Below are 163,298 nucleotides of genomic sequence, written 5' to 3'. Positions count from 1 at the left end.
GAAGCCCTACGCTGCCTGAAACGCCGCCTCGCCCGCACGGTCTTCAACGCCCTCACCGCCGACCAGCAACCGAGCCAGATCCCCGCGAGCCTCCCCCTCGCGGCCTAAGACTTGACATAGGAGAAACTCATGCCTGACAAGCCGAGAGCCGAGGTCACGATCGACGAGGGTCTCGTGCGGATGCTGCTGGCGGAGCAGGCGGGCGGGATCTACTCAGCCGCGCTGCCCGTCGCGCATGAGGCGGACGGCTGGGACTGCTCGGTCTGGCGGATCGGCGATGCATGGGCGGCGAGGCTCCCCCGTCGCTCGGCGGCGGCGACGCTCGTGATCAACGAGCAGCAGGTGCTTCCGGCGATCGCGGCACGGGTCGAGCCGACCGGCATCCGGGTTCCCGCGCCGGTCATCTGCGGTGCCCCCGCCGCGGGATTCCGGTGGCCGTGGTCGGTCGTGGCGTGGATCGAGGGAAGCCGCGGCATCGACATCCCCCGCGCGGAACGCTCCGCGTGGGCCGAACCGCTCGCCGCGGCCCTCGGTGCGCTCCACGCCGCAGCCCCCGACGACTATCCGCCGAATCCGTTCCGCGGGGTGCCGCTGGCGGCCCGTTCGGACGCGGTCGCACAGCGCCTCGCGCATCTGAAGGCGGACGCCACGCTGAGCGAGGAGGATTCGGATGCGGCGGTGTCCGTCTGGGCGAAAGGACTCGCGGCGGCGCCCTGGACAGGCCCACCGGTCTGGATCCACGGCGACCTGCACCCCGCCAACCTCGTGGCGCAGGGACCCCGGCTCGCCGGGATCATCGACTTCGGCGACGTCACTGCAGGCGATCCGGCGTACGATCTGGCCGTCGCCTGGCTCGCGTTCGATGGGGAAGGGCGGCGGCGGTTCATCGCGGCGACCGCCGGGCGATACGACGACGCGACGTGGCTGCGGGCTCGCGCATGGAGCGCCGCCGTGGCGCTCATGCTGCTCGCGCACAGCGACGACGAGCCCGCCTACGCGGCTCTCGGCGGGGAGGCACTCGCCGAGACGGTGTGACCACGGCCAACGCCCGGATCAGGGCACGGCGTTGCTCGAGCTGTCCGGGGAGTGTCGCACCCAGACGTCCACCCGATCGGTGCGCGCGATGAATCGGATGACGGTCCCCGCCGGCATCGGACGCTCCCAATGCACCGGAAGACCTTCGGAGACGGTCAGATCGAGCAGCGGCTCGAGGCCCCTCGCCGCACACGACGACGTGAAGATCCGGCCCATGTGCGAGAGCAGCAGGCATCGTGCCTGCTGCGGCGTCTCGCCCACCCAGACGTCGAGCGTGTCGAACGACTCGTACTTGCTGACCGAGCTCGGGTCCACACCCCACGACGACAGGCTCCCGATCCAGCTCGCAGAGCGATCGGTGCTGTCGCCGACCAGCGCGAGCGTCTGGTCGGGCGCGTCGACCGGGGGCGATGCGAGCCACATCACCGCTGATCCGAGGACGAGACCGAGCACCAGGCTCACCGCCGCAACCGCCCAGACCGGCCCGCTGCGCCACCACGGTCGTCGTCCCGCCGGCGTTGCAGGCCCCCCACCGACACCGGAGCGTTCGCCCACGGCACGGGACCCGGCGAGTGGCTCGGCGGACGGCGCGTCCGCGGCGCCGGACGACACACCCGTCTCCACGCGTGGAACAGATGTGGATGCCGCATCCGAGGGAGAAGCGTCCTTCGGGTCCGCATCCGCCAGGGTCGGAAGCACGGCGGGCTGACGGGCGAGCTCCTCGAGTTCGTTGAGCCGCTGCAGCGCCTGAGGGTCGTCCTGGATGTCGGCATCCGGGCCGTACGCACGCTGTCGGAGCGCGGCGAGTTCGCGCGATCCCCCCGGGGACGCGATCATGAGTCCGGCTCACCGGCTCGCTCTGGCGTCAGCGACGGAGCGTCCATGCCCCTATTATCGTCGCGCACCGAGAAGTCATCCCGGGCTGGGCACACGCATCGTCACGTCGACGACATCGCCGTCCAATTCGAACCGGATGACGGTGCCGACGCGGAGCTGCTCATCCAGAGGCTGCGGTCCACCCAGGTACGACACGAAGTCGACGACCGGGGTGAGGCCCTGCGGCGTGCAGCTGAAGTCCGACCAATGGTTCGCCCACGTGACGACGAGGCACGATGCGCCGTCCTTGGAGGTCGCGGAGAGCACCTGCAGCTTGTGGAACGGCTCGTGCTGCACCGGCCGCGCCTCCGTCGTCAGCCACTGCGAGATGCTGAGCAGCCAGGTGTCCTCGAGGTCGATCTGCACGTGGTCGGTCGGGGCGAGGGTGGCGTCGGGGTGCGGCGCCATCGATGCGGCCAGCGCCACTCCCATCCCGACCCCGATAACGCCGACGGCCGCAACCGATGCCCAGAGCGCCACACGCCGCCACCCCGGACGCGAACCGGCCGTCTCGGGCTCGGCGACAGACTCTCTCGCGCCGGATGTGTCGGCATCTCCGGCAGCCTCCGGGGTGGGCTCGATCAGGTGTGACGCGCGATCGCCGAGGTCGCCCAGGCGCACCTGGGCCTCGAGCTCGTGCAGCCGGTCCAGCGCTTCCGGGTCACGCTGGATGTCGGCATCCGGACCGTACGCGCGCCTGCGCAGATCCTTCAGTTCGCGGGACGGCTCCGGCGTCAGCGGCTGAGCATCCATGGCCCCATTATCGCGGTCGGGATGCGCGAGCGGACGCCGTCCGCTGATCGCGCCTCTTGCCGGGGGACAAACGAAAAACCCCCGCTGAGCGGGGGTTTCCACGATGCTGGGGTACCTGGACTCGAACCAAGAACAAAGGTACCAGAAACCTCCGTGTTGCCAATTACACCATACCCCAAGGCGTGCAGCCGGAGCTGTGCCGAAGAACAAGTCTAGACGACGGCGGGCCCCTGATCAAACCGAGCGCGTCAGTGCGGATGCTCGACGAGGGCCCCCAGACGGCGGAGCGACTCGGCCTTGCCGAGCAGCTCCATGGACTCGAAAAGCGGTGGCGAGACGCGGCGACCGCTCAGGGCCACCCGCAGCGGAGTGTAGGCGACGCGAGGCTTGAGCTCGAGTCCTTCGATCAGCGCGCGAGAGAGCGCGTCCTGGACGGCCGCGGCAGTGAACTCGGTGTCGGGCACGAGCGCGAGCGCGGCGACGGAGGCGACGAGCACCTCGCTGGTGTTGGCCGGCAGCGACGCGAGCGCATCCTCGTGGTAGGCGACCTCGTCGCGGAACAGGAACCCCAGCATGTCCGGGACATCGCCGAGCACCTGCACCCGCTCCTGTACGAGGGGGGCGGATGCCTCGATCACGGCCTGCTGCTCGGGTGTCGGCGTCTCGTCGACGAGACCGGCGACGTGGAGGTAGTAGACGATGCGCGCGGCGAAGTCGGCGGGCTCCAGCATCCGGATGTGGTCGCCGTTGATCGACTCGGCCTTCCTCTGGTCGAAGCGCGCCGGGTTCGGGTTCACGTCGGCGATGTCGAAGGCGGCGATCAGCTCGTCCAGCGAGAAGACGTCGCGGTCGGGACCGATCGACCAGCCGAGCAGTGAGAGGTAGTTCAGCAGTCCTTCATGGATGAAGCCCTTCTCGCGCTGCAGGAAGAGGTCGGCCTTCGGGTCGCGCTTGGAGAGCTTCTTGTTGCCCGTCTCGCCGAGGACGAGCGGCATGTGCGCGAATCGCGGGATGAACGTGGTCACCCCGGCCTCGACGAGTGCGCTGTAGAGCGCGAGCTGACGCGCCGTCGAGGGCATGAGGTCCTCACCCCGGATGACGTGGGTGATCCCCATCACCGCGTCGTCGACGGGATTGACGAAGGGGTACAGCGGCACACCGCCCGCGCGCACGATTACGAAGTCGGGGAACGACCCGCCGGGGAAGGTCACTTCGCCGCGGATCAGGTCGACGTACGTCAGGTCCTCGTCGGGAACGCGCAGGCGCCAGGCCGGCTCCCGGCCTTCGGCGCGGAACGCGGTCTTCTGCTCGACGGTGAGATCGCGATCGAAGTTGTCGTAGCCGAGCTGCTTCGCCCGGCCGTTCGCCTCGTTGCGGGCGTCGATCTCCTCGGCGGTGGAGTAGCTCTCGTACACCGCGCCGCTGTCGATGAGCTTGTCGAGCACCTCGCGATAGATGTCGTGACGCTGCGACTGCCGATAGGGTTCGTGCGGCCCGCCGACCTCGACGCCTTCATCCCAGTCGATCTCGAGCCAGCGCAGCGCGTCGAGAAGCTGGAGGTAGCTCTCCTCGCTGTCACGCGCGGCGTCGGTGTCCTCGATCCGGAACACGAGCTTGCCGCCGTTGTGACGCGCATAGGCCCAGTTGAAGAGCACCGTGCGGATCAGCCCCACGTGCGGCAGCCCCGTGGGGCTCGGGCAGAAGCGCACGCGCACGTCCGCTCCGGTGGCGGTCGTGGTTCGGGGATCAGGCGAAGAAGGCATCGCCGTCCAGTCTAGGTGCGGGATGCCGCGCCCTCAGGGTCGCGCCATTTCCCGCGGCGCTCAGGAGCCGACCAGTCGCGCGATCGCAGCCAGCGTCGCTCGGATCGCGGGCACCCGGTCGGCGCCGTGCGCCGTCACGACGTGGATCGTCCGCGCCTCGGCAGGCGGCAGGGGCAGCGTCACGACTCCGGGCAGCTGCGGAAAGGACGCCACCGCCATCCGCGGCAGCGTCGCGACCCCGATCCCCTGCGCCACGAGACCCTCGACGGCGACGAAGTTGTCGGTCTCGAACGCGATGTGCGGTTCGAACCCGGCACGTGCGCACAGCTCGAGAAGGTGCCCCCGGCACCGCGGGCATCCGGCGATCCAGCGCTCGCCCGCCAGCACCGATACGTCGATGCCCGTTGACGTGGCGGCCGGATGCCCGACCGGCAGTACCACGAGCAGGTCGTCGCTGCCGACGGCTCGCACGGACAGGCCGCGGGCGCTCGAGCCGTGCGGGTCGTCGCGATCGCCCGGATAGCTGAACGTCAGGGCGATGTCCGCCCGATCCTCGCGCACCGCCTCGACCGCCTCGGGCGGCTCGGCCTCCAGATAGGTCACAGCGATCCCGGCGTGATGGCTCGCGACATCCGCGAGCAGTCGCGGGATGACGGTGGGCGAGGCCGACGGAAATCCCACGAGCCGCACCCGCCCCGCGCGCAGTCCCCGCAGCTCGGCCAGCTCGCCCGCCGCGGCATCCAGCGCGGTCGTCACGGCGGGGGCGTGCCGCGCCAGAATGCGTCCGGCCTCGGTGAGCCGCACCGTCCGGCCCACGCGCTCGACGAGCGCGACACCGAGCCGCTGTTCCAGGCGCTTGAGCTGCTGGCTGACCGCGGGCTGGCTGTACCCGAGGAAAGCGGCTGCCGCGGTGATCGAGCCTTCGTCGGCGATCGCCTTCACGACGCGCAGTGCCTGCACGTCGAAGTCGAGGTCGTCGTCGAGCAGATCGGTCATGCCAAGAGCATAAGCGCACGGCATGTATTGCATGCGATACCTGTCGTAGACGCGAGGTATCTGATTGGTCGACGATGGATGCATGCCCACCCTGGTTGCCAGCCCCACCCTCGAAGCCGCGCGAGCGCAGTTCGCCGGCGGTCGCGGATACCTGGCGGCCTGCACCGTCGGTCTGCCGACGCATACGACCCGGGCCGCAGTGATCGCCGATCTGGATGCCGCAGCAGCGGGCCGGGCTGATCCCGCCGTCTACACGGCCGTCGTGGAGCGGACCCGCAGGCACTTCGCATCGCTCGTGGAGGTCGACCCGACCCGGGTCGCGATCGGGTCGCAGGCATCCGTGGCCGCAGGGCTCGTGGCATCCGCCCTCCCCGACGGCGCCGAGGTGCTCATCGCGGCGGGCGACTTCTCGTCGATTGTGCTGCCCTTCGTCCACTCGGGACGGGCACTGCGAGTGCGGACCGCACCCCTGGCCGAGCTCCCCCAGCACATCGGGCCCGACACGGCCCTCGTCGCCTTCTCTCTGGTGCAGTCCGCGACCGGTGAGGTGGCGGACGCCGCGGCCATCGCCGCCGCCGCGCGCCGCACCGGCGCCCTCACGCTGTGCGATGCGACCCAGGCTGTCGGCTGGCTCCCGGTCTCGGCATCCGACTTCGACGCGCTGATCTGCCATGCGTACAAGTGGCTGTGCGCACCACGCGGGGTGTCGTTCCTCTCGGTCTCCGAGCGACTCGCCGGCGAGATGTCGCCCGTGTTCGCGGGGTGGCATGCCGGCGAGGATCCGTGGATGTCGTGCTACGGCCACGAGGTGGACCTGGCCACGAACGCTCGACGCTTCGACGTCTCGCCCGCCTGGCAGGCCTTCGTCGGCGCGGAGCCGGCTCTGGAGCTCTTCGCATCGCTCGACCCGAGCGCCCTGCACGACCATGCTGTCGGGCTCGCGCGCGAGTTCCGGCGACGGATGCACCTCGAAGGACCGCCGCGCGACAGTGCGATCGTGACCTGGAGCGACCCCGACGGGCAGGATCTCACCCGGCTCACCGCTGCCGGGATCGTCGCCTCGGGCAGAGCCGGACGCGCGCGGGTCGCGTTCCACGTGTTCAACGACGCGGTCGACGTGGATGATGCCGTCTCGGCCCTCGGCCGATGACACGCTCGCCGTCAGTCCGCTGAGCCTGCCCTGTCGGGGGCGGGCTCCCGGCTCGCCGCGATCCGCGTGATCGGCGACAGGGCCACGGTGGCGATCACCGCGACACCGACGAGCAGCGCCAGCCCGCCGTAGCCGATCCACGAGAGGATCACGCCCGCGAGGATCGCGCCGAAGGCTGCGACGAGGCTCATCGTGAGGTCGCTGAGACCCTGACGTCGCGTGCGCTGTGCCTCGGATGAGGCCTCTGTGAGCAGAGTCGACCCCGCCACCGTCGTGGCGCTCCAGCCCAGTCCGAGCAGCACCAGGGCGACCGTGACGAACACCGTGGACTCCTGGCCGAACGACGCCGTGACGAGCGCGGCCGCGAGCAGCACCTGCCCGAGCAGGATGGTCGGGACGCGACCGAGCCGGTCCGCGAGGATGCCGAACACCGGCGAGAGCGCGAACATCCCCGCGACGTGCAGGCTGATCGTCAGCCCGATCACCGTGAGCGATGCGCCATGATGCAGCAGATGAACCGGCGTCATGGCCATGATCGACACCATCACGCCGTGGGCGGCGGCGACCGCAAAGATCGCATAACGGGCGATGGTGGGCCGATCGGGCTTGGCGATCCGCGGCGCATCCGGACTGGTCGCATGCGTGATCACCCGCTGCGCCAGCTTCAGCGGGTCGGGGCGCAGCCAGATGAGGTACAGCGCGATCGCCAGCAGCTGCGCGGCGATGGTGAACAGGTACGGGCCGGTGAGGTGCGGCATCCCGAACCGCTGTCCGAGGGCTTCACCGGGGCCGGTCAGATTCGGGCCGAGGACCGCTCCGATCGTGGTCGCCCAGACAACGAGCGACAGGTCGCGGCCGCGAGTCGCGTCGGTGGCGAGGTCGGCCGCGGCGAACCGCGTCTGGAGGTTCGCGGCCTGCGCGGCTCCGATGAGTCCGAACGCCACGAGCAGCAGCGGGAAGGAATGGATGCCGGCGGCGACAACGACGAGCAGCACCCCGAAGAGCGCGCCCACCATGCCGCTCGCCAGCGCCGGCCGGCGTCCGCGGCGACGCGCGAAGGCCGCGAGCGGCACTGCGAACGCGGCGGTGCCGAGTGTGATCGCCGCGGTGGCGAGCCCCGAGAACGCCTCGTCGCCCGAGATCTCGGCCGCCAGCACGGCACCGAGCGAGATGCTGGCGCCGAACGCGAGTCCGCCGAGGACCTGCCCGATCGACAGCACCCACACGGTGCGCCGCTGCACGACCGCGATCGCCTGCGGCGCAAAGTTCGCGGCATCCGTCGATTCAGCCATCGTCGTGCTCGTCAGGCGTCGCGGGCGCCGTTGCGAAGGATGCCGAGTCCGGTGATCTCGACCTCGATGACGTCGCCCGCGACGAACGGGCCGACGCCTGCCGGTGTTCCGGTGAGGATCACGTCTCCGGGAAGGAGCGTGAACGCCGCCGAGGCGTAGGCGATGATGTCGGCGACCGAGTGGATCATGTCGCTGACGGGGCCGTCCTGGGCGACCTCTCCGTTCAGGCGCGTGAGGATCCGCGCGTCATCGAACCTGAACTCGGTCTCGATGGCCGGCCCGAGCGGGCAGAACGTGTCGAATCCCTTGGCGCGCGCCCACTGCCCGTCGGTCTTCTGCAGGTCGCGCGCAGTCACGTCGTTGGCGATGGTGTAGCCGAAGACGTAGTCGAGCGCGGACTCTGCCGGCACGTTCCTCGCGATTCGCCCGATGACGGCCGCCAACTCGCCTTCGAAGCTCGTGAACGTCGACTGGGTCGGCCGCACGATGGTGTCGCCGGGTCCGATGACCGAGGTGTTGGGCTTGAAGAAGAGCATCGGCTCGACAGGGACCTCGTTGCCGAGCTCAGCCGCGTGCTCGCGATAGTTTCGACCGACGCACACGATCTTCGAGCGCGGGATGACGGGCGCGAGCAGTGCGATGTCCGACAGCGGCACGCGCTCGCCCGTCGTGTCGTAGCCGCTGAACATCGGGTCGCCGTCGAGCACCACGAGTTCACCGCCGTCGACGATCCCGAACTTGATGGCGTCGTTGTGGCTGAAGCGCGCGATCCTCACCGGCTCAGCCTACCGAGCAGCTCCGACGCGTTTCGTCTCGCTTCGCTCACTCAACGACCGGGGTTCGCGCGTTTCGTCTCGCGGAGGCTCGCACTGAGCGAGGGAAGCGAGTCGCAGTGTCGCTCAACGACCGGGAAAGGACATCAGGCGTCGAGGCGCACCAGCCAGTTGTGCCTGTCTTCGCGGCGACCGTACTGGATGTCGGTCAGCTCTTCGCGCAGCGAAAGGGCGAGCGGGCCGATGGGCTGCTCGTCGAAGAAGCTCTTGCCCTTCAGGACACCGATCGGAGCCACCACAGCCGCCGTCCCGCACGCGAACACCTCGACGATGTCGCCGGATGCCACGCCCTCGCGCCACTCCGTGAGCGACACGTTGCCCCCGACCACCTTGTGTCCGCGGTCTACCGCGAGCTGCAGGAGCGAGTCGCGCGTGATGCCCTCGAGGATCGAGTCGGACTGCGGGGTCACGACCGTGCCGTCCTTGTAGACGAACACGATGTTCATGCCGCCGAGCTCCTCGACGTTGCCGTCCTGGTCGAGGAACACGACCTGGTCGCAGCCCTCCTCGTAGGCCTGCGCCTGCGGCAGCAGGCTCGCCGCGTAGTTGCCGCCGGTCTTCGCCGCGCCGGTGCCGCCCTTGCCCGCGCGCGCGTACTCTTCGCTGAGCCAGATCGAGACCGGCTTCGCGCCGCCCTTGAAGTACGGCCCGACGGGGCTCGCGATGACGTAGTAGTTGACCTTGTTCGCCGGCCGTACGCCCAGGAACGCCTCCTTGGCGAACATGAACGGCCGAAGGTACAGGCTCTGGTCCGCCGACGATGGCACCCAGTCGCCATCGACGGCGATGAGTGCCTTCAGCGACTGGATGAAGTAGTCGACGGGCAGCTCAGGCAGTGCGAGCCGGCGCGCGCTCCGCTGCAGACGCAGCCCGTTCTGCCGCGGCCGGAACGTGTGGATCGAGCCGTCCTCGTGACGGTAGGCCTTGATGCCTTCGAAGATCTCCTGGCCGTAGTGCAGGACCGCGGCTGCCGGGTCGAGCGAGATCGGCCCGTACGGCTGGACGCGCGGGCGGTGCCATCCGCCGCCGACCGACCAGCAGATGTCGACCATGTGGTCAGTGAACGCGGTCCCGAAGACCGGGTCGCGTAGAAGCTCTTCGCGCTGCGCCGGCGACTTGGCCGCCAGATTCCTGGTGACGGCGAACTCGAGGGAAGGAAGTCCGGTCTCGATGTCGATGAGGGTCATGTCACATCCTGACTGAGTGGGCGGGCGACGCCGCTGCGGTTCGGTGGGCGCTGCCGGGTTCCAGGTTACGCCCGGAGGCGTGCGACGATCGCGTCGCCGATCTGCGCGGTGGGGCGGGATGCCGCACCCCGGTCGGCGATGTCCGCTTCGACCGCGCGGGTGACGGCGTCGGATTCGTCCCGCAGCCCGAGATGGTCGAGCAGCAGGGCGACGGACAGGATCGCGGCCGTGGGGTCGGCCTTCTGCTGTCCCGCGATGTCGGGCGCCGAGCCGTGAACGGGCTCGAACATCGAGGGGAACGCGCCGTCCGGGTTGATGTTGCCCGATGCGGCGAGGCCGATGCCACCGGTGACGGCGCCGGCCAGGTCGGTCAGGATGTCGCCGAAGAGGTTGTCGGTGACGATCACGTCGAATCGGCTCGGGTTCGTGACCAGGAAGATGGTGGCCGCGTCGACGTGCAGGTAGTCTACGGCGACCTCGGGATGCTCCGCGGCCACCTCGTTCACGATCCGTTGCCACAGGCCACCGGCGTTCACGAGCACGTTCGTCTTGTGGACCAGGGTGAGCTTTCTGCGGCGCCGCTCGGCGAGGTCGAACGCGTAGCGCACAACGCGCTCGACGCCGAACGCGGTGTTCACCGAGGTCTCGTTCGCGACCTCTTGCGGCGTGCCCCGGCGGATCGATCCGCCGTTGCCGACGTATGGTCCCTCGGTGCCCTCCCGCACCACGACGAAGTCGATGTCCCCCGGCTCGGCGAGGGGTCCCGGGGCGCCCTCGAACAGCTTCGAAGGACGCAGGTTCACGTAGTGGTCGAGCTCGAACCGCAGCTTCAGCAGCAGCCCGCGCTCGATGTTGGCATCCTTGAGGCGCGGATCTCCCGGCACTCCCCCTACGGCGCCGAGCAGGACCGCATCGTGGTCTTTGATGGCGTCGAGGTCGGCATCCGTCAGCGTGTCGCCCGTCTCGAGGAAGCGACCGGCTCCCAGCGCGAAGCGCGTCTTCTCGAGGCGGATGCCGCTGCCCGCGGTCGCGGCATCCAGCACCTTCTCCGCCTCGGCGATCACCTCGGGCCCGATTCCGTCACCCGGGATCACGGCGAGCTTCACCACACGCGACATCGCTCTCCTTCTGTCCCTGCCAGCGTAGCGGGGCGACGGAGCGGCCTGCCGGATGGTCCCCGCTCAGGACTCGGTGATCTCGATCTGACGGAAGAGGTCTGCCTTGATCTCGGCGCTCACCTCGTCGAGCAGGTCGTCCGCGACCGGCGAGTCGACCGTCAGCACCGACAGCGCCTGGCCCCCGGCCGTTCGACGGGCGATCTGCATGCCCGCGATGTTGATGCCGGCCTCGCCGAACTTCTGACCGTAGATGGCGACAATCCCCGGACGGTCGGTGTAGATCATCACGATGTGGTGCTGCTCGATCGGCAGCTCGATCGCATAGTCATTGATGCCGACCAGCTTCTCGATCTGCTTCGTGCCGGTGAGCGTCCCGGAGACCGAGAGCTGCGAGCCGTCGCTGAGCGCACCGCGCAGGGTGATGACGTTGCGATACTCATCGCTCACGTCGTCCACGATCAGACGGACGACGACTCCGCGCTGGTCTGCGAGCAGAGGCGCGTTCACGTATGAGACCGTCTCGCTTACGATGTTCGTGAACAGCCCCTTGAGAGCGGCGAGCTTGAGCACGCTCACGTCGTACGAGCTCAGTTCGCCGTGCACCTCGACATCCAGGCTCGTGAGCGGCGAATGCGCGAGCGCGGCGAAGATCTGGCCGAGCTTCTCGACGAGCGGGATGCCGGGCCGCACGTAAGGGTCGATGACCCCGCCGGCGACGTTCACGGCGTCGGGAACGAGCTCGCCGCCCAGCGCGAGGCGCACCGAGCGGGCGACGGAGACTCCGGCCTTCTCCTGTGCCTCGTCGGTCGAGGCGCCCAGGTGCGGCGTGACGACGACGTTCGGCAGGTCGATCAGGCGCGCGGCCGGGCCGCCTTCGGCCGGCGGCTCGCTCGTGAAGACGTCGAGCCCCGCGCCGGCGATCTCGCCGGTCGTCAGGGCGGTGTACAGCGCTTCCTCGTCGATGAGCCCGCCGCGTGCGACGTTGACGACGTAGCTCGTCGGCTTCATCCTCGCGAACTCCTCGGCGCCGATCATGCCCGTGGTCTCGGGCGTCTTCGGCATGTGGATGGTGATGAAGTCGCTCTGCTCGAGCAGCTCGTCGAGCGAGAGCAGATGCACGCCGAGCTGCTGGGCCCGTGCGCTCGTGACGTAGGGGTCGTACGCGACGACGCGCATGTCGAAAGCCTGCAGTCGCGCTGCGATCAGCGCGCCGATGCGGCCGAGGCCGATGATGCCGACCGTCTTCTCGAACAGCTCGGTGCCGGTGTACGAGCTGCGCTTCCACGCGCCCGCGGCCAGCGAGGCGTGGGCGAGCGGGATATGACGGGCGAGACTCAGGATGTGGCCGACGGTGAGCTCGGCCGCCGAGATGATGTTGGACGTCGGGGCGTTCACCACCATGACACCCGCGGTGGTCGCCGTCTTGATGTCGACGTTGTCGAGCCCGACGCCCGCGCGAGCGACGACCTTGAGGACCGGCGCCGCCTCGATGGCCTCGGCGTCGATCTTCGTCGCCGAGCGGATCAGGACGGCATGCGCGTCCTGGAGCGCCTCGAGCAGCGCAGGACGATCAGTGCCGTCGACGACACGGACGTCGAAGTCCGGGCCCAGTGCATCGATCGTGGCGGGTGAGAGTTCTTCGGCGATGAGCACGACGGGCTTCGACGCGATGTTCGACACGGAGTGGGTGACCTTCGGTGCGGGTGCGCGGAGCGCCTTGAAACGGGAGTGGATGCGCCGCACGCCGGTGGGGGCGCGATCACAGACACTCTATCCGCTCGTGCGGAGCGGCCCTGTCCGTGTGACGTGCCGGGTCGATGCGACGTGCGTCCCGGCATCCGGTATGCGCACACGACCACGCGATATACGCACGGTATGCACGACGGTCCGAGTAATTGACGCGCACGGCTGTCGTGTCACACAATCCGCATGTGGCCCTGCACGTGCTCGGACCCGTCGACGCGCCCTACGCGGAACTCGCGGACTGGGAGCCTGCACGCGCCGAGATCGGACGCCTGGACGCGGTGCGCGAAGCGACCGAAGAGGAGCTTCTGGCGGCAAGACTCGCCAGCGGCGAGCATCGCGCGGCGATCGCCGAGGCCGAGCGCTTGGTGCGCGACAGCCCGCAGCGCGAGGAGCGATGGTGCCTGCTGGCGCCGGCCCACTATCAGTCCGGGCGGCAGGCCGAAGCACTGTCGTCACTGCGATCAGCCCGGCACATGCTCGACGACGATCTCGGCATCCAGCCCGGTGAACGGCTGATCGACCTCGAAACTGCCATCATGCGTCACGATCCCGCGCTGGCGCCGGCTCGGCACGAATCGCGAGTCGGCGACGACTGTCCATATCGAGGCCTGAGTGGGTACGGCCCTGACGATGCCGACGAGTTCTTCGGGCGGGATGCCGAGATCGAGGCGGTGGTCGATCGTCTCGCACGCCGTCGTTTCCTCGCTCTGACGGGCGCGTCCGGGTCGGGCAAGTCGTCGCTGGCGCTCGCAGGCGTGGTCCCGATGTTCAAGGCTCGTGGTTGGACGGCCGAGATCGTCCGTCCATGGTGACCAGGCCTGCGCGGCGCTGAGCGCGGGCGACGATCAGCCTCTCGTGGTGGTCGACCAGTTCGAGGAGCTCTTCTCGCTCGATCTCAGCCAGATCGAACTCGAGGAGTTCGGCGAACTGCTACAGGCGCACCTGCAGCGCGGCGGCGGCGTTCTCGTGACCCTGCGATGAGTGGGCCACCTACCTCGGCGATCTCGGCGCTCAGAAGTCGATCTGCGAGGGCGTGCTCGGCTGACGACAGGAGAAGGACGACGGCATCGGGCCGGACGCCGTCACCCGTCGCCGACGACGAAGGTCAGTCGAAGATGGGCGACGTGAGCGCCTGCCACGTGATCGGGCCCACGATGCCATCGGCGGGCGGAAGGAACACACCCTGGAAGTCACGCACCTTGGTCTCGGTGAGAGGTCCGAAGTCTCCGTCCACGGCAAGATCGGTCAGCAGCGTCTGCAGCGCACGCACCGCGTCCCCATGGTCGCCCCTGCGCACCGTGATGATCAGGCGCGGCCAGTCCAGCTGCCCGAGGGTCGTGCTGATCTCGGTGGCGCGAAGCGTGCGCTGGAAGGCCTCGACGGCCGCGCCGCTCGCAGGACCGAACACCCCGTCAGCGACGATGCCCGAGCCATGCGCGCGAAGAAGATACTGCGCGGCGAGCACACGCCAGTTGTCCGCCTGCCTCGCCCCCTGCTTCACAAGGCCCCACGGGCGCGGACCGGGCAGGAAGGTGCTCAGGAACGACCAGGTCTCGGGGCCTGCTTGGCCGTCGATCGTCAGGCCCCACTGGCGCTGGAGTTCTGATACCCGCTCGGCGGTGAGCGGTCCGTAGGAGCCGTCGACGACGAGCGGGGGCAGTCCGGGCGACGAGACCAAGCCGAACTGCTGGACGGCGCGGACTGCATCGCCTGTCGACCCCGAGTGCGTGGTCACCACGAGGGCCTCCCACGTCTGAGGACCGACGACCGCATCGGCCGTGAGACCGGCGCCGGTCTGGAATGCCCTCACGGCAGCGGCGGTGGCCGGGCCGAATTGTCCGTCAGCGGCGACGGCATGTCCCCTTGCGCGCAGCAGATACTGGATGCCGGTGACGACCGAGTTGTCGACTCCTTGCCGGACGGTACTCCATGGTTTGACGTTCACGATGTTCTCCTTCGCCGGCGGACCGTCCTCGAGCCGGACGATACTCCTCGAGAGGAGGAGGTCGTAAGGGTCTCGTTGATACCGACCCCCCGAGGATGCGGCCGTCAGGCGAGCAACGACGACGTGCGCGTCGTCGTGTAGGCGACGACGTCGAGCCAGAAGACCGCCGTCAGTGCGAGCCCGGTGAGCATCACGAGTGCGAGGTGAAGTGCGGGGCCGCGGTATCCCACCGTGAATGCGGCGATGAACGCGAGGATCGGGAACACGGTCGCGAAGATCCAGATGATCCACCCGAGCGCGTTGAGGCCGAGCGGCGCGGCCTGGGTCAGGTTGCCGAGCGCATTCCACACGGCGTACGCGTAGAAGAGCCCGAACCCGCCGGCGATCGTCGCGACGAGCCATGTCGGGTTCCTGCGGGGGACGGATGCCGCGGCATCCGTCACGTGTTCTCTCATTGACCCACCGTCCCGACCATGATGAACGGCCATGGCACGAGCAGGATCGCTCCGGCGACGAGCCACACGATACGCACCCATACCGCTGACCGCCGCGTGAGCAGGAAAACCGAGCCGAACCAGAGCGCCGGTGCCAGCGCGGCGAGCCAGAAGGAGCCCTGGAACATCACGTCGGCGAAGAGGTACTGTGCGCGGCCCTGCAACCGGAACCCGCCGATCACCCAGCCGATCGTGAAGAGGAGGTAGAAACCTCCGAGGATGCCCAGTGTGACGAGTGCCGCATTGCCCAGCGGCTGCCGCTCGTGCAGCTCGGCGCCGGCGTCGCTTGCCGTGGTGACCGTCTCGGACGTCCTGCCGACCGTGTCGGCGTCCTTTCCGACTGTCTCGGAATCCTTGCCGACCGCCGTGAACCCCTCGGGAAGCGACGATCCGCCTGTCGCGACAGGCGATCCGACGTCGAGGGTGGGGTCGTCGTCACTGTCCCATGCGAGGGCATCGTCATCGGGGCGCGCGGGCATGGTTCCCACCCTATCGACCCGACTATCGCCGGTGACCAGCAGCCGCACACGAACACGGGCAGCAGACGAGAGCGGGACGTGCCTCCGCGCTCGGAAGCAGTCCCCCACTCGCTGCGATGGCGAGTCTCACGGTCACAGCACGCGTTCGCGGATCGATCCGGTCTTCGCGTGAGCGGCCTGAGCGACGGGAGGATCGTCGATGACGAGCTGCAAGTCGTGCGGGGTCGCGGTGACCTTGGGGGTCTGCGACGCTGACTTTACCTGCTCGTCATGCTCGAGCTGCGCCTTGATCCGGTCGATCGGCAGATGGATGCCGGCCGACTTCGGCGCCGACACGACGACGTGGGTGGCCGTACCGTCGATGCCTGAGGCGGGGTCTGGCACGCCGCAAGGCCGATCGCAACCGCGGCGATCGCGAATGCGGCCAGCGCCCGACGTACGGAGGTCGCTGTCCGCGACGGCTGGGAGTTGCTCTTCATGATGCTTCTTCTTCCCGTTGAGATCGCCTCGGAATGATGCGATCTCAACGGGAAGAGCGGAGCAGGGCTCGCTTGATATAGGCGTGTATCGAACGCCGGATGCCGCGTCTAGTGCTGCGAGACCATCGTGCCCCGGAGCACCAGGTCCTCGGTCTCGGTCAGATCGGCGCAGCGGCTTTCGATCTCGTCGTACTCAGCGCGGTTCGCCGTCAGGAACGCGGTCGCCTCGTCCTCGGAGTCCCAGCGGTCGATCGTGAGGTAGTCGCCCTGCTCGCCGACGACAAGATCGGTGCCGAGGTAGTGCCGGCTCCGCTCGAAAAGCTGCACCCACGGGCCGCTGGCGCCATACGCCGCCTCGAACTCGGTGCGGTGGTCGAGTGCCACGCGGTAGCGCCAGACGATGACGAATGGGGTCGGCATGCACAGAGGGTAGCGCCGCGCCGGATCGCGCGAAGGGCAGCCCGCGGCTGACCGCGAGCGACCTACGATGGCGGCCTGGGCTGCCGCGGCCGCACTGCGTTCGATCCAGCAATGGCTGCGCGCGAACACTGAAGACGGCGTGCTGCTCCGGAACCCCGCGCCGGATCGACTCTTCGAGGCCGGGAACACGGTCCCGAAGATCCAGCAAGCGCTCAGTGGACCCAGCGCGGCGCGATGTGCCAGTGCGTGAGAAATCGGTGCCACGCCGGGTCGCGTCGCCGCGCCGGCAGCTTTTCGGTCACGGCGCGCTCCTTCTGCAGCGCGATGAGCTGGGCGGCACTTGAAAACTCGGCAATACGCTGCCGCTCCAGCTGAGAGGCGGTGTCGATGTTGTGAAGCATCGGGGTCCCTTTCTGCGTGGTTCTCTGGTCAGTCGTCTCGGTTTCAGAGGTGGACCTTTACATGGCCGGCGCCGATGTCGACGGCGGGTGCCGGTCCGTGCGCGACGGTGCCGGCGCCGACGACGCCGAAGAAAGCGAGGCCGGCGGCGACGAGGATCGCCGTTGCGCCGACGCGGACTGCGTTGGTCGGCTTAGCGGTCATCCCGCCCCTGGCGGGATTCGATGCGGTGGTTTCCATGACGTTTCCTTCCCGTGATCAGCCGGCAATGCGTCGGCTCGTCACTGACGATCGCAGGGGACGGTACTCACCCGGTCACCGCGCGATACTCATCCGGTACTCGCCCATGACCTGCGGCATTGACCCGGACGAGTCGCGGTCCCACACTTCGGGTATGACCGTTCGGGTGCTCGGGCCCCTGGACACAGGAACCGAGGAGTCACTCAGCCCGCGGGAGCGGGCGATCTTCAGCGCCCTCATCGTGCGGGCCGGCGCGTCAGTGTCGTCGGATGAGCTCGCAGAGGCCTACTGGGGTGATAATCCGCCTCGGACGTGGTCGCAGCAGGTGAAGACCTCTGTCGCACGCATCCGCGGCCGCCTCGGTCCCGAGGCGGTGCTCACCCGCGGTTCCGACTATGTGCTCGGCATCGACAACAGCGCGATCGATGCCTTCGAGTTCGAGCGGCTCGTCTCTCGCGCACGCAAGCACGCGCTCCATTCCGATCACGATCGCGCGATCGACGCGTACCGGCGGGCACTCGGGCTGTGGCGTGGTCGGGCCTTCTCCGAGCTCGCGGATTGGGAGCCAGCCAGGCAGGAGGCAGGCCGACTGTCCGAGATCCGGCGCAGCGCCGAAGAGGAGCTGCTCGAAGAGCGCCTCCACATCGGCGCGCATCGCGAGATCATCGCGGAGGCGGAGCAGGCAGTGCCGATCGAGCCGCTCCGAGAAGAGCGGTGGGCGATCCTCGCGGTGGCGAACTATCGCGCCGGCCGCCAGATCGAGGCCCTTGCTGCGATCCGCGAGGCGCGTGAGCGTTTCGCAGACGAGTTCGGCGTCGAACTGTCTTCCCGCCTGCGCCAGCTGGAGACGGCGATGCTGCGGCAGGATCCCACTCTCGATGCCCTCCCCGCGCCGCCGCCCGCGAACGATCTGTGCCCCTACCGTGGGCTCGTGCCGTTCGGCCCCGACGATGCCGAAGACTTCTTCGGTCGGCAGGATGCGATCGAGGCGATCCTCTCCCGCGTCCATTCCGGCTCGATCCTCACCATCGTCGGCCCCTCGGGATCCGGCAAATCGTCGCTGGTGCTCGCCGGGGTCATTCCGAGAGAACGGGAGAGCGGGCGCAGAGTCGAGATCCTGCGCGGCGGTGCGACGCTCGTCAACTCCCTTCGCACGGCGCTTCATCATTTCGGCGCGCCCGAGATCGTAGTCGTCGACCAGGCGGAGGCGATCTTCCAACTGGACGAACCCGAGATCGAGGCGACCGGCGCTCTGTTCGAGGAAGCTCTGCGTCTGGGCGGCGCGCTCGTCCTTACGTTGCGTTCGGACTTCCTCGATCGGGCGATCGCCCTGCCTCACATCGGTCCCGACGTGGCGCGCGGCCTCTACGCCCTCGGCCCGCTCTCGGAAGAGGGCCTTCGGCAAGCCGTCATCGAACCGGCCGCGCGGGCCGGACTGCGGCTCGAACCGGGCCTCGTCGAGCTCATCGTGCGCGATGCCGGCGATCGGCAGACAACGCTGCCGCACGTGTCGCACGCGCTGCTGGAGACGTGGATCCGCCGCGAGGGCAGCACGCTCACCGTCGACGGCTACGAGGAGTCCGGCGGAATCGCGGGAGCCATCGGCCAGTCCGCCGAGAATGTGTATCAGTCGATGGACGACGCGGATGCCGTGGTCTGCCGGGCGCTCATGCTGCGGCTGATCCAGCGTGATGCCGGCGGCCGGTCGGTCCGGCGGCCGGCTCAGCTGGCGCCGCTGCTCGCCGATCCGCAGCGCCGTCGCGTCCTGGAGCGGCTGGTCGCCACGAGGCTGCTGACGCTGGACGGCGAAACGATACTGGTCGCGCATGAGGCGATCGCCACGGCGTGGCCGCGACTCGACGGCTGGCTGGAAGAGGATGCCGAGGGTGCGCGCCTCGTGGCGACCGTTGCTACGGCGGCCGACCTGTGGAACGGGTCGGGTCGGCGTGACGAAGACCTCCTCCGCGGTGCCCGGCTGCAATCAGCGCTCGACTGGCGGGACCGATCCGAGCCGGACCTCACGGCAGTGGAGCAGGGATTCCTCGACGCTGCGGCCGAACGGGAGCGCGGCGAGGTCCGCGAGCTCGCCGACCGCGCGGCCCGCGACAAGCGGAACAACCGTCGGCTGCGATGGGCGCTCGCGGGCGCAGCCGTGCTGCTCGTGGTCGCTCTTGCCGCCGGTGGACTCGCCGCAGTGCAGGGCGGCGAGGCGCAAGTCGCCGCAGAGAACGCACGCGTGGAGGCGGTCGTGGCGACATCGCTCTCGCTCATCGACAACGACCGGGAGATGGCCTCGCTTCTCGCTGCGGAGGCGTTCCGGCGATGGCCACACGATCCGCGCACACGCTCGGCCCTGTGGGGTGTCATGATCAGCACGGGAGGACTCGTCGCCGCGCATCATGACCCGGATGCCTATCTGCCCGTCCTCGACATCATCCCTGGCACGTCCACGGCACTGCGCGTGGAGTCGTCCGAGCCCGGCCGCCCGCCCAAAGTCGACATCGTCGACATCAACACCGGCCAGGTCGTCCGCGCATTCGACCTCGTCCTTCCAGAGGTGCCGCCGAACACGTGGTACGAACTCGCTGTGAGTCCCGACGGCTCGGCGGCGGCGATCCAATCTCCGGTGCCGGATCCGTCGGACGCCGATGGGTGCTGCCGCAGGATGCTCACCCTCCTGGACATCGCGACCGGCGACACGCTGCCGGGAACGAGCCTCGTGCGGGCGCAGATGGCGGGTCACATGGCGTTCGACGGGGAAGGCGGACGCCTCTACGTCGCACAACCCATCACCGGCGATGTCATGGCTGTCGACATGACGACCGGAGAGGTTCGCGAGTCGGCTGCGGGCGTCTTCGACGAGCCCGGCGACCACCCCGGGGATTCCGGCTTCGGGATCGCGCTCATCGACGGCGGTCTCTTGGCGGTCGCTGCGGTCGATCAGATCCGCATCTTTGACCGCGAGACACTCGCGCTCGCGCGTACGATTCCGCTCGAAGGGGACTTTACAAGCGGGGACATCGTCGCCGACCACGAAGGCGGCCTCGTCAGCACCGGACTGGGCGGCACGGTGCGGATAGATGTCGCAACAGGAGCGACGCTCTGGCGACGGCTGGTGAAGGGCGAGGCCCACTGTGGCGTGCTCCACATCGCGAGCGGGAGTACGGTGGCGTGCGGATCGTTCCTCGGCCTCGCGCTCCTCGACCTCGCCACCGGTGAGACGACGAACACTCGGACGGCGCTCCAACTCAATCGGTCGCCGTACTTGGCGACGATCGATGATGAGTCGATTCTCGTCTCCATCGAGACGCCCCCTATCTGGATGCGATGGCGGATTGACGGAGGCGGGGCTGGCGCCGGCATCATCGCGAAGGGGCGCGAGCTCATCGACGGCCCCGAACAGGGCGGTTCACTCGTCGTTACGCGTGCGAGGGACGGCGGGCGCATGCGGCTGTGGGACTTCGAGCGCGACGTCCCCGTCGGCGACGAGTCGGATCGGATCGTCCTCCTCGGCTCAGGCATCGCCGCTCGCTATGACGGATCGGGCCGGCCGCAGCTCGAGCGCATAACCACGGAGGAGAAGATCGCGCTGCGAATCACTGGTCTGCCGGACGAGTTCGACGTCATGGCTGGCGCCTGGGGACGTCCCGCCTTCGCGGTGTGGGATACGGGCATCGTGGCCTTCGACCCGGCGACGGGCGAGCCGCTGGGGGATCGCCTGGCCATCGCGGCCGACCACTTCGTCGTCTGGTCGCTGAGCGAGACGCACGATGGGCGGCGCGCTGTCCTCACGTATGAGACGGAAGGCCGCACGGAGACAGCTCTCTTCGACATCGCGAGTGGCGCGAAGCTCGTCGGCGGCCTGTACGGCCTCGAAGCCAGCCACGTCGTCAACGACCATCTCGTGGTAGGTGTCTCGGACAGCCAGGCGCAGCTCTACGACATCGCAACGCTCAATCCTGTCTCGCCCCTCCCCCGCGCGATCGGCGGCGGCCAGAAGATCTCGGTCAGCGCCGACGGTCGCACACTCCTCAACGTCGGCTGGAACAACGCACTCACCCTGTACGACCTGACGGCCGACATCGCGCTCGCCTCACCACTTCGGAGCGAGTTGTCGAGCTTGGAATTCAGCGGTGGAGTGAATGTCGGCTTCCGGGTCGGCGGGTTCCTCAGCGCCGACGGAGGCACCCTGCTCGAAAGAGTCTCAGACGGAATCCGCGTGTGGGACCTTCGTCCGAACGAGCAGGCCTTGAGCGCCTGTGCGCTCGCCGGCCGCGAGTTGACCGAGAAGGAGTGGTCGACCTACTTCCCCGGCGAGGAGCAGATCGATACATGCGCCGAGCTGGCGTCCTGACGCGCGAACGCCGCGAGCCCGGCCCCTATTGGGGACCGGGCTCTAGTGGCTGTGAAGCCGGGCTCGGCGGATGGCGCCGAGAGCTCGTGAGGTCGGATCAGCGCGCGGCTGAACCCTCCACGTAGTCCTCGTCCGTCTGCTTCCAGGCGAACAGTGCCCGCAGTTCCTTGCCGACCTCTTCGATCGGGTGCTGGGCGCCCTTCTCGCGGAGCGCGTAGAACTCGGGAGCCCCGGCATCCTGGTCCGCGATGAAGCGCTGCGCGAACGCGCCGGACTGGATGTCGGCCAGCACCGCCTGCATGTTCTCCTTCACATGCGGGTCGATGACGCGCGGACCCGAGACGTAGTCGCCGTATTCGGCCGTGTCGGAGACCGACCAGCGCTGCTTGGCGATGCCGCCCTCCCACATCAGGTCGACGATGAGCTTCAGCTCGTGCAGCACCTCGAAGTAGGCGATCTGCGGCTGGTAGCCGGCTTCGGTCAGCGTCTCGAAGCCGTACTGGACCAGCTGCGACACGCCACCGCACAGCACGGTCTGCTCGCCGAACAGGTCGGTCTCGGTCTCTTCCGTGAACGTCGTCTTGATGACGCCGGCGCGGGTGCCGCCGAGGGCCTTCGCGTACGACTTCGCGAGGTCCCACGCCTGGCCCGAGGCATCCTGCTCCACCGCGATGATGTCCGGGATGCCGCGGCCCGCAACGTACTCGCGACGCACAGTGTGACCGGGCGCCTTGGGTGCGACGAGGATGACGTCAACGCCTTCGGGCGGCTGGATGTAGCCGAAGCGGATGTTGAACCCGTGCGCGAACGCGAGGGTCTTGCCCGGGACGAGCTTGTCCTTGATGTGGTCGTTGTAGATGCCGCGCTGGTGCTGATCCGGCGCGAGGATCATGATGACGTCGGCCCACTCGGCCGCATCCGCCACGGACTTGACCTCGAAGCCCTCGTCCTCGGCCTTGGCGGCCGACTTCGAGCCGTCCTTGAGCGCGACGACGACCTCGACGCCCGAGTCGCGAAGATTCTGCGCGTGGGCATGGCCCTGCGAGCCGTAGCCGACGATCGCGACCTTCTTGCTCTGGATGAGCGCGAGGTCGGCGTCGTCGTCGTAGAAGATTTCAGCCATGGGGGTGTTTCTCCTTGTGTTTCTGGTTCGGCGTGGTCGTTTGGTCAGCCCCGCAGCACGCGCTCGGTGATGCTCTTGCCGCCGCGCCCGAGGGCGAGCAGTCCGGACTGGGCGAGCTCCTTGATGCCGAAGGGCTCGAGAGCGCGCAGGAATGCCTCGACCTTCCCCTTGTCGCCGGTCACCTCGACGACGAGCGCATCGGGCGCGTAGTCCACGATCGAGCCGCGGAACAGGTTCACGACCTCGAGCACGTTCGAGCGGGTCGCGTTGTCGGCGCGGACCTTGACGAGCATGTGCTCGCGCTGAACGGAAGCGACGGGGTCGAGCTCGACGATTTTGATGACGTTGATCAGCTTGTTCAGCTGCTTGGTCACCTGCTCGAGCGGCAGCGCCTCGACGTCGACGACGACCGTGATGCGGGACAGGCCCGGCACCTCGGTCACGCCCACGGCGAGGGACTCGATGTTGAAGCCCCGGCGGGCGAAGAGCCCCGCGACACGGGTCAGCAGGCCGGGCTTGTCCTCGACCAGGAGGCTCAGCACATGCGTCGACATGCCCCTCAGTCCTCCTGCTCGAACGCCGGCGCGTGGTCGCGCGCGTACTGGACGTAGCTGTTGCTGACGCCCTGCGGCACCATCGGCCAGACCATCGCGTCGGCGCTCACCACGAAGTCGATGACCACGGGCCGGTCGTTGGTGGCGAGGGCGGTCTGGATGGCGGCATCCACGTCCTCCTCCTTCTCGACGCGGATGGCGAGGCAGCCGTACGCCTCGGCGAGCTTCACGAAGTCGGGCACGCGCATGGTGCCGTGACCCGTGTTGAGGCTCGTGTGCGAGTAGCGGCCGTCGTAGAACAGCGTCTGCCACTGGCGCACCATCCCGAGCGACGAGTTGTTGATGATCGCGACCTTGATCGGGATGTTGTTGATCGTGCAGGTGGCCAGCTCCTGATTGGTCATCTGGAAGCAGCCGTCGCCGTCGATCGCCCAGACCTGACGATCGGGCTCGGCGACCTTCGCGCCCATCGCGGCCGGAACGGCGTAGCCCATCGTGCCCGCACCGCCCGAGTTCAGCCACGAGTTCGGCCGCTCGTACTTGATGAACTGCGCGGACCACATCTGGTGCTGGCCCACTCCGGCCGCGAACACGCCCTCGGGCCCGGTCAGCTCGCCGATCCGCTGGATCACGTACTGCGGCGACATCAGCCCGTCGGTGGGCTGGGAGTAGCCGAGGGGGAACTCGTCGCGCAGCCCGTCGAGGAACGACCACCACTCTGCGATGTCGGGCGCGACGGTCGCCGCGGCTGCGCGGTAGGCGGCATCCAGGTCGACGAGCACGTCCTTCAGATCGCCGACGATCGGAACCTCGGCCGCGCGGATCTTGCCGATCTCGGCCGGGTCGATGTCCACGTGCACAACCTGCGCGTTCGGCGCGAAGAGCGACGCCTTGCCCGTGACCCGATCGTCGAAGCGGGCACCCAGCGAGATCAGCAGGTCGGCCTCCTGCAGCGCGAGCACCGCGGGGACGGTGCCGTGCATCCCGGGCATCCCGAGATGCTGCGGATGCGAGTCGGGGAAGGCGCCGCGTGCCATGAGCGTCGTCACGACGGGGGCGCCGGTGGTCTCGGCGAGTGCGCGCAGCTCCGCCGACGCCTGCGAGCGGATGACCCCGCCGCCGACGTACAGCACCGGCTTCTTGGCCGCGGCGAGCAGCTGGGCCGCGGCCTGGATCTGCTTGCCGTGCGCCTTCGTGACCGGGCGGTAGCCCGGAAGGTCGATCTTCGGCGGCCACACGAACGGCGCCTCCGCCTGCTGCGCGTCCTTGGTGATGTCCACGAGCACGGGTCCGGGTCGACCGGTGCCCGCGATCTCGAAGGCCGCCGCGATGGCGCCGGGCACGTCCTCCGGCCGCTTCACGAGGAACGAGTGCTTCGTGATGGGCATCGTGATGCCGACGATGTCGGCCTCTTGGAAGGCATCCGTGCCCATGAGGTTCGAGAAGACCTGTCCGGTGATGCACACGATCGGCACCGAGTCCATGTACGCGTCGGCGATCGCCGTGACGAGGTTGGTGGCGCCGGGGCCGGAGGTCGCGATCGCGACGCCGACCTTGTTGGATGCCGCGGCATAGCCCTCGGCCGCGTGACCGGCGCCCTGCTCGTGCCGCACCAGGATGTGGCGCAGAGCCGTGCTGTCCATCAGCGGGTCGTAGACGGGGAGGATGGCACCCCCGGGCAGACCGAAGACGTCGGTGACGCCGAGCAGCTCGAGCGAGCGGACGACCGCCTGCGCCCCCGTGAGCACGGGCGCAGCGGCGGTGCGGGCGGGAGGCCGTGGGACGGCCGTGGCGGATTCGGCAGACATGGTGATGATCCTCTATCGAGAGCGGGATGTCGGAAGCCGTGCTAACCCGTGACCGCGCCCTCCGCAGCGGAGCGCACGAGACGGGAGTACTTGGCAAGGACGCCACGGGTATAGCGCGGAGGAAGCGGCTCCCAGCCGAAGCGGCGGGAGTCGAGCTCTGCATCGTCGACGAGTAGGTCGAGAGTGCGAGCCGCGATATCGACCCGTATCAGATCACCATCGCGCACGAAGGCGATGGGACCGGAGTCCACCGCTTCGGGTGCTATGTGGCCGATGCACAGGCCGGTTGTGCCGCCTGAGAATCTGCCGTCCGTCAAGAGTAGTACATCTTTTCCGAGCCCTGCGCCCTTGATGGCGGCGGTGATCGCGAGCATCTCGCGCATGCCGGGGCCGCCCTTCGGTCCCTCGTAGCGGATGACGATCACATCGCCCGCCTCGATCCGGCCGGTCTCGAGCGCGTCCATCGCGGCGCGCTCGCGTTCGAACACGCGAGCGGGGCCCTCGAACACGTTCGCGTCGAACCCCGCCGACTTCACGACCGCACCCTCGGGCGCCATCGAGCCGTGCAGGATCGTGATGCCCCCGGTCGCGTGGATCGGGTTGTCGAATGTGTGGATGACGGTGCCGTCGACCGGATCGGGGTTCAGCTCGGCGAGGTTCTCGGCGAGCGTCCTGCCTGTCACGGTGAGCGCGTCGCCGTGGAGCAGTCCCTCGTCGAGCATCGCCTTCATGATGACCGGGATGCCGCCGTGGCGGTCGACGTCGTTCATGACGTACTTGCCGAACGGCTTCATGTCGGCCACATGGGGAACCTTGTCGCCGATCCGGTTGAAGTCGTGGAGGTCCAGCTCGACCTCGGCCTCGCGCGCGATCGCCAGGAGGTGCAGGACGACGTTGGTCGAGCCGCCGAGCGCCATCGCGAGGGCGATCGCGTTCTCGAACGCCTCGGGGGTGAGGATGTCGCGGGTCGTGATGCCCAGACGGAGCAGGTTGACCACCGCTTCGCCGGAGCGGTGCGCGAAGTAGTCGCGGCGGCGGTCGGCCGACGGCGGCGCGGCGGAGCCGGGAAGGCTGAGCCCGAGCGCCTCGGCGACGGAGGCCATGGTGTTCGCGGTGTACATGCCACCGCACGCGCCCTCACCGGGGGCGATCGCGCACTCGATGCGCTTCAGGTCGGCCTCGCTCATCCTGCCGGCGAGGCACGCGCCGACGGCCTCGAACGAGTCGATGATCGTGACGTCCTTCTCAGTGCCGTCGCTGAGCTTCACCCATCCCGGCGCGATCGAGCCGGCGTAGAGGAACACGCTCGAGAGGTCCAGCCGCGCCGACGCCATCAGCATGCCGGGGATCGACTTGTCGCACCCGGCCAGGAGCACGGATCCGTCGAGGCGCTCGGCCATCATGACGGTCTCGACCGAGTCGGCGATGACCTCGCGCGAGACGAGCGAGAAGTGCATGCCCTCATGGCCCATCGAGATGCCGTCCGAGACCGAGATCGTGCCGAACTGCAGGGGGTAGCCCCCACCCGCGTGGACGCCCTCCTTGGCGCCCTGCGCGAGCCGGTCGAGGCTCAGGTTGCAGGGGGTGATCTCGTTCCAGCTCGACGCGATGCCGATCTGGGGCTTGTCCCAGTCCTCGTCGCCCATGCCGACCGCGCGGAGCATCCCGCGGGATGTCGTCGCCTCGATGCCGTCGGTGACGACCCGGCTGCGGGGTTTGATGTCGATCGATTCGCTGCTGGTCTGGCGGGCCTCAGGCATCTTGGAAGTCTATTCCCGCACGGCGGCTCGCTCGGTCGCGAGCAGGCTCAGCAGGCCGGCGAGAGCGGGGATGCCGGCCACGGAGAGCCGGGCCGCGGTGGGCTTGTCGCCGACGTGCACGCCGAGGTCGTGCGGGCCGAGGCTTCGCAGGGCGTCCTCGTCGGTGACGTCGTCGCCGGCGAACAGCACGGCCGTCGCACCGGTGCGCTCGCGCAGCTCCGCGACGGCGGAATCCTTTCCCTCATGCCGGAACGCGTATTCGACGATGTTGTGACCGGTCCGGCGCCGCCAGTGCGGGGCATCCGCCTGCACGATCGCGTCGACGATGCGATTGGCATCCTCGGCGGCCTCCGCCGTGGCGCGACGGGTGTGCACGCCCAGGCCGAACGTCTTCGGCTCGATCCAGACGCCCTCGAGCTGCTGGGTCGCGGCCTCGGCGCGGGCGCGCAGCTCGTCGCGCAGTGCGGCGTCGGCGGGGTTGTCGGGGTGCACGATCGCACCCTCGCCGGGCACCCAGAACTCCGCGCCGTGCGATCCGGCGAGCAGCACCCGGGAGTCGTTGCGATGCTCGCCGATCGTCCGCAGGTCGCGGAGGCTCCGACCCGAGACGAGCGCCACCACGGTTCGGGGCGCGTCGAGAAGCGCGTTCACGGCGTTGCGCGCGGCAGGCAGCATCCGGGCGTCCATGGGCTCGTCCTCGAGCGGCGCGAGAGTCCCGTCGAAGTCGAGCGCGACGAGAAGCCGATCGGATGCCGCGACCTCGCGGAGCGCGTCACGCCACACCTCGTTCACTGTGACTGCTCCTGCTCATGGAAGGCGTCCAGGGCGTCGAGGAAATCGCGCGACCAGTCCTCGACGGTGTGATCGAGGACACGGCGGCGGAGCGCGCGCATGCGTCGCCCCTGCTCGGCGGCGGGCATCTCGATGGCGCGCATGATGGCATCCTTCAGGCCGCCGATGTCGTGCGGGTTGATCCGGATGGCGCTGCCGAGCTCGTCGGACGCGCCGGCGAATTCGCTGAGCACCAGGACGCCCCGGTTGTCCACCCGCGCGGCGACGTATTCCTTCGCGACGAGGTTCATGCCGTCGCGGAGCGCCGTGACGAGCATGACGTCGGCGGCGAGGTACAGGGCGACCATCTCTTCGCGCGGGTAGTTCTGGTGCAGATACCGGATCGCCGTGTGATCCATCGTGTCGTGATCGCCGTTGACCCTGCCGACCATGAGCTCGATCTCGTCACGCAGCTGGACGTAGGCCTCGACGCGCTCCCGGCTCGGGCTCGCGACCTGCACCAGCGTGACGTCCTCGACGCCGAGGCGGCCGTCGTCGAGCAGCTCGCCATACGCCTTCATGCGGTGGCGGATGCCCTTGGTGTAGTCGAGCCGGTCGACGCCGAGCAGGATCTGCTTGGGATTGCCCAGGCTCGCTCGGATCTCGTCGGCGCGCGCTCGAACGTCCGCGCGCCGCGCCAGCTCGATGTACGACGCGGCATCGATCGAGATCGGAAATGCCTTCGCGAGGGCTCGACGGGTGGTGCCGTCGTCGTTCGGGACAGTGATGCCCGAGGCCTTCGTGTCATAGCGCAGCTGGCGGCGCACCGCCCGCGCGAAGTTGCCGGCATCCGCCACGCGCTGGAAGCCGATCACGTCGGCACCGAGAAGTCCCTGCAGCACCTGGCGGCGCCAGGGCAGCTGCGAGAAGAGACCGTATGCCGGGAACGGTATGTGGTGGAAGTACCCGATGGTCAGATCCGGCCGCGACTCACGCAGCATCTGCGGCACGAGTTGCAACTGGTAGTCCTGGACCCAGACGACGGCGCCGACCGCCGCAGCCTCGGCGGCGGCATCCGCGAATCGCCGGTTCACCCGCTGATAGGCCTCCCACCAGACGCGGCGGTAGCGGGGCGGCGAGATCACATCGTGGTACAGCGGCCAGATGGTGTCGTTCGAGAAGCCCTCGTAGTACAGCTCGACGTCTTCGGCGCTCAGCCGCACCGGCACGAGGTGCGTCCCATCGATCTCGAACGGCTCGATGTCGAGGTCGGGCTTGCCGACCCACCCGACCCAGGCGCCGTCCGCCTGGCGCATCACCGGGTCGAGTGCCGTCACGAGGCCGCCGGGTGAACGGCCCCAGCTCGGCTCGCCGTCTTCTCCGGTCGCATGATCGACAGGCAGACGATTCGCGACGACGACGAACTCGGCCTTCTCCACACGCGCTCCTGACCCCGGTTGCCTTCAGGCTAACAGTGCGCCCGGCGATGCTTTGGGCCCCTTGCGCGGCGACGAGTAGCGTGGGCGTATGCGCAGGTACCTCTTCAGCACCGGGCTCTTCTCAGCGATCCTCAGCGGGCTCGCGCTGCTGCGGAGCATGCGCGAGAAGGAGCCATTCACTTGGCGGACGGCGCTCGCATGGCTCAGCTGGGGCATCAGCGTGACCCTCGCCGTCGGCGCCGCCGTCGACACCCGCCGCGCACGGCGGGGCCGGGAGGTCGCCGAGGACTCCCCCATCGCCCCGAAGGCCGAGAAGCTGTATAAGAAGCGCCTCGACAGCGCCCGCGCGTCCTGATGTCGGCCCGGCCCCGGGTTTCCGGGGTTTCGTGCGCGTTCGGTCCGGGGTTTCCGGGTTTGGGGCGCGTTCGGTCCGGGTTTCCGGGTTTGGGGCGCGTTCGGTCCGGGGTTTCCGGGTTCGGGGCGCGTTCGGTCGGTTGGGGCGCGGATAGTACGCCCCGACGGACGAAAGGCGCCCCGAACCCCCGGAGCTCGGGTCAGCGGGTCAGGATGAGCGCATCGCCCTGTCCGCCGCCGCCGCAGAGGGCGACCGCGGCCGTGCCGCTGCCGCGGCGGACCAGCTCGTGGACGGCGTGCACGACGAGGCGGTTGCCGGATGCCCCGATCGGGTGCCCGATCGCGATGCCGCCGCCGTGCGGGTTGACGATGTCGTCCGAGAGGCCGAGTTCCTGCTGCGATCGGGCGACCACGGCGCCGAAGGCCTCGTTGATCTCGACGATGTCGAGGTCCGCCGCTCCGATCTTCTGCTTGGCGAGCGCCTTCTCGATCGCCCGGGCAGGCTGCGAATGCAGCGAGTTGTCGGGTCCCGCGACCTGACCCGACGCCCCGACGACCGCGAGCACGGGCCAGCCGTGCTCGTCGGCGTGGGAGCGGGAGGTGAGGACGACGGCGGATGCCCCGTCCGAGATCTGCGACGAATTGCCGGCCGTGATCGTGCCGTCATCGGCGAAGGCCGGGCGCAGGGCGGCGAGGGTCTCGACCGTCGTGTCCGGGCGGATGCCTTCGTCCTTGGTCAGCACGATGGGGTCCCCCTTGCGCTGCCGGATCTCGACCGGCACGATCTCGGCCTCGAAGACCCCGGCCTCGGTCGCCGCAGCAGCGCGCCGGTGCGATCGGGCGGCTACCGCATCCTGCATCTCGCGCGTGATGTGCAGCGGACCGTTGTGCCGTTCGGTCGAGGCACCCATGCTCTCGCGGTCATACGCGTCGGTGAGCCCGTCGTAGGCCATGTGGTCGAGCACCTCGACGGTGCCGTACGACCAGCCGTCGCGCGAACCCATCAGCAGATGCGGAGCCCGGGTCATCGACTCCATGCCGGCCGCCACCACGACCGTCGCGTCGCCGACGGCGATCATGCGAGCCCCGTCGATGATCGCGGTGAGTCCCGAGAGGCAGACCTTGTTGACGGATGCCGAGGGCACCGACCATGGGATGCCGGCGCCGACCGCCGCCTGACGGGCCGGGTTCTGGCCTGCTCCGGCGGGCAGCACCTGCCCGACGAAGACAGCATCCACCGCCTCAGGCGGAACGCCGCCCTGCTCGAGGGCGCCGCGGATCGCGATGCTGCCGAGCTGCACCGCCGTGAGCGACGCGAGCTGACCCTTGAGTCGCCCCTGCGGAGTGCGCGCAGCTGCGACGATGACGACGTCGTCGTGGTTCATGCTTCCACCTTAAGTTCGACGGAGCCGACGTGCTCCGGGACGATCAGCTCGGGTTCGGTCGCCGCCACGACCTCGTCGACCGTGACGCCGGGGGCGGTCTCGACGAGCACCAGCCCCTCGTCGGTGACGTCGATCACGGCCAGGTCGGTGATGATGCGGTCGACGACGCGCCTGCCGGTGAGCGGCAGCGAGCATTCGTGGACGATCTTGGCCGTGCCGTCCTTCGCGACGTGCTCCATCAGGACGATCACCTTCGCCGCGCCGTGCACGAGGTCCATCGCGCCGCCCGGGCCCTTGACCATCTTCCCGGGGATCATCCAGTTCGCGATGTCGCCCGTCGCCGACACCTGCATGGCGCCGAGGATCGCCGCGTCGATCTTGCCGCCGCGGATCATGCCGAAGCTCGTCGCCGAGTCGAAGAATGCTGCGCCCGGAAGGGTCGTGACGGTCTCCTTGCCGGCATTGATGAGGTCGGGATCGACGTCGGCGTCACGCGGATACGGGCCGACGCCGAGGATGCCGTTCTCGGACTGCAGCACGACCGTGACGCCGGCCGGCACGTAATTCGGGACCAGCGTCGGCAGCCCGATCCCGAGGTTCACGTACGAGCCGTCTGCGAGCTCGGCGGCCGCGCGCGCGGCCATCTCGTTGCGGGTGAGGGCCATGTCAGTCTCCTCCCGAGGTCGCCGCCGCGACCGTGCGGCGCTCGATGCGCTTCTCGATGCCGGTGCCCACCTCGAGCACGCGGTGGACATAGATCCCCGGCAGGTGGATGCAGTCCGGGTCCAGCTCGCCGGGCTCGACGAGCTCTTCGACCTGGGCGATGCAGATCCGCCCCGCCATCGCGGCGAGCGGGTTGAAGTTGCGGGCGGACTTGTTGAAGATCAGGTTGCCGTAGCGGTCGCCGCGCCGCGCATGGACGAGCGCGTAGTCCGTGACGATCGCCTCCTCGAGCACATACTCGCGAGGCGCGCCCGAGACGTCGAACGTACGGACATCCTTCACGGGGGACGCGACCGCGATCCCGCCGGCCCCGTCATATTTTCGCGGCAGCCCGCCCTCGGCGACCTGGGTGCCGACGCCGGTCTGCGTGTAGAACGCCGCTATGCCCGATCCACCGGCACGCAGCTTCTCGGCGAGCGTCCCCTGGGGTGTGAGCTCCAGCTCGAGCTCGCCCGAGAGGAACTGCCGCTCGAACTCCTTGTTCTCGCCCACGTACGACGAGGTCATCTTGCGGATGCGCTTCGCGTTGAGCAGGATGCCGAGCCCCCAGTCGTCGACGCCGCAGTTGTTGCTCACGATGCTCAGGTCGGTGGTCCCCTGCGCGAGCAGCGCCTCGATGAGCGCGATGGGATTGCCCGAGAGGCCGAATCCGCCGACGGCGAGGGACGCGCCATCCGGGATGTCGGCGACCGCCTCGGCGGCCGACCCGACGGTCTTGTCGATCACGTGTCACTCCTTCGTGCTGCCGTGGCGCGCCGGCATCGGCCCGACGCGCTTCCATCCTGCGCCCGCGGGGTGGGCGCGGCGCCGTCGACGGTTGCGATGTGGATGCCGGGCGGCATACTGTCCATATCGTGGACACAGCACCAAGCGTCCCTGGGGCGCAGTCGGTGGCCCGGGCAGCGCGGCTGCTCCGGCTGGTGACGACGGCGGGCGAGGAGGGTCTCGCGGTCGCCGACCTCGCACGCAGCGCCGAGCTCACCCGCCCGACCGCCCACCGCCTGCTCACCGCCCTGCGACACGAGGGCCTCGTCGATCAGGACGAGCGCACCGGCAGGTGGATGCCGGGACCCGAGCTGTACCTGATGGGCACGGTCGCGGCATCCCGCTACGACATCACCGGAATCGCCCGCGACATCGTGCGCTCGCTCGCGGTGCGCACCGAAGAGAGCGCGTTCCTCTCGGTGCGGCGTGGCGACGAGACCGTGTGCCTGTTGCGGGAGGAGGGAAGCTTCCCGATCCGCTCGTTCGTGCTCTCGGAAGGGGTGCGGTTCCCCCTCGGCGTGGCATCGGCGGGGCTTGCGATCCTGGCCTTCCTGCCGCCTCACGATGTGGACGCCTACTTTGACCGGCATCCTGAGCTGCCGGAGCGCTGGGGCGCTTCCCACGGCGAGCAGCGGCTGCGCGCCCGGCTGCGCGACACCCAGTCCCGGGGGTACGCGCTGAACCCCGGGCTGATCGTCGAAGGCAGCTACGGGCTCGGCGCCGCCGTCTTCACCCGCGAAGGCCACCCGCAGTGGGCGCTGAGCCTCACCGGGGTCGAGTTCCGATTCGGCCCGGAGCGCCTGCCGGAACTCGGCCGCACCCTGCTCGCGCACGCGCATCAGCTGACGACGCGGGTCGGAGCCGCGGGCCGCTGAGTGCCTGGAGCGAGCGGACTTCGGTCGTTGAGCGAGGGAGCGAAGCGACCGAGACAAGACCCGTCGGACGGACGGTGGCTGGACTCTGGGCTACTCTCGGGCCCGACGGTGCCCGGAAGGAGGACGGATGGACGCCCGAGCTGACTGGCGCCGCCCCGTCCAGCGCATCACGGCGTGCGGGCTGAGTGCGTCATCCTGCTGGTGCTCGCCCCCGCCGCCGGATCCTATGCCGCCGCCGGCTCACCCGGTGTGATGGCGGCACCGACGATCGCCCGCGGCAACCGCCGGCCATGACCACACCGCGTCGCTCGACGCGACGCAGACCGACTGCTGGGCGAGCGACCCGGCAGCGGCGACGATCGCACTCGTCGGCACGGACGGTGTCGGCGGAACCGTCTTTCCCGGCCCGATCAACACGTGCAGCACACCGGTCGTCCAGATCGGCGGCGAGTACGTGGATACCTTCTTCGGCTCGCAGGCTGTGCGGATCGGCACTGCCGACATGAACATCGTCCTGAGCGATCTGCAGGGCGGAGGCGGTGGCAACGACTCCGCCTACGACAACCTCATCGTGCTCGACGTCACGGCACAGCTCGACCAGTCGTTCGGCGTCGGTCCGGTCGGTGGGGCGTGGCCCGCCGGTGAACGGGCCCCCCTCACCCTGACCGTGACGAACACGCACCTCCCCTTGGATCCGACGACACCGTCCGGAGCGAAGCCGGGCTGGTCCGCCACCGACTCGCCGCCGCCCGGGCTCGTCGTCGCCGCCCCGCTCAAGGTTCACGACGGACTGCGACGACGGCACTCTGGAATCCTCGGCGCCGGGCGCACTCAGGATCGGCGGCGATCTGGGTGCCGCGGATGTCTCATGCACCTTCACCGTCGATGTCACGAGCGAGTCGGCGGGGTGTACACGTCTGAGCCGACCGCGTTCGCCCTCGACGGACTGCTGGCCCCGGCATCCGCTGCCGTGACGTTTCGCAGCGGCCCTACCGCCGCCCGTTCCGACGCCGACTCCCAGTCCGACGGACGCGCTGGCGCCGACCGGCGGCGGGGAGGTGGGAGCCTTGTTCGCCGCAGCGATCGCCCTGCTCGCCCTGGGGGCGACAGCGCTGGTCCTCGCGAGGCGGCGCCGCGACTTCTGACGCCCGTTTCGTCTCGCTTCGCTCGCTCAACGACCGCGCGGGCCCGAGCCGGCGCGATCAGCGCGCGGTCCAGCCTCCGTCGATCGTGTACGAGGCGCCGGTCACCATGCCCGCCTTGTCGGACACCAGCCAACCCGCGAGCGAGGCCACCTCGTCGGGTTCGACGAGACGCTTCACGGCCGTCTCGGTCAGCATGATCTTCTCGACGACCTCCTCTTCGGGGATGCCGTGCACACGGGCCTGGTCGGCGATCTGCCTCTCGACGAGCGGGGTGCGCACGTATGAGGGGTTGATGCAGTTGCTCGTCACGCCGTGCTCGGCACCCTCGAGGGCGGTCACCTTCGACAGGCCCTCCAGTCCGTGCTTCGCCGCCACGTACGCCGACTTGAACGCGCTCGCGCGCAGGCCGTGAGCGCTCGAGACGTTCACGACCCGTCCCCACCCCCGCTCGTACATCGCCGGCAGCGCCGCACGGATCAGCAGGAACGGCGACTCGAGCATGAGCCGCAGGATCAGCCGGAACGCGTCCGGATCGAACTCGGTGATCGGACTGACGCGCTGGATCCCGGCATTGTTCACGAGGATGTCGACATCCAGCGTCAGATCCTCGAGCGATGCGGTGTCCGACAGATCGACGACCCACGCCTCCCCCGCGACGGATGCCGCGGCGGCTGCTGCGGCATCCGGATTCAGGTCCGCGATGGTCACGTGCGCGCCGCGCCGCGCGAACTCGTGCGCGCAGGCCAGGCCGATGCCGCTCGCGCCGCCGGTGACCAGGGCGCGCTTGCCGCTGAGATCGGGTTCGGTCATCGTGTGAGCTCCTTCGATCGCGCCGGAATGCCGATGAGTCGAATCATGCCACCGCAGCACGAGCCAGTTACATGCCATTGTTATATAACTGCGGTATGCTTTGCGTATGACACACGCCGAAGACATCGAGCAGATCGTCGTCGCCGCTCACGCGCTGACCCGCATCGCAGCGCTCGAGACACGCAACGAAGCCCCTGCGGCCCAGTGGCGGACGCTGAGCATCCTGCAGAGCGAGGGTCCCCGCCGGCTCGGCGAACTCGCCGTCATGAGCCGCGTCACGCAGCCCGGCATGACCCGCCTGGTCGGCCAGCTCGACGATGCGGGGCTCATCTCGCGCGAGAGCGACCCCGCCGATTCGCGTGCGAGCGTCATCCACATCACGGATGCCGGAGCCCGCGCCCTCGCCGCGTGGCGCGTGCAGCTTCGCGATGCGCTCGAGCCGCACTTCGCCGACCTGTCCGCCGATGACTGGGCCGCGCTCGCGCGCACGGCCGAGATCCTCGCCGTGAAGACCGCGCCCCGCGTGGAGGTCGCCCGATGACCACCCACTCCCCCGCCGTCTCCGTGTGGAAGCAGCCCATGCGGGTCTGGGCGGTCGCCTTCGCGTGCGTCGTCGCATTCATGGGCATCGGGCTCGTCGACCCGATCCTTCCCGTCATCGCAGATCAGCTTCAGGCGACTCCGGTGCAGACGGAGCTGCTCTTCACGAGCTACCTGCTCGTCACCGGACTTGCGATGCTCATCACCAGCTTCATCTCAAGCCGCATCGGCGCCAAGGCGACCCTGCTCGTCGGGCTCGGGCTGATCGTCGTCTTCGCCACTCTTTGCGCCCTGAGCGGCAGCGTCGACGCGGTCATCGGCTTCCGCGGTGGGTGGGGGCTCGGCAACGCGCTGTTCATCTCGACGGCTCTCGCCACGATCGTGGGCGCCGCGACCGGCGGCAGCGGAGCGGCCATCGTGCTGTATGAGGCCGCCCTCGGCCTCGGCATCGCCGTCGGTCCGCTGCTGGGCGGACTCCTCGGCTCGATCAGCTGGCGCGGACCGTTCTTCGGCGTCGCCGTGCTGATGGCGATCGCCTTCATCGCCATCGCGGTGCTGCTGCGCGGTCCAGGCGAGAGGCGGGATCCGGTGCCGCTGTCGGCCCCCATCCGGGCACTGCGCAATCCCGCACTCGCGGTGCTCGCCATCGTCGCCCTCTTCTACAACATCGGCTTCTTCGTTCTGCTGGCGTTCTCGCCGTTCCCGCTGGGGTTCGGCGCGATCGGGATCGGCCTGACCTTCTTCGGGTGGGGCGTGGCGCTGGCGATCACGAGCGTCTGGGTGGCTCCGATCCTCACCAGGCGGATGCCGCGCACGACAGTGCTGCTCATGGTCCTGCCGCTCCTCGCGCTCGACCTGGTGGCCGCGGGGGTGTTCGTGGCGAGTCCGCCCGCCCTCGTCGCGTGCATCGTCGTGGGCGGACTGCTGCTCGGGGTGCTCAACACCGTCCTCACCGAGTCCGTGATGGAGGCCACCGACCTCCCCCGTGCGGTGGCGTCATCCTCGTATTCCGCCGTCCGCTTCCTCGGCGGAGCCGCTGCTCCCCCGCTGGCCGCCCTGCTGTGGCACCTCTACGGCCCGACCGTTCCGTACCTGTTCGCCGCGGCATCCGTCGCCGTGGCCACCGCGGTGCTCGCGTTCGGCCGCCGGGCGCTCGCGGGTCTCGACGAGCGGGAGGTGGATGCCGCAGACACGGCCGTCGCGGTGCTGGTGGGTGACGCGGCCTGAGTCGTCCGCCCGCTATGCCGGAGCCGCCGCGGCTCGGTTCGAACGCACCGGCAGGCAGGCAGCGATCAGCGCGAGGATGGCGCCCGGTACGAAGAAGATCCCGATCGTGAGCGACCCGAGGATCACACCGACCCACAGCAGGGTGGCGCTCACGATGGAGAGCACGACCCACGTGCGACCGCGCGCAAACACGGGAAGCACGGCGAGCACGATCGGCGCGGCCAGCACCACGAGCAGCCAGGGGCCGTTCACCTCGAGCATCGACTGCGTCGTGACGGTCTCGGTGCCGTTCGAGCTCGTGGTCGCCGACTCGTAGGTCGGCACCAGCAGCAGCACGGTCGAGGCCGCGGCGACGAGCACGAGGGCTGCGACCTGAAGCCAGCGCTTCACCATGATGCGCAGTGTAGCCACGGCAGACGCGGAGTGCGCGGCATCCGATCTGCCGAAGATCAGGGGACCTGGATAGTCCGCCGCAGTACGCGCACGAAGGGAGACCCACCGGGGAGCCGCCCGTCAGCGCGGATCGTCACGGTGGAGAAGCCCTGCGGCAGGGTGGCCGAGGGGCCCTCCCAGATCCTGCGCCGTGCGCGGGGCCTGGACTGGCGCAGCAGCGCCTGCAGCTTCTCAGCGTCGCGGTCGGGGTCGAGGCCTTCGGGCAGCGCGAGCCGATCCTGCCAGACCGACTCGATCGAAAGACGCGGCGGGCGCAGCACCCGCTTGTCGAAGCGTGCACGCAGCCCGATGGTGACCGGAGCGCCCTTCTCGACGAAGGACGGCGCCGACAGCCGCACACGCAGCGGTGAGCGCACGAACGCGGCCACCGCGGACGCTGAACCGCGTTCGCCACGCCTGAGACGCCACACGCCGGGTGCGGGGCGAAGGACCGAGATGTTCGTATAGCCCTCCCCCCGGGTCACCGTGGCTCCCCAGTCATCCGCGCTCACCGGGCGGCCCGACGGGCTGATGAGCACGACCTCGCTCTGCTTCGCCTCGAGAGTCGAGACGCTCACGGTCAATTCGTCGGCGCCTGCCTCGACCGGGATGTCGCTGATCGGCACGCTGTCCACCTGGTTCATCACCAGCCCCTGATCGGTGATCCCAGCCCGCATGTCGTTGTAGGCGAGGTGCAGATCCAGCGCCGTCGGGCTGTTGAGGAACATCCCGCCCGTCGAGGTCGCGATCGACTGGAGCAGCGGAGCGTCGGCGGCGGGGCCGAGCGCCACTGTGTAGACCCGCAGCCCAGCCGGCAGCGTAGTGAGCGCCGATGCCACGGTCGGATCCACGTTCTGGAAGCCGTCCGAGATGAGCAGCACCGCGCGAGGGGCCGGGATGCCGGCAAGCTGGGCGCCCGATGCCTGCAGCCCTGCCCCGATCGGGGTCCAGCCGCCGAACGTGATGCCGTCGACGGCGGCCTGCACGGATGCCGCGTCTCCGGGGTCGTCGAGCAGGGTCAGTGGTGCCTCGACATGAGCCCGGTCTGCCGGCGGGGTGACCCCCGGGTTCGGGTCGGCGAAGCTCACCACAGCGGTGGAGTCCCCGAGCGACAGCAGGTCGATGAATCGCTTCGCATTCTGGCGGGCGGGCGCCTCGTACCCGAACGCGATCATGCTGCCGGTGCGGTCGATGCACTGGACGACGCTGAGCGGAGTCGGGGTGGTCAGCGCCAGCGTCCTGGTGGACTCGGCGAGCGCTCGGAGGCCGGAGGTCATCTCGGCGATGACTCCGGTGGCGTCCGACCACGGCGGCTGGAAGTCCAGACCGCATTCGGTGTTGAATCCGAACACCCGATGGGCGAAGAACATGTACTCATCCGACGGCCCGGCGTGGTTGGAGGTGCTGCCCAGCGAGTACGCGAGTCCGTTGACCGTCTGGATCGCGGTGCGCAGCGTCGACTCCAGCCCGACGTAGATGGCGTCGTCTGCCGCAGAGACCGGCTCAGACGCGATGAAGCTGCCCCCCATCGGGTTCGGTCGCAGGATCTGCTGGCCGTACGAGTGCAGGTCGACACCGACCAGCACGTTCGGATGCTCGTCCAGCAGAAATCGGATGTTCCGATTCTCGGCCTCGGAGAAGGCGTACGCCCCGCGGTAGGTCTCGTCGCACGGCAGGCCGGACGAACCGGCCCCGCCGAAGTAGACCTCGTAGTTGCGGTTGTTGTCCACGCCGAAGCATCCGCCGCCGTTGCTGCGTCGGTTCTTGCGCCAGCCGGCGTCGTCGTGGATCGAGTAGGTCAGCCCATCCGGGTTGAGGACCGGCACGATCAGCAGATCCAGCCCATCGACCAGGGCGTTGATCGCCTGCACGCCGGGATCGACGCTGCCGGGTGCGTAGTTGTTCAGCAGCTGAGACGCGAACTCCGCTGCGATCAGCGGATTCATCCACTCGCGCGCGTGTGTGCCACCGATCAGCAGGAAGCCCGGTTTCGCATGGGATGCGGGGGTCGTGGTGATCCGAAGCAGCTGCACCGAGGCCGGCCCGGCCGCGGGTGCGAAGCCACCGTCGTAGCCGAGCGTCGCCTCGGGCAACGTCGTGAGCGTGCACAGGGTCGGGTGTGCGGCCGCCAGGGCGGTGATCGCCGCGGCGATCCCGGGACCGTCGAGATAGGCGCTGACGAAGCCGGTGACGATGTCCACTCCGCCACCGCCCGCATCGCCGACGTCGTCGCGGAGGTCGCGCACCTGCAGGGGGTCACCGCGGGTCACCGGCAGCCCGAGGCCCTCGAGCACCGCAATCTCGGCATCCGTCAGCGTCAGATGGATCAGATCGTCGGCCACCCTCCGGTGGTCCGCGGCGATGCGGCCCTCTGCGTCCAGTTGGGCGACGACCAGCTCGTTCGCCGGCGTGGCGGGCACCGTGCACCGGTAAGTGGCCACGGCGAACTCAGCCCTTACCGACCCGGATGACGAAGCCGACCGAACCGCCGACGCGTCCGCGGTCGTCGCGCTGCACGACCACGACCTCATACTCGCCGGCAGGGGTGTCGGGTCCGACGATGCCCCCGAGCACGAGCAGGGTGAAGCGATCCGCGGGGGTCGGCACCGGGACGCGCACCCGCTTGACGGGTGCGAGTTCCACGACTTCGCGGCCGCCCTCGAGGCCTAGCGACCAGGTCGTGCGCTGCGGCAGCCGGATGGCCTCCACGAGGCGATCGGGCATGCGCTCCAGAACCAGCGTGCCGGGCAGTCGAACGGGCTTGAGCCGCGACGGCGTCTCGACGGGCTCCGTGTTCTGGCGCTCGGCCAGCACACGCATCCGGCGCCGGAGCACAGGGTCCAGCAGGTCGAGATACAGCTGTACGGTCTTCGGCAGGTCGCCGCGAAGGATCTCGAGCGTCAGCGACTTCGCGCCATTGAACTCCTCACCGATCACGAAACCGCCGGCGAAATCACTGCCGGAGTCGGCATCCACGATCGAGATGTTCTTCTGCGCCAGGTTGTTGTCGTCCCAGACATGACTGCCGGTGGCGAGAGGACCATCGTGCGGCGTGAGTTCTGCGAGGAGGCAGGGATGCCAGTGCACCGGCGACCCCGAAACCATCACCTCGTCCGGTGGAATGAGCCCCGCCGGCCACTCGATCGACACCGTCTGCTCGGCCCCCGGTGCGAGCGGACCGACCTTGGCCTCGCCGATGAAGTACGTGCCGGGCGTCATCGGCGACGGGATCGGGTCGCCGGGGCCGTTCGTCGGGATGAAGGATGCCGGCCAGACGAACTCCGTGCCGGGCCAGTGCGTGATCGACACCCGCACCCACGCCTCGTTCGAAGCCACCGAGCTGCGGTTCTGCACCCGGGCATACACCCAGTTGGCCTGGCCGCGGATCGGCGACTCGTGGGGTCCGGCATCCGCATACGTCGCGGGCAGCGCGGCCGGGTCGGATGCCGGTGTGGTGGTTCGGCACCACATGTCAGGAGTGTTCCAGAACGCACCCGACGAGGGGACGTTGCCGTTGTCCGCGAGGTTGTCGCGCAGCACGATGTCTGGAAGCGCACCGAAGCTGATGGCCCCCTGCACTGCTGCCGCCGCATTGATACGCCCGAAGCCGTACCAGCCGCTGCGCACCGCGGGCAGGCCCGAGGTCACCGACGGATTGCCGGCCGCGTCGAGCCACTGCCCGTTCGGGTCGGTGTTGCCGAGGTCGAACTTGACTGCCGTGTCTCGCAGCACCTGACGCGCCTGCACCCAGGTCAGCGCCGGTTTCGCCGACAGCACGAGAGCCGCGACACCGGCGGCGAGCGGGGTGGCGGATGACGTGCCTCCGAACGCGTTCGTGTGCCCGGCCGGACCCTGTGCGACCGTCGTGCCGTTGGCGTGCGCATTGAGCATGCCTCCAGACCACTGGGTGAAGTAGTCGGGCCAGCCCTCGATGGTCAGCACGTTGGTCGCGGCGTTCACCGACACGATCCTCGCGGGCTCGCTTCCAACGGCGCCGATCGGGCCGAGGTGGATCACCTGGCCGGCCGCGAGGCCCGCCACGCTCGACACGGTGATCGTCGTCGCACCGGCGACACTGGCCCCTGTCATCGCGGTGGCGATCGCGGGATAGCTCGGGACGTTGCCCGAGCCGGCGTGGTCGGCGCCCCAGGTCGTGTAGCCGGTAGGCGGGTTGAAGACGCCCGAGTAGTCCTCGGTGGGCGACGAGAGGGCGATCTGCCCCCAGCCCGACAAGGACGCGCGAATCTCGGTGACCCCGTCGTTGTCGAGCGTCGTGCCGGCGATGCCGAACGCCTTCTCGTACGCGCCCCAGGGCCGCGCGGTGACGTTGTTCGCATTGGCGTTGCCGGTCGAGAAGAAGCACAGTGTGCCCTTTCCGCCGCGCCCGAATGTCGTCATGAAGTCGAGCGCCGCCCTCGCCGTGCCCGACAGGGGTGCACCCGCACCCGGCGTCAGGCTGCACGTGATGACGTCCGCACCGCGGCTCAGCGGAGCGGGGAAGCCGGCGATCGGGCTCTGCGGGTTGAAGCCCGCCATCCAGATGTACTGATCCGAGACCTCGATGTCGACGTAAGGCGTTCGGCCCACGATGCTGAGCATCTGCACGTTGGGCGCGGCGCCCGCGATCCCGAACCCACCTCCGCTTGGGGCGGGGTTGTTCGCCATCGCCGTCGAGACGCCGGCCACACCGGAGCCGTGGTTGCTCCACGGGCTGTTGTTGTTCGCGACCATGGTGTCGAAGTCGAAGGATGCGAACACCTTGGGCTGCCCGTTGGTGAGCGTCCCGGTGAAGTCCGCGTTGGTGGGTACGCCGCCCGACTGCTGTACGCCGGAGTCCCACACGGCGAGGAGGATGTTCGGGTCGCCGAAGGTCTGCAGGCCGTTGTCCTGCAGGATCTGCCATGCATCGGGGGCCCCGACCAGAATGCGGTCCCAGGCACCGGGGAAGAGGAAGTCGTTCGGCGTCACGGAGTCAACCTGGGGCGACACGGCGAGACTCGGCTCGGCCCACGCGACGTCGTCGCGGGCTGCGAGCTTCTCGGTCACATCCAGCGAGTCGAGCGAAGCTCCGCGCAGCAGCCGGAATACGAACGTGGTGCTCGCGTAGGGCAGTTCGCGGGTGAGGACGCAGCCGAGTTCCTTGGCGATCGCGGCGGCCTCCTCGCGGCGGGGACCGCGGAACTGCACGACGACGTCACGCGTCAGGTGGCTGAACCCGTCGGGTCCCATGATCACGACGGCACCGGCGTGCTCGACGTCATCCATCGCGTCGAGCCGTTCGATGGTCTCGTCTATCGGGCCGGCGGCGCGGTAGAGCCTCATCCCCGCCTGCCGTGCGAGTTCCGGCAGCGGCATCTCCGACATCCGAAGATCCTGAATGACCGCGTCGAGCCGGTTCCTCCGGCGCGCCGACCTGGCGAGCGTGACCCCGATGAGATCAGCGTCCGCGGTCACGGGGACGCGCACCTTCTCGCGGAAGAACGTGGGAGTCCCGGGCTTGGCCATCAGCACGAGCTCGCTGTTCTCACCCTCACCGATCGCGATGTCTCGCGTCTGATCATCGAAGTCGGGGTGCCGCACGACCAACGTGGCCGGGCCGGCGGGGACCTTCTCACCCTGATAGGCGCCGACCGCATCACGGAAGTCGAGCCGCAGACCGGCGTTCCGGTCGCGGAAGGGAAAGACCTCGACGTGGGCGTCGGGGACGGGGATGTCGTCGAAGAGAACGTCGACCCGGATGCCGGACATGGGAGCCTCCTGCAGAGTTGCGGTTGTCATTCGTGAGGAGGCATGAGCGGGATCGTCTGATACCCGCCCGCCTCCGCGACTTCCGCTCCCGCGTCACACACCCGTGCAGAAAGGCGAAACCCCCGGCCGCGCGTGCGCGCCGACCGGGGGTTCGTGGTGGTGCACCCCCTGGGACTCGAACCCAGAACCCACTGATTAAGAGTCAGTTGCTCTGCCGATTGAGCTAGAGGTGCGTGATCCGCCCACGGGGCGAACCGAGGGTAAACATTACCATCAGGGCGGGGTCACCCGGAAATCGGGGCGCCCTTGCGCACGATATCCTGGAGCACGTGACCTCCCCCTCGTCCGCGATACCTTTCGACGCGCCTTACGACGGGGACCTCAGCGCCGATCTGCAACTGGCGCTGCGCCTCGCGGATGCGGCGGATGCGGCATCCATGGCTCGCTTCGATGCGGCGGATCTCGACATCCAGGTGAAAGCCGACACGTCGCCCGTCACGGAAGCCGATCTCGCCACCGAGCGTGCGATCCGCGCGCTGCTCGAGATCGAGCGTCCGGACGACGGCGTCTTCGGTGAGGAGTTCGGCGTCACGGGCGACGCCGCACGGCAGTGGATCATCGACCCCATCGACGGCACTGCGAACTACCTCAAGGGCATCCCGATGTGGACGGTGCTGATCGCCCTCGCGATCGACGGCGTGCCCCGCGTCGGCGTCGCAAGTCAGCCGGCGATAGGTCGTCGATGGTGGGCGGCGACGGGCCTCGGTGCCTGGACCGACACGCCCGGTGGCGCGCCGAGACGACTCGCGGTGTCCACGGTGGACCAGGTCTCCGCGGCCAGCGCCAGCTTCCAGAGCATCTCGCAGTGGGACGAGGCCGGGAAGCTCGACCAGCTCCTGCGCCTCTCGCGGGCGATCTGGCGCGACCGCGGCTATGGCGACACCTGGCCTTACATGCTGCTCGCCGAGGGCCGGCTCGAGTTCGTCGCCGAGTTCGGCGTCAAGGAGTACGACATCGCCGCGCTCGTCCCGATCATCACCGAAGCGGGCGGCCGCTTCACGTCGTTCGACGGCGAGGAGTCGATCGCGGCGCGCTCCTCGCTCGCGACCAACGGCATCCTGCACCAGTCGTTCCTCTCGCTGCTCCACGCAGACTGACCCCTCATCCCGTCCCCCGGAGACCGCTCGATGACCACGCCACTCGCCCGCCTGGGCGCCGCCCTCGTGCTCGCGCTGACGGCGTCGCTCGCGACCGCGTGCACCTCGACTCCCCCCACAGGGCCCGACACCAGCGCGTCCGGAGCGGCGACCCCCAGCACTCCGGCGCCTGACCCGTCGACCGAGCCGAGCGGAGCCCCCACCGCCGGCGCGGATCCGACGTGCGACACGCTGATCTCGGCGCAGACGATCGCCGACTTCCACAGCATCGGCTGGACGGCGCGCACCGACCCCTTCTACATCGGCGACAGCGAACTGCCCGACGGGCTGCAGTGCGTCTGGGCCGACTTCGAGGGGCCCGCGGGCGACCATCTGCAGATGTTCGGCTGGGCACCGATCACCGCGGCCGCCGCGACGGACGCGCAGGACGCGCTGGTCGGTCAGGGATGGATCCGCGAGACCTCGGTCGACGGCACCTACATCACCGAGAGTCCTGAATCCGCCACCGCCGTGGATGACGAGGGTTACGGGATGACGTATCTCTTCGGCGACGGCTGGGTCAAGGTCGCGGACACCAAGCAGGGACTTCTGCTGATCGAGTGGGCGCCCAGCTCCTAGACGCTCGGCCGCTCGAAGCTCGGCTCCCGGAGGATCAGCTGCGCGGCGACGGCCCGGGGGCATCGCACCCGGATCGTCGCCGTCTCACTATGCGAGATCAGAGCCCGACGGCCGCCATTCCGGCGTCGTCGTAGCGGTTGCCGGCGACGCCGAGCGTATCCACCAGCCCGTTCAAGTCCGCGATGTCGTCGGACGACAGCGCGACCGCCGTCGAGCCCGCGTTCTCGTCGACCCGTTCACGGCGGCGGGTTCCGGGGATGGGGACGATGAACGGATGCTGCGCCAGCAGCCACGCGAGTGCCACCTGGCCGGGGGTGGCACCGCGGGCGGCGGCCAGTTCGCGGACGTGGTCGACCAGCGACAGGTTCGCCTTGAGGTTCTCCTCCTCGAATCGCGGAACGCGGGCGCGGATCTCACCGGGCGCGAACGTCGCGTCGGCCGCGACCGTTCCGGTGAGGAAACCCTTGCCGAGCGGGCTGAACGGCACGAACCCGATGCCGAGCTCCGCGCAGGTAGGCAGCACCTCGGGTTCGGGGTCCCGCGTCCACAGCGAGTACTCGCTCTGCACGGCGGATACGGGATGCACCGCGTGAGCGCGGCGGATCGTCGGGCCGCCGGCCTCGGAGAGTCCGAAATGCCTCACCTTGCCCTCGCGGACCAGCTCGCCGACGGTGCCCGCGACATCTTCGATCGGGACGTTCGGGTCGACCCGATGCTGGTACAGCAGGTCGAGCGAGTCGACGCCGAGCCGTCGCAATGAGCCCTCCGCTGCACGCCGGATGTTCTCGGGGCGCGAGTTGACGCCATCCATCCGCCCGTCGACGATGTTGAACCCGAACTTCGTGGCGACGACCACCTGATCGCGGATCGGTGCGATCGCCTCGCCGACCAGCTCTTCGTTGTCGTAGGGACCGTAGACCTCCGCGGTGTCGATGAGGGTGACTCCCTGCTCGACGGCGTAGCGGAGGACGCCGATCATGTCGTCGCGGTCGCCGGGGTTCGGGCCGTAGCTCATCGACATCCCCATGGCGCCGAGTCCCATCGCCGAGACCTCGAGGCCCTGGCCGAGTGTGCGTGTGTGCATTGTCTGCTCCTTGTCGGTCACGTCCATCGAACCGCGATCCAGTGTGCGCGCGGCAGGGTCGGCTGTACCAGGGACTGGCGGAGCCCCCTTGGGGGGACGTACCATCAACCCCGCGCTGAGGCCGATCTCGGGGGCGGTGCGATCCGGGTGCTCGCTCAGCACTCCGCGACGCCGAATGACCTCGACGACTCCTACGCGGCGAAGAACCAGGATCCGGTCGCCATCGTGCACGGCACATTCGGCGGAACGGACGGTCAGGGGAACAGCTGCTCGAATGGTGGTGCCGTCAGCGGGCTGCGCACGCCGATCACCATCGTCAACAGCCTCATCACCGACAGCGATGCGGTGGGGTGCTGCGCCAACCCCGCGAAAGCGGGCACTCCGGGCGGTGGCAGCGGTGGCGCGACCTATACGGACGGCGGCACCTACGATCTGCGCATCCCGGGCTCGCTGATCCAGCGAAACTCGGCGAAGGCGGGCGGGAGCGCGATCTTCTACGTCAGCAACTCCCGTACCGGCCACCTCTACATCGACGAATCGGTGAGCAGTGACAACGTCTACGCGGCGAGCGGTCAGCCCACTCCGCAGAGCTTCGAGAACTATCCGGGGATCTTCTACCTCGGCAGCGGTGAACCGGTGTTCACGAACTCAACGATCCGCTGAGTCCCACCAATCGAGCACGCGCGTGCCGAACAGCGTGAGCCATCGCGATGGTTCGCCTTCGGGAGCGTCGACGTCGAACCACGTCCGTCCGGGCAGAGGGGCTCCCTGCAGCCACACACCATCGGACCGCCGAGCCCCGCGCACCACGTCGACCGCGTCGCCGAGTCTGGGATCGGGCTGCGTGCCGTCGAGGCGGCTGACGTCGCGGAAGTGATCGAGCGCGGCAAGAGCGCTGTACCGGTGGCGGTTCGGGTAGACGAACTTCAGTGTGAAATCCCCGACCGCGTCGCCAGTGCTCGCCCGATACAGCAGCCGGCGGCTGAGCAGATACTCCTCGCCGCCCCGGCGGGCGTCACCGAGGCTCGTGTCGCCCGTGATGCGTTCATAGGCGATCATGCCCCGGACGGCGTTGAGCGTCGAGTGGAACGACGAACGGGTCGAGTTGCCCTCTTCGGCCTCGCAGTTCCAGCCGCCATCGGCGAGGCGGTGCGCCGGAAACCACTCCGCAAGCGCCGAGACGTCGGCGCCGAGCCAGGCGCCGCCGGCGAGGGTGTAGGAGTTGATGCACACATCGATCTCGCCGTCCCAGTACGGCAGATCGTTGTAGTCCCAGCGGCTGTTCGCCGCGAGTTTCTCGGCGGTCCCGGCAAGCGCGGCGGCATCCAGTCCCCACTCCCGGAGGTCTTTCAGCGCCCACGTCGTGGCGACCCAGGGCTGACCGGGCTGCTCCGCTTCGGCACTTCCGAAGAAGCCAGCCGGAAAGAAGGAGCCGCCCGCCCACTGGCCGTCCGCGTCCTGCTTCGACAGGAGTCGGGCGCCCCAGCCCTGCGTCGCGACCAGAGCACGCGTCGCCTGCCACGTCGACGGCGGGGCGCCCGCCAGGTCACGTTCCACCTGCCAGCGCAGCACCGGATCGGAGTCGAGCAGCCACTCGAGCACGTCGGGATCAGCAGCCATTCCTGCAAGCTAGCGGAGGTCTCCGACATCCCGGCGGTTCGGACGCGGGCCGGGTGCGGGCGGCACCTCTTTCGCCGCGATGATGTCCTCGACCGCGATGCGCTCGACGCCGCGCTTGCCGTCGACCACGAGCGTCTCGGCATCCGCACTGAGCAGCATCCCGAGCGCATCCGTCGTCTGCCCGGAGGGCAGCAGATAGCGCACCACCACGCGATGACCGGGAGCGGGCAGATTCACCATGCGCCGGGCGCGTAATCCTTGAGGAAGACGCCGAAGACGTCCTCGCCGGCCTCGCCGCGCACGATCGGATCGTAGACGCGGGCCGCGCCGTCGACGAGATCGAGCGGAGCGTGGAAGCCCTCTTCGGCGAGGCGCACCTTGGTCGGATGCGGTCGCTCGTCGGTGATCCAGCCGGTGTCGACGCTCGTCATGAGGATCCGGTCGGTCTCGAACATCTCCCGTGCGCTGGTGCGGGTGAGCATGTTCACAGCCGCCTTGGCCATGTTGGTGTGAGGATGCCCCGGCCCCTTGTATCCGCGACCGAAGACGCCCTCCATCGCGCTGACGTTCACGATGTAGGTGCGCCGCGCGCTGCTCGCCGCGAGCGACGGCCGCAGCTTCGAGACCAGCAGGAACGGCGCCGTGGTGTTCGCGAGCTGCACCTCGAGCATCTCGAGGGGGTCGACCTCGCCGACGCGCTGCGTCCACGAGTTCGTGTGATGGATGTCGGGGATCAGCCCGCCGGCATCGATCGCGGTTCCCGCGGCCAGCCGCTCCAGCGAGCTCGACCCCGCCGCCATCGCCTGCTCGGTGAGTTCGTCGGCACGCGCAGCCGCAGTGGCGAGGATCGGGTGCGCGGTCACGGACCGCTCGAGCGCGTGCGGATGCCGGTCGTTCGTGCGACCGAAGGTCACCAGCTCGGGCAGCGGACCGTTCGGCAGCGGAGCGAGCTCGGCATCGACCAGGGGCTGATACGCACCGGGAGAGCGGCGGACGGTCTGGGTCGCGTTGTTGATCAGGATGTCGAGACTCCCCGCCGCCGCGATGTCCTCGGCCAGCCCGATCACCTGAGCCGGGTCGCGCAGGTCGATCCCGACGATCTTCAGGCGATCGATCCACTCGGGCGAGTCGGGCAGGCTGCTGAAGCGACGGACTGCATCCCGCGGGAAGCGGGTCGTGATCGTCGTGTGCGCGCCATCCCGGAGCAGGCGCAGCGCGATGTACATGCCGATCTTCGCCCGCCCACCGGTGAGCAGAGCGCGCCTGCCGGTCAGGGCGGTGCGGGCGTCCCGCTTGGCATGGCTCATCCCCGCGCATGTCGGGCACAGCTGGTGGTAGAACGCGTCGACGACCGTGTACGGCTGCTTGCAGATGTAGCAGCCGCGCGCCTTGATGAGCGTTCCGGCGGTCGGCGCCCTGGTCGCGCTGCTGATCGGGATGCCGCGCGTCTCGTCGTCGATCCGGTCGGCCGCGCCGGTCGCCGTGGCGGCGACGACTTCGCGGTCGGCCCGGGCGATCGCATCGCGGATCTCGCGGCGGCGCACCTTCTTCACGGCCTTGAACATCTTCGCAGTGGCCTGGCGCACGGCGACGAAGTCGGGATGCGTCTCGTCGAGTCCGGCCATGCCGTCGAGCACCCTGAGGGTGGCTCGGAGATCCGCCGGATCGATACCGCCCGGCGGCAGGGTTGCACTGGCAGAGGTCTCGGGAGGCACACGCGATCATAACGTCGGCCGAATGGGCAGACCCTGTTAGCGTGCGACAGTGACGTCCTTGCCCGAGCCTCGATCGATCCACGTTTCAGCGGCGGTCATCGTGGATGCCGACGGCAGGCTGCTGCTGGTGCGCAAGGCCGGCACGACGGCATTCATGCAGCCGGGCGGCAAGCCCGAGCCCGGCGAGTCCGCCGGCGAGACGCTCAGCCGCGAGTTGGCGGAGGAGCTCGGCATCCGGGTGGATCCTGACGATCTGCGGGGACTCGGTCGCTTCACGGCCGGGGCGGCGAACGAGCCCGGCTTCCTGGTCGTCGCCGACGTGTTCGATGTGGACATCGGGTCGCAGCGTCCGGTCGTCGGGGCCGAGATCGCCGAGCTCCGCTGGGTCACACGGGCCGACGCGGATGACGTCGAGGTCGCCCCGCTCGCCCGCGAGTACTTCCTCCCCGACTGACGGCGCGGTCCCGTCGTCGGCGCCCAGCGCGAACGCGTCGGGGCGGATGTACCAACGAGAGGGTCACCCGACTCCTCCTTCATGCGACCCCGAGATTAGGACTCGGGATCACGTCATGAACCTCGATTCGAGGAGGGGAGGTCGGCCATGATCGCAGATCCGCGCAACGCGCAGACCTGGACGGTTCTCAGCCAGACGACGCGAGCCGAACGCGTCATGCTCACGCTCATGCGCTGGCTCAGCACGATCACCCACCCGCGGCACATCTGACCTGCGCCCCGACACTCCCGTTGCCGCACGGCCGCGCCGACGGAACCATCCAGGGCCATCTCGCGCCGAGCCGAGCGGCTCGATAGCGTCGGACACAGCGGGTGACGCAGGCGCTACGGAAGAAGGCCGATGGTGGATCACTTCGACACGATCGTGGTGGGGGCAGGAGTGGCCGGCTTGACCGCCGCCCGGCTGCTGACGAGGGCGGGCCATCGCGTCGTGGTGCTCGAGGCTCGCGACCGCGTCGGCGGCCGTGTCTGGACGGATCGCCGCGACGGGCTCATCACGGACCTCGGCGCGTCGTGGATCCACGGCATCAACAACAGTCCGGTCGCGGCGGCGGCCGAGGCGTTCGGCATGCGCACCGTCGAGTTCACGGTCGGCGGATACCAGCCCGACAGCCGCCCGATCGCGTACTACGGTCCGGATGGAAAGCGGCTCTCGGATGCCGCCGCCCAGCGCAGCATCGACGACATCCACACAGTCGACGCGACGCTTCTCGGGGTGGTCGCCGACTCGGCTCCCGATGCCTCGTACCGCGATGTGACCGATATCGCGATCGCTCAGCAGGGGTGGCATGCCGAGCGCGCCCAGCGTGTGCGGGAGTACATGGAACACCGCTCGGAGGAGCAGTACGGCGCGTGGATCGAGGATCTCGCCGCCCATGGTCTCGACGACGACTTCGCCGACGGCGACGAGGTGGTCTTCCCCGACGGCTACGACCGGCTTCCCGCCCGACTCGCGGAGGGCCTGGATGTGCGGCTGAATCACGTCGTCTCGCGGGTCGAATGGGCGGCGGAGGGCGCGACCGTGTCGACGGATCGGGGCGGGTTCTCGGGGGGCAGCGTCGTGGTGACGGTGCCGGTCGGCGTGCTGCAGTCCGATGGCTTCGCCATCGAACCGCCGCTCCCAGAACCCGTCGCGGGCGCGCTGCGCAGGCTCAAGATGAACGCGTTCGAGAAGGTGATCCTCCGGTTCCCGACGAAGTTCTGGGATGACGGGGTCTATGCGATCCGGCAGCAGGGCCCCGAGGCGGGCTGGTGGCACTCCTGGTACGACCTCACCGCGCTGCACGGCACGCCCACGCTGCTGACCTTCGCGGCCGGGCGGGCGGCCGTCGAGACGCGCGGGTGGGACGAACAGCGGGTCGTCGATTCGGTGCTGGCCCAGCTGCGGCGCCTCTACGGAGACCGTCTCGAGGAGCCGACGCACGTGCACGTCACGCACTGGCAGGACGATCCCTTCGCTCATGGCGCGTACGCCTACATGACCATCGGATCGAGGACCGCCGACCACGACGATCTCGCGAGGCCGATCGGCGGGGTGCTCCACCTCGCCGGCGAGGCCACGTGGACGGATGACCCTGCGACGGTTCCTGCTGCGCTGTACTCGGGTCATCGGGCCGCGACCAATGTGCTGGGGCACCAGATCGAGATGGACGAGATCTGGACTGATCGATAGCGGCGCCCTGCGCCGGGATAGCCTGGGGACGGAGGCCGAGCTTCGGCATCCATCCCCACCATCGACGCACAGGAGCCCGTTTGCCGCGCATGACCGGCCTTGTCGCGCCGGGCTGGCGCACGTGGACGGTGTGGACGATCGGCCTCCTGGCCTATGTCGTCGCGATCGTGAACCGTACGTCGCTGTCGTCGGTGGGCGTCGACGCGCAGCTGCGATTCCACGCGGATGCCTCGACTCTGTCGATGTTCGCCGTCATCCAGCTGGCCGTGTACGGCGCCATGCAGATCCCGGTCGGGCTGCTGCTCGACCGGTTCGGCGCGCGCCCGATCATCGCGATGGGCATGGTGCTCATGGCCATCGGCCAAGGGATCATGGCGTTCGCGGACGTCGTGAGTGTCGGCATCCTGGCGCGGGTCCTGATCGGTGCGGGCGACGCCGCGGTGTTCCCGAGCGTGCTGCGGGTCATCGCGACGTGGTTTCCGAGGCAGCGGGCGCCCGTGCTGGTGCAGCTCACGGGAATCATCGGGCAACTCGGTCAGATCGTGGCGGTGATCCCGCTCGCGGCGCTGCTTCATGCGACTTCCTGGAGCGTGGCATTCGGCAGCCTGGCCGGACTCGCGGTGCTGTTCGCGGTGCTGACGTTCGCGGTGATCCGCAATCGTCCACCCGGACGCGCCTCGGACCCTGTCGACGTCTCGATCAACACCGACACCGGAGCCGTGCGGGTCGTGCGATCGTCGGCCGACCTCCGCGAGGGCTTCCGCGCGTCGTGGGGCCACCCCGCGACGCGCCTCGGGTTCTGGTCGCACTTCACGACGCCCTTCGCGGGGACCGCGTTCATGCTGCTGTGGGGCTTCCCGTTCCTGACGGCGGGTGAGGGGCTGACACCTGCTGCCGCGTCGCTCGTCATGACCTCGCTCGTCATCTTCGGCGTCATCAGCGGTCCGATCATCGGTGCGCTCTCGAGTCGGCATCCCACCCGGCGATCACGGTGGCTTGTACTGCCGACCGTCGTCTTCCAGGCGCTCATGTGGCTCGTGGTGATCCTGTGGCCCGGCCCCGCGCCGGTGTGGCTGCTGATCGTGCTCATGTTCGCCCTCGCGACCGGCGGTCCTGCGTCGATGATCGCGTTCGATCACGCCCGTGCCTTCAATCCGAGCCACCGCCTCAGTACAGCCACCGGCATCGTCAACGGCGGAGGGTTCCTCGCGGCGCTGCTCGCGATCCTCTTCATCGGACTGGCACTCGATATACAGGGCGCGGGCACACCCGAGACGTATTCGCTCGATGCGTTCCGCTTGGCGTTCGTCACGCAGTTCCCGCTGTGGATCGTGGGGTCCCTCGCGATCGTCGTCGAGCGAGCGCGTACCGTACGTCACATCGGAGGGGTCGGAAACTTTCCGCGGCGCGGATGAGCGCCGGCCGGCCGCGCCACGCATGAGCGTGTTCATGCCGATCTCGCGCGTTCGAGTTCTCGATGCAGCACCCGGTTCGCGCACCGCCAGTTTCGCTGCGGGTCCACCCACGCGGGTGGTCTCACCTGTGGGACACCGGCACCCATACGGATGTCCCAGCCGCTGGTCTCGATCGTGCGGTGATGATGCCAGCAGAGCAGCACACCGTTGGACGTATCGGTCGGCCCACCGCTGGCATGGTCGATGACGTGGTGCACCTCGCACCATGCCGCGCGGACGCGGCACCCCGGTATGACGCAGCCGGCGTCGCGAGCGCCGACGGCCTTCCTCTGCCAGTGGGTGAAGACACGGTCTGTCACGGTGAGCGCCTTGATCGCACCATCCGATCCGAACGTGACCCGGTGGATGGTGCCGTGGCATCCCACGTGGCGGGCGATGGATGCCGGGACGGGAGCCTGCCCGTCCGGTCCATCGACGAATGCAACGCCGTCGGCGCGTTCGAGCTGATCCGCACTGACAGTCACGATGAGCGTGGGCGCCGCACCGCCGAGCGTCGGGGTCTCGGCCGCGGCGGCGGCGGCGGAGAGGATGCTCCCGAGCGCGTCGTGCCGCTTCTGGTCGGCGGTGCGGGGATCGAGGATGTGCTCGTCATCCTCCTCGTCGGACTGACCCGGGCCGGTGAAGCGTGGACCGCGGTCTTGCACGCGCGGATTCAGGTGGGCATCGAGCAGTCGTTCCAGCTGCGCACCGACATCGTCGGTGACCTCTCCGGAGAACCGGCGCAGCCCGCGACGCGACCGCCCGAGGCGGACTCCGCGCATGCGCTCGGCGTGCTGTTCGTCCGGGAGCTCGCCGTCGGCGTCGAGGTACAGGGCCCACGTGGTCGCCATGATGCGCAGCTCGTGGATGCTGCACGGTGCCTGGGTGTCGTCACCGACCGCGGCGAGCACCAGTTCGGTCTCGGCTAGCGCGAGATCGTCGGCAGTGCAGCGCGCCTCGATCGGGCGCAGCACGTCGGCAACCGTTGCCAGAGCGTCGCTGCTGAGCCGGCCGGCCGCCAATGCTGCTCGTGCGCGGTCGAGCGGCGCAGGTCGATGCCCTCCCGTCGACGTCGTGCGGCTCGTGATGCATTTCGCCTGCCGAAGGCGCTCCCGAGCCGTGGCGCCGGAGATGAGAGTCGCGCGCTCGAGCAGCTCCGCGGCGGAGCCGCACCCGAATCGCGAGGTCATGCGGTCGTCACCGAAGTCCGAGTCGGCTCGGCGACCGACCTCACCGGCCAGCGTCAGCCGAGCGGCATCCACCCACCGTCCGAGATGCTCGGCCGTGCGCACCGCATCCATCAGCTCCTCGTCGCCGAGTGCGCGATGGGCGTCCATCGAGAGCGACTCGGCAAGCAGATCACCCAGCACCCCGACGATCGCGGTGAGGTCGCCGAGCGGGAAGTTCATACCTCGATTCTGCCGAGGGGTTCCGACACCCCAAGGCATAAACCCCAGATCACGCAGGAATCTGTGGACAACTCGACTTATCCACAGTCGAACCCCTCGAACCCTCGGAACGCGCTACCTGGCGGGCTTGACCACCAGCGCAGTCCCTCCTCCGCGACGCACCGGCTCTGCAGCCGCCGTGAGCAGCCCATGCGGGCCGACCTCGATCGCAGCCACTGCTCCGATCTCTGGCGATGTCGTGAACTGATGGCCGAACGGCGTCAGTGCGCTCTCATACGCATCCCGGAACGACTGCTCAGCCGCCACCGTCGCCGTGTTCCGCTGCGATGCTCGGGGCGCGGCGACCGCTTGGGGCAGCGTCATCCCGAGATCGATGCGGTTCATCAGCACCTGCGTGACGGTAGTGATGATCATCGACCCACCGGGCGAGCCGACCACATAGCGAACCTTGCCGTGGTCGAGCACGATCGTGGGCGACATGGAAGACCTGGGCCGCTTGCCCGGCTCGACGAGGTTCGGATCCGTCGTGCTCGTCGGTGTGAAGTTGAAGTCGGTGAGTTCGTTGTTCAGCAGGAACCCGCGACCGGGCACCGTCATGCCCGAGCCGCCGGTCTGCTCGATCGTCAGCGTGTACGCGACGGCATTGCCCCACCTGTCGATGACCGAGAGGTGACTGGTCGAGACGTTCTCGGAATCGTGGGCCATCGCCGCTGCGGCGGCGTCGCAGCCCGCTGCGTCGAGCGGCGCAGCAGCCAGGGGCTTCACCGAAGCCGCGCTCGGATCGATCGTGCATGCGCGAGCGTCGGCGAAGTCCTGACTGAGCAGCGTCTTCGTCGGGACATCCACGAAGGCCGGGTCTCCGACGTGGGCGCCGCGATCCGCGAACGCGCGGGCGGTCGCCTCGAAGTACAGATGCAGAGCCTCGGGAGTGTTCGCCGCGGAGAGATCGAAGTTCTCGAGGATGTTCAGCGACTCCCCCACCGTCGTGCCACCCGACGACGACGGCGCCATCCCGTAGATGTCGAGCCCGCGGTAATCCACATGCGTGGAGGCCTGCTCGACGACCGAATACCCCGCGAGATCGGCAGCCTTCATGTACCCCGCATACACGGGAAGCGTGGTGCCCGGAGTCGTGACGGGATGCTGCACGACAGCGGCGATGTCGTCGGCGATCGCGCCCGTGTAGAACACGTCGGTGCCGCGCAGTGCGATCTTGGCGAGCGTCTTCGCCAGATCGGGGTTCCTGAAGGTGGATCCCACCACCGGAGGGGCGCCGTGCGGAAGGAACAGCTTCGCCGTCGCGGGGAAGGCCGCGAACCGCTGCGCATTCGCCGCTGTCTGGTCCGCGAACGTCTGGTCGACCCGGAAGCCGCGTGCAGCGAGCGCGATCGAGGGCGCCAGCATCTGCCGCAGCGACTTCGTGCCGAACCGGTCGAGTGCCGCTTCCCACGTGGCGAGGGTGCCGGGAACCCCGACCGACAGCCCCGACGACACCGCGTCGGCGAACACATACGGCTTGCCCGTCGCCTGATCGATGAACGCAGTGGTCTGCATCGCGGCAGGGGCCGTCTCACGTCCGTCGATCGTGGACAGCTTGCCGGTCTTGGCATCGAAGTACACGAAGTATCCGCCGCCGCCGATGCCGGCGCTGTACGGCTCGGTCACGCCCAGCGCCGCCGCGGTCGCCACAGCCGCGTCGGCGGCGTTGCCGCCGCGGCGCAGCACCTCCAGGCCCACCCTGCTCGCGTCGGCATCCACCGACGCCACCGCGCCGCCGTAACCGGTGGACGTCGACGGAGATGGTGGCGCCGAGCGGCCGGTCGCGGCAGATGGTGCGCTCTGAAGCCCGGATGCCGGAGCCGCGAGTGCGACACCTCCGACAGCGAGCGCGGCTGTGAGCACCAGACTCGCGGTGGTGCGAGCGGAGCGGCGCGCGATGGTGACCATGACAACCTCCCAGGAGCTGGGTGGCGAGGGTCGACCTCCTCAACGTATCCGGAGGCACCAGGCGCGGCAACGGGGGCGCGCGCCCGCGGCAGTCAGAGTCGCTGATTCAACGCGAGGATATTGCCCTCACTGTCCTCGAACCACGACGTTCTCTCACCCGGCAGATCGGCCACGCCGTTCACAGTAGTGAGGCCCGGGAAGTCGTAATCCTTGAAGACCACACCCTTCTCCCGCAGCGTCGCCATGTCCCGATCCAGGTCGTCCGTCTCCACCGCGAAAACGGTGTTCTGCGCCGTTCCCGCGAACCCGGACCGGTACACCATCAATGGCACGCCACCCAGACGATAGATCACTGACTCCGCGTCGGGAAGCACCTCTTCCGGCGCCAGACCCAGAACATCCTCGTAGAACGATCTGGCGCGTTCGATGTCCGCCGCCGCTATGACTGCCGTACCGCGTGCACCCTCGAACACGGTGACCACTTCCTTTCGTTCGACCCTCCGCTTCGCCCGCGACGATACTCCGGCGCACCTGAGACCGACAGAGCGCTGCACGTGCGGACCCGGCAGGATCCCACAGGACACGACGAAGGCCCGGAAGCACGTGCCTCCAGGCCTTCATCGAATCCCACCGTGACAGCGGCTTGGTGGAGATGGGGGGAATCGAACCCCCGTCCATCGCTGAGTATCTGCGCCTTCTCCGGGCGCATTCTGTGAAGACGTTCTGCTCGGCTCCGACATTTGTCACAGACACCTAAGTCGACGAGCCCAGCCTGGGAAGAGTCCCGCGTGACGTCCAGACGCCGTCACACAGCAAGTCCCCTAGATGACGCCAGGGTCCGTAGCGGGAACGCCTACGGTCTGACGGAGTTCAGGCTCGCTTAGGCAGCGAGGGCGAACTCAGTGCGCTTTGCATTGGCACTTATTGTTTTGCAGAGATCGTTTACGAGATAACCCTGCATCCTCGGCCCGCTTCTCGCAGAATCGCAGGCGATGTCGAAACCGATCATCCCCGTATCCCTCTTTCGAAGGTGGCCGCTGTCACACTGTGGAGTTTCAAGACCGGATGCCGCGGCATCCGAGCACATCAGACTACAACGGATGCCCGACACTTGCCATTCCGGGGCCGCGGATAGGCTCGACTTCATGAGCGAAGTCGTCATCACCGTCCGTGGCGAGCACGAGACTCGCATCGCCCCTGAGGAGGGCGTCGTCCGGCTGTCCGTGCGCACCGAAGGTCCCGACCGGGGCGAGGTGGTCGAGCGGATGTCGAGCCTCGCCGCTCCGCTTCGCGACGACCTCGAGACGCGCAAGGACAGCGGCGTCGTGACCGAGTGGTCGAGTCAGCACGTGTCGGTGTGGGCGAATCGGCCGTGGAACTCCGAGGGCAAGCAGCTCGCCCTCGTGCAGTACGCGTCGGTCGAGATCACGGCCACCTTCGCGGACTTCGCGTCGCTGTCGTGGTGGGTGAGCGACGTCGCCGAGCGCGACGGCATCCAAGTCGACGGCGTCGAGTGGCGGCTCACTCCGGCGACCGCCAAGCGGATCGAGGCCGAAGTGGCCTCGCAGGCAGTCAAGGTCGCGGTGGAGCGCGCGACGGCCTACGCGGGAGCCGTCGGGCTCGCATCGATCTCGCCGCTCGAAATCGCGGATGTCGGACTGCTCGACCACCGCGACTCCGCCGGTGGGCCCCCCGAGATGATGCGAATGGCGAAGGCGTCGTTCGCGATGGATGCCGGGGGCGCGGCACCGTCGGTGCAGCTCGAGCCCGAAGACATCGTGGTGACAGCCGGGGTCGAAGCACGGTTCGTCGCGCGCTGAGCGCTTCAATCGTCGAGCGAGGGAGCGAGACGGAACGCGCCGAACCGTCGAGCAACGGTCCGCGCGTTCCGACTCGGTCGCTTCGCGGCTTCGCTCAACGACCGAGTGGGCGCGTCACTCGCCGAGGCGGTTCTTCGAGCGCATCGCGCGCTCGGCCTCGCGCTTGTCTTCGCGCTCGCGGATCGTCTGGCGTTTCTCGTACTCGCGCTTGCCCTTTGCGACCGCGATCTCGACCTTCGCCCGGCCGTCCGAGAAGTACAGCTTCATCGGGATGAGCGTGTAGCCACCCGCCGAGACGGCATGCGAGAGCTTGATGATCTCGTCCTTGTGCAGCAGCAGCTTGCGGGTGCGCTTCGAGGCGTGGTTGGTCCAGTGTCCCTGCGAATACTCCGGGATGTGCACGGCATCCAGGAACGCCTCTCCGCCGTCGATGTAGGCGTAGCCGTCGGTCAGGTTCGCGCGGCCCTGCCGCAGCGACTTGACCTCGGTGCCCGTGAGAACGAGCCCGGCCTCGTACGTCTTCTCGATGTCGTAGTCGAAGCGCGCGCGACGGTTGGTCGCGACGACCTTCTCACCGCGTTCCCTGGGCATGATGACTCCTCGATCGGATGCCGCATGGTTCAGCCGGTCCCCCTCGGCGTGTCGAGGGGCCCGCGCGGCAGCCTGTCAGTCTAACCGACTCAGGTGCGCAGCCACCGCCGGATGGCGAACCCGGCCGACAAAGCGGCCAGGACGATGCCGATTCCGATCAGCACGGGTATGACGAGCCAGACCTGCGGGATCCCCACCCAGGTCGTCACGAAGTCGACACGTTGTCGCAGGTAGCCGTCGACGCCGAAATGCACGCCGGCGATCACCGCCCCGCTGGCCAGGATCGATCCGATCAGCGCGGCGAACACGCCCTCGAGGATGAACGGGGTCTGGATGAAGCGGTTGGATGCCCCGACCAGGCGCATGATGCCGATCTCACGCCGTCGCGCATAGGCCGACAGACGGATCGTCGTGGCGATCAGCAGCACCGCCGCGATCAGCATCAGTGCGGCGATGCCGACCGCGATGTAGGTGGCGACGGTGAGAGCCGAGAAGAGCGGCTCGAGATACTGCAGCTGATCCTGCACCTGCTCGACGCCCTGCATCCCGGTGAACGCCTCGATGATCACGTCGGACTGCTTCTGGTCGACGAGGTTGATCCAGAAGGTCTGGTTGAGCTGGTCCGGCGTGATGACGCTCGCGTAGTCCTTGCCGAGCAGATCGATGACGTTCTGGTACGCCTCTTGCTGCGTCTCGAAGCGCACGTCGCGGATGAGCGGCGAGAGCGCTGCACTGTCGAGCGTCGCCTTCACCTGATCGAGCTGGTCCTTCGTGGCCACGCCCCCGGTGCACGTCGGCTGCTGCGAGAACGCGGAGCACATGAACACCGCGACCTGCGCCCGGTTGGCCCAGTAGTCGCGCATCGTGCCGATCTGCATCTGCATGAGCATCGCGGCGCCGACGAACGTGAGCGACACGAAGGTAACCAGGACCACCGAGATCACCATCGAGGCGTTGCGCCTCAGTCCATAGAACGCCTCGGACAGGATCAGTCCCGCCCTCACGAGGTCGGCCCCACTTCGTCGTCAGGACTGGTCTCGCCGAGACCCAGCCGGTCGGCCAATCCCAGCTCGGCCACGTCGACGTCGGCCATGTCTGCGACGGGCAGCTGCGGGGTGTGGGATGCCACGCCCGCCGGCGTCGGTTCGTCGACGTCTTCGGGTTCGGGGTCGCGGTGCACGGCATCCGGAATCTCGTCAGCGGCGAGAAGCTGGTCGTCCTCGGACTCGGGCGCGAGGTCGATCGGCTCGAGGCTGGGATCGATCGCCGCCGCGGCTTCGCGCTGCACCTCGAGCACCGCGGTGAGCGCCGCGACCGCGGCCGCTCCGCGCTCGGGCTCGGGCGCGAGGCTGGGAAGCCCGGACGTATCGCCGTACCCGCCGTGGCGCTCGTCGCGGATCATCTCGCCGTGCTGCAGCTCGATGACCCGCCGCTGCATCTGGTCGACGAAGCCGGCCTCGTGCGTGGCCATCACGACCGTCGTGCCCCCGGCGTTGATGCGCGCGAGCAGCTGCATGATGTCGACGGATGTCCCCGGGTCGAGGTTTCCGGTCGGCTCATCCGCGAGGAGCACCTGCGGCCGGTTCACCAGTGCCCGCGCGATCGCGACGCGCTGCTGCTCTCCGCCGGAGAGCTCGTGCGGGAAGCGCTTCTCCTTGCCGGCGAGGCCCACGAGCGCGAGCACTTCCGGCACGGCCTGCTGGATGAATCCGCGGGACGTGCCGATCACCTGCAGCGTGAACGCGACGTTCTGGAAGACGGTCTTCGACGGCAGCAGCCGGAAATCCTGGAACACCGCACCGATGTGCCTGCGGAAGTACGGCACCTTGCGGTTCGAGAGAGTGCGAAGGTCGCGGCCGAGGACGACGACCCGCCCGTCGCTCGGAGTCTCTTCACGCAGGATCAGCCGCAGGCACGAGGACTTGCCCGAACCGGAGGGACCGACGAGGAAGACGAACTCCCCTCGGAGCACTTCGAAGTCGACATCGCTGAGGGCGGGCTTCGCGGTGCCGCGAAAGCGTTTCGTGACGTTCTCGAACCGGATCATTGCCTGATGAGCCTAAGCGGGCCACCCGCGGGGGTGGGCCGCGACACCCGGGGGCGCGGCATCCGCGTGCGGGTCAATCCCCGCGCCGGCTCAGCCGACGCCGACCGTTCGCAGGACGGCTCGGGATGCCTCGAGCACCTGCTCCGGATGGCTCAGGTGCACCGCGTGCTCGGCGCCTGACCACGACAGGAGCGGCGTGTCGAGGGCAGTCGCCAGCCGCTGGTGGGCCGCCCGGATCGTGGAGTCGGACTTGCGATCCGCCGTCACCACGGCAGCAGGCACATGCGGCAGCTGCGACTCGTGGAATCCCCGGGCGAGCGCTTCGAGCCCCACCGCGGACTCGCCGAGCCCCTGCAGATCGACATCCGACATCTTGCGCATCGCGGCCGCGACATCGGGACTCATCCCGTGCCGTTTCACCGAACGCTCGGCGCTCGACCGCACGAGCGCGGACAGCACCCAGCCGATGCCGGGCACGGTCGAGAGGCGCCCGGTGGTGTGCGCCGTGCGCTCCACCTGCCGGGAGAGCTTCACATCGTTGACGGGCGTGGGGTCCAGTAGAACGAGTCCTGCCACGTCCTCTGGGTGATCGCGCGCGAGCAGGACCGCCACCGCACCGCCGAGGCTCTGCCCGACCACCACGACCGGGCCCGTCCCGAGCTCGCTCAGGCTCGCGTGGATGGCGGTCGTGGCGTCGGCCAGACCTCCTTCGACGCCCGAGCCGACGGTGCCGGGCCGGTCGTACAGGATCACCCGGCAGCCCGGATCGGCCATCAGCCCCTCGATCAGCCCCGGATAGAAGCCTTCGACAGCTTCGGCCCCACCCGGAAGCAGCAGCACGGCTGGTCCGGAGTCCCCCCACACCTCACGCATGCGGCGATACTAGCCCGCGCCGAGTCTCGGAAGGCTCGCTAGTCCCCGCTCGGACGCTTGCGCCAGCGGATGCCGGCGGCGATGAAACCGTCGAGATCGCCGTCGAAGACCGCCGAGGGGTTGTTGACCTCGTGCTCGGTGCGGAGGTCCTTGACCATCTGGTACGGCGCGAGCACGTACGAGCGCATCTGGTCGCCCCAGCTCGCCGTGATGTTGCCGGCGAGATCCTTCTTGATCGCGGCCTCCTGCTCCTTCTGCAGGATCAGCAGACGGGACTGCAGCACGCGCATGGCGGCGGCGCGGTTCTGGATCTGAGACTTCTCGTTCTGCATGGACACGACGGTCCCGGTCGGCAGGTGGGTCAGACGCACAGCGGAGTCGGTGGTGTTGACGGACTGGCCACCGGGTCCCGAGGACCGGAACACGTCGACGCGCAGATCGGACTCGGGGATGTCGACCTCGACAGCCTCGTCCAGGAGCGGGATGACCTCGACGGCGGCGAAGCTCGTCTGCCGCTTGCCTGCGGAGTTGAAAGGGCTCATCCGCACGAGACGGTGCGTGCCTGCCTCGACGCTCAGCGTGCCGAACGCGTAGGGCGCGTCCACCTCGAACGTCGCCGACTTGATGCCCGCCTCTTCCGCGTACGACGAGTCCATGATCGTGACCGGATACTTGTGCTGCTCCGCCCACCGCAGGTACATGCGCAGGAGCATCTCGGCGAAGTCCGAGGCATCCACCCCACCCGCGCCGGCGCGGATCGTGACGACCGCGGGACGTTCGTCGTACTCGCCGTCAAGCAGTGTCTGCACCTCGAGCTGGCCCACGATGTCTTCGAGCTCGGCGAGCTCGTGGCGCGCCTCTTCGGCCGCGTCCTCGTCGTCCATCTCGTTCGCGAGCTCGACCATGACCTCGAGGTCGTCGAGGCGGCTCTCGATCCCGGTGATACGGGCGAGCTCGGACTGGCGATGGCTCAGCGCGCTCGTGACCTTCTGCGCCTTGTCGGTGTCGTCCCAGAGGTCCGGAGCGCCGGCCTCTTCGCTCAGCCGGGCGATCTCGGCGGTGAGCGCGTCGACGTCGACAACGGACTTGATGTCGGCGAATGTGGAGCGAAGGGCCTGGATGTCGGCGGACAGATCGAAATCGAGCATGACAGTCCAGACTAACGTGGAAGAGGTGACCGCCGTTTCGTCCCGCCCGCGGCTCTCGGTCGTCGAGCGAGCGAAGCGGCGAGGAGCGTGTCGGGCGGTTGAGCGCGTTTCGTCTCGCCTTCGGCTCGCTCAACGACCCGGAAGCGGCCACCGGACGACCGTGGGCGCAGGACGGCCAGGCGACGGATGAGTGACCGCGCCTCGACGGTGCTGCTGCGGTTCGGACCGATGATCTACGGGCCGACCGTGCTGTTCGCGCTCGGCGAGGGCGCCGTCATCCCGCTGATCCCGGTCATCGCGGCGCAGATGGGGGCGCATGTCGCAACCGCCGCCCTCGTTGCGTCGGCGCTGGTCGTGGGACAGCTCTGGGGCAACATCCCTGCCGGCTGGACCGTCGCCCGCCTCGGCGAGCGCCTCACCATGGCGATCGCGGGAACCCTGTCGATCATCGGCGTGCTGGGAATGGTCCTCGCACCGGCCCTCGGGGTGTTCACGGCATCCGTCTTCCTCATCGGCTTCTGCGCGGCGGCCTTCGGCCTCGCCCGCCACTCGTTCATGACGACCCGCGTGCCGCTGGCATTCCGGGCGCGGGCGCTGTCGCTGCTCGGCGGGACTTTCCGCCTCGGGATGTTCGTCGGCCCGTTCATCGCGGCGGGGCTGCTGGCCGTGTTCGGCAGCGAGCTCGCGGCCATCTGGTTCTTCGGCGGATGCCTCGCGGCCACCGTGCTGCTCGTGCTGCTCGGGCCCGATCCCGAACGACTGATCGGGGCCGAGCCAGAGGCGGCCGGCGACGAGCCGATCATGGCGGAGGACACCGGTGAGGCGGTCACCGGATCGATCCCCACCGCCGCGCTGCGAAGGGCTGAGGGCGGACGGGATGGCGTCTTCAAGACCATGTGGCGCTATCGGCGGGTGCTGTCACGGCTGGGGCTGGCGGCGGCATCCCTCTCGGCCGTCCGCTCCGCGCGCCAGGTCGTGCTGCCGCTGTGGGGCGTGTCGATCGGCCTCGACGCGCAGACCATCGCGCTCGTCGTGGGTGTCTCGGGCGCCATCGACTTCGCCCTGTTCTATGCGAGCGGCCAGGTCATGGACAGGTTCGGGCGGCTGTGGGCCGCCCTGCCTGCAATGATCCTGATGGGGGCGGGATTCCTGGCGCTCGCCTTCACGCACGACCTCGCATCGGCCGAGCTCTGGTTCGGCGTCTTCGCCGCGGTGCTCGGGGTCGGCAACGGGCTGTCGAGCGGCATCCTGCTCACGCTCGGGGCGGATGTGGCACCCAAGGCGGACCCCGCACCTTTCCTCGGATCGTGGCGCACACTGACGGATGCCGGTGGCGCGGTGTCGCCGCTGCTGGTCTCGGCCATCACGGCGATCGCGTCGCTCTCGATCGCCGTCGGAGCCGTCGGCGTGCTCGGATTCGTCGGAGCCCTCGCGTTCGTGCGGTGGGTGCCGAGGTTCGTGCCGCGGGACGTCCCTCGCTGAGCATCCCGGGGCCCGGGCGACCCCCGGCGCTCTGGCCATCCTCCGAGATTCGGGGATCGCCGCCGATACCGGGTCACCACGGGCAGCGGCATCCGAAATCCGGCGCGTTCTCCGAATATCGGATGCCGCTCGCCGACCGGACGGCGTGCGCGTGCCGTCCCGGGGCATGCGCTCGCCGGCCGGAGGGCGTGCGTGGTTCGCCTAGGGCGCTGTGCGCCCGCGCTCGACGACCGAAGGGTCGTCAGACCCACTCGCGCCGGACGGCCTCGGCGCCCAGCTGGATGCGGGTCGTCACGCCCGCGCGCGTCATGAGCTCGGCGATCCGGCGCTGCACCGTTCGCACCGAGATGCCCAGCTGGGATCCCACGACGGCATCGGTGAGGCCGAGAAGCAGCAGCTTGAGCAGGTCCCGATCGAGCCGGTCCGGGCCGTCGACGGATGCTCCATCCGAGAGGAAGTCCGTCGCGCTCGACCAGTACTCCTCGAAGATCGCGATGACGAGGTCGAGCAGACCGCCGGGATTCACCAGCAGGGCCCCCGCCGAACGCCCTTCGCCGCGTGACCGCATCGGCAGCAGCGCCATGTCGTCGTCGCCGATGAACAGCCGAGTAGGCAGGGCCGACAGCACGCGCACCTGCTCTCCGCTGTGCGCGGCCTCACGCGCCGCCGCCACGAACCCGGGGCGCTCGAGCACCGCGCTCTCGACGATGACGCGGTAGCGGACGCCGCGCGCGACCGCGCGATCCTCTTCGACGTTCTCATCCGACGTCATGAACGCGACATCGCTCAGCACGAGGACCCGAACCTCGCGAGTGGCGGCGGCCTGCAGCTGCGCCACGCGCTGACGCACCGCCTCGACCCCGAGGATCACGTCCACCACGTCGGCGGCGTTGCGCTGCTCCGCCGACTGGCGGTACAGCTCGCTCAGGTCCAGAAGCGCCTCGTGCGCACGAGTGAGCCCTCGCTCGCGCTCCAGCAGCAGGGGCTTGAGCGCGATCGCGGGCGGGGATGCCACCACCCGGCCCGACGGAGAGGCTTGACGGGCGAGCAGCCCGAGCAGCTCGAGCTCGTCGATGATCGCCCTCACCCTGGCGACCGGCATCCCGACCGCTGACGCGACCTCTTTCGCGGATGCGGCGGGCACCCCCAGCACACTCCGGTACACGGCCGTGTGCGCGTCATCGAGTCCCAGCGCTTCGAGCACGCCGCTCCTCTCCGCCATGGGACACCGTGGCGGATCCCGGCCATGGCATTTCTCCGCCACAACCATACGCCGCGCGCCATCGTAGGTTCGGGTGGATCCCCTTCCCCAGAGAGGCCCTCGCATGTCACGACCGACGTCATCCGGCCGTCGTCTGCGCTCGATCGTCGCCGCCACAAGCGGCCTCGCGATCGGGCTCGCAGCCGTCGGCGCCACAGCCCTGCCGGCAGCCGCTGCGCCACCTTCCCCTTCCCCCCGAGAAGCCGCGGCTGCCGGCAGCTCCCACACCGTCACACTGATCACCGGCGATCGGGTCAAGGTCACCGACATCGCAGGCGGCAAGCACACCGTCGAGGTTACGACGGCCCAGCCCGGTGCCGGCGTGAAGATGTACGAGGCCGCCGGCGACCTGCACGTCGTTCCCGATGGAGCGACCCCCTACGTCGCGGCGGGACTGCTCGACCCCGACCTGTTCAACGTCTCGCTGCTGATCGAGTACGGCTACGACGACGCGTCCGTCGCCGCCACGCCGATCATCGTCGAGCAGGATGCCGCCGGCCCGCGCACCTTCTCCGCTCCCCTCCCAGGGCTCGACGTGCAGGCGGAGCTGCTCAGCATCGACGCTGCCGCAGCCACGATCGACCACACCGACACCGCTGCGGCGTGGCAGGCGCTCACGGCACCCACAGCCCGCTCTCTCTCGGCCGGACCCTCGCTCGCGGGCGGCATCGCCGCCATCCACCTCGACGGCAAGGTGAAGGCGACGCTCGACTCGAGCGTTCCCTACATCGACGCGCCCGAGGCGTGGGCCGAGGGCTACACCGGCGCCGGCGTCACCGTGGCCGTGCTCGACACGGGCATCGACGACACGCACCCCGACCTGCAGGGCCACATCGCATCCGACTCCAAGAGCTTCGTGCCCGGCGAGGACGTCTACACCGACATCCATGGACACGGCACGCACGTCGCCTCGACGGTGGCGGGCACGGGGGCCGCGAGCGGCGGGAAGAACCGCGGCGTCGCCGACGGCGCCACCCTCCTCATCGGCAAGGTGCTCGGCGGTGCTGACGGCACCGGCCAGGACTCCTGGATCATCGAGGGAATGGAGTGGGCGGGCCGGCACGCCCCCATCGTCTCGATGAGCCTCGGCTCGTTCGGCGCATCCGACGGCAAGGACATCATGTCCGAGGCGCTCGACAAGATCTCCGCCGAGACCGGCGCCCTCTTCGTCGTGGCGGCCGGCAACTCGGGCGCGCCCGAGACCGTGGGCTCGCCGGGTGCCGCAGAGCAGGCGCTCACCGTCGGCTCGGTCGACGACCCGAGCGGAGCGCTCTCGTACTTCTCGAGCCAGGGCCCGCTGTCGCGCTCGGGCGCCATGAAGCCCGACCTCACGGGTCCGGGCAACAACGTCACGGCGGCGCGTTCCGCCGACAGCCCCGGCGACGGCTCGTACGTCACGATGAGCGGCACGTCGATGGCGACGCCGCACGTGGCCGGTGCAGCCGCGATCGTCAAGCAGAAGCATCCGGAGTACACCGCCGCACAGCTGCGGGCAGCACTCGTCAGCACCACCACCGACGTCGGGTACACGCCCTACCAGGGCGGCACCGGTGTGGTGAACGTCGCGGCGGCGATCGACGCTCCGGTCATCGCGTCGGGCTCGGGCGACTTCGGCATGCTCATGTGGGGCGAGGAGCCGACCCCGGTCGTCCGCAGGATCGACTTCACGAACCGCTCCGACGCCGAGGTGACGGTCGCGCTCGACGCGTCGCTGAAGGACACGACGCCCAGCGGTGGCGACGGCGGGCCCGGACCGCTCTCGGTCGACGCGGCCTTCAACGCGTTGACGATGGATGCCGACAGCCTGACCATCCCGGCCGGCGAGACGCGCAGCCTCACCATGACTGTCGACCCGGCGAAGGTGCCGGCAGGAACGCAGCTCTCAGGCGTGCTGGTCGGCTCGTTCGACGGCAAGCCCGTGACCCGCACGGCGCTCGGCACGATCGCCGAGGCGGAGCGGTACGACCTCCACATCACGTCGACCGACTTCGCGGGCGAGCAGACCCTCACCTACGCGTGGCTGTGGAACGCCGACGAGCAGATCGTCGACCCGGTCGCCGTCGAGGGGGAGACCACACTGCGCCTCATGAAGGGCAACTACTCCGTGATGTCCTACATGGAGCTCGACCGGACGCCCGACACGAAGGCGGAGGTGCTGGTCGGAGACCCGCACATCACGCTGGACAAGGACAGCTCGGTCGCCCTCGACGCCCGCACAGCCCAGCAGGTGACACTCGACCTCGGCAAGAGGGGGCTCGACGAGGCATTCCGTCGCATGGACTTCACCGCCGACGGACTGCGGGGCAGCGCCATCATGCCGGTGTGGACCGACGAGATGTGGGCACAGCCCATGAAGCCGACCGATGCCGACGTCGACTTCACCACGCGCTGGCGTGTGATGAAGCCGATGCTCACGGTCGCAGCCGGCAGGAAGCAGCTCGACACCATCATCCAGGCCGGCTCGACCTTCCTCGACGGCAAGCTCTCGGGCCGCGCGGTCAACGCCGGCAAGGGCAGCGTCGCCGATGTCCAGGCGGCCAAGGTCGCCGGAAAGATCGCCGTAGTCACCCGATCAGAGGAGGTGTCGGCATCCCGGGCCGTCGCGAACGCGGCCACCGCGGGCGCGAAGATGGTCATCCTCGCGAACAACGAGGATGCCGAGTTCAGCTCGTGGGTCGGATCCGAGGACTTCGAGTCGTCGGTCGCCATCCCGGTCGCCGGGATCAGCGGTGTCGAAGGACGCGCCCTCCTCGGCGAGCTGGCGAAGAAGCCTGTGACGGTGGATGCCGTCGGCGTGCGGTACTCGGACGTGATCTACGACATCGCTCGCTTCAGCGATGGCCAGATCCCGGCGGACCTGCACTACGCGCCGAAGAAGCTCGCACGCATCGACACCACCTACTACGGCAAGAAGGAGGAGATGGGCGAGTTCCGCGCCGACTTCGCGCCGAAGGTGGGATACAGCGGCGGCTACCCGATGCGGGCGCTGCGTGGCATGACCCGTGCGGAATGGGTCAACACCGACCAGGTCCAGTGGAACCAGGACGTGATGATCCTCGACGACTGGTGGGAGATGCGCGACACGCTGCGCACCTACAAGCCCGGTCAGCACATCGAGACCGGCTACTACGGCGGCATCGTGCGGCCCTACGTCGCCACGGGCTACTGGGTGCCTTACCGCACCTCGGCGTTCGCGCAGGTCAACATTCCCGGCTGGGGTGACGGCATCGACTCGGCGCACACCGGTTCGTTCGACACGTATGCCGAGAACGCCCCGGTGCAGCAGCTCACCGACGTCTGGATCGACGGCGTGCAGCACGCGGCCAGCAAGTACCAGGGCGCGAACGTGTCGGACATCCCCGACGGTACGCACAATTGGCATGTGGTGAGCGCGGCCACGCACGACGGCTCGCACATCCCGTCATCCACCAAGACCGTCTCGGAGTGGAACTTCACGGCGACGGGCGCCGTCGACGACTACGAGTTCCACCTGCTTCCGATGATCCAGGCGTACTACGACGTCGAGATCGGCAAGGACGGACGCGTCGGAGCCGATCGCCGCAAGGGCTCGTCGGTCACACTCGGCCTCGAGCTCGGCCATGTCGCGGGCGCGGACGACTCGGGCAGGATCACCGGCGCGACCCTCGAGGCGCGCACCGCAGGCGGCAAGTGGACGAAGATCTCGCTGAGGTCCGCCTGGACAGATGCGCCCAAGGGTGCGGTGGCGGGCGACGGCGGCACGTTCGTGAAGTCACGGGCGTACGTCAGCGCCTTCACCGGACAGGTGCCGGTCAGCGACAAAGGTGGCTGGGTCGACCTGCGGGTGACCGCGAAGGATGCCGCGGGCAACACCTTCAGCCAGGAGATCACGAAGGCGTTCGAGGCCACGCCGGTGAAGGGCCACGACGGCGGTCACGGGCCGGTCCACGGGCACGACGTCGGCTGACCCTGTGCAGGGTTCGGGGCTCATCCGCTTGCGGGTGGGCCCCGAGCCCGTCTCAGCGCACGGCGTCGAGTTCGGATGTCGACATCCACGGGCCGCTCCACCAGCCCCGCCAGCCGAGACGCGAGGGACCGGTCACCGAGAAGCCCAGCGCACGCAGTTCGGCCTCGTATTCGCGGATGCGCTGGATGTCGGCGACGAGGATGCGGCCGCGTGGCGCCAGCACACGCACCGCCTCGCGGATGGCCTCGCGGCGGCCTTCAGGCGTGGGGATGTTGTGGATCGACAGGCTGGCGGTCACCAGGTCGAACGATCCGTCGGTGTAAGGGAGCTTCGTCATGTCGCCCGTGTCGAGCTTCACCCGGTCGCCGACCCGATTCAGCTCGACATTGCGGCGCGCCGCTTCGATCGAGTTGCCGGACTGGTCGATGCTGCGCCAGAGATCTATGCCTGTCACGGTCGCAGTGGGGAACCGCTGCGCCACCATGATCGCGACCGCCGCGTGGCCGCAGCCGAGGTCCAGCACTCGCGCACGATCGGGCAGCACGGTGCGGCGCAGCATCCGATTCCAGATCACGAACTTGCCACGCAGCGACGCGTGCCAGAACAGCGCGGCGCCGATGAATCCGAGGACCGCGAGCACGACGAAATACCAGGTGGTGACCACGACCCACCATCCGGTGCCCCAGGTCTGGCAGAACACCGCCAGCGCGACCCCGACAGCGCCGATCCCGAGCCACAGCCACGGCACCCAGGGGGCGTCGATCCCGTACTTCCCCCGCGGCCTGAGGGGTGGGCTGTTACTCACACCGCGAGCTTAGGGCGGGTCGCAGTCACTGGGCGGACTCAGTGAAGCGCGGTGCGGCTCGTCGCCGTCGCCTGCAGACCGACGCCCTCCGGCACGAAGAGCGAGACCATCGGCGGATGCCACACGTCCGCGACCGTGACCCGCGCCGAGACACCGTCCGGAGTGCCCGCGGACACCAGGGTCGCTCCCCCGCCCAGCTGAGTGACGAGCGCCTCGGCCTGGCTGTGCACCGCGCCATCGGTCAGCGTCGCGACAGGTCCGCCATCGACGACCGTGAGGGTGAAGCCATCCGCGCCGGCGAGGGCCGCCGCATCCGCCATCGCGTCCAGGCGCTTCTGCGTCAAGTACAGGCTCGTCGCGTCGACACAGACCAGGATCACCGCGATCGCCAGCACGGCGTAGCCGAGCGTCAGCAGCAGCACGCTCCCCTCGTCGTCGCCGCCCGAGGCGTCGCGCACGCGCTTCACCTCTCGTCCCAGAATCGTGAGACCTTCTGCGCGGAAGACGCTTCCACCGGGATGCTCGCAAGGCGATCGAGGCCGAGCACCGGCGGCACGAGCGGCAGCGCCACCCTCGTGCGCAGTGTGACGACGAGCGTGGTGCCGGCCTCGGGGCACCTCGCACCGGCGGGTACGCACTCCATCGTGAAGTGGATCGATGCCGGGTCGATGTCGTACTCCTCGACCACGGAATCCAGAACCTGGGCGGCGACGCCACGCGCCGAGCCGGCATCCGCCGCCTGCGACACGGCGCGCGCGATGTGCCGGGCCCCCGCTTCGACACCGAGCGATTGCCCTTGGATCACGCCGAGCGACACGATCAGGTAGACGATCGGCACGAGGAGGAGCAGCCCGACGACGATGAACTCGAGCGCAGCCGACCCCCGGTCGGGATCGTCGACGCGGGTCTCAGTCGAACGACTCGACGGGTGCATGCGCCGTCACCTCCATCGCGAGCGGTGCGCCGAGCAGGCCGACGACGGGCAGCGTCGCCCGCACCGTCAGCTCGACGGCGGAATGCCCGAGCCGATCGGTTTCGCGGACGTCGATCTCTGTCGCGTAGTCCGCGCCGACGGTGCGGGTGACGATCTCCCTCGTCCGCCGCGCGCCCTCATCCAGCGATGTGTCGGCGAGCGCGGCGTGGAACGCGCCCTCGACTGCGGCGTCGTGGACGACGTTGCGCACGTAGATCGACAGCCCGAGCTGCAGCACACCCAGGGTGAGCAGCGTCAGCATCGTCCCGACGAGGATGAACTCGACCGGGCTCGATCCGCCGTCGTCGGCGACCGCCCTGCGCACGCGCGAGCGGATGCCGTGCACGGCGGAGCGGATGCCGCGCACGGCGTCAGAAGCCGGAGACGCGCGAGATCGCCTGCTCGAACAGGCCCGACAGCGCCGGTCCCGCCAGAGCCCAGATCACGACGACAAGGCCCGCTGTCATGAGCGTGATGAGCACCCAGCCGGGGACGTCGCCGCGGTCGTCCTCGATCGTGTCGCGCAGCCGCACGAGCGCGCGGTCTATGAATGTGTGGAGCATTTCTCTCTCTTTCCGACCTCGCGGTCAGCCGATTCCGAGTCGAAGCATGAAGATCCCGGGGAACACCGCGAAGAGGACGCTCAGCGGAAGGATGAGGAAGACCAGGGGCACGAGCATGTAGATCTCCTTGCGCCCAGCCCGCTCGATCAGGCCGCGCTTGGCGTCTTCCCGTGCGTCGAGCGCCTGCGCGTGCAGCACCTGAGCGAGCGGTGCGCCGCGATCGATCGCCGCCACGACCTGGTCGACGCTTCGGGCCACCGAAGGGATCTCGAGCCGCCGCGCAAGCGCCGCGAGCGATTCGGGAAGCGACGATCCCGTGCCAACGGCCACGACCGCGCTGCGGAACTCGCCGGTGAGCTCGCCCGCGCCGACCTCGCTGACGCGGCGCACCGAGTCGAGGATGCCCTCGCCTGCCGACAGACAGAGGGCGAGGAACTCGAGGACGGTCGGCAGCTCCTCCTCGATCCGGCCGACCCGCATGCGGGCGGCGCGGCTGAGGATGGCGTCGCACCCCACGACAGCGCCCACCGCGAGTACAGGCGGAAGGAGGCCGAGCGTGGGTGCTCCGCGCCCCAGCAGCACGAGTGCAACGACGATGAAGCCGCCCGCCGCGACGCCGGCGATCGCCCAGCCCAGCTGGCGGCCTCGGAAGGCCGCGGCATCCATCGCCCACCCGGCCTGGCGAAGCCGTCGATCCGCCGATTGCGAGCCGCCGCCGAGTCGCGCGAGACGCTGCTGCACCTCTTGCCACACCATCGCCAGGTCGTGCGGACCCGAGGCCGGAGCCGGAGTGAGACCGCCGGGATCCGTCACGTCGCGGATGTACGGCGCGATGCGCCGCGCGAGGCTCGGGGCTCCCCATCGCGGAGCGCGTGACAGCACGAGGCAGACCCCGAGACCGAGGGCGGTTCCGAGGACGACGGAGAACGCCAGGTCGTCCGCGCCGAGCGGTATCACACGAACCACCGCCGAGGTTCGGGCAGCCGGCCGAGCCGCAGCATCACCCGATACGCGATGAACGAGATCGCGGCGCCCGCGAGGATCAGCGCGACGCCCTCAGGGCTCCCGTACGCGCGGGCGCCCTCGGGGCGGATCGCGAGCAGGGCCAGGATCACCCAGGGCGCCACGACGCCCAGCACGGCCGCGCCGCGGATCCAGGACTGACGCGACTCGACTTCGGCGCGCAGAGCGGTGTCTGCCCGCACCGACGTGGCAAGTGCCCGAAGCACGGGCGTGAGCTCGGTGCCACCCACCTGGCGCGCCATCCGCAGGGTTTCGACAATGCGATCCGCGGTCGGATCGGCCAGTGCCGATTTCAAGCGCGCGGCGCTCGAGTCGAAATGACCGGATGCCGCGACATCCCGAGCGAACGCGGCGAAGGCCGGCCGAAGCGGCGCAGGCGCAGACTCGCCGAGGCTCGCGACGGCGTCGGCGAGCGACATCCCGGCGCGCACCGAGGCGATGAGCAGATCGCAGACATCCGGCCACAGGCCGCGCCTCGCGCGCAGCAACCGCGAGCGGCGCGCACGCAGCCAGGCGTAGGGTGCCGCCACGCCTGCGGCTGCGGCGACCATGCTGAGCGGGGCAACCTGGGTGATGAGCCAGGCGGTCGCGGCAGCCACGATTCCGCAGACCGCCGAAACGACCGCGACGGATGTCGGGGAGACTCGGGGCAGACCGGCCGATTCGAGCAGGCGGGCAACCCGGCCGGGGGTCATGCCCTCCCGTCGTGGGGAGCCTGCCGGCCAGAGCCATGGTGAGAGCGTCAGGAGCAGACCGGCCGCGAGCGCGGCGCCCCAGACGACGGTCATGGCGCGTCCGCCCGGTAGAGGGTCCGTGCTTCGATGACGCCGCCCGCGATTCCGGTCGGCGACACGATCTCGACCACCCGGCGGCGGCCGGTCGCGTCGCGGCCGCAGTGCGCGACGAGATCGACGGATGCCGCGACCGCCGGCAGCACGAAGGCGGCATCGATGTTGCGCCCGGCGAGCAGCGGCAGGGCAGCGAGCTTGCCGAGCGCCTCGCGGGCGGAGTTCGCGTGGATCGTCGCCGCGCCGGGAACGCCCGTGTTCAGTGCGAGCAGCAGGTCGAGCGCCTCGGCATCCCTCACCTCGCCGACGACGAGACGGTCGGGCCGCATCCGCAGCGCCTCTTTCACCAGGCGCCGGAGGGTCACTTCGCCCGATCCTTCGAGGCTCGGCTGACGCCCCTGCAGGGCGACGAGATCGGGAGCGCCGACCGCCAGCTCGAAGGTCTCCTCGACGGTGACGATGCGGTGCTGCGGCGGGCACGCGGCGATGAGCGCACCCAGGAGGGTGGTCTTGCCGGCATGGGTCGCGCCCGAGACCAGCACGCTCCTGCCGTCGCGCATGGCGGCGCGGAGCAGGTCCGCGGCTGCCGGCGCCAGGGACCCGGTCCCGACGAGCCGGTCGAGGTCGCGGAACGCGGGGAGGAACTTCCGCACGTTCACCGCCCAGTGCCGGTGGGTGATGTCGGGGATGACGACATGCAGGCGGCTGCCGTCGGGCAGCGAGGCATCCACGAAAGGCTGGCTCAGGTCCACACGACGACCGGAGGAATGCAGCATCCGCTCGACGAGATCGCGCACGGCCGAGTCGGTGAGGGTGAGCGGAACGCGCTCTGAGACGCCGGCGCGGGCGACGAAGATGCGATCCGGCGCGTTGATCCAGAGTTCCTCGACGGTCGGATCGTCCAGGTACGGCTGGAGCGGACCGTACCCCGCAACCGAGGCGAGCACCTCGCGCACGCAGGCCGTCTCGTCATCCACGGCGGCGAGCCCGCGGGCGAGCGCGAAGTCGTTGTGGCGCCGCACCTCCATGCGGGCGATCTGCGCGGCGAGGTCGGGTTCGCGAGCCGGGTCCATCCGCTCGGCGCGAAGCCGCTCGCGGACGCGCTGCGCGACCAGCGCCGCAGGGGCGGTGGCGAGAGTGGTCGGCGCTGACATCGAAGCATCCTCGCAAGACCGGACATCGGCGTCCGATAGTTATCCACAGCCGGATGCGGAGACACCCTGCCGAATCGGACCGGCTCTCGCCCCCACGCGGCCAAGCGTGACACGATGGACTTCCGGATCGGAAGGAGCCGAGATGACACACAAGCACCGCGAGCTGAGCGCCCCCGTCGGCGCCGGACTGGCAGTGTTCGACATCCTGCAGGCGGCCTTCGCCTTCCTTGCGGCGTGGGATCTGTGGCACCGTCCGGCCGCCGAGGTGAAGGGCCCGAAAGCAGCCTGGGTGCCGGTGCTGCTGGTGAAGTGGATCGGCCCCGCCGCCTACTTCCTGTTCGGCGTCAAGTACTGACGAACGCCGGGGCGCCCGCCGTCAACCGCTTTAGACTTGGGGCGCACCCGCGGGAGTGGTGAAATCGGCAGACACGCAGGATTTAGGTTCCTGTGCCTTCGGGCGTGAGGGTTCAAGTCCCTCCTTCCGCACTTCGCCGTTCGGCGTGCATCCACCAGCGCGACGTAGACTGAAGCGACCGCCGCGCCGCACTCGGCCGCCGACCGCTCCGATCGACGGGATCCATCGTGCACCCCACCGCCCTCATTCCCTGGCTCGACCCCACCGCGATCATCGAGTGGGCAGGGCCATGGGCCCTCCTCGTGGTGTGCTTCATCGTGTTCGCCGAGACCGGCCTGCTGGTGGGCTTCCTGCTTCCCGGCGACACGCTGCTCGTTATCTCGGGCCTGCTCACGAACACGAGCAACATCTTCGGGCTCAACATCTGGGTGGTCTCGCTGTGCATCGCGCTCGCCGCGTTCATCGGCGGCGAGGTCGGCTATCTGATCGGGCACAAGGGCGGGCCGTCGGTCTTCGAACGGAAGGAATCCGGCCTCTTCAGCGTGAAGAACGTCGAGCGCACCAACGCGTTCTTCGACCGCTTCGGCGGCCTCACGGTCATCCTCGCCCGATTCGTGCCGATCGTCCGCACGTTCGCGCCGGTCGCCGCGGGTGTCGGACATATGCCGTGGCGCCGATACACCGTCTACAACTTCATCGGGGCGATGCTCTGGGGCTTCGGGCTGACGATCTTCGGCTACCTGATCGGGTTCATCCCGTGGGTGGCCGACCTCGTGACGAGGTACATCGACGTGATCCTGCTGATCGCGGTCGGCGGCACGGCCGTCATCACCGCGTGGCACTACCTGAATGAGCGTCGCAAGGCGCGGAAGGCGGCCGAGAAGGGCGATGCCGTGACCGACGCCGACGAGGCCAAGCACCTCGTGCTCGATCCCGAGGTCTTCAGCCGAGGCATCGAGCACCACGATCATCACGACAAGGGCGACGCCGGAACGGCTCCCCGGGTCTGACGGCCGCGGCGCCGGGTCCGGACCTAAGACGCCTTTGCGGGCTTCTTCTTCGCGGCAGGCTTCGCAGGCTTCGAGCGGCCTGCGGTCGTGGACTTCGCGGCGGGCTTGGCCGCGGCATCCGTCCCCCCGCCTTTGTCTTCGCGAGCCGCACGGGAGCGCTCGACGCTCGCCCGCAGGGCCGCCATCAGGTCGATGACCTCGCCACCGGTCTCCTCTTCGTCGTGGTCGCCGAAGGTCTCGGAGGTGTCCAGCGCGTCGCCCTGCTCGATCTTGGCCTCGATGAGGGTGCGCAGCTCGTCCTGGTACTCGTCCGTGAACGCCGACGGATCGAAGTCGCTCGCGAAGCTCTCGACGAGGGATGCCGACAGCTCGAGCTCCTTCGCCGAGATCCTGACCGGCTCATCGAGCGCGGGGAACGCCGCCTCACGCACCTCGTCGGCCCAGAGCAGGGTCTGCAGCACCAGCACGTCTCCGCGCACCCGCAGCGCCGCGAGCCGGGTCTTCTGGCGCAGCGAGAACCGCACGATCGCGGTGCGATCCGTCTGCTCGAGCGTCTTGCGCAGGAGCACGTACGCCTTCGGCGATGCGGAGTCCGGCTCGAGATAGTACGCCCGATCGAGGGTCAGCAGATCCACCTGGTCGCTCGGGACGAACTCGACGACGTCGATCTCGCGACTGCGCTCGGCCGGCAGCGAGGCGAGATCGTCCGCGGTGAGGATCACCGTGCGTTCGCCGTCGTCGAAGGCCTTGTCGATGTCCTGGTACGCGACGACCTCGCCGCAGATCTCGCACTTGCGCTGGTAGCGGATGCGCCCGCCGTCCTTGTTGTGCACCTGATGCAGCGAGACGTCGTGGTCCTCGGTCGCCGCGTATACCTTGACCGGCACATTCACGAGCCCGAACGTCAACGCACCCTTCCAGATCGCCCTCATCACACCAGTACACACCTGTCACAGCCGTGACGGCTACCTTTTCCGGCAGGATGGGCCCATGGCGGATGCCGGGGCCGCGGGGTCGGGTGAGCAGGTGGTGCGCGTCGGCGGGCGACGGCTGCGCCTGACGAACCTCGACAAGGTGCTGTACCCCGACACCGGCACCACCAAGGGCGAGGTGATCGACTACTACTCGCGCATCGCTGCGACCATGATCCCGCACGTTGTCGGACGACCCGTGACCCGCAAGCGCTGGCCCGATGGAGTGGGCACCACCGGTCACCCCGGCCAGGCCTTCTTCGCCAAGGACCTCGAGCGCGGCGCGCCGGAGTGGGTGCACCGCAGGCCCATCGACCACTCCACGGGAGCCAAGGACTACCCGCTGATCGGGGATGCCGCCACCCTGGTGTACCTCGCACAGGTGGCGAGCCTCGAGCTGCACGTGCCGCAATGGCGCTTCACGACCTCCGGCGCACGCGGCGATGCCGACCGGCTGGTGCTCGACCTTGATCCGGGCCCGGGCGCGGGGCTGCCCGAGTGCGCAGAGGTCGCGCGCTGGGCACGCGACATCCTGAGCCCGATGGGCCTGGAGCCGTACCCCGTCACGAGCGGCAGCAAGGGCATCCAGCTCTACAGTGCGCTGCCGCCCGGCCAGTCGAGCGAGCATGCATCGGCGATCGCCCACGAGCTGGCGCGGTCCATCGAGGCGGATCATCCCGACCTCGTCGTGAGCAGCATGAAGAAGGACCTCCGCGGTGGGCGGGTGCTCATCGACTGGAGCCAGAACAACGGCGCGAAGACGACGATCGCCCCCTATTCGATGCGTGGCCGCGCGCATCCGACGGTCGCGGTCCCGCGCACCTGGGAGGAGCTCGACGACCCCGGGCTGCGCCACCTCCTGTTCGATGAGGTGCTCGAGAGGGTGGAAGAGCTCGGCGACCCGCTCTCGCCGCTGGGGTTCCACGCGGGTGGCCGTATCGCCGACGAAGGGCCGCTCAGCACCTACATCTCGATGCGATCCGCTGACCGCACGCCCGAACCGGTGCCCGCCAACCCGGCGGCCGCACAGCGACCGACCGACGAGCTGCCGATCTTCGTCATCCAGGAGCATCACGCGACGGCGCTGCACTGGGACTTCCGGCTCGAGCGCGACGGCGTGCTCGCCAGCTGGGCCGTGCCGCGCGGAGTGCCCCCCTCATACAAGCGCAACAATCTCGCGATCCAGACGGAAGACCATCCGATGGAGTACGCGATGTTCGAGGGCACCATTCCCGCGCGCGAGTACGGCGGGGGGTCCGTCACGATCTGGGACGAGGGCCGCTTCGAGCTGGAGAAGTGGCGGGACGACGAGATCATCTTCACGGCCGAGGGGCGCCCTGGCGGGCCGCTCGGCCGTGTGCGGCTGGCGCTTCTTCGCACGTCGGGTTCGGGCGAGAAGTCGCAGTGGCTGCTGCACCGCATGAAGACGGACGCCGACGGCCGGCCGCAGCCCGATGGCGAGTCCGTCGAGGCGTCCGAGCAGGCGGACGAGCCGCGCGGCGCAGGCCGCGGCAGAGGCGCTCGCCCCGAGAGGGGCGAAGGGAGCCCGCACACCGCAACGGCACCGACCCCGTCCGATCTCGCCCCCATGCTCGCGACGACGAGCACGCCGGGGATCGCGCGCGCATCGGCTGGCCGGTGGGGCGCGTGGGTCGAGGTCAAGTGGGACGGCATCCGCGCCATCGGGGTATGGGACGGACGGCGACTGCATCTGCGTGCACGCAGCGGCAACGACGTCACGGCCAAGTACCCCGAGCTCACGGCGATCGACGCGGGGCTCGGCGATGAGCCCGCGATCGTCGACGGCGAGGTGGTCGCCCTCGATGCGAAAGGGCGGCCGAGCTTTCCGCGGCTGCAGCGCCGCATGAACCTCGCGAAGGCGCGCGAGATCGCCCTCGAAGCACCGCGCACACCGGTGCACTACTTCCTGTACGACGTGCTGGCCGCCGACGGCTCGGACGTCGCGTCGCTGCCCCTCGCTGAGCGCCGCGAGATCCTCGAGCGGATCGCAGCGCGTGCCGCCGCGCCGATCGTGCTGCCGCCGGTCTTCGAAGACGTGGATGCCGCGCTCGCGGCGGCGCGCACGTTCGGCCTCGAGGGGGTCGTGGTGAAGGACCCCGCGTCGCCGTACCGCCGCGGGCGCCGCTCGGAGCAGTGGCTGAAGGTCAAGCTCACCCGCACGCAGGAGGTGGTCATCGGCGCGATCCGCCCCGGCCGGGGTGGACGAAGCGGCTCGATCGGATCCCTGCTGCTCGGCATCCCGGGTCCCGATGGCCTGCAGTACGCCGGGCGCGTGGGATCGGGATTCAGCGACTCGACGCTCGCGAAGCTCACAGCCGTGCTCACACCGCTGCGCACCGGCGAGAACCCGTTCGTCGGCATCCCCGCGGCGGATGCGTCGGACGCACTGTGGGTGCGGCCCGAGGTGGTCGGCGAAGTGGAGTTCGCGGAGTTCACGCCGGACGGCATCCTGCGCCACTCGCGTTGGCGGGGACTCCGCCCCGACAAGTCGCCCGACGAGGTCGTGCGCGAGAGCTGACGCCGGCGTCACGCGTGCGCGTCGTGCTCGACGTGCCCGGCGGGTTCGAGCTGGAACGTCGAGTGCTCGACGTCGAAGTGCTGGGACAGGCAGTTCTGCAGCTGGCTGAGGATGCCGCCCGCCCGTCCGTCGCTGAGCGCCGCGTCGTCGACCACGACGTGGGCGGTGAACACCGGGGCGCCGCGGGTCAGCTGCCACACGTGCACGTCGTGGACGTCGACGACGCCCGCGGTGGACAGCAGGTGGCTGCGGATGTCGCTGACCTGCGTGCCCTTGGGTGCCGACTCGGCCAGCACCGAGACGACCTCGCCGAGCAGGGAGATGGCTCTCGGCACGATCATGGCCGCGATCAGCAGCGACGCGATCGCGTCGGCCTGCACCCAGCCGGTCAGCAGGATCACGATCGCGGCGACGATCACGGCGGCGGAACCGACCAGGTCGCCCAGCACCTCGAGATACGCACCTCGCATGTTGATGCTGCGCCGCTGCGCGGCGCTGAGCAGCCACATCGCTACGCCATTGGCGACGAGCCCCACGATCGCGACGACGAGCATGAGCCCGCCCGACACCTGCACCGCGCCGGGGTCGACGAGTCGCTGAATCCCCTCCACGGCCACCCAGGCCGAGAGCAGGATGAGGATGATCCCGTTCGCCAGCGCACCGAACACCTCGGCGCGCTGATACCCGAACGTCCGCCGGTCGTTCGCGGGCCTTGCCGCCACGATGCTCGCCACCAGCGCGATGACGAGGGCCGCGGCATCCGTGAACATGTGCGCCGCGTCGGCGAACAGCGCGAGCGAGCCCGACAGCGCCGCTCCGACGATCTGCACGACCATGACGAGCGTGGTGATCGCGAGCGATGTCGCGAGCAGCCGGCGGTTGCTCGCGCCGCGAACCCCCGTCGGGGCATGGTCGTGCATGGGGCCAGGTTAAGCCCGATGGACGGCGGACCACCGCCGTTCCGGCTAGTCGGGAATGAGTCTGATTCTCATCAGCCGAGCGCCGGCGCGGCACCCGCCGGTTTCGCCGACACCAGCACCGGCACGGGAGCCAGCAGCTCAGCGGTCGTCGCGAACGCCCACCAGAGGAGTACGAGGCTATACCGCGGCGAGCAGCGGTGCCAGCGCCTGGAACGCCCGTGCGCGGTGGGATGCCGCGTTCTTCTCGTGGGGCGCCCACTCGCCGACGGTCCGCTCGGCCGCGGGATCCTGGCCGTCCGGGATGAAGACCGGGTCGTAGCCGAAACCCCCGGACCCCGACTCCGCGACCGCGACACGCCCGGGCCACACGCCCTCGACGACCTCCTCCGACGACGCGTCACCGGGCACGACGAGCGCGATCGTCGAGATGAACCGCGCGGTGCGGTGCGGATCCCGGATGTCGGACAGCTGGTCGAGCAGCAGCTTCAGATTGGCGGCGGCATCCTTCGCGTGCCCTGCCCAGTAGGCCGAGAACACGCCGGGAGCGCCGCCGAGCACGTCCACGCAGATGCCGGAATCGTCGGCGAGCGCAGGCAGTCCGGTATGGGCCGCCGCTGCACGCGCCTTGATCAGCGCGTTCTCGGCGAATGTCACGCCGTCCTCGACCGGCTCGGGACCGTCGTACGACACGACCTGCAGGTCGGGCCGGGTCGCAGCGACGATGGCCTGGAACTCCTCGACCTTGTGCCTGTTGTGAGTGGCCAGCACGATCTGACGCACGCCGCCATCCGCGGCCGTCTCCGCCGCGGCATCCGCGATCGCCGACGCCATCTCGTCCGGCCGAGCCGTCATTGCGGCGCCGCCGGGTCCGCCGGAGCGAGGGCCGCGAGCTGACGCTCACGAAGCGACGCGCATCCCGCGAGTCCGAGCTCCAGCAGGGCGTCGAGCTCTCGTTTGTCGAAGGGTGCGCCCTCTGCGGTGCCCTGTACCTCGACGAACAGGCCGCGACCGGTGACCACGACGTTCATGTCGGTCTCGGCGCGGACGTCCTCGACGTATGCGAGATCGAGCATGGGCTCTCCGTCGATGATGCCGACCGACACCGCCGATACCGAGTCGATGAGCGGAGTCGACTTCTGTCCGACGAACTTCTTCGCGCGGCCCCACTCGACGGCATCGGCGAGCGCGACGTAGGCTCCCGTGATCGCGGCGGTGCGCGTGCCGCCATCCGCCTGCAGCACGTCGCAGTCGATCACGATCGTGTTCTCGCCGAGCGCCTTGGTGTCGACGACGGCCCGCAGCGCGCGGCCGATGAGCCGCGAGATCTCGTGTGTCCGGCCGCCGATCCGGCCCTTGACGCTCTCGCGGTCGTTGCGGTCGTTCGTCGCGCGCGGCAGCATCGCGTACTCCGCCGTCACCCAGCCCTTCCCCTTGCCGGCCAGCCACCGGGGCACGCCATTGGTGAACGACGCCGTGCACAGGACCCTGGTGCCGCCGAACGAGATGAGCGCCGAGCCCTCGGCGTGCGCGCTCCAGCCGCGCTCGATCGTGATCGGGCGCAGCTCGTCGACGGCGCGGCCATCGGCTCGGGTGATGCCGGCGCCGTCCTGAGCTTGTGGAAGGGTCATGGGTCTCCTCAGATATGGATGCCGGAGCGCGGCAGGTCGATGGCGCCGGTCTGGACGAGCTGCACCTCGCGGACCTCGCGGCCCATCAGACGGTGCGCGAGGCTCAGGAACTCATCGGCCGACGCACCGGTGGCTTCGTAGACATGGGTGGGTGCGGCATCCGGACCCGCCATCAGGTCGCGCGAGACCAGCTGGCGGTAGACGTCCTTCGCCGTCTCGGTGTCGCTCGAGACCAGGCTCACGTCCGGTCCCATGACATAGCTGATGGCGCCCTCGAGGAACGGATAATGGGTGCACCCGAGCACGAGGGTGTCGACGTCCGCGCGCCGGAGCGGGGCCAGATACTCCTCGGCGATCGCGAGCACCTCGGGTGAGTCGGTGACACCCGCTTCGACGAACTCGACGAAGCGCGGGCACGCCTGCGCGAACACGGTCAGGCGCTCGTTGACCTCGAGCATGTCCTGGTAGGCGCCCGAGCCGATGGTGCCCGCGGTTCCGATGACCCCGATCCGGCCGTTGCGGGTCGTGGACATCGCAGTGCGGACGGCGGGTCCGATCACCTCCACCACGGGCACGTCGTAGCGCTCGCGCGCGTCGCGCAGCATGGCGGCCGAAGCGGTGTTGCAGGCGATCACGAGCATCTTCACGCCCTGATCCACGAGGGTGTCGAGGATCTCCAGTGAATAGCGGCGCACATCGGCGATCGGCTTCGGCCCGTACGGCGATCGTGCCGTGTCGCCGATGTAGAGGATCGACTCCCGAGGCAGCTGCGCAGACACCGCCCGGGCGACGGTGAGCCCGCCGACCCCGGAGTCGAAGATCCCGATCGGCGCGTCATCCACGATCAGCCAGCCTACCCGCCGGATGCCGGTCACTAGGCTGTGCGCATGAGCCCCGCCCCAGAAGGCAGCGCCTCGCGCAGCACCGCCCTGCACACCGACCGGTACGAGCTCACGATGCTCGATGCAGCCCTGCGAGACGGCACCGCCGGTCGCCGATGCGTTTTCGAGCTGTTCGGCCGGCGGCTGCCCGGCGGCCGGCGCTTCGGGGTCGTCGCCGGCACCGGGCGGCTGCTCGATCTCATCCGGGACTTCCGCTTCGGCGACGACGAGCTGCGCTTCCTCCGCGATGAGCGGATGGTGGATGCCTCGACCCTCGCCTTCCTCGAGGAGTACCGCTTCACGGGCTCCATCGCCGGGTACCGCGAGGGCGAGCTCTACTTCCCCGGGTCGCCGATCCTCACGATCGAGGGGACGTTCGCCGAGGCTGTCGTGCTCGAGACGCTCGGGCTGAGCGTGCTGAACCACGACTCCGCCATCGCGACGGCGGCGGCCCGCATGAGCATCGCTGCTGGAGACCGCCCGCTCGCCGAGATGGGGTCGCGCCGCGCAGGCGAGCATTCCGCGGTCGCGGCCGCGCGCGCCGCCTACATCGCCGGGTTCGGTGCGACGTCGAATCTCGAGGCCGGGCGCACCTGGGGCATCCCGACGATGGGCACCGCCGCGCACGCATGGACGCTGCTGCACGACACCGAAGAGGAGGCGTTCCGCGCGCAGATCGACGCGCTCGGCGTCGGCACGACGCTGCTCGTCGACACGTACGACACGGCTCGAGGCGTCGAGACCGCGATCCGGGTCGCCGGCACCGAGCTCGGGGGTGTGCGGATCGACTCCGGCGATCTGCCGATCGTCGCAGCTCAGGTGCGCGCGCAGCTCGACGAGCTCGGCGCGACGGGCACCCGCATCACCGTGACGAGCGACCTCGACGAGTTCGCGATTGCGGCGCTGGCGGCATCCCCCGTCGACTCGTACGGCGTGGGAACGTCGCTCGTGACCGGCTCGGGCTCACCGACCGCCGGGATGGTCTACAAGCTGGTCGCACGCCAGGACGCCACCGGCGGCTGGGTCGCGGTCGAGAAGGCATCGGTCGACAAGTCCTCCAAAGGCGGCCGCAAGGCGGCGTTCCGCACGCTCGATGAGGGAACGGCGACGAGCGAGCTGATCGCCGTGTCGGACGGCTTCGAAGAGCTCGAGACCGCGGTCACGCATCCCGATGCCCGCGCACTCCAGGTGCCGTTGGTCGCCGAGGGCGAACCGGATGCCGCGTACCTCGGCCGCGAGGGCGTCGCCGCCGCCCGTCAGCACCACGCGCGGGTCCTCGAGGAGCTGCCGGTGCGCGCGCTCGCGCTCAGCCGCTCGGATCCGGCGATCCCGACCGTGTACATCGAAGCGGTCTGAGCGCTGTATCAGCCGACGAGGGACTCGTAGATCTCTTTGCAGGTCGGGCACACCGGGAACTTCTCGGGGTCGCGACCGGGCGTCCACTTCTTGCCGCACAGTGCCCGTACCGGCTTGCCGGTGAGCGCCGACTCGAGGATCTTCTCCTTCTTCACGTAGTGCGAGAAGCGCTCGTGGTCTCCGGGCTCGATGTTCTCTTCGCGGATGAGCTCTTCGAGCTCGCGATCTAGGGTGGCAAGGCCGCCCTGGTCCGGGCTTTCGAGGGGGGTGCTCATGGTCAGTCAGTTTAGCCCGCACGGGCCGTGGCAGGGCAGGCGGATGTCGTCACCCGAGCGGTCACGTGGACTCGGCGAACTCCATCAGCCGCCCGCCGCGCCGTTCGAAGACGAACGATCCGATGACGACTCCAAGGATCAGGACGACGAGGCCGATGGCGAGTCCTCCCCACAGAGCCAGCATCGCGGCGTCGATGTCGCGGGTGAGCGCGATCCAGCCCCACCACAGCGCCGGCGCGCTGAGCACGATGCTGCCGACCATCACGAGACCCTGTGACAGGCCTGCGCCTGCTCCGATCCGCGGCGGGTGCTGGAACGGGCTCTCGCCAGGCCGCGACACGGCGTAGGGGGCAACCACTGATGCGATGCTCGAAAGCCCGAGCCCGCAGAGGAACAGCGAGAGGCAGATGCCGGCGAGTGCGGGCAGGAGCGCCCACCGGCCGTGCAGCGAGATCGCGACGGGAACGGCGACAGCGAGCAGCGGCAGGCCGACGAGGAGCACCGGCACGAGTCTGCCGATCCGGTCCGACCACCCTCTCACTCCGGTGGCGACATGCATCCACAGGGCGGTCGAGTCGTAGGCGACGTCATTGTGCGGCAGCCAGCCGAGGAACAGCGCGGCGAAGGGCACCGGGACGAGCGCGACGATCTCGGGCGGAACGCCGGCGATCAGGAGCGGCACGACCGTGATGGCGGCTGCCACCGGGATCACGAGCACGTTGACGATGTAGCGGCGATCGCGGAACCAGTACATGAGGCTGCGTCCCGAGATCGCCCCGCCCGGGGTGCCCGGTGCCACGCCGAACCACCCGAGGCCGCCTCGCTCACGCTCGGGGGCCGGTCGCTCTGTCGTGGTGAGAATGCGATGCACGAGCCACGCCCACATCGCGCCGAGCACGACGATCGTGCCGACCGCGACGAGGAGCGACATCCAGGCGCTGTCGTCGCCCTCGGCGATGAGACCAGGAAACGCCCACGCCGCGCCCAACGGCGTCACGGCGAGCGTCGATGCCGCTTGGAGGAGCTGGCTGGGGACGCTCCCGTGCCATTCCAGCGACGCGAGGAACACTCCGACGGGGATGACGACCACCAGCACCACGAGAACGAAGAGGCCGGACAGCTCCCGCGACCTGCGATGGCGCAGGAACAGCGAACCCAGTGCCATGCAGACTCGCGCGAGCAGGACGCACGTCGCCACCCCGAGGATCGCCCCGACGGCGCTCGCGATCCACGGGGCGCCGTGATCACTCCACACGATCGCGGCGCACACCGCGAGGACGAGCAGCGAGAGAGCGGGGATGCTGATGAACCCGACCATTGCGAGCACCGCTGCGAGCCTGCCTCCGCCGAGGCCCAGTACCGTGAAGCGCCGCGGGTCGAGCGGGTCGTGGGCGCCGCCGATGAGCGGCGCGAGCGCGAAACCGAGCGTCACCGCCGAACCGCCGAGCACCGTGATCGCCAGGACGACGTCGGCCTCGGCATCCCGAAGGGACAGCAGAGCCCACGATGCCGCGGCGATCCCGCCGACGAGGACGAGCAGCCCGATCACCATCCGTGTCACATGGCCGCGGTCCCCGCGAAGCGCCCCGAACAGCAGCGCGACCCTCAGTCGGAGAATGTGTGCAGCCACTCCAGGCCCTCCACGTCGCTCAATCCCCCGGCGAGCTCGATGAAGCGCTGTTCGAGGGTGAGTTCGCCGCGCACCTCGTCGATCGTGCCCTCGGCGAGCACCTGGCCCGCGACGATGACGGCGACTCGCGAGCACACGCGTTCGACGAGCTCCATCCCGTGGCTGGAGAGGATCACGGTGCCGCCGTGCGCGACGTACGTCGAGAGGATGTCGAGGATGATCGCGCTCGAGACCGGATCGACCGACTCGAACGGCTCGTCGAGGACGAGCAGACGGGGCGAATGGATCAGCGCGCCCGCCAGCATGACCTTCTTGACCATTCCGGCCGAGTAGTCCGAGACGACGCGACCGAGCGCCTCGGTGAGGTCGAACGCGCGGGCCAGGTCGGCCGTGCGGCTCTCGACGACGGCCGGGGACAGTCCGCGCAGTACTCCGTAGTAGTAGAGCAGCTGCCGGCCGGTGAGCCGGTCGAAGGTGCGCAGCCGGTCCGGCAGGACCCCCATCATGCGCTTCGCGGCGAGGGGGCGGGATGCCGCGTCCACGCCGGCCACGGTGATCGATCCCCTGTCGGGCCGCAGCAGGCCCGCGATCATCGAGAGGGTGGTGGTCTTGCCGGCTCCGTTGGGACCGACCAGCCCATAGAACGTGCCGGCGGGAACGGTGAGGTCGATCCCCTCGACCGCTCGGGTGTCCCCGAAGCTCTTGGCGATCCCCCGGATGACGAGCGCCCGCTCGGCTGTGCCGGATGCCGCCGACGTATCGTCGGCTTGGTCCTCGACGACCGCCGGCGCGAGTGCGGTCTCGTCGGCGGTGGAGGGCGAGGCGACGTCGGTCTCGGGTTCGGCGACGAGGGCGGTGGCGACCGCTCGCACCGGCGCGGTCACGGGCACGGGGTCCGAGCCCGGGTCGGGCGTAGGCTCGGGGTCAACCTCGGGCTCGGGCGCAGCGGCGACTTCGGGGGCGGGGTCGACCTCCGGGGCGGCTTCGAGGATCGTTGCGGATTCGGCCTCGGGCCCGGCTGCGAGAACGGCTTCGACCATGGATGGGGATTCGGTTTCGGGCCTCGCTTCGGGAGCCCTGACGATCACGATCGTCGATTCGATCTCGGCCTCTTCTTCGATGTCCATGGCGCTCGCATCCCCGGGCGCCTGGTCGGGAGGTGCGGACTCGATGATCACCGCAGCCTCGGCCGGCGGATCCTCCGTGCCCACGTCGACCTCTGCCGCGGCATCTGGTCGCCCACCCGCCGGAAGCGGCGGCTTGGGGGGCACCACGATGCCAGCTGCGGCCAGTTCGGCCGGCGTCGGCGGCGGAGGGGGCGGCCGAACAGGATCTTCGGCGACCGGACGGCGAGGCGGTCTGGGGGTCTTGGGCTTGGCCTTCGCCGGGCGGGCGCGGGCGGACGGCCGCCGCGCTTCACTCTCGGCGGAGGGTGCGATCGAGACGACCTCGCGGGCCTCACGACTGTCGTCCGGTTCACCCGGTTCGGCGTCGTGGGGCACGGGGAGGGAAGCTGTCACCGACCCAAGGTATCAAGCGGGTCTGTCCGGCCGGTCAAACCCGCTGGGGTAAACATGAGGAAAGCGTAATGTCACGAAACGGCAACGGCGGACCAGCATTATGCACCTTGCCAGGTCGTCCCGCTACCATGAGGCAGGCACGAGGGGGTGTCGCGTCGGTGAACCGACAGTGACCAACACGCACTCCAGGAGCAGATTTTGACCCTTCAGACCGTAATCCTCGCTGCAGGCATGGGCTCGCGGCTCGGCCGGAGCCTTCCGAAGCCGCTCACCGAGCTCAGCGACGGCCGCACGATCATGCGGCAGCAGCACGACAACATCCGCGCCGTGTTCGGTGACGAAGCGAGGATCACGACCGTGGTCGGCTATCGCGCCGAGACCATCGTCGAGGCCTTCCCCGAGGCCGACTACGTCTACAACGACGTGTACGACCAGACCAACACGTCGAAGAGCCTGCTGCGTGCGCTCGCAAGCACAGGCAGGAGCGGGGTGCTGTGGATGAACGGCGATGTGGTCTTCGACCCGCGCATCCTCGGCCGGGCGATCGAGCTCATCGAGCGCGACCAGTCGTTCGTCACCGTCAACACCTCGAAGGTCAGTGACGAAGAGGTCAAGTACACCGTCTCCGATGAGGGCTACATCAACGAGCTCTCCAAGACCGTGAAGCGCGGGATCGGCGAGGCCGTCGGCATCAACTACGTGTCGAGCCGCGACAAGAAGGCCTTCATGCGCCAGCTCACGCGCGTCGACGACCAGGATTACTTCGAACGCGGACTCGAACTCGCGATCGCCGAGGACGGCCTCCTGCTCGAGCCCCTCGACATCTCCGACCTGTACGCGGTCGAGGTCGACTTCGCCGAGGATCTCGAGCGGGCGAACCTCTTCGTCTGATCGGTGTCAAGCCCGGCCGCATCGCTCGACAGCCGCCTATGATCGGCCTGATGGCCGACAAGGTGCACCGTATCCACTCCCTGCCCGGAGACTCGCCGTGGCATGGAGGCCTGCCGCCGACTGGCTCTGAAGAGCACCCACGCACCATCCGGACGCTCGACCGCGTCCTCGCCATCCAGCGGCCCGTCGTGCTGGCGCACCTGCGCAGCATCAGGCTGCGGCATCCGGATGCGACCCCGGATCAGATCGTCCGGATGCTGGAACGCCGCTATCTCACAGCGGTCACCACGGGCGGCGCGGCCGTGGGTGCCACCGCCGTCGTCCCCGGCATCGGCACGGGTGTGACCCTTGCGCTGAGCGGCGTCGAGACGGTCGCCTTCCTCGAAGCGACGACGCTGTTCGCCCAGTCGGTCGCCGAGGTGCACGGCATCCCGGTCGCGGATCCCGATCGCGCACGCGCGCTGGTGCTGACCCTGATGCTCGGAAAGGAGGGCGTCGACCTGGTCGCGCAGCTCGCCGGCCAGGCTGCCGGCCGCGGACCCAAGCGAGACAAGTACTGGGGCGAGATGATCACCAAGACCCTCCCCCGCGCGAGTGTCGGGCCGTTGGTCGATCGCCTCAAGTCCTCGTTCATCCGTCAGTTCGCTGCGCGAGGTGGAGCGTCCTGGATCGGCAAAGCGCTCCCCTTCGGCATCGGCGCCGCGATCGGCGGAGCCGGCAACAACATCCTCGGTCGAAGGGTCCTGGTCAATTCGAGGCGGGCTTTCGGCTCGCCCCCGATCCTGCTGCCGCCGGAGCTGGAGCCGCGGGCGGGCGCGGCTCGGCTCGAGCACGCCGCGACGCGGAGTCTGCGCCGCGCGGGCGGAGCGATCACGGGCGGCGTCACGCGCAGTGCCACGGCAGTCGGGCGAGGTGCGCGGCGGATCACGGTGCGGCGCAGGCAGATCGAGGCCGGACCTGGCGCCGGACCCGCCCAGCCGGAAGCGACCCAGAGGCCTGATGGCCCGACTCCCCTCGACCCGGACGACCTCGGCGACGACTGACGCCGGCATGCCCGCGCGGGTATCAGGGGTGAGCCTGCGCGCTCCCCCTCTATGACGACGCATGCCGTCGGGAGTATTCTCACCGCGGGAGAGAAAGCAGGGGGTCGATGGCGTCTTCTGAGGGCAGGCCGCATCTTCCGTCCGAGTACCGTCCCGTGGAGCCCGAGCCGGATCTCGATCCTGACGCCCCGAAGCCGCGACCGAGGGGCGAGAAGCGCACCCAGCCCGGGACGCCACCGCCCGTCGTGACCGGCCGGCCCGCGTTCGCCCTGCCCGACATGCCGAGCACCGTCTCACTCGTCACCGACTCGGTCATCACGCGTCCGCTCGCCGAGCGGATGGCTTCCGCCGAGGCCGGAGAGAGAATCGGCGTCGTGATCGAACCCCGCACCGACAGCGGGCTGCCGCGCGAGGATGCCGTCGACGAACTTCTCACGCTCATCACCATGGTCGCCGGTGAACCGGATGCCGCATCCTGGCGAACCGGCAGCTACGTGATGGCCGCACTCACCAGTGATCAGATCCTGCAGCTGGTCCGACTGGACGCCGGCAAGGGATCGCGGCCGCGAACGGGGCGACAGGAGTCGAGGGCCGCGCCTCGCAGCCTCATCAACCGCATCTGGCCCAACTTCGAGGTTCGCGCCACCATCCATCGCACCGTCGTCACGACGAAGGCCGACGCCGCGGTGCGGTCCTTCGATGCGACGGGCGACGGGATCGTATGGGCGGTGCTCGACACCGGGATCGAGAAGGGCCACGCCCACTTCCGCACGTACGGCACTCTCGACCTGCCGGATGGGCTCGTGCCGCGGAGCTTCGTCGCGGGATCGACGGATGCCGATGCCCTCCGGGACCCGAACGGCCACGGCACCCACGTCGCCGGCATCATCGCGGGCGGCCAGACGACGACGCCCCGTGGCAAGAAGATCGGCGCTGCGAGCTGGTATCGCACCGCGGAGGGCGAGACCGGGGTCGAGCGCATCACCCTCGACCACATCAGCGGCATGGCACCCGAGACCAAGATCCTCTCGGTGAAGGTCCTCCGCGATGACCGCACGGGCGACCTCGCCTCGCTCCTCGAGGCGCTCGAGTACATCCAGGAGCTCAATCGCTGGGGACGCGAGCTCAAGGTCCATGGCGTGAACCTGTCGCTGGGCTACCCGTTCGACCCGTCGTGGTTCGCCACGGGTCTCTCCCCCGTCTGCCGCGAGGTCGACAGACTCGTCGCGAACGGCGTCTGCGTGGTGGTGTCGGCCGGCAACACCGGCTACGGCGCAGCCCGCGACACCGCCGGTCGCGAGATGCGACTCGGATTCGGGATGACGATCAACGACCCCGGCAATGCCGCACGGGCGATCACGGTCGGCTCGACATCCATCAAGCCGTACTCGACCGGGGTCTCGTATTTCTCGTCGAAGGGGCCGACCGGCGACGGCCGGCTCAAGCCAGACATCGTGGCCCCCGGCGAACGCGTCGTGAGCGCGGGCGCCGGCGAGCTGCTCGACAAGGCGCGCGCCAATGTCACCCTCAAGCCGGGCGAGAAGGCCGGCGACATCACCTACGTCGAGGACTCCGGGACGTCGATGGCGGCTCCGCACGTGTCGGGCGTCGCCGCGGCGTTCCTGTCGGTGCATCGCGAGTTCATCGGCCGACCTGACGACGTCAAGCGGATCCTGATGGACTCTGCCAGCGACCTCGGGCGCGAGCAGGCCTTCCAGGGACGGGGCCTGGTCGACGCGATGCGCGCGATCCAGAGCGTGTGAGCGGCCGGAGGGCCGAGAGAGCCGGGAATCCGATGAGACTGCCGTACGCGGATGTCGAGTTCGACAAGAAGGGCGCCGTCGTCGATGCCCAGCAGGTGAAGGCCGTCGACGAGCTGCTTGCGAAGCATCCGACCGATGTCGTGATCCTCTCGCACGGCTGGAACAACAGCCATACCGACGCCAAGGCGCTCTACGAGCGGCTGATCGACTCGATCGTCACGGTGCGCCCGCAGGTGACGGGCGCCCACGATCGGGACCTCGTGGTCGTGGGAGTACTGTGGCCGTCGATCCAGTGGGCCCCTCCGGAGGACACCGGCGCGGGCGCGGGGTTCGCGGACGAGCAGGACGCGCTCGAGCAGGAGATTGCCGACCGCATCGAAAACCCCGCGACGCGCAAGAAGCTGCTGGCGCTCGTGCCGCATCTCGAGACATCTTCCGACGCCCAGAAGAAGTTCCTCGAGCTGCTGCGATCGACACTGCCCAAGACGTCGAAGGGCGAGGACGACAGCGCGTTCGAGGTGCTCAAGACGGCATCCGCTGAAGAGGTCCTGGATGCCGCGCGCGGGGGCGCCGCCACGGATGACGCCCCACCGGAGGTCGGAGGTGCGGCGGGGATCGATCCTGCGGGACTCCCGCCGCTGACAGACGACCTCGAGGGAGGCGGTGCGGGTTTCCTCGACAGCATCGTCAACGCCGCCCGCAACCTGGTCAACGTCACGACGTACTACACGATGAAGGAACGGGCGGGCGTGGTCGGCACGAAGGGCATCGCTTCCCTCCTCGATCACATCCATTCGACCGCGCCCGACGCCCGGCTGCACCTCGTCGGGCATTCCTTCGGCGGACGCGCGGTGACCGCTGCCGCTCTCGCGACGAAGGCACCCGTCTCGTCGCTGTCGCTGCTGCAGGCCGCCTACAGCCACTTCGGGATGGCGAGGGACTGGGACGGCGGCGGCAAGAACGGACTCTTCACGAAGGTGCCGCTCAAGGTCGACGGGCCGATCATCGCCACCTTCACGCGCAACGACAAGGCAGTCGGCCTGGCGTATCCAATCGCGTCGCGGCTGGCGCAGCAGATCGGAGTCTCGCTCGGCGACGAGAACGACCCCTACGGCGGCATCGGGCGCAACGGCGCTCTGAAGACGCCGGGAAGCGTGTCCGCGACGCTCCTGGATGTCGGTGGCACGTACTCCTTCACCGGACACGAGGTATGGTCGCTCAACGGCGACTCTTTCATCACCGGCCACTCCGACATCACCGGAAGGCAGGTCGGGTACGCCGTGCTCTCGGCGGTGACAGGAACCTGAACGGCTCGCCCAGTTGGGTCGCCACGGCGGCTGCCAGACGCTGTCGCGTCGCCTCTCCCGTCCGGGCGGTCCTCTGCTGCGATGCCGGCGCGTCGCGGCGGTGGCACCATTGACGCATGGGCCTTTTCTCACAGCAGCCGGAACAGGATGACGAGTGGGCCGGCATCCCGTCCGAGCCCCTTCGTCCCGAAAGTCAAGCCGAGCGGCTGACGGATGCCACGCCGGTCGACGCAGCTGGGCTTGCGGTTGCCGGGCTGGGCGTGGCCGGGCTGGGCGTGGCCGGGCTGGGCGTGGCCGGGCTTGCCGGTGGCGGTCTCGAGGGCTTGGGGGGCGTGGAGTCGATCGTCATTCCCGTGGCCCCGATGATCGAGATCGCCGGGGATCAGGAGTCCGGCGAGGGCCCAGACGGCGAGGACGAGGACGTCGTCTGACGACCGGCGCGCCGCGAATGGGGTCGTCGGAGCGGAGTGGCCTCACCGGGGTCACGCCCGCGCGGGGGTGATGTCGAGCTTGTGGCCGTCGGCATCCGCCAGCGTCCACCAATTCGGCGCATGGCTGTCATCCGCCATGACACCGCCTGCCGCGAGCGCGGCGGCGACGCGCTCCTCGACCGATTCTCGCGGCACGACGACATCGATATGCATGCGGCCGCCGATCGGCCGATCGACCGACTGCATCCAGATCAGCGGGCCGCGGCCGGCCGGGTCGACGAGTTCGATCTCGCTGAGGGCGTCGTAGCCGGTCGCCGCCTTCCAGAACGGCATGATCCTGCTCGCGTCGGGTGTGGCGACGGCGATCATCACGCGCTGCTGCGGCCGGGTCTCGGCCTCGATGCCGAGCGTGCCGGCAGCCTTCGAGATCTGCTGGGCGAGCGCGACATCCTTCCTCGTGAGTCCGTGGGCGGAGTGCGTGAACAGGCGCACCCGCAGGCTCGGATAGCGGATGTCGACGTCGGGATGGTGGTCGGCGGCCTGCGCCAGGTCCGTGATCGCGGCGAAGAGCCTGGCTCCGGTCGCGAAATCGCCGGTTCGGTACTCGACGACTGCACCGTTGCGACCCGCTCGCCATTGCTCGACGCCAGGCGACGAACGGAACTCCTTTGGGGTGATGGTTTCCATGGTTCCGAGCGTGCCACGGCCTCCCGACAGCGCAAGGGGTAGCGAGCGGTGCCACGTTTTTTCCACGACGTATGTTCTGTTCGGAGATCTTAAATGAGCGGGGCTGATGAATCATGTCGTAGCTCGTCGCGTGACGTGCCGGGGGAGGTCTGTCCGCGATGGCTGGCCGGCGCCACTGGCCACCGAAGCAGCCTGGGATCGGGTCATGGATAGGCTCGATCAGTGCTCGCCGTTCTCATCGCTCTCCTGTTCGCCAACGCGCTGTTCAACTTCCTCGTGTGGCCGACGTTCTATCGGCGCGTCGCGAACGACCCGCGGGCACGGGATGCCGACGGGAACCCCACCCGATTCCTCACCGTGCATCGCGCACTCATCGGCGTTGCGCTGGTGCTGGGCGCGGCATCCGCCATCGCGGCCATCGTCGCACTCCTGTAGACAGCCCGGGATGCCGAGCGAGCCGCCCCGAGCACGCCGAGGCGGCCGTGACGAGCTGCGCAGATGCAGGGGCGAGCCGCGCAGACACAGGTACGAGCTGCGCAAAACACAGAGGCGCCGCGCGAGCAGGATGGCGCGGGGTCGAGCGCTCGCCGCGACACTCCGGCGTGGCCGGGTGCAGAGGACCGCCCGCTCACGCGGATCGCGTCAGCGAGAAGGATCGAGGACGAGTTTGCCGATCGTCCGACGGGCGCGCAGATCCTCGTGCGCGCGACGCGCTTCCGACAACGGATACTCCCCGCCGTGGATGACGCGCAATGAACCGGCGGCGGTCATGGTGAAGAGCTCATCCATCACCCGGGGCATGAGCCCAGGCACGGTGAACGCATGCGGAAGCCACATCCCGGAGATGGACGTCGAGTGCGCCAGCAGACTTGCCGGAGCGACCGGCGTCGGGGGGCGCCGACTCGCCATGCCGTAGAAGGCGAGGCGGCCGAGCGGTGCGAGCGCTGCGAGGCTGCGATCGGTGACTTCACCGCCGGTCATGTCCAGCACGACGTCGACCCGGCGACCGCCCTTCGCGTCGCGGAGAGCCTCGGTCAGGTCATCGGTCTCGGCATCCAATGCCACGTCCGCGCCGAGCGAGAGCGCGAGATCCCGCTTCTCGGGCGTGCTCGCCGTCGCGATGACGCGCCCTGCGCCGAGCGCCTTCGCCAGCTGCACCGCGAGACTGCCGACGCCGCCGGCAGCAGCGTGGACCACGACGGACTCGCCCGGCTGCACGCGCGCGATGCGATTCAGCAGCAGCCACGCCGTCGCACCCTGCACGACCAGAGCGAGCGCGGACGCGTCGTCCACGGCATCCGGAACGTCGAACGCGCGGCCTTCCTCGGCGACAGCCCGCTGCGCGTACCCACCGCTGTCGACGAGGGAGACGATTCGCCGGCCCTGCGGCGTCCGCCCCACCACCTCGGCGCCCGGGACGAACGGCAGCCGCGTCCGCGACAGATAGGTGTTCTCGGCCTGATGGGTGTCGGCGTAGTTCACGCCGGCGCGGTCGACCTCGATCAGCACCTCACCGTCGGCCGGCTCAGGGTCGGGGATCTCGGCGGGGACGAGCACCTCTGGCCCGCCGAACTCGGTGACGACGATGGCGCGCATGGTCCTAGCCTCCCATGCCGCGGAGCTTCCGATCCGTTGCCCTTGACCGCCCTGATCCCGCCGCGCAGCTATGGGTCTCGCGACGCGGTCACGGCATTGCCGACGCGCTTTCGCACAACGGCATAGCCTCACATCATGGACAGCACGCTGGCGTGCCTCGCGGCCTGGATGCCGAAACAACGGTGGTATGCCGCGAAGGGCCGTAGTCCGCGCCTGCGGCTGGTGTCATCGTGGGATGCCGAGCCGACGGCGGACGACGCCGCGGTTGCTCAGATCCGCACGTTCCTCGTCGCCGATGAGGACGCCCGGCCGGCCGTGCTCTACCAGGTGCCGGTCGTCGCGCGTCCCACGGAGAGCGTGGCCGCCGACCCCACCCACGTCATCGGAAGCCCTGAGCCGGGAACCATGTTCATCGACGGGCCGTTCGACCCGGCGTACGCGCAGGCGCTCATCCGTCTCGTGACGCTCGGCGGCGAAGCCCGCGGGTCGCAGATGACCGCCACGGGACATCCGAGCCGGCACGTCCCGCCGGACGAGCCCCGCACAGCGACCGTCCTCAGCGGCGAGCAGTCCAACACCTCGCTGATCTACCGCTCCACCGGAATGCCGATCATCTGTAAGGTCTATCGGCAGCTGCATCCCGGGCTCAACCCCGACATCGAGCTGCCGACAGCGCTTGCAGACGACGGGTCACCCCATGTGCCTCGTGCGATCGGGTGGATCGAAGGACGGTGGCCGAACCCCGAGACCGGAAACGGCTCGGTGACAGGCTCGCTGGCCTCGGCTCAGGAGTTCCTCCCCGGCGTCGAGGACGCGTGGCGGGTGGCCCTGCGTTCGGCAGCGCACGGCGAGGACTTCCGCGACGGAGCGGGTGACCTCGGCCGGGCCACCGCGGACGTGCACGTCTCGCTCAGCGAGCTGTTCCCCACCCGGCCGGCACTGACCGCGGATCGGGAGAGCACCGCCACCAGCTGGCAGCGCCGCCTCGAGATCGCGATCGCCGAGCTGCCCTCGATCGCCGAGTGCCGCGACGCGATCGAGGCCGTGTACGCGCATGCCTTCGAGCTCCCGTGGCCGCCGCTGCAGCGCATCCACGGGGACTACCACCTGGGACAGGTGCTGCAGGTTCCGGGCCGGGGATGGGTGCTGCTCGACTTCGAAGGTGAGCCGCTCCGGCCGATGGCCGAGCGCACCGCTGCAGACCTCGCGCTGCGGGATGTCGCGGGCATGCTGAGATCCTTCGACTACGTCGCAGGTTCCATACGCCTGGAGGATCCGGATCGGGCGGCGGCGGCCGGGAGCGAATGGGCTGGGCAGGCGCGTGAAGCATTCACCGCGGGCTACGCCCAGCGATCCCGCACCGATCTCGAGGCTCTCGGGCCCCTGCTGACCGCACTCGAACTCGACAAGGCGGTGTACGAGGCAATCTACGAGGCCCGCAACCGCCCGACGTGGGTGGCGATCCCGCTGAGCGCCATCGAGAGACTCCTGCAGCGCCCGACCGGCGTCGACTGAGAGCCCCCCGTTTCGAGCGGCACGCGGCCGCGCAGGTCACACGTCGATCTCGCCCAGACCACGCCTTCGGCGTACCGACGGCGGGCGCATGAAATGATCGACGGGTGCAACTCGACGACCGCGGGCGGAAGGACGCTCCGGTCGTCCCCGCCGGGTCGGGCGTCACCTTCGTCATGCCGGTCCTCAACGAGCACGCGTACCTCCGGCGCGCGGTCGAGACCGTGCTCGGACAGGATGTCGGGGTCCCGACCGAGCTGATCCTCGCGCTGGCGCCCTCCACGGACGGCACCACCGAGCTCGCTCGGGAGCTCGCCGCGGCCGACGACCGCATCGTGCTGGTGGACAATCCCGGGGCCGACATCCCGATCGGACTCAATCGTGCGATCCGCGCCGGCTCGCATCCCACGATCGTGCGCGTCGACGCGCACTCCGAGCTCGAACCCGAGTACACCCGCAGGGCCCTCGCGACCCTCGACCGCGTGCGCGCCGCCAATGTCGGCGGGGTCATGCGTGCCGAAGGACGCACGCCCTTCCAGCGTGCGGTCGCGCGCGCCTACAACTCCCCCGTCGGTCTCGGAGGCGGTGCGTACCACGGCGGCGCCGAAGAGGGGGATGCCGAGTCCGCGTACCTCGGCGTGCTGCGGCGGGCCGTGCTGGATGAAGTGGGCCTGTTCGACGAGACAATCCGCCGAGGAGAGGACTGGGAGCTCAACCTCCGCATCCGTCGCGCCGGCTACCGTGTCTGGTTCGATCCGTCCCTCTCGGTGACCTACTGGCCGCGCGAGAGCTGGACCCGGCTGATCCGCCAGTTCTCGGCGACGGGCCGGTGGCGAGGCGAGCTCGTCCGACGGTACGGACGCGGCAACTCCCTGCGCTTCTTCGCCCCGCCTGCGCTGGTGGTCGCGATCGCGCTGGGGATCGTCGTCGGCGTGCTGCAGGCGACCGGAGTGCTGACCGGATGGTGGTCGGTCGCGGCATCCGTCGTCTACCTGCCGGTGATCGCGTACGCGGTCCTCGTGATCGTGGTCGCGCTCGGACCAGGCGGCGGCAAGGGATGGCGGGACAAGCTGTGGACCGTCGCCGTGCTGCCGACGATGCACCTGGCGTGGGGATGGGGCTTCGTGACCGGAGTGCTCCGAGGAGCGCACGACACCGTCGACACGTCGCGCCTCGGCGACCGCAACACCCCACTGCCCTGACGACACACGGCCGGGTCCGGGGCGACCCGGCTCAGACGTCGGGATCGATGAACCGCTGATCGATGATGCGCGACACCACGCGCTCGGCCGCGCGGCCGTCATCGCGGGCGTTGAACTTGTCGTGCCATAGCCGGTAATGCTCGGCGTGCGCAGTGGGATCGCCGTCGACGATGGCCGCGACGAGCTCGTCCTGGGTGCGGACGACCGGCCCCGGTGCGTGGGCGACGAGGTCGAAGTAGAAGCCGCGCAGCTCGCCGCGGTAGTGCTCCATGTCGGGCACGAAGAAATACATCGGCTTGCCGGTGACCGAGAAGTCGAACATGACCGACGAGTAGTCCGTGATCAGGGCGTCGGCGGCCAGCAGCAGCAGCGACGTGTCGGGAAAGCCGGTCACATCGATGACGCGAGGGCCTTCGGCATCCCGACCCTGCGGAAGCGTCCGCGAATGCCCGCGCACCAGCACGACGGCGTCGGTCGCGTCCGCGAGTGCGACCGGATCGACGAAGTCGACGATCTCGGCGCGATCGTCGCGCCAGGTCGGCGCGTAGAGCAGCACCCGCTCGTCGGGGCCGATACCCAGCGACTGGCGCGTCGAGCCGTCGTCGCCGACCGCGAGCAGGTCGTTGCGCGGATATCCCTCGACCCAGATCGGCCGCCGCAGGAACGCGTAGGCCTTGCCGAGGATGCCCGCCGAGTACGGATTCTGGGCCAGCAGCACGTTCCACCGCCGCGATTCCCTCAGCACCGCTGCCGTGCGCCGCGGATCGAACCCCGCACGATGCAGAGCGAGGCGTTTGAGGGGGGTGCCGTGCCAGGTCTGCAGCACCACCTGTCCGGCCCGACGCGAGAAGCGCCTGCGCAGCCAGTCGTTGACGACGAGCAGTCGGGCCGAGCCGCGCGCCCGCCACCACTCCGGGCTGCCCTCGACAACGGGCTTCGCGCCGTCGGGCACCCACACCGAGAGGTCGACGACGCTCCAGTAGCGGGTGACCCCGGGAGCGCGGCGGGCGAGTTCGCGGTCGATGGCGAGCGGGTTGCAGCTCGCGTTGCGTCCGTAGAAGCTCTCGAAGAACACGGCGTTCTCGAGCCCGCCCGGGCGGTTCGCGTAACGCCGTTCGAGTGCGTCCTGACCCTCGCCCGAGTCGTATGCGGGATCGATCGGCGGTCCGATGTGCACCGTCGACCCGCTGAACTCGGCCCTCAGCGGCCCGAGCTGCATGAGCGGCAGCGGCGCGATGTCGGCGGCGGAAGGATCGGATGCCTCGATCCGCAGCTCGTACGACCCCACCGGCAGCGGCAGCTCGGGAAAGCCCCAGCGTGCCGCGCGCAGCGCAAGCACCGCCTTCCACGTCTCATCGCTTCCCGAGACGACGCCGGCGACCTTGGCACGCGGGCCGACGAGCTCGACGGACGCCGGTCGCGGGCCGTCGCCGGTGAGGACCAGTGCCGGACCGCCGTCGCTGGTGAAAAGGGCCTGCGTCATCGATGTCCTTCCACCCGGCGGGGCGCGGCGGCGAGTCTCGCCAGAATCGCACGGTACACCCTGCTCGCGCTGCCGCCATCCCGGAACGCATGGACCTGTGCACTCAGCGCACGGGAGCGCTCGAGGCGGCGCTCCCTCTCGCCCGGGTCTGCGAGGACGCTCTCGAGCTGACGGACGGCGTCCGGCCAGTCCGTCGCCCAGTCGGCACCGGCGACGTCCCGGTACGAGCCGTAGAACCCCCGCCGTGCGGCATAGTCCTCGAGGTCGGGGGCGAGGAACACCACCGGCAGCGGCACGAGCGCGGCGTCGAATGCGAGCGACGAGTAGTCGGTGACGAGCACGTCGAACCCCGGGAGGAGCGGTGTCACATCGGGCGCCAGGTCGCTGCCGAGACGCCGTATCCGCCCTGTCTCAGGCGGGGGCTGGTAGTCTCCCGCGCCGAGCGGATGAGAGCGCAGCACCAGGACGCACTCGTATCGCTCGAGCAGACGGAGGATCAGCTCCCAGTCGCGATCCGACGGCACCGCCGGGTCGGGCGCGCCGTCGCGCCACGTCGGCGCGTACAGGATGACGCGCGCGCCCGGTTCGACAGGGCCGATCGCCTGTTCCAGCTGCGTCGACGCGGCCGAGCGTCGGTCCTCGGGTGTACCGCGCGAGAGCACGTCGACGCGCGGCTCACCCGTGACGGGCACGCTGTCGTCCGCGAGTGCGAACGCGGACTCGAGGCGACCTCGCACCAGGTGCGACGCGGCCGGCAGGACGCGGATGCGGCGCGCGGCGCCCCGGAACATGCCGGCCAGTAGCCGGCGCGCGAAACTGGCGCCCGGCATCCGCCCGCGCTCGAGGAGGCCGGGCAGCCGCAGCGTCTCGGGCGAGTCGAGTCCGATCCGCTTGAGCGGGATGCCGTGCCACAGCTGCACGACGACAGCTCCCGACACGGCGTAGCGGTTCACGTCGCCGAAGCCGTGGGTGACGACGACCACTCGGGCGCGGGCGGTGCGCCACAGGCCCCGCAGCGACTGCTTCGGAACGGTCGGGATGCCGCGGGCCGCGGCATCCGCCTGTTCGCGAGCCGACCCCACCAGCCACCGTGCGGTGTGTCCCTCGGCCACGACCACGTCCCACAGTGCGAGGGCGCCGTCGCCGATGCCCGCGCCGCAGCCGAACACCCACTCGTCGCGCGATCGCGGGATGACGAGGGTGGCGAGGCGTCCGACGGCGTACAGCGGGATGGCCGCGAGTTTTCGCGCGTTTCCCGCGCCGAACGAGAAGGACGCCACCCCGCGAGCCTATCGCGGGGTGGCGTTCTCTCCTGGGGGGTGGACCTACTGGGTGAGCTCGCCGAGCTTCACGTCGGTGGTCTGGGTCTTGTCGCCGCGCACGTAGGTGACCTTCGCGTCGCTTCCCGCGGCGGCGGCCCGCACCTGGGCGGTGAGGTCGACCGAGTCGGTGATCGGGACGCCGTTGAAGGCGGTAACGATGTCGCCCTTCTTCAGGCCGGCAGTCTCGGCTGCGCCGCCCGAGACGACCTCTGCGATGTACGCGCCGGTGATCGTGGTGCCCTTGACATCCGCCGCCGACTGGACGCTCGCGCCCAGCAGACCGTGCGTCGCCTTGCCGTCCTTGATGATCTCGTCGCTCACGCGCTTGGCGATGTCGGACGGGATCGAGAATCCGACGCCGATCGAGCCGGACTGGCCGCCGCTGGACGATCCGCCCGCCGAGGCGATCGCGACGTTGATGCCGATGAGCTTGCCATCGGAGTTCACCAGCGCGCCACCCGAGTTCCCGGGGTTGATCGCGGCATCCGTCTGGATGACGGCGATCTTGATGGAGTCGCTCGTCTGCGTCGGGGTCTGTCCTTGACCGAAGTCGAAGTAGAACGGCGACTGCCCGTTCGGCTGCCCGTTGCCCTGGGTGCCGTCGCTGGAGTTCGGGGCAGCCGACGACGCGATCTCGATCGAGCGGTTGAGCGCGCTGACGATGCCAGTGGTGACGCTGCTCGACAGGCCGAGCGGTGCGCCGATGGCGACCGTCTCGTCGCCGACATTGAGCTTCGACGAGTCGCCGAATTCGACCGGCGTGAGGCCCGAGGCATCCACGAGCTTGATGACCGCGAGGTCGTAGGTCGGGTCGGTGCCGACAACCTTGGCGTCGTATACGTGGCCATCGGCCGTGGTGACGCGGATCGTCGCGTCTGCGGTGGCGCCATCGAGGGTGACGACGTGCGTGTTCGTCAGGATGTAGCCGTCAGAGGTCAGCACGACGCCGGAGCCGGTTCCGCCGCTGCTGCTGCTCGTCGCCTCGATGGTGACGACGCTCGGCACGACCTTGGCCGCGATCGCCGTGGTCTGGTTGACCGAGCCCGTGTCGTTGACGGTCACGGTCGTCGGCCCTGCGGCAGGCGAGCCGCCCTCGGGCGAGAACAGGTTGACGCCCGCGTACGCGCCGCCCAGACCGGCCGCGCCGCCGACGATGGCCGCGGCCACGATGAGGCCGACGACCTTGCCGGCGCCCGACGACTTCCTGGGCGCCTTGGTGGTGGTGACACCGGTTGCGGGGGCGGATGCCGGCGCTCCGACCGGCACGGTCTGCGCAGCGGCACCGAAGGCGGCGCCCTGGTGCTGTCCGGCGTAGGCCTGCGGGTACGCGCCCGGCTGCCCGACGTAGCCGTACGGCGGGGCGTAGGTCGGCGGCGTCTGCGGCACCGGGTAGCCGGCGGGGGCCGCGGGCTGCTGCGGCGCCTGTGCCGCGGCAGCGGGCACGGTGGGGGGAGCCGGCGGCACGGCCGGGGCGGCGGGGGCCGCCGGGGTGACGGCGGCGGGGGCCGCCGGGGTGCTCTCAGGATGGGACTCGGGCGTGCCCGGCGTGCTCGCGTCGGGGGTCTGGTCTGCGGGGCGATCGCCCTGGTTGTCGCTCATGATGCTCCTTCTTCCAAGCTCTCCTCAGAATGGCGTGCGATGCTGTGCGTTTCTTATGCCGTCCATGGGACACCACTATGCGTACGACGTGAGTGAGTCGGGTACCGTGAATCCGATGCGAGAGATTTCCGGAGCATGGCGCCGCACTGCGGCGGGCGCCGGACTCGTCGGCTCAGACGGGTCGATCCACCCCACCATCTTCGCCGAGATGTCGGCCCTCGCGGCGCGAACGGGCGCCATCAACCTCGGCCAGGGCTTCCCCGACGAGGATGGACCGACCGAGGTGCTGGAGGCGGCGCGTGCGGCGATCGCCAACGGCGTCAATCAGTACCCCCCGGGGCGCGGCATCCCGGACCTGCTCGTCGCGGTCGCAGAGCATCAGCACCGGTTCTACGGCGTGACGCTCGACCCGGAACGGGATGTGCTCGTGACCGCGGGTGCGACCGAGGCGCTCGCCGCCGCCTTGCTGGCCCTGATCGGCGGGCCGGATGACGAGGTCGTCGTGTTCGAGCCGCACTACGACTCGTATGCGGCCGTCGTCGCACTCGCCGGTGCGCGCCTGGTGACCGTTCCGCTGCGCTGGCCGGACTTCCAGCCCGACCTGGACGACCTGCGCCGTGCGGTCACCGACCGCACCCGCGTGATCCTCGTGAACGACCCGCACAATCCGACCGGAGCCGTCTTCGGGGCGCCCGTGCGCGAGGAGGTCGTCCGTCTCGCAGAACGCCACGACGCGATCATCGTGACCGACGAGGTCTACGAGCACCTCGTCTTCGACGCCCTGCACGTGCCGATCGCGACGCTGCCGGGTGCATGGGAGCGGACGCTGTCGATCTCATCGGGTGGCAAGACGTTCTCGGCGACGGGCTGGAAGATCGGGTGGGTCACGGGACCCGCCGATCTCGTCGACGCCGTCCTCGCGGTGAAGCAGTTCCTGACCTATGTGAACGGCAGCGCGTTCCAGCCGGCCATCGCGACCGGACTGCGTCTGCCCGACGCATTCTTCCTGGGCATCGGCGAGACCCTCGCGGCGAAACGCGACCTCCTCGGCCGGGGTCTGCGTGCCGCAGGCTTCGCGGTGTCGACGCCGTCCGGCTCGTACTTCACGGTGGCGGATGCCGCACCGCTCGGGGCGACGGACGCCGCTGCGTTCTGCCGAGAGCTCCCCCACCGTGCGGGCGTCGTCGCGATCCCGATGACCGCATTCGTCACGCCTGAGCGCCGCGGGGAGTATGCGACCCTCGTGCGGTTCGCGGCATGCAAGCGCGTCGAGGTGCTGGAGGAAGCGGCATCCCGGCTCGCCGCCGCCGGCTGACGCGGCTCGCGGGGTCAGTCGCGCGGCGCGACCGTGAACCGTCGCAGACGCAGGGAGGGGTTGACGCGCCGGACGCGAGCGACCGCTTCACGATCGAGGTGGGCGACGGCGACGTCGGTGGCCGTGCCGATCGAGGCGAGCTCGACGCCCTGCGGGTCGACGATCATGGAAAGCCCGACACCGAGCGGCGGCGGATGATCGGCGGCCGCGATGAACACGGTGTTCTCGATCGCCCGGGCGAGGATCAGGGTGCGCCAGTGGTGCTCTTTCAGCGGACCTCTCACCCACTCCGCAGGCACGACGAACACGTCGGCGCCGGCGTCGGCCAGCACGCGACCGACCTCGGGGAACCGCAGGTCGTAGCACGTCATCAGTCCGAGGCGCAGCCCGTCGAGCTCGAACGTCTCGGGTGAGCCGAGCCGGCCCGGCTCGACCCAGTCGGACTCGCGCTGACCGAACGCATCGTAGAGGTGCAGCTTGCGGTACCGCGCGAGCACTCCGTCGCCGTCGACGGCGACGACGGCGTTGCGCACCCGCCTCTCGTCATCCGCCCGCTCGACGACACCGGCGACGACCTGCACGCCGCGGTCCGCCGCGATCGCGACGAGCCCCTCGACGAATGGGCCGTCGAGGTCCTGCGCGTTCTCGGCGAGCGAGGCATCGAACGGGTCGACGAAATAGCTCGAGTACTCCGGAAGGACCACTAGGCGAGCGCCTCGATCGGATGCCGCGGCCACCAGGTCGCCGATGATGGCGAGGTTAGCCGCAGTGTCGGCCGTGGGTGCGAACTGCGCGACGGCGATCGCGGTCGTGTGCGAGGCGGTCATGAGGTCTCCCGGGCGGACTGCCGTGCGCGGATCACGAGGGGCGCGATGATCCACAGTCCGAGGATGACGAGGGCGAGCACGCAGAACGCGACCCAGGCAGCGGCCAGGCCCACCACGACATCGAAGACGAAGGCGACGACTCCGACGAGCAGGAGCGACACCGTGAGCAGGGCCGTGATCAGAGCCGCGTGCCCGTAGGCGACGACCGCCGTCTTCGCGTGACGGCGGAAGAGCAAGCGGTGCAGCGCGACCGGAGCGAGCGCCACGATCGAACTGAGCGCGGAGAGCACCACGAGCACGAGATAGAAGGTGCGCTCGCCGTCGCTCAGGTCGGCGAATGCCGGCTGGAACGCGAGGGCGAGCAGGAATCCGGTGAGGATCTGGGTGCCGGTCTGCATGACCCGAAGCTCCTGCAGCACCTCGCTCCAGTTGCGGTCGGCCCGCTCGGCAGGCGACTCGTCCCGCCCGTCGACCTGGTCATCTCCCGGGTAGGTGTCGCGGACCATGAGCACATCCTTGCCGCAGCGCCGCGTCGCGGGCAAGCGGCGCCCCGCGTTCGGCCGCCCCGGCTATCCGTGATAGGCTCACTTCTTGTGCCGCGGGGTGGAGCAGCTCGGTAGCTCGCTGGGCTCATAACCCAGAGGTCGCAGGTTCAAATCCTGTCCCCGCAACGAAAAGAAGAAGGCGCCCCAAGGGGGCGCCTTCTTCTTTGGTCATGTGGACGGTTGTCGTGGACATGCCTCAGGCAGTTCCGCGCCGCTGACGCTCCACGAATCGTGGAGCGAATCGTGGAGTGGCGGCGTGGCCGAATCCTGTCCCCACCGCCGGAGCCGCGCCCGCGGCGGAGGCGGTATCGCGAGCCGATCTCGTGACTCGCGGGACCCTCACCGCCGACAGGCACGCGAGCGCGTTTCGTCTCGCTCCGCTCGCTCGACGACCGGGAGTGGTGCACTCGCGGCGGTACGCCGCTTTGCTCGGCCCGGGTCGTTGAGCGAGGAGCGAAGCGACGAGACGAAACGCGTCGAACCCGGCCGGTCCCTGGGTTGGGACACTCCCCCTAGGTCGGATCCAGCACCTCTCCGAGCTCGCCCAGGAACCTCGTGAGCAGCGCGAGCTCGTCATCGGTGTACCGGTCGGCTACACCGCGCATATCGTGCAGCCGATCACCGAAGTGGCGGTAGAAGGTCGCGCGAGACTCATCGGTCAGCACGATGACCCGTGCCCGCTTGTCGCTCGGGTGCGGCCGCCTCTCGACATGACCCGACGCGGACAGGCGGTCGAGCAGCTTCGTCGTGGAAGCGGTCGAGATGCGCAGATGACGCGCGACGTCGTGCGGACTGACCGATTCGCCTCGCTGCTCGCGCATGATCAGCATCCGAAGCGTCGCGAGATCGGTCGCGTTCATCTCCATGTCGCCCTTCATACCGCCGTGCATGCGGTCCATGGCGTCGCTGAACGCACGGATCGCCTGCAGCAGCTGCATCACGGCCTTGTCATGAGGCGTTTCCGGTGACCATCGTTGAGACATGTGGACACCTCCGTAGTTCCCTTGTAGCATGTGGCCATGACAATTGCTAGCTAAACTAGCGAAATGGACAGGAAGATGATGGATACCGACCTGGTGGTCCTCCTCGACGACGAGGGCCGGGCGATCGGCACCGCGCCCAAGAGCAGCGTCCACGGCACGCAGACGGCACTCCATCTGGCATTCTCGTGCCACGTCGTCAACGACGAGGGCCAGGTGCTCGTGACACGCCGAGCCCTCGGCAAGACCGCGTGGCCGGGCGTCTGGAGCAACTCCTTCTGCGGTCACCCGCGACCCGCCGAACCGCTGCTCGCGGCCGTCCGGCGACGCGCCGAATACGAGCTCGGGCTGACGCTGACCGACATCCAGCTCGCATTGCCGCTGTTCCGCTATCGCGCGACCGACCCGAACGGCATGGTCGAGCACGAGCTGTGCCCGGTGTACACCGCTCGCACAACCCACGAGCCGGTGCTCAACCCGCTCGAGGTCGTCGACGCGAAGTGGGTCGACCCCGAAGATCTCGCGATCTCGCTCGCCGCGACGCCTTGGGCGTTCAGCCCGTGGCTCGTGCTGCAGGCCGAGCAGCTGCACCTGTTCGACGCGGTCCGCGATCATCGACGAGCCTCATGATCCCCGTTGCCGAGCGCCCCGCGATCGATGACGCGATCGACGACGCCCTCTCGCGGGTGCAGGGCCGCGCCGACGCGCTCGGTGGCGGCTTCCCCGCCCTCGCCGCGGCCATGTCGCGGGCGGCGGCGGGTGGAAAGCGGTTCCGGCCGGCGCTGGTTTCGGCGTCGTTCGACGCGTTCGGCGGCGATCGGGCCGCGGCACCCGGCCTGTATTCCATCGCTGCCGCCTTCGAACTGCTCCACACCGCGTTCGTGGTGCACGACGACGTCATCGATCACGACACGGTGCGCCGCGGTATCCCGAACGTGGCCGGCGAGTTCCGCATGCGCGGGCGTCGCAGCGGAGCGGATGCCGCGGGCGCGGCGCAGCTCGGAGACGCGGCCGCCATCCTCGCCGGGGATCTGCTTCTGCATGAGGCGATTCGCCTCGTCGCCCTCGCGGACGTCGACGCGCCGACCCGCGAGCGTCTCCTCGCCCTGCTGGACGACGCGGTCTTCGTGTCCGCGGCGGGCGAGCTCGCCGACGTCGAGAACAGCGTCGCGGCGGAGCCCGCCGATCCCGCCGGCATCCTCGAAGCGACGTTCAACAAGACGGCCGTCTACTCGTTCAGCGCGCCCCTGTGCGCGGGGGCGGTGATGGCGGGAGCTTCCGCGCCCGCCATCGAGGTGCTCGACCGCGCCGGTGGCCGCCTCGGCCTCGCGTTCCAGCTCGTGGACGACCTGATCGGCGCGTTCGGCTCCACGGTGCAGGCCGGCCGTGATGCGGGGGGCGACCTGCGTGAGTCCAAGCGCACGCCGCTCGTGGCGCTGGCGCGCGAGAGCTCGCTGTGGCCGCGCGTGAGCGACGCCCTGGCGGTGGCGCACACCGGGCCTATCGCGGTGCGCGAGGCACAGGTCGCGCTCGAGCAGAGCGGCGCCCGCGTCCGGCTGCGCCACCTCGTGTTCGACACGCTTGACGACGTGCGCGCCCAGGCCCGCGACGGCGCCCTGACCCACGACGCCTCAGCCCTGCTGTACGCGCTGGCAGACGCCGTCGAGAAGCGCATCCCGTGACCGGGACGACGCACTCGCCGGCGCGCGAGACGACCGCCCTCGCGCTGTACGACAGGACGGCTCGGGATGCCGCGGCCACCGTCATCGCCGGGTACTCGACGTCGTTCGGGCTCGCCTGCCGGCTGCTCGGCGCCCGACCGCGACCTCACGTGCGCAGCGTGTACGCGCTGGTCCGCATCGCCGATGAGATCGTCGACGGTTCGGCCGCGGCGGCCGGCTTGGACCGAGAGGCGACCCGGGAAGTGCTCGACGACCTGGAAGACGAGACGCTGCGGGCGATCGACCGCGGCTTCAGCGCGAACCTGATCGTCCACGCGTTCGCACTCACAGCCCGGGAGTGCGGCATCGGCGCGGACCTGGTCCGGCCGTTCTTCGCCTCGATGCGGGCGGACCTGTCGACCACCGTTCACGACCGCGCCTCTCACGACACCTACGTGTACGGGTCGGCGGAGGTCGTCGGCCTGATGTGCCTGCAGGTGTTCGTGAATGCCGGGGCGCGGCATCCGGTCTATCCGTCCCGGAAGCTCGTCGACGGAGCCCGGCGCCTGGGCGCCGCGTTCCAGGACGTGAACTTCCTGCGCGATCGCGCCGACGACGAATCGGCGCTCGGTCGCGACTACCTCGGCGTCGGATCGGATCGCGCCTCTCACGACGCCGTGCTCGACCGCATCGACGCCGACCTGGCGGCGGCCGCGCTCGCGGTGCCCCTGCTGCCGGCGGACTGCCGGCGCGCCGTCACGGCGGCCCACGATCTCTTCGCTGAACTCTCCGCGCGCCTGCGGGTCGCAGATGCGTCGCGGGAGCGTGTGCGTGTGCCCGACAGCGTCAAGGCCCGGCTGGCCGCCCGCGCCTGGCTCGGACTCTCGCCGCGAGGCGCGCGCGCATGATCGCCCGCACCGGTCCCGGGCGTGCCGTGATCGTCGGCGGCGGCATCGCCGGGCTCGCGACCGCGGCGCTCCTGGGCGCCGAGGGCTGGTCGGTCTCGCTGTTCGAGGCCCAGCCGCAGGTCGGCGGCCGGGCCGGTCTGTGGGAGCACGATGGCTTCCGCTTCGACACCGGCCCGAGCTGGTACCTCATGCCCGAGGTGTTCGATCACTTCTTCCGCCTGCTCGGCACCACCGCGGACCGCGAGCTCGACCTGGTGACCCTCGACCCGGCGTATCGGGTGTACTCCGATGCGGCGACCGGGCTGGCGCCGCTCGACATCCGTTCCGGTCGGGATGCCGCGACGGCGCTGTTCGAGGGGGTCGAACCGGGGGCGGGCGAGCGCCTCTCGGCCTACCTCGACTCGGCCCGCGATGCGTACGAGCTCGCGGTGGGCCGCTTCCTGTACGACAGCTACGAGACCACAGCGGGCCTTCGGGACCCCGCGCTGGCGCGTCGGCTGCCACAGCTCGTCCCGCTGCTCACACGGACCCTCGCCTCGGAGATAGAACGGCGCTTCACCGACCCTCGACTGCGCCAGATCCTCGGCTATCCGGCCGTGTTCCTGGGCGGATCGCCGTTCCAGCTGCCGAGTCTCTATCGGCTGATGAGCCACCTCGACCTCGACGACGGCGTGCGCTATCCACGCGGCGGCTTCGTCGAGATCATCCGGGCCATCGAGCGGCTGGCCCGGGCGAACGGCGTCGTCATCGAGACGGATGCCTCGGTGGTGGGCATCCAGACGACCGACGACGGGTCGACGCGCGCGCCACGTCGGGGAGCCGCCGGGACGCGGCGTCCTGCGGTCACCGGCATCCGGCTGTCGGACGGCCGTTTCATCCCCGCCGACCTCGTCGTCTCGACGGCCGATCTGCACCACACCGAGACTGCGCTGCTGCCGCCGCACCTGCAGACGTACCCGGAGCGCTGGTGGGCCTCGAGGACGCCGAGTCCGGGCGCGCTGCTGCTGATGCTGGGCGTCGAAGGCCCTCTCCCCCAACTCGCCCACCACACGCTGCTCTTCGCCGAGGACTGGCGTGCGAACTTCGACGACATCTTCGGCCGGCACCCGCGAGTCCCCCAGCCCGCGTCGCTGTACGTCTGCCGCCCGAGTGCGACCGACCCCAGGGTCGCGCCGGCGGGGCACGAGAATCTGTTCGTGCTCGTACCGGTGCCGGCCGATCCTCTGCTCGGCCGCGGGGGGATCGACGGCGACGGGAGTCCCGCGATCGAGACCGCGGCCGACCGGGTGATCGCCCAGCTGGCGTCGTGGTGCGCCATCCCCGACCTGTCTGAGCGCATCGTGGTGCGCCGCACCGTCGCGCCGGGCGACTTCGCGGCCGATCTGCACGCGTGGCGCGGGAACGCCCTCGGGCTCGCCCACACACTGGGCCAGAGCGCCGTGTTCCGCCCTCGCAACGCGTCGCGGAAGGTCGAGGGACTCAGCTACGCCGGGGCCTCGACGCTGCCCGGAATCGGGCTGCCGATGTGCCTCATCTCGGCGGAGCTCGTCGTCAAGCGCCTGCGCGGCGACCGCTCGCCCGGTCCGCTCCGCGAGGCGGCGAGGGTGTGACGTGCCCGGCCTGTATCTCGGGGTGATCCTCGTGAGCGCGGGCGGAGTGTCGGCCCTCGACGCACGATGGCGGCTCGCCGCCTGGCGATCCCCCGCCCGCACAGCCGTCGCAGTGGCGGTCGGCACGCTGTTCTTCCTCGCCTGGGATGCCGTCGGCATCGCGGCCGGCGTCTTCGTGAAAGGCGCCAGTCCCCTGCTGCTCGGAGTCGACCTCGCACCGCAGCTACCGATCGAGGAGCCGCTGTTCCTCGCTTTCCTCTGCTACGCGGCCCTCGTCGCCTGGTCGGGCGCCGCCCGCCTGCTGGACGCGAGAGCGAGCGCGGATGCCGCACCCGCACCGGTCGACGAGAAGGCGGGATGATGCCCTATCTGCTGATCGTCCTGCCCTTCGTCGCCGTGACATTGGTCGTCGTGCTGTGGAGTTCACGTCGACCGCGGTTCGGACGCCGCATGGCGGCATCCGGGATCGCCGCCGGCGCGCTCATCGCACTCACGGCGATCTTCGACAACCTCATGATCGCCGCGGGCCTGTTCTCGTATCCGGCTGGACACGTGAGCGGTGCCCGCATCGGCCTGGCGCCGATCGAGGACTTCTCGTACGCCGTCTGTGCGGCATTCCTCGTGCCGGCGGTCTTCGCACTGCTTCCCGCCGAGCGGGCACGGCGGCGCGCATGACCGACGCCAGGACCTTGCATCCGGCGGCTGTCGCGCGACAGCTGCTCGTCGCTTCCCGTCCTGTCAGCTGGATCAACACGGCATACCCGTTCGCGGCCGCGTACCTCCTGACCACCCACCACGTCGGCGTGACCTTCGTGGTCGGCACCCTGTTCTTCCTCGTGCCGTACAACCTCGCCATGTACGGCGTCAACGACGTGTTCGACTACGAGTCCGATCTGCGCAATCCGCGCAAGGGCGGTGCTCATGGTGCCGTGCTGGATCCGCGGCTGCACCGGGTCACCCTGTGGGCCGCGGCGCTCGCCTGCCTGCCCTTCATCGCGTACCTCGTTCTCGTCGGCTCACCGTGGTCGTGGCTCGTCCTGGGCGCGAGCCTCTTCTTCGTCGTCTTCTACAGCGCCCCGCCGCTGCGGCTGAAAGAGGTGCCGTTCGCCGACTCGATCACCAGCAGCATCCACTTCTTCTCTCCGGCGGTGTACGCCCTCGTGCTCGCCGGCGCGGCGTGGAGCTGGCCGCTCGTCGCCGTGATCGTGGCGTTCGCCCTCTGGGGCATCGCCTCGCATGCCTTCGGCGCCGTGCAGGACGTCGCGGCCGACCGCGCCGCGGGCATCTCGTCGATCGCGACCGCGCGCGGAGCACGCTGGACCGTGAGGTTCGCCCTCGTCTGCTACCTCGTCGCCGGCATCACGATGCTCTTCACAACGTGGCCAGGACCCCTCGCCGCCGTCGCGATCATCCCGTACCTCGCGATCGTGTGGCCGTTCCGGAGCGTCACCGATGACACGGCAGCGCAGGCGACGAGGGGCTGGCGGCGTTTCCTCTGGGTGAACCAGCTCGCCGGCTTCCTCGTCACCGTGCTGCTGCTCTGGTACGCCCTCATCCGCTGACGGGTGCGCCCCGCATCACGGGAGGATCAGGGGGTGCCGAGCGCGATCAGCTTCTGGACCGCGGCGGTGAGCCGAGCGTCGGCCTCGGCGAACTTCGTCAGGTCGCCGGCCTTGAGCGCGGCATCCCGATCCAGCATCGCCTGCTTGGCGTCGTTGAGCGCCTGCTGGTACTGGTCGCTCGGCTGCGTGGGCGGGTTCGTCTGACCGGGCGTCGGGGTCGGCGATGGGCTATTTCCCGGCTCCACGCCGGTGTCGCCGGCGGTGGCTCCCGAATCTCCCTTGAAGAGCACGTCGAGCGCCGCGTCGAGCGTCGGTTCGAACGCGATCGCGTTGCCGAACGCGACGAGCACCTTCTGCAGCGCCGGCAGCTGCGTGCCGCTGGACGCCTGCACGAACACAGGCTGCACGTACAGCAGGCCGCCGCCGACGGGCAACGTCAGCAGGTTGCCATTGAGCACTTCCGACTGCCCCTGTTTGAGCAGGTTGATCTGGGCGGAGATCACAGGGTCGGAGTTGAACGTGTTCTGCACCTGACCCGGACCCGGGATCGTCGTGTCCGCGGAGATCTGGAGCATTCGGAGCTTGCCGTACTCAGAGCTCTTGACCCCGGCCTTGGTGCCGGCGTTCGAGTCGACCGCCAGGTAGCCCAGCAGCACGTTGCGGCTGTTGTTGCCCTCGGACGAAGGTATGAAGGTGGTGAACATCGAGAATGCCGGCACTTTCTGCCCGGGCATCTGCATCGTCAGGTAGTACGGGGGCTGCAGGCGCGCATCCGTCTGCGGATCGTTGGGTGTCGCCCACGCGTTGTCGCGCTGATAGAACGACTGCGCGTTGTCGACGTGGTACACCCCGAGCATCGCCCGCTGGACCTTGAACAGATCCGTGGGGTAGCGGACGTGGCTCATGAGGTCGGCGGACATGTCCGAGATCGGCTTGAGGGTCGACGGGTACACCTTCTGCCAGGTCTGCAGCACCGGGTCCTTCGTATCCCACGCGTACAGCGTGACCTTGCCGTCATAGGCGTCGACGGTCGCCTTCACCGAGTTGCGGATGTAGTTGATGTCGTCGAGGGCGAACCGCGGCGCGGGGTTGTTCGCGTCCGTGATCGCATCCTGCAGGCTCACCGTCGTCGAGTACGGGTAGTTCGCGCTGAGGGTGTAGCCGTCGATGATCCACACGATGCGGCCGTTGACCACACTCGGGTACGGGTCGCTGTCGAGCTCGAGGTAGGGCGCCGCCTTCTGGACGCGCACGGTCGGGTCGCGATCGTAGAGGATCTGCGATTTGGCGTTCAGGTAGTCCGAGAAGAGGATCTGCTCGGACTGGAACTTGAGGGCGTAGATGAGGCGGTTGAACACACTGCCCACACTCGGGCCGCCGTTGCCGTCGAACGTGGTCTTGGTCTCGCCGGACCCGTTCGCGCCGGAGGGATAGTCGAGCTCGATCGGGTCGGTGCCCTTCGGCGCCCCGACGATCGAGTACGGCGCGGAGTACTCGCCGAAGTACACGCGCGGCTGGAACTTCTCGCTGTCGGAGAGGAAGCCGGTCGCCGGGATGCCGCGCTCGAGGAACACCGGGTTGCCGTCGGTGGTGCGCTCGTTGCCGGCCGCGGCGACGAGACCGTAGCCGTGGGTGTACACGAGTGTCGAGTTCTGCCACGAGGCCGCGGCCCCGAGCTGATCGACGTTGAGCTCGCGCACCGAGACGACGGTGTCCTGGGACTTGCCGTTGATCTGGTACCGGTCGACGTCCAGCGGATCCTTGAACTGGTAGTACGAGCGGTACTGCTCGAGCTGGCGGACCGTCGGGCTGATGATCGCGGGATCCATGATGCGGATCTGGGCCGTAGTGGCGGCATCCTGACGCAGCTGGCCCGCCTCGACGTTCGTGGTGGCGTTGAACGCGGTCTTGTCGAGCCCGTCGATGCCGTAGGCGACCTTCGTCATGTCGATGTTGCGCTGGTAGAACTGGCCTTCGAGGGCCAGCTGATTGGGCTTCACCTGGAACGTGTTCACGACCCACGGGTAGCCGACGCCGAGGATGATCGCCGACACGATGAGAAGGCCGGTGGCGATCAGCGGCAACCGCCAGCGGCCGATGACCGCGGTGACGAAGAACAGGATGGCCACGACGACGGCGATGATCGCGAGGATCGTCTGTCCGGGGATGATGGCGTTCACCCCGGTGTAGCCCGGTCCGGTGATGCGGTCGCCCGGTTCGACGAGCGTCTTGTACCGATCGAGCCACAGGCTCGCCCCCTGCACCAGCAGGTAGAGGCCGGCGATGACTGCGAGCTGGATGCGGGCGGCCTTCGAGATGCGCAGCTCCCGCTGGCCGATGCGGACGGATCCGTAGAGGTACGACACGAGGGCCGTCACCAGCAGGCAGACCATCAGCACCGCCGAGGTGAATCCGAGCAGCGCACTGTAGAACGGCATCGCGAACATATAGAACCCGGTGTCCATGCCGAACTGCGGGTCGGTGACCTTGGTCTGGACGCCGTTGAACCACAGCCACGTGGTCTCCCACTGGGCCGAGGTGGCGAAACCGGCGAAGAAGCCGAAGAAGATCGGGATGCCCCACATCGCCAGCCGCCGCAGCGGTTCGACCACCTCCTGGTAGCGGTCGAGCTGCGAACTCAGCCGCGCGTAGACGGGCCTGAGGCGGTAGGCCAGCTGGATGGCGAGCCAGACCGGAACGCCCATGCCCAGGAATCCGACGACGAACATGACGACGCGGGCGATCCACTGCGTGAAGAGCACCGATGAGTAGCCGAGCTGGTTGTACCAGAGCCAGTCCGCATACAGGTTCGCGAAGATGAAGAACGCCACCACGAGCGCGACGATGATCGCGAGGGTGATGGCGACGATCCGTCGGGTGCGAGAGGGCGTGGCCGGGGTCGGCGCCGAGGTCGTGGTCACCGTCCCATCCTAGGTGTGGGGTACTGAGGGATCGCCCAGCGTCCGCTGGGGGAAGTCATAGCGTTCTCCGCCGTCAGCGAACCCGGTTCACTTGGTCGTGCAGGTCGGCAGAGCGTTGAGATCGCCGCCGTCGCGGATCGTCTCGAGGACTTTCAAGGAGTCGTCGAGGTTGTCGACTGCGAACACGCGAAGGTCGCCCGGGATGTGTCCGACCACCTCGTCGCAGTTCGAATCCGGAGCGAGGAACCAGTCGGCGCCCGCGTCGAGCGCACCCCACATCTTCTGACGGATGCCCCCGATCGGCCCGACGGTGCCGTCGGCCGTGATCGTGCCCGTGCCGGCGACGTTCTTGCCGCCGTTGAGCTCTCCGGGGGTCAGGACGTCCATGATGCCGAGCGCGAACATCATGCCGGCGCTCGGGCCGCCGACGTTGTTGAGCTGGATGGTGACCTGGAACGGGAAGTCGTAGGCGGTCGTCAGCGTGACACCGATGAGCCACAGCTTCTGCCCGTTGATCGTGGTCTGCTTCGGGGTCACCGACACGGTCTGCTTGGCGCCATCGCGCTCGATGAGCATCTGGATCGGCGCACCGGCGCCTTTGTTCACGATCTTGCGGAGGGGTTCGGCATCCGTCACCGCCGTGCCGTCGGCCTCGAGGACGACATCGCCTTCCTGCAGGATCCCCTTGGCTGCGGAATCGCCCGTCAGCGAGTGGACGACGATCTTCGCATTGACGTCGTAGCCGAGCTCGGTGAGTGCCGCCGCGGTCGCCTCGTTCTGCGAGTCGACCATCATCGCCGCGCTCTCCTGGTTGCGCTGCTCGGTGGTCTCGCCCACGGGGAAGATCGCGTCGATCGGCAGCACCGCCTTGCTCGGGTCGAACCACGCCGTCGCGAGTTCCAGCCAGGACGGCGTCTTCTCGCGATTGCCGGCGAGCTGCACGGTCAGCAGATCCAGCATGCCGTCGGTCGGGTAGGTCTTCGCGCCGTCCACAGAGATGAGCGGCACCTGCTTGCCGTCGGCCGCGAGCGCGGTCCCCAGCGTGTTGTACACCGGGCCGGGCTGCTGGATCACGTACGACGTCGGCAGGAAGGTGAGGACCAGGAGCACGACAAGTGCGACGACGAGCGCCCAGACGCCGACGAGGGTCGCGCGCGACATCCGCCGTTGCGGCGGCGGCGTGATGGTGACGTTCTCGTCGAACTGCGCCACGAGGGGCTCTCCTGCCTGGTCGTTCGCGACCGGCGTAAGGGATGGGTCCCCGCCGGGGGAGTGCGAGGAATGCGTGCGACTAGCGTAGAACGAGAGGCCAGGACGTGTCTGAAAGGCGGCTGAAGTGGCAGACGACGATCGCAGTCCCGAGGAGGAATTCCAGGAGCTGCTCAGGCAGCTCCTCGGCGGCGGAAGCGGCGAACTCGATGCCGAGCAGCTTTCGCGGCTCTCGGGCATGAACATCGATCCCGCCATGATGCAGACCCTCATGCAGCAGCTGCAGGGCGCCTTCGCCGCCGGCGGTGAGGGCGGCATCTCGTGGGATCTCGCCAAGCGCCAGGCGCTGCACATCGCCAACCAGGATGGGCTGGGCGTGACGACGGGGCAGCGCACCGACCTCGACCAGGCGTTCGCCCTCGCGACGCTGTGGCTGAGCGAGGCCACCACGATCTCAGAGCTGTCCGCCGCACCCCAGGCGATGACCCGTGGCGGATGGGTCGAGGCGACGCTGCCGTTCTGGCAGGAGCTCGCGGAGCCGGTCGCGACGAGCATCGCCGACGCGCTCACCGAGGCGCTGCAGGAGCAGGCGCCGGAAGAGATGCAGAACCTCGTGCAGGGCGCTGGGCGCCTCATGCGCACGGTCGGCGGCTCGCTCTTCGCGTCGCAGCTCGGCCAGGTCGTCGGAGAGCTTTCGAAGGAGGTCGTGAGCGGCGGGGATGTCGGCATCCCGATCATGCCGGATGGAATCGCCGCGATCCTGCCGCAGAACTTCGCGGACTTCGGTCGCGATCTCGAGATCCCCGATGACCAGCTCGCGCTGTATGCCGCGGTGAGGGAGCTCGCCCACGCGCGGCTGTTCCGGCACGCCCGCTGGCTGCGGCTGCACGTGATCTCGCAGATCACCGAGTTCGCGCGCGGCGTCCATGTCGACACCGAGGCGCTCGAAGACCTCGCGTCGCGCTTCGACCCGTCCGAGCCCGAAGAGCTGCGGCGGGCACTCGAGAGCGGCGCGCTGCTGCCCGCGCGCTCCGACGCGCAGGACGCCGCCCTCGCACGTCTCGAGAACCTCCTCGCGACGGTCGAGGGCTGGGTGGATGTCGTCACCGAGAACGCGGCATCCCGCCTCCCGTCGGCCGATCGCATGGCCGAAGCCGTCCGTCGCCGTCGTGCGGTGGGCGGCCCGGCGGAGCGCGCGCTTGGCTCGCTGGTGGGACTCGAACTGCGCCCGCGCCGGCTGCGCGAGGCCGCCGCGATGTGGCGGGCGGTGACGGATGCCGTGGGCGTCGCCGCGCGCGACTCGCTGTGGGACTACCCCGACTTCATGCCGTCGGCCGAGGACATCGACGATCCGGCGGGACTCGTCGCCCGTCTCGAGGCCCGCGCCCGCGGCGAGGCGCCCGAGCCGGACGAGATGGACGACGCGCTCGCGCGGCTGCTCGCCGGCGAGGAGGGTCCTGCGGAGCCCGGCGAGGGTCCTGCGGGGCGCGGCGAGGGTCCGGTGGAGCCCGGCGCCGGCGATTCGGCCGGAGACGAGGATTCGGGGGCGTCCCCGGACGACCACCGGCCTGTGTAGGACCTCTCCTCCCCAGCCTCGTGAGCGCGGCAATGTGCCTCGCGTGAGCTGTGGAATCGGTCGACACGGCCTGGCGCGTCGCGACAATCGGGGAATGCTCCGACTCGACCCCGCGCATCCTCCGCTCTGGCGCAGCCCCACGACGCTACAGTTCGGCGCCGACGCGGTTGCGGTCGTCGAGGATCCCACACCCTGGCAGCAGCGCCTCGTGAACGAGCTCGAGCGCGGCATCCCGGATGACGCGCTCGAGCCCGTCGCCTCGGCCTTCGGGGCACCCGATCACGCGGCCACCGACTTCGTCCGCCGCATCGGGCGCGCGATGGCGGCGTCCCACGCCGCCGCACCCCGCCGGGTCGTCGTCCAGGTGCCGACGGACTTTCCCGCCGACCGCGCCGACGCCGTCGCGCTGGCCATCGCGTCGACGGGACTCGAGGTCGCCTTCACCGCGTGGCACGATGCACCCGATGAGCAGTTCCGGGATGCCGCGCCCGTCGTCGTCCTCGCTCAGCACGTCGTCGTACCGCGGCGCGCGGCGGTGCTCATGGCACACGACATCCCGCACCTTCCGGTCGTCTTGACCGGCACCGGGGCCGAGGTCGGACCTTACGTGCGGCCGGGTCGGACGCCGTGCCTCGCGTGCCTCGCCGCGCACCGGCGCGATGCGGACCCGACGTGGCCGCTCGTCGCCGCGCAGCTGATCGGGCGCCCGGTGGCGGGGGTGGACCCCTCGATCCTCTGCGAGGCGGGGATCGTCGCTGCCAGGCAGATCAGCGACGGCGAACGGCGCCCGGCGCGTCAGACGACGCCGTCGCTGACCCTGCGCGCCGGATCGCTGCATCGGACTTCGCGGGAGCATCGGCCGCACGCAGACTGCCGCTGCCGATCTCTCGCAGGAAACGGGACGACTGCCGATCCCGCTGACCTCGCGCCCACGACAGCGCGAGAGTTCGCGCGGCCCGCGTGATTCCCACGTATGCGAGCCGTCGCTCGTCGTCGATCTGCTCGAAGGTCGTCGCGTACGAGATCGGGAGCAGTCCCTCGGAGAGGCCGACGATGTGCACGTGGTCCCACTCGAGACCCTTCGCGGCGTGGATCGTCGCCAAGGTGACGGTGCGCAGCGCAGGCTCGTCCTGGGTCCGCGCGCGGGCGGTCAGCTCGTGGGTGAACCCGCGCAGCGTCGTCCCTGCCGGGGCCTCTTCGGCCAGGCGGAGGATGGCCGCCCGGGCCTCCCACGCGTCGCGCAGGGCTCCCCCTGCCGCGGGCGGATCATCCGTCAGCCCGCGCGAACGCAGTACGTCGCGCACCGTGTCGACGAAGCCCGTCTCGATCGGGGCGACCGTCGCGGCCCGCAGCTCCATGACCGCCTGGCGCACCTCCGGAAGGTCGAAGAACCGCCGCCCCCCGAGAACCGTCGACGCGATGCCCGCGTCGGCGAGCGCCGCGATGAGCTCGGCGGACTGGGCGTGGGCGCGGTAGAGCACCGCGATGGTGCGCGGATCGCTGCCGCCTGCGATCTGCTGGGCGATCCGGCGTGCGACGCCGCGGGCTTCGGCCTCGTCGTCGTCGAATGCCGTGACGGTGGGCAGCGAGGGTGTGCGGGCGGCGCGGGGGGGCGCGTCGCGCGGGGCGGTACCACGGGGGGCGGTGTCGCGGGGGGTGGTGTCGCGAGCGGTGGTGTCGCGGGGGGTGGTGTCGCGGGGGGTGGTCTCGGGTGATCCGGCGGGTGCGGCGACGTCTCGCGAGGTGACGTCCTGCGCAGCGACCAGCTGGAGGGCGCCGGGCCGGTCCCGCATGAGATCATTCGCCACCGCGAGGATCGCGGCATCCGATCGATGGTTGGTCTGCAGCCGGATGACGACGGCTCCGTCGTGGCGACTCTCGAAGCCGAGCAGGAATCTCGCATCGGCGCCTGCGAACGAGTAGATCGTCTGGCTCGCGTCTCCCACGACGCACAGATCGCGACGATCGCCGAGCCACAGTTCGAGGAGGCGATGCTGCAGCGGCGAGACATCCTGGAATTCATCGACGGTGAAGTGGCGGTACTGCTCCTGCACCGCCCGCGCGATGTGAGGCTCGGCCTCGAGCATGCCGGCGCACGCCAGCAGGACGTCTTCGAAGTCGAGCTGGCGACGCTCGTCCTTGAGCTTCTCGTACGCGCGATGCAGATCGGCGACGCGCTCGACCGTCAGCCGTCCGATCCCCTGCGGGCGGGCCGCGGCATACTCGTCGATGCTGCGCATCGTCACCTTGCGCCACTCGATGCCGCTTGCGACGTCGCGCAGCGTGGCGACATCCGCGCCGATCCCGATGAGGTCGGCCGCGTGAGCGAGCATCCGCACCTTGTTGTCGACGATGCCCGGCATGGTGTCACCGGCGAGAGTCGGCCAGAAGAAGTTGAGCTGCGCCAGGGCCGCCGCGTGGAACGTGCGAGCCGACACTCCGGCAACCCCGAGCGTGCGCAGACGCCCTCGCATCTCGCCCGCAGCCTTGGCTGTGAAGGTGACCGCCATGACCCGGCCGGGCGAGTACGCGCCGGTGTCGATGCCATGGGCGATGCGGTGCGTGATGACACGGGTCTTGCCCGTGCCGGCCCCGGCGAGCACGACGACGGGCCCCCGGAGGGTCGTGACCGCCTCGAGCTGCTGATCGTCGAGTCCCGCGAGCACGCCTTCGCTCACGCGTCCCCCTCGAACCAGCCGCGGATCAGGCGATGCGCGATGGACGCTCGCCCGGGCAGGAGCAGCTCGTTCTCACCTGCGAGCCCCGCACCGATCTCATCGCGGGTGAACCACCGGACGGCGACGATCTCCTCGCCGTCAGCGACGGCCGCGGCGTCGTCGGCCGCCGTGGCGTAAAAGCCCAGCATGAGCGAGCGAGGGTAGGGCCAGGCCTGGGATCCGCGATAGCGGATGTCGACGGCATCCACGCCCGCTTCCTCGTGCAGCTCTCGGTGCACGGCGGCCTCCAGCGACTCCCCCGCTTCGACGAAGCCCGCGAAGCACGAGAACCGGTTCACGCCCCACAGGGCGTTCGACCCGAGCAGCAGCCGATCCGGATCGGCGGCGCTGGTGATCGCGACGATGACAGCCGGGTCGGTCCGGGGGAAGTGCTGTCGGCCGCAGGACGGGCAGCGGCGAGACCAGCCGGCGTCGGCGAGGTCGGTCAGCGCGCCGCACGCGGGGCAGTGCGGCGAGTCCAGCAGCCAGCGGCCGAGGCTGAGCGCCTCGACGAACGCGTCCGCGTCGGGCGCCGACAGTGCTCCCCCGACCATTCGCAGCCCCGCCCACCCGGCCGGAGCAGCGAACAGGGGTTCGTCGGCAGGGGGGAAGACGGCGGCGAGCAGCGCGCCGCCCTCATCGCCGCGCCCGAGGAAGGCCCACTGACCGCCGTCGGGGATGCCGCGCGCGGGCGACCAGAGGAGCGCACCAGCACCGGCCAGCGGCGCGGCGTCGCCGGCGATCGCCAGCACCCGGGTTGCGGCATCCGCCCGAGCGGTCTCGATGAGGTCCGCCGTCGCGCGTTCTGCGGCGGCCCGGTCGATCGCGGCGCCGGCGAGCGGCGGGAGCTTGGTGCTGTCGGGCGCCGTCATCGGCAGGATCTCCGCTTCATCGATCGTCCTGGGCGTGGTCGACCGGCCAGGGCGTGGCGCGGGGGCGGACGGGAGTACCCGACCTACCCTGGGCACATGGCACGCTCACCCCTCACTCTAGCCGCGTCCGTGACGTCGGCTCTTCCCCGGGTCGGCGTCGTCGGAGTCGGCGCGCTCACCGAAGGCGCCGCCGGGCGCTACGACGCGGCGATCGCCGAGCTCGACGACGGTCGCCGCGTGGTGATACGCGTTCCCGCAGACGACACCGCTGTTCCCGAGCTCGCCGCCGAGGTGCGGGCACTGCGCGCGCTGACCCCCGGCGTCCGCGGTCTGCTTCCGTTCCGAGCACCGGAGCTGCTCGGTGAAGCGGGCATCGGCGACTCGCGAGCGGTCGTCGTCGACTTCCTTCCCGGCTACCGCGTCGACGCGGCGCATCTGCCGCCTGGGCGCGGCGCGGCCACGTCGCTCGGGGCATCCCTTGCCGCCCTCCACGCGCTGCCGCTGTCGATCGTGCGCACCGAGGGCCTGCCGGTCCGCACCCCGCAGCAGGTGCGCACCGACACCGCCCGGCTGATCGACCGGGCAGAGGCCACCCGGCGCACCCCGAAGGCACTCCTCAGCCGCTGGCAGCGGGCCGTCGCCGCCGACGAGCTGTGGCGATTCGAGTCCGCCGTGGTTCTCGGCGGTGCAGGTGCGGCGTCGTTCCTCTTCGATGACATCGACGGCGTGCCGCAGGTGACGGGGCTGCTCGAATGGCACGGACTCTCGGTCGGCGACCCGGCGGCCGACCTGCAGTGGCTGGCGTCGGCGCCCGCCGCGGCGGACGACGTGTATGCGGCCTACGTCGCTCACAGCGGCCGCGCTCCCGACGCCCGCACGCGTGAGCGCTCGCGCCTGTACGCCGAGCTCGAGTTCGCGAAGTGGCTGATCCACGGCCACGAAGCAGGTCGGCAGGATGTGATCGACGACGCCGTGGCGCTGCTCCAGTCGCTCGGCGCGGGAGTCGCCGGCGACGACATCCTGACCGACGACGCGCTCGATGTCGACGACGCGATCGCGCTCCTGGACCGGATGCCGGATGCCTCACCGGTCGCGGTGGACACCTCGATGCAGACCGACGCATACGATCCCGAAGAGCTGTCGCTGTGGATCACCACCGAGCAGGGCGACGAGGCCGATCCAGCGGAGACCGCCCAGGACCCCGCCCTGGCCGACACTGCGCCCGTGGCGGGTGGGCGCAAGCGCACCTCCGCCGGTGCCACGTCTTCGGATGCCGCGGCCGGCGCGGCCGCCCGAACCGCGAGCACCTGGCACCCCGACGAAGTCTCGACCGCGCCGATCGATCTGTCGTCGCTGGACTCCAGGGCCGATCACGTCTCGGACGCCGATGAGGAGCGCGAGGCCGAGCGCGCCTCACGGGCGGCGTTCCAGCGCTGGGCGAGCTCGGACTCGGAGTAGACCCGATCCGAGCGGATGACGAGGTCGTCCGACACGTAGTACAGCACCACGTCGATGTCGTCGAGCCGAACGCCGTGCCGCTTGTGGTACGCGACGCGGTAGAGAGCCAGCTGGAACAGCCGCTCGTCACGCTGCGCGGCCGACGTCGGCGGACGGCCGGTCTTCCAGTCCACGATCTCGATGCGCTCCCCGCGCCGGTAGACCGCATCGAGCTTGCAGACGACGGTGCCGAGGCCGACGGCTCCGGCCAGCCTGACGTCGATCTCGGTCTCGACCTCGATCGGCCGCAGGTCCGCCCACTCCGACCTGAGAAATGTTGCGGTGAGCCGTTCGAGCTCGGCCGCATCCGCGCGTGACGCCTCGGTCTCGACGTGCTCCTCGTCGTCGATCTCCCACAGACCGTCGTCGAGCGACACGCCGCGTCCGGCGAGCCCGGAGCGCTGCTCCACCCAGGCGTGGAAGAGCGTGCCGCGCCGCGTCTGGTCGTAGGGCCGTTCGGGCACCGGCCTCGCGATCGACCGGACCGTTCCGGCGAAGTCGTCGACGAAGTCCTTGAACCGGGATGCCGCGACCCGAGCCGGCGCGTCGTGCTCCACCGGACGACCACGAGCCGCCCGCTCGAGGAGCAGGCGCTCGAGCTGCTGCGACGGCTCGGCGCGGTGCGCGTCCGCGATCGCCGTCTCGACGACCGCCGCGGCGGCGCGCACCCGATCGCCGCGGGAGCCGAGCGGATCGAGGGGCCACTCCAGCGTTGCGCCCAGCCGGCCCTCATACGGGTTCACACCGGAATCGTCGAGGTCGATCGGATCGAGCTCCAGCGCCGAGACGATCTCTTCGAGATATGCGCTGGGCTTGCGGGCCTCCTTCTGGCCGCCCCACTGCGACCCCGTCAGCAGAAGTTCGCTGCGCGCCCGGGTCACGGCCACGTAGGCCAGCCGGCGCTCCTCACGCTCCTGATAGTCCTTGCTCTGCGCCTTGAACGCCGCGATCGCACCCTGCAGCCCGCGGCGATCCGTCGGCAGGTCGGGATCCCACGCGAGCGACGGCAGCGCCGCGCGGTCGCCGCGGAACGGGTAGGGCAGAACGCCGAATCCCAGCCAGCCGAGCGTCGTGCGGGCCCGCTTGGGCAGCTCGTCCTGGACGAGGCGGACGACGGCGACGGCATCCCACTCCAGGCCCTTCGCCCCGTGGATCGTGAGCAGCTGCACGACACCGGGTTCGGGCGGCTCGGGCCGGGGCATGAGCTCGTCCGTCTCTTCGGCGTGGTCGAGCCACGCGAGGAGGCTCCCGATCGAACCTCGGTCGTCGGCGGCGAGGAACGTCCGGATCTCGTCGACGAACGACCGAAGCTGCGTCCCCGCGAGGCGAGCAGGGCCCCGGCTCTCATTGGCGGAGAGCTCGATGTCCAGCCCCAGTTCGAGCTCGATGGCCCGGATCAGCTCGGGCACCGGCTGGGCGACGGCGCCGCGCAGCCGCTCCAGAACGGCAGCCGCCTCCTTCAGCCGGCGAACTCCCGCCGCGGTGAATCCGGACAGCAGCCCGTGGTCGGCCGGCAGCACTCGCACGACATCGAGGGCATCCACGATCGACACCTGCTCGTCGATGCCCACCGAGCCGCGAAGCCGCTGCACCAGGTGGTCGGGCAGTCGTGCGAACGACTCGTCGCGCTGGGCGAGCGTCGCCGCCAGTTCGTGGAGCGCCGCCATGTCGGCCACGCCCACCGCGAAGCGCGGCCCGACGAGCAGCCGGATGAGCGAGGACCCCTGGGACGGGTCGCTGAGCACGCGCAGCGCGGCGACGACGTCGACGACTTCCGGCGTTGACAGCAGACCGCCGAGGCCGAGGATGCGGTGCGGGATGCCGCGCTCGGCCAGCGCGTCGGCGAACACCGACATGTGCCGTTTGGCGCGGAACAGTATCGCTCCCGAGTGGGGCGCGTCGTGCGCCTCCGAGTGGTTCGTCCGCACCTCGGCGAACCACGCCGCGACCGCGGCAGCCTCGGCCTCGATGGTCGCCTCGAAGGCGCGGGTCACGCGCCCTGCCGCCGCTCGGGGCCGGGGGGCGAGCGGCGGCACCTCGATCCCGGAGGGCCCGGCACCGCCGATCAGACGGTTCGCCGCATCCAGGATCGTCCGATCGTTGCGCCAGCTCACCATCAGCGCGAACGTGTCGCACTGCGATGCGCGCGCGAACGCCCGGGGGAACCCGCCGAGGTTGTCGGCGCTCGCGCCGCGCCACCCGTAGATCGATTGATGCGGATCCCCGACGGCCATGACCGGCGCGTCGTGGAAGATCGCGGCGAGCAGATCCGTCTGGATGACCGACGTGTCCTGATACTCGTCGAGCAGCACGACGCGGTACTGGTCGCGAAGCTCGGCGGCGACCTCGGGCGCCCGCGTGACGATCTCGAGGGCGCCTGAGACCTGATCCGCGAAGTCGAGCGAGTTGCCTGCCTGCTTCGCCCGCGCGTAGTCCTCGACCAGGCCCGCGAGGACGGGGAGCCCGCTCATCGCGACGTGCAGCTTCTCGATGTCGCTGGGAGAGGCCAGCGAGGGGTTCACAAGAGGCGCGACCGCCGCGGCGAAGCGCGCGCCGAACGCGCTCACGTCGGCCGCGTCCACGCGGTTGTCGAGCATCTCCCCGGCGAGGCGCTGCACGGCATCGACGACGGTGCCGAACCGGTCCTCGCGCTCCGCGAGCCGCTCATCGACCGACTTGATCACGACGCGACGAGCGGTGAGCCACGACCCGGACTGGCTGAGGAGCGCGGCTTCGGCATCCCGTCCGATGCGAGCGGCGTGCTCGCGCACGATCGCGTCGGCGAACGCGTTGTATGTGGTCACGCGCGGCCGCAGCAGCGTGTCTTCGGAGACGGGGTGCGCGATTCCGGCTGCCGAGACTGCGGCGCCGAGCCGATCGGCGAGCCGGTCGAGCTCGTCGCCGAGCGCGGAGCGACGTCGTCGCTCCGGCAGCGTCCCGACACGGGCCCACATCTCGCCGAGGACGCCGGAGGCTGCCAGGCCGTCGAGATGCGGCAGCAGCCCCCGCCGGGAGTACTCATCCATGCGCGCCAGCCGCGACTCGATGCGCTCGGCCAGCTCGCCCGCGGCCTTGCGCGTGAAGGTGAGCCCGAGGACTTCGTCGCGACGGACGTGACCGTTCGCGACCAGCCACACCACCCTGCCCGACATCGTCTCGGTCTTGCCGCTTCCTGCACCCGCGATGACGAGTGCAGGGCTCGGATAAGCCTCGATCACCGCCCGCTGGTCGGCGGTGGGCTCGGGAAGTCCGAGCGCGGTCGCGATCACGGACGCACTGAGCCCGAGGTCGCCGGCCCAGGCGGCGACCGGAGCAGGGGATGTCACGAGGCGCTCACCGCCCGGACGGTGTGAAGCCGGCAGACGGCGAACCGATCGTCGGTGCAGTGGGCGTCGACGTTGGCGATGAAGGATGCCGACGCCATCCCGCGCGCGTCCTCGGCGATCCGCAGCAGGAACGCCGTGCGCTCGTCGGGTGCCATCGCGGCCTGGTGGGCGATGCGGTACTCGGTGTTCTTGAGCGTCCGCGAAAGGACGAGCAGCCGGGCGCCGGCATTGGACGCGCCTTCGACGCCGTCGACGAGCCCCTCGCTGACGGCGAGCTGGTACGCGGCGAGCTGCGCGTCCTCGCGCACCTTCTCGTCGGAGACGCGCGACTCCGACCGGCCCGTCTTGAGGTCCATCACGACGACCCTGGGGCTGCCCGCGCCGTCGATCGGCACCCCCTCGCCGCGGCCGGGTGGGTACAGCTCGAGGCGGTCGATCGAGCCGCTCAGCACGGCCGCGGGAACGTGGGGACGGTCCTCGCCCTCGATGACGGGCCACACCCGAGGTTCGGCATCCGGCCTGTCGGGAAGCTCCACCGCGAGTCGGAACCGCGTCTCGGCGCCGACCGCGACCCCGCCCTCGTGATGGAACCGTCGCAGATAGGAGTGCAGGCGCCGTACCAGCGTGTCGGCCCAGACGCGCTCCTGACGCTCGAGCCACGGCGCCTCGAACTCGAGCTCGCCCCATCGCGCGTCGACGACCGCTCGGAGGGCCGCGAGCTCCCCTTGCGGAGCCTCTTCCATCGCCGCGTGGAGGATCGTTCCGAGGCCGGAGGAGAACGACCGGGTGTCACCGCCCAGCGCGCGGATCGCCCAGTCGAGGCCGCACTTCTCGAATCCCTCGAGTCGCGAGGGCGACACGCGCACGGGGCCTGCCGCGAGGTCGTGAAGCGGCGTCCTCGACGAGGCGGCGCGCATGCCGTACCACTGCTCGGAGCGGGCGCCTGCAACGCCCGCGTCGGCCAGGAGGGCGAGCTGGCCGGCGGCATACCGGCGGTCGGCCGCATCGGCGGAGGCGGTGAGTGTTCGCCGGTGCTGCGCGACCAGACCGCGAAGCGTCAGCGGATGCTCGGCGGCGCTCGCGGCATCCTCACCGGGCTCGGGCAGGTAGGCGAACAGCGCGCTCGGGCCGGTGTCGTCGTCGGATGTCGCGGTCACGACGAGCCGCGACCGCGCGCGTGACAGCGCCCGGACGAAGAGCCGCAGCTCCTCGTGCAGCACGGCGCGACGCCGATCCAGCACGGCCGGGACGAGTGCCTCGCGGCCGCCGCGCCACGCGAGGGCCGCATCCGCCAGCCGCCAGCCGTCGAGGAGCCCGCCACGCAGCCGTGTGTTGGGCCACACGGCGTCCTGGACGCCCGCGACCACGACCGCCTCGAACTGGGCGCCGAGCGCCGCGGCCGGCGTGAGCAGGGCGACAGCGCCAGTGCGCTCGGGAGCGGTGAGCAGGTCCTCGGGCACCTCGCTGTCGAGGATCTCCCGGATGAAGCGATCGGGACCCTCCTCAGGCGCTCGCTCGACGGCGCGCTTGGCCGCGCCGAAGAGCGCGACGAGCGCATTCAGGGCGCGGCCCGCCTCTTCCGCGGCCGGGCCCGAACCGGCCGCCTGCTGTGTCCACCTGCGCTCGAGTCGCGACCGTTCCCACACGATCCACAGCAGCTCGTGGATGGTCGCCCCTCGCGCCGCCTCATCCCGAACCTTGGTGAGCGTCACCGCGAGCGCCTCCGCCCGTCGCGCCTCGGGTGCGTCGATGAGGGCGAGCTGGGCGGGCTCGGCGATCGCCTCGGCGAGCAGCTCGCGCGCTGAGCGCGACCGGCCGTCGGCGAGCTCGGCGACGCGCAGCCTCGCGCGCACGCGGCGAAGCCCGACCGCATCCAATCCGCCGTACGGCGTCACGAGCGCGTCCGCCAGCGCGTCCGGATCGCGCTCCGCCGGAGCCGTCAGCGCCAGCCGGACGAGCCCGACCAGGTCGCGCACGACGGACTCCCTGCCGAGCGGCCGCGGCACGCTCGCGGCGCGCGTGGGCACCTCGCGCGCCGCGAGCTCCACCTCGAGCTGGGCGATCTGGCGGGTGTCGTGGGCGATCACGGCGAGCGCGCTCCACGGCATCCCCGACATGACGTGCCACTCGCGCAGCGTGCGTGCGATGCGGTCGACCTCTTCGAACGGCGAAGCCGCGATGATCGTCGTGACCGAGATGTCGTCGTCCACCGCCGGGCCAGGGGCACGGCGGTGGTCGACGCGACTTCCCGCGCCGATCGACGCCGTGACGGTGCGGGTGAGGCGCGTGAGCGCGGGCGAGGCGCGATGCGGGCGGTCGAGAACGTGGACCGCGCCCAGCAGGCCGATGAGGTCGTCGAAGAGCTCGGGCCCCGCGCCGCGGAAGCCCCCCGAGCCGATGTCGGGGTCGCCGAAGGCGAGCACCGCGAGCCCTCGTCGCCGGGCCGCGTCGAGCAGCGCGATGCCGCCTCGCGTGAGCTCCTGTGCGTCGTCGACGAGCACGACCCGCAGCGCCGCGGCAGGTCCGATCCGCTCGGGGGCCGCGGTCGCGAGCAGCACCCCCGCCTCGCGCACGAGCTCGGCCGGATCCCGGTGGGCCGGCCGCATGCGCGCGAGCGTGTACCGGTACTCCTCGAACAGGGTGGCGGCGGCGATCCACGACGGCCGCTCGTGCAGAGCGCCGAGCCGCGCGAGGTCGGCCGGCAGGAGGTCGAGCTCGGAGCACTGCGCGTAGAGCGCCCGCAGCTCGGCTCGGAACGCCCGCGAGCGCCGCACCTGGTCGCCGAGGCTCTCCGGCCAGCGGGGGCGTCCGGCGGCGGCATCCTCTTCATCTCCGGCGAGCAGCTCTGCGATGATGCGGTCCTGGTCGCCGGCCGTGAGCAGCTGGGGCAGCGCGTCCTTCGCCGAGACGGCGGCAGAGCGCACGAGCTGGAAGGCGAACGAGGCCGTCGAGCGGGCGAGCGGGCCGGGCGTCGCGAGGTCGAGCCCGCCGCCGAGTCGGTCGCGCAGCGCGGTGGCGGTCTGCCGTGTCGGCGTCAGCACGATGATCTCGTCCGGCGTGACCACGCCCTGCGCGAGCAGTCGCTCCACGCGCGCGACCAGCGCTGTCGTCTTGCCCGTGCCGGGGGCGCCGACCACGACGCCGGATGCCTCGCGCGGCAGCTCGACCAGCGCACGCTGACGCTCGTCCAGCGCGAGCGCCGCGCCGGATTCCGCCCTCGACACCATGTCCTCGACGGTACCGCCCTCGCCCGACATGGACGTTCGCCGACAGCGTGCGCCGCGCGGCCGGAGCCTCTGCAGGGGTGTCGTAGAGTTGCCATGCGCACCCGCACCGCGGGTCGCAGCGCAGGCGGATGCCTGCAGCGCAGGCGAGAGTCCGCCCCGCACGAGGAAGGCAAGTCACGTGGAGATCCGCATCGGCATCGCGAACACCGGCCGCGAACTCAGCTTCGAGACGAACGAGGCCGCTGCGGCCGTCAAGAAGTCGATCTCGACGTCTCTCGACGCGGGCGCCACGCACATCAGCTTCACCGACAACAAGGGCAACTCGTACATCGTCCCCACCGGCGGACTCGCCTACATCGAGCTGGGCACCGAAGAATCCCGTCGCGTCGGCTTCGTCGCCTGACCCGGACACGGCCGTGCAGATCCTCATCGCCCTGATCGTCGGCGCCGTCATCGGTCTCGGCATCCACCTCCAGCTCCGCGAGCGCGCCACCCGTGGCGTCGTCCTCGGACCCGTCATCGGCGCGCTGTCGGCGGGACTCGCGTGGATGCTCCTCACCTGGGCGGGCGTCGGCATCGACACGCCATGGCCGTGGCTCTCGGCGATCGTCGTGCCGATCGCGGTCACCTATCCGACGCTGATCGTGCTGACCCGCGTCCGGCTCGCCCACGACACCCGCGAGCGCGCGCGACTCAAGATCAGCTGACCCCTCCGGCCCACGGAGGCGGGAAGAACGGCGGATGCCGCGGCCTACGCCGCGAGACCCATCGCGTCCATCCGCCGCGAGTGCGCAGCCATCAGCTCGGTGAACACCGGCTCGACCTTCTCCTCGTCCTCGGCGCCCAGTGTCGCCGGCCGCAGCGCCGCCCGCGCGATCAGCAGCGTGTCGCCGACCAGGCGTCTCCCCCAGAGCGCCAGCAGCGACTTCCACTCCGGATCGCTCTCGATCGTCGCGGCGATGATGTCGACGATCGCCTCCCGGTCGTTGTCGCCCTGGAGCACGCGCGCGACGCGACGACCGGTCTCGCCGTAGCTCGCCGACAGCGCGAGATAGAAGTCGTCGAGCATCCCCGCGGTGATGTGCACCGCGAGCATCGTCTCCTGTGAGCGCACGCCGTGCGTCTCGCGCCGGAAGGCGTCGAGCGGCTCGCGGAACGGGAGCATGACGTCGGTCGGGTCGTCACCGCGATCGCGGATGAGCGCGACCAGCGCTTCGTGCTTGGTGAGCGCGGCCCCCGCGGCACGGGACAGCGAGTCCTTCTGCATCAGCTCCGGCGTCGAGGCGATGAGCTCGCTCAGCGTCTCGAAGAACCCGAGCTGCAGGTAAGCAGCCTGTCCGAGGAAGGTGTCGATGTCGGGCGCGAGCTCCTCGAAGTCCACCCGGGTCGCGTCGCCGGCATCGCCGCGGGAGCGCAGCTTGAGAGCGCGCTCGCCCTTTCTCGGGCGCTGCCAGAACCACGTGACCACGGCCCCCAGCATAAGGGTCGGCCTCCGCGCCGACCGTCGGGACGTCATCCGGACGACCGCCCGGTATCCTGGGAGGGTCCCCGGCGACGGATCGGGGCCCCCGCGCCTGTGGCTGAGTGAAGGGCGTGGACCATTCCCACCTCCCGGGCGGCATCTCACCGCCCAGACAGGCATTCATCGTGACGACCTTCGCCGAACTCGGCGTGGACCAGGACATCGTCGACACCCTCGCCGCCAAGGGCATCGTCGACGCTTTCCCCATCCAGGAGCAGACCATCCCCCTCGGCCTTCCCGGCCAGGACATCATCGGCCAGGCCAAGACCGGCACCGGAAAGACCTTCGGCTTCGGCATCCCTGTCGTGCAGCGCCTGGGTCTCGACCCCGCGCCCGGCGTCAAGGCGCTCATCGTGGTGCCGACGCGCGAGCTGTGCGTGCAGGTGTACGAAGACATCGACATGCTGACCTCGGGCCGCAGCACGAGCGTCGTCGCCATCTACGGCGGCAAGGCCTACGAGGGCCAGATCGAGCAGCTGAAGGCCGGCGCGCAGATCGTGGTCGGCACTCCTGGCCGTCTCATCGACCTCAACAACCAGCGCCTCCTCGACCTGTCGCACGCGACCGAGGTCGTGCTCGACGAGGCCGACAAGATGCTGGACCTCGGATTCCTCCCCGACATCGAGAAGATCTTCCAGAAGGTGCCGCCGGTCCGCCACACCCAGCTCTTCTCGGCGACGATGCCCGGCCCGATCGTGGCGCTGGCACGCCGTTTCATGTCGAACCCCATCCACATCCGCGCCACGGACCCGGATGAAGGCCTCACCCAGGCCAACATCCGCCACCTCGTCTACCGGGCGCACTCGCTCGACAAGGACGAGGTCATCGCGCGCATCCTGCAGGCCGACGGTCGGGGCAAGACCCTGATCTTCACGCGCACCAAGCGCGCGGCACAGCGTCTGTCCGATGAGCTCGGCGACCGCGGGTTCAACACCGCGTCGGTGCACGGCGACATGAGCCAGGAGGCGCGGGAGCGCTCCATGGCCGCCTTCAAGGCCGGCAAGCGCGACGTTCTCATCGCGACGGATGTCGCCGCCCGCGGCATCGATGTCAACGACGTCACGCATGTGATCAACCACACGATCCCCGACGACGAGAAGACCTATCTGCACCGGGCCGGCCGCACCGGCCGCGCCGGCAAGACCGGGATCGCGGTGACGTTCGTCGACTGGGAGGACCTGCACAAATGGGCCCTCATAAACCGCGCACTCGAATTCGGTCAGCCGGACCCGGTCGAGACATACTCGTCGAGCCCTCACCTGTTCGACGAACTCGACATCCCCGCCGGGACGAAGGGGCGCATCGCGACGGCGCCGAGGACCCAGACCGTGAAGACCCAGAACCCTCGCGGACAGCAGCCCGAGCGCGCGGCGGACGCCGCGGCCGAGGGGTCCGACGAGAGCGGCACCCGTCGCCGCCGTCGTCGTCGCGGAGAGGCGAGCCCCGTCGGCTCGACGTTCGCGGAGGGGTCGGAGGCCGGTGCGTCCGGAACCGCATCGTCCGAGGCGGCCGAGAACCGCGGCGCCGACGGCGCCGGCACGCACGACGGCGCGGGCAAGGAGCACCACGACGGCAAGCCGGCGCCCGCCCGCCGCCGTCGCCGTCGCCGCGGGGGCGCGGTCGGGTCCGCGGGGATCTCCGCCGCCGGGGCCTGAGCCTCGGCATCCGTCGCCGGATCAGGCGGTGCGCCGGACTCACCCCGACGCCATCCGGCTAACCCCGATTCGGCGGTCAGGGGTAGACCGGCGCGGTGCCGGTCGCCGCATCGATGATGCGTTCCACCATGACGTCGTCCGTGGTGTTCTCGCCCGGCTGGTTGGGCTTTCCCAGTCCGTGGTAATCGCTGGATCCGGTGACGACGAGGTCGTGCTCGCGGACGATCCGCCGGAGGGTCCGGATGCCGCTCTCGAGGTTCTCGCGATGAGCCAGTTCGAATCCAGCGAGGCCGGCCGACAGCATCCGGTCGAGAAGATCGGCGGGCAGCACGCCGGCGCGACCCGCCGGATGCGCGATGACGGCGACTCCGCCGGCGCCGACGACGAGCCGCACCGCGGTCACCGGATCCGGCGCGAACAGCGCCACGTAGTAATCGCCCCGGGGATTCAGGATGCTCGAGAAGGCCTCCGCGCGGTCGCGCACGAGCCCCCGGGCGACCAGCGCGTCGGCGATGTGCGGTCGACCGACCGTCGCGCCGGCGGAGGTCTGCGCGAGGATGTCGTCCCAGTGCAGGTCGTAATCGCGCGCGATGCGATCGGCCATGAGGCGCGCGCGGTCCAGCCGCGACGAGCGGATGCGGTCGGTCATCGCGCGGAGCCCGGCCTCATCGGGATCGACGAGGTACGCGAGCACATGGACGCTGCGCCATTCGTGGCGGGCCGAGAGCTCCATGCCCGGCAGGAACGTCATGCCGAGGGATGTCGCGGCCTCGGCCGCCTCGGCCCAGCCGGACGTCGTGTCGTGGTCGGTGAGCGCCGCAGTGCGCAGCCCGTGTCGGTGGGCGGCCGCCATCACCTGCGCCGGGGACTCGGTGCCGTCGGAGTGGACGGAGTGCAGGTGGAGGTCGCTCGGGCCTTCGAATCGACGCGTCCCCTGCACGTGTCGAGCGTAGCGTGCGAGGTCGCATCGACCTGGTCTCACGGCATCCGCTCACCGGCGAAGGAAACCCGCCGCGCACGGCGCGCGCAGTGACGGATCTCCCAGACTGCTGACATAGAGTCGCGGTCGTGCTTCGCCTCGTCGGAATCCTGGTGACGGTGCTGTTCGCGATCGGAGCAGCCGTCCTCACCTGGCCGTCGTTCTTCCGGGTCGAGAGGCACTATCCGGTCGCCCAGATCGTCTCGTTCCGGGGCCTCGTCGTGCTCGCCTTCGCGGGAGTGCTGATCGTCGCGCTCCTGCTCGCGATCGCACGGCCGGTCCGCGGCTTCGCGCTCTCGATCGCCCTCATCGCAACGGTCGCCGTGATCGTCGGCGGTGTGACGATGGTCTCGCGAGGCCTCGGCACCGATGCGCTCCCCGCCAAGACCGCGAGCAGCATCCGCGTCATGACCTGGAACACGGCCGGCGAGGCGACCTCGGCGAAGACGGTGGCGCAGATCGCGGTGGCGATGGATGCCGACATCGTGACCCTGCCCGAGACGACCATCAACACCGGCGAGCAGGTGGCCCTCGCCATGCGGGCACTCGGACACCCGATGTGGGCGCACCACACGGAATACGGCACCGACGGCTGGGATGCCCGGTCCACCACGCTGCTCATCTCGCCGAAGCTCGGGGACTATGCCGTGATCAAGTCCTCGCAGGACGGCTCCAGCAACACCTCGACCGTGCCGAGCGCGGTCGCGATGCCGACATCCGGCAACGGCCCGATCGTGGTCGCGGCGCACGCGGTCGCCCCGCGCCTGAACTACATGCAGCACTGGCGCGACGACCTGCAGTGGCTGGCCGACCAGTGCGCCGACAAGAACGTGATCCTCGCCGGGGACTTCAACGCGACCCTCGACCACATGGGCGCGCTGGGGGTCGACGGCGGCACGCTCGGCCGCTGCCACGACACCGCCAGCGAGACCGGCAACGGCTCGGTCGGCACGTGGGCGGTCGACATGCCGGCGCTGCTCGGCGCGCCGATCGACCACGTCATGGCGTCGTCGGGATGGAAGGCCACCGGCTCGCTGGTGCTTCGCTCGCTCGCCGACTCGACGAGCGACCACCGACCCCTGATCGTGCAGCTGGAGCCTGCCGGCTGACGCGGGCGCCTCGCGCACGCGCGTGCGAGACTGGACGCATGAGCACGACAGCTGACAGCGACACGATCGCGCAGACCGAACCCGAGAAGACCTCCACCTCCGTCAACCGGCGTCAGCCGTACGGCCAGGGCTTCCTCGACACCATCTCCACAGGCTGGGCGGAACGCCCCGACTCCCCTCCCGCGCAGCGCGAGCAGGCCGCCTTCGCCGCCGCTCGCCGTGACGCGGTGTCGGCCGCCTTCGCCGGCAAGCGCCTCGTCATTCCGGCCGGTGACCTCAAGCAGCGCAGCAACGACACCGACTACCCCTTCCGGGCCCACTCCGCGTTCTCGCACCTGACCGGGTGGGCGGCGGACTCCGAACCGGGCTCGACCCTCGTCTTCGATCCGCGCCCCGAGGGCGGGCACGACGTCACGCTCTACTTCCGCGAGCGCGCGGATCGCACGACGCCGGAGTTCTACTCGAACGCGTCGATCGGCGAGTTCTGGATCGGGCCGCGCCCGCCGCTCGCGGGGGTCGCATCCGACCTCGGTGTCGCCACCGCTCACATCGACGCCTTCGAAGCGGCCGAGGACGACCTGGTGGTGGATGTCGACGAAGACCTCACCCGGTTCGTGTCCGAGCTGCGCCTGCTGAAGGATGCATACGAGATCGCCCAGATGGAGCTCGCGGTCGAGGTCACCGCGCGCGGATTCGACGACATCGTGTCGAATCTCCCCGCGATCATCGAGCACCCGCGCGGCGAGCGCATCGTCGAGGGTGTGTTCCATCACCGCGCGCGCAGCGACGGCAGCACCGTTGGATACGACACGATCGCGGCATCCGGTCCCCACGCGTGCTACCTGCACTGGACCCGCAACGACGGCGCCGTGGTTCCCGGAGACCTCATCCTCATCGACGCGGGCGCCGAGGTCGACAGCCTCTACACCGCCGACATCACGCGCACCCTGCCGGTGAGCGGGACCTTCAGCGAGATCCAGCGCCGTGTGTACGAGACGGTGCGCGAGGCCGCGGATGCCGCCTTCGCGGCGGCGAAGCCAGGGGTTCAGTTCCGCGCGGTGCACGAAGCGGCGATGCAGGTGATCGCGGCGCGGGTCGCCGAGTGGGGTCTGCTGCCCGTCACCGCCGCGGAGGCGCTGGATGCCGACTCCGGCGGGCATCACCGCCGCTACATGGTGCACGGCACGAGCCATCACCTCGGCATCGACGTGCACGACTGCGCGCAGGCCCGCCGCGAGATGTACTACGACGGGATCCTCGAGCCGGGGATGGTCTTCACGATCGAACCAGGGCTGTACTTCCAGATCGACGACCTCACGGTCCCGCAGGAGTACCGCGGCATCGGCGTGCGGATCGAGGACGACATCCTCATGACCGGAGACGGACCGGCGAACCTCTCAGCCGGGATCCCGCGCACGGCCGACGAGGTCGAGGCCTGGGTCGCACGACTGAGCCCCCCTGGTCGTTGAGCGAGCGCCGCAGGCGCGAGCAGAAGCGCGCCGGACAGACATACAGCGCTCCCCCGTCGTTCACCACGAGGCCGACCCTGTCGGGCACGTTCGGGATGTCGGCATCCACCCACTGGCTGGCGACCGCGAGTGCACAGGCGGTCCTCGAACGCGGCGGCAACGCCTTCGACGCGGTGGTAGCGGGAGCCTTCGTGCTGCACGTCGTCGAGCCCCACCTCAACGGCCCGGGAGGCGACCTCGTCGGCATCTTCGCGACGGCGGATGCCGCGGCCCCCACCGTCCTGATGGGCCAGGGCCACGCGCCTGAGGCCGCGACGATCGAGCGATACCGGGCCGAGAACCTCGAGCTGGTGCCGGGCGCGGGCGGTCTGGCCGCCGCCGTCCCCGGCGCCGTCGATGCGTGGCTGCTGCTGCTGCGCGACCACGGCACGTGGGAGCTCGCCGATGTGCTGGCCTACGCCATCGGCTACGCGCGCGACGGGCACGCGCTGGGACCTGGTGCCGCCGCCACGATCGGCCGCGTCGCGCAGCTCTTCGCGGACGACTGGACGACATCGGCCGACCTGTGGATGCCGACGGGCGCCCCGCCCGCCGCGGGGACCGTCGTGCGCAATCCGGCGTACGCGGCCGTCCTCGACGGCCTGGTGCACGCGTCGTGCACCGTCCGCGACGATGGTCCGGTCGGGCGCGCTGCCCGCATCGATGCGGCGCGACGCGAGTGGAAGACGGGGATCGTCGCCCACGAGGCATCCGCGTTCCTCGCCCAGCCGCACCGTCACTCCAGCGGCGGCCTGCACGCCGCGGTGATCACCGCCCAGGACTTCGCCTCGTTCGATGCGGGCTACGAGGCCGCCGTCACCCGGGAATTCCGCGGACGCACGATCGCGAAGGCGGGAGCGTGGACGCAGGGGCCCGCGATCCTCCAGACGCTCGGGATGCTGGATCCCCTTGCCGACGGGCTGCTCGACCCGTCGAACGAGGCGGGCGCGCACACCATCCTCGAGGCGCAGAAGCTCTCGTTCGCCGATCGCGACGTGTGGTTCGGCGACGACGACGTCGACGTGGACTCGCTGCTCGCGGACGACTACCTCGACGAGCGGCGATCGCTGATCGGGGACGCTGCCGCGACGACCTTCCGGCCCGGCGCGCCCGCGGGGCGCGCTCCTGTCCATCCGCCGCTGCGTACGACCGCCGTCTCCGCCGCGGGCACCGGCGAGCCGACTGTGGCAGTGCCCAAAGGGGCTCCGCCCCAAACCCCCGGCTTGCTGACGCGCGCCACGGGCGAGACCCGCGGCGACACCTGCCACATCGACGTGATCGATCGGTGGGGCAACATCGTGTCGGCGACGCCGTCGGGCGGCTGGCTGCAGTCGTCGCCGACGATTCCCGCGCTCGGCTTCTCTCTCGGCACCCGCCTGCAGATGACGTGGCTGGAGCCCGGCCATCCGTCCGCGCTGCAGCCGGGTCGCCGTCCGCGAACGACGCTGACGCCGACCCTCGTGCTTCGCAACGGCGTTCCCGAGTTCGCGATCGGCTCGCCGGGCGGCGATCAGCAGGACCAATGGCAGCTGCTCGTGCTGCTGCGGATGATCGTCGGCGGATACACGCCGCAGGAGGCGATCGATGCTCCTTCCCTGCACACCACGGCACTGCTCGACTCCTTCTGGCCCCGCGGCTGGACGCCTGCCGGCGCGGTCGTGGAGGACCGCCTGGGCGACTCGCTGATCGCAGGACTCGAGCGGCGCGGTCACGAGGTGACGCGTGCCGGCGACTGGGCGCTCGGCCGGGTGTCGGCGGTGGGACGCGACGCAATCTCGGGGCAGCTGTGGGCGGCATCCAACCCGCGCGGCATGCAGGGGTACGCCGCGGGGCGGTGACGCCCCGGACGTGCCCGCTCGCCTACCTGGCCGGAGTCCGCACGCGCATCCACTCCGCCACGAGCGGAGCGAGCGAGGCCCCGATCTCCGCCGCCGGGCGCTTCTGACCCTTGATCTCGAACGAGTGGCCGCCGCCTTCGATCCACGAGAGCGTGGCATCCTGACAGCCCGCCACCGCCTCCTCGAGCTGAGCATGCGGATCGACGAACGGATCGTTGGTCCCCTCGACGAACAGCTGCGGCGGGGCCACGTTCGGAAGGTGCGCGGCGCGCGCCTTCGCCGGCTCACCCGGCGGATGCAGCGGGTAGCCGAGGTACACGAGTCCCGCGGGCGGGATCGACCCGTCGGCGGCGGCCATGGATGCCATCCGCCCGCCGTACGACTTGCCCGCCGCCCAGACCGGCACCCCCTCGACGAGCGCCGCGGCGAACCCCGCCGCCGCGGTCCAGGTGGCGATCGCGTGCGCGGCGGGTCCAGGCATCCGTCGGCCCAGCTCGCTGTAGGGGAAGTTGAACCGCACCGTCGCGACGCCGAGCTCGTTCATCGCGCCGGCGAAGCCGAGGAGGAACGGATGCCGATACCCGGCGCCGGCGCCGTGCGCGAGCGCGAGCGTCGCCCATGCGTCTACGGGCACGCTGCTGTCCGCGGACACCTCGACCGTCCCTGACGGCAGTGCGACGGCGAGCCGGTGCCCGGCAGGGGCGACGGGATCCATCGTCAGCGTTCCGGCGACGCGGACGGACCGGCCTCTTCCGGGGCGGCGGACGGACCGGCGCCTTCCGGCGCCTCTGCTGTCGTCGCAGGGCCGCCGATCTCGACGTCGCCCGGCTCGCCCTCGGGGATGGGCTGCTCGCCCGGCTCGCCCGCGACGGCTACGCGCTCGCCGAAGCGGGGCGGCTCGGTCGCCGGGGTGCCCGGAACCGGGGGCGCCGCGTCCGGGGTGGGCGATGGCGCCGGCGTCCCGAGCACCTGGCGCGCGCGCTGGATGCTGCCCGCCCCGACGGTGACCTCGTAGCGATCCGCGACGACCTGCATCACCGATGCGAAGTCCCGCCGGCGGCGTACGAAGGAGTAGGTCACGATGCTCAGCAGCATGCCGATGGCGATGCCCACGAACAGGACGCCGACGAATGCCTGAATCGGCACCGACGGCGAGCCGATCACCAGGACCGCCGAGAACAGCAGCCCGAGCAGCATGCCGTTGATCGCCCCCGAACGGGCCGCCGAAGCGTAGCCGAGACGACCCGTGACGCGCTCCACCGACCGCAGGTTCTGACCGACGATGGCGATGTCCCGGGCCGGGATGTCGGCCGCGATGAGGGTCGAGACGGCCTTCTGCGCCGCCTCGTACGTGGGGAAGCTCGCCACCGCCTGGCCGACCTCGTCACGGCTCTGCGGCATCCTCCCGCCCATCATGCTCATGTCTCCATCCTTCCACGGTGTGCGGGCTACGCTGGAACGCGTGAGCACGCAGAGGGTCTTCGTCGCGCGCCTGTCGGGGTGTTCCGTCTTCGACCCCGCGGGTGATCGCCTCGGCAAGGTGCGCGACGCCGTCGTCATCTACCGCAAGGACGATCCGCCCCGCGTCGTCGGCCTCGTCGTCGAGATTCCCGGCCGTCGCCATGTCTTCGTGTCGATCGGACGCGTCACCTCCATCGTGACCGGGCAGGTCATCACGACGGGCCTCATCAACGTCCGCCGGTTCCAGCAGCGCGGCGGCGAGGTCCGCGTCATGGCCGAACTCGTCGGGCGCCGGGTCCACCTCGTCGACGGCTCCGGGAGCGCCGTGATCGAGGACGTCGCCATCGAGCGCAATCGACTCGGCGAATGGGATGTCGGTCAGCTGTTCCTGCGTCGGCCCCGGACCAGCGCTTCGCCCTTCGCCAAAGGACCGACGACGTTCGCGTCGTGGTTCGACGTCCGCGAAGACCAGGCTCCCGGCGAGGCGCAGTCCGCCGAGCAGCTGGTCGCGACGTTCGCCGACCTCAAGCCCGCGGACCTCGCCAACACCCTCCTCGACCTGCCCGACGAGCGCATGATCGAGGTGGCGGAGGAGCTCTCCGACGAGCGGCTGGCCGACGCGCTGGAAGAGATGCCCGAGGACGAGCAGGTGCACATCCTCGAGCAGCTGGGCGACGAGCGCGCCGCCGACATCCTGGATGCGATGGAGCCCGACGACGCGGCGGACCTGCTCGGACAGCTGACCGAAGAGCGGTCGGAGGAGCTCCTCGACCTCATGGAGCCCGAAGAGGCCGAGGACGTCCGCGCCCTGCTGAAGTACGGCCCCGACACCGCGGGCGGCCTCATGACGAGCGAGCCCATCGTGCTGTCCGCTGACGCGACCGTCGCCGAGGCGCTCGCGCTGATCCGGCGCCACGAGCTGCATCCCGCCCTCGCGGCGGCCGTGTTCATCACGCTGCCGCCGTTCGAGACGCCGACCGGGCGCCTCCTCGGCACGGTGCACTTCCAGCGCATGCTGCGCTATCCCCCGCACGAGCGACTCGGCGCGATCATCGACGACACCCTCGACCCCGTTCCGGCGACCGCGTCGGCTGCCGAGGTCGCCCGGATGCTCGCCAGCTACAACCTGGTCTCGCTCCCCGTCGTCGACCAGGCGCGCCGGCTCGTGGGCGCGGTGAGCGTCGACGACGTCCTGGACTACCTGCTGCCGGATGACTGGCGGTCGCACGACGAGGACGTTCTGCGTGCGGAATCGGTCCCGACGACCACCGCGAGCATTCCGAGGAGGCGCTGATGGCACGGCAGTCGCGCCAGGTGTCGTTCGACGCGCCTCGCGGTCGCGGCGGGATGCTCCAGCGCACCCCGCAGCCTTCGCGGGATCGATTCGGCCGGTTCTCCGAGGCCTTCGCGCGCGGGATGGGCACCTCGGGGTTCCTCCTCGGGATGACGATCTTCGTCCTCGTATGGCTGAGCTGGAACATCTGGGCGCCGCCGCAGTACCAGTTCGACCCCGCGGCCACGAACTTCACGCTCCTCACGCTCATCCTGTCGCTGCAGGCGTCGTACGCGGCGCCCCTCATCCTGCTCGCGCAGAACCGCCAGGACGACCGCGACCGCGTGCAGATCGAGCAGGACCGCCAGCGGGCTGAGCGCAACCTCGCCGACACCGAATACCTCGCCCGCGAGATCGTTGCGCTGCGGATGGCGCTGACGGACGTCTCCGATGAGGTCGTCACGCGCGAGGTGCTCCGCAGCGAGCTCAGGGCCGCGCTCGAACGCGTCGACGCGCGGGCGGAGCCTGCCCCAGACGGCGCGACCCGATGACGGATTCCCTCGAGGCCGCCGTCCGGCGTGCCGTCGACGCGGTCGTCGATCCGGAGCTGCGTCGGCCCATCGGCGAACTCGACATGGTGCGACGCGTCTCGGTCGCCGGCGGGGTGGCCGACGTCGGAATCGTCCTCACCATCGTCGGATGCCCCGCCGCGGACCGCATCTCCCGCGATGTGCGTGCGGCTGCGGCATCCGTCGACGGAATCTCGGATGTCGCGCTAGACGTCGGCGTCATGTCGGCGGATGAGCGCCGGGCACTCACCGAGCGGCTGCGCGGAGGGCGCGCCGCCCGCGAGATGCCGTTCGGTCCCGCAAGCCTCACCCGCGTGATCGCCGTGACCAGCGGCAAGGGCGGTGTGGGCAAGTCCACCGTCACCGCGAACCTCGCGGTCGGGCTCGCCGCACGTGGCCTGGCCGTGGGCCTCATCGACGCCGATGTGCACGGCTTCTCGATCCCGGGCCTGCTCGGTCTCGTCGCCGCCGACGGCAGCGTGCCGCAGCCGACCCGCATCGACGATCTGATGCTGCCGCCCGTCGCCCACGGCGTGAAGGTGATCTCGATCGGCATGTTCCTGCGCCGCACCGGCGCGGATGCACCCCTCGGCGCGGTCGCTTGGCGGGGTCCGATGCTGCACCGGACCGTGCAGCAGTTCCTCACCGACGTCTACTTCGGCGATCTGGATGTGCTGCTGATCGACATGCCGCCGGGAACGGGGGATGTCGCCATCTCGGTCGGGCAGCTTCTCCCCCACGCCGACGTCCTCGTCGTCACCACGCCGCAGGCCGCGGCATCGGACATCGCGGTGCGGAGCGGGCTCGTCGCGCGCCAGACCGGGCAGCGGATCGCCGGCGTCGTCGAGAACATGGCGGCGATGACGCTCCCGGACGGCTCGACGCTCGAGCTCTTCGGCTCGGGCGGCGGCGCTGCTGTGGCCGCGGCGCTGTCCAAGGGCACCGACCCGGTGGAGCTGCTGGCCTCGATCCCGCTCAGTCCGGTGCTGCGCGCCGATGCGGATGCCGGCATCCCGGCCGTCGTCGCGCATCCGGACGATCCGGCCTCCATCGCGATCGAGGGCCTTGCGGCGATGATCGCGGCGTCGCCACGAGGACTTTCAGGTCGTTCGCTGCCGATCCGACCGAGCTGACGGGGTCGATCCGCGGGTCAGGTCGCCTCACCGTCGAACGGCGGGACCTCACCCGGGATGAATGGCGTGGGGACAGGACCCTGCTCAGCCGGCGGAGACGGCGTCGGGCGCGGCGGCACCGGGGTGTCGTCGAGCAGCGCTTCGCGGATGATGCGGCGCGGATCGTACTGACGGGGGTCGAGGGTGCGCCAGTCGAGATCCTCGAAGTCGTCGCCCATCTCGTCGCGCACGCGCGTCTTGGCGGTCGTCATCCACTCGCGTGCGCGCTTGGTGAACGTCGCCAGCGCCTCGGCGTAGCGGGGCAGTCTCTCGGGTCCGACCACGAACGCGGCGACGACTCCGATCAGCAGCAGCTTCTCGATCGTCAGGCCCAAGAACATGAGATCAGGTTACCGCCGCGCCTGAGCGGCCGGCGCACGGGGGCCGCGTAGGCTGACCGCGGAGGACAGATGGGCGAGCAGGACGCGAACTACCGGTTCGCCGCGGAGGCGACGATCGAGCCGGACCACATCTCCCGAGCCCGGGCGCACGCCCTCGAAATCGGCGCGGGACCCATCAGCCCCGGTGTCGGCGCGCAGTGCGCGGTGATCGCCGCCGTCTCGCAGGCGCTCAACATCGTCGAGATCGGCACCGGCGCGGGCGTGTCGGGGCTCTGGCTGCTGCACGGGTCGCCGCGGGCGACCCTCACGACCATCGACAACGAACCCGAGCATCTCGCCGTGGCACGGCAGGCCTTCCTCGACGCCAAGGTGCCCGCGGCCCGCGCGAGGTTCATCACCGGACGCGCTGCCGAGGTGCTCCCCCGCATGAACGAGGCGTCGTACGACATCGTGCTCGTGGATGCCGACCCGGAGGGCGTCATCGAATACGTCGAGCACGGCCTGCGGCTGGTGCGGGCAGGCGGCACGGTGCTCGTGCCGCGCGTGCTCGCGGGCGGAGCAGTCGCAGATCCCGTCCGACGCGATCCCGTCACGACCGCCTACCGGTCGCTGATCCAGGAGACCCAGGCATCGTCGGCCGTGATCGGAGCCCTGTCGATCGTCGGCGAAGGACTGCTCCAGCTGACGACCGTCGCGACGGACTGAGTCGGCACGGCGGTCCCGAGAACGCCAAGAACGGTCGATCCGAAGATCGACCGTTCTGCGGTATGCGCGGCTCAGGCGGGCTGTACGACGCCGCCCAGCACGTCGTAGAGCTCTTTGGCCTCGGCGTCGTTGACCGAGACGACGAGGCGTCCGCCACCCTCGAGCGGCACGCGCACAATGATCAAGCGGCCTTCCTTCACGGCCTCCATGGGTCCGTCTCCGGTTCTCGGCTTCATCGCTGCCATTGCGGCTCCTTTTCGTCGGGGTCTGTCACCCAAGTTTATCGTGCGCCCGCGACGGGGGATAACCCGACCCCCTCGCCTGTGGAACCACGAACCGAGCCGGCATCCGGATCCCCTCGTCAGGGCACCTGCCAGATCGTATTCCCCAGCGAGTACATGTTGTAGATCCACCACCACTGCAGGACCAGTCCGACCGTGAGGACTCCCGCGCGCCAGGCCGTCGATCTGGGCAGCGCGAACGCGCCCCACATCGGAGACAGCGGCACGAGAAGGCGGAAGATGCTCGACTGCGGAAAGAACACCAGCAGCAGATAGACGAGGTAGCTGGCGCTCCACAGTCGCAGTTCTACGCCGAGGCGCCGGACATGCGGCTCGAACAGCAGCAGGGCGGCGATCGCGGCGACGCCGGCCCCGACCAGGACGAACCCGGCGACAGGGCTCAGCCCCCACGTCGTGCCGAACCAGAACGAGATGCCCGCGCCGAACCCCTCGAACGGCAGGAAGGCCGCGTCACCAAGGATCCAGTTGCGCCGCCAGGCCAGTTCGGTCGCGAGGTAGGCACCGGAGTCGCCCGTGACCCAGCCCGCCAACGTCTGCCAGGCGAAGCCGGCGACCACCGCCAGCAGCCCGAGCGCGACGATGTGGACCACCTCCGGCGTATGGAGGGGCTCGCGGCGCCGCGAGAACCAGCGCCAGAGGCCGAACAAGCCGAGGAACAGCGCGAATGCCAGCACGCCGGGGCGCGTGAACGCCATGAGCGGGATCAGGATGTACAGCCACGCGTATCGCCGGCGGATCACGCACCACAGTGCGAGGAACAGCCAGAGCAGCGCGAGCGACTCGGCGTACCCCACCTGGAAGAGCGCGGCGAGCGGACCGGCTGCGAAGAAGGCCACCGCCCACAGGGCCGAGCCGGAGTCCATCCGGTCGCGCATCATCCGGTACAGCACGACGGATGCCGCGTACCCCGCGGCGAGCGAGACCAGCAGCGCTCCGACCACCCACTGGCCGCCGAAGGGCAGCGCGACGAGCTTGGCGAGGTATGCGTAGAGGGGCATGAATGCCCACTGATTCTCGGCGATAGCGCCCGTGTCGGTGACCGGGAGATCCGTCGGGTAGCCGTTCTCGGCGACGAACCAGTACCATTGGGCATCCCATCCCAGGATCAGATCGCCGATCCCGGCCTCGGGCCCGAACCGCGACCCGAACCCCGACAGGTCCGCCGCCACCAGCAGGAACACGGTCGTGATGACACGGGCGCCGAAGTAGACGATCGCGACCCTTGCCGGCGCAGGAAGCCTCCCCCACGCGCCGCTGCCGGCTTCCGCGACGATCAGCGACCCGTCAGCCACGCCCTGAGACCCTGTTCGACGGCGTCGACCTGCGCGAAGGACACCCGCTCTTCGTCATGATGCGCGAGCAGCGGGTCTCCGGGGCCGTAGTTGACGGCCGGGATTCCGAAGGCGCTGAAGCGTGCGACATCCGTCCACCCGTACTTCGGTCGCGGCTCGGCGCCGACCGCCGCCACGAACTCCCGTGCGAGCGGGGCGTCGAGTCCCGGGCGGGCGCCGAGCGCCAGATCGACGATGTCGACCTCGCAGCCGGCGAACACGTTGCGCACGTGGTCCTCGGCGCCTTCGGCATCGCGGCTCGGCGCGAACCGGTAGTTGACCTCGATCTCGCAGAGGTCGGGGATGACGTTGCTCGCGACCCCTCCCCCGATGCGGACGGCGTTGAGCCCTTCGCGGTACACCAGCCCGTCGACGTCGATGGCCGCAGGCTCGTACGCGGCGAGGCGCGACAGCACCGGCGCCGCCTTGTGGATGGCGTTCTCGCCGACCCACGAGCGCGCACTGTGGGCCCGCACGCCGGTCGTCCGGACGATGGCGCGGAGCGTGCCGTTGCAGCCGCCCTCGACGGTGCCGTTCGAGGGCTCGCCCAGGATCGCGAAGTCCGCGGCGAACAGGTCGGGGCGGGTGCGGGCGAGCCGTGTCAGCCCGTTGAGGTCGGCATCCACCTCTTCGTGGTCGTACCACATCCACGTGATGTCGACCCGGGGATCGGCGAGCTCCGCCGCGAGCTTCAGCTGCACGGCCACGCCCGCCTTCATGTCCACAGTGCCCCGGCCCCACACGTACGGCTCGCCGTCGATCAGGATGTCGCGCGTCGGCACGTTGCCGTTGATGGGGACCGTGTCGATGTGTCCCGCGATCGCGACGCGCTGCGCGCGTCCCAGGTCGGTGCGCGCCACGATGGTGTCGCCGTCCCGGTACACGTCCACATGAGGCAGCACCTGCACTGCGGCGTGGATCGCGTCCGCGAGCGGGGTCTCATCGCCCGAGACGCTCGGGATGTCGCAGATCGTCCGGGTGAGGTCGACGGATGTCGCGGACAGGTCGAGCGCAGGCATTACCCGAGTCTATCGAGCCGACCTTGCGAGCCCGGCTTCGCTACGGTGGAATCCATGAGCGAAGAGCGATGGGTGTGGGGCGTGGGTCTCGCGACGATCGCCGGGGACGACACCGTCCTCGACACGTGGTACCCGACCCCCGAGGCAGGACGGATCCCGCTCGGGTTCGACCCTGCGATCCCTCCGGACGACCTCGACCGGCTCGCCGTCCCCGACGCACGACGCGCCGTCACCGTCGAGATCGTGGCCATCGAGATCGACCTCGACGCGGCGCCGGTCTCGACATCCGATGCCTACCTGCGACTGCACGCGCTGTCGCACCGGCTCGTCCGACCGAATGACGTGAACCTGGACGGGATCTTCGGCCACCTGCCCAACGTCGCCTGGACGAACGCGGGGCCGATGCATCCGGCCGACGCGACCCGGCTGCGTCCCGTGCTCGCCCGTGACGGGATCCAGGTGCAGGGACTCGACAAGTTCCCGCGCCTGCTCGACTACGTGACCCCGCCGGGGGTGCGCATCGCGGACGCGAGCAGGGTGCGGCTGGGCGCCTACCTGTCTCCGGGCACCACCGTCATGCACGAGGGGTTCGTCAACTTCAACGCCGGCACGCTCGGCACCTCGATGGTCGAGGGACGCATCTCGCAGGGGGTCGTCGTCGGCGACGGCAGCGACATCGGCGGCGGCTCCTCGATCATGGGCACGCTGTCCGGCGGCGGCGCCCACAAGGTGTCGATCGGCGCGCGCACGCTGCTCGGCGCCAACGCCGGGATCGGCATCTCCCTCGGCGACGACTGCGTGGTCGAGGCCGGGCTCTACGTCACGGCCGGATCGAAGATCGTCCTCGCCGATGAGGCGCCTCGGGCCGACGGCTCAGCGCCCGTCGTCAAGGGCGCCGAGCTGTCTGGTCGCGACGGCATCCTGTTCCGTCGCAATTCGCTGACGGGCGCCATCGAGGCGGTCCGCCGCGCCGGTGTCGGGGTGATCCTGAACGAGGCGCTTCACGCGTAACGGACCGCCGGTCAGAGCACCCGTGCAGCGCCGTCAAGGCACCCCCTCGCACGCCGTACGCCTAGGATCAACCCCATCGGCTCGCTGTTCGAAGGAGACACCGTGGGCAAGCGGATGAAGAAGACGCTGTACGAGCGGGAGCTCAAGGTGCTTCAGGCCCGGCTCGTCGACATGCAGGCGTGGGTCCAGTCCACCGGCGCGCGGATCGTCGTCATCTTCGAGGGGCGGGATGCCGCAGGCAAGGGCTCCACGATCAAACGCGTGGTCGAGTACCTCAACCCGCGCGTGACGCGCATCGCTGCGCTTCCTGCGCCCACCGAGCGCGAGCGGACGCAGTGGTACTTCCAGCGCTACATCTCGCACCTCCCGGCGGCGGGCGAGATCGTCCTGATGGACCGCTCCTGGTACAACCGGGCGGGCGTCGAGCACGTCATGGGCTACTGCACGAATGTGCAGTACCACCGGTTCCTGCACCAGGCGCCCATCTTCGAGCGGATGCTGGTCGAGGACGGCGTCATCCTTCTCAAGTACTGGTTCAGCGTCTCGGATGTCGAGCAGGAGAACCGATTCCGCTCTCGGGCCGAGGACCCGATGCGACGCTGGAAGCTCTCGCCGAACGACGTGATGTCGATCACCAAGTGGGAGGACTACTCACGCGCGAAGGACACCATGTTCGTCCACACCGACATCCCGGAGGCGCCGTGGTTCGAGGTGCGTTCGGATGACAAGCGCGCGAGCCGGATCAACATGATCTCGCACCTGCTGTCGCGGGTGCCGTACGAGATGGTCGAGCGGGATGAGGTGGACATCCCGGCAAGGCCCGCGCCCGGCGGGTACGAGCGGCCGCCGCGCAACGTCGAGAACTACGTGCCGGATGTCGCGTCCGACTTCGAAGCCCGCTCTGGGTCCAGCCGGTAGGCCCTCACGAGCGCCCCGCGCTCCCGTCGTGCGGGGAGGCTAGGCGATCCCGGGGTAGTCCCGGCGCTCCGCGCCCACGTACAGCTGCTGCGGACGGCCGATCTTGGTCTGCGGGTCGCTCTGCATCTCGCGCCAGTGCGCGAGCCAGCCCGGAAGCCGCCCGATGGCGAACAGCACCGTGAACATCCGCGTCGGGAACCCCATCGCCTTGTAGATGACCCCCGTGTAGAAGTCGACGTTCGGGTAGAGACGCCGTTCCCTGAAGTAGTCGTCGGCCAGCGCGATCTCCTCGAGCTCTTTCGCGAGGTCGAGGAGGGGGTCGCGCACGCCCAGCGCCTCGAGCACCTCGTCGGCGGACTCCTTGACGAGCTTGGCGCGCGGGTCGTAGTTCTTGTAGACCCGGTGGCCGAAGCCCATCAGCTTCACGCCGTCCTCCTTGTTCTTGACCCGCTCGACGAAGCGCTGCACGCTCTCGCCGGATTCCCGGATCTGGGCGAGCATGTTCAGCACGGCCTCGTTGGCGCCGCCGTGGAGCGGCCCGTACAGGGCGTTGATGCCCGCTGAGATCGACGAGAACTGGTTTGCACCGGTCGATCCGACGAGACGCACCGTCGAGGTGGACGCATTCTGCTCGTGGTCCTCGTGCAGGATCAGCAGGCGCTCCAGGGCACGGGACATCACCGGGTTGATCTCGTACAGTTCCGACAGCACGCCGAAGTTGAGCTTCAGGAAGTTGTCGACGAAGCTCAGCGAGTTGTCGGGGTAGAGGAAGGCCTGGCCGATGCTCTTCTTGTGCGCGTACGCCGCGATGACGGGCAGCTTCGCGAGCATGCGGATGGTGTTGAGCTCGACGTGCTCGGGGTTGTTCGGGTCGGACTCGTTCTCGTAGTAGGTCGAGAGCGCCGCCGTCGCCGAAGACAGCACCGACATCGGGTGCGCGGTGGAGGGGAGCGACGAGAAGAAGCGCTTGAGGTCTTCGTGCAGCAGCGTGTGGTGGCGGATGCGGTCGTCGAACTCCTCGAGCTCCTTCGCAGACGGGAGGTTGCCGTAGATCAGCAGCCAGGCGACCTCGAGGTAGGTGCTGTTCTGCGCGAGCTGCTCGATCGGATAGCCGCGGTAGCGGAGGATGCCGTGATCGCCGTCGATGAACGTGATGGCCGACGTCGTGGCGGAGGTGTTCACGAATCCGTAGTCGAGCGTGGTGTGCCCGGTCTGCCGCGTGAACGTCGAGATGTCGACGCTCGGGACGCCGTCGGTGCCCGGCAGCACCGGGAATTCGGCGGTCTTGTCTCCGATCGTGAGGGTGGCTCTGTCCTGCTGGGTGCCCGCGTCGCTCACGGCGCCTCCTCGCGATTTCTGGTCGTGCCGGGGGTGTCGCCCGCTCCTGGACGCGCCTTTCGGCCGCTCGGGGAGTCGGCGCGGGACGGGGGGATGCCGCGCCGCCGCGTCCCTACAGCCTAGTGCTCTGCCACGCCTACTGCCGACAGAGCCAAAGGCCTGCGGCATCCCATGGAGGAACCCTCACGAAACCGCGCGCAGCCGCTCGGCGGCGGCCCCGATCCGTTCATCCGTCGCGGTCAGCGAGAGACGGACGTGGTCGGGATGGTGGATGCCGTAGAAGTGCCCGGGACCCGCCAGGATGCCGAGATCGGCCAGCCGGCCGAGACTCTCCCACGCGTCGCGGCCCTCTGTCGCCCACAGGTAGAGACCCGCGTCCGAGGCGTCGATGCGGAATCCCGCCTGTTCGACCGCGGGCTTGAGCAGCGCGCGGCGGGCCCGGTAGCGCTCCTTCTGCGCCGCGACATGCCCATCGTCGCCGAGCGCGGCGGTCATCGCGGCCTGCACCGGCGCCGGCAGCATCAGGCCCAGGTGCTTGCGCGACGCGACGAGGCGGCCGACGAGGTCGGGATCCCCTGCGGCGAACGCCGCCCGGTATCCCGCCAGGTTCGACTGCTTGCTCAGCGAATACACCGACAGGATGCCGCGCAGCTCCCCCGCCGTGACTCGCGGGTCGAGGGCCGACGGGATGAGCTCCGTTTCCCACGGAGCCTCCCAGCCGAATTCGGCGTAGCACTCGTCGGACGCGAGCACCGCGCCGAGTTCGCGCGCCCGGGCGACGGCCGCGACCAGTGCCGCAGCATCCAGCACCCGCCCGTCGGGGTTGCCCGGCGAGTTCACCCAGACCAGCCTGGTGTTCGCGGGCCACTCGGCAGGCTCATCCGCCGCGAGGGGGGTTGCGCCGACCAGGCGGGCGCCCACTTCGTAGGTCGGATATGCGGCGCGCGGATGCACCACGACATCGGCCGGCCCCAGGCCGAGCAGCAGCGGCAGGAGTGCGACGAGCTCTTTGGAGCCGACCGTGGGCAGGATGCTCGCCGAGGTGAGCCCGGGCACGCCGCGCCGCCTGGCGTACCATGCGGCGATCGCCTCGCGCAGACTCGGAGTGCCGACGGTCTGCGGGTAGGCGTGGGCGTCGGTCGCGGCCGCGAGTGCGTCTGCGACGACACGCGGCGTCGCGTCGACGGGCGAGCCGATGGAGAGGTCGACGATGCCGCCGGGATGCTGTGCGGCGCGCGCGGCGTACGGCGCGACCGAGTCCCACGGGTAGTCGGCGAGGTCGGCGACCCCCATGTCAGGGCCTCCGGTGCGCGGTGCGCGTCACGGCGCCTGGGGCGGCAGTGCGTCGATGACCGGGTGGTCCTTGTGGATGACGCCGACTTTCGCCGCGCCGCCCGGAGAGCCCACGCCCTCGAACCACTCCACATTCGCGGTGTAGTAGTCCGACCACTCGTCGGGCAGGTCGTCCTCGTAGTAGATCGCCTCGACCGGGCACACCGGCTCACAGGCGCCGCAGTCGACGCACTCGTCCGGGTGGATGTACAGCATCCGATCGCCTTCGTAGATGCAGTCCACTGGGCACTCGTCGATGCACGCGCGGTCCTTGACATCGACACACGGCAGGGCGATCACATACGTCACGGGCTCAGTCTAGTTCCCGCGCACCGAGCGGATGCGGTCGGGCCACACCACCGCGACCACCACCAGGACCGGCACGGCGATCGTCCACACCGTGCCGAGAGTCGTCTGCGGGACGATCACCGAGCCGCCAGGACCCCGCCCCGAGAACACGAAAGTGGCCGCCACCATGCCGAGCCCGGTCGCCAGGACCGCCCACCGGTCACCGGTCAGGAGGCGCACCGCCAGCAGCAGGGCCGCGCAGCCGACGACGGCGAGGACGAGCCCGAGGGGGAACCAGCCGACCTCGAAGGAGTGCGCGATCGTGCCGGCGAGGCCGTAGACCGCCCCCACCACGAAGGCGATGAGCCAGGTTCCGAGACGTACCAGGACCGAGGGGCGCATTGCTCGACTCTACCGGCGCCGACGGGTCAGGCCGCCCAGCCCCAGAGTCGAAGAAGCGCCGCGACGAGCGCCGCTGCGGCGACCACGACGAGGAACGGTGCGCGCAGCAGCAGCAGTCCTCCGGCGACCAGCACGGCAGGCAGCCGGGCGTCGACGACGACGGCTTGACCGGCGCCGAACGTCTGCACCGCGACGAGCGCGGCCAGCAGCGCTACCGTCAGAAGGTCCGCGATGCGGGCCGGACGGGGCGCTTCGAGCCATCGGGGCGGGACGAGGTATCCGAGCGTCTTCAGCGCCACGCACACGATCGAGGCCGACAGGATCGCGGTCCACATCGTCATGGCAGACCCTCCCGTTCTGCGACGTCCTCGGGCTCCTCCGGAGCAGCGTCAGGGGCCCCGAGCCAGTTCGTCCAGCCGACGACGATCGCGACGAGGGCGGCGACGATGACCGGGATGCCGGGCGTCAGCGCCGGTGTAAGAATGGTGGCGATCACCGCAGCCGCGACACCGACCGCGATCGGCTGGCGACGGCGCAGCCGCGGCCACAGCAGCGCCAGGAACGCGGCGGCGGCCGCGGCATCCAGCCCGTACGCCCGCGGGTCGCCCAGCACATCGCCGAGAAGCGCGCCGGCGAGCGTGGAGATGTTCCAGCCGACGTAGATCGCGAGCCCCGTGACCCAGAAGCCCACCCGCCGGGCCCGCAGCGTGCGCTGTGCGAGCGACACCGCCGTCGACTCGTCGATCGTGAAGAGCGCGGCGGCCGCGCGGCGCCAGAATCCCGCGCCGATGACGGGCGACATCCGCATGCCGTAGGCGACGTTTCGGACACCGAGCAGCGACGCCGAGGCGATCGCGGCCGGAGCCGCGACGATGCCGCCTGCCCCGATGACCCCGGCGAAGGCGAACTGCGATCCGCCCGTGAACATGAACAGGCTCATCACGCAGGTCTGCCAGACGTCGAGTCCGGCCGCGACGGCCAGCGCGCCGAACGAGATGCCGTACGCGCTCGTGGCGAGGGCGACGCCGAGACCCTGGCGCACCGCGCGGCGGGCTTCGCCGGCGCTGTGCGCGCCATCGAACTGCGGGTCGAGGGTCACCCGCCCGATGCTACCGAGCGCGCGGACCGGAGTTGTGGTTCCACCGCGAGGTCTGTGGCCCGCGTGCTTCCGACCCAGCCGTCCCTGCGGCGACTCTCCCGCCGCTGCGCGGCATGCCCGCTTCCACGAGACATTCCCCCGGCGGCCTTCGGTCGCCTCCCGCCAAACCCGATGCCGGCTCGTGGAAGCGGGCATACCGCTCCGCTGGTTGCCGCCGGGTCCAAGCCGTTTCGTCTCCCTGCGCTCGCTCAACGACCCGGGGGACGACGCGCACACAACGCCCCGAGCCTGCGGGGCGGTCAGGCGTTGGCGTCCTGGCGCTTGACCCGCGCGGTGGCACGAGCGCGAAGCGTCTGGTCCAGTTCGACCTTTCGGATGCGCACCATCTCAGGAGTCACCTCGACGCATTCGTCGTCGCGCGCGAACTCCAGGCTCTCCTCCAGCGAGAGCCGGCGCGGCGGCGTCATCGACTCGAACGTGTCGGAGGTCGACTGACGCATGTTCGTCAGCTTCTTCTCCTTCGTGATGTTCACGTCCATGTCGTCGTTGCGGGAGTTCTCACCGATGACCATGCCCTCGTAGACCTCCTGCGTCGGCTGCACGAAGAACGACATCCGCTCCTGCAGCGCGATGATCGCGAAGGGGGTGACCACCCCCGAGCGGTCGGCGACGATGGAGCCGTTCTGCCGCGTCACGATGTGACCCGCCCACGGCTCGTAGCCGTGCGAGATGGCGTTGGCGATACCCGTGCCGCGCGTGGTCGTGAGGAACTCGGTGCGGAAGCCGATGAGCCCGCGCGAAGGCACGATGAACTCCATGCGCACCCAGCCGGTGCCGTGGTTCGTCATGCCCTCCATGCGCCCCTTGCGTGTGGCGAGCAGCTGCGTGATCGCGCCGAGGTACTCCTCGGGAGCGTCGATCGTGAGGTGCTCGAACGGCTCGTACGTCTTGCCGTCGATCTTCTTCGTCACCACCTGGGGCTTGCCGACGGTCAGCTCGAAGCCTTCGCGGCGCATGTTCTCGACGAGGATCGCGAGGGCGAGCTCACCGCGGCCCTGAACCTCCCACGCGTCGGGGCGGCCGATCTCGACCACCTTGAGCGAGACGTTGCCGACCAGCTCGCGGTCGAGGCGGTCCTTGACCATGCGGGCCGTAAGCTTGTGCCCCTTGACCTTGCCGACGAGCGGAGAGGTGTTCGTGCCGATCGTCATCGAGATCGCGGGGTCATCCACGTGGATCTGCGGCAGCGGCCGGACGTCCTCAGGATCGGCGATGGTCTCGCCGATCGTGATGTCCTCGAAGCCGGCGATCGCGACGATGTCGCCGGGGCCCGCGCTCTCGGCCGGGTAGCGCTCGAGAGCGCGGGTCTTGAGCAGTTCCGTGATGCGGGCGTTGTGCGTCGAGCCGTCGTGACGCACCCACGCGACCGTCTGCCCCTTCTTGAGGGTGCCGTTGAAGACGCGCAGCAGCGCGAGCCGGCCGAGGAAGGGGCTGGAGTCGAGGTTGGTGACCCACGCCTGCAGCGGAGCGTCGTCGTCGTATGCCGGGGCGGGCACGTGCTCGAGGATCGCCTCGAACAGCGGCTCGAGGTCGTCGTTGTCGGGCAGCTCGCCATTCGCAGGGCGGGTTCGGGATGCCGCGCCCGCGCGTCCGCTCGCATAGACGACCGGCACGTCCAGCAGAGCGTCGACATCCAGGTCAGGCACGTCGTCGTGGAGATCGGACGCGAGGCCCAGCAGCAGATCGTGCGCTTCCTCTTCGACCTCGGCGATCCGCGCGTCGGGGCGATCGGTCTTGTTCACCAGCAGGATGACGGGGAGCTTCGCCTCGAGCGCCTTGCGCAGCACGAATCGGGTCTGCGGCAGCGGCCCCTCGCTCGCGTCGACGAGCAGCACCACGCCGTCGACCATCGACAGGCCGCGCTCGACCTCGCCGCCGAAGTCGGCGTGGCCGGGGGTGTCGATGACGTTGATGGTGACGGGCACGTCGGTATGGACGCCGTTGTAGGTGATCGCCGTGTTCTTGGCGAGGATCGTGATGCCCTTCTCACGCTCGAGGTCGTTCGAGTCCATGGCACGCTCTTCCATGTGCTCGTGCGAGCCGAATGAGCCGGTCTGGCGGAGCATCGCGTCCACGAGAGTCGTCTTGCCGTGGTCGACGTGCGCGACGATCGCGACGTTGCGGAGGTCCGGACGGAGGGCGCGCGCCATGGGAGGTTCCTTGCGAGTGGGGAGACGGCCCGGATGCGGGCCGTCTCCAGTCTACCGGCCCCGCCTGCCTGCTTCCTGTGTCCGCCGGCCTGCGGGCGTCAGCTGTCGCCTTGGTTCCTCCTGCGCTCGGCCTCTTCGCGCTCCTCCGCCGCGAGCAGTTCCGCGCGCGCCTCGCGGCGCACCTTCTGCTCGGAGGGGTCGGGAATCGGCACCGCCGCGATCAGCCGCTGCGTGTAGGCCTCTTTCGGCGCTCGCAGGATCTCGTCGCGCGTGCCGAACTCGACCAGGTGCCCGTGGTGCATCACGGCGATGCGGTGGGCGAGCAGGTCGACGACCGCGAGGTCGTGGCTCACGAAGAGGCAGGCGAACTGGAGTTCCTGCTGGATGGACTGCAGCAGCTCGAGGAACCGGGCCTGCACCGAGACGTCCAGGGCGCTGGTGGGCTCGTCCGCGATGAGCAGTGACGGGTGCAGGGCGAGGGCTCGGGCGATGCCGACACGCTGGCGCTGCCCACCGGACAGCTCGTGCGGGTAGCGGTTGCGGAACGTGCGTGGCAGCTCCACCTGGTCGAGCAGCTGCTCGACCCTGCGGTCGAGATCCCTGCCCTTGGCCTCACCGGCCAGCAGCAGGGGCTCGCCGATCGACTGGCCGATCGGGAAGCGCGGGTTCAGCGAGGAGCCCGGGTCCTGGAAGACGATGCCGGTCTGGCGGCGGATGTCGCGCAGCTCGCGCCCCGATGCTTTGCCGACATCCCGGCCGTTGACCGTGAGGGTGCCGTCAGCCACGGGGAGGAGTCCCACGGCGGCCCGGCCGATGGTCGTCTTGCCCGAGCCCGACTCGCCCACGAGTCCGACGATCTCTCCGGGGTTGATCTCGAAGGTGACGTCGTCGACGGCGCGGAAGGCGGGGATGCGCCCGTGCTTGGGGTATTCGATGCCGACACGGTGCAGCTTCAGCACCGGCTCGAGGTGCTTCTTCTCGGCCTCGACGAGCGCCTCGGTCACCTCGACCGTCGCGACGCCGAGGTGCGGCACCGCCGCCAGCAGCTGCTGTGTGTAGGGGTGGTCGGGCGCCGTGAAGATCTTGTGGATCGGGCCGGCCTCGACGATCTCGCCGTCCTTCATCACGATGATCTTGTCGGCGAGGTCGGCGACGACCCCCATGTCGTGGGTGATGAGGACGATCGCGCTCTTCAGACGGTGGCGGAGGTCTCGCATGAGATCGAGGATCTCGGCCTGCACGGTGACGTCCAGCGCAGTGGTGGGCTCATCGGCGATCAGCAGCACCGGATCGCAGGCGATCGACATCGCGATCATGGCGCGCTGCCGCTGGCCGCCCGAGAACTGGTGCGGATACTTGCGGAACGACGTCTCGGGATCGGGCATCTCGACCATCTCGAGAAGCTCGATCGCCCGCTTCTTCGCGTCGGCCGGGCTCATCTCGAGGTGCAGTCGCAACGTCTCCATGATCTGGAAGCCGACCGTGTACACCGGATTCAGCGCCGTCATCGGCTCCTGGAAGATCACCGCGACGTCATTGCCTCGCACATTGCGCAGCTGACGGTCGCTCAGGGCCAGCACCTCGCGGCCGCGGAGCTTGACACTGCCCGACGTGCGCGAGTTGGACGGCAGCAGTCCGAGCAGCGCCATCGAGCTGGAGCTCTTGCCCGAACCCGACTCGCCGACGATCGCGAGCACCTCGCCCGGCCGCACGTCGTACGTCATGTGGACGGCTGCGGGGTACCACGTGCCATCGACCCAGAAGTCGACTCCGAGGTCCGTCACCTCGAGGATGGGGACCTCGCTGGTCGCGTCGCGGCCGAGGGTGGTCACTGTGGTGTCGGTCATGCGGCTTTCCAATCACGGGCGCGCACGTGCGGCATCCCGATTCTGTCTGAGAAACTCGAAGCATGGATGCGAACGGGAACGACCGGATGATCAATGCGTCGACCGACTCGAAGACCCTCCGTCCGCGTTTCGGCAGGGTGCTGGTGGTCGTCTGCGGCGCGATCGCGCTGCTGTTCCTGGTCTCGCTGGCCTTCACCGGCATCGTAGCGCTGCTGCGCTTCGGGGCGCTGGCGATCCTGGCCGAGTATGTGATCTGGATGCTGTACTGGGCCCCGTGCGTCACGATCGCCCCGTCGGGGGTCATCGTCCGCAACGTCGTGCGCGAGCACGAGGTGACGTGGCCCGCGATCGAGCGCATCGACACCAAGTACGCGCTGCAGCTGTTCACCGCCGGCGGCACGATCACGGCGTGGAGCGCGCCCGCGCCGGGACGTCACGCCACGATGAGGGTCGCGTCGCCCGAGCTGAAGGGGCTGCCCGAGTCCACGTACGCCGCCGAGCGGAGCATCCGCCCGAGCGACATCCCCAGCTCCGAATCGGGACTGGCCGCGCTCTACGTGCGCCGGTTCTGGGAGCAGCTGCGTGACGGCGGATTCCTCGACAAGGGCGTCGAGGGCACCGGCGTTCGGACGCACTGGCTGCGCGGCGAGATCGTGACGGTCAGCGTGCTGGCTGTCGTGGCCCTCGCTGCGCTGCTGCTCGTGCCCTGAGTACTCCCCCATCACGAGCCGCCGGCGGTCTTCGCGGCTTCCTCGGCGGCGAGCTTCGCCTCGGCGATCTGCTTGGCCTCGGCCTCATCGGCCTTCTTCTGGTCGCGGGTCGCGGTGTTGGCCTTCTCGCGTGCCGCGGCGGCGGACTTGCGTGCCGCAGCGCCGAGCGCGCGCTTCTGGCGCGGGTCGAACGCGTCGCGCAGGCCGTCGCCGATGAAGTTGATCGTCAGCGCGATGGCGATGATGAAGATGGCCGGCCAGAAGAACAGCCACGGCCGCGTGTCGAATGCCGCCTGGTACTGGTAGATGATCGAGCCGAGCGAGACATCGGGCGGACGCACGCCGAAGCCGAGGAACGAGATCGCCGCCTCGACGAGGATCGTGGCCGACATCAGCAGCGTCGTGTTCACGACGATGACGCCGATCGCGTTCGGCAGGATGTGCACGAACATGATGCGCGAGTTGCTGGCACCCGCCACGCGGGCGGCATCCACGAACTCGCGCTCACGAAGTCCCAGCACGTCACCGCGGACGAGCCGGGCAAGGCCGGTCCACGATGCGAGACCCAGGACGATCGCCAGGACGATCGAGCCGTTGGCGCCGTACTTGTATCCGAGCACGGCCGTCAGCACGATGAGCGGGATGATGATCACGATGTCGGTGATGCGCATCAGGACCGTGTCGGTCCAGCCGCGGAAGAAGCCCGAGATGGACCCCATCAGGACGCCGATGAGCGTGGCGACGATTCCCACGACGAAGACGATCATGAGCGACTGCTGCGCGCCGCGCATGACGAGTGCGAACACATCTCGACCCAGGTCATCCTGACCGAACGGGTGGATGCCGAAGTTGAACGGAACGATCGTCCAGGTCGGGTGACCGCCGTTGACGATCGGCGCGAGCTCGGTGTAGTCCCACATCCACCAGCCCTGGATGCGGAAGCCCCACAGGGTGAACCCCTCTGAGGTGAACGCCAGGAGGATGATGAAGACCAGGATGAACAGCGAGATCATCGCGCCGCGGTGGCGGAAGAAGCGCCGGCGGACGATCTTGCCCTGACTGAGGCCCTCGACCTCTTTCAGCTCGATCGCGTTCTCGGACGCCTCGATATTGCCGTCGGTGCGCGCGTTGAGCTCTTCGACGACGTCGAAGCTGATCGGAGCGTTCTGATCACCCAGATTGGGCTCGTTCGTGCCGGGGTCCAGGTGGAGGTCGGGAGTGCGGCTCCCGGGCGGTGGCGGCGGAATGCTCATACGGTCACCCGGATTCTGGGGTCGAGGGCGGAGTATGCCAGGTCCGCCAGGATGTTGAAGGTGATCGCCACGGCGCCGGTGACGAGGAAGAACCCCATCACCGGGTTGACGTCGACCTGCTTCAGCGCGTTGTTGAAGAGCACACCCATGCCCTTCCAGCCGAAGATGGTCTCGGTGATGATCGCGCCGCCGATGAGGCCGCCGACGTCGAAGGCGACAATCGTGGTCAGCGGGATGAGCGCGTTGCGGAACGCGTGACGCATCACGACAGTGCGCTCGTTGACGCCCTTCGCGCGCGCGGTGCGGATGTAGTCCTGGTTCATCACATCGAGCAGGTTCGCCCGCGAGTAGCGGCTGTACGCGGCGAGCGAGATGAGCATCAGCGCGAGCGTCGGCAGCATCAGGTGGGTCAGCGAGTCCAGCGAGAGGATCCAGAAGCTGCTGGTGGCCTCGGCCAGATTCGGGGTGACCGCCCCGACGGTGCCGATCGGGCGCCCGTTGATGTAGGAGCTCTGCGTGTACACCGGCCAGGCCTGCATGAGGCGGTCGATGACCAGGAACCCGCCCGTGAAGAACGCGGTGATGGCCCCCGTGCGAGCGGACTGGCCGGGGTCGTACCCGCCGTACAGGCGACCGATCAGCGCTCCGACGACGATGGCGATGATGCCCGCGAGGAGCAGGGTCCAGAAGTTGAAGACGTCGGAGACGAGCATGAACGGGTAGTACAGCACCATCCCGAGCGCCCCGACGGTGATCGCCGTGTACAGCGACTTCTTGTTGGACGAACCCGCCGTCAGCAGATGGACGAGGATGCCCGATCCGATCGACAGGATGCCGACGCCGATGACGCCGAGCCCGGGATAGTTCAGCCAGTCGGTCAGCGAGATGACCAGGAGGAACGAGAAGGTGGCGAGCGTCGCGATGCCGAAGACGAGCCACCGCCGCCTTGCGGGGCCGCCGATGATCCCCATCCAGATCACTCCGGCCACCAGGGGCAGGATTATCAGAGCCCACCACGGTATGTACGGGTTCTGGAGGAAGTCGTTGAACGCGATGCCCACGTAGGCCTTCAGCACCACGGCGATGAAGAACGACGGAAGCGAGAAGCACAGGAACGCCAGGAAGGTGACCGAGTAGTCGTAGCCGCTGTACTGGCGGAGTGCGGAGGTGATGCCGATCAGGATGCCGAGGGTGACGGCCAGGAGCAGGCTCAGGGTGAGCAGCTGGATGGTGACGCCGGCAGCGTTGGCGACTTCGACGTTCACCGACTGACCCTGGAGGTTCACGCCCAGATCGCCGTGGAGCACATCGCCGAGCCAGATGAAGTACCGCGCCGGTGCAGGTACGTTCAGGTTCAGCTCGATGATCCGCTGCGCGATGAGCGCTTCTTTGTTGCGTGCGGTGCTGGTGCGCAGCTCCGCGAGGGGGTCGCCGGCTGTCGCGGTGAGCACGTACACGATGTACGAGGCGGCGAAGAGCACCAGCACGGACGCGATGAGTCGGCGGGAAAGGAACGTCAGCATGGCGCACCACCCCTGTGTGACTGCGATCGGATGACGATCATGGGATTCCTTCGGAGAAGTCCGGTCAGAGGCCCGGTGCGTGGGTCGCATCGAGCTTCGCTCGCAAGAGGCGCCGAAGGCATTCGCCCTCGGCGCCCCTTTACGAGCATTGTGTCACCGGCTCGCGGCCGGGTACACAGGGTCCGTGAACCCGATTGCTACTTCTTGAGCTCCCAGTCGAAGAAGTTCCAGAACACGTTCGGCACCAGCGGGGAGTACTTGACACCCGTGACGCTGTTCGAGTGCGCCGTGACATCCGGGAACTGGAAGATCGGCAGGCTGTACGCGTCCGTCCACAGCTGCTTGTCGATCGTGGCGAGGTCTGCCTTCTGCTGCGTCGCATCGAAGTTCGACTGCACCGAGTTGTAGGTGTCGTCGACCAGCTTGCTGGAGTAGCCGTTGAAGTTGTTGCCGCCGCCGGTGATCAGCTGCGACTGCGCGCCGAGGACCGCGAGCGAAGGGAAGGACCACGCGAAAAGGATCGCGTCGTAGCTGCCGTTGCCCAGGAGCGACGACCAGTTGTCGTCACCCTTGTCGATCACGTTGAAGCCGGCCTGCTTGGCAGAGGCCTGGATGAGCGCGAACTCCGAGGCACGACGCGTGTTGCTCTTGCCGTACATGAACCGGACGTCCACCGGGGTGGTGACGCCGGCCTCGGCGAGAAGCGACTTGGCCTTCTCGATGTCGGTCTTGGCGTACACGTCCGAGCCGTTCTGCGCGACGGATGCGTCGTACCCGTCGGCACCCGGGAGGAATACCAGCGAGTTCATCGGCTTGGCGTCAGGCTGGATCGGCTGGATCAGGTTCGTGATGATCTGATCGCGCGGGATCGTGAGCAGGAACGCCTCGCGGACCTTCTGCGCCTTGGCGGCGTCGCCGCCGTAGGTCTTCGGGTCGAACGGGCCCCCGTTGTTGATCGTCGGGTCGACGTGCTCGTACGTCGCAGCGGAGTCCGTGGAAGTCGTGACGTCCTTGAGCCCCTTCAGCGCCGCCACGGTGTCAGAAGTCGCCTGGCCGTAGATGACCTGGATCTCGCCGTTCTGCAGTGCCTGCACCTGAGCGGTGGGGTCCTGGATGAAGCGGAACGTGATCTTCTCGAGGTGGGGCATCGGACCCCAGTTGTAGTCCTTGTTCGCCGAGAGGGTGATGTACTGATCCTTCTTGGCGGCCGACACGATGTAGGGACCGAAGGACAGGTAGAGGTTCTTGTCCTTGGGCATGTCGGTCCAGTCGAATCCGGTGCTCCACGCGGCGGCGACCTTCGTCAGCGTCGCGGTGTCGTCATCCTGGATCGCCTTCACGAACGCGTCGTTCGCCTTGTCGCCGGTGACGTTCGGGAACGCCGCGGTGTAGGCGGCGTGAGCGGCGATCGGCTGCACGGCGAGGTTGAGCTCCCAGTCGATGTAGGGCTTCGAGTACACGACGGTGAGCGTGCGGCCGTCGTCGCTGATCTTCGGGGTCTCGGTGATCAGGTCGGTGGTGCCTGAGCTCGCCGACGCGAAGTTCACGCCCTTGGTGTCGTTGTACTTGCTGTTGCCGTCCGCCCAGGCGAGCAGCAGGTCGGCAGCGCCGACCTGGACGCCGTCGGACCACTTGACACCCTTGTTGACGGTGTACTTGATCGTGAGCGGGTCATCGCTGACCTTCTCGTACGTGCCGAACTTGGTGTTCTTGAGGAGCTTGGGCGTCGAGTCGTAGTAGTTGAAGCCCAGGCCGGTGCCCGTCATGTAGGTGATGTTGCTGTTGTACGTCGAGTTGCCGTTGCCGGACGACGAGTTGTACGACGAGAACGAGCTGTTCTGGGCGACCGTGACGGACGTGCCCTTCGCGATGGTGTCCCCGCCACCGCCTCCGCCGGTGCTGCCGGAGCAGGCAGAGAGTACGAGAGCCGCTGCGGCCGCGACTGCGACCAGCGCTCCCACGCGTGATTTCTTCAATGGTCCTCCTGTGCAAGGGGTGTATGCGCCCATGACGAAACATCGTTCGTTCGTGGACACGGATAGGGAGACCCTAAGTAAACTTGGTGCGTTGGTCAAAACGATCGGCCAAAACGTTACAGATCCTTAACTCAACTGCACGCGGACGTGGCATTCTGACAAGGTGAGCGCCTCAGACAGCACGAACGTTGTGGCATCCCCCCAGGTCGACCGTGCGCGCCTGTGGTGGGAGATCGCGATCGTCCTCGCCCTCTCAGTGGGCCGGTCGGCGCTCTACTCGGTCCTGGCCCTCGTCCAGGCGCTGGGCCGGGAGCAGTCGCTGGGCGATCAGTCGGCGTCGCTGAATCCCGCCGCGAATGCCCAGGCGTTCTGGGACGTGCTGTACCAGTTCCTCGCCCTGTTCTTCAGCCTTGCGCCGATCGCCCTCGCGATCTATCTGCTCTGGGAACCCGGCGTCAGTGCTTTCCGCCGGATCGGGCTCGATTTCCGTCGATTCGGCAGGGACGCCGGTCTCGGCGTCGTTCTCGTCGCCGTCATCGGGATACCCGGGCTCGCGCTCTACGCCGGAGGGCGGGCTCTCGGCATCACTGTTCAGGTGGACGCCGCTCCGCTCGACCCGTCGTGGTGGACAGTGCCGCTCCTGCTCCTGTCGGCCCTGCGTGCCGGTCTCACTGAAGAGGTCATCTTCATCGGGTACCTCTTCGACCGGCTGCGACGCCTCGGCTGGGGATGGTGGACGATCATCCTCTCCACCGCCGCGCTGCGCGGCATGTACCACGCGTACCAGGGCATCGGCCCGATCTTCGGCAACTTCGCCATGGGGGTCGTCTTCGGGTGGTGCTACCGCCGCTGGGGCCGGGTCATGCCTCTCGTCATCGCGCACACGTTGATCGACATCATCGCGTTCGTCGGGTACCCGCTCGCCGTGGCCCTCTGGCCCGGCCTGTTCGGCCCGCTGCCCTCGCCGTCCCCGTCCCCGTCCCTATCGCCCTCGCCCTGACCTCCGTCATCCGAGGAGAGCGCGACGTCAGGCGAAAGCCTCGATCGGCGGGCACGCGCACACCAGGTTCCGGTCGCCGTAGGCCTGGTCGATCCGGCGCACGGGTGGCCAGTACTTCGACCGCACCAGCGTGTGCACCGGGTATACGGCGATCTCGCGCGAGTACGGATGGGTCCACTCGCCCTCGATGACGGAGGATGCCGTGTGCGGCGCGTTCACGAGCGGGTTGTCGTCTGCCGGCCACTGGCCCGC

149 protein-coding genes, 4 tRNA genes and 1 other RNA gene (1 of these 154 cut by a window edge) are annotated in these 163,298 nt (G+C 69.6%); 57 read left to right on the top strand and 97 right to left on the bottom strand.

The features are described from left to right. Positions 1–129: 129 nt before the first annotated feature. Positions 130–1,035 (top strand): phosphotransferase, encoded by a 906-nt coding sequence (locus ABD212_RS11550; protein ID WP_344094717.1) that lies wholly within the window; start codon positions 130–132, stop codon positions 1,033–1,035. Between the two features lie 18 nt (positions 1,036–1,053). Here the strand turns inward: ABD212_RS11550 and ABD212_RS11545 are convergent, their stop codons facing one another. The 5 genes from ABD212_RS11545 to ABD212_RS11525 all read right to left on the bottom strand — a co-directional run bounded on the left by ABD212_RS11545 (position 1,054) and on the right by ABD212_RS11525 (position 5,423). Next, positions 1,054–1,872 (bottom strand): hypothetical protein, encoded by an 819-nt coding sequence (locus tag ABD212_RS11545; protein WP_344094715.1) that lies wholly within the window; start codon positions 1,870–1,872, stop codon positions 1,054–1,056. 75 nt (positions 1,873–1,947) lie between these two features. Beyond that, a complete protein-coding gene (locus tag ABD212_RS11540; RefSeq protein WP_344094713.1) occupies positions 1,948–2,664 on the bottom strand; it encodes a hypothetical protein in 717 nt (238 codons plus the stop codon). Positions 2,665–2,770: 106 nt separating this feature from the next. Continuing rightward, positions 2,771–2,842, bottom strand: a tRNA-Gln gene (locus tag ABD212_RS11535). Between the two features lie 70 nt (positions 2,843–2,912). Then, on the bottom strand, positions 2,913–4,427 hold the full coding sequence (gene gltX / locus ABD212_RS11530) for a glutamate--tRNA ligase (protein WP_344094711.1): 1,515 nt from the start codon (positions 4,425–4,427) through the stop codon (positions 2,913–2,915). A 60-nt stretch (positions 4,428–4,487) separates the two neighbouring features. Then, on the bottom strand, positions 4,488–5,423 hold the full coding sequence (locus ABD212_RS11525) for a LysR family transcriptional regulator (RefSeq protein WP_344094709.1): 936 nt from the start codon (positions 5,421–5,423) through the stop codon (positions 4,488–4,490). 82 nt (positions 5,424–5,505) lie between these two features. Between ABD212_RS11525 and ABD212_RS11520 the strand changes: the two genes are divergently transcribed. After that, entirely contained in the window at positions 5,506–6,573 is a 1,068-nt protein-coding gene (locus ABD212_RS11520; protein WP_344094707.1) for an aminotransferase class V-fold PLP-dependent enzyme, read from the top strand. 11 nt (positions 6,574–6,584) lie between these two features. Here the strand turns inward: ABD212_RS11520 and ABD212_RS11515 are convergent, their stop codons facing one another. The 5 genes from ABD212_RS11515 to serA all read right to left on the bottom strand — a co-directional run bounded on the left by ABD212_RS11515 (position 6,585) and on the right by serA (position 12,683). Beyond that, the gene (locus tag ABD212_RS11515) at positions 6,585–7,865 is read right to left on the bottom strand and encodes an MFS transporter (RefSeq protein WP_344094705.1); all 1,281 of its coding nucleotides are present in this window, start codon (positions 7,863–7,865) and stop codon (positions 6,585–6,587) included. 11 nt (positions 7,866–7,876) lie between these two features. Then, positions 7,877–8,641, bottom strand: a complete 765-nt coding sequence (locus tag ABD212_RS11510; RefSeq protein WP_344094703.1) for a fumarylacetoacetate hydrolase family protein — start codon at positions 8,639–8,641, stop codon at positions 7,877–7,879. A gap of 143 nt (positions 8,642–8,784) precedes the next feature. Continuing rightward, a complete protein-coding gene (locus ABD212_RS11505; RefSeq protein ID WP_344094701.1) occupies positions 8,785–9,885 on the bottom strand; it encodes a branched-chain amino acid aminotransferase in 1,101 nt (366 codons plus the stop codon). A gap of 65 nt (positions 9,886–9,950) precedes the next feature. Next, positions 9,951–11,003, bottom strand: coding sequence for a 3-isopropylmalate dehydrogenase (locus ABD212_RS11500; protein WP_344094699.1), 1,053 nt, complete (start codon positions 11,001–11,003; stop codon positions 9,951–9,953). 63 nt (positions 11,004–11,066) lie between these two features. Beyond that, entirely contained in the window at positions 11,067–12,683 is a 1,617-nt protein-coding gene (gene serA / locus ABD212_RS11495) for a phosphoglycerate dehydrogenase (RefSeq protein WP_344094697.1), read from the bottom strand. 251 nt (positions 12,684–12,934) lie between these two features. Here serA and ABD212_RS11490 point away from each other — a divergent pair, with 251 nt between their 5' ends. Together ABD212_RS11490 and ABD212_RS11485 are read left to right on the top strand one after the other, a co-directional pair. After that, positions 12,935–13,561 carry an AfsR/SARP family transcriptional regulator gene (locus ABD212_RS11490; RefSeq protein WP_344094695.1) on the top strand — a complete coding sequence of 209 codons (627 nt, stop codon included), beginning with the start codon at positions 12,935–12,937 and terminating at the stop codon, positions 13,559–13,561. A 46-nt stretch (positions 13,562–13,607) separates the two neighbouring features. After that, positions 13,608–13,730: a hypothetical protein gene (locus tag ABD212_RS11485; RefSeq protein ID WP_344094693.1), complete on the top strand. Its 123-nt coding sequence runs from the start codon at positions 13,608–13,610 to the stop codon at positions 13,728–13,730. A gap of 124 nt (positions 13,731–13,854) precedes the next feature. On the opposite strand, the gene ABD212_RS11480 is transcribed toward ABD212_RS11485, so the two are convergent. From ABD212_RS11480 to ABD212_RS11450, 7 genes are all read right to left on the bottom strand, one after another. Next, a complete protein-coding gene (locus ABD212_RS11480; RefSeq protein WP_344094691.1) occupies positions 13,855–14,694 on the bottom strand; it encodes a peptidoglycan-binding domain-containing protein in 840 nt (279 codons plus the stop codon). 104 nt (positions 14,695–14,798) lie between these two features. Then, the gene (locus ABD212_RS11475; RefSeq protein ID WP_344094689.1) at positions 14,799–15,149 is read right to left on the bottom strand and encodes a bacitracin resistance protein; all 351 of its coding nucleotides are present in this window, start codon (positions 15,147–15,149) and stop codon (positions 14,799–14,801) included. Then, positions 15,146–15,667, bottom strand: a complete 522-nt coding sequence (locus ABD212_RS11470; protein WP_344094687.1) for a DNA polymerase III subunit gamma/tau — start codon at positions 15,665–15,667, stop codon at positions 15,146–15,148. The genes ABD212_RS11475 and ABD212_RS11470 overlap by 4 nt, the downstream gene beginning before the upstream one ends. Before the next feature lie 132 nt (positions 15,668–15,799). Beyond that, a complete protein-coding gene (locus tag ABD212_RS11465; protein ID WP_344094685.1) occupies positions 15,800–16,051 on the bottom strand; it encodes a hypothetical protein in 252 nt (83 codons plus the stop codon). Positions 16,052–16,254: 203 nt separating this feature from the next. After that, positions 16,255–16,566: a hypothetical protein gene (locus tag ABD212_RS11460; protein ID WP_344094683.1), complete on the bottom strand. Its 312-nt coding sequence runs from the start codon at positions 16,564–16,566 to the stop codon at positions 16,255–16,257. Positions 16,567–16,778: 212 nt separating this feature from the next. Beyond that, the gene (locus tag ABD212_RS11455) at positions 16,779–16,967 is read right to left on the bottom strand and encodes a hypothetical protein (protein ID WP_344094681.1); all 189 of its coding nucleotides are present in this window, start codon (positions 16,965–16,967) and stop codon (positions 16,779–16,781) included. Between the two features lie 43 nt (positions 16,968–17,010). Next, positions 17,011–17,205 (bottom strand): hypothetical protein, encoded by a 195-nt coding sequence (locus ABD212_RS11450; protein ID WP_344094679.1) that lies wholly within the window; start codon positions 17,203–17,205, stop codon positions 17,011–17,013. A 154-nt stretch (positions 17,206–17,359) separates the two neighbouring features. Here ABD212_RS11450 and ABD212_RS11445 point away from each other — a divergent pair, with 154 nt between their 5' ends. Further along, a complete protein-coding gene (locus ABD212_RS11445) occupies positions 17,360–21,559 on the top strand; it encodes an nSTAND1 domain-containing NTPase (protein WP_344094677.1) in 4,200 nt (1,399 codons plus the stop codon). 97 nt (positions 21,560–21,656) lie between these two features. Here ABD212_RS11445 and ilvC read toward each other — a convergent pair whose 3' ends face one another. The 6 genes from ilvC to ABD212_RS11415 are packed head-to-tail and all read right to left on the bottom strand — an operon-like array spanning position 21,657 to position 29,014. Beyond that, positions 21,657–22,682, bottom strand: a complete 1,026-nt coding sequence (gene ilvC / locus ABD212_RS11440) for a ketol-acid reductoisomerase (protein WP_344094675.1) — start codon at positions 22,680–22,682, stop codon at positions 21,657–21,659. Positions 22,683–22,726: 44 nt separating this feature from the next. Beyond that, entirely contained in the window at positions 22,727–23,236 is a 510-nt protein-coding gene (gene ilvN / locus ABD212_RS11435) for an acetolactate synthase small subunit (protein WP_344094673.1), read from the bottom strand. A gap of 5 nt (positions 23,237–23,241) precedes the next feature. After that, positions 23,242–25,044, bottom strand: a complete 1,803-nt coding sequence (locus tag ABD212_RS11430; RefSeq protein WP_344094671.1) for an acetolactate synthase large subunit — start codon at positions 25,042–25,044, stop codon at positions 23,242–23,244. 41 nt (positions 25,045–25,085) lie between these two features. Beyond that, on the bottom strand, positions 25,086–26,804 hold the full coding sequence (gene ilvD / locus ABD212_RS11425) for a dihydroxy-acid dehydratase (protein WP_344094669.1): 1,719 nt from the start codon (positions 26,802–26,804) through the stop codon (positions 25,086–25,088). A gap of 9 nt (positions 26,805–26,813) precedes the next feature. Beyond that, positions 26,814–27,596 (bottom strand): trehalose-phosphatase, encoded by a 783-nt coding sequence (otsB, locus tag ABD212_RS11420; protein WP_344094667.1) that lies wholly within the window; start codon positions 27,594–27,596, stop codon positions 26,814–26,816. Then, complete coding sequence (locus ABD212_RS11415; protein ID WP_344094665.1) at positions 27,593–29,014, bottom strand: alpha,alpha-trehalose-phosphate synthase (UDP-forming); 1,422 nt, start codon at positions 29,012–29,014, stop codon at positions 27,593–27,595. Before ABD212_RS11415 ends, otsB begins: the two co-directional genes overlap by 4 nt. Positions 29,015–29,102: 88 nt before the next feature. Between ABD212_RS11415 and ABD212_RS11410 the strand changes: the two genes are divergently transcribed. After that, on the top strand, positions 29,103–29,369 hold the full coding sequence (locus tag ABD212_RS11410) for a hypothetical protein (protein WP_344094663.1): 267 nt from the start codon (positions 29,103–29,105) through the stop codon (positions 29,367–29,369). A gap of 199 nt (positions 29,370–29,568) precedes the next feature. Here the strand turns inward: ABD212_RS11410 and ABD212_RS11405 are convergent, their stop codons facing one another. From ABD212_RS11405 to ABD212_RS11395, 3 genes are read right to left on the bottom strand one after another with little or no spacing between them, the layout of a single operon-like run. Beyond that, positions 29,569–30,753: an acetyl-CoA C-acetyltransferase gene (locus ABD212_RS11405; RefSeq protein WP_344094661.1), complete on the bottom strand. Its 1,185-nt coding sequence runs from the start codon at positions 30,751–30,753 to the stop codon at positions 29,569–29,571. Further along, positions 30,750–31,418 (bottom strand): 3-oxoacid CoA-transferase subunit B, encoded by a 669-nt coding sequence (locus ABD212_RS11400; RefSeq protein WP_344094659.1) that lies wholly within the window; start codon positions 31,416–31,418, stop codon positions 30,750–30,752. The genes ABD212_RS11405 and ABD212_RS11400 overlap by 4 nt, the downstream gene beginning before the upstream one ends. 1 nt (position 31,419) lies before the next feature. Beyond that, positions 31,420–32,202 carry a CoA transferase subunit A gene (locus ABD212_RS11395; protein ID WP_344094657.1) on the bottom strand — a complete coding sequence of 261 codons (783 nt, stop codon included), beginning with the start codon at positions 32,200–32,202 and terminating at the stop codon, positions 31,420–31,422. 128 nt (positions 32,203–32,330) lie between these two features. Between ABD212_RS11395 and ABD212_RS11390 the strand changes: the two genes are divergently transcribed. Beyond that, a complete protein-coding gene (locus tag ABD212_RS11390; protein WP_344094655.1) occupies positions 32,331–33,116 on the top strand; it encodes an IclR family transcriptional regulator in 786 nt (261 codons plus the stop codon). Positions 33,117–33,356: 240 nt separating this feature from the next. Here the strand turns inward: ABD212_RS11390 and ABD212_RS11385 are convergent, their stop codons facing one another. Both ABD212_RS11385 and ABD212_RS11380 read right to left on the bottom strand, forming a co-directional pair. Continuing rightward, positions 33,357–33,620, bottom strand: coding sequence for a hypothetical protein (locus tag ABD212_RS11385; RefSeq protein WP_344094654.1), 264 nt, complete (start codon positions 33,618–33,620; stop codon positions 33,357–33,359). A 698-nt stretch (positions 33,621–34,318) separates the two neighbouring features. Beyond that, positions 34,319–35,071 carry a 3-hydroxybutyrate dehydrogenase gene (locus ABD212_RS11380; protein ID WP_344094652.1) on the bottom strand — a complete coding sequence of 251 codons (753 nt, stop codon included), beginning with the start codon at positions 35,069–35,071 and terminating at the stop codon, positions 34,319–34,321. Positions 35,072–35,177: 106 nt separating this feature from the next. Here ABD212_RS11380 and ABD212_RS11375 point away from each other — a divergent pair, with 106 nt between their 5' ends. Both ABD212_RS11375 and ABD212_RS11370 read left to right on the top strand, forming a co-directional pair. Beyond that, positions 35,178–35,612 carry a MarR family winged helix-turn-helix transcriptional regulator gene (locus ABD212_RS11375; protein WP_344094650.1) on the top strand — a complete coding sequence of 145 codons (435 nt, stop codon included), beginning with the start codon at positions 35,178–35,180 and terminating at the stop codon, positions 35,610–35,612. Continuing rightward, positions 35,609–36,838 carry an MFS transporter gene (locus ABD212_RS11370; RefSeq protein WP_344094648.1) on the top strand — a complete coding sequence of 410 codons (1,230 nt, stop codon included), beginning with the start codon at positions 35,609–35,611 and terminating at the stop codon, positions 36,836–36,838. The genes ABD212_RS11375 and ABD212_RS11370 overlap by 4 nt, the downstream gene beginning before the upstream one ends. A gap of 12 nt (positions 36,839–36,850) precedes the next feature. Here ABD212_RS11370 and ABD212_RS11365 read toward each other — a convergent pair whose 3' ends face one another. The 4 genes from ABD212_RS11365 to ABD212_RS11350 form a co-directional block, all read right to left on the bottom strand. Continuing rightward, entirely contained in the window at positions 36,851–37,231 is a 381-nt protein-coding gene (locus tag ABD212_RS11365) for a hypothetical protein (protein ID WP_344094646.1), read from the bottom strand. Between the two features lie 56 nt (positions 37,232–37,287). Continuing rightward, the gene (locus ABD212_RS11360) at positions 37,288–39,690 is read right to left on the bottom strand and encodes a M14 family zinc carboxypeptidase (RefSeq protein ID WP_344094644.1); all 2,403 of its coding nucleotides are present in this window, start codon (positions 39,688–39,690) and stop codon (positions 37,288–37,290) included. Between the two features lie 28 nt (positions 39,691–39,718). After that, positions 39,719–43,018, bottom strand: coding sequence for a S8 family serine peptidase (locus tag ABD212_RS11355; RefSeq protein ID WP_344094642.1), 3,300 nt, complete (start codon positions 43,016–43,018; stop codon positions 39,719–39,721). A gap of 157 nt (positions 43,019–43,175) precedes the next feature. Further along, positions 43,176–43,251 (bottom strand) — tRNA-Lys (locus ABD212_RS11350). Positions 43,252–43,347: 96 nt separating this feature from the next. Between ABD212_RS11350 and ABD212_RS11345 the strand changes: the two genes are divergently transcribed. Together ABD212_RS11345 and ABD212_RS11340 are read left to right on the top strand one after the other, a co-directional pair. Continuing rightward, entirely contained in the window at positions 43,348–44,175 is an 828-nt protein-coding gene (locus ABD212_RS11345; protein WP_344094640.1) for an inositol monophosphatase family protein, read from the top strand. A 30-nt stretch (positions 44,176–44,205) separates the two neighbouring features. Beyond that, the gene (locus ABD212_RS11340; RefSeq protein ID WP_344094638.1) at positions 44,206–44,793 is read left to right on the top strand and encodes a hypothetical protein; all 588 of its coding nucleotides are present in this window, start codon (positions 44,206–44,208) and stop codon (positions 44,791–44,793) included. A gap of 97 nt (positions 44,794–44,890) precedes the next feature. Here the strand turns inward: ABD212_RS11340 and ABD212_RS11335 are convergent, their stop codons facing one another. After that, entirely contained in the window at positions 44,891–45,877 is a 987-nt protein-coding gene (locus ABD212_RS11335; protein WP_344094636.1) for an aldo/keto reductase, read from the bottom strand. A gap of 147 nt (positions 45,878–46,024) precedes the next feature. Between ABD212_RS11335 and ABD212_RS11330 the strand changes: the two genes are divergently transcribed. Beyond that, complete coding sequence (locus tag ABD212_RS11330) at positions 46,025–46,540, top strand: hypothetical protein (RefSeq protein WP_344094634.1); 516 nt, start codon at positions 46,025–46,027, stop codon at positions 46,538–46,540. Here ABD212_RS11330 and ABD212_RS11325 read toward each other — a convergent pair. The 3 genes from ABD212_RS11325 to ABD212_RS11315 are packed head-to-tail and all read right to left on the bottom strand — an operon-like array spanning position 46,526 to position 49,212. Further along, positions 46,526–47,497 carry a squalene cyclase gene (locus ABD212_RS11325; protein WP_344094632.1) on the bottom strand — a complete coding sequence of 324 codons (972 nt, stop codon included), beginning with the start codon at positions 47,495–47,497 and terminating at the stop codon, positions 46,526–46,528. The two genes, ABD212_RS11330 and ABD212_RS11325, sit on opposite strands and share 15 nt — an antisense overlap. 9 nt (positions 47,498–47,506) lie before the next feature. After that, positions 47,507–47,737, bottom strand: a complete 231-nt coding sequence (locus ABD212_RS11320; protein WP_344094630.1) for a putative acetyltransferase — start codon at positions 47,735–47,737, stop codon at positions 47,507–47,509. After that, positions 47,731–49,212: an SDR family NAD(P)-dependent oxidoreductase gene (locus ABD212_RS11315; protein WP_344094627.1), complete on the bottom strand. Its 1,482-nt coding sequence runs from the start codon at positions 49,210–49,212 to the stop codon at positions 47,731–47,733. The genes ABD212_RS11320 and ABD212_RS11315 overlap by 7 nt, the downstream gene beginning before the upstream one ends. Before the next feature lie 49 nt (positions 49,213–49,261). On the opposite strand from ABD212_RS11315, the gene ABD212_RS11310 reads away from it, so the two are divergent. The 4 genes from ABD212_RS11310 to ABD212_RS11295 all read left to right on the top strand — a co-directional run bounded on the left by ABD212_RS11310 (position 49,262) and on the right by ABD212_RS11295 (position 52,812). Next, the gene (locus ABD212_RS11310; protein ID WP_425561261.1) at positions 49,262–49,666 is read left to right on the top strand and encodes an NUDIX hydrolase; all 405 of its coding nucleotides are present in this window, start codon (positions 49,262–49,264) and stop codon (positions 49,664–49,666) included. 147 nt (positions 49,667–49,813) lie between these two features. Continuing rightward, complete coding sequence (locus ABD212_RS11305; protein WP_344094624.1) at positions 49,814–49,936, top strand: hypothetical protein; 123 nt, start codon at positions 49,814–49,816, stop codon at positions 49,934–49,936. A gap of 132 nt (positions 49,937–50,068) precedes the next feature. Further along, positions 50,069–51,397 carry a flavin monoamine oxidase family protein gene (locus tag ABD212_RS11300; protein WP_344094745.1) on the top strand — a complete coding sequence of 443 codons (1,329 nt, stop codon included), beginning with the start codon at positions 50,069–50,071 and terminating at the stop codon, positions 51,395–51,397. A gap of 89 nt (positions 51,398–51,486) precedes the next feature. Further along, complete coding sequence (locus ABD212_RS11295) at positions 51,487–52,812, top strand: MFS transporter (protein ID WP_344094621.1); 1,326 nt, start codon at positions 51,487–51,489, stop codon at positions 52,810–52,812. 32 nt (positions 52,813–52,844) lie between these two features. Here ABD212_RS11295 and ABD212_RS11290 read toward each other — a convergent pair whose 3' ends face one another. From ABD212_RS11290 to ssrA, 4 genes are all read right to left on the bottom strand, one after another. Beyond that, the gene (locus ABD212_RS11290) at positions 52,845–54,260 is read right to left on the bottom strand and encodes an HNH endonuclease signature motif containing protein (RefSeq protein WP_344094618.1); all 1,416 of its coding nucleotides are present in this window, start codon (positions 54,258–54,260) and stop codon (positions 52,845–52,847) included. Between the two features lie 114 nt (positions 54,261–54,374). Further along, complete coding sequence (ggt, locus tag ABD212_RS11285) at positions 54,375–56,207, bottom strand: gamma-glutamyltransferase (protein WP_344094615.1); 1,833 nt, start codon at positions 56,205–56,207, stop codon at positions 54,375–54,377. A 92-nt stretch (positions 56,208–56,299) separates the two neighbouring features. After that, on the bottom strand, positions 56,300–56,689 hold the full coding sequence (locus ABD212_RS11280) for a VOC family protein (protein WP_344094612.1): 390 nt from the start codon (positions 56,687–56,689) through the stop codon (positions 56,300–56,302). Between the two features lie 162 nt (positions 56,690–56,851). Further along, positions 56,852–57,220, bottom strand: a transfer-messenger RNA (tmRNA) gene (gene ssrA, locus ABD212_RS11275). Positions 57,221–57,352: 132 nt separating this feature from the next. Here ssrA and ABD212_RS11270 point away from each other — a divergent pair. After that, positions 57,353–58,027, top strand: coding sequence for an SIMPL domain-containing protein (locus ABD212_RS11270; protein ID WP_344094609.1), 675 nt, complete (start codon positions 57,353–57,355; stop codon positions 58,025–58,027). Positions 58,028–58,141: 114 nt separating this feature from the next. Here the strand turns inward: ABD212_RS11270 and smpB are convergent, their stop codons facing one another. From smpB to prfB, 5 genes are all read right to left on the bottom strand, one after another. Beyond that, on the bottom strand, positions 58,142–58,618 hold the full coding sequence (gene smpB, locus ABD212_RS11265; RefSeq protein WP_344094606.1) for an SsrA-binding protein SmpB: 477 nt from the start codon (positions 58,616–58,618) through the stop codon (positions 58,142–58,144). Positions 58,619–58,707: 89 nt separating this feature from the next. Next, on the bottom strand, positions 58,708–59,622 hold the full coding sequence (gene ftsX, locus ABD212_RS11260; protein ID WP_344094603.1) for a permease-like cell division protein FtsX: 915 nt from the start codon (positions 59,620–59,622) through the stop codon (positions 58,708–58,710). Beyond that, positions 59,619–60,665, bottom strand: coding sequence for a cell division ATP-binding protein FtsE (gene ftsE / locus ABD212_RS11255; protein WP_344094600.1), 1,047 nt, complete (start codon positions 60,663–60,665; stop codon positions 59,619–59,621). Before ftsE ends, ftsX begins: the two co-directional genes overlap by 4 nt. 90 nt (positions 60,666–60,755) lie before the next feature. Beyond that, complete coding sequence (locus ABD212_RS11250) at positions 60,756–61,538, bottom strand: alpha/beta fold hydrolase (protein ID WP_344094597.1); 783 nt, start codon at positions 61,536–61,538, stop codon at positions 60,756–60,758. 38 nt (positions 61,539–61,576) lie between these two features. Beyond that, positions 61,577–62,686, bottom strand: a complete 1,110-nt coding sequence (gene prfB / locus ABD212_RS11245; RefSeq protein WP_344094594.1) for a peptide chain release factor 2 — start codon at positions 62,684–62,686, stop codon at positions 61,577–61,579. A gap of 186 nt (positions 62,687–62,872) precedes the next feature. On the opposite strand from prfB, the gene ABD212_RS11240 reads away from it, so the two are divergent. Further along, positions 62,873–64,168, top strand: coding sequence for an MFS transporter (locus tag ABD212_RS11240; RefSeq protein WP_344094590.1), 1,296 nt, complete (start codon positions 62,873–62,875; stop codon positions 64,166–64,168). A 241-nt stretch (positions 64,169–64,409) separates the two neighbouring features. Here the strand turns inward: ABD212_RS11240 and ABD212_RS11235 are convergent, their stop codons facing one another. Continuing rightward, on the bottom strand, positions 64,410–65,372 hold the full coding sequence (locus ABD212_RS11235) for a transcriptional regulator TrmB (RefSeq protein WP_344094588.1): 963 nt from the start codon (positions 65,370–65,372) through the stop codon (positions 64,410–64,412). A 121-nt stretch (positions 65,373–65,493) separates the two neighbouring features. Here ABD212_RS11235 and ABD212_RS11230 point away from each other — a divergent pair, with 121 nt between their 5' ends. Further along, a complete protein-coding gene (locus tag ABD212_RS11230) occupies positions 65,494–69,375 on the top strand; it encodes a S8 family serine peptidase (RefSeq protein WP_344094585.1) in 3,882 nt (1,293 codons plus the stop codon). Positions 69,376–69,427: 52 nt separating this feature from the next. On the opposite strand, the gene ABD212_RS11225 is transcribed toward ABD212_RS11230, so the two are convergent. The 8 genes from ABD212_RS11225 to ABD212_RS11190 are packed head-to-tail and all read right to left on the bottom strand — an operon-like array spanning position 69,428 to position 74,681. Next, entirely contained in the window at positions 69,428–70,180 is a 753-nt protein-coding gene (locus ABD212_RS11225) for a class I SAM-dependent methyltransferase (RefSeq protein WP_344094583.1), read from the bottom strand. 38 nt (positions 70,181–70,218) lie between these two features. Then, on the bottom strand, positions 70,219–70,638 hold the full coding sequence (locus ABD212_RS11220) for a pilus assembly protein TadG-related protein (protein WP_344094581.1): 420 nt from the start codon (positions 70,636–70,638) through the stop codon (positions 70,219–70,221). Positions 70,639–70,643: 5 nt separating this feature from the next. Next, entirely contained in the window at positions 70,644–71,114 is a 471-nt protein-coding gene (locus tag ABD212_RS11215) for a TadE/TadG family type IV pilus assembly protein (RefSeq protein ID WP_344094579.1), read from the bottom strand. Continuing rightward, entirely contained in the window at positions 71,089–71,511 is a 423-nt protein-coding gene (locus tag ABD212_RS11210; RefSeq protein WP_344094743.1) for a TadE/TadG family type IV pilus assembly protein, read from the bottom strand. Before ABD212_RS11210 ends, ABD212_RS11215 begins: the two co-directional genes overlap by 26 nt. A gap of 13 nt (positions 71,512–71,524) precedes the next feature. Further along, positions 71,525–71,716 (bottom strand): hypothetical protein, encoded by a 192-nt coding sequence (locus ABD212_RS11205; RefSeq protein WP_344094576.1) that lies wholly within the window; start codon positions 71,714–71,716, stop codon positions 71,525–71,527. Positions 71,717–71,740: 24 nt separating this feature from the next. Next, positions 71,741–72,682 (bottom strand): type II secretion system F family protein, encoded by a 942-nt coding sequence (locus ABD212_RS11200; RefSeq protein WP_344094573.1) that lies wholly within the window; start codon positions 72,680–72,682, stop codon positions 71,741–71,743. Further along, positions 72,670–73,527: a type II secretion system F family protein gene (locus tag ABD212_RS11195; protein ID WP_344094570.1), complete on the bottom strand. Its 858-nt coding sequence runs from the start codon at positions 73,525–73,527 to the stop codon at positions 72,670–72,672. The genes ABD212_RS11200 and ABD212_RS11195 overlap by 13 nt, the downstream gene beginning before the upstream one ends. Then, positions 73,524–74,681: a TadA family conjugal transfer-associated ATPase gene (locus tag ABD212_RS11190; RefSeq protein ID WP_344094567.1), complete on the bottom strand. Its 1,158-nt coding sequence runs from the start codon at positions 74,679–74,681 to the stop codon at positions 73,524–73,526. Before ABD212_RS11190 ends, ABD212_RS11195 begins: the two co-directional genes overlap by 4 nt. A gap of 142 nt (positions 74,682–74,823) precedes the next feature. Here ABD212_RS11190 and ABD212_RS11185 point away from each other — a divergent pair, with 142 nt between their 5' ends. The 3 genes from ABD212_RS11185 to ABD212_RS11175 all read left to right on the top strand — a co-directional run bounded on the left by ABD212_RS11185 (position 74,824) and on the right by ABD212_RS11175 (position 76,046). Further along, on the top strand, positions 74,824–75,036 hold the full coding sequence (locus ABD212_RS11185) for a PLDc N-terminal domain-containing protein (protein WP_344094564.1): 213 nt from the start codon (positions 74,824–74,826) through the stop codon (positions 75,034–75,036). A 49-nt stretch (positions 75,037–75,085) separates the two neighbouring features. Further along, positions 75,086–75,167: transfer RNA gene (locus ABD212_RS11180), tRNA-Leu, on the top strand. Positions 75,168–75,263: 96 nt separating this feature from the next. Next, positions 75,264–76,046: a DedA family protein gene (locus ABD212_RS11175; protein WP_344094562.1), complete on the top strand. Its 783-nt coding sequence runs from the start codon at positions 75,264–75,266 to the stop codon at positions 76,044–76,046. Between the two features lie 23 nt (positions 76,047–76,069). Here the strand turns inward: ABD212_RS11175 and ku are convergent, their stop codons facing one another. Next, the gene (gene ku / locus ABD212_RS11170; RefSeq protein ID WP_344094561.1) at positions 76,070–76,978 is read right to left on the bottom strand and encodes a non-homologous end joining protein Ku; all 909 of its coding nucleotides are present in this window, start codon (positions 76,976–76,978) and stop codon (positions 76,070–76,072) included. A 58-nt stretch (positions 76,979–77,036) separates the two neighbouring features. Between ku and ABD212_RS11165 the strand changes: the two genes are divergently transcribed. Beyond that, on the top strand, positions 77,037–79,556 hold the full coding sequence (locus ABD212_RS11165) for an ATP-dependent DNA ligase (protein WP_344094559.1): 2,520 nt from the start codon (positions 77,037–77,039) through the stop codon (positions 79,554–79,556). Between the two features lie 8 nt (positions 79,557–79,564). Here the strand turns inward: ABD212_RS11165 and ABD212_RS11160 are convergent, their stop codons facing one another. The 4 genes from ABD212_RS11160 to murI form a co-directional block, all read right to left on the bottom strand. Beyond that, a complete protein-coding gene (locus ABD212_RS11160; RefSeq protein ID WP_344094556.1) occupies positions 79,565–80,476 on the bottom strand; it encodes a cation diffusion facilitator family transporter in 912 nt (303 codons plus the stop codon). A gap of 177 nt (positions 80,477–80,653) precedes the next feature. Next, positions 80,654–81,307: an RdgB/HAM1 family non-canonical purine NTP pyrophosphatase gene (rdgB, locus tag ABD212_RS11155; RefSeq protein WP_344094741.1), complete on the bottom strand. Its 654-nt coding sequence runs from the start codon at positions 81,305–81,307 to the stop codon at positions 80,654–80,656. 17 nt (positions 81,308–81,324) lie between these two features. After that, complete coding sequence (gene rph / locus ABD212_RS11150; protein WP_344094554.1) at positions 81,325–82,104, bottom strand: ribonuclease PH; 780 nt, start codon at positions 82,102–82,104, stop codon at positions 81,325–81,327. Between the two features lie 8 nt (positions 82,105–82,112). Continuing rightward, positions 82,113–82,946 (bottom strand): glutamate racemase, encoded by an 834-nt coding sequence (murI, locus tag ABD212_RS11145; RefSeq protein ID WP_344094552.1) that lies wholly within the window; start codon positions 82,944–82,946, stop codon positions 82,113–82,115. Between the two features lie 45 nt (positions 82,947–82,991). Here murI and ABD212_RS11140 point away from each other — a divergent pair, with 45 nt between their 5' ends. Continuing rightward, positions 82,992–84,341, top strand: coding sequence for a nicotinate phosphoribosyltransferase (locus ABD212_RS11140; RefSeq protein WP_344094549.1), 1,350 nt, complete (start codon positions 82,992–82,994; stop codon positions 84,339–84,341). Positions 84,342–84,349: 8 nt separating this feature from the next. Here ABD212_RS11140 and ABD212_RS11135 read toward each other — a convergent pair whose 3' ends face one another. The 3 genes from ABD212_RS11135 to ABD212_RS11125 form a co-directional block, all read right to left on the bottom strand. Then, the gene (locus tag ABD212_RS11135; RefSeq protein ID WP_344094547.1) at positions 84,350–84,616 is read right to left on the bottom strand and encodes a DUF3039 domain-containing protein; all 267 of its coding nucleotides are present in this window, start codon (positions 84,614–84,616) and stop codon (positions 84,350–84,352) included. Positions 84,617–84,677: 61 nt separating this feature from the next. Beyond that, positions 84,678–86,246 (bottom strand): hypothetical protein, encoded by a 1,569-nt coding sequence (locus ABD212_RS11130; RefSeq protein ID WP_344094544.1) that lies wholly within the window; start codon positions 86,244–86,246, stop codon positions 84,678–84,680. Beyond that, entirely contained in the window at positions 86,222–87,766 is a 1,545-nt protein-coding gene (locus ABD212_RS11125; protein WP_344094542.1) for an ABC transporter ATP-binding protein, read from the bottom strand. Before ABD212_RS11125 ends, ABD212_RS11130 begins: the two co-directional genes overlap by 25 nt. Before the next feature lie 198 nt (positions 87,767–87,964). On the opposite strand from ABD212_RS11125, the gene ABD212_RS11120 reads away from it, so the two are divergent. The 5 genes from ABD212_RS11120 (at position 87,965) to ABD212_RS11100 (ending at position 93,201) form a co-directional block, all read left to right on the top strand. After that, complete coding sequence (locus ABD212_RS11120) at positions 87,965–88,657, top strand: phosphocholine cytidylyltransferase family protein (RefSeq protein WP_344094540.1); 693 nt, start codon at positions 87,965–87,967, stop codon at positions 88,655–88,657. Between the two features lie 50 nt (positions 88,658–88,707). Continuing rightward, a complete protein-coding gene (locus ABD212_RS11115; protein WP_344094537.1) occupies positions 88,708–89,700 on the top strand; it encodes a hypothetical protein in 993 nt (330 codons plus the stop codon). Between the two features lie 107 nt (positions 89,701–89,807). Continuing rightward, positions 89,808–91,463, top strand: coding sequence for a S8 family peptidase (locus ABD212_RS11110; RefSeq protein ID WP_344094534.1), 1,656 nt, complete (start codon positions 89,808–89,810; stop codon positions 91,461–91,463). 32 nt (positions 91,464–91,495) lie between these two features. Then, entirely contained in the window at positions 91,496–92,770 is a 1,275-nt protein-coding gene (locus ABD212_RS11105) for a hypothetical protein (RefSeq protein ID WP_344094532.1), read from the top strand. A gap of 116 nt (positions 92,771–92,886) precedes the next feature. Next, the gene (locus tag ABD212_RS11100; protein WP_344094529.1) at positions 92,887–93,201 is read left to right on the top strand and encodes a hypothetical protein; all 315 of its coding nucleotides are present in this window, start codon (positions 92,887–92,889) and stop codon (positions 93,199–93,201) included. Between the two features lie 51 nt (positions 93,202–93,252). Here ABD212_RS11100 and ABD212_RS11095 read toward each other — a convergent pair whose 3' ends face one another. Further along, positions 93,253–93,888, bottom strand: coding sequence for a VOC family protein (locus ABD212_RS11095; protein WP_344094527.1), 636 nt, complete (start codon positions 93,886–93,888; stop codon positions 93,253–93,255). Positions 93,889–94,110: 222 nt separating this feature from the next. Between ABD212_RS11095 and ABD212_RS11090 the strand changes: the two genes are divergently transcribed. Further along, positions 94,111–94,323, top strand: coding sequence for an SCO4848 family membrane protein (locus tag ABD212_RS11090; RefSeq protein ID WP_344094524.1), 213 nt, complete (start codon positions 94,111–94,113; stop codon positions 94,321–94,323). A 207-nt stretch (positions 94,324–94,530) separates the two neighbouring features. Here ABD212_RS11090 and ABD212_RS11085 read toward each other — a convergent pair whose 3' ends face one another. Beyond that, positions 94,531–95,484 carry a quinone oxidoreductase family protein gene (locus ABD212_RS11085; RefSeq protein ID WP_344094522.1) on the bottom strand — a complete coding sequence of 318 codons (954 nt, stop codon included), beginning with the start codon at positions 95,482–95,484 and terminating at the stop codon, positions 94,531–94,533. 135 nt (positions 95,485–95,619) lie between these two features. Here ABD212_RS11085 and ABD212_RS11080 point away from each other — a divergent pair, with 135 nt between their 5' ends. After that, positions 95,620–96,999 carry a maltokinase N-terminal cap-like domain-containing protein gene (locus tag ABD212_RS11080; RefSeq protein WP_344094520.1) on the top strand — a complete coding sequence of 460 codons (1,380 nt, stop codon included), beginning with the start codon at positions 95,620–95,622 and terminating at the stop codon, positions 96,997–96,999. Between the two features lie 173 nt (positions 97,000–97,172). After that, the gene (locus ABD212_RS11075; protein ID WP_344094739.1) at positions 97,173–98,198 is read left to right on the top strand and encodes a glycosyltransferase family 2 protein; all 1,026 of its coding nucleotides are present in this window, start codon (positions 97,173–97,175) and stop codon (positions 98,196–98,198) included. Between the two features lie 31 nt (positions 98,199–98,229). On the opposite strand, the gene ABD212_RS11070 is transcribed toward ABD212_RS11075, so the two are convergent. Genes ABD212_RS11070 through ABD212_RS11060 form a run of 3 tightly spaced genes read right to left on the bottom strand, consistent with a single transcriptional unit; the run spans position 98,230 to position 102,602 of the window. Then, positions 98,230–99,681 (bottom strand): CDP-glycerol glycerophosphotransferase family protein, encoded by a 1,452-nt coding sequence (locus ABD212_RS11070; protein WP_344094518.1) that lies wholly within the window; start codon positions 99,679–99,681, stop codon positions 98,230–98,232. Further along, positions 99,678–100,961 carry a CDP-glycerol glycerophosphotransferase family protein gene (locus tag ABD212_RS11065; RefSeq protein ID WP_344094516.1) on the bottom strand — a complete coding sequence of 428 codons (1,284 nt, stop codon included), beginning with the start codon at positions 100,959–100,961 and terminating at the stop codon, positions 99,678–99,680. Before ABD212_RS11065 ends, ABD212_RS11070 begins: the two co-directional genes overlap by 4 nt. A 45-nt stretch (positions 100,962–101,006) precedes the next feature. Next, positions 101,007–102,602, bottom strand: a complete 1,596-nt coding sequence (locus ABD212_RS11060; protein WP_344094514.1) for a S1C family serine protease — start codon at positions 102,600–102,602, stop codon at positions 101,007–101,009. Between the two features lie 115 nt (positions 102,603–102,717). On the opposite strand from ABD212_RS11060, the gene ABD212_RS11055 reads away from it, so the two are divergent. Then, complete coding sequence (locus tag ABD212_RS11055) at positions 102,718–103,917, top strand: aminotransferase class I/II-fold pyridoxal phosphate-dependent enzyme (protein ID WP_344094512.1); 1,200 nt, start codon at positions 102,718–102,720, stop codon at positions 103,915–103,917. Positions 103,918–103,931: 14 nt separating this feature from the next. On the opposite strand, the gene ABD212_RS11050 is transcribed toward ABD212_RS11055, so the two are convergent. After that, positions 103,932–104,744: a carbon-nitrogen hydrolase family protein gene (locus ABD212_RS11050; protein ID WP_344094510.1), complete on the bottom strand. Its 813-nt coding sequence runs from the start codon at positions 104,742–104,744 to the stop codon at positions 103,932–103,934. After that, a complete protein-coding gene (locus tag ABD212_RS11045) occupies positions 104,741–105,250 on the bottom strand; it encodes a DUF6328 family protein (RefSeq protein WP_344094508.1) in 510 nt (169 codons plus the stop codon). Before ABD212_RS11045 ends, ABD212_RS11050 begins: the two co-directional genes overlap by 4 nt. A gap of 91 nt (positions 105,251–105,341) precedes the next feature. Between ABD212_RS11045 and ABD212_RS11040 the strand changes: the two genes are divergently transcribed. Then, positions 105,342–105,415 (top strand) — tRNA-Met (locus ABD212_RS11040). A 386-nt stretch (positions 105,416–105,801) separates the two neighbouring features. Here the strand turns inward: ABD212_RS11040 and ABD212_RS11035 are convergent. Beyond that, positions 105,802–106,272 carry a MarR family winged helix-turn-helix transcriptional regulator gene (locus ABD212_RS11035; protein ID WP_344094506.1) on the bottom strand — a complete coding sequence of 157 codons (471 nt, stop codon included), beginning with the start codon at positions 106,270–106,272 and terminating at the stop codon, positions 105,802–105,804. 75 nt (positions 106,273–106,347) lie between these two features. Between ABD212_RS11035 and idi the strand changes: the two genes are divergently transcribed. The 7 genes from idi to ABD212_RS11000 are packed head-to-tail and all read left to right on the top strand — an operon-like array spanning position 106,348 to position 112,010. Next, positions 106,348–106,899 (top strand): isopentenyl-diphosphate Delta-isomerase, encoded by a 552-nt coding sequence (idi, locus tag ABD212_RS11030; RefSeq protein ID WP_344094737.1) that lies wholly within the window; start codon positions 106,348–106,350, stop codon positions 106,897–106,899. Next, entirely contained in the window at positions 106,896–107,951 is a 1,056-nt protein-coding gene (locus ABD212_RS11025; protein WP_344094504.1) for a polyprenyl synthetase family protein, read from the top strand. Before idi ends, ABD212_RS11025 begins: the two co-directional genes overlap by 4 nt. Further along, on the top strand, positions 107,948–108,838 hold the full coding sequence (locus tag ABD212_RS11020) for a phytoene/squalene synthase family protein (RefSeq protein WP_344094502.1): 891 nt from the start codon (positions 107,948–107,950) through the stop codon (positions 108,836–108,838). Before ABD212_RS11025 ends, ABD212_RS11020 begins: the two co-directional genes overlap by 4 nt. Beyond that, a complete protein-coding gene (crtI, locus tag ABD212_RS11015; RefSeq protein WP_344094500.1) occupies positions 108,835–110,448 on the top strand; it encodes a phytoene desaturase family protein in 1,614 nt (537 codons plus the stop codon). The genes ABD212_RS11020 and crtI overlap by 4 nt, the downstream gene beginning before the upstream one ends. 1 nt (position 110,449) lies before the next feature. Beyond that, positions 110,450–110,809 carry a lycopene cyclase domain-containing protein gene (locus ABD212_RS11010; protein ID WP_344094497.1) on the top strand — a complete coding sequence of 120 codons (360 nt, stop codon included), beginning with the start codon at positions 110,450–110,452 and terminating at the stop codon, positions 110,807–110,809. Next, positions 110,809–111,123: a lycopene cyclase domain-containing protein gene (locus ABD212_RS11005; RefSeq protein ID WP_344094494.1), complete on the top strand. Its 315-nt coding sequence runs from the start codon at positions 110,809–110,811 to the stop codon at positions 111,121–111,123. Before ABD212_RS11010 ends, ABD212_RS11005 begins: the two co-directional genes overlap by 1 nt. Beyond that, complete coding sequence (locus tag ABD212_RS11000) at positions 111,120–112,010, top strand: prenyltransferase (RefSeq protein WP_344094491.1); 891 nt, start codon at positions 111,120–111,122, stop codon at positions 112,008–112,010. Before ABD212_RS11005 ends, ABD212_RS11000 begins: the two co-directional genes overlap by 4 nt. A 26-nt stretch (positions 112,011–112,036) precedes the next feature. On the opposite strand, the gene ABD212_RS10995 is transcribed toward ABD212_RS11000, so the two are convergent. Together ABD212_RS10995 and ABD212_RS10990 are read right to left on the bottom strand one after the other, a co-directional pair. Next, the gene (locus tag ABD212_RS10995) at positions 112,037–114,931 is read right to left on the bottom strand and encodes a UPF0182 family membrane protein (protein ID WP_344094488.1); all 2,895 of its coding nucleotides are present in this window, start codon (positions 114,929–114,931) and stop codon (positions 112,037–112,039) included. Between the two features lie 87 nt (positions 114,932–115,018). Then, positions 115,019–116,143: a YlbL family protein gene (locus tag ABD212_RS10990; RefSeq protein ID WP_344094485.1), complete on the bottom strand. Its 1,125-nt coding sequence runs from the start codon at positions 116,141–116,143 to the stop codon at positions 115,019–115,021. Between the two features lie 124 nt (positions 116,144–116,267). On the opposite strand from ABD212_RS10990, the gene ABD212_RS10985 reads away from it, so the two are divergent. Next, positions 116,268–117,716, top strand: a complete 1,449-nt coding sequence (locus tag ABD212_RS10985; RefSeq protein ID WP_344094482.1) for a zinc-dependent metalloprotease — start codon at positions 116,268–116,270, stop codon at positions 117,714–117,716. A 145-nt stretch (positions 117,717–117,861) separates the two neighbouring features. On the opposite strand, the gene ABD212_RS10980 is transcribed toward ABD212_RS10985, so the two are convergent. The 3 genes from ABD212_RS10980 to nudC all read right to left on the bottom strand — a co-directional run bounded on the left by ABD212_RS10980 (position 117,862) and on the right by nudC (position 121,305). Beyond that, positions 117,862–118,278, bottom strand: a complete 417-nt coding sequence (locus tag ABD212_RS10980) for a hypothetical protein (RefSeq protein ID WP_344094478.1) — start codon at positions 118,276–118,278, stop codon at positions 117,862–117,864. Positions 118,279–118,483: 205 nt separating this feature from the next. Then, complete coding sequence (locus ABD212_RS10975) at positions 118,484–120,394, bottom strand: ATP-dependent helicase (RefSeq protein ID WP_344094475.1); 1,911 nt, start codon at positions 120,392–120,394, stop codon at positions 118,484–118,486. Next, the gene (gene nudC, locus ABD212_RS10970) at positions 120,391–121,305 is read right to left on the bottom strand and encodes an NAD(+) diphosphatase (RefSeq protein ID WP_344094473.1); all 915 of its coding nucleotides are present in this window, start codon (positions 121,303–121,305) and stop codon (positions 120,391–120,393) included. Before nudC ends, ABD212_RS10975 begins: the two co-directional genes overlap by 4 nt. A 96-nt stretch (positions 121,306–121,401) precedes the next feature. Here nudC and ABD212_RS10965 point away from each other — a divergent pair, with 96 nt between their 5' ends. Then, positions 121,402–122,763, top strand: coding sequence for a phosphotransferase (locus ABD212_RS10965; RefSeq protein WP_344094470.1), 1,362 nt, complete (start codon positions 121,402–121,404; stop codon positions 122,761–122,763). On the opposite strand, the gene ABD212_RS10960 is transcribed toward ABD212_RS10965, so the two are convergent. Then, positions 122,676–126,128, bottom strand: coding sequence for an ATP-dependent helicase (locus tag ABD212_RS10960; protein ID WP_344094467.1), 3,453 nt, complete (start codon positions 126,126–126,128; stop codon positions 122,676–122,678). The genes ABD212_RS10965 and ABD212_RS10960 overlap by 88 nt on opposite strands. Continuing rightward, a complete protein-coding gene (locus ABD212_RS10955; protein ID WP_344094464.1) occupies positions 126,125–129,355 on the bottom strand; it encodes a PD-(D/E)XK nuclease family protein in 3,231 nt (1,076 codons plus the stop codon). The genes ABD212_RS10960 and ABD212_RS10955 overlap by 4 nt, the downstream gene beginning before the upstream one ends. Positions 129,356–129,533: 178 nt before the next feature. Here ABD212_RS10955 and ABD212_RS10950 point away from each other — a divergent pair, with 178 nt between their 5' ends. Together ABD212_RS10950 and ABD212_RS10945 are read left to right on the top strand one after the other, a co-directional pair. Further along, on the top strand, positions 129,534–129,758 hold the full coding sequence (locus ABD212_RS10950) for a DUF3107 domain-containing protein (protein ID WP_344094460.1): 225 nt from the start codon (positions 129,534–129,536) through the stop codon (positions 129,756–129,758). Between the two features lie 13 nt (positions 129,759–129,771). Then, positions 129,772–130,062, top strand: a complete 291-nt coding sequence (locus tag ABD212_RS10945; protein ID WP_344094458.1) for a hypothetical protein — start codon at positions 129,772–129,774, stop codon at positions 130,060–130,062. Between the two features lie 44 nt (positions 130,063–130,106). On the opposite strand, the gene ABD212_RS10940 is transcribed toward ABD212_RS10945, so the two are convergent. Then, positions 130,107–130,823 (bottom strand): ferritin-like fold-containing protein, encoded by a 717-nt coding sequence (locus ABD212_RS10940; protein WP_344094456.1) that lies wholly within the window; start codon positions 130,821–130,823, stop codon positions 130,107–130,109. Positions 130,824–131,002: 179 nt separating this feature from the next. Between ABD212_RS10940 and ABD212_RS10935 the strand changes: the two genes are divergently transcribed. Further along, positions 131,003–132,532 (top strand): DEAD/DEAH box helicase, encoded by a 1,530-nt coding sequence (locus tag ABD212_RS10935; RefSeq protein WP_344094454.1) that lies wholly within the window; start codon positions 131,003–131,005, stop codon positions 132,530–132,532. 76 nt (positions 132,533–132,608) lie between these two features. Here the strand turns inward: ABD212_RS10935 and ABD212_RS10930 are convergent, their stop codons facing one another. Then, complete coding sequence (locus ABD212_RS10930) at positions 132,609–133,472, bottom strand: PHP domain-containing protein (RefSeq protein WP_344094452.1); 864 nt, start codon at positions 133,470–133,472, stop codon at positions 132,609–132,611. 128 nt (positions 133,473–133,600) lie between these two features. On the opposite strand from ABD212_RS10930, the gene ABD212_RS10925 reads away from it, so the two are divergent. From ABD212_RS10925 to ABD212_RS10915, 3 genes are all read left to right on the top strand, one after another. Next, a complete protein-coding gene (locus ABD212_RS10925; RefSeq protein ID WP_344094450.1) occupies positions 133,601–134,620 on the top strand; it encodes an endonuclease/exonuclease/phosphatase family protein in 1,020 nt (339 codons plus the stop codon). A 38-nt stretch (positions 134,621–134,658) separates the two neighbouring features. After that, positions 134,659–136,089 carry an aminopeptidase P family protein gene (locus tag ABD212_RS10920; protein WP_344094448.1) on the top strand — a complete coding sequence of 477 codons (1,431 nt, stop codon included), beginning with the start codon at positions 134,659–134,661 and terminating at the stop codon, positions 136,087–136,089. Positions 136,090–136,184: 95 nt separating this feature from the next. Beyond that, positions 136,185–137,966, top strand: a complete 1,782-nt coding sequence (locus ABD212_RS10915) for a gamma-glutamyltransferase family protein (RefSeq protein WP_344094735.1) — start codon at positions 136,185–136,187, stop codon at positions 137,964–137,966. Between the two features lie 22 nt (positions 137,967–137,988). Here the strand turns inward: ABD212_RS10915 and ABD212_RS10910 are convergent, their stop codons facing one another. Both ABD212_RS10910 and ABD212_RS10905 read right to left on the bottom strand, forming a co-directional pair. Continuing rightward, positions 137,989–138,681 (bottom strand): alpha/beta hydrolase family protein, encoded by a 693-nt coding sequence (locus ABD212_RS10910; protein WP_344094447.1) that lies wholly within the window; start codon positions 138,679–138,681, stop codon positions 137,989–137,991. 2 nt (positions 138,682–138,683) lie between these two features. Further along, a complete protein-coding gene (locus ABD212_RS10905; protein ID WP_344094445.1) occupies positions 138,684–139,388 on the bottom strand; it encodes a YflT domain-containing protein in 705 nt (234 codons plus the stop codon). 40 nt (positions 139,389–139,428) lie between these two features. On the opposite strand from ABD212_RS10905, the gene ABD212_RS10900 reads away from it, so the two are divergent. Genes ABD212_RS10900 through ABD212_RS10890 form a run of 3 tightly spaced genes read left to right on the top strand, consistent with a single transcriptional unit; the run spans position 139,429 to position 142,402 of the window. After that, complete coding sequence (locus ABD212_RS10900; protein WP_344094443.1) at positions 139,429–140,721, top strand: magnesium transporter MgtE N-terminal domain-containing protein; 1,293 nt, start codon at positions 139,429–139,431, stop codon at positions 140,719–140,721. Then, positions 140,721–141,251 carry a DUF1003 domain-containing protein gene (locus ABD212_RS10895; protein ID WP_344094441.1) on the top strand — a complete coding sequence of 177 codons (531 nt, stop codon included), beginning with the start codon at positions 140,721–140,723 and terminating at the stop codon, positions 141,249–141,251. The genes ABD212_RS10900 and ABD212_RS10895 overlap by 1 nt, the downstream gene beginning before the upstream one ends. After that, complete coding sequence (locus tag ABD212_RS10890; RefSeq protein WP_344094439.1) at positions 141,248–142,402, top strand: Mrp/NBP35 family ATP-binding protein; 1,155 nt, start codon at positions 141,248–141,250, stop codon at positions 142,400–142,402. The genes ABD212_RS10895 and ABD212_RS10890 overlap by 4 nt, the downstream gene beginning before the upstream one ends. Before the next feature lie 17 nt (positions 142,403–142,419). Here the strand turns inward: ABD212_RS10890 and ABD212_RS10885 are convergent, their stop codons facing one another. Continuing rightward, a complete protein-coding gene (locus tag ABD212_RS10885; RefSeq protein ID WP_344094437.1) occupies positions 142,420–142,782 on the bottom strand; it encodes a twin-arginine translocase TatA/TatE family subunit in 363 nt (120 codons plus the stop codon). Positions 142,783–142,851: 69 nt separating this feature from the next. Between ABD212_RS10885 and ABD212_RS10880 the strand changes: the two genes are divergently transcribed. Beyond that, positions 142,852–143,487, top strand: coding sequence for an O-methyltransferase (locus tag ABD212_RS10880; RefSeq protein ID WP_344094434.1), 636 nt, complete (start codon positions 142,852–142,854; stop codon positions 143,485–143,487). 71 nt (positions 143,488–143,558) lie between these two features. Here ABD212_RS10880 and ABD212_RS10875 read toward each other — a convergent pair whose 3' ends face one another. From ABD212_RS10875 to dapE, 3 genes are all read right to left on the bottom strand, one after another. Next, positions 143,559–143,732, bottom strand: coding sequence for a DUF3117 domain-containing protein (locus ABD212_RS10875; protein ID WP_179438543.1), 174 nt, complete (start codon positions 143,730–143,732; stop codon positions 143,559–143,561). Positions 143,733–143,848: 116 nt separating this feature from the next. Then, complete coding sequence (locus ABD212_RS10870) at positions 143,849–145,081, bottom strand: hypothetical protein (RefSeq protein WP_344094430.1); 1,233 nt, start codon at positions 145,079–145,081, stop codon at positions 143,849–143,851. Further along, complete coding sequence (dapE, locus tag ABD212_RS10865; protein WP_344094428.1) at positions 145,063–146,139, bottom strand: succinyl-diaminopimelate desuccinylase; 1,077 nt, start codon at positions 146,137–146,139, stop codon at positions 145,063–145,065. The genes ABD212_RS10870 and dapE overlap by 19 nt, the downstream gene beginning before the upstream one ends. Before the next feature lie 54 nt (positions 146,140–146,193). Here dapE and dapD point away from each other — a divergent pair, with 54 nt between their 5' ends. Together dapD and ppk2 are read left to right on the top strand one after the other, a co-directional pair. After that, on the top strand, positions 146,194–147,150 hold the full coding sequence (gene dapD / locus ABD212_RS10860; protein ID WP_344094426.1) for a 2,3,4,5-tetrahydropyridine-2,6-dicarboxylate N-succinyltransferase: 957 nt from the start codon (positions 146,194–146,196) through the stop codon (positions 147,148–147,150). A 114-nt stretch (positions 147,151–147,264) separates the two neighbouring features. Further along, positions 147,265–148,068 (top strand): polyphosphate kinase 2, encoded by an 804-nt coding sequence (gene ppk2, locus ABD212_RS10855; RefSeq protein WP_344094733.1) that lies wholly within the window; start codon positions 147,265–147,267, stop codon positions 148,066–148,068. Between the two features lie 39 nt (positions 148,069–148,107). On the opposite strand, the gene ABD212_RS10850 is transcribed toward ppk2, so the two are convergent. From ABD212_RS10850 to ABD212_RS10815, 8 genes are all read right to left on the bottom strand, one after another. Further along, entirely contained in the window at positions 148,108–149,406 is a 1,299-nt protein-coding gene (locus ABD212_RS10850) for a citrate synthase (RefSeq protein WP_344094424.1), read from the bottom strand. A 183-nt stretch (positions 149,407–149,589) separates the two neighbouring features. Continuing rightward, positions 149,590–150,699 carry a succinyldiaminopimelate transaminase gene (gene dapC, locus ABD212_RS10845; RefSeq protein WP_344094422.1) on the bottom strand — a complete coding sequence of 370 codons (1,110 nt, stop codon included), beginning with the start codon at positions 150,697–150,699 and terminating at the stop codon, positions 149,590–149,592. A gap of 27 nt (positions 150,700–150,726) precedes the next feature. After that, complete coding sequence (gene fdxA / locus ABD212_RS10840) at positions 150,727–151,047, bottom strand: ferredoxin (protein ID WP_344094420.1); 321 nt, start codon at positions 151,045–151,047, stop codon at positions 150,727–150,729. 9 nt (positions 151,048–151,056) lie between these two features. Beyond that, positions 151,057–151,428: a DUF6113 family protein gene (locus tag ABD212_RS10835; RefSeq protein WP_344094417.1), complete on the bottom strand. Its 372-nt coding sequence runs from the start codon at positions 151,426–151,428 to the stop codon at positions 151,057–151,059. 26 nt (positions 151,429–151,454) lie between these two features. Further along, a complete protein-coding gene (locus ABD212_RS10830) occupies positions 151,455–151,769 on the bottom strand; it encodes an AzlD domain-containing protein (RefSeq protein ID WP_344094415.1) in 315 nt (104 codons plus the stop codon). Next, positions 151,766–152,527, bottom strand: a complete 762-nt coding sequence (locus ABD212_RS10825; protein WP_344094413.1) for an AzlC family ABC transporter permease — start codon at positions 152,525–152,527, stop codon at positions 151,766–151,768. Before ABD212_RS10825 ends, ABD212_RS10830 begins: the two co-directional genes overlap by 4 nt. Positions 152,528–152,826: 299 nt before the next feature. Beyond that, a complete protein-coding gene (gene typA, locus ABD212_RS10820; RefSeq protein ID WP_344094411.1) occupies positions 152,827–154,737 on the bottom strand; it encodes a translational GTPase TypA in 1,911 nt (636 codons plus the stop codon). 98 nt (positions 154,738–154,835) lie between these two features. Next, complete coding sequence (locus ABD212_RS10815; protein ID WP_344094409.1) at positions 154,836–156,584, bottom strand: dipeptide ABC transporter ATP-binding protein; 1,749 nt, start codon at positions 156,582–156,584, stop codon at positions 154,836–154,838. Positions 156,585–156,646: 62 nt separating this feature from the next. Between ABD212_RS10815 and ABD212_RS10810 the strand changes: the two genes are divergently transcribed. Beyond that, entirely contained in the window at positions 156,647–157,294 is a 648-nt protein-coding gene (locus ABD212_RS10810; protein WP_344094407.1) for a PH domain-containing protein, read from the top strand. A gap of 11 nt (positions 157,295–157,305) precedes the next feature. Here ABD212_RS10810 and ABD212_RS10805 read toward each other — a convergent pair whose 3' ends face one another. From ABD212_RS10805 to ABD212_RS10795, 3 genes are all read right to left on the bottom strand, one after another. Beyond that, positions 157,306–158,547: an ABC transporter permease gene (locus tag ABD212_RS10805; protein ID WP_344094405.1), complete on the bottom strand. Its 1,242-nt coding sequence runs from the start codon at positions 158,545–158,547 to the stop codon at positions 157,306–157,308. Further along, positions 158,544–160,070: an ABC transporter permease subunit gene (locus ABD212_RS10800; RefSeq protein ID WP_344094403.1), complete on the bottom strand. Its 1,527-nt coding sequence runs from the start codon at positions 160,068–160,070 to the stop codon at positions 158,544–158,546. The genes ABD212_RS10805 and ABD212_RS10800 overlap by 4 nt, the downstream gene beginning before the upstream one ends. Positions 160,071–160,267: 197 nt before the next feature. After that, on the bottom strand, positions 160,268–162,046 hold the full coding sequence (locus tag ABD212_RS10795; RefSeq protein WP_344094400.1) for an ABC transporter family substrate-binding protein: 1,779 nt from the start codon (positions 162,044–162,046) through the stop codon (positions 160,268–160,270). A gap of 163 nt (positions 162,047–162,209) precedes the next feature. Here ABD212_RS10795 and ABD212_RS10790 point away from each other — a divergent pair, with 163 nt between their 5' ends. Next, complete coding sequence (locus ABD212_RS10790; RefSeq protein WP_344094397.1) at positions 162,210–163,046, top strand: CPBP family intramembrane glutamic endopeptidase; 837 nt, start codon at positions 162,210–162,212, stop codon at positions 163,044–163,046. A 27-nt stretch (positions 163,047–163,073) separates the two neighbouring features. On the opposite strand, the gene gcvP is transcribed toward ABD212_RS10790, so the two are convergent. Continuing rightward, positions 163,074–163,298, bottom strand: the 3' portion of a protein-coding gene (gene gcvP, locus ABD212_RS10785; RefSeq protein ID WP_425561265.1) for an aminomethyl-transferring glycine dehydrogenase. It continues 2,595 nt past the right edge of the window; the window shows 225 of its 2,820 coding nt (coding positions 2,596–2,820); its start codon lies beyond the right edge, outside the window — the gene reads right to left on this strand; the stop codon is at positions 163,074–163,076.

This window comes from Microbacterium deminutum (genome assembly GCF_039530205.1).
GTDB classification, from domain to species: Bacteria; Actinomycetota; Actinomycetes; order Actinomycetales; family Microbacteriaceae; genus Microbacterium; species Microbacterium deminutum.
The sequence above is the reverse complement of the archived record's forward strand: the minus strand, read 5'-3'. Positions and strand labels throughout refer to the sequence as shown.

Bases quoted from the DNA above. Each gene is read 5' to 3' on its own strand.
- ABD212_RS11070 (WP_344094518.1), bottom strand. From the start codon at position 99,681: ATGACGCAGGCCCTTTTCACCAGCGACGGCGGTCCGGCACTGGTCCTC.
- rph (WP_344094554.1), bottom strand. From the start codon at position 82,104: ATGACCCTTCCACAAGCTCAGGACGGCGCCGGCATCACCCGAGCCGAT.
- ABD212_RS10905 (WP_344094445.1), bottom strand. From the start codon at position 139,388: ATGAGCATGATGGGCGGGAGGATGCCGCAGAGCCGTGACGAGGTCGGC.
- ABD212_RS10920 (WP_344094448.1), top strand. From the start codon at position 134,659: ATGAGCACGACAGCTGACAGCGACACGATCGCGCAGACCGAACCCGAG.
- ABD212_RS11085 (WP_344094522.1), bottom strand. From the start codon at position 95,484: ATGCGCGCCATCGTCGTCACCGAGTTCGGCGGGCCAGAGGTGCTCGTC.
- ABD212_RS11525 (WP_344094709.1), bottom strand. From the start codon at position 5,423: ATGACCGATCTGCTCGACGACGACCTCGACTTCGACGTGCAGGCACTG.
- ABD212_RS11160 (WP_344094556.1), bottom strand. From the start codon at position 80,476: ATGCACGACCATGCCCCGACGGGGGTTCGCGGCGCGAGCAACCGCCGG.
- ABD212_RS11290 (WP_344094618.1), bottom strand. From the start codon at position 54,260: ATGAACTTCCCGCTCGGCGACCTCACCGCGATCGTCGGGGTGCTGGGT.
- ABD212_RS11370 (WP_344094648.1), top strand. From the start codon at position 35,609: ATGACCACCCACTCCCCCGCCGTCTCCGTGTGGAAGCAGCCCATGCGG.
- ABD212_RS10800 (WP_344094403.1), bottom strand. From the start codon at position 160,070: ATGCTGACGTTCCTTTCCCGCCGACTCATCGCGTCCGTGCTGGTGCTC.
- ABD212_RS11410 (WP_344094663.1), top strand. From the start codon at position 29,103: ATGCGCAGGTACCTCTTCAGCACCGGGCTCTTCTCAGCGATCCTCAGC.
- ABD212_RS11380 (WP_344094652.1), bottom strand. From the start codon at position 35,071: ATGACCGAACCCGATCTCAGCGGCAAGCGCGCCCTGGTCACCGGCGGC.
- ABD212_RS11185 (WP_344094564.1), top strand. From the start codon at position 74,824: ATGACACACAAGCACCGCGAGCTGAGCGCCCCCGTCGGCGCCGGACTG.
- ABD212_RS11455 (WP_344094681.1), bottom strand. From the start codon at position 16,967: ATGCTTCACAACATCGACACCGCCTCTCAGCTGGAGCGGCAGCGTATT.
- ABD212_RS11095 (WP_344094527.1), bottom strand. From the start codon at position 93,888: ATGGAAACCATCACCCCAAAGGAGTTCCGTTCGTCGCCTGGCGTCGAG.
- ABD212_RS11355 (WP_344094642.1), bottom strand. From the start codon at position 43,018: ATGTCCGGCATCCGGGTCGACGTTCTCTTCGACGACATCCCCGTCCCC.
- ggt (WP_344094615.1), bottom strand. From the start codon at position 56,207: ATGGTCACCATCGCGCGCCGCTCCGCTCGCACCACCGCGAGTCTGGTG.
- ABD212_RS10890 (WP_344094439.1), top strand. From the start codon at position 141,248: ATGACGGATTCCCTCGAGGCCGCCGTCCGGCGTGCCGTCGACGCGGTC.
- ABD212_RS11230 (WP_344094585.1), top strand. From the start codon at position 65,494: ATGTCACGACCGACGTCATCCGGCCGTCGTCTGCGCTCGATCGTCGCC.
- ABD212_RS11075 (WP_344094739.1), top strand. From the start codon at position 97,173: ATGCCGGTCCTCAACGAGCACGCGTACCTCCGGCGCGCGGTCGAGACC.
- dapD (WP_344094426.1), top strand. From the start codon at position 146,194: ATGAGCGAAGAGCGATGGGTGTGGGGCGTGGGTCTCGCGACGATCGCC.
- ABD212_RS10810 (WP_344094407.1), top strand. From the start codon at position 156,647: ATGGATGCGAACGGGAACGACCGGATGATCAATGCGTCGACCGACTCG.
- ABD212_RS11515 (WP_344094705.1), bottom strand. From the start codon at position 7,865: ATGGCTGAATCGACGGATGCCGCGAACTTTGCGCCGCAGGCGATCGCG.
- ABD212_RS10965 (WP_344094470.1), top strand. From the start codon at position 121,402: ATGGCACGCTCACCCCTCACTCTAGCCGCGTCCGTGACGTCGGCTCTT.
- ABD212_RS11080 (WP_344094520.1), top strand. From the start codon at position 95,620: ATGGACAGCACGCTGGCGTGCCTCGCGGCCTGGATGCCGAAACAACGG.
- ABD212_RS11205 (WP_344094576.1), bottom strand. From the start codon at position 71,716: ATGCTCCACACATTCATAGACCGCGCGCTCGTGCGGCTGCGCGACACG.
- ABD212_RS11190 (WP_344094567.1), bottom strand. From the start codon at position 74,681: ATGTCAGCGCCGACCACTCTCGCCACCGCCCCTGCGGCGCTGGTCGCG.
- ABD212_RS11385 (WP_344094654.1), bottom strand. From the start codon at position 33,620: ATGTCGGCAGTGCCGATCCGCACAGCCTGCGAGCCGAAGAAGGTATCC.
- ABD212_RS10805 (WP_344094405.1), bottom strand. From the start codon at position 158,547: ATGAGCATTCCGCCGCCACCGCCCGGGAGCCGCACTCCCGACCTCCAC.
- ABD212_RS11520 (WP_344094707.1), top strand. From the start codon at position 5,506: ATGCCCACCCTGGTTGCCAGCCCCACCCTCGAAGCCGCGCGAGCGCAG.
- ABD212_RS11100 (WP_344094529.1), top strand. From the start codon at position 92,887: ATGGGCCTTTTCTCACAGCAGCCGGAACAGGATGACGAGTGGGCCGGC.
- ABD212_RS11000 (WP_344094491.1), top strand. From the start codon at position 111,120: ATGACCGACGCCAGGACCTTGCATCCGGCGGCTGTCGCGCGACAGCTG.
- ABD212_RS10885 (WP_344094437.1), bottom strand. From the start codon at position 142,782: ATGTTCTTGGGCCTGACGATCGAGAAGCTGCTGCTGATCGGAGTCGTC.
- dapE (WP_344094428.1), bottom strand. From the start codon at position 146,139: ATGCCTGCGCTCGACCTGTCCGCGACATCCGTCGACCTCACCCGGACG.
- ABD212_RS10880 (WP_344094434.1), top strand. From the start codon at position 142,852: ATGGGCGAGCAGGACGCGAACTACCGGTTCGCCGCGGAGGCGACGATC.
- ABD212_RS11335 (WP_344094636.1), bottom strand. From the start codon at position 45,877: ATGCACACACGCACACTCGGCCAGGGCCTCGAGGTCTCGGCGATGGGA.
- ABD212_RS11135 (WP_344094547.1), bottom strand. From the start codon at position 84,616: ATGAGCACCCCCCTCGAAAGCCCGGACCAGGGCGGCCTTGCCACCCTA.
- nudC (WP_344094473.1), bottom strand. From the start codon at position 121,305: ATGACGGCGCCCGACAGCACCAAGCTCCCGCCGCTCGCCGGCGCCGCG.
- ABD212_RS10835 (WP_344094417.1), bottom strand. From the start codon at position 151,428: ATGCGCCCCTCGGTCCTGGTACGTCTCGGAACCTGGCTCATCGCCTTC.
- ABD212_RS11045 (WP_344094508.1), bottom strand. From the start codon at position 105,250: ATGGTCCGCGACACCTACCCGGGAGATGACCAGGTCGACGGGCGGGAC.
- ABD212_RS11400 (WP_344094659.1), bottom strand. From the start codon at position 31,418: ATGGCCCTCACCCGCAACGAGATGGCCGCGCGCGCGGCCGCCGAGCTC.
- ABD212_RS11060 (WP_344094514.1), bottom strand. From the start codon at position 102,602: ATGAGCGACAACCAGGGCGATCGCCCCGCAGACCAGACCCCCGACGCG.
- ABD212_RS10910 (WP_344094447.1), bottom strand. From the start codon at position 138,681: ATGGATCCCGTCGCCCCTGCCGGGCACCGGCTCGCCGTCGCACTGCCG.
- ABD212_RS11475 (WP_344094689.1), bottom strand. From the start codon at position 15,149: ATGAGAGAACACGTGACGGATGCCGCGGCATCCGTCCCCCGCAGGAAC.
- ABD212_RS11050 (WP_344094510.1), bottom strand. From the start codon at position 104,744: ATGACCGCCTCGCACACGACCGCGATCGCCGTCGCGCAGTTCGCACCC.
- ABD212_RS11340 (WP_344094638.1), top strand. From the start codon at position 44,206: ATGACCACGCCACTCGCCCGCCTGGGCGCCGCCCTCGTGCTCGCGCTG.
- ku (WP_344094561.1), bottom strand. From the start codon at position 76,978: ATGAGGGCGATCTGGAAGGGTGCGTTGACGTTCGGGCTCGTGAATGTG.
- ppk2 (WP_344094733.1), top strand. From the start codon at position 147,265: ATGAAGAAGACGCTGTACGAGCGGGAGCTCAAGGTGCTTCAGGCCCGG.
- ilvC (WP_344094675.1), bottom strand. From the start codon at position 22,682: ATGGCTGAAATCTTCTACGACGACGACGCCGACCTCGCGCTCATCCAG.
- ABD212_RS11545 (WP_344094715.1), bottom strand. From the start codon at position 1,872: ATGATCGCGTCCCCGGGGGGATCGCGCGAACTCGCCGCGCTCCGACAG.
- ABD212_RS10895 (WP_344094441.1), top strand. From the start codon at position 140,721: ATGGCACGGCAGTCGCGCCAGGTGTCGTTCGACGCGCCTCGCGGTCGC.
- ABD212_RS11105 (WP_344094532.1), top strand. From the start codon at position 91,496: ATGAGACTGCCGTACGCGGATGTCGAGTTCGACAAGAAGGGCGCCGTC.
- dapC (WP_344094422.1), bottom strand. From the start codon at position 150,699: ATGGGGGTCGCCGACCTCGCCGACTACCCGTGGGACTCGGTCGCGCCG.
- ABD212_RS11195 (WP_344094570.1), bottom strand. From the start codon at position 73,527: ATGACCGTCGTCTGGGGCGCCGCGCTCGCGGCCGGTCTGCTCCTGACG.
- ABD212_RS11375 (WP_344094650.1), top strand. From the start codon at position 35,178: ATGACACACGCCGAAGACATCGAGCAGATCGTCGTCGCCGCTCACGCG.
- ABD212_RS11365 (WP_344094646.1), bottom strand. From the start codon at position 37,231: ATGGTGAAGCGCTGGCTTCAGGTCGCAGCCCTCGTGCTCGTCGCCGCG.
- ABD212_RS11295 (WP_344094621.1), top strand. From the start codon at position 51,487: ATGACCGGCCTTGTCGCGCCGGGCTGGCGCACGTGGACGGTGTGGACG.
- ABD212_RS11445 (WP_344094677.1), top strand. From the start codon at position 17,360: ATGACCGTTCGGGTGCTCGGGCCCCTGGACACAGGAACCGAGGAGTCA.
- idi (WP_344094737.1), top strand. From the start codon at position 106,348: ATGATGGATACCGACCTGGTGGTCCTCCTCGACGACGAGGGCCGGGCG.
- typA (WP_344094411.1), bottom strand. From the start codon at position 154,737: ATGGCGCGCGCCCTCCGTCCGGACCTCCGCAACGTCGCGATCGTCGCG.
- ABD212_RS11470 (WP_344094687.1), bottom strand. From the start codon at position 15,667: ATGCCCGCGCGCCCCGATGACGATGCCCTCGCATGGGACAGTGACGAC.
- gltX (WP_344094711.1), bottom strand. From the start codon at position 4,427: ATGCCTTCTTCGCCTGATCCCCGAACCACGACCGCCACCGGAGCGGAC.
- ABD212_RS11270 (WP_344094609.1), top strand. From the start codon at position 57,353: ATGAGCGAAGTCGTCATCACCGTCCGTGGCGAGCACGAGACTCGCATC.
- ABD212_RS11550 (WP_344094717.1), top strand. From the start codon at position 130: ATGCCTGACAAGCCGAGAGCCGAGGTCACGATCGACGAGGGTCTCGTG.
- crtI (WP_344094500.1), top strand. From the start codon at position 108,835: ATGATCGCCCGCACCGGTCCCGGGCGTGCCGTGATCGTCGGCGGCGGC.
- ABD212_RS11115 (WP_344094537.1), top strand. From the start codon at position 88,708: ATGGCCGACAAGGTGCACCGTATCCACTCCCTGCCCGGAGACTCGCCG.
- ABD212_RS11430 (WP_344094671.1), bottom strand. From the start codon at position 25,044: ATGTCTGCCGAATCCGCCACGGCCGTCCCACGGCCTCCCGCCCGCACC.
- ABD212_RS11325 (WP_344094632.1), bottom strand. From the start codon at position 47,497: ATGGCTGCTGATCCCGACGTGCTCGAGTGGCTGCTCGACTCCGATCCG.
- ABD212_RS11540 (WP_344094713.1), bottom strand. From the start codon at position 2,664: ATGGATGCTCAGCCGCTGACGCCGGAGCCGTCCCGCGAACTGAAGGAT.
- ABD212_RS11110 (WP_344094534.1), top strand. From the start codon at position 89,808: ATGGCGTCTTCTGAGGGCAGGCCGCATCTTCCGTCCGAGTACCGTCCC.
- prfB (WP_344094594.1), bottom strand. From the start codon at position 62,686: ATGCTCGATTTCGATCTGTCCGCCGACATCCAGGCCCTTCGCTCCACA.
- ABD212_RS11250 (WP_344094597.1), bottom strand. From the start codon at position 61,538: ATGCGTGAGGTGTGGGGGGACTCCGGACCAGCCGTGCTGCTGCTTCCG.
- ABD212_RS11320 (WP_344094630.1), bottom strand. From the start codon at position 47,737: ATGGTGAATCTGCCCGCTCCCGGTCATCGCGTGGTGGTGCGCTATCTG.
- ABD212_RS11025 (WP_344094504.1), top strand. From the start codon at position 106,896: ATGATCCCCGTTGCCGAGCGCCCCGCGATCGATGACGCGATCGACGAC.
- ABD212_RS11005 (WP_344094494.1), top strand. From the start codon at position 110,809: ATGCCCTATCTGCTGATCGTCCTGCCCTTCGTCGCCGTGACATTGGTC.
- ABD212_RS11450 (WP_344094679.1), bottom strand. From the start codon at position 17,205: ATGGAAACCACCGCATCGAATCCCGCCAGGGGCGGGATGACCGCTAAG.
- rdgB (WP_344094741.1), bottom strand. From the start codon at position 81,307: ATGGCGTCGGCGATCGCGGATGCCGCGGCGGAGACGGCCGCGGATGGC.
- ABD212_RS10875 (WP_179438543.1), bottom strand. From the start codon at position 143,732: ATGGCAGCGATGAAGCCGAGAACCGGAGACGGACCCATGGAGGCCGTG.
- ABD212_RS10830 (WP_344094415.1), bottom strand. From the start codon at position 151,769: ATGACGATGTGGACCGCGATCCTGTCGGCCTCGATCGTGTGCGTGGCG.
- ABD212_RS11305 (WP_344094624.1), top strand. From the start codon at position 49,814: ATGATCGCAGATCCGCGCAACGCGCAGACCTGGACGGTTCTCAGCCAG.
- ABD212_RS10815 (WP_344094409.1), bottom strand. From the start codon at position 156,584: ATGACCGACACCACAGTGACCACCCTCGGCCGCGACGCGACCAGCGAG.
- ABD212_RS10915 (WP_344094735.1), top strand. From the start codon at position 136,185: ATGTCGGCATCCACCCACTGGCTGGCGACCGCGAGTGCACAGGCGGTC.
- ABD212_RS11215 (WP_344094579.1), bottom strand. From the start codon at position 71,114: ATGCACCCGTCGAGTCGTTCGACTGAGACCCGCGTCGACGATCCCGAC.
- ilvD (WP_344094669.1), bottom strand. From the start codon at position 26,804: ATGCCTGAGGCCCGCCAGACCAGCAGCGAATCGATCGACATCAAACCC.
- ABD212_RS11240 (WP_344094590.1), top strand. From the start codon at position 62,873: ATGAGTGACCGCGCCTCGACGGTGCTGCTGCGGTTCGGACCGATGATC.
- ABD212_RS10955 (WP_344094464.1), bottom strand. From the start codon at position 129,355: ATGGTGTCGAGGGCGGAATCCGGCGCGGCGCTCGCGCTGGACGAGCGT.
- ilvN (WP_344094673.1), bottom strand. From the start codon at position 23,236: ATGTCGACGCATGTGCTGAGCCTCCTGGTCGAGGACAAGCCCGGCCTG.
- ABD212_RS11035 (WP_344094506.1), bottom strand. From the start codon at position 106,272: ATGTCTCAACGATGGTCACCGGAAACGCCTCATGACAAGGCCGTGATG.
- ABD212_RS11500 (WP_344094699.1), bottom strand. From the start codon at position 11,003: ATGTCGCGTGTGGTGAAGCTCGCCGTGATCCCGGGTGACGGAATCGGG.
- ABD212_RS11140 (WP_344094549.1), top strand. From the start codon at position 82,992: ATGAGCCCCGCCCCAGAAGGCAGCGCCTCGCGCAGCACCGCCCTGCAC.
- ftsE (WP_344094600.1), bottom strand. From the start codon at position 60,665: ATGATCCGGTTCGAGAACGTCACGAAACGCTTTCGCGGCACCGCGAAG.
- ABD212_RS11165 (WP_344094559.1), top strand. From the start codon at position 77,037: ATGGCGGATGCCGGGGCCGCGGGGTCGGGTGAGCAGGTGGTGCGCGTC.
- ABD212_RS11505 (WP_344094701.1), bottom strand. From the start codon at position 9,885: ATGACCCTCATCGACATCGAGACCGGACTTCCTTCCCTCGAGTTCGCC.
- ABD212_RS11055 (WP_344094512.1), top strand. From the start codon at position 102,718: ATGCGAGAGATTTCCGGAGCATGGCGCCGCACTGCGGCGGGCGCCGGA.
- ABD212_RS11460 (WP_344094683.1), bottom strand. From the start codon at position 16,566: ATGCCGACCCCATTCGTCATCGTCTGGCGCTACCGCGTGGCACTCGAC.
- smpB (WP_344094606.1), bottom strand. From the start codon at position 58,618: ATGCCCAGGGAACGCGGTGAGAAGGTCGTCGCGACCAACCGTCGCGCG.
- ABD212_RS11405 (WP_344094661.1), bottom strand. From the start codon at position 30,753: ATGAACCACGACGACGTCGTCATCGTCGCAGCTGCGCGCACTCCGCAG.